Source organism: Acinetobacter sp. YH12155, assembly GCF_013418255.1.
GTDB lineage: Bacteria > Pseudomonadota > Gammaproteobacteria > Pseudomonadales > Moraxellaceae > Acinetobacter > Acinetobacter indicus.
Window position 1 is genome coordinate 1 of sequence record NZ_VPCK01000001.1, and the last position, 230,686, is coordinate 230,686.

General features: G+C 46.2%; 207 protein-coding genes, 7 tRNA genes, 1 other RNA gene and 6 pseudogenes (1 of these 221 cut by a window edge). 105 read left to right on the top strand and 116 right to left on the bottom strand.

Translation table 11 applies throughout. The annotated features are described in order from the left end of the window. The 5 genes and pseudogenes from FTU86_RS00005 to FTU86_RS00025 form a co-directional block, all read right to left on the bottom strand. Window positions 1-324, bottom strand: a pseudogene (locus tag FTU86_RS00005) (hypothetical protein); the annotation flags it as partial. Between the two features lie 243 nt (window positions 325-567). After that, entirely contained in the window at window positions 568-984 is a 417-nt protein-coding gene (locus FTU86_RS00010; RefSeq protein WP_180036664.1) for a heme-binding protein, read from the bottom strand. Window positions 985-1,047: 63 nt separating this feature from the next. Beyond that, window positions 1,048-2,349, bottom strand: coding sequence for a glutamate-1-semialdehyde 2,1-aminomutase (hemL, locus tag FTU86_RS00015; protein WP_180048435.1), 1,302 nt, complete (start codon window positions 2,347-2,349; stop codon window positions 1,048-1,050). A gap of 42 nt (window positions 2,350-2,391) precedes the next feature. Continuing rightward, the gene (thiE, locus tag FTU86_RS00020) at window positions 2,392-3,012 is read right to left on the bottom strand and encodes a thiamine phosphate synthase (RefSeq protein ID WP_016659151.1); all 621 of its coding nucleotides are present in this window, start codon (window positions 3,010-3,012) and stop codon (window positions 2,392-2,394) included. 537 nt (window positions 3,013-3,549) lie between these two features. Beyond that, the gene (locus tag FTU86_RS00025) at window positions 3,550-3,933 is read right to left on the bottom strand and encodes a DUF962 domain-containing protein (protein WP_016659152.1); all 384 of its coding nucleotides are present in this window, start codon (window positions 3,931-3,933) and stop codon (window positions 3,550-3,552) included. 236 nt (window positions 3,934-4,169) lie between these two features. On the opposite strand from FTU86_RS00025, the gene FTU86_RS00030 reads away from it, so the two are divergent. Then, window positions 4,170-5,627 carry an inorganic triphosphatase gene (locus FTU86_RS00030; RefSeq protein ID WP_180048434.1) on the top strand — a complete coding sequence of 486 codons (1,458 nt, stop codon included), beginning with the start codon at window positions 4,170-4,172 and terminating at the stop codon, window positions 5,625-5,627. 113 nt (window positions 5,628-5,740) lie between these two features. Next, complete coding sequence (locus tag FTU86_RS00035) at window positions 5,741-7,216, top strand: CYTH and CHAD domain-containing protein (protein WP_180048433.1); 1,476 nt, start codon at window positions 5,741-5,743, stop codon at window positions 7,214-7,216. Between the two features lie 22 nt (window positions 7,217-7,238). On the opposite strand, the gene FTU86_RS00040 is transcribed toward FTU86_RS00035, so the two are convergent. After that, window positions 7,239-7,871, bottom strand: coding sequence for a hypothetical protein (locus FTU86_RS00040; RefSeq protein ID WP_180048432.1), 633 nt, complete (start codon window positions 7,869-7,871; stop codon window positions 7,239-7,241). Window positions 7,872-7,979: 108 nt separating this feature from the next. On the opposite strand from FTU86_RS00040, the gene FTU86_RS00045 reads away from it, so the two are divergent. Both FTU86_RS00045 and FTU86_RS00050 read left to right on the top strand, forming a co-directional pair. Then, on the top strand, window positions 7,980-8,375 hold the full coding sequence (locus FTU86_RS00045) for a DUF3144 domain-containing protein (RefSeq protein ID WP_005178954.1): 396 nt from the start codon (window positions 7,980-7,982) through the stop codon (window positions 8,373-8,375). Window positions 8,376-8,499: 124 nt separating this feature from the next. Continuing rightward, window positions 8,500-9,567, top strand: a complete 1,068-nt coding sequence (locus FTU86_RS00050; protein WP_180048431.1) for an amidohydrolase — start codon at window positions 8,500-8,502, stop codon at window positions 9,565-9,567. A 142-nt stretch (window positions 9,568-9,709) separates the two neighbouring features. Here FTU86_RS00050 and FTU86_RS00055 read toward each other — a convergent pair whose 3' ends face one another. Together FTU86_RS00055 and FTU86_RS00060 are read right to left on the bottom strand one after the other, a co-directional pair. Beyond that, the gene (locus tag FTU86_RS00055) at window positions 9,710-12,472 is read right to left on the bottom strand and encodes a pitrilysin family protein (protein WP_180048430.1); all 2,763 of its coding nucleotides are present in this window, start codon (window positions 12,470-12,472) and stop codon (window positions 9,710-9,712) included. Between the two features lie 121 nt (window positions 12,473-12,593). Continuing rightward, window positions 12,594-13,421 (bottom strand): PhzF family phenazine biosynthesis protein, encoded by an 828-nt coding sequence (locus FTU86_RS00060; RefSeq protein ID WP_180048429.1) that lies wholly within the window; start codon window positions 13,419-13,421, stop codon window positions 12,594-12,596. Window positions 13,422-13,557: 136 nt separating this feature from the next. Here FTU86_RS00060 and FTU86_RS00065 point away from each other — a divergent pair. Next, window positions 13,558-14,136 (top strand): annotated as a pseudogene (locus tag FTU86_RS00065) (flavin reductase family protein). 106 nt (window positions 14,137-14,242) lie between these two features. Then, a complete protein-coding gene (locus tag FTU86_RS00070) occupies window positions 14,243-15,421 on the top strand; it encodes a YbfB/YjiJ family MFS transporter (protein WP_177155780.1) in 1,179 nt (392 codons plus the stop codon). Window positions 15,422-15,427: 6 nt separating this feature from the next. On the opposite strand, the gene FTU86_RS00075 is transcribed toward FTU86_RS00070, so the two are convergent. After that, a complete protein-coding gene (locus FTU86_RS00075; RefSeq protein ID WP_168405072.1) occupies window positions 15,428-15,997 on the bottom strand; it encodes a M23 family metallopeptidase in 570 nt (189 codons plus the stop codon). Between the two features lie 217 nt (window positions 15,998-16,214). On the opposite strand from FTU86_RS00075, the gene FTU86_RS00080 reads away from it, so the two are divergent. Further along, window positions 16,215-16,385, top strand: coding sequence for a hypothetical protein (locus tag FTU86_RS00080; RefSeq protein WP_168379929.1), 171 nt, complete (start codon window positions 16,215-16,217; stop codon window positions 16,383-16,385). Window positions 16,386-16,673: 288 nt separating this feature from the next. Here the strand turns inward: FTU86_RS00080 and icd are convergent, their stop codons facing one another. Beyond that, window positions 16,674-17,930, bottom strand: coding sequence for an NADP-dependent isocitrate dehydrogenase (icd, locus tag FTU86_RS00085; RefSeq protein ID WP_016659160.1), 1,257 nt, complete (start codon window positions 17,928-17,930; stop codon window positions 16,674-16,676). Window positions 17,931-18,336: 406 nt separating this feature from the next. On the opposite strand from icd, the gene FTU86_RS00090 reads away from it, so the two are divergent. After that, a complete protein-coding gene (locus tag FTU86_RS00090) occupies window positions 18,337-19,122 on the top strand; it encodes an rRNA large subunit pseudouridine synthase E (protein WP_045794865.1) in 786 nt (261 codons plus the stop codon). 176 nt (window positions 19,123-19,298) lie between these two features. After that, the gene (gene paaI, locus FTU86_RS00095; RefSeq protein WP_005178971.1) at window positions 19,299-19,691 is read left to right on the top strand and encodes a hydroxyphenylacetyl-CoA thioesterase PaaI; all 393 of its coding nucleotides are present in this window, start codon (window positions 19,299-19,301) and stop codon (window positions 19,689-19,691) included. Window positions 19,692-19,786: 95 nt separating this feature from the next. On the opposite strand, the gene FTU86_RS00100 is transcribed toward paaI, so the two are convergent. Then, on the bottom strand, window positions 19,787-21,490 hold the full coding sequence (locus FTU86_RS00100; RefSeq protein WP_104490604.1) for a M61 family metallopeptidase: 1,704 nt from the start codon (window positions 21,488-21,490) through the stop codon (window positions 19,787-19,789). Between the two features lie 179 nt (window positions 21,491-21,669). Here FTU86_RS00100 and FTU86_RS00105 point away from each other — a divergent pair, with 179 nt between their 5' ends. From FTU86_RS00105 to slyD, 3 genes are all read left to right on the top strand, one after another. Then, window positions 21,670-22,980 carry a D-alanyl-D-alanine carboxypeptidase family protein gene (locus FTU86_RS00105; RefSeq protein WP_253586870.1) on the top strand — a complete coding sequence of 437 codons (1,311 nt, stop codon included), beginning with the start codon at window positions 21,670-21,672 and terminating at the stop codon, window positions 22,978-22,980. A 128-nt stretch (window positions 22,981-23,108) separates the two neighbouring features. Then, window positions 23,109-24,395, top strand: a complete 1,287-nt coding sequence (locus FTU86_RS00110) for an NAD(P)/FAD-dependent oxidoreductase (protein ID WP_180048428.1) — start codon at window positions 23,109-23,111, stop codon at window positions 24,393-24,395. Window positions 24,396-24,529: 134 nt separating this feature from the next. After that, entirely contained in the window at window positions 24,530-25,012 is a 483-nt protein-coding gene (gene slyD / locus FTU86_RS00115; protein WP_005178991.1) for a peptidylprolyl isomerase, read from the top strand. Between the two features lie 76 nt (window positions 25,013-25,088). Here the strand turns inward: slyD and FTU86_RS00120 are convergent, their stop codons facing one another. Next, complete coding sequence (locus tag FTU86_RS00120; RefSeq protein ID WP_180036670.1) at window positions 25,089-25,733, bottom strand: metal-dependent hydrolase; 645 nt, start codon at window positions 25,731-25,733, stop codon at window positions 25,089-25,091. A 17-nt stretch (window positions 25,734-25,750) separates the two neighbouring features. Then, window positions 25,751-26,530 (bottom strand): peroxide stress protein YaaA, encoded by a 780-nt coding sequence (yaaA, locus tag FTU86_RS00125; protein WP_180036671.1) that lies wholly within the window; start codon window positions 26,528-26,530, stop codon window positions 25,751-25,753. A gap of 135 nt (window positions 26,531-26,665) precedes the next feature. Between yaaA and FTU86_RS00130 the strand changes: the two genes are divergently transcribed. Next, window positions 26,666-27,298 (top strand): alpha/beta hydrolase, encoded by a 633-nt coding sequence (locus FTU86_RS00130; RefSeq protein WP_005178998.1) that lies wholly within the window; start codon window positions 26,666-26,668, stop codon window positions 27,296-27,298. 114 nt (window positions 27,299-27,412) lie between these two features. Here the strand turns inward: FTU86_RS00130 and FTU86_RS00135 are convergent, their stop codons facing one another. From FTU86_RS00135 to pheA, 4 genes are all read right to left on the bottom strand, one after another. Next, window positions 27,413-27,778: a hypothetical protein gene (locus FTU86_RS00135; RefSeq protein WP_005179001.1), complete on the bottom strand. Its 366-nt coding sequence runs from the start codon at window positions 27,776-27,778 to the stop codon at window positions 27,413-27,415. A gap of 96 nt (window positions 27,779-27,874) precedes the next feature. Beyond that, window positions 27,875-30,121, bottom strand: a complete 2,247-nt coding sequence (locus tag FTU86_RS00140) for a bifunctional prephenate dehydrogenase/3-phosphoshikimate 1-carboxyvinyltransferase (protein ID WP_168382034.1) — start codon at window positions 30,119-30,121, stop codon at window positions 27,875-27,877. Window positions 30,122-30,124: 3 nt separating this feature from the next. Then, window positions 30,125-31,216, bottom strand: a complete 1,092-nt coding sequence (gene hisC, locus FTU86_RS00145) for a histidinol-phosphate transaminase (protein WP_075166937.1) — start codon at window positions 31,214-31,216, stop codon at window positions 30,125-30,127. A 64-nt stretch (window positions 31,217-31,280) separates the two neighbouring features. Continuing rightward, window positions 31,281-32,390, bottom strand: a complete 1,110-nt coding sequence (gene pheA, locus FTU86_RS00150) for a prephenate dehydratase (protein ID WP_005179005.1) — start codon at window positions 32,388-32,390, stop codon at window positions 31,281-31,283. A gap of 486 nt (window positions 32,391-32,876) precedes the next feature. On the opposite strand from pheA, the gene FTU86_RS00155 reads away from it, so the two are divergent. Continuing rightward, the gene (locus FTU86_RS00155) at window positions 32,877-33,398 is read left to right on the top strand and encodes a type 1 glutamine amidotransferase domain-containing protein (RefSeq protein WP_005179007.1); all 522 of its coding nucleotides are present in this window, start codon (window positions 32,877-32,879) and stop codon (window positions 33,396-33,398) included. 84 nt (window positions 33,399-33,482) lie between these two features. Here FTU86_RS00155 and FTU86_RS00160 read toward each other — a convergent pair whose 3' ends face one another. Both FTU86_RS00160 and FTU86_RS00165 read right to left on the bottom strand, forming a co-directional pair. Beyond that, on the bottom strand, window positions 33,483-34,625 hold the full coding sequence (locus FTU86_RS00160; RefSeq protein WP_075166939.1) for an acyl-CoA dehydrogenase family protein: 1,143 nt from the start codon (window positions 34,623-34,625) through the stop codon (window positions 33,483-33,485). Window positions 34,626-34,775: 150 nt separating this feature from the next. Beyond that, entirely contained in the window at window positions 34,776-36,125 is a 1,350-nt protein-coding gene (locus tag FTU86_RS00165; RefSeq protein ID WP_075166940.1) for a dicarboxylate/amino acid:cation symporter, read from the bottom strand. Window positions 36,126-36,553: 428 nt separating this feature from the next. Here FTU86_RS00165 and FTU86_RS00170 point away from each other — a divergent pair, with 428 nt between their 5' ends. Next, window positions 36,554-37,555: a glycosyl transferase family protein gene (locus FTU86_RS00170; RefSeq protein WP_180048427.1), complete on the top strand. Its 1,002-nt coding sequence runs from the start codon at window positions 36,554-36,556 to the stop codon at window positions 37,553-37,555. Between the two features lie 72 nt (window positions 37,556-37,627). Here the strand turns inward: FTU86_RS00170 and FTU86_RS00175 are convergent, their stop codons facing one another. Both FTU86_RS00175 and FTU86_RS00180 read right to left on the bottom strand, forming a co-directional pair. Then, the gene (locus tag FTU86_RS00175) at window positions 37,628-37,897 is read right to left on the bottom strand and encodes a YeaC family protein (RefSeq protein ID WP_005179016.1); all 270 of its coding nucleotides are present in this window, start codon (window positions 37,895-37,897) and stop codon (window positions 37,628-37,630) included. Then, on the bottom strand, window positions 37,897-38,805 hold the full coding sequence (locus FTU86_RS00180) for an NAD(+) kinase (protein ID WP_005179018.1): 909 nt from the start codon (window positions 38,803-38,805) through the stop codon (window positions 37,897-37,899). Before FTU86_RS00180 ends, FTU86_RS00175 begins: the two co-directional genes overlap by 1 nt. A 189-nt stretch (window positions 38,806-38,994) precedes the next feature. On the opposite strand from FTU86_RS00180, the gene mrcB reads away from it, so the two are divergent. After that, the gene (mrcB, locus tag FTU86_RS00185) at window positions 38,995-41,397 is read left to right on the top strand and encodes a penicillin-binding protein 1B (protein WP_180048426.1); all 2,403 of its coding nucleotides are present in this window, start codon (window positions 38,995-38,997) and stop codon (window positions 41,395-41,397) included. Between the two features lie 16 nt (window positions 41,398-41,413). Then, window positions 41,414-41,968 carry a tetratricopeptide repeat protein gene (locus tag FTU86_RS00190; RefSeq protein ID WP_180048425.1) on the top strand — a complete coding sequence of 185 codons (555 nt, stop codon included), beginning with the start codon at window positions 41,414-41,416 and terminating at the stop codon, window positions 41,966-41,968. Here FTU86_RS00190 and FTU86_RS00195 read toward each other — a convergent pair. Continuing rightward, window positions 41,965-42,888: a thiamine phosphate synthase gene (locus FTU86_RS00195; RefSeq protein ID WP_168405739.1), complete on the bottom strand. Its 924-nt coding sequence runs from the start codon at window positions 42,886-42,888 to the stop codon at window positions 41,965-41,967. The genes FTU86_RS00190 and FTU86_RS00195 overlap by 4 nt on opposite strands. 138 nt (window positions 42,889-43,026) lie before the next feature. On the opposite strand from FTU86_RS00195, the gene hemP reads away from it, so the two are divergent. Continuing rightward, entirely contained in the window at window positions 43,027-43,197 is a 171-nt protein-coding gene (hemP, locus tag FTU86_RS00200) for a hemin uptake protein HemP (RefSeq protein WP_016659175.1), read from the top strand. 117 nt (window positions 43,198-43,314) lie between these two features. Here the strand turns inward: hemP and FTU86_RS00205 are convergent, their stop codons facing one another. From FTU86_RS00205 to FTU86_RS00220, 4 genes are all read right to left on the bottom strand, one after another. Next, complete coding sequence (locus tag FTU86_RS00205; RefSeq protein ID WP_180048424.1) at window positions 43,315-44,655, bottom strand: HAMP domain-containing sensor histidine kinase; 1,341 nt, start codon at window positions 44,653-44,655, stop codon at window positions 43,315-43,317. After that, window positions 44,656-45,321: a response regulator transcription factor gene (locus FTU86_RS00210; protein WP_016659177.1), complete on the bottom strand. Its 666-nt coding sequence runs from the start codon at window positions 45,319-45,321 to the stop codon at window positions 44,656-44,658. A gap of 118 nt (window positions 45,322-45,439) precedes the next feature. After that, entirely contained in the window at window positions 45,440-45,796 is a 357-nt protein-coding gene (locus FTU86_RS00215) for a NirD/YgiW/YdeI family stress tolerance protein (RefSeq protein WP_005179042.1), read from the bottom strand. A 111-nt stretch (window positions 45,797-45,907) separates the two neighbouring features. Then, window positions 45,908-47,665 (bottom strand): GspE/PulE family protein, encoded by a 1,758-nt coding sequence (locus FTU86_RS00220; RefSeq protein ID WP_180048423.1) that lies wholly within the window; start codon window positions 47,663-47,665, stop codon window positions 45,908-45,910. 191 nt (window positions 47,666-47,856) lie between these two features. Here FTU86_RS00220 and FTU86_RS00225 point away from each other — a divergent pair, with 191 nt between their 5' ends. Together FTU86_RS00225 and FTU86_RS00230 are read left to right on the top strand one after the other, a co-directional pair. Further along, entirely contained in the window at window positions 47,857-49,122 is a 1,266-nt protein-coding gene (locus tag FTU86_RS00225; protein WP_168414883.1) for an MgtC/SapB family protein, read from the top strand. Window positions 49,123-49,251: 129 nt separating this feature from the next. Beyond that, window positions 49,252-50,280, top strand: a complete 1,029-nt coding sequence (locus tag FTU86_RS00230) for a hypothetical protein (RefSeq protein WP_180048422.1) — start codon at window positions 49,252-49,254, stop codon at window positions 50,278-50,280. 102 nt (window positions 50,281-50,382) lie between these two features. On the opposite strand, the gene tsaA is transcribed toward FTU86_RS00230, so the two are convergent. Next, entirely contained in the window at window positions 50,383-51,093 is a 711-nt protein-coding gene (gene tsaA, locus FTU86_RS00235) for a tRNA (N6-threonylcarbamoyladenosine(37)-N6)-methyltransferase TrmO (RefSeq protein ID WP_180048421.1), read from the bottom strand. A gap of 105 nt (window positions 51,094-51,198) precedes the next feature. On the opposite strand from tsaA, the gene FTU86_RS00240 reads away from it, so the two are divergent. Further along, window positions 51,199-51,978, top strand: coding sequence for a ferredoxin--NADP reductase (locus FTU86_RS00240; RefSeq protein ID WP_005179053.1), 780 nt, complete (start codon window positions 51,199-51,201; stop codon window positions 51,976-51,978). A gap of 55 nt (window positions 51,979-52,033) precedes the next feature. Here FTU86_RS00240 and FTU86_RS00245 read toward each other — a convergent pair whose 3' ends face one another. From FTU86_RS00245 to FTU86_RS00255, 3 genes are all read right to left on the bottom strand, one after another. Further along, window positions 52,034-52,219: a hypothetical protein gene (locus FTU86_RS00245; protein WP_016659181.1), complete on the bottom strand. Its 186-nt coding sequence runs from the start codon at window positions 52,217-52,219 to the stop codon at window positions 52,034-52,036. Window positions 52,220-52,240: 21 nt separating this feature from the next. Next, the gene (locus FTU86_RS00250; protein WP_016659182.1) at window positions 52,241-52,495 is read right to left on the bottom strand and encodes a hypothetical protein; all 255 of its coding nucleotides are present in this window, start codon (window positions 52,493-52,495) and stop codon (window positions 52,241-52,243) included. 219 nt (window positions 52,496-52,714) lie between these two features. Next, window positions 52,715-53,335 (bottom strand): cation transporter, encoded by a 621-nt coding sequence (locus FTU86_RS00255; RefSeq protein ID WP_016659183.1) that lies wholly within the window; start codon window positions 53,333-53,335, stop codon window positions 52,715-52,717. A gap of 74 nt (window positions 53,336-53,409) precedes the next feature. Between FTU86_RS00255 and FTU86_RS00260 the strand changes: the two genes are divergently transcribed. Beyond that, window positions 53,410-53,835 (top strand): MerR family DNA-binding protein, encoded by a 426-nt coding sequence (locus tag FTU86_RS00260; protein ID WP_045794845.1) that lies wholly within the window; start codon window positions 53,410-53,412, stop codon window positions 53,833-53,835. Here FTU86_RS00260 and arsH read toward each other — a convergent pair. The 4 genes from arsH to FTU86_RS00280 are packed head-to-tail and all read right to left on the bottom strand — an operon-like array spanning window position 53,816 to window position 56,368. Further along, a complete protein-coding gene (gene arsH, locus FTU86_RS00265; RefSeq protein ID WP_180048436.1) occupies window positions 53,816-54,520 on the bottom strand; it encodes an arsenical resistance protein ArsH in 705 nt (234 codons plus the stop codon). The genes FTU86_RS00260 and arsH overlap by 20 nt on opposite strands. Continuing rightward, on the bottom strand, window positions 54,520-55,569 hold the full coding sequence (arsB, locus tag FTU86_RS00270) for an ACR3 family arsenite efflux transporter (protein WP_160241168.1): 1,050 nt from the start codon (window positions 55,567-55,569) through the stop codon (window positions 54,520-54,522). The genes arsH and arsB overlap by 1 nt, the downstream gene beginning before the upstream one ends. A gap of 3 nt (window positions 55,570-55,572) precedes the next feature. Next, window positions 55,573-56,046, bottom strand: coding sequence for an arsenate reductase ArsC (locus tag FTU86_RS00275; protein ID WP_016659186.1), 474 nt, complete (start codon window positions 56,044-56,046; stop codon window positions 55,573-55,575). A 4-nt stretch (window positions 56,047-56,050) separates the two neighbouring features. Then, a complete protein-coding gene (locus FTU86_RS00280) occupies window positions 56,051-56,368 on the bottom strand; it encodes a metalloregulator ArsR/SmtB family transcription factor (protein WP_005179068.1) in 318 nt (105 codons plus the stop codon). An 84-nt stretch (window positions 56,369-56,452) separates the two neighbouring features. Here FTU86_RS00280 and arsC point away from each other — a divergent pair, with 84 nt between their 5' ends. From arsC to FTU86_RS00295, 3 genes are all read left to right on the top strand, one after another. After that, complete coding sequence (arsC, locus tag FTU86_RS00285; RefSeq protein ID WP_016659187.1) at window positions 56,453-56,881, top strand: arsenate reductase (glutaredoxin); 429 nt, start codon at window positions 56,453-56,455, stop codon at window positions 56,879-56,881. A gap of 144 nt (window positions 56,882-57,025) precedes the next feature. Next, a complete protein-coding gene (gene yegQ, locus FTU86_RS00290) occupies window positions 57,026-58,417 on the top strand; it encodes a tRNA 5-hydroxyuridine modification protein YegQ (protein WP_180048420.1) in 1,392 nt (463 codons plus the stop codon). Window positions 58,418-58,420: 3 nt separating this feature from the next. After that, complete coding sequence (locus FTU86_RS00295; RefSeq protein ID WP_168407484.1) at window positions 58,421-58,675, top strand: YfhL family 4Fe-4S dicluster ferredoxin; 255 nt, start codon at window positions 58,421-58,423, stop codon at window positions 58,673-58,675. Between the two features lie 136 nt (window positions 58,676-58,811). Here the strand turns inward: FTU86_RS00295 and ahpF are convergent, their stop codons facing one another. The 7 genes from ahpF to FTU86_RS00330 all read right to left on the bottom strand — a co-directional run bounded on the left by ahpF (window position 58,812) and on the right by FTU86_RS00330 (window position 66,966). Beyond that, a complete protein-coding gene (gene ahpF, locus FTU86_RS00300; protein WP_075166909.1) occupies window positions 58,812-60,377 on the bottom strand; it encodes an alkyl hydroperoxide reductase subunit F in 1,566 nt (521 codons plus the stop codon). Window positions 60,378-60,577: 200 nt separating this feature from the next. Continuing rightward, window positions 60,578-61,492: a hypothetical protein gene (locus FTU86_RS00305; RefSeq protein ID WP_180048419.1), complete on the bottom strand. Its 915-nt coding sequence runs from the start codon at window positions 61,490-61,492 to the stop codon at window positions 60,578-60,580. Window positions 61,493-61,535: 43 nt separating this feature from the next. Next, the gene (locus tag FTU86_RS00310) at window positions 61,536-62,669 is read right to left on the bottom strand and encodes a toxic anion resistance protein (protein ID WP_180048418.1); all 1,134 of its coding nucleotides are present in this window, start codon (window positions 62,667-62,669) and stop codon (window positions 61,536-61,538) included. A gap of 20 nt (window positions 62,670-62,689) precedes the next feature. Continuing rightward, window positions 62,690-63,478 (bottom strand): tellurium resistance protein, encoded by a 789-nt coding sequence (locus FTU86_RS00315; RefSeq protein ID WP_104510240.1) that lies wholly within the window; start codon window positions 63,476-63,478, stop codon window positions 62,690-62,692. Between the two features lie 231 nt (window positions 63,479-63,709). Continuing rightward, window positions 63,710-64,114 carry a nucleoside diphosphate kinase regulator gene (gene rnk / locus FTU86_RS00320; protein WP_005179090.1) on the bottom strand — a complete coding sequence of 135 codons (405 nt, stop codon included), beginning with the start codon at window positions 64,112-64,114 and terminating at the stop codon, window positions 63,710-63,712. Window positions 64,115-64,277: 163 nt separating this feature from the next. Continuing rightward, window positions 64,278-65,531: a serine hydroxymethyltransferase gene (gene glyA / locus FTU86_RS00325; protein ID WP_005179092.1), complete on the bottom strand. Its 1,254-nt coding sequence runs from the start codon at window positions 65,529-65,531 to the stop codon at window positions 64,278-64,280. A 175-nt stretch (window positions 65,532-65,706) separates the two neighbouring features. Next, a complete protein-coding gene (locus FTU86_RS00330) occupies window positions 65,707-66,966 on the bottom strand; it encodes an alpha/beta fold hydrolase (RefSeq protein ID WP_180048417.1) in 1,260 nt (419 codons plus the stop codon). Window positions 66,967-67,217: 251 nt separating this feature from the next. Between FTU86_RS00330 and FTU86_RS00335 the strand changes: the two genes are divergently transcribed. The 4 genes from FTU86_RS00335 to FTU86_RS00350 all read left to right on the top strand — a co-directional run bounded on the left by FTU86_RS00335 (window position 67,218) and on the right by FTU86_RS00350 (window position 69,688). Then, window positions 67,218-67,916 carry a putative quorum-sensing-regulated virulence factor gene (locus tag FTU86_RS00335; RefSeq protein ID WP_168394210.1) on the top strand — a complete coding sequence of 233 codons (699 nt, stop codon included), beginning with the start codon at window positions 67,218-67,220 and terminating at the stop codon, window positions 67,914-67,916. Window positions 67,917-68,002: 86 nt separating this feature from the next. Next, window positions 68,003-68,698, top strand: a complete 696-nt coding sequence (locus tag FTU86_RS00340; RefSeq protein ID WP_180048416.1) for a hypothetical protein — start codon at window positions 68,003-68,005, stop codon at window positions 68,696-68,698. A 216-nt stretch (window positions 68,699-68,914) separates the two neighbouring features. Then, window positions 68,915-69,265 (top strand): hypothetical protein, encoded by a 351-nt coding sequence (locus tag FTU86_RS00345; protein ID WP_005179098.1) that lies wholly within the window; start codon window positions 68,915-68,917, stop codon window positions 69,263-69,265. Between the two features lie 132 nt (window positions 69,266-69,397). Further along, window positions 69,398-69,688 (top strand): hypothetical protein, encoded by a 291-nt coding sequence (locus FTU86_RS00350; protein WP_005179099.1) that lies wholly within the window; start codon window positions 69,398-69,400, stop codon window positions 69,686-69,688. A gap of 42 nt (window positions 69,689-69,730) precedes the next feature. Here the strand turns inward: FTU86_RS00350 and FTU86_RS00355 are convergent, their stop codons facing one another. Then, entirely contained in the window at window positions 69,731-69,949 is a 219-nt protein-coding gene (locus FTU86_RS00355; protein WP_005179101.1) for a hypothetical protein, read from the bottom strand. Between the two features lie 660 nt (window positions 69,950-70,609). On the opposite strand from FTU86_RS00355, the gene FTU86_RS00360 reads away from it, so the two are divergent. Further along, window positions 70,610-70,792, top strand: a complete 183-nt coding sequence (locus FTU86_RS00360) for a hypothetical protein (protein ID WP_005179103.1) — start codon at window positions 70,610-70,612, stop codon at window positions 70,790-70,792. Between the two features lie 100 nt (window positions 70,793-70,892). Here the strand turns inward: FTU86_RS00360 and FTU86_RS00365 are convergent, their stop codons facing one another. Together FTU86_RS00365 and FTU86_RS00370 are read right to left on the bottom strand one after the other, a co-directional pair. After that, window positions 70,893-71,111, bottom strand: a complete 219-nt coding sequence (locus FTU86_RS00365) for a hypothetical protein (protein WP_075166960.1) — start codon at window positions 71,109-71,111, stop codon at window positions 70,893-70,895. 548 nt (window positions 71,112-71,659) lie between these two features. Then, window positions 71,660-71,736, bottom strand: a tRNA-Arg gene (locus FTU86_RS00370). Between the two features lie 180 nt (window positions 71,737-71,916). Here FTU86_RS00370 and FTU86_RS00375 point away from each other — a divergent pair. The 7 genes from FTU86_RS00375 to FTU86_RS00405 all read left to right on the top strand — a co-directional run bounded on the left by FTU86_RS00375 (window position 71,917) and on the right by FTU86_RS00405 (window position 78,193). Beyond that, a complete protein-coding gene (locus FTU86_RS00375) occupies window positions 71,917-72,852 on the top strand; it encodes an ABC transporter ATP-binding protein (protein WP_005179107.1) in 936 nt (311 codons plus the stop codon). Further along, the gene (locus FTU86_RS00380; RefSeq protein ID WP_005179108.1) at window positions 72,849-73,622 is read left to right on the top strand and encodes an ABC transporter permease; all 774 of its coding nucleotides are present in this window, start codon (window positions 72,849-72,851) and stop codon (window positions 73,620-73,622) included. Before FTU86_RS00375 ends, FTU86_RS00380 begins: the two co-directional genes overlap by 4 nt. Beyond that, complete coding sequence (queF, locus tag FTU86_RS00385; protein WP_005179110.1) at window positions 73,622-74,437, top strand: NADPH-dependent 7-cyano-7-deazaguanine reductase QueF; 816 nt, start codon at window positions 73,622-73,624, stop codon at window positions 74,435-74,437. The genes FTU86_RS00380 and queF overlap by 1 nt, the downstream gene beginning before the upstream one ends. Window positions 74,438-74,457: 20 nt before the next feature. Then, window positions 74,458-75,108, top strand: coding sequence for a hypothetical protein (locus FTU86_RS00390; RefSeq protein WP_180048415.1), 651 nt, complete (start codon window positions 74,458-74,460; stop codon window positions 75,106-75,108). A 307-nt stretch (window positions 75,109-75,415) separates the two neighbouring features. After that, a complete protein-coding gene (gene mltB / locus FTU86_RS00395) occupies window positions 75,416-76,417 on the top strand; it encodes a lytic murein transglycosylase B (RefSeq protein WP_005179112.1) in 1,002 nt (333 codons plus the stop codon). A gap of 292 nt (window positions 76,418-76,709) precedes the next feature. Beyond that, complete coding sequence (locus tag FTU86_RS00400) at window positions 76,710-77,321, top strand: septal ring lytic transglycosylase RlpA family protein (protein WP_005179113.1); 612 nt, start codon at window positions 76,710-76,712, stop codon at window positions 77,319-77,321. Window positions 77,322-77,731: 410 nt separating this feature from the next. Next, window positions 77,732-78,193 (top strand): DUF962 domain-containing protein, encoded by a 462-nt coding sequence (locus tag FTU86_RS00405; protein WP_016659199.1) that lies wholly within the window; start codon window positions 77,732-77,734, stop codon window positions 78,191-78,193. Window positions 78,194-78,238: 45 nt separating this feature from the next. Here FTU86_RS00405 and FTU86_RS00410 read toward each other — a convergent pair whose 3' ends face one another. The 3 genes from FTU86_RS00410 to rpsB all read right to left on the bottom strand — a co-directional run bounded on the left by FTU86_RS00410 (window position 78,239) and on the right by rpsB (window position 80,551). Next, window positions 78,239-78,721 (bottom strand): DUF3465 domain-containing protein, encoded by a 483-nt coding sequence (locus FTU86_RS00410; RefSeq protein ID WP_075175261.1) that lies wholly within the window; start codon window positions 78,719-78,721, stop codon window positions 78,239-78,241. Window positions 78,722-78,786: 65 nt separating this feature from the next. Next, the gene (tsf, locus tag FTU86_RS00415; RefSeq protein ID WP_180048414.1) at window positions 78,787-79,662 is read right to left on the bottom strand and encodes a translation elongation factor Ts; all 876 of its coding nucleotides are present in this window, start codon (window positions 79,660-79,662) and stop codon (window positions 78,787-78,789) included. Between the two features lie 142 nt (window positions 79,663-79,804). Further along, complete coding sequence (rpsB, locus tag FTU86_RS00420; RefSeq protein WP_005179120.1) at window positions 79,805-80,551, bottom strand: 30S ribosomal protein S2; 747 nt, start codon at window positions 80,549-80,551, stop codon at window positions 79,805-79,807. A gap of 207 nt (window positions 80,552-80,758) precedes the next feature. Here rpsB and map point away from each other — a divergent pair, with 207 nt between their 5' ends. From map to FTU86_RS00440, 4 genes are all read left to right on the top strand, one after another. Then, window positions 80,759-81,586, top strand: a complete 828-nt coding sequence (gene map, locus FTU86_RS00425; protein ID WP_005179123.1) for a type I methionyl aminopeptidase — start codon at window positions 80,759-80,761, stop codon at window positions 81,584-81,586. Between the two features lie 313 nt (window positions 81,587-81,899). Beyond that, window positions 81,900-82,958 (top strand): OmpW family protein, encoded by a 1,059-nt coding sequence (locus tag FTU86_RS00430; RefSeq protein ID WP_104473685.1) that lies wholly within the window; start codon window positions 81,900-81,902, stop codon window positions 82,956-82,958. A gap of 154 nt (window positions 82,959-83,112) precedes the next feature. Then, window positions 83,113-84,324: an MFS transporter gene (locus tag FTU86_RS00435; RefSeq protein ID WP_180048413.1), complete on the top strand. Its 1,212-nt coding sequence runs from the start codon at window positions 83,113-83,115 to the stop codon at window positions 84,322-84,324. 332 nt (window positions 84,325-84,656) lie between these two features. Further along, entirely contained in the window at window positions 84,657-85,622 is a 966-nt protein-coding gene (locus FTU86_RS00440; RefSeq protein WP_180048412.1) for a TauD/TfdA family dioxygenase, read from the top strand. 132 nt (window positions 85,623-85,754) lie between these two features. On the opposite strand, the gene sthA is transcribed toward FTU86_RS00440, so the two are convergent. After that, window positions 85,755-87,170 (bottom strand): Si-specific NAD(P)(+) transhydrogenase, encoded by a 1,416-nt coding sequence (gene sthA / locus FTU86_RS00445; RefSeq protein ID WP_005179136.1) that lies wholly within the window; start codon window positions 87,168-87,170, stop codon window positions 85,755-85,757. A 213-nt stretch (window positions 87,171-87,383) separates the two neighbouring features. Between sthA and lipA the strand changes: the two genes are divergently transcribed. The 3 genes from lipA to FTU86_RS00460 all read left to right on the top strand — a co-directional run bounded on the left by lipA (window position 87,384) and on the right by FTU86_RS00460 (window position 91,962). Next, complete coding sequence (gene lipA / locus FTU86_RS00450) at window positions 87,384-88,397, top strand: lipoyl synthase (protein WP_005179140.1); 1,014 nt, start codon at window positions 87,384-87,386, stop codon at window positions 88,395-88,397. 453 nt (window positions 88,398-88,850) lie between these two features. After that, window positions 88,851-91,424, top strand: a complete 2,574-nt coding sequence (locus FTU86_RS00455) for an acyl-CoA dehydrogenase (protein WP_180048411.1) — start codon at window positions 88,851-88,853, stop codon at window positions 91,422-91,424. A 151-nt stretch (window positions 91,425-91,575) separates the two neighbouring features. Continuing rightward, window positions 91,576-91,962: a carboxymuconolactone decarboxylase family protein gene (locus FTU86_RS00460; protein WP_005179142.1), complete on the top strand. Its 387-nt coding sequence runs from the start codon at window positions 91,576-91,578 to the stop codon at window positions 91,960-91,962. A gap of 14 nt (window positions 91,963-91,976) precedes the next feature. Here the strand turns inward: FTU86_RS00460 and FTU86_RS00465 are convergent, their stop codons facing one another. Both FTU86_RS00465 and FTU86_RS00470 read right to left on the bottom strand, forming a co-directional pair. Then, window positions 91,977-92,237, bottom strand: a complete 261-nt coding sequence (locus FTU86_RS00465) for a hypothetical protein (protein ID WP_005179143.1) — start codon at window positions 92,235-92,237, stop codon at window positions 91,977-91,979. Between the two features lie 434 nt (window positions 92,238-92,671). After that, window positions 92,672-93,943 carry an amidohydrolase gene (locus FTU86_RS00470; RefSeq protein WP_180048410.1) on the bottom strand — a complete coding sequence of 424 codons (1,272 nt, stop codon included), beginning with the start codon at window positions 93,941-93,943 and terminating at the stop codon, window positions 92,672-92,674. A gap of 306 nt (window positions 93,944-94,249) precedes the next feature. Here FTU86_RS00470 and FTU86_RS00475 point away from each other — a divergent pair, with 306 nt between their 5' ends. The 7 genes from FTU86_RS00475 (at window position 94,250) to FTU86_RS00505 (ending at window position 105,020) form a co-directional block, all read left to right on the top strand. After that, window positions 94,250-94,762 carry a tetratricopeptide repeat protein gene (locus tag FTU86_RS00475; RefSeq protein WP_168400264.1) on the top strand — a complete coding sequence of 171 codons (513 nt, stop codon included), beginning with the start codon at window positions 94,250-94,252 and terminating at the stop codon, window positions 94,760-94,762. A gap of 333 nt (window positions 94,763-95,095) precedes the next feature. Then, window positions 95,096-96,478, top strand: a complete 1,383-nt coding sequence (ahcY, locus tag FTU86_RS00480) for an adenosylhomocysteinase (protein WP_005179150.1) — start codon at window positions 95,096-95,098, stop codon at window positions 96,476-96,478. A 190-nt stretch (window positions 96,479-96,668) separates the two neighbouring features. Next, window positions 96,669-97,505 carry a methylenetetrahydrofolate reductase [NAD(P)H] gene (gene metF / locus FTU86_RS00485; protein ID WP_016659212.1) on the top strand — a complete coding sequence of 279 codons (837 nt, stop codon included), beginning with the start codon at window positions 96,669-96,671 and terminating at the stop codon, window positions 97,503-97,505. 24 nt (window positions 97,506-97,529) lie between these two features. Beyond that, window positions 97,530-98,246 (top strand): 16S rRNA (uracil(1498)-N(3))-methyltransferase, encoded by a 717-nt coding sequence (locus tag FTU86_RS00490; RefSeq protein ID WP_005179155.1) that lies wholly within the window; start codon window positions 97,530-97,532, stop codon window positions 98,244-98,246. Window positions 98,247-98,406: 160 nt separating this feature from the next. Next, window positions 98,407-101,283 carry an EAL domain-containing protein gene (locus tag FTU86_RS00495; protein WP_168400266.1) on the top strand — a complete coding sequence of 959 codons (2,877 nt, stop codon included), beginning with the start codon at window positions 98,407-98,409 and terminating at the stop codon, window positions 101,281-101,283. A 135-nt stretch (window positions 101,284-101,418) separates the two neighbouring features. Beyond that, the gene (locus FTU86_RS00500; RefSeq protein WP_104488292.1) at window positions 101,419-103,698 is read left to right on the top strand and encodes an NADP-dependent malic enzyme; all 2,280 of its coding nucleotides are present in this window, start codon (window positions 101,419-101,421) and stop codon (window positions 103,696-103,698) included. Window positions 103,699-103,787: 89 nt separating this feature from the next. Continuing rightward, window positions 103,788-105,020, top strand: a complete 1,233-nt coding sequence (locus FTU86_RS00505; RefSeq protein WP_104488290.1) for a multifunctional CCA addition/repair protein — start codon at window positions 103,788-103,790, stop codon at window positions 105,018-105,020. Window positions 105,021-105,117: 97 nt separating this feature from the next. Here FTU86_RS00505 and epmA read toward each other — a convergent pair whose 3' ends face one another. Together epmA and FTU86_RS00515 are read right to left on the bottom strand one after the other, a co-directional pair. Beyond that, on the bottom strand, window positions 105,118-106,092 hold the full coding sequence (gene epmA, locus FTU86_RS00510) for an EF-P lysine aminoacylase EpmA (protein ID WP_180036456.1): 975 nt from the start codon (window positions 106,090-106,092) through the stop codon (window positions 105,118-105,120). Further along, the gene (locus FTU86_RS00515) at window positions 106,089-107,156 is read right to left on the bottom strand and encodes a 4-phosphoerythronate dehydrogenase (protein ID WP_180048409.1); all 1,068 of its coding nucleotides are present in this window, start codon (window positions 107,154-107,156) and stop codon (window positions 106,089-106,091) included. Before FTU86_RS00515 ends, epmA begins: the two co-directional genes overlap by 4 nt. Window positions 107,157-107,389: 233 nt before the next feature. Between FTU86_RS00515 and FTU86_RS00520 the strand changes: the two genes are divergently transcribed. Continuing rightward, window positions 107,390-108,022: a class I SAM-dependent methyltransferase gene (locus FTU86_RS00520; protein WP_005179171.1), complete on the top strand. Its 633-nt coding sequence runs from the start codon at window positions 107,390-107,392 to the stop codon at window positions 108,020-108,022. Window positions 108,023-108,091: 69 nt separating this feature from the next. Here FTU86_RS00520 and cueR read toward each other — a convergent pair whose 3' ends face one another. Together cueR and FTU86_RS00530 are read right to left on the bottom strand one after the other, a co-directional pair. Next, on the bottom strand, window positions 108,092-108,484 hold the full coding sequence (gene cueR, locus FTU86_RS00525; protein WP_005179173.1) for a Cu(I)-responsive transcriptional regulator: 393 nt from the start codon (window positions 108,482-108,484) through the stop codon (window positions 108,092-108,094). A gap of 72 nt (window positions 108,485-108,556) precedes the next feature. Then, the gene (locus FTU86_RS00530; protein ID WP_180048408.1) at window positions 108,557-111,025 is read right to left on the bottom strand and encodes a heavy metal translocating P-type ATPase; all 2,469 of its coding nucleotides are present in this window, start codon (window positions 111,023-111,025) and stop codon (window positions 108,557-108,559) included. A 152-nt stretch (window positions 111,026-111,177) separates the two neighbouring features. On the opposite strand from FTU86_RS00530, the gene FTU86_RS00535 reads away from it, so the two are divergent. Next, complete coding sequence (locus FTU86_RS00535) at window positions 111,178-111,372, top strand: heavy-metal-associated domain-containing protein (RefSeq protein ID WP_005179178.1); 195 nt, start codon at window positions 111,178-111,180, stop codon at window positions 111,370-111,372. Window positions 111,373-111,528: 156 nt separating this feature from the next. On the opposite strand, the pseudogene FTU86_RS00540 reads toward FTU86_RS00535, so the two are convergent. The 3 genes and pseudogenes from FTU86_RS00540 to FTU86_RS00550 form a co-directional block, all read right to left on the bottom strand. Next, window positions 111,529-111,696: pseudogene (locus tag FTU86_RS00540) on the bottom strand (IS5/IS1182 family transposase); the annotation flags it as partial. Between the two features lie 147 nt (window positions 111,697-111,843). Then, window positions 111,844-112,919, bottom strand: a protein-coding gene (locus tag FTU86_RS00545) for an IS3 family transposase (protein WP_180098851.1) whose coding sequence is annotated in 2 segments (ribosomal slippage) — window positions 111,844-112,667 and window positions 112,667-112,919 — 1,077 coding nt in all. Because the reading frame shifts where the segments join, the coding sequence is not laid out codon by codon here. Window positions 112,920-113,147: 228 nt separating this feature from the next. After that, complete coding sequence (locus tag FTU86_RS00550; protein WP_227591480.1) at window positions 113,148-114,206, bottom strand: restriction endonuclease; 1,059 nt, start codon at window positions 114,204-114,206, stop codon at window positions 113,148-113,150. 65 nt (window positions 114,207-114,271) lie between these two features. Between FTU86_RS00550 and FTU86_RS00555 the strand changes: the two genes are divergently transcribed. Then, a complete protein-coding gene (locus FTU86_RS00555; RefSeq protein ID WP_005242960.1) occupies window positions 114,272-114,694 on the top strand; it encodes a hypothetical protein in 423 nt (140 codons plus the stop codon). 98 nt (window positions 114,695-114,792) lie between these two features. Here FTU86_RS00555 and FTU86_RS00560 read toward each other — a convergent pair. The 3 genes from FTU86_RS00560 to FTU86_RS00570 form a co-directional block, all read right to left on the bottom strand. Next, window positions 114,793-114,882 (bottom strand) — tRNA-Ser (locus FTU86_RS00560). Window positions 114,883-114,969: 87 nt separating this feature from the next. Further along, a complete protein-coding gene (locus tag FTU86_RS00565; RefSeq protein WP_180048286.1) occupies window positions 114,970-117,006 on the bottom strand; it encodes an NADPH-dependent 2,4-dienoyl-CoA reductase in 2,037 nt (678 codons plus the stop codon). Window positions 117,007-117,110: 104 nt separating this feature from the next. After that, window positions 117,111-117,464 carry a hypothetical protein gene (locus FTU86_RS00570; protein WP_005179182.1) on the bottom strand — a complete coding sequence of 118 codons (354 nt, stop codon included), beginning with the start codon at window positions 117,462-117,464 and terminating at the stop codon, window positions 117,111-117,113. A 221-nt stretch (window positions 117,465-117,685) separates the two neighbouring features. Between FTU86_RS00570 and argG the strand changes: the two genes are divergently transcribed. Beyond that, the gene (argG, locus tag FTU86_RS00575; RefSeq protein WP_005179184.1) at window positions 117,686-119,026 is read left to right on the top strand and encodes an argininosuccinate synthase; all 1,341 of its coding nucleotides are present in this window, start codon (window positions 117,686-117,688) and stop codon (window positions 119,024-119,026) included. Between the two features lie 58 nt (window positions 119,027-119,084). Here argG and FTU86_RS00580 read toward each other — a convergent pair whose 3' ends face one another. Further along, window positions 119,085-120,356 (bottom strand): GGDEF domain-containing protein, encoded by a 1,272-nt coding sequence (locus FTU86_RS00580; protein ID WP_168398808.1) that lies wholly within the window; start codon window positions 120,354-120,356, stop codon window positions 119,085-119,087. Window positions 120,357-120,504: 148 nt separating this feature from the next. On the opposite strand from FTU86_RS00580, the gene pyrC reads away from it, so the two are divergent. The 11 genes and pseudogenes from pyrC (at window position 120,505) to FTU86_RS00635 (ending at window position 128,433) form a co-directional block, all read left to right on the top strand. Beyond that, window positions 120,505-121,539 carry a dihydroorotase gene (gene pyrC / locus FTU86_RS00585; RefSeq protein WP_034597856.1) on the top strand — a complete coding sequence of 345 codons (1,035 nt, stop codon included), beginning with the start codon at window positions 120,505-120,507 and terminating at the stop codon, window positions 121,537-121,539. Continuing rightward, on the top strand, window positions 121,524-122,183 hold the full coding sequence (rnt, locus tag FTU86_RS00590) for a ribonuclease T (protein WP_075167718.1): 660 nt from the start codon (window positions 121,524-121,526) through the stop codon (window positions 122,181-122,183). The genes pyrC and rnt overlap by 16 nt, the downstream gene beginning before the upstream one ends. Window positions 122,184-122,203: 20 nt before the next feature. After that, a tRNA-Glu gene (locus FTU86_RS00595) sits at window positions 122,204-122,279 on the top strand. Between the two features lie 155 nt (window positions 122,280-122,434). After that, a complete protein-coding gene (locus FTU86_RS00600) occupies window positions 122,435-124,930 on the top strand; it encodes a TonB-dependent siderophore receptor (protein ID WP_180048287.1) in 2,496 nt (831 codons plus the stop codon). A gap of 83 nt (window positions 124,931-125,013) precedes the next feature. Then, window positions 125,014-125,172 (top strand): hypothetical protein, encoded by a 159-nt coding sequence (locus FTU86_RS00605; protein WP_016659224.1) that lies wholly within the window; start codon window positions 125,014-125,016, stop codon window positions 125,170-125,172. A gap of 229 nt (window positions 125,173-125,401) precedes the next feature. Next, window positions 125,402-125,477 (top strand) — tRNA-Glu (locus FTU86_RS00610). A gap of 113 nt (window positions 125,478-125,590) precedes the next feature. After that, the gene (locus FTU86_RS00615; RefSeq protein ID WP_005179201.1) at window positions 125,591-127,009 is read left to right on the top strand and encodes an amino acid permease; all 1,419 of its coding nucleotides are present in this window, start codon (window positions 125,591-125,593) and stop codon (window positions 127,007-127,009) included. A gap of 90 nt (window positions 127,010-127,099) precedes the next feature. Next, a pseudogene (locus tag FTU86_RS00620) lies at window positions 127,100-128,004 on the top strand (alpha/beta hydrolase). A 133-nt stretch (window positions 128,005-128,137) separates the two neighbouring features. Continuing rightward, a tRNA-Glu gene (locus FTU86_RS00625) sits at window positions 128,138-128,213 on the top strand. A gap of 24 nt (window positions 128,214-128,237) precedes the next feature. Continuing rightward, window positions 128,238-128,313 (top strand) — tRNA-Glu (locus FTU86_RS00630). 44 nt (window positions 128,314-128,357) lie between these two features. Next, window positions 128,358-128,433, top strand: a tRNA-Glu gene (locus tag FTU86_RS00635). 256 nt (window positions 128,434-128,689) lie between these two features. Here the strand turns inward: FTU86_RS00635 and FTU86_RS00640 are convergent. The 6 genes from FTU86_RS00640 to FTU86_RS00665 form a co-directional block, all read right to left on the bottom strand. Continuing rightward, window positions 128,690-129,934 carry an NADH:flavin oxidoreductase/NADH oxidase family protein gene (locus tag FTU86_RS00640; protein WP_168383206.1) on the bottom strand — a complete coding sequence of 415 codons (1,245 nt, stop codon included), beginning with the start codon at window positions 129,932-129,934 and terminating at the stop codon, window positions 128,690-128,692. 100 nt (window positions 129,935-130,034) lie between these two features. Beyond that, window positions 130,035-131,621 (bottom strand): ABC transporter ATP-binding protein, encoded by a 1,587-nt coding sequence (locus tag FTU86_RS00645; RefSeq protein ID WP_180048288.1) that lies wholly within the window; start codon window positions 131,619-131,621, stop codon window positions 130,035-130,037. Next, on the bottom strand, window positions 131,596-132,609 hold the full coding sequence (locus tag FTU86_RS00650) for an ABC transporter permease (RefSeq protein ID WP_163170277.1): 1,014 nt from the start codon (window positions 132,607-132,609) through the stop codon (window positions 131,596-131,598). Before FTU86_RS00650 ends, FTU86_RS00645 begins: the two co-directional genes overlap by 26 nt. Next, window positions 132,609-133,679, bottom strand: a complete 1,071-nt coding sequence (locus FTU86_RS00655) for a microcin C ABC transporter permease YejB (RefSeq protein WP_005179212.1) — start codon at window positions 133,677-133,679, stop codon at window positions 132,609-132,611. Before FTU86_RS00655 ends, FTU86_RS00650 begins: the two co-directional genes overlap by 1 nt. A gap of 29 nt (window positions 133,680-133,708) precedes the next feature. Next, the gene (locus FTU86_RS00660; protein WP_180048289.1) at window positions 133,709-135,547 is read right to left on the bottom strand and encodes an extracellular solute-binding protein; all 1,839 of its coding nucleotides are present in this window, start codon (window positions 135,545-135,547) and stop codon (window positions 133,709-133,711) included. Between the two features lie 27 nt (window positions 135,548-135,574). Next, the gene (locus tag FTU86_RS00665; protein ID WP_180048290.1) at window positions 135,575-138,784 is read right to left on the bottom strand and encodes a LysM peptidoglycan-binding domain-containing protein; all 3,210 of its coding nucleotides are present in this window, start codon (window positions 138,782-138,784) and stop codon (window positions 135,575-135,577) included. Between the two features lie 206 nt (window positions 138,785-138,990). Between FTU86_RS00665 and dnaQ the strand changes: the two genes are divergently transcribed. The 3 genes from dnaQ (at window position 138,991) to nudC (ending at window position 143,014) form a co-directional block, all read left to right on the top strand. Continuing rightward, window positions 138,991-140,478: a DNA polymerase III subunit epsilon gene (gene dnaQ / locus FTU86_RS00670; protein ID WP_180048291.1), complete on the top strand. Its 1,488-nt coding sequence runs from the start codon at window positions 138,991-138,993 to the stop codon at window positions 140,476-140,478. 125 nt (window positions 140,479-140,603) lie between these two features. Beyond that, window positions 140,604-142,247, top strand: coding sequence for a chemotaxis protein (locus FTU86_RS00675; RefSeq protein ID WP_168382199.1), 1,644 nt, complete (start codon window positions 140,604-140,606; stop codon window positions 142,245-142,247). Beyond that, complete coding sequence (nudC, locus tag FTU86_RS00680; RefSeq protein WP_005179218.1) at window positions 142,247-143,014, top strand: NAD(+) diphosphatase; 768 nt, start codon at window positions 142,247-142,249, stop codon at window positions 143,012-143,014. The genes FTU86_RS00675 and nudC overlap by 1 nt, the downstream gene beginning before the upstream one ends. Window positions 143,015-143,025: 11 nt before the next feature. On the opposite strand, the gene FTU86_RS00685 is transcribed toward nudC, so the two are convergent. From FTU86_RS00685 to FTU86_RS00700, 4 genes are all read right to left on the bottom strand, one after another. Next, entirely contained in the window at window positions 143,026-143,910 is an 885-nt protein-coding gene (locus FTU86_RS00685) for an alpha/beta hydrolase (protein ID WP_127798894.1), read from the bottom strand. After that, window positions 143,900-144,583, bottom strand: coding sequence for a BON domain-containing protein (locus tag FTU86_RS00690; protein WP_016659235.1), 684 nt, complete (start codon window positions 144,581-144,583; stop codon window positions 143,900-143,902). The genes FTU86_RS00685 and FTU86_RS00690 overlap by 11 nt, the downstream gene beginning before the upstream one ends. Window positions 144,584-144,644: 61 nt before the next feature. Beyond that, window positions 144,645-145,067, bottom strand: coding sequence for a YraN family protein (locus tag FTU86_RS00695; RefSeq protein ID WP_075167708.1), 423 nt, complete (start codon window positions 145,065-145,067; stop codon window positions 144,645-144,647). Next, window positions 145,068-146,036: a penicillin-binding protein activator gene (locus FTU86_RS00700; protein WP_180048292.1), complete on the bottom strand. Its 969-nt coding sequence runs from the start codon at window positions 146,034-146,036 to the stop codon at window positions 145,068-145,070. It lies immediately after the preceding gene. Between the two features lie 11 nt (window positions 146,037-146,047). On the opposite strand from FTU86_RS00700, the gene rsmI reads away from it, so the two are divergent. Continuing rightward, the gene (gene rsmI, locus FTU86_RS00705) at window positions 146,048-146,893 is read left to right on the top strand and encodes a 16S rRNA (cytidine(1402)-2'-O)-methyltransferase (protein ID WP_104470024.1); all 846 of its coding nucleotides are present in this window, start codon (window positions 146,048-146,050) and stop codon (window positions 146,891-146,893) included. 53 nt (window positions 146,894-146,946) lie between these two features. On the opposite strand, the gene FTU86_RS00710 is transcribed toward rsmI, so the two are convergent. From FTU86_RS00710 to FTU86_RS00730, 5 genes are all read right to left on the bottom strand, one after another. Then, a complete protein-coding gene (locus FTU86_RS00710) occupies window positions 146,947-147,195 on the bottom strand; it encodes a hypothetical protein (RefSeq protein ID WP_005179228.1) in 249 nt (82 codons plus the stop codon). Between the two features lie 176 nt (window positions 147,196-147,371). Then, the gene (locus FTU86_RS00715) at window positions 147,372-148,613 is read right to left on the bottom strand and encodes an FAD-dependent monooxygenase (RefSeq protein ID WP_180048293.1); all 1,242 of its coding nucleotides are present in this window, start codon (window positions 148,611-148,613) and stop codon (window positions 147,372-147,374) included. Beyond that, complete coding sequence (ubiH, locus tag FTU86_RS00720) at window positions 148,610-149,818, bottom strand: 2-octaprenyl-6-methoxyphenyl hydroxylase (protein WP_180048294.1); 1,209 nt, start codon at window positions 149,816-149,818, stop codon at window positions 148,610-148,612. The genes FTU86_RS00715 and ubiH overlap by 4 nt, the downstream gene beginning before the upstream one ends. 798 nt (window positions 149,819-150,616) lie before the next feature. Further along, window positions 150,617-151,945, bottom strand: coding sequence for a Xaa-Pro aminopeptidase (gene pepP, locus FTU86_RS00725; RefSeq protein WP_168399678.1), 1,329 nt, complete (start codon window positions 151,943-151,945; stop codon window positions 150,617-150,619). A 47-nt stretch (window positions 151,946-151,992) separates the two neighbouring features. Next, window positions 151,993-152,622 carry a UPF0149 family protein gene (locus tag FTU86_RS00730; protein ID WP_180048295.1) on the bottom strand — a complete coding sequence of 210 codons (630 nt, stop codon included), beginning with the start codon at window positions 152,620-152,622 and terminating at the stop codon, window positions 151,993-151,995. Between the two features lie 64 nt (window positions 152,623-152,686). Here FTU86_RS00730 and FTU86_RS00735 point away from each other — a divergent pair, with 64 nt between their 5' ends. The 3 genes from FTU86_RS00735 (at window position 152,687) to ssrS (ending at window position 153,809) form a co-directional block, all read left to right on the top strand. Beyond that, the gene (locus FTU86_RS00735) at window positions 152,687-153,238 is read left to right on the top strand and encodes a hypothetical protein (RefSeq protein ID WP_005179239.1); all 552 of its coding nucleotides are present in this window, start codon (window positions 152,687-152,689) and stop codon (window positions 153,236-153,238) included. A gap of 2 nt (window positions 153,239-153,240) precedes the next feature. Beyond that, the gene (locus FTU86_RS00740; RefSeq protein ID WP_005179243.1) at window positions 153,241-153,528 is read left to right on the top strand and encodes a cell division protein ZapA; all 288 of its coding nucleotides are present in this window, start codon (window positions 153,241-153,243) and stop codon (window positions 153,526-153,528) included. 97 nt (window positions 153,529-153,625) lie between these two features. Beyond that, window positions 153,626-153,809: non-coding RNA, 6S RNA (gene ssrS / locus FTU86_RS00745), on the top strand. 209 nt (window positions 153,810-154,018) lie between these two features. Here the strand turns inward: ssrS and FTU86_RS00750 are convergent. From FTU86_RS00750 to FTU86_RS00760, 3 genes are all read right to left on the bottom strand, one after another. Beyond that, entirely contained in the window at window positions 154,019-155,602 is a 1,584-nt protein-coding gene (locus tag FTU86_RS00750; RefSeq protein ID WP_257222133.1) for a sensor domain-containing diguanylate cyclase, read from the bottom strand. 214 nt (window positions 155,603-155,816) lie between these two features. Continuing rightward, a complete protein-coding gene (locus FTU86_RS00755) occupies window positions 155,817-156,281 on the bottom strand; it encodes a hypothetical protein (RefSeq protein ID WP_180036469.1) in 465 nt (154 codons plus the stop codon). Window positions 156,282-156,352: 71 nt separating this feature from the next. Then, window positions 156,353-157,603: a YncE family protein gene (locus FTU86_RS00760; RefSeq protein ID WP_180036470.1), complete on the bottom strand. Its 1,251-nt coding sequence runs from the start codon at window positions 157,601-157,603 to the stop codon at window positions 156,353-156,355. A 262-nt stretch (window positions 157,604-157,865) separates the two neighbouring features. On the opposite strand from FTU86_RS00760, the gene FTU86_RS00765 reads away from it, so the two are divergent. After that, window positions 157,866-158,486 (top strand): 5-formyltetrahydrofolate cyclo-ligase, encoded by a 621-nt coding sequence (locus FTU86_RS00765; protein WP_016659255.1) that lies wholly within the window; start codon window positions 157,866-157,868, stop codon window positions 158,484-158,486. 126 nt (window positions 158,487-158,612) lie between these two features. After that, a complete protein-coding gene (gene lon, locus FTU86_RS00770; RefSeq protein ID WP_180036471.1) occupies window positions 158,613-161,039 on the top strand; it encodes an endopeptidase La in 2,427 nt (808 codons plus the stop codon). A gap of 236 nt (window positions 161,040-161,275) precedes the next feature. Here the strand turns inward: lon and FTU86_RS00775 are convergent, their stop codons facing one another. After that, window positions 161,276-162,238, bottom strand: a complete 963-nt coding sequence (locus tag FTU86_RS00775) for a M28 family peptidase (RefSeq protein WP_005179272.1) — start codon at window positions 162,236-162,238, stop codon at window positions 161,276-161,278. 152 nt (window positions 162,239-162,390) lie between these two features. Between FTU86_RS00775 and rlmH the strand changes: the two genes are divergently transcribed. The 3 genes from rlmH (at window position 162,391) to FTU86_RS00790 (ending at window position 164,679) form a co-directional block, all read left to right on the top strand. Next, window positions 162,391-162,873 (top strand): 23S rRNA (pseudouridine(1915)-N(3))-methyltransferase RlmH, encoded by a 483-nt coding sequence (rlmH, locus tag FTU86_RS00780; protein ID WP_005179274.1) that lies wholly within the window; start codon window positions 162,391-162,393, stop codon window positions 162,871-162,873. A gap of 112 nt (window positions 162,874-162,985) precedes the next feature. After that, window positions 162,986-163,762 (top strand): dioxygenase, encoded by a 777-nt coding sequence (locus FTU86_RS00785; RefSeq protein WP_180036472.1) that lies wholly within the window; start codon window positions 162,986-162,988, stop codon window positions 163,760-163,762. A gap of 155 nt (window positions 163,763-163,917) precedes the next feature. Further along, window positions 163,918-164,679: an META and DUF4377 domain-containing protein gene (locus FTU86_RS00790; protein WP_016659258.1), complete on the top strand. Its 762-nt coding sequence runs from the start codon at window positions 163,918-163,920 to the stop codon at window positions 164,677-164,679. Window positions 164,680-164,756: 77 nt separating this feature from the next. Here the strand turns inward: FTU86_RS00790 and gdhA are convergent, their stop codons facing one another. Continuing rightward, the gene (gene gdhA / locus FTU86_RS00795; RefSeq protein WP_160232379.1) at window positions 164,757-166,100 is read right to left on the bottom strand and encodes an NADP-specific glutamate dehydrogenase; all 1,344 of its coding nucleotides are present in this window, start codon (window positions 166,098-166,100) and stop codon (window positions 164,757-164,759) included. A gap of 341 nt (window positions 166,101-166,441) precedes the next feature. Between gdhA and FTU86_RS00800 the strand changes: the two genes are divergently transcribed. Continuing rightward, complete coding sequence (locus FTU86_RS00800; RefSeq protein ID WP_180036473.1) at window positions 166,442-167,239, top strand: RnfABCDGE type electron transport complex subunit B; 798 nt, start codon at window positions 166,442-166,444, stop codon at window positions 167,237-167,239. A 3-nt stretch (window positions 167,240-167,242) separates the two neighbouring features. Beyond that, window positions 167,243-167,953 (top strand): endonuclease III, encoded by a 711-nt coding sequence (nth, locus tag FTU86_RS00805; protein ID WP_045796358.1) that lies wholly within the window; start codon window positions 167,243-167,245, stop codon window positions 167,951-167,953. A 93-nt stretch (window positions 167,954-168,046) separates the two neighbouring features. On the opposite strand, the gene FTU86_RS00810 is transcribed toward nth, so the two are convergent. The 4 genes from FTU86_RS00810 to FTU86_RS00825 all read right to left on the bottom strand — a co-directional run bounded on the left by FTU86_RS00810 (window position 168,047) and on the right by FTU86_RS00825 (window position 170,981). Beyond that, the gene (locus FTU86_RS00810) at window positions 168,047-168,253 is read right to left on the bottom strand and encodes a hypothetical protein (protein ID WP_005179286.1); all 207 of its coding nucleotides are present in this window, start codon (window positions 168,251-168,253) and stop codon (window positions 168,047-168,049) included. Between the two features lie 88 nt (window positions 168,254-168,341). Next, window positions 168,342-169,001: an adenylate kinase gene (gene adk, locus FTU86_RS00815; protein WP_005179287.1), complete on the bottom strand. Its 660-nt coding sequence runs from the start codon at window positions 168,999-169,001 to the stop codon at window positions 168,342-168,344. Between the two features lie 82 nt (window positions 169,002-169,083). Further along, window positions 169,084-170,400, bottom strand: coding sequence for a hypothetical protein (locus FTU86_RS00820; RefSeq protein WP_005179289.1), 1,317 nt, complete (start codon window positions 170,398-170,400; stop codon window positions 169,084-169,086). 62 nt (window positions 170,401-170,462) lie between these two features. Then, on the bottom strand, window positions 170,463-170,981 hold the full coding sequence (locus FTU86_RS00825) for a hypothetical protein (protein WP_005179290.1): 519 nt from the start codon (window positions 170,979-170,981) through the stop codon (window positions 170,463-170,465). 239 nt (window positions 170,982-171,220) lie between these two features. Here FTU86_RS00825 and mrdA point away from each other — a divergent pair, with 239 nt between their 5' ends. Both mrdA and rsmD read left to right on the top strand, forming a co-directional pair. Next, window positions 171,221-173,233: a penicillin-binding protein 2 gene (gene mrdA, locus FTU86_RS00830; protein ID WP_104470010.1), complete on the top strand. Its 2,013-nt coding sequence runs from the start codon at window positions 171,221-171,223 to the stop codon at window positions 173,231-173,233. 3 nt (window positions 173,234-173,236) lie between these two features. Beyond that, window positions 173,237-173,791, top strand: coding sequence for a 16S rRNA (guanine(966)-N(2))-methyltransferase RsmD (gene rsmD, locus FTU86_RS00835; protein WP_016659264.1), 555 nt, complete (start codon window positions 173,237-173,239; stop codon window positions 173,789-173,791). Between the two features lie 52 nt (window positions 173,792-173,843). Here rsmD and FTU86_RS00840 read toward each other — a convergent pair whose 3' ends face one another. The 9 genes from FTU86_RS00840 to FTU86_RS00880 form a co-directional block, all read right to left on the bottom strand. Then, a complete protein-coding gene (locus tag FTU86_RS00840) occupies window positions 173,844-174,275 on the bottom strand; it encodes a hypothetical protein (protein WP_180036474.1) in 432 nt (143 codons plus the stop codon). 338 nt (window positions 174,276-174,613) lie between these two features. After that, window positions 174,614-175,228 carry an urease accessory protein UreG gene (gene ureG / locus FTU86_RS00845; protein ID WP_005179298.1) on the bottom strand — a complete coding sequence of 205 codons (615 nt, stop codon included), beginning with the start codon at window positions 175,226-175,228 and terminating at the stop codon, window positions 174,614-174,616. 145 nt (window positions 175,229-175,373) lie between these two features. Beyond that, window positions 175,374-176,039 (bottom strand): urease accessory protein UreF, encoded by a 666-nt coding sequence (locus FTU86_RS00850; protein WP_180036475.1) that lies wholly within the window; start codon window positions 176,037-176,039, stop codon window positions 175,374-175,376. After that, window positions 176,026-176,511: an urease accessory protein UreE gene (gene ureE / locus FTU86_RS00855; protein ID WP_180036476.1), complete on the bottom strand. Its 486-nt coding sequence runs from the start codon at window positions 176,509-176,511 to the stop codon at window positions 176,026-176,028. The genes FTU86_RS00850 and ureE overlap by 14 nt, the downstream gene beginning before the upstream one ends. Window positions 176,512-176,638: 127 nt before the next feature. Continuing rightward, on the bottom strand, window positions 176,639-177,466 hold the full coding sequence (locus FTU86_RS00860) for a DUF2971 domain-containing protein (RefSeq protein WP_180036477.1): 828 nt from the start codon (window positions 177,464-177,466) through the stop codon (window positions 176,639-176,641). 191 nt (window positions 177,467-177,657) lie between these two features. Then, complete coding sequence (gene ureC / locus FTU86_RS00865) at window positions 177,658-179,358, bottom strand: urease subunit alpha (protein ID WP_152342448.1); 1,701 nt, start codon at window positions 179,356-179,358, stop codon at window positions 177,658-177,660. A gap of 12 nt (window positions 179,359-179,370) precedes the next feature. Continuing rightward, window positions 179,371-179,679: an urease subunit beta gene (locus FTU86_RS00870; RefSeq protein WP_005179311.1), complete on the bottom strand. Its 309-nt coding sequence runs from the start codon at window positions 179,677-179,679 to the stop codon at window positions 179,371-179,373. 9 nt (window positions 179,680-179,688) lie between these two features. Further along, the gene (gene ureA / locus FTU86_RS00875) at window positions 179,689-179,991 is read right to left on the bottom strand and encodes an urease subunit gamma (protein ID WP_005179314.1); all 303 of its coding nucleotides are present in this window, start codon (window positions 179,989-179,991) and stop codon (window positions 179,689-179,691) included. A gap of 155 nt (window positions 179,992-180,146) precedes the next feature. Continuing rightward, the gene (locus FTU86_RS00880) at window positions 180,147-181,022 is read right to left on the bottom strand and encodes an urease accessory protein UreD (protein WP_016659274.1); all 876 of its coding nucleotides are present in this window, start codon (window positions 181,020-181,022) and stop codon (window positions 180,147-180,149) included. 143 nt (window positions 181,023-181,165) lie between these two features. Here FTU86_RS00880 and FTU86_RS00885 point away from each other — a divergent pair, with 143 nt between their 5' ends. Together FTU86_RS00885 and FTU86_RS00890 are read left to right on the top strand one after the other, a co-directional pair. Continuing rightward, window positions 181,166-181,927, top strand: coding sequence for a 3-oxoacyl-ACP reductase (locus FTU86_RS00885; RefSeq protein WP_168370105.1), 762 nt, complete (start codon window positions 181,166-181,168; stop codon window positions 181,925-181,927). 124 nt (window positions 181,928-182,051) lie between these two features. Then, window positions 182,052-182,384 (top strand): hypothetical protein, encoded by a 333-nt coding sequence (locus FTU86_RS00890; protein WP_075167070.1) that lies wholly within the window; start codon window positions 182,052-182,054, stop codon window positions 182,382-182,384. Window positions 182,385-182,535: 151 nt separating this feature from the next. Here the strand turns inward: FTU86_RS00890 and FTU86_RS00895 are convergent, their stop codons facing one another. After that, entirely contained in the window at window positions 182,536-183,126 is a 591-nt protein-coding gene (locus tag FTU86_RS00895; protein ID WP_180036478.1) for a 1-acyl-sn-glycerol-3-phosphate acyltransferase, read from the bottom strand. 264 nt (window positions 183,127-183,390) lie between these two features. Between FTU86_RS00895 and FTU86_RS00900 the strand changes: the two genes are divergently transcribed. Then, entirely contained in the window at window positions 183,391-183,855 is a 465-nt protein-coding gene (locus FTU86_RS00900; RefSeq protein WP_005179322.1) for a copper resistance protein NlpE, read from the top strand. Between the two features lie 178 nt (window positions 183,856-184,033). Continuing rightward, window positions 184,034-184,798 carry a copper resistance protein NlpE N-terminal domain-containing protein gene (locus tag FTU86_RS00905; RefSeq protein ID WP_104494549.1) on the top strand — a complete coding sequence of 255 codons (765 nt, stop codon included), beginning with the start codon at window positions 184,034-184,036 and terminating at the stop codon, window positions 184,796-184,798. 143 nt (window positions 184,799-184,941) lie between these two features. Here the strand turns inward: FTU86_RS00905 and FTU86_RS00910 are convergent, their stop codons facing one another. Beyond that, the gene (locus FTU86_RS00910; RefSeq protein WP_180036479.1) at window positions 184,942-186,543 is read right to left on the bottom strand and encodes an isocitrate lyase; all 1,602 of its coding nucleotides are present in this window, start codon (window positions 186,541-186,543) and stop codon (window positions 184,942-184,944) included. Between the two features lie 637 nt (window positions 186,544-187,180). On the opposite strand from FTU86_RS00910, the gene FTU86_RS00915 reads away from it, so the two are divergent. Then, entirely contained in the window at window positions 187,181-188,170 is a 990-nt protein-coding gene (locus FTU86_RS00915) for a LysR family transcriptional regulator (protein WP_075167072.1), read from the top strand. 124 nt (window positions 188,171-188,294) lie between these two features. Next, entirely contained in the window at window positions 188,295-189,611 is a 1,317-nt protein-coding gene (locus FTU86_RS00920; protein WP_005179329.1) for a hemolysin family protein, read from the top strand. A 74-nt stretch (window positions 189,612-189,685) separates the two neighbouring features. Here the strand turns inward: FTU86_RS00920 and FTU86_RS00925 are convergent, their stop codons facing one another. The 4 genes from FTU86_RS00925 to FTU86_RS00940 form a co-directional block, all read right to left on the bottom strand. Then, window positions 189,686-190,192, bottom strand: coding sequence for a hypothetical protein (locus tag FTU86_RS00925; RefSeq protein WP_016659280.1), 507 nt, complete (start codon window positions 190,190-190,192; stop codon window positions 189,686-189,688). A gap of 140 nt (window positions 190,193-190,332) precedes the next feature. Continuing rightward, window positions 190,333-191,229: a YafY family protein gene (locus FTU86_RS00930; protein WP_163145582.1), complete on the bottom strand. Its 897-nt coding sequence runs from the start codon at window positions 191,227-191,229 to the stop codon at window positions 190,333-190,335. Between the two features lie 168 nt (window positions 191,230-191,397). Then, window positions 191,398-191,568, bottom strand: a complete 171-nt coding sequence (locus tag FTU86_RS00935) for a hypothetical protein (RefSeq protein WP_005179332.1) — start codon at window positions 191,566-191,568, stop codon at window positions 191,398-191,400. A 224-nt stretch (window positions 191,569-191,792) separates the two neighbouring features. After that, window positions 191,793-192,785, bottom strand: a complete 993-nt coding sequence (locus FTU86_RS00940) for an NAD(P)H-quinone oxidoreductase (RefSeq protein ID WP_163145581.1) — start codon at window positions 192,783-192,785, stop codon at window positions 191,793-191,795. 129 nt (window positions 192,786-192,914) lie between these two features. On the opposite strand from FTU86_RS00940, the gene FTU86_RS00945 reads away from it, so the two are divergent. Beyond that, window positions 192,915-193,259, top strand: coding sequence for a co-chaperone YbbN (locus FTU86_RS00945; protein WP_168414411.1), 345 nt, complete (start codon window positions 192,915-192,917; stop codon window positions 193,257-193,259). 70 nt (window positions 193,260-193,329) lie between these two features. On the opposite strand, the gene FTU86_RS00950 is transcribed toward FTU86_RS00945, so the two are convergent. The 3 genes from FTU86_RS00950 to cysD all read right to left on the bottom strand — a co-directional run bounded on the left by FTU86_RS00950 (window position 193,330) and on the right by cysD (window position 196,378). Continuing rightward, window positions 193,330-193,602: a hypothetical protein gene (locus FTU86_RS00950; protein WP_005179342.1), complete on the bottom strand. Its 273-nt coding sequence runs from the start codon at window positions 193,600-193,602 to the stop codon at window positions 193,330-193,332. A gap of 144 nt (window positions 193,603-193,746) precedes the next feature. Then, a complete protein-coding gene (cysN, locus tag FTU86_RS00955; RefSeq protein ID WP_180048297.1) occupies window positions 193,747-195,360 on the bottom strand; it encodes a sulfate adenylyltransferase subunit CysN in 1,614 nt (537 codons plus the stop codon). Between the two features lie 103 nt (window positions 195,361-195,463). Continuing rightward, window positions 195,464-196,378, bottom strand: a complete 915-nt coding sequence (gene cysD, locus FTU86_RS00960; RefSeq protein WP_005179347.1) for a sulfate adenylyltransferase subunit CysD — start codon at window positions 196,376-196,378, stop codon at window positions 195,464-195,466. Window positions 196,379-196,702: 324 nt separating this feature from the next. Between cysD and FTU86_RS00965 the strand changes: the two genes are divergently transcribed. Continuing rightward, window positions 196,703-197,245 (top strand): hypothetical protein, encoded by a 543-nt coding sequence (locus FTU86_RS00965; protein ID WP_005179350.1) that lies wholly within the window; start codon window positions 196,703-196,705, stop codon window positions 197,243-197,245. A gap of 94 nt (window positions 197,246-197,339) precedes the next feature. On the opposite strand, the gene lysS is transcribed toward FTU86_RS00965, so the two are convergent. Continuing rightward, on the bottom strand, window positions 197,340-198,866 hold the full coding sequence (gene lysS, locus FTU86_RS00970) for a lysine--tRNA ligase (RefSeq protein WP_005179355.1): 1,527 nt from the start codon (window positions 198,864-198,866) through the stop codon (window positions 197,340-197,342). A 256-nt stretch (window positions 198,867-199,122) separates the two neighbouring features. Here lysS and FTU86_RS00975 point away from each other — a divergent pair, with 256 nt between their 5' ends. Then, the gene (locus FTU86_RS00975; RefSeq protein ID WP_168384305.1) at window positions 199,123-199,629 is read left to right on the top strand and encodes a YqiA/YcfP family alpha/beta fold hydrolase; all 507 of its coding nucleotides are present in this window, start codon (window positions 199,123-199,125) and stop codon (window positions 199,627-199,629) included. Window positions 199,630-199,682: 53 nt separating this feature from the next. On the opposite strand, the gene FTU86_RS00980 is transcribed toward FTU86_RS00975, so the two are convergent. Next, complete coding sequence (locus FTU86_RS00980; protein WP_005179368.1) at window positions 199,683-200,225, bottom strand: adenine phosphoribosyltransferase; 543 nt, start codon at window positions 200,223-200,225, stop codon at window positions 199,683-199,685. 504 nt (window positions 200,226-200,729) lie between these two features. Between FTU86_RS00980 and rubA the strand changes: the two genes are divergently transcribed. The 4 genes from rubA (at window position 200,730) to oxyR (ending at window position 204,050) form a co-directional block, all read left to right on the top strand. Next, the gene (rubA, locus tag FTU86_RS00985) at window positions 200,730-200,894 is read left to right on the top strand and encodes a rubredoxin RubA (RefSeq protein ID WP_005179369.1); all 165 of its coding nucleotides are present in this window, start codon (window positions 200,730-200,732) and stop codon (window positions 200,892-200,894) included. 77 nt (window positions 200,895-200,971) lie between these two features. Beyond that, entirely contained in the window at window positions 200,972-202,150 is a 1,179-nt protein-coding gene (locus tag FTU86_RS00990) for an NAD(P)/FAD-dependent oxidoreductase (protein WP_180036481.1), read from the top strand. Window positions 202,151-202,201: 51 nt separating this feature from the next. Then, entirely contained in the window at window positions 202,202-203,137 is a 936-nt protein-coding gene (locus FTU86_RS00995; protein ID WP_045796061.1) for an alpha/beta fold hydrolase, read from the top strand. A 13-nt stretch (window positions 203,138-203,150) separates the two neighbouring features. After that, on the top strand, window positions 203,151-204,050 hold the full coding sequence (oxyR, locus tag FTU86_RS01000; protein WP_005179377.1) for a LysR family transcriptional regulator OxyR: 900 nt from the start codon (window positions 203,151-203,153) through the stop codon (window positions 204,048-204,050). Window positions 204,051-204,143: 93 nt separating this feature from the next. Here oxyR and ppk1 read toward each other — a convergent pair whose 3' ends face one another. Further along, a complete protein-coding gene (gene ppk1 / locus FTU86_RS01005; protein ID WP_005179379.1) occupies window positions 204,144-206,225 on the bottom strand; it encodes a polyphosphate kinase 1 in 2,082 nt (693 codons plus the stop codon). A gap of 111 nt (window positions 206,226-206,336) precedes the next feature. Then, window positions 206,337-207,011: a monofunctional biosynthetic peptidoglycan transglycosylase gene (gene mtgA / locus FTU86_RS01010; RefSeq protein WP_045796058.1), complete on the bottom strand. Its 675-nt coding sequence runs from the start codon at window positions 207,009-207,011 to the stop codon at window positions 206,337-206,339. Between the two features lie 78 nt (window positions 207,012-207,089). Here mtgA and FTU86_RS01015 point away from each other — a divergent pair, with 78 nt between their 5' ends. Further along, the gene (locus tag FTU86_RS01015; RefSeq protein WP_104513533.1) at window positions 207,090-207,908 is read left to right on the top strand and encodes a rhomboid family intramembrane serine protease; all 819 of its coding nucleotides are present in this window, start codon (window positions 207,090-207,092) and stop codon (window positions 207,906-207,908) included. 34 nt (window positions 207,909-207,942) lie between these two features. Here FTU86_RS01015 and FTU86_RS01020 read toward each other — a convergent pair whose 3' ends face one another. Both FTU86_RS01020 and FTU86_RS01025 read right to left on the bottom strand, forming a co-directional pair. Beyond that, the gene (locus tag FTU86_RS01020; RefSeq protein ID WP_005179389.1) at window positions 207,943-210,426 is read right to left on the bottom strand and encodes an ABC transporter permease; all 2,484 of its coding nucleotides are present in this window, start codon (window positions 210,424-210,426) and stop codon (window positions 207,943-207,945) included. A gap of 1 nt (window position 210,427) precedes the next feature. Next, entirely contained in the window at window positions 210,428-211,153 is a 726-nt protein-coding gene (locus tag FTU86_RS01025; protein ID WP_005179393.1) for an ABC transporter ATP-binding protein, read from the bottom strand. A 32-nt stretch (window positions 211,154-211,185) separates the two neighbouring features. Here FTU86_RS01025 and FTU86_RS01030 point away from each other — a divergent pair, with 32 nt between their 5' ends. Then, window positions 211,186-211,797, top strand: coding sequence for an arylesterase (locus FTU86_RS01030; protein WP_005179403.1), 612 nt, complete (start codon window positions 211,186-211,188; stop codon window positions 211,795-211,797). A 96-nt stretch (window positions 211,798-211,893) separates the two neighbouring features. Here the strand turns inward: FTU86_RS01030 and FTU86_RS01035 are convergent, their stop codons facing one another. Then, the gene (locus tag FTU86_RS01035) at window positions 211,894-212,508 is read right to left on the bottom strand and encodes a carbonic anhydrase (RefSeq protein WP_034598190.1); all 615 of its coding nucleotides are present in this window, start codon (window positions 212,506-212,508) and stop codon (window positions 211,894-211,896) included. 309 nt (window positions 212,509-212,817) lie between these two features. On the opposite strand from FTU86_RS01035, the gene FTU86_RS01040 reads away from it, so the two are divergent. Both FTU86_RS01040 and FTU86_RS01045 read left to right on the top strand, forming a co-directional pair. Beyond that, entirely contained in the window at window positions 212,818-213,840 is a 1,023-nt protein-coding gene (locus tag FTU86_RS01040) for an alpha/beta fold hydrolase (RefSeq protein ID WP_005179410.1), read from the top strand. A 14-nt stretch (window positions 213,841-213,854) separates the two neighbouring features. Beyond that, the gene (locus FTU86_RS01045) at window positions 213,855-214,859 is read left to right on the top strand and encodes a hypothetical protein (RefSeq protein WP_180036482.1); all 1,005 of its coding nucleotides are present in this window, start codon (window positions 213,855-213,857) and stop codon (window positions 214,857-214,859) included. A 30-nt stretch (window positions 214,860-214,889) separates the two neighbouring features. Here FTU86_RS01045 and FTU86_RS01050 read toward each other — a convergent pair whose 3' ends face one another. From FTU86_RS01050 to nfuA, 3 genes are all read right to left on the bottom strand, one after another. Further along, window positions 214,890-216,182, bottom strand: coding sequence for a class I SAM-dependent methyltransferase (locus FTU86_RS01050; RefSeq protein ID WP_180036483.1), 1,293 nt, complete (start codon window positions 216,180-216,182; stop codon window positions 214,890-214,892). 75 nt (window positions 216,183-216,257) lie between these two features. Continuing rightward, entirely contained in the window at window positions 216,258-218,327 is a 2,070-nt protein-coding gene (locus FTU86_RS01055) for a TonB-dependent receptor domain-containing protein (RefSeq protein ID WP_180036484.1), read from the bottom strand. A 179-nt stretch (window positions 218,328-218,506) separates the two neighbouring features. After that, window positions 218,507-219,145: a Fe-S biogenesis protein NfuA gene (gene nfuA, locus FTU86_RS01060; protein ID WP_005179419.1), complete on the bottom strand. Its 639-nt coding sequence runs from the start codon at window positions 219,143-219,145 to the stop codon at window positions 218,507-218,509. 159 nt (window positions 219,146-219,304) lie between these two features. On the opposite strand from nfuA, the gene FTU86_RS01065 reads away from it, so the two are divergent. The 3 genes from FTU86_RS01065 (at window position 219,305) to FTU86_RS01075 (ending at window position 221,916) form a co-directional block, all read left to right on the top strand. Further along, entirely contained in the window at window positions 219,305-219,922 is a 618-nt protein-coding gene (locus FTU86_RS01065; RefSeq protein WP_005179422.1) for a rhomboid family intramembrane serine protease, read from the top strand. A gap of 122 nt (window positions 219,923-220,044) precedes the next feature. Further along, window positions 220,045-220,203, top strand: coding sequence for a hypothetical protein (locus FTU86_RS01070; protein WP_005179424.1), 159 nt, complete (start codon window positions 220,045-220,047; stop codon window positions 220,201-220,203). Between the two features lie 174 nt (window positions 220,204-220,377). Then, on the top strand, window positions 220,378-221,916 hold the full coding sequence (locus FTU86_RS01075; RefSeq protein WP_180036485.1) for a hypothetical protein: 1,539 nt from the start codon (window positions 220,378-220,380) through the stop codon (window positions 221,914-221,916). A 324-nt stretch (window positions 221,917-222,240) separates the two neighbouring features. Here FTU86_RS01075 and FTU86_RS01080 read toward each other — a convergent pair whose 3' ends face one another. Further along, window positions 222,241-223,860: an inorganic phosphate transporter gene (locus FTU86_RS01080; RefSeq protein WP_005179429.1), complete on the bottom strand. Its 1,620-nt coding sequence runs from the start codon at window positions 223,858-223,860 to the stop codon at window positions 222,241-222,243. A 481-nt stretch (window positions 223,861-224,341) separates the two neighbouring features. Between FTU86_RS01080 and metH the strand changes: the two genes are divergently transcribed. Beyond that, window positions 224,342-228,031, top strand: a complete 3,690-nt coding sequence (gene metH, locus FTU86_RS01085; RefSeq protein WP_168390106.1) for a methionine synthase — start codon at window positions 224,342-224,344, stop codon at window positions 228,029-228,031. 211 nt (window positions 228,032-228,242) lie between these two features. Here metH and FTU86_RS01090 read toward each other — a convergent pair whose 3' ends face one another. Then, window positions 228,243-229,517 carry a glutaminase gene (locus tag FTU86_RS01090; RefSeq protein ID WP_168416712.1) on the bottom strand — a complete coding sequence of 425 codons (1,275 nt, stop codon included), beginning with the start codon at window positions 229,515-229,517 and terminating at the stop codon, window positions 228,243-228,245. A 223-nt stretch (window positions 229,518-229,740) separates the two neighbouring features. Here FTU86_RS01090 and FTU86_RS01095 point away from each other — a divergent pair, with 223 nt between their 5' ends. Both FTU86_RS01095 and FTU86_RS01100 read left to right on the top strand, forming a co-directional pair. Next, entirely contained in the window at window positions 229,741-230,307 is a 567-nt protein-coding gene (locus FTU86_RS01095) for a hypothetical protein (RefSeq protein WP_228153072.1), read from the top strand. 74 nt (window positions 230,308-230,381) lie between these two features. Further along, window positions 230,382-230,516 (top strand): annotated as a pseudogene (locus tag FTU86_RS01100) (IS982 family transposase); the annotation flags it as partial. A gap of 35 nt (window positions 230,517-230,551) precedes the next feature. On the opposite strand, the pseudogene FTU86_RS01105 reads toward FTU86_RS01100, so the two are convergent. Next, window positions 230,552-230,686: pseudogene (locus FTU86_RS01105) on the bottom strand (IS3 family transposase) (its annotated part continues 453 nt past the right edge of the window); the annotation flags it as partial.

The window sequence follows — 230,686 nt, forward strand, 5'->3', positions numbered from 1 at the left end:
ATAAAATTCTAATTGTCGATTAGAGTCAGGCATTGGTAAAGTATTTGCTTCCTCTTGAGTTATAGCGGGAAATTTTTCAGGAATATAGTCAATTGGAAACTGCCCTAAATAATGTTCACGTTCAGGGTGATAAAATTCATTATCAAATTGGTCAGGAATATGTTTTCTACGTGGACCAAGCTTTGCTTTTACTATCAAATTTGGATTCTGCTTCCATGTCACTATTTCCCCTTCTTTAGGAATATCTTTTGAAATATCTTTTGATGTACATCCAATAAGTAACAGGACATACGAGGAAATAATCCAATATCTTTTTATTAGCATTATTTATCTCTTATAAATTTATGATTTCAGCAAAATCAGAATAGTTAAATTTCCCTAAAATTAACATAATACACGTTATACGAAATTCTTTTGATTTCCTTTTTAAATCATAATTTTATTGTATATAGGCAAGCCCAATCATTAGCGATTGGGCTTTTTAATTCATATTTAACGTTCCACGCTTCATTTTGGTACAACTTTGGATGAATTTATTGAGTTGAGCTAATCAATTTTTTTCTTGAATTAACTTTGCTGTGCTACAAACTTCTCAATCGCTACCCGTGCAATCTCCGCATCTTCAAACGACTTCACACCCGACACACCCATCGCACCGACGAGCTGCCCTTGATACATAATCGGTTCACCACCTTCTAGCATCCCTGAAAATGATTCCATGGTCAGGAAGCCCATCTGACCGCCTTTGATAATATCTTCAAACAGTTTGGATGCATGGCGACTCATGGCAGAACATTTGGCTTTTTCGATGGCTAGATTTGCAGTCATTGGTGCTGCCCCATCCATACGTTTCATGGCCAGTAAACTGCCCGTTTCATCCACCACGGCAATACTGACATTAAAGTTATGCTGTATCGCATATTGATGCGCTTCATTTAATAGAAATTCAGCATCACTTAAAGTCAAATAATGTTTGGTTTTCATTTTGATCTCGAATTAACTGAAGCTTCCCTCTCCTTTTAGGAGAGGGTTAGGGAGAGGTCAAATTTACGCTTTCATCTCAGCAAAAGTGGCTTTTGCCGCCTGAATGGTAAACTCGATATCTTCATCGCTGTGCGCGCTTGAAATAAAGCCGGCTTCAAATGCAGATGGTGCCAGGTTCACGCCACGCTCCAGCATGCCGTGGAAGAATTTACGGAAAGCATCGACATCACATTTTAGCATCGAGTCAAAGCTGGTGATATCGTCCTGATCGGTAAAGTACAGACCAAACATCGCGCCCACTTGCTGGGTTTTAAACGCAATACCGGCTTCATCTGCCGCTGCCTGTAAACCGGCCAGCAGTTTTTCCAGTTGTGTACTTAATTTTTCATAGAAGCCTGGCTCACGCAGATGTTTAAACATCTCGATACCGGCACGCATCGCCAGCGGGTTCCCCGACAATGTTCCGGCCTGATACACCTTACCCAGTGGTGCAATACATTCCATCACTTCGCGTTTACCACCGAAAGCACCGACCGGTAAGCCGGCACCAATGATTTTACCCAAAGTAGTTAAATCTGGAGTAACGCCATAATGCGCCTGCGCACCGCCTAAGCCGACACGGAAACCGGTCATCACTTCATCAATAATAAACACCGAGCCATGTTCGTCACAGACATCACGAATGGTCTGCAAGAAACCATCAATTGGCGCAACCAGGTTCATGTTACCGGCAACCGGTTCCACAATCACCCCGGCAATTTCTGAACCAAACTTGGCAAAGCATTCTTTTAAGGTGGCAATATCGTTATATGGCAGGGTTAAGGTGTGTTTGGCAAAATCCGCAGGAACACCGGCAGAGGTCGCTTCACCCTCACCTTTGGTTAACAGGCCAGAACCGGCTTTCACCAGTAATGAATCTGAGTGACCGTGGTAACAGCCCTCAAATTTCACGATCTTGTCACGGCCGGTATAACCACGTGCCAGACGAATCGCGGTCATGGTGGCTTCTGTACCGGAGTTGGTCATACGCACCAGTTCAATTGATGGCATGATTTCGCAGATAATATCGGCCAGCGTCGTTTCATGAACAGTTGGCGCACCAAAACTCAAACCGTCTACTGCAGCATCCTGCACCGCTTTAATAATCGCTGGATGGGCATGACCCAAAATCATTGGCCCCCATGAACCGACATAATCGACATAGCGTTTGCCATCTACATCATATAAATATGCGCCTTGGGCTTTTTCAATAAAGACCGGCGTGCCGCCTACACCATTGAACGCACGCACCGGTGAGTTCACGCCACCTGGAATATGTTTGCTGGCTTGTTTAAATAATTGTTCTTGCTTTGGAGATAGGCTCATGAATCGACTCAACTCAAAATAAAATCAGACAAAAATTTCGGCTTAAACCGCCTTTTTAAATAGTTCAGACCAGTCATATACGCGTTGAGCAACGGTATGCATCGGACGACCTAATATATCACTAATCACCGCACAAAGGTCGGCACCGGCATCAATCACCTGCTGACCATTTTCAACGGTTAACCCCCCAATCGCGCAGATCGGTACATTCAGTTTTGCTTTGGCCTGCTTTAAGGTTTCCAGACCGATATTGCCGGCTTCCGGCTTGGTATCGGTGGCGAAAATTGCCCCAAATGCCACATAGTTAGCGCCATCGGCAATGGCCTGCTCTGCCAGTTCAAGTGAATTGTTACAGCTGCGGCCAATCAGGACATTCTTCGGTAAACGTGCTGCGGCTTCGACAATTGAGCCATCATCCTGACCCAAATGCACGCCGACACCATATTTTACCGCAGCTTCCAAATCATCATTAATCACAAATGGCACTTTGTACTGTGCACACAATGACTTCATATATTCAATTTCATAGGCCTGATCTTCTTTTGCCACCTTTTTACGGCGATATTGCAAGACTGCAACTTCATAGGTCGCCATTGCACCTTCAAGTTTGGCTAAAAGCAGTTCAATCGGATCATCATTGGTAATTAAATATAAGCCACGCATTTTGCCTGCCTGAAACACCTCAAAAAATTGGCTCTCATTATTACATAGTTACAGCTCAAGAGCAGGCCTTGCCTGTATTTTCGCTGATGCTTTGTTTCAGTTCAGATTTTTATGCAAAATCCCTAGTATTGGGGATAGAGTCAGCGCCAGTTTCGGTATTTACTAAGACTCACAATAATAACGATATAAGTTGTTGTTTTTTATTTTTTTATATCAATAACAACCAACGTGCATTCATGGTCTCATGGACGTACTAGAATTTGATGCCAGGACGCATTTGGGGAAATGTGATCAAACGCTAGTACGTCCACACTCTTTTGACTCTCTTCATTCTTTTTATTTCAATGATTCCAGCTATAAAAAAAGCCCGGAGAAAGGTCACTCCAGGCTTGGAAAGTTAAAAACTGATGTCATCAAAGTGTCATACACTCTGCATTGCTTCAATTAATAGAACATTCACTCTACAATTTCAATGAATTTTTTGACCATTCATCTTATTTTTGACCGAAAGTTTTAGTTTTGCTCGAAAAATGAAGATTAGCTGTCAATTTTATCCAGTGCGCGGTCTTTAAGACTCAGGTTGCCGCGCAGAATGTCGGCAAACATTCGCCAGTCAGAAATAAAGCTATACAGCGGCTGTTTAAAGCTGGCCGGCTTGTTTTTTTCAAAGAAAAAATGACCGACCCAGGCGCAGGCATAACCGGCCACCAGTCCATAGACAAAGTAGCGTGGCTTACGCTGCCTGACCATTTGTGTCAGGCAAATCAGGCCGATACCACTGCCCAGCATATGCAGACGCCGGCTCATGATATTGCGGTGTTCGGTTAAATAAAAACGATAAAACTCGTGATAATTTTGAATTGGACCTTGAGGCGTGTCATCCGGTTTTTTCGCCCATTCGGTGTTGAGGGGTGCGTTCATATTCATCATCCTGATGCTCTGTTCTTGCTCAAATTACCGCATTTTCTGTACAAATAAAAGCCACTTTGTTCGCGCTATTTTTCTGGCTACTTTTTTCAGGACAGATTTTGGTTACAATCAGAAGCCTTAAACAATGAACGCCTTTTCTGGACGCTTGATAATAATTTGGTATAGCGGCGTCATCTGCCAGAAAGCTACTTTTTTGCTGTATTGCTCAATTTTTTAGGACCAATTGAATGACCGAGATTGAATTAAAATTTCAAATTCCTGATGCGCGCCGTAATGCCTTACTTAAAGCGCTGGATCCTAAGAAATCTGAAAGCATTTCGCTGCAAGCCCGATATTATGACACTGCCGACCGCCTACTGGCACAGCATGGTATTGCGCTGAGACAACGCTTGGAAGGCACGCGCTGGGTGCAGACACTAAAAGCCGGCAAAACCCATATTGAACGTTTTGAACATAATCATGACCTGGGCGAACTGCACCAGCCACCTGCGCTTGATTTAAGCATTTACGATGCCGCTCCCGAAGCCAGACAGCTATTAGATGCAGTTCTCAGTCAGACTGAAAGCCCGCTGCAACTGCAATTTGAAACCGATATTACGCGTACTTCGCGTGTTATCCAGCTAGATGAAGTGGAGATTGAAGCCAGTTTAGATGTGGGCTGTATTCGCAGTGGTGAACGTGAATATCCCGTCCATGAAATTGAGTTTGAATTAAAATCTGGTTCGGTGCAGGCACTGCTGGCCTTCTGTTTTGAATGGGTCAAGAAATACCAGCTCTGGTTAGATGTGCGCAGCAAGGCCGAAATGGGCAATTTGCTGGCTTTAGACTTACAAGTCAGCCCGCCGCGTCTGGCTGAAGAGTTCCGTTTAAATAAAAAAGCCTCAGCCGATCAGAATTTAAGACTGTTAATTGCCCAGCAATTGCAGCATTTACTACCGAACATTGCGGCTATTTCAGCCGGTGTTAATGAAGCCGAGCATATTGTGCAGGCACAGAATGCACTAAATCAGCTGTATTTAACCGTGCATTTGCTCAAAGACTGGAGTGCGTCTATTTCGGAAAAATGGGCCAATCAGTTACTGGCGTTTAGACAGCAGTTTGACCAGCTGCAACATTTGCAGCACATGCAAAATACCCTCGGCACCTTTTTGCAGAATCCGAATACCGCCTCGAATCTGGCCAAAGATATTTTATATGCCAAAGAGAAACTGGCCAATCTGGTGAAATCGACCCAGAATGTACATCATTATCTGGAACTGTTGATGTTTAGCCTGGATGAAGATGCCTCCCACCCTGCGCAGGATTTAAAACAGGCCGCCCAGCAGACTTTGCAACATCAATATAAATTACTGCAAGAACAGCTAAACCAGACCAGCCAGACCGATTTTGACAGTCTGGATCAGCTGGCGCAGAAAATTAATGCCCTGAAATTTATTTTCCCGGTACTCACCACGATCTATGATGTTAAAAACCTGCAAAAGTACAGCAAAGCCCTGAACGATGCCCAACTGGCCGCGCAGGAATATCAGGTTCTCTCCTCCGCTGCGCTGTATATCCAGCAAACTGAGCTGGAAGCCAGCGATTGGTTTGTACTCGGCTGGCTGACCGCAAAACAGGAAGTCCATGCGCAAGCCTTGCTGGATGCCACCGAACAATTCCTGGTCAGCCGCAAATTTATTAAGTAAGTTCAGCCACTCTCCGCTCCGGCCAGACAAAAGAATACGCTTTATGGCTACTTTTTATGCATGGCTTGGCCTATAGTAAGGTCAATCAAGAATAAAAATTGCAGGAGTTGGTTATGGCGGAAATCGAACTGAAATTTCAGGTGCCGGTGCATCAGCGCCGCGCCTTTGAAAAAGCCATTGCCAAGAAAAAAGCCGTGCCAATGCAGCTGTGGGCCAAATATTATGACAGTCCTGAGCAGCAGCTGGCACAGCATGCCATCGCCCTGCGTCAGCGTCTGGAAGGTCAACGCTGGTGTCAGACCTTAAAAGCACCGGGGCAGCATCATTTTGAGCGTTTTGAACTGGAACTGGCCCTCGGCCCAGATGAACCGGAGCAGCTGGATCTAAGCCTGTATCAGGAACATAAACAGGCGCAAACCTTGCTAAAACAGGCGCTGGAGCTGAAAAAGGCCGATTTAAAAAATACCGGTCTGGAGCTGCAATTTGAAACCGATGTGCAACGCCTGATTGTGCTTGAACAAGTCAAAGACAGTGCAATTGAACTGGCGTTTGATCAGGGCGAAGTCCGCACACCAACAGCACAAAGCGATATTTACGAAGTCGAGTTTGAACTGAAACATGGCGATGTTAGCGACCTGATTGATTTTGTGCAGCCATGGGTAAAACGCTATCAGCTCTGGCTTGATGTTCGCAGCAAATCACAGCGCGGTCAGATGCTCAAGAATCAGCAGGACATCTTGCCCGTTCAACATCAAACACCTTTTAGCCTCGATAAACATGATTCGAGTAGCCGCGCGCTGGCCAAAATTGTCAGCAACTGTCTGACTCATTTATTACCAAATGCCACGGCGATTGCCGACAATCATTATCAGAGTGGTCATGTACATCAGGCCCGTGTGGCCATTCGCCGTTTACGCAGCGCGCTGAAAATCTTTGGTCACTGGTCCGAACAGGTACAACCCGAATGGCAAGCGCAATTGGCAGAACTGTTCCGGCAACTTGGTTCCACCCGCGACCGCGATGCGCTGAGTGAAAGCCTGATGCCACGTCTGGCCAAGGCCGGCTCTCCCCTCGCGGAACTGCCAGCAAGTAGCGAAAGCAGCGATGAAATTGATGCACTATTTCGCGCGCCAGAAACAGTGCGCCTCTTGCTGGAGCTGCTACAGTTTAGCCAGTGCACAGCACATGAAGATGATCAATCGCTGAAAAAACAGGTACGGAAACAGCTTGCAAAAATGCACCGGCAAATTTGTCAGGATGCCGTGCAGTTTGCACATCTGGACAGTGAACAGAAGCACCGCACCCGCAAACGAGTCAAACGCCTGCGTTATTCAGTCGAGTTTATTGCCTCTTTATTTGAAGCGGATGCCGTCAAACAGTATCTGAAAGCACTGAAACCGGCACAGGAATCTTTGGGGCAGTTTAATGATCTGGTGGTGGCCGAAGCCCTGTTTCAACATGAGGTTCAGCAAAACCCACAGGCCTGGTTTGTTCTGGGCTGGATTGCTGCCGAGCAAAAGCATGTTCTGGCCGAAGCCCAGCAGCATTTGCTGGAATTTACCCGCAGCAAAACCTTCTGGTCGGACTAAAGCCCAGCACGGAGATAATCATTTAGCGGTACTTGCCAAATACCTTCCAGGTACCGTTATCGGCCAGCGGATCATGATAACTATCGCTCCGCTGCTTGCGCGGTTTTTCCCGGGCATCCACCAGCTGAAAATGCGGTTCGACACTCAGCACAATACCGTTGACATAAAAACGGGTGCGGGTGTATTCACTTTGCCCATGCTGAAACACATAGGTACGCAAATCAATAAACTCACGGTGTGCCACCAGTGCGGCGCTGTCGTCACTCACCAGCCACTGTTTCATCGCCAGCATCTGCGTAGCATCAAACTGGCCGCACTTTTCCATTAGGCTGGCCAGACCGCGAAAAGTTTTTGATTCTTTGGCCCGGGTTTTATTAATCCGGATTCGGTCAACATGAAAGAAAAATAAAGGCAGGTTTAAGTGACTTGGCAGATGAATGGCATCCAGCACTTCATCTTCCATAAAGGGCTGAAACAGCTCTTGTGCCCGCTCAATCAATCCGGACCATTGCTGGAAATAGGCTTCAACTTCAGCCGGATTGCCATAATAAATTGGCAGCCCTTCTACATTGGCCAGATGTGCCGGCGGCCAGATGTTTTGTCGCAGCAGCGCAATATCACTTTTTAGACTTTGAACCGCAATTGCATCTTGCATCGTGATTCCTTTTTCTTGCTTAGGCTATTTTTAGAGTAAGACAAAGGTTTAGTTTCTGCAAGGCTTTGCCTATAATTATTGTTTATGATTTTAGCTTAGGAAAAATTCATGGTTCAAAAGATTGAAGCAACCGATGTTACCGAAGAAGAAGCGTTAAATGCTGCTTTCTTTGAACGTGCTGATGAATTTATCAAACAGGCCAACGAATTTTGTCGCGTCGAAAAAGGCTCACAGGAACAACCAGCGGAAAAACGCGGTCAGGTCAGCGCTGCCATGTTGTTTGGCACGGCGCGTTTTAATACCTGGGTCGCAGCCAATAACTTCAAAGATGGTGAGGAAATGCGTGCTGCCAAAGATCAGGTCATGTCCTACATTTTGCAGCAGTTCCAGATGATGCTGGAAGACAATTATGATGAATACTGTGAACAGTTCGAGAACTATTTACGTTTCCGTCGTAATGAAGAATTTCACAGCAATAAACACAAACATGATCACGATCATTAAATTGCTAAAAAAAGTCCACCCTGTTGGGCTTTTTTAATGTCATCTTTTCGATAAATACCCTTTTCTTTTTTGCAGACTTGGCTTTGAATAAAATAGACATCTTCAAGGATCAAACCAACCTGCTATGCAAAATCTTGAATTTGCACTGATTGATGCGCATATTCATCAATGGGACCCGTATAACACACCACACAGCGCACGCTTGGCGGTCAAGCTGCTGGGGAAATATCCACGCTTACTGGATAAAACCATCCGTACGCTAAAATCCAAAGCGCTGATTGACACCCTGGGACATACCCAGCATGTCACTGCCCCCTATTTGCCCGAGCATTATTGCCGCGATGTCGGCTTTTATCCGGTTGAAAAAGTGGTGCATGTGGAGGCCAGCTGGCATGACCACAAAGGCAAAGGTGTGGTTGGAGAAACCCGTTTTATTGAGTCGCTGGATTTTACCAAAAATGGTATCCAGCTGGGTGCAGTGGTGGCCACGGCCGACCCGCGTGACAGCCAGTTCAAGCAGATTCTGAAAATGCATCAGAAAGCGGCGCCGCAACATTTTCGCGGGATTCGTAAAATGGCTGCGGTTCATGAAGATAAAGACATTTATGCCTGGGCCGATGATCCGCATTTATACCGTGACAAAAAATTTCTGAAAGGCTTTGAACTACTGGCACAGCATAATTTAAGTTTTGATGCCTGGGTCTATTCCAGCCAGCTGGAAGATGTGATTGCCCTGGCAAAACAGTTTCCGGAAACCTCAATTGTGCTGGATCACCTCGGTACACCGGCCGGTCTGTTTGGTCCGGTCGGCTCGCATACCGGTATTACCCAAACTGCGCGCGACAATATCCTGTTTCGCTGGCAGGAAGACCTGGCAGAACTGGCGCGCTGCCCGAATGTCTATACCAAATTGTCCGGGCTGTTCATGCCGGTACTGGGTCATCAGTTTCATCAGCAGCAACGGCTGGCCTCAAAACAGGAAATCATTGATTTAACTGCCCCGCTGATTCAGCATGCGCTAAAAAGTTTTGGTATGTATCGGGTGATGTTTGGTTCCAATTTCCCGATGGATCGGGTCAGTAGCGACTTAGTCACGATTATTGATGCCTTTAGCGATGTGGTGGCGACGTATCATCCGCAGGCATTAGCGCAGGTGTTCCATGATAATGCCAAACAATTCTATCGGCTCTAATTCTCTATGATAAATTCACCTCATACTTACTCATAGCACCTCTAAGGATTGCTGGCAGATGGGATCAGTGCCAACATAACCGGCTTCATAAAAATCTCCCGTTTAGGGAGATTTTTTTATATGAATGATCTGTAATCAGCACTTATTTTACCGGCTGACCATATTGATCAGCCATGACTTCGACCCAATGTTGCGGCAGCAGATATTTCTGGATCACCGCATCAATATCGGCTTTGCTGAGTCGGGCAATGGCCTGATCACGTTTTTCCCGATACGGTAAATCACGGTCAAGTTCCAGCTGTGCCACCAGCATCCGGTGAATACGGCGCTCATCTTCCAGCGCTGTGACACGCTGTTTCAGAATGTCAGCCTTGGCCGCCGCTACTTCCTGTGCAGTCACGCCATTTTTGCGCAACTCCTGAAAGACTTTATGTACCGCCTGCGACAACTGCGCCGCTTTACCGGCAGTATAGTTGGCACTCACACTGAGGGCACCGGAATTTTCAAAGCTGCTTAAACTGAGCGAACTGCCAAAACTGTAGACCAGCGCATTTTTTTCACGCAGCTCTTGCGCCAGACGTGAGGTCAGTTGTGAGTCCCCTAAAATATGACTCATGACCATTAATGCGGCTGCATCGGGATGATTATTTCCCACGGGCAGGGTCATCACGCCCTGATAACTGCCAAACTCACGCTGTTCGGACAGTACATGCTGTTTTTGCGCCGCATAGCTGTTATACGGCACGCTTAAACGCTGATACGGCTGTGCTCCGTTCCAAGTGGCAAACTGCTGTTGCAACAGCTTGAGAACCGGCTTGGCCTCATAATCGCCGGTAATGGCAATCCGGGCATGATCCATGGCAAAAAACTGCCGATACAGCTGTTTGACTTTCTCATTGCTGGCCTGGGTCAACTGCTGCTTGGCAAATTCCGGCTCGAAGTGATAACGCAAATCTCCCGGCTGATAACGCTCGATCAAACGTGCCATATTTAAGGCAGCCACGGTTTCCGGCTCGGTATACGGCCGGTCCAGACTGGCCAGACTTTGTGCCTTGATCAGATCAAACTGGGCCTGTTCAAACAGCGGCTTTTTCATGATTTCCAAGACAAATCTGAAAAACTCATCAAATTTATCTTTTTTGGCCACAATCGAAATGGCCACGCCATTGCTATTGGCCTGTGCCGAAGCTGAACCACCGGCGTCAATGGATTTGTCGGCAATATCCTGCAGGCTGTACTGATCTGAGGCACGCAGCATTAAATAGGCCATCAGGTCAATAATCTCGCCCTGATTAAACAGCGATTTTTCATTGCCAAAATCGACTATAATGGTGGCGTAGGTTTTATCGTCCCGGGTCGAGGTGGGAAACAGTGCATATTTCATGCCATTGGCCAGTGTGCCACGCTGGATTTTGGCTTCAGTCTGGCTTAAGGCCTGTTTGGATGTGTGCAGATACTGCTGAATTTCCTGCTCATAGCTGCTGATGTCTTTGAGTGGCTCGGCCTGTACATCCATTTGATCGAGGGTTTTCAGCGGTTCAGCAGCCTGCTGTTGCTGGGCCTTTTTCTGCTCTTCTGGTGTCGGCTGAATATGCCCGCGCATACGATGTTCAGGAATCAGGAATTGCTGTAAACGTGTATTGACCTGATCCACCGTTAAGGCCTGTAATTCCTGTTGATGGACAAAATACTGTGCCCAGTTGCCCTGCTCCGATACCACATAATCACTTAGCATACCGGCAAGAGCACTGGCATTGCTAAACAGACTGTCCTGGCTATTACGAATCAGGGTTTTGACCCGGTTCAGCTCGGTCTGATTAAAATTTTTGCCCTGCTCGACACCCTGCTGCAAGGCAGTTTCAACCTGCTTGGCATTATGAGTCGGTGCATACAAGGCACCCATAAAGACCAGATTAAAATCCTGATCCAGCCAGGTGGTCGATTGCACCATGGTGCTGATACCGGTTTCAACCATGCCCTGATACAAATGCCCGCTCGGCTGCATGGTGTATAAATACGGCGCCAACGCCAGAGCGGTTTTATGCTGGCCGTTCTGACCATTTAAATAGATATTGAACTTGGCCAGCTGGCTGCCTTTTTGCACTAAAAAATCCCGGTTTTTGATGGTACGGGCATCCAGCACTGGCACCTTGACCTGTGCCGGAATCTGGCGTTTGGCCAGCGGACTAAAATGCTGATCAATCTGCTTGAGTACCTGCGCTTTATCAAACTTGCCGGTCAGCACCATCACGGCATTATTCGGTGCATACCAGTTACGATAAAAACGCTGCAATTCCGGCATCTGAATCGACTGCAACTCATTCAGATCACCAATCGGTAAACGGCCCAGATACTGGTTGCCATAGGCCGCTTTCCAGACCTGATCCATTAACACCGCATAGGGCTGATCCATACGCACTTCGCGTTCACGCTTCACAATCGCAATTTCTGCCGGCACAAATTTTTCTTGCAGCACCAGCTTGTCCATACGCTCGGCTTCAAGATAAATCATCTCATTAATGGCTGTCTGATCTGGGCGGATGGTGTTCAGATATTTGGTCGAGTAGTAATCGGTGCTGGCATTATTGCTTAAGGTGTACTGGTTTAAACGGCGCTGGAATTCATCTCCCGGGACATTCTGGGTGCCTTTAAACGCCAGATGTTCCAGTAAATGCGCCATACCGCCTTTGCCTTGAGGATCATTCAGGGAACCGGTAAAGTAGATGGTACTCATCACCACTTTATTTTCTTTGGCATTCGGCGCCAGAATCACCCGAAAACCATTATCCAGCCGGTATTCTTCAATCTGCTGTTCAGATTTTACCAACACCGGCTGGGCAAATGTCGTAGCCCCCACACCCATGATCAGCAAAGACAGGCTGAGCTGTTTAAACCGCATTAACATAATTTTTTCAATACCTTTTACCTGCTGCAGCCGCTTGCATGACTGCAGCATTAAATTGTTTGTTGTTGTGACTTATGTTTGAAAATCACCGGCATACCCAGCGTGATTTCCCTGTTCTGTTTTAATCTAAAAATAACTCGGCCACCAGATATAATTTGGCATAACCGGAAATTTCAATACGCTGCTCTGCTTGTAAGGCACAGTACAGCCTTCCACCTCGCGCCGAAGCCTGATAAGCCACCAGTTCAGTTTTGCCGGTTTTTTCTGCCCATAACGGCGCCAGACCGGTATGCATGGAACCAGTCACCGGATCTTCATCAATCCCTTTATGCGGGGCAAAGTAGCGAGCAATATAGTCATAGTCCTGAGAGGGCGCGGTCAAGGCCACATCTAGGTCTGTCGCGGTAATTGCGGTGCTGACCTGATGCAGCTCTGCAATCTGCCGGATTTTGGACAGATCGGGCTGGGCGGCTAACACTGCCTGCTCAGATTCCAGTACCAGAATATAGGCCTGTGCATTTAAATAGACTTCCTTAACCGGCTGATCAATCACATCCAGCAATTGCGCCGGAAATTCATCTTGCAGTACCGGCACACGGGTTGGAAAATTCATGCGGATTTTGCCATCATCATCTTGCGTGACAATAAAAAGACCTAAATTTTTGACATGAAAATGAATGGTTTTGGCGCGGGTATAATCCTTAAACAGTACAAAGCTGCTGGCCAAAGTGGCATGGCCGCAAAAATCGACTTCAACTGTGGGGCTAAACCAGCGGATCTCGAAATTTTCAGCATCCATCGGCTTGACAAAGGCAGTTTCGGAAAGGTTATTTTCCAGTGCAATATTCTGCATTAAAGCGTCATCAAGCCAGTCTTCGACCACTATTACTGCGGCCGGATTTCCCTTAAATAATGCTGTTGTGAATGCATCAACCTGATACATTTTCATGAATCTGTCTCCCGCTGTATTTTGTGCTTTTTCCCAAGCATGCATCAATGATATAAGTTTTAACACCCGGTACAATGCAGAATTGTTGTTTTCCTGCATATCTCTGGAATGATCTCTGATTGAGGAATAAAAAAATATGACGCTCCCTGCTGATCTGCAAACTGTACCTTTGGAAAAGGCCTATCGTTTGATTAATCATGGTCCGACCGTGCTGGTGTCTGCGCAAGATCAGCAGGAAACCGATGTCATGGCTGCAGCCTGAGCCTGTGCGCTGGAGTTTAATCCTGCCAAAGTTACGGTAGTGCTGGATAAAAGCACCAAAACCCGCGCCATCATTGAACAGTCAGGTTATTTTGCCTTGCAGGTGCCGACCTTAAAACAGCTCAAGATGGTGCATCAACTGGGAAGCATCAGCCTGTTTCAGGAGCCGAACAAGCTGGACCGCTGTGGGGTCGAGCTGTTCCAGTTTGAGCATTCTCCTGTGCCGACAGTGGCCGGATGCGCCGCCTGGCTGATCTGTGAACTCATTCCGGAGCCGCACAACCAGCAAGCCCATGACCTGTTTATAGGTAAAGTCATTGCAGCCTATGCCGATCAGCGGGTATTTCGTGACGGGCACTGGTATTATCATGAAGTGGCCGATGAATGGAAAAGCATCCACCATATTGCCGGCGGGTATTTTTATAGCATTGGCCAGCCGGTTTCAGTGGAATAACAGTTGTTAGATTAGCAAACAAATTGGCCAGATCAGCGGGCAACTGCAATAGCCCGCGCGCCATACAACAATATTTTAAGCATAATAAAAAGCGCAAGGAATCTGTATGGATGCACAGCAACGCCGCCTCAGCCTGTTTTTACTGCTGTCCACCTGTTTAGGTATCGGTATTTTTCGTTTTTCTTATACCGCCTTGTTACCCAGTACCCGCCTGGCTTTTGAATGGAGTAGCGAGTTTGCCAGCCTGTTGGGCAGCGCCAATTTACTCGGTTATTTAATTGGTGCGGTCTGGGCCATGCGCTTAAACCAGCAGCTATTAGGCTGGATTCAGGCCGCGGCCTTTCTCGGCAGTTTAAGTTTATTCTGCTGTGCGTTCACCGGTTTTGAGGGTAGCTGGTATCTGTTCTGGCGAATATTGTCCGGCATCTGCGGTGGCTGGCTGATGATTCTGGCACCGAGCATAGTCGCCCAGCACTGTAAATTGCAGCATCGGTTTAAAATTAATGTGATTGGTTTTAGTGGCATCGGACTTGGCGTGCTGCTCGCCACATTATTTTTGCCCTATTTAGATCATATCTCCACCTCAAGCGCCTGGCTGATTTTATGTGCCTTTGCCGTGCTGTGCAGTCTGGGTTTAATCCTGCTCAAACCCAAAGCCCTACCGGTTAACATCCAAAGCCAGCCTCAAAGCGCTGCTGCTGTACCCATCAATAAAAAAGTCTTTGCCAGCCTGCTCTTGGTGTATAGCTGTAGCGCGTTTTCCTATGTACCACACTCGCTCTTCTGGATTGACTATTTAAGTCAGGTGCAACAACTCAGCCTGTTCTGGATCAATAGCCACTGGATTTTATATGGCCTGGGCAGTGCCTGCGGAGCGGCCTGTGCCTATTTTCTGGCAAAACAGCTCGGCAATTTCAAAGCACTGAAAATCCTGTATTGCCTGTATGTGGCGGCCATTTTAGCGGCAATCGCCCCTTGGTCAGTGATGACCTTTCTGTCTTCCTTTTTTACTGGCCTGCTGAATCCGGCGGTAGTGTTTCTGACCTCTTATACCCTGCTCCAGCTGTATGGTCTGGCCTATAAAAAATTATGGGGCATGGCTACTTTATGCTTTGCCAGCGTGCAGCTGATAGGAGGCTTAAGCTTTAGCGGCTTACAAGTCGCCGGCTGGTCCTATCCGCAGCAGTTTTTACTGGCCGGTGCGGTTCTGGCACTGGGAAATCTGTATTTTATTTGCAGACTGCCGGCCACCAAAACCCCGGTTTCTACAATCGAGGTAAACTGATCCCATTTATTCATCGGTCAGTTCTTGTACCAAATAGGGATAAGGATTCACGGCGCCTTGTCCGCCTAAATAAATCCCATAATGCAAATGTGGCGGTGTATTTTGAGCATTGCCGCTATTACCGACATAACCAATAATTTCACCGGCTTCAATCCAGTCACCTTCCTGAATCTCCGCTGCATAATCCTCTAAATGTGCATAATAATGATGGCTTAAGCCCGGACCAATCACCCAGACCACTTTACCCCCAAGGTTGTTGGTGCCCACCCGCGATACAATTCCAGCCGTGGTTGAGCGTACCGGCGTGCCGCGTTTGGCAAAAATATCAGTGCCTTCATGCCGACGCCCTTCACTGCGCGCCGCACCCCAGGTATCACTGATCTGCCTGGCCTGCACACCTTCTACCGGGACCGGTAAAGGCGCCATGAATTCCTGCTGTTGCAATTTCAGATACAGCATCGGATAGCGCATACCGGCGGCATCACCCGAAGGCGGTGGCTGACAGCCGACCAGCAGCACACTCAAACTTAAGCCAAGCGCCAGACCGGCGAGCCGTTTAGAAATCAAGATATTCATGGCACCTGCATCATCAAGGGATGACTTGATCTTAAGGTCTGCTCAGGGGTAGATAAAACACGGTTTTTGTACAGGTTTTTCTGATCTGGGTTTGGAGATGATTCCTCTGCTGCTTTCCGATCTAGATCGTCATGGGCTATATAGATATGATAAAGGCTCTCATCATGAGAGCCTTTGTCAGTAAATCAATTTAAAAACCTATCTGCGCCTTTAGGCGATGAAAAAGTTTTTAAATTGGGGGTGCGACATCATTGCTGACGTTGGTTTTTCTGTTTTTGATTTTGTTGCTGAGGCTGTTGCTGCTGTTGACGTTGATTGTCATTCTGCTGCTGATTTTGTTGACGTTGGTTTTGCTGATTCTGTTGATTCTGCTGGTTTTGTTGATTAGCCATTTCATATCACTCCTGTATCAGTTCGATATGTCGCACAATATGTACAGGTATTACTCTACCGGGTTTTGTTTTTTGCCCAAGTCATAAGCTGTATCAAATTGCCTCAATGTAATTGGGCACAGGATTATCCATTACAAATTAAGTGAAAATAGTTTTACTATTTTACCTTAGTCACCCAAAGCATCACTGTGGTTACTTGTCATTACATTGACACAAATGGATGAGAAGATAAGGCATAAAAAACCCGCGTTAAACGCGGGCGGTTGCATCAAATAGATAGCGTTTTATTGGTCCATCTTGTCAATAATCGCCTGACCAAACTCAGAGCAGCGCAGCAAGGTGGCATCTGGCATCAGGCGTTCAAAATCATATGTCACCGTTTTGGCTGCAATCGCACCGGATACACCCCGAATAATCAGATCGGCCGCTTCAGTCCAGCCCATATCGCGCAGCATCATTTCCGCAGACAGAATAATCGACCCCGGATTGACCTTGTCCTGCCCAGCATACTTTGGCGCAGTGCCATGGGTGGCTTCATACATATGAATTGCCCCGCCAATATTGGCTCCCGGTGCAATGCCAATCCCGCCGACTTCTGCCGCCAGTGCATCTGAAATATAATCCCCGTTCAGGTTTAAGGTGGCAATGACCGAATAATCTGCCGGGCGCATTAAAATCTGCTGTAAAAAGGCATCGGCAATTACATCTTTAATCATAATCTCTTTGCCGGTTTTCGGATTTTTCAGCTTCACCCACGGCCCGCCATCGAGCAATTCGCCGCCAAAACGCTCCAGCGCCACTTCATACCCCCATTCCTTAAAGGCGCCTTCGGTATATTTCATGATGTTGCCTTTATGTACCAAGGTCACACTTGGCTTGTCATTATCAATCGCAAACTGGATGGCTTTACGCACCAGACGCTGAGTGCCTTCTTTGGAGACCGGTTTAATCCCAATACCACAGTTTTCTTCAAAGCGGATTTTGGTGACACCCATTTCCTCTTTCAGGAATTTAATAACTTTTTTCGCTTCCGGTGAATCGGCTTTCCATTCAATCCCGGCATAAATATCTTCCGAGTTTTCCCGGAAAATCACCATATCGGTCAGTTCCGGATGTTGCACCGGTGAAGGCACGCCTTCAAACCAGCGTACCGGACGCACACAGACATACAGGTCCAGTTCCTGACGCAAGGCCACATTCAATGAGCGGATCCCACCACCAACTGGTGTGGTTAGCGGCCCTTTAATCGACACCACAAATTCACGCAAGACCTCAAAGGTTTCTTCCGGCATATAGGTGCCATAAATCTTGTTGGCCTTTTCGCCGCAATACACTTCCATCCATTCAATCGCACGTTTGCCACCATAGGCTTTTTGTACTGCCGCATCCACCACGGCTTTCATAGTCGGGGTAATATCCACCCCAATCCCGTCACCTTCAATAAAAGGGATAATCGGATTGTTCGGCACATTCAGGGATAAATCTGCATTTACCGTAATTTTGCTGCCATCTGCAGGCACGACGATTTTCTGATAACCCATAATCCTTGCTACTCCCTGTGATTGGTGGGCGGGCAAATCCATACTATTCTTGCCCGGCACCGGTCTTTTTTGGCTGTCTGCTTAATTGTATTTTTAACTCGATGATCTTTTCAGTTTAATCAAAATTTAACCAGCCCGGGATTTATAAGGGAAATGGCCTTATTTCTGTGCTTAATAAATCGGCATATATCCTGTAGCATCTCTCAGCAAGTTTTACATTTCCAATCAAAATCATCTGCTCAGCTTTGCCATAAAGTTCAGGCAGATCAGACAGAATCTGCTATAGTAGCCGGATATTGTGGACCTTCTTTTTGCTCATTGTCACCCTTTCTCTCCCATACCGGGTTTTATTACAGTTAGCATAAGAATCACACCCAGATTTTGTTATATTTTTTAGCAGGTTACAGTGAAAATAGTTATTCTTAACAAGCCTTATGATGTGCTGTCGCAGTTTCGTCCCGATGAAAAGCACCCAACCATGGCCGACTTCATTGATGATCCGGATTTACGGATTGCCGGTCGTCTGGACATGGATTCAGAAGGTTTAATGTTCCTGACCGATCATGGCGGTTTAAACCAGTTTATTACCAACCCGGCCAATAAAAAGTTTAAAACCTATCTGGTCCAGGTCGATGGTGACATTACCGAAGAAGCGCTGGAACAGCTGCGTAAAGGTGTAGAACTGAATGATGGCATGACCTTGCCGGCCAAAGCGATTAAAGTGGCTGAACCGGAGTGGTTATGGGAACGTCATCCGCCGGTACGTTACCGTGCTTCGGTGCCGACCTCCTGGGCTGAAATTTCAATTTGTGAAGGCCGTAACCGCCAGGTGCGCCGCATGACCGCTGCGGTCGGCTTCCCAACTTTGCGTTTAATTCGCACCAAAATCGGTTCGATTGATCTGGTTCAGCTGGGCCTGCAACCGGGTGAAACCCGTGAAATTGAACCACTGCTCTATAGCGACTTTAAAGATGTACCAGCCGAACAGCCGTATCGCTCACGTTCTTATGTGAAGAAACCGGGCGGCACTGGTGGCAAACCGATGCAGAAAAAAGTCAACAAAGATGGTACCGCCAAGAAAAAATCCGGCACACCACGCATCTGGCAAATGGAAGAAGGTGAAAAGCCACGTCGCAAGACCAATGGCACCACCCGTCCCAACACCAAATCACGTGGTCGTCGTGCCCGTTAATGGGGCTGGCATCTGTATAGCTAAAAAAGCTGTTGCAAAGATGCGTTGAATAGACGATGAAAATAAGGCTCCAACGGGGCCTTATTTTTTGCTTGTCTTTTTATCATCACAATGCTATTTATGATTCATATAATTTTAAATTTAAAATAAAACGTATCTTAAAAAAGGAGTCTGCTATGGATCAGCAAGTTAATCCCATGTTTCATCAGGACCGATTAATGCAGCATCTGGGCGCCCATTTGGTGTCGTTTGGTGAACACAGCGCACAGATTGAATTAAAAATTACCGAGCAGCATTTACAAGGCCATCAAACCTGTAACGGTGCGGTGATTTTTGCGCTGGCGGATGCGGCTTTTGCCATTGCCTGCAACACCGGCGAACATCCGGCGGTGGGTCAGCACTGCGGTATTCATTATTTAAAACCGGGCCTGCTCGGCGATACCCTGACTGCGGTGGCAGAACATAAGGCCAGCAGTGGCCGCAGCGGCATTTATGATATTCGGGTCACGAACCAGAAGCAGCAGATTGTGGCGGAGTTTCGCGGTACTTCCCGCCTGATCATCAAATAAGGTGTGATTACGATAGGGTTTATGACGATAGATCTGCATAAAAAAACCGATGCCTGAGCATCGGTTTTTTATAGTATAGATTTCAGACTGTGATTTTACACTTTTAACCAGCGATCCAGTTTGGCCTGATCTTCAACTTTTAATTCAACTTCAGTCAGTTCAGAACCTGCTGCATTCACTTCAAACTGCATCAGTTCATCACGGCGGAAAGCGTGTACTGTAAAGCTGCCGCTCTGTTTGGCATACTGCTCGATCAGTTTGCTGCTGGCTTTGAGGCCATCAATGGCAATAATCACATCATGCGCCGACAGACCGGCTTGCGCTGCCTGACCATCACGGCGTGCGGCCTGTACCAGTACGCCTTCCGGTTTATCGGCCAGTTTTAGCCCCAATGGCAAACGCTTGTCATTTTTTAAGCTGTAGCTCAGACCAAATTCCGGGAACAGCTGATCCAGCGGTAATTCTTCAGTGGTGTTAATCAGGTGGTTAATCTGCTCAGCCCAGCTATCACCGGTTAATTCCTGACACAATTCATAAATCGTGCGCTCATGCACCTGAATCCCCTGCTGCGCATTGTCATACAGCTTGCGCATTAAGGCATCCAGACTGGAGCCACGCAGACGTAAACCAAGATCTAGACACAAGGCCACCAGACAGCCCTTGTTGTAATAGCTGGTGCCGGCATGGTTGGAGTTTTCATCCTGACGGTAGAATTTCACCCAGGCATCAAAGCTTGATTCAGCCACGGTTTGGATTGCCCGACCCGGATTTTGCAAATAACGGTCAATCTGCGCTTTTAATAAAGCAATATAAGACTCCTGATTAACCACACCGCTGCGTAATAAAATCAGGTCATCATAATATGAGGTGAAACCTTCAAAAATCCACAACAAAGAGGTGTAACCTTCCCGGTTCAGGTCATAATTGACAAAGCTGTCCGGACGGATAAATTTCACCAGCCAGGAGTGGAAATATTCATGGCTGCACAGCCCCAGAAAACGCTGATATTCTTTCGACGGCTCTTCCGGCTCATTGGCTTTTGGCAAGTCATCGCGCGGGGTAATCAGGCTGGTACTGTTTGGATGCTCCAGACCACCATAACTGTTCCCGGTCGCCATGGTCATAAAGGTATAATCCTGAAACGGTGCAGAACCGAACATGGCAATTTCAGTGGCGCAGATTTTTTCCAGGTCCTGCTGCATTCTCGCAGCATTCATGGCATGTTTGCCCGACACCACAAATTCATGTGGAATGCCTGCTGCATCAAAACTAAAACGGGTCTGCTCGGCCAGCTCAAACGGCGCATCAATCAGTTCGGCATAGTTTTTGGCTTTTAAGGTATAACGCCCTTTCACCAGACTTTTGGCCACCAGTCCGGTCGCCAGCTGGAAATGTTTCAGTTCGTTTGGCAGGAACACTTCGACTTCAATCGCTTTATCTTCCTGACCTTCCAGTCCTAAACAGGCACAGGCCGGATTGACATATAACCGGGTCTGATCAACATAGGCACCACGCACCGACAGGTCGTAGGCATAAACATCATATTCCACCGTAATCAGTTCATGATCGGTATTAAACAAACGCCATTTGTTCTTTTCAAATTTCTGGATTTTTAAAATACGCCCGGCTTCATCATAAGCCTTGACCGCTTCAATATGTTTGGAAAATTCACGAATCAGATAGCTGCCCGGAATCCAGGTCGGTAAAGCTAGAACCTGTGTCGGATTGGCCAGAAAGCGCAAAGTGACATGAATAAGATGCTGACGATAATCGTCAAATTCGATTTGATAATGCAACATAATGGGCGATATAAAAGATCAAAGAGATAACTTATCAATTAGCTTAACATTTTTTTGTCATGCAATGCGCAGTCGTCTTCATTGTCGAAAATTATCGCTAGTCAGGCGGCAAAAAAAAGCATAGCATGCCTAAAATTTTTATGTTTATGACCAACGGACTGGTTAAAAAAGGAATCCCCTTGAAACGTGTCATCTACCTGATTGCGCTGCTGTGCTGGCTATGCAGCTCGCTTGCGCATGCCACCTTATTATCTTTTAATCCTGAAACGGTTGAAGCAGAAGCCTGGACCGTGCTTGATCCACAATCGGGTCAGGTCATTGCAGAACACAATAGCCAGATTCAGCGCGCTCCGGCCTCGCTGACCAAGATGATGGTGGCCTATATTGTGCTCAAGGACATTCAGGCCGGCAAACTGAACGCGGCAGATGTGCTGACTGCAACGCCGGTGGTGAAACAGGTAATGTGGGATGAATCCCAGATGTACCTGAAAGAAGGTGAGCAGATTTCTGTCGATCAGCTACTAGCCGGTTTAATTGTGATGTCTGCCAATGATGCCGCCTTAACCCTGGCCGAACGGATTTCTGGCAGCGTACCGCAGTTCGTGGCACGTATGAATCAGGAAGCACAGGCCTTGGGAATGCAAAATACCCATTTCCAGAATCCGGCCGGGATTACCATGCCGGAACATTATTCTACCGCGGCCGATCTGGCCCGTCTGGCACAGGCGGTCGTCAATGACACTCCGGATTATCTCGCTTATTCCAAACAGACCAGTTTTACCTATAACCAGCGTTATCACCGTGCCACTAACATTCTGCTCAAACAGGACCCGACGGTGGATGGCTTGAAAACCGGTTATACCCGTGCCGCCGGTTATAACCTGGCGCTGACGGCCAACCGTCTCACCCAGAATTTTGATGATCCGAACCGGCGTTTAATTGTGGTGGTTTTGGGTGCCAAAAGTGCATTTAAACGCGCTGAAATTGCCCAGCAACTGATGAACATCAGTTATGCCTACACCCGCAACGAAGTGGCTTTAAAAAACAAGCAGCTGATTGCTGAGTTGCCAGTGGTAAAGTCGACCCTGAAAATGTTCAAGGTTGAAGTGCAGCAACCGAAAATTGTCACCACGTCTTTATATGGCGAAAATAGCGCGATTGATTTAAAACAGTTTGATGTGACCCAGCAGCGCCTGTTTGTTAACGATACCTTCGGTCAGACCCGGCTGATTGAACCCTTAACCCAGACCGAAACCCATTTGAATGTCGAGCTGAAAGAAAAGTTACTGACGGCCCCGCTGGCACAGGTGATGCAGCTGGCCACCGTGCATGTTTATCAGAATAACCACCTGATCAATACCATTCATCTGGAAGAAGAAGTACATATTGCCGAAGCCAGCCTGTTTGAAAAACTGCTGATCTGGCTAAAAAGCCTGTTTAGCTTTTCCTCCAAGGATGAAACCGCAGCCAAAACTTATCCGCTGGTTTAATCCTGTGAACAAGCACAGTGGAAATGCTACATGATGTAAGTTGTCGAACAATCTGAGCCATTTTCCTGACCGGGAGATGGCATAAATTGAGCCTGTTCTTGCATTAAAAATAACAATATAGGTTCATCATGTCAGCATTACATCGTATTGTGATTGTCGGTGGCGGCGCCGGCGGTCTGGAGCTTGCTACCCAACTCGGTCATCGTTTGGGTAAATCGGGCAAAGCGCAGATTATTCTGGTCGATCAGAAACTGACCCACATCTGGAAACCGCTGCTACATGAAATTGCAGCCGGCACGCTCAATCCGCATCAGGAAGAAACCAACTATTTTGTCCATGCTGCCCAGCATCATTATCAGTTTACATTAGGCACACTGGTTGGCCTTGACCGGACCCAGAAAAAGATTCAGTTGCAGGCACCGCAATTTTCCAAAAAAGAACAGCCACCGAAGCAGATCGACGTGGATTATGACACACTGGTGCTGGCGCTGGGTTCCACTTCCAATGACTTTAATACCGAAGGGGTGAAACAGCATTGTCATTTTCTGGACAGCCTGCCTCAGGCCACGGTGTTTCATCAGGACTTGCTACACCTGTATTTAGAAGCCCAAAATCAACCGCAAAGCCGTGCCCTGAATATTGCCATTATTGGTGCGGGGGCCACCGGTGTTGAACTGGCAGCAGAGCTGTATCAGGCCAAACAGACTTTTGCTCAATATGGTTTAAACCGGATTGATCCGCAACTGGTTCGCATTACGCTCATTGAAGCCGCCGACCGGATTTTACCGGCCCTGTCACAGCAAATTTCCCGGCATACCCAAGCCCAGCTGGAGCGCTTTGGTATTGAAGTGCTGACCCAGCATCGGGTGGCCAAAGTCGATGAAGAACAGGTTTATTTTGCTGCAGGTAATCCGCTGGAAGCAGAAATTAAAGTCTGGGCTGCCGGAATTCAGGCCCCGGAAATTTTTAAACAGTGGGATGATTTTGAAAAAGATCATCTGCACCGTTTAAAAGTCTATGCCACCTTACAGACTTATACCGACCCCAACATTTTTGCCTTTGGCGATTGTGCCCATTGCCAGCCCAAAGCCGATGAACCGGTGCTGGGTCCGCGTGCGCAGGTGGCCAGTCAGCAGGCCAGCTTTCTGGTTCGTGCCCTGAGCCAGCACGTGAATGGGAAACCACTGCCGATGTTTAAATTCTCCGACAAAGGCTCGCTGATTTCTTTAAGCCAGCATACGGCCGTGGGTGAATTACTTGGTCGGGTCAATGTACAGGGTATGGTCGCCAAATCGATGTATGTGTCTTTATACCGGCTACATCAGGCCACCATTCATGGCTATACCCATGCCGGGGTGCTGACCGCCAAAGACATGCTCGGCAGAAAAATTGGCCCTAAAATAAAATTGCATTGAAATTTTATCGACTGCCCCAATATCTGGGAAAATGTCATAAAAAAGCCAAATGTGAGTTTTTTGAGTAAAAGTATTCAACAAATTTGCCTTTTCACTTTATGATGTACCCTTAGAAAACTAAATGGATCTATAACATGACTGCTATTGCAAATGACCTCGTGGTTTCTTTCCACTACACATTGACTAACGCAGAGGGTGAAACTCTCGACCAATCTCAAGGTGAACCACTTGCCTATTTGCATGGTGCGGGTAACATCATCCCTGGTCTTGAAAAAGCCCTAGAAGGTAAAACTGTGGGTGAAAAATTCACTGTAAACGTACCTGCTGCTGAAGGTTATGGCGAATACAACCCTGACCTGGTTCAAGAAGTTCCAGCGCAAATGTTCCAAGGCGTAGACAGCATTCAGCCTGGCATGCAGTTCCAAGCACAAACTGATGACGGCGTACAGATCGTAACGGTTAAAGCAGTTGAAGGCGAAAACGTAATCGTTGATGCAAACTTCCCGCTTGCTGGTCAAGACCTGACTTTTGAAGTTGAAATCGTAGAAATCCGTGAAGCGACTCAAGAAGAGTTAGACCACGGTCACGTACACGGTGTTGGCGGTCATCATCACTAATCTTGTGACAAGATGGAAAAGGCAAAGTCTGACTTTGCCTTTTTTTATGCTTGAAGTTTAGCGGACGAATGAACCATCACGATGCTGATTCGCCCGTTGTAGACAAAGCCTGGGCCAGATTGTGTTTGGCCTGTGCTTCATAATGCTGCTGAAAATACCGGGTCTGATACAGCGGCTGCATCTGATAAAACTGCATCAATACCGCACGGCGCTTGGGCTGATAAAGCTGCTGCTCAACCCAGGCATATTCCTGACGAATCTGTTGCTGATATTCAGCAAAACGTACTGGCGGCGCAGCCAGAATTGCCAGATCAATATCCAGCAAGGCATTTAAATCTGGCTCATCACTAGGCTGATGCTGCCGGGTCGCGAGAATCCAGCGGCTCACGGTTTCGAGTTGTGCTGCTGTTAAAAAATCTGCACATAACTGCTGGCACAATGTCGCACTTTGTGCTTCATTGTCCTGCGCTTTAGGATGATAGACCGCATCATGAAACCATAACGCCAGCTCGACCAGCGATGGTTGCTGCAACTGTGTGCGAATCTGATCGAAATGCTGCAGACATTCCAGAATATGCTGCACGCCATGATAGTGCCGCTGCGGCTCACTATAGGCCGCCAGCAGCCGCGCATACAGCTGCTGCGTCTGGCAGCGATTCAGCGCAAACTGCTGAGCGCAGCGTTGCCAATACAACTGAAAATCAGCAAGTTCTGATTGCATGGCACGCACTCCCCTGTTTATGCGGCTTGCTCATCTCGCTTAAACACCAGCTCACCTTTTAGGGAGCTGTCAGCATCGAAATAATAGCCATCGCTATTAAAGCCTTTTAAATCTTCAGCGCGTTCAATTTTATTTTCGATGATATAGCGCGCCATCAAACCACGGGCTTTTTTGGCATAGAAGCTGATGACTTTATATTTGCCATTTTTCTGGTCTAAAAATACCGGCTTGATGATTTCTGCCTGAATCTTGCTTTCTTTCACCGATTTATAATATTCATCCGAAGCGATATTCACCAGCAATTCAGACTTGGCCGCAGCCAGATCTTCATTGATCAGATCAGTAATGATGGTGCCCCAGAATTCATACAAATTGCTGCCACGCGGATTTTTCAGCTTGGTGCCCATTTCCAGACGATACGGCATCATTAAATCCAGCGGGCGCAATAAGCCATACAGACCTGATAACATGCGCAAATGCTGCTGTGCATAATCAATGTCCCGATCCTTCAGGCTATAGGCATCCAGACCGGTATAGACATCACCTTTAAAGGCAAACAGCGCCTGACGCGCATTGGAAAAATCAAAATCGGCCTGCCAGTCGCGGAAGCGTTCTACGTTTAAATTGGCGATTTTTTCGCTCACACTCATTAAATTGGCGATTTCTGAAGCAGATAGCGTACGACTAACGTCGATAAGTTCTTGTGAATGCGCTAATAGTCTTGGTAAGGTGTGGCTGTCGGTGGGTAATGCAGATTCATAATCTAAAGTCTTAGCAGGAGAAATTAAGGCGAGCATACACATCCTGATCAAAAAGTGGTTAAAAAATAATTAATCAAACTATAACAGTCAGCTTATTTTAATGCCAATCTGTGTTTTTCCTAAACATAATCGGTAAAATAATCGATTCTCCTGCCATTATTCGATTATCTTATGTCCGAGCAAATTTTCATTCCAGGTCCTGTGGGTCGAATTGAAGTTTTCGTAGATTATCCACAGGGTGAAGTGAAAGGATTCGCGGTTGTCAGCCACCCCCATCCATTGCAAGGCGGCACCCCGCAACACAAAGTTCCTGCATTATTAGCACAAATGTACCTAGAGCGCGGCTGCGTGGTATATCGCCCAAGCTTCCGTGGTTCAGGCCAGAGTGAAGGTGTGCATGATGAAGGCTTTGGCGAAACGGACGATATTCTAGAAGTCATCAAATATGCGCGTAGCCAGCACATTGGCCTGCCGTTCTATGCCGGCGGTTTCAGCTTTGGTGCGCATGTGATGGCAAAGAGTTATGCAGCGCTACCGGTTGAATTACAGCCGAAACAGACTATTTTATGCGGCCTCCCAACTGCGACAGTAGCTGGTGTACGTCACTATGTAACCCCTGAAATTAAAGGTGACATCCTGTTTATTCATGGCGAAGCCGATGATGTGACCCTGCTCTCGGACATGATTACTTGGGCCAAGCCACAGCGTCATCTGGTTACCATTTTACCGGGCGCCAACCATTTCTTTACCGGCTATTTAAAACAGCTGCGGATTGCAATTACCCGCTTCCTGGCCTTAGGCTAAAGACAAAAACCCATCTGCTGATGGGTTTTTTATTGGAAAGAAACCTGTAACAGTACTATTAATTTTAAAATGGATACAGACGAAATGGCTTCGCGATTTCGATCTGGGATTGTTTTAATTTTTCCATTCAAAGGCAGTAAAGTTTTCATCCTGTTTTAAGGTCTGCTCGACCGCCTGGGCCAGCTGATTTAGCAAGCTTTGCGATTCAATCCGGTCAAACCAGTCCTGCTCTTCTTCCGGATAAGACAGGATTTCACACACCAGTCGTCCTTCGGCATCGCGGCTTTCACAGCTCACGCTTAAGGGCAAAGGATGATCTTCCACACTAACCGCAATTTGTGCGCCACTTTGCGGCAAGGTTTCAAAGCCGTGCTGGTTTAACTGTCGGGCCAGCAAATCTGCCACATAGTCCTGGGCAATCTTACAGTCCTGTAATTCGGCCTTGTTATCACATTGTGCGGTAAACTGGAGTGTTTTCATAAACGACCCTACTGCTGTTCTTGTTGTATATTTAGCATAAGCAATATAAAACAAACAGCCAAGCAAAAGCTTGGCTGTTTTGGGTTATTTTTCTCTTTATTCGGTCACTTCAATCTGCAGGCCGGCCTGAGCGGTCAATTGGGTAAAGGTCGGGAAGCTGGTCGCGACCGTTTCTGTACCTACAATTTTAATCACTTCCGAGTTACGTAAACCGGCAATCGAGAAGCTCATGGCAATACGGTGGTCATGATGCGACTCAATTTCACCGCCGGTGAACACAGGCGACCAGTCACCTGCTTTGCCCTTGCCTTCAATGATGATGCCATCTTCAGTTGGGGTACAGTCGATACCCATGGTTTTCAAGCCATCTGCCATCACCTGAATCCGGTCAGATTCTTTGACGCGAAGTTCAGCTGCACCAGTCAATACAGTCTGACCTTCCGCACAGGCTGCTGCAATAAACAGCGCCGGGAATTCATCAATCGCCAGTGGCACCTGATCTTCCGGAATATGAATGCCTTTTAAGGTACGGCTGCCCTGAATACGAATGTCGGCAATCGGTTCACCACCGGCAATACGCTCGTTGGATACAGTAATATCTGCACCCATTTGTTTGAGGATTTCAATCACGCCAGTACGGGTCGGGTTAATGCCCACAGCTTCTAAAGTGACATCGGCATTTTCAGTAATGGCCGCGCCCACCATAAAGAACGCTGCAGATGAAATATCTGAAGGCACCTGAATATTGGTTCCCACCAGTTTACCGCCGCCTTGCAGGGAAATACGGTTACCTTCGGTTTTCACTTCATAACCAAAAGCACGCAGCATACGCTCGGTATGGTCGCGGGTTGGTTCCGGTTCAGTTACTGCAGTTTCACCTTCGGCCCACAAACCGGCCAGTAAAATTCCTGATTTCACCTGTGCCGAGGCCATTGGTAAATCGTACTGAATGCCTTTTAACTGCTGGCTGCCCGTAATTGACACCGGTGGCGTACCACGCTCACCTGTGGTCTGGATTTGCGCCCCCATTTCACGTAATGGCTTGGCAATACGCTCCATTGGACGCTTGGACAAGGATGCATCACCGGTCATCACCGAATCAAAGGCCTGCGCCGACAACATGCCTGACAGCAAACGCATGGAGGTGCCAGAGTTCCCCATATACAGCGCGCCGACTGGAGCTTTGAGGCCCTGCATACCAACACCGTGAATGGTCACTTCACCATTTTTTGGGCCTTCAATACTGACACCCATATCGCGAAAAGCCTGCAAGGTCGCCAGCGCATCTTCACCTTCCAAAAAGCCGGTGACATGGGTGGTGCCTTCTGCAATCGCACCAAACATGATTGAACGATGTGACACAGATTTATCACCTGGCACAGTAAATTTACCCTGGAAATTTTTAGAGCCCGGTAAAATCGTAAATTGTTGTGTCACTTTATTGTTCTCCATCAACGGTTTTTTGGCCAGCATATGATTAAAATGCTGACGCGCTGCTTGAGCATGTCCCAGCAGGCCCATTAAAGCCTGCGAGTTTTCCTGTTCGATCAGCTGGCGCAAGATTGCCAGCTGTTGTTCAAAGCCATCGACTGCATTCAAAATTGCCTTTTTATTGGCAAAGAAGATGTCGTGCCACATTTGTGGATCACTGGCTGCAATTCGCGAGAAATCACGAAAGCCGCCTGCAGCATAGCGAAAAATATCTAAATTGTCTTCCCTGTTGGCCAGTTGCTCCACCAGGTTAAATGCCATTAAATGCGGAAGATGACTGGTATGTGCCAGCACTTCATCGTGCTTGTCCACATCCATACAGATCACTTCCGCTTTGGCTGCTTCCCACAGTTGAATCAGTTTATTGACCGCCCAATCCGCACTGGTCGGTAATGGAGTCAAAATCACTTTATGATTGGCGAATAAATCGACCTTACCGGCATGGACCCCGGTATGCTCGGCTCCAGCAATCGGATGCCCCGGCACAAAACCGGCAGGCAGTTGTTCACCAAAAACCGCTTTGGCTGCATCGACCACATTGCCTTTGGTACTGCCGACATCGGTCAGGATTGCATCAGGTTTTAAATACGGTTTAATCTGCTGCAACACATATTCGGTGGCACGTACCGGTAAGGCCAGTACCACCAGATCAGCATCTTTCACCGCTTCGACCGGATCGCTATAACCGGCAGCAATTAAACCCAAGGCTTTGGCATCTTCTAGCGTTTTTTGCGAACGGGTCGATGCCACTACCTCATGAGCCAGCTGTTCAGCCTGAATCACACGCGCCAGACTTGAGCCAATCAGCCCAAGTCCAATAAAAGCGACTTTTTCAAACAGGGGTTGCGTCATGGCTTATGCCTTTGCGTCCAGACCTAACACCTTCGCCAGTGCAGTCAGGAATTTGGCATTTTCTGCTTCTGTTCCAATCGATACACGAAGATGGTTTGGAATACCAACTGGACGTACAATCACGCCTTCTTTGAGCAAGGCATTGAAGGTTTGTGCCGGATCAGCCTGTACATCAACCAGAATAAAGTTGGCACGTGAAGGCACATAGTTCAGGCCCAGTGCCTTAAAGCCCGCTTCCAGCTGCGCCATACCAGCCTTGTTCACTTCACGTGATTTTTCGATAAAGGCTTCATCTTTCAGCGCTGCTACAGCTGCCACCATAGCTAAATGGTTCACGTTAAATGGCTGACGGATACGGTTTAAATAGTCAGTCACCTGTACAGAGGCCAGAGCAAAACCAACTCGTAGCGCTGCCAGACCATAGCACTTCGATAAAGTACGGCTAACAATCAGATTTGGATACTGATCCAGATACTTCAGGCTGTTGAAGTTTTCCGGGAAGTATTCCACATAGGCTTCATCCAGTACCACAATTACATTGGCCGGTACTTTCTGCATGAAGGCTTCAAATTCAGCTTCTTCAAACCAGGTGCCAGTCGGGTTATTCGGATTGGCAATGAACACCAGCTTGGTGTTGGCTTGAATGGCTGCAGCCATCGCATCTAAATCGTGTGAAAAACCTTTGGCTGGTACTTCAATGGCCTGTGCATTAATGGCCTGAGTCACCAGTGCATAAACCGCAAAGGCGTGCTGGCTATATACGATTGAGTCCTGCTCGGACACAAAAGCGCGGGCAAACATTTCCAGCAGGTCATTTGAACCATTACCCAAAGTAATCCGTTCATGACCAAAACCAAACTGCGCTTCAATCTGGTCTTTTAAAATAAAACCACCACCATCTGGATAACGACCAATTTCTGCCAGCTCGGCAGCCACGGCCTCTTTGACTTTGTCTGAACAGCCCAACGGGTTTTCATTGGATGCCAATTTCACAATATCGGTAATACCCAATTCGCGCTCAAGTTCACTGATCGGCTTACCTGGTTGATATGGCTTTAACTTAGAGATGCCTTCATTGGCTGGGACAAACGACATTTTTTACTTCCAGATTTACAGGTGAAAAGCAGCCGCATGCAGCGCACACGGCCACCAGAGAATTTTATAAAACTGCCGCCGGATAAGAGCCGAGTACACGGACTTCTTTCACCAATGGACGGATTTCTTCAATCGCAGCTTTAACATTGTCTTGCTCAATATGACCTTCCAGATCAATAAAGAACACATAGGCCCATTTTTCAGGTAAAGCCGGACGGGTTTCAATACTGGTTAGACTAATGTTGTGTTTGGCAAATGGCGCCAGAATTTCCAGCAAGGCACCGGCACGGTCATGTGCAGACACCAGCAATGAAGTTTTGTCATTGCCGCTTTGTGGCACTTTCTCACGGCCAATCACCAAGAAGCGCGTGGTGTTTTCCGGGTTGTCTTCGATATTGCTGTGCATGATTTCAAGATCATAAATGGTTGCCGCAATTTCAGAAGCAATGGCCGCAGAATGCCATTCATTGCGAATACGGCGCGCCGCTTCACCATTGGAACTTAAAGCCACACGCTCCACCCCAGGATAATGTGCATCTAGCCATTTACGGCACTGTGCCAGTGTTTGCTGGTGAGCATAAATCTGTTTAATGCTGTCTTTACGGGTATTTGCAGAAATCAGGAACTGATGATGAATTGGCAATTCAACTTCGCCAATCACATTCAAATTCGAAGTTTTAAAGCAGTCTAAGGTATGGTTCACCACCCCTTCAGAGGAGTTCTCTACCGGTACCAGACCATAATGCGCACTGCCCGCTTCTACTTCACGGAATACTTCATCAATGGTTTGTAAAGGGCGCACCAGGGCATCATGACCGAAATGCTTGAGTACCGCAGAATGGGTATAAGTCCCAACCGGCCCCAGGAAGGCAATACTTTGTGGTGCTTCCAGTGCCAGACAGGCCGACATGATTTCACGGAATAAACGCGCCATGGTCTGATCCGACAATGGGCCTTCATTGCGATCCATAACATTACGTAAAACTTGTGCTTCACGTTCCGGACGGTAAAACAGCGGATTCTCTTCAGCGGCAAATTTGGCTTTGGCCACCGCTTCTGCCAATCGTGCGCGACGGTTAATCAGTTGTTGAATCTGCATATCAACAGAGTCAATTTCCTCACGAATATTGTTCAGGTCAAGAGAAGTCGTTGTGTTTTGATCGTCGTTGATCATTGTTATGTCGCCCTTCATAAACGGTATGCAAACAGTATAACAATAGTTAGCTTTCAAATGTTGCGCAATACAACTTTGATTGATTCAGTCTTAAAAACAAACAGTTGGTTAAACTCTCTGCAACTTGTGAGACTGTTTATCAATTGAGCAGCTAAAGCTCATGAATAATTCTGAACAAGTCACGACGCTTTGCCTGTTTTTCCATCCAGAGTGTAGCGAATTTAAGCAGATGAAACAGGGTCTTTTTCCAATCAGCCGATAGCTTTTGCATCTGAATTCGATGAATAGTGATAGGATTTTGCAAGTTTATTGCGTAAACTGAACAGGCGTCATAATTACTTACATAGAAAATTACGCCCATAAATATTGAATAAAATTCCAGAAATTTTAACTTGAAAAAGAAATAAGAAAACTGGTTACAAAGCAGCAATGAAATTTTGCTTTTTCCCCTTTACTCTTTTATTTAAAGCAATTCGGAGAATAATAATGTCAAAAAGAATCGCGGTGCTGATTACCCATGATTATGAAGATGCAGACTATCCAGAATTGATCCACGCCTTCCGTGCAGCGCGGCATAGCGTGGTAAATGTTGAAAACAAGGCCGGCAATATTGTCTATGGTTATCAACGGCGCAGCTCGGTAACCATCGACCAAAGTATAGATGATGTGACCATTCATGATTTTGATGCGCTGCTGATTCCCGGTGGCCAATCTCCGGCGCAACTGCGTGATGATTTGCGTTTTGTCGATTTTGTCCGAAACTTTGCCAATGCCCAGAAACCGATTATGAGCACCTGTCATGGTCCGCAACTGCTGATTCATGCCAGTGTGGTCAAAGGCCGGCGCATGACCAGCATTGCCCCGGTGATGCTGGAGCTGATGGATGCCGGCGCCGTGTATTTTGATGAGGCGGTGGTAAATGACAATAACCTGTATATTTCCTCACGCTCACCAGCAGACTTGCCGATTTTTATTCGGGAAAGTCTGCATGTGCTCAGCCTGCATTAAAATAGTCTCAGAAACACACCCACCAAAAAACACCCGCCCAGTCGATGCTGGGCGGGTGTTTTCATTTGCTCTGATGTATAGGACTTAACGGCCCAATAAACCGCGCGCCACAATCTCTTTCATAATTTCATTGGTGCCGCCATAAATTCGCTGGATACGGGCATCGACAAAGAAACGAGAAATTGGATATTCAGTCATATAACCATAACCACCAAACAGCTGCAGCAGCTGATCGGCCACTTTCATCTGCATATCGGTCGAGAAGCTTTTCAGTGCTGCCGCGGTTTCAACATCCAGTTTGCCCTGCATATACAGCTCGACATTCTGGTTATAAAACGCAGCCGTGGCCAGCTCATCAATTTTAGCCTGTGCCAAAACAAAACGGCTGTTCTGGAACTGGCCAATTTTCTGACCAAAAGCCTGACGTTCCTGGACGTATTGCGTGGTGATGTCAATTGAACCGCGGATAGCGCCCAAGGCGGTGGCGGCAATCGCGGTCCGTTCACGTGGCAATTCCTGCATTAAATAGGCAAAGCCCTGTCCCGGCTGGCCCAGTAACTGTTCTTTAGGTACCTTTACATTATCAAAGAACAATTCCGAGGTGTCCTGAGCGTGCAGGCCAATCTTGTCGAGGTTGGTGCCTTTCTTAAAACCATCCAGATGGGTATCGACTAATAATAAAGACACGCCTTTGGCGCGTGCCTGCGGATCGGTTTTTACCGCCAGCACCACCAGATCGGCATGTTGGCCATTAGAAATAAAGGTTTTAGAACCATTTAAAATATAATGATCATCCTGCAAAATGGCATGACTGCGCATGGCTTGCAAGTCAGAACCAGCACCCGGCTCGGTCATACCAATCGCACCGACCACTTCACCGCTAACCATTTTTGGCAGCCAGTACTGTTTCTGTTCTTCTGAACCAATATTTAAAATATACGGCGCAGCAATTTCTGAATGACAGGAAATACCGGTAGACAGTGCGCTATAACCAGCACGTGCCGATTCTTCCACCAGCATCAGCGAATAATGGGTCGGTACGCCATAGCCGCCATACTGTTCCGGTACATCTACACATAAAAAGCCGTTTTCACCCAGCTGGTTCCAGACCGAGCGCGGCATAATCCCTTCCCGTTCCCACTGTTCATAATGCGGGGCAATCTGTTCACTCATAAAGCGGCGGAAGTTGTCACGGAATAATTCTAAATCTGCATCATAAGCCAGCATAGTCGATCCTTGTAGGGTACATTCTTGTTTTACATTCAGCCCCATGCTATGCATTTTTAAGCGTACTGTCATGGTCTCGCCCGGCTTTTTTATTGACTGCCAAGTAATAAAAAAAGGAAGCCGAAGCTTCCTTTAGTCACCGCCCTGCTGTTAAGCCGAAGCAGATTGCTGGCTTTGTTCTGCCATCTTGCGGTCAATTTCTTCCGGATTATTTAATGCATATTGCAGCTTTTCCTGATCTAACTGACCGACCCACTTCGCTACAACAATGGTTGCCAATGAGTTACCCACCAGATTGGTCAAGGCACGTGCTTCAGACATAAAGCGGTCAATACCCAGAATTAGCGCCAGACCGGCCACCGGAATCTGACCCACAGCCGCCAGTGTTGCCGCCATCACAATAAAGCCTGAACCGGTCACCCCTGCTGCGCCTTTAGAGGAAATCAACAGCACCAGCAATAAAGTAATCTGATGATGCAGTTCTAAAGGTGTATTGGTGGCCTGGGCAATAAAGATTGCGGCCATGGTTAAATAAATCGAGGTACCATCCAGGTTAAATGAATAACCCGTTGGAATGACCAGACCCACCACCGATTTTTCACAGCCGGCAATTTCCAGTTTCTTCAACATGCGCGGTAATACCGATTCTGAAGATGAGGTCCCCAATACAATCAGTAATTCTTCGCGAATCATGCGGATCATTTTCACGATACTGAAACCGGTCATACGCGCAATACTGCCGAGTATGATAAAAATAAACAGCACACAGGTCAGGTAGAAGCAGATAATTAACTGCGCCAGTTGCGCCAGACTGCCAATCCCGTATTTACCAATGGTAAAGGCCATCGCACCGAAAGCACCAATTGGCGCAACTTTCATGATCATGTTCACAATGTTAAAGAACACATGCGAAATCTGGTCAATCAGTTTCAAGACCGGCTTACCTGCTGGCCCTAAACGGTGTAAAGCAAAACCAAACAGGATGGCAAACATCAGCACCTGCAGGATTTCACCCTGGGCAAAGGCACCGACCACGGTATTTGGAATGATATTTAACAGGAACTCGACTGTAGATTGCGCTTCACCAGTTTCTACATATTTGGAAATACCGGTGGTATCCAATGAAGCTGGATCAACGTTCATGCCAACGCCTGGTTTCCAGACGTTAATCACCACCAGACCAATAATCAGGGCGATGGTAGAGACAATTTCAAAATACAGTAATGCCACGCCACCGGTTTTACCGACCGATTTCATGCTTTCCATACCGGCAATACCACTCACCACGGTACAGAAAATCACCGGCGCAATAATCATTTTGATTAAACGGATGAAGCCATCACCTAAGGGTTTCAGCTGTTCACCCAGACCCGGAACATACTGTTCCACGCCATTAATAATTTGTGTGCCACTAGGAGAATAATGACCGACGAGAATACCTGCAATAATTGCAATAATCACCTGAAAGTACAGGGATTTATAAATAGGTTGTTTGGCCATAACAGATCTACTTTTGTTCTTGTCCAGAGGACAAATACCCTTGATTTTTTACCCACGACCTGTTCTGCCTGTTTTTAAAACAACAGGCATACGCTGCCTTGAGCCATGGCTCAAAACATTCAACGCTTTATTTTCATCGGCAAAAGTCGGGCTTACTTTGAGCCGCCAGAATAAACAGGCTCAAACGCAAAAGCGGCTTTTTAGAACAGGAGATGAGTAAAAATAAAAAACAATATAAAACGCTGCGAATTTTACCTAAAATTCAAATATAGTGCTGCTAAAAACAGCGAGAACTGGCGAACTTTAAAACAGAAGCAGCTTAGACATTAGTCTAAATCCGAGCAAAGCATACGGTTTTTAAAAAGCCGCAAACATGTGTATATTGTGGGAAGCGACCGGCGCCATTTATTTGAGATTCAGGCAGTTACATGAGCACGAAAAGAAACATTTATAAAGACGTTGAACATCCTTTTGCCCAGTACGTACGTATTGTGGGAAAAGGCAAAAATGGTGCACGTTCCCTCACCTATGAAGAAGCCTATCAGGCCTTTTCCATGATCCTGAAACAGGAGGTACTGGATGTTCAGCTCGGCGCTTTTCTGATGCTGCTGCGGGTCAAGGAAGAATCGGTCGATGAACTGGCCGGCTTTGTTCAGGCCACCCGTGACCAGTTGCAGTTTAAAGCTTTAGATGTTGATCTGGACTGGTCCTCCTATGCCGGGAAGCGCAAACATTATCCGTGGTTTTTACTGGCCGCGCTGACTCTGGCCAAACAGGGTTTTAATATTGTCATGCACGGCGCTGCTGGGCATACCATTAACCGGGTCTATACCGAACAGGTGCTGGAATACTTAGGCTATCCAATCTGCCAGTCAGATACGGAAGTCGAACAGCAATTACAGCAGCGTCATTTTGCCTATCTGCCTTTAGACGTGATTTCTCCGGTGCTGGCCGATTTGATTGCGCTACGGAATGTAATGGGCCTGCGTTCACCTATTCATACTCTTGCCCGGCTGATTAACCCCTTTAATGCCAAAGCCACGGTACAGGCCATTTTCCATCCGGCCTATCGCAGTTCCCATCAACAGTCGGCGTTTAAACTGGGCTATCTGAACAGTGCGGTGATTAAAGGTGAAGGCGGCGAGTTTGAACGGAATCCGGATGCCAAAACCTTAATTTGTGGCATTCGTAACGGCGAGCTGTATGAACATGAATTGCCAAAGCTGACCGACAACCGCAGCCCGATTGAAGAAGAACTGGACCTGGCGGTATTTAAAGCCGTCTGGGAAGGCCAGCAATCGCATGACTATGGTGAAGTGGCGGTGGTGGAAACCGTGGGCATCGCGCTGTATACCATGGGCGTCTGCGACAGTTTTGCAGCAGCCATGGACAAAGCACAGCAATTCTGGGCTGCGCGTTTAAATGCTTAAGCCACAAAAGACTGCCAATAAAAAAGGTAAGCCGCGGCTTACCTTTTTTGCATGAATCCGTTTCCTTAAAGTTTAAATAAACTTGATCGGCTGGAAATCTTCATTTTTGTGATGATCATCATCACATTGTTCACCTTCTTCCTTGGTGCCACGGTCGATATAACCGCTACGTTCAGTTTCCGGTAAATGCTGGATTTCCCAGGCATACACGGCCTGCATACAAATTTCGCGCTGCTCTTTGGTCAACGCCACACCATTCGGCCATTTACCAATCTCTACCGCGGTTTTTAGACGACCAACAATTTCAGGATTGAGTACGGCCAGCATCTGTTCAATATTCATCATAAATCCTGCTGTTGCAAAGAATCAAAATCTTGGTTCCAGCCGAGCTTGGTACGACATGCCATATAGAAGTCATAACCCGGTGGATGAAGTAGGTTTAACTTATAGGGATGCTTGCGGATATGCAAACTGTCCCCGACACTGAGTGAAACACTGTGCTGACCATCGGCACTGACCATTGGCAAGACACGGTTTTCACGAATCTGTATTTTAATTTCACTTTGTCCACCCACCACAATCGGGCGTGAAGACAAGGTATGCGGATGCATCGGCACCAGCACAATCGCATCCATACTCGGATGCACAATCGGGCCACCTCCAGACAAGGCATAGGCGGTAGAACCAGTAGGCGTAGATACAATTAAACCATCACTGTGCTGACGATAAACATACTGACCATCAATATTCAGGTCAAAATCAATCATGTGTACCGATTTACCGGAATGCAGCACCACATCATTTAAAGCCACTGCTTCATAAATGACTTCACCTTTGGAGCGCACTTCCATTTCCAGCAGGAAACGGCGGTCCAGCTGAAACTCGCCTTTTAATACCTGATCCAGCTTGAAGATGACTTCCGTGGGTTTAATATCGGTCAGGAAGCCTAAACGACCACGGTTTACCCCGATGACCGGCGTATTGTATTTGACCAGCGCGCGCGCTGCATGCAGCAACGAGCCATCACCGCCGACCACAATCACCAGATCAACCACTTCGCCCAGCAAGGCGCGGCTGACGGTTTGGGTGTTCGGATAAGGGACCAGTTCTGCTGTTTCTGCATCAAATACCGGATGCAGGCCTAAATTCAGCAGATGATCATGAATTAAACTGAGCGTTTCTACGACCGAAGTTTTGCCAGGACGTCCAATCAATCCGATATTACGAAAGTTCTTGTGTGAAATTTGCACCTACGACATCGCTCCGCTACGATCCGTTGACTATAATAGCACTAACCCGAATGTTTTAAAAAAACTTTAGAAATCTGAATCCAACCGTTTTTTCTCCTCGATTGGCCGCTTCATTCACAGATTAAATATTGCAAATTATGTAAAAGCTTCGCATGATTAGCCTAATTTCTTAGGGTTTTATTGCGATTTATGAAGTCTGAACGTGGCATAGGTATTATTGCACTTCTATTTTGTATACTGGTGATTGGGGCATTTCTGGCATTAAGTATCTACCTGATTCGATTAGATAATATTGTTAGAGATAAATTTGAAGGACAGCGCTGGGACATTCCAGCCAAGGTCTTTGCTCGTCCGCTGGAAATCTATACCAATGCACCGCTCAATAAAGCCGATTTCGTGCAGGAATTGAAACTTTTAGGCTATAAAAGCGCAGAAAGCTATAACAAAACCGGCAGCTATGTCGATGCGGGTGATACCTTGTTTGTACATACCCGCGGCTTCGATTTTGGTGAAAGTGTTGAACCGGAACAGGTGCTCAAAGTCAGCTTTGCCAATAACCAGATTGCTGAAGTCAGTGCAACCAAACCATCGACTACCGGTATTGCCCGTTTAGAGCCCATGCTGATTGGCGGGATTTATCCGCAGCACAATGAAGACCGGGTGCTGATTAAACTGAACCGGGTGCCAAAACCGTTAATTGAAGCCTTAATTGCCACCGAAGACCGTAATTTCTATCTGCATCATGGCGTGTCGATTCGTGGGACTGCGCGTGCTATTGTCAGTAATATCACCGGCGGTAAGCGTCAGGGCGGTTCGACCCTGACCCAGCAACTGGTGAAAAACTTTTATCTGACCCCGGAACGTACATTAAAGCGTAAAGCCAATGAAGCGCTGATGGCGATGCTAATTGAGCTGCATTATGACAAAGATGAAATTCTGGAAGCCTATTTAAATGAAGTGAACCTGGGTCAAAACGGTAACTATTCTATTAATGGTTATGGTCTGGCCTCACAGTTCTATTTTGGTCTGCCGCTGCGTGAACTGAATATTGCCCAGCAGGCTTTTCTGGTTGGTCTGGTGCAGGGACCGTCTTTATATAATCCATGGCGTAATCCGGAAGCGGCAGAAAAACGCCGTAATATTGTACTGAACAATATGCTGGTGATGGGCTATCTGACGCAGGAACAGTATGAAACCGAAACCGCGCGTCCGTTAAATGTGATTGCCAAACCGACCATGGGCCCTGCCCGCTTCCCGGATTTTCTGGACATTGTGCGTCGTCAGTTACGTGCTGAATATCAGGAAGGTGATCTGACCAATCAGGGACTACGGATTTTTACCACTTTAGACCCAATTGCACAGACCAAGGTACAAAGTGCATTTAAAGAATCAGTAAACCGTCTGGCCAATGCCAATCCGCGCCGTTTAAAAGATTTGCAAGGTGCGGTGCTGGTGTCCCATCCTGAAAATGGTGAACTGGTGGCTGCAGTCGGCTCTACCCAAGACTTTACCGGCTTTAACCGTGCGCTGGATGCCAAACGTCAGGTCGGCTCGCTATTGAAGCCAGTCATCTATTTAAGCGCGCTGGAATCGGGTCGCTATAACTGGGCCAGTCCGGTACAGGATACCGAAATCAGTATTCCATCTGCCGGCAACTCATGGACACCGCGTAATTACAGCGGCAGCGAACATGGCGTAGTCCCGATGGCGCAAGCGCTGGCCAATTCCTATAACCTGTCGGCGGTACGTTTGGGTCAGGAATTTGGTCTATCGACCTTCCGTAACCATCTGATTAAATTTGGCGTCAGCAGCGAAAATATTCCACAGTATCCGTCCATTTATCTAGGCGCGGTCGATTTATCACCTATGCAGGTGATGAATATTTATGGCAACTTTGCCACCGGTGGGTTCCAGTATCCAACCAAAGCCATTCGCGCGGTGGTCGATTCTAATGGTCGTCTGCTCGAGCGTTATGGCCTGTCAGTACAGCAGACCATTGAACCGTCTGCGGCCTATATGCTGAATTATGGCCTGCAACAGGTAATGAGTGCAGGAACCGGACGTGCAGCCTATAACAGCCTGTCCAGCGATTTAAAACTGGCCGGTAAATCGGGCACCACCAATGATACCCGCGACTCCTGGTTTGCCGGTTATTCGGGTAACTATTTAAGCGTGGTCTGGTTAGGGCTGGATGATAACAAAGTCACCGGTTTGACAGGTTCATCGGGTGCCCTGCCGGTGTGGAGCAATGTGATGCGTCAGCTGCGCCAGAAGCCGGTGAATCTACGCCAGCCGGACAGCGTACAGTGGCACTGGATTGACCGTGACTCTGGTCACTTGTCGGCTCAAGGCTGTGCTGGTGCGATGTATATTCCGATTTATCGCAATCATGTGCCGCGTCAGGCCACCGCCTGTGGTTTACCGCATTATCAGGTTGAGCCGGTTTACAATCCGGATACCGAATATTACCAAGCTGTACCTGAAAGCAGTGACAGTATCGAGAATTATATCCAGGAAAGTGAAGCCGAGATGGAAAGACAACTTTCCGAAAATGATGCACGCATCATTTCAAGCGGCAGTTATACGCAATAAGTGGACCCTTAATTAAATGACCTTGAAATATCTGATCTTGGGGATGGGACTGGCTGGACTGGTGGGCTGTCAAAGCCTGCCGGAATCCAAGCCGGCACCGCAACCGGACCAAGAAAAAACGACTGAACGAAAAACCATTCGCACACCCACCGGCGTGGTGATTCATCCTTATGAACAGGAAGAAATTCAGCGCAAGAAATTACAGGTCGTGGTTCCTGAACAAAAAGTACAGCAGCGTTTTGAAGATGGCCGCTCTTTACCAGCGTTTAAGAAACTGATGCAGCAGACCCAGACGGCTTATCGTCAGGGACAATGGGCGCGTGCCGAAGCTGCCGCCTTACAGGCACAGCGTCTGGCACCGCAATCGGCTGAAACCTATATGTATTTAGGGCTGGTGGCGAACCAGAAAAAACAGCCGAAAAATGCAGAATCCCTGGCCCGCCGTGGTCTGAGCTATGCACAAACACCGGCGATGAAACGCCAATTATGGCTGATTATTCAAAAAGCCGGCCAGCTACAAAACAATAGCCGTACCGTGCAACAGGCACAGCAAGCGCTGAAACAACTTTAGGCTGAAGCGCTATCCAACGCATCCATAAAGCGGATCCCGGCAATACCATAGGCATGGTGTTGCTGGGCCTGCGCCAAGTCCTGCCGATGCATCCCGCCTAAGGCAAACACCGGAATATCGACCTGTTTGGCCCAGTTCTGAAATTGTGCCCAGCCTAATGCCGGAGTATCCGGATGGCTGGCTGTTGGCAGCACCGGACTTAAAATTGCAGCATCACAGCCAATATTCTGCGCATGTTGTAACGATTCCAGATCATGACAGGCAGCAATATAACGCTGACCGGCCTGCAGGCTGCCCTTGTGCAATTGCAGACATTGTTGCTGCTTTAAATGGATGGCAGCGACCGAGACCTGCTGCACGCTATTCAGCTGCTTCCACAGTTCCAGATTAACAATTAATGATTTTAAACAGCCAATATTCTGCTCGGCCAGCTCAATACTGCGTTCCGGTGCCGGCGCAACTCGCCAATACAGTAGTTGCTGGGTATCCGGGGTATCCAGACAGTTTAAGTCTTCACTAATTTTGATACATTCAGGCCAGTAGAGTCGTTGCAGCATACGCTGGTTGGCTTGCGGAAAATTCAAACGGGCCAAATCCTGCCGTTTATACCAGGTCCACGGCTGCTGGATGTCTGAGAGCAGCGCCGCCGGCACAAAAGCATGGAACACATGCAAATTGACAATCACATCTTCATATTCATGCCGGATAAAATCAAACTCATACCACTGGGTCAGGTCAATGCCTACTTCTTCGCGCACTTCACGGCGACAGGCCTGCACCGGCGTTTCATGCTGTTCTACCTTACCACCGGGAAATTCGTGCTTGTTACCCTGATGCTGTTTGGCCTCGCGCCAGCCGACCAGGACCTGGGTCTGATGCAATAAAATCCCAATCGCGATATGTAGATGTGGCTTTGACATGAAACGTCCTGTTTTTGAAATATGAGCAAGTGTAAGCAAATTTATACTTTTTATAAATTCCCCAAATCAAGCGTTGACAGATATATTTGATAATGATTATCATTTATATCGTTCAACATACACCACGGAGTCGAAGGAATGAACGCACCATTTAGCCTGTTTAGCCGTAATGCAGATCAACAGCATGCCTTACCAATGTTACATTCTAATAACCTGTTTGCTCTCGGTCGTGAAATTCGCATCATGCATGCCGGAGAAGAATACCGCCTACGCCTTACCCGTAATAATCGCCTTATTCTCACCAAATAAGAATAACATCTGAATAATAATAATCGTGGGAAGCAGCAGTATGAATCAGCGCATACTGCTTTTTAACTGCCCATGCGTATCTCAAGATTGAACTCAATGTTGTTATTTTCGATTTTGTTATTTTTGCTTCACACCGGGCAAACTCAGTTTCACCAGTAAACCACCCAAAGCCGAGCGGCTAAACTGCAATTGGCCCTGATGCAAGCTGATAATCTTTTTACAGATCGAAATGCCAAGACCACTGCCTTGGGTTTGTGTGCCCAACGCCCGATAAAAACGCTCACCCAAACGCTGTAACACCTCATCACTAACCTCTTGGCCATTATTTTCAATACACAGCTGCACCTGTTCAGCTTTACAAGTGATACTGACCACCACCTCACCCTGTTGCGTGGCATAGCGGATGGCATTATCGATCAGGTTACGGATACAGGTATATAGCAATTCCGGACTGGCCTGAATGATCGCCGGCTGTAACTGCAAACGTGGTTTAATCTGTTTTTCCAGACTAAACGGTGCCAAGGCCTCGAGCACATCCAGCACCAGCTTTTGTAAATCAACCCCGGTTATAGGCAAGTCTTGCAGATGTGCCGGGTCTAAACGCGCCAGTAACAGCAGATTCTCCAGTACCTGAGTGCCGCGGTTGACATCGCGCTGAATCTGGGCCAGATCTTCCGCTAATTGCGGCTGATCCTGATATTTGCGTTTTAACACCTGCAAGCGCATTTGAATGGCAGAAAGCGGCGAACGCAATTCATGTGAGGCGTCAGAAGTAAAACGCTGCTCGGCTTCTAAAGAATGTTCCAGCCGGCTAAGCAAACGGTTTAACTGCTGCACCATCGGCTGTAATTCCAGCAATTCTGGCTGGGTGCTTTGTACCGGACTCAGATCCTGCACATGCTTTTGCGCAATTTGCGCAGATAAGGCCTGTAAAGAGCGGAACTGTTTATGAATGGCAAAATGCACAATGCCCCATTGAATCAGCCACAGTAAAATTAAAATCGCGGCATAGCCCAGACCGGTGGCCCAGATTTCCTGAAAACGGACATTCATTTTCTGGGTCATCAATACGCTTAAATCATCATCACTGGCCACATAAACGCGCCATAAACGCTGATTCGCCCAGACAAAGGAAAATCCCTCTTCCTGCTGTGTGATCGTAGCTGGTGCTAAGGGAAAATCTTCTGTTTCGGTCAAGGTCTGCTGGCCCAGTCGCAGCTGATAATGCATCTTGAACTGTTCAGTGAGTTCATCGACCTGCTCGCCGGCGCCACTGCTAATATCCTGCAATAACAGCATATCGGCCGCTTCATCCATGATTTCATCTTGCAGCTGCATGGTCTGATAAATTGACACGGCAAACAACAGCACCAGTGCCAGCAGGCCGGCAATCATGGAACTCAGTACCGAGGTTTTAACTAGGGTTTTCTGTAAAGAAACCGCACCCGTTTGCTTCATTTACGCCTGTTCCTGCTGCATGCGATAGCCCAAACCGCGAATGGTTTTAATTAAATGGCTGCCAATTTTTTTACGCAGTTGATAAATAAACACTTCAATGGCATTGCTTTCAATTTCATCACCCCAGGCATACAGCGATTCTTCCAGCTGTTCCCGGGTTACGATATGCTCGGGCTTTTGCATTAATTTATACAGAATCTGGAATTCCTTGGCGGTTAAATTCACCGCATGGCCATCTTGGGTTAAGGTTTTGGCTTGAGTATCTAACAGCAAATTGGCAAAACGGATCTGATGATCGGGCTGGGTCTGCCGGGTACGTAACTGGCTGCGCACCCGTGCTGACAGTTCTTCCAGACTAAAAGGCTTGACCAGATAGTCATTGGCGCCTAAATCCAGTCCATCGACCCGGTCCTGAATGCTGTCTTTGGCGGTAATAAAAATCACCGGGGTATCCAACTGTTTACGGCGCAAAGCGGTCAGAATTTCATCGCCGGTATTGCCCGGCAGGCCACGATCCAGCAGCACACAATCATAGTGATGCTGCTCAATGGCCAAAATGGCATGATTGCCACGCTCGACCCAGTCGACGTTATAACCGTCCATTTCCAGCCAGGTTTTAATACTTTCTGCCTGAGAGGCGTCATCTTCTGCCAGTAAAATACGCATTGGTTCTACTCTAGCTTTTTTTACATCATGCCTGATTTTTCACAAGATTCAAAAAAACCACATGCATGGAGCATGTGGTTTTGTGTGGAGCTGCAATCAATCTGATTAAAAGGTCGGCTTAGAAACGAACCTGCTCGACATCAATTTCAACACGTTTAGATGGTTTATAATCGATGTCCACTTCACCGGTAATCACCACTGGAGTTTTGGCAGAAATCGCTTTACCATTCCACAGGTCATCATCAATATCTACTGTGATGGTGCCAGTGCTGTCGCGGAACTGGTATTTTTCATCACCAATGGCTTTTACGATATAACCTTTCAGCTGAACATTGCTGTCATCTTTCATGGTTAACGCCTGTTTCACCGTGGTTGCTTGCGCCAGTGCAGACTGGTTCACTGCGGTATCTGCAACAGCAAATGTAGTTGCGCCCACTAGACCTGCAGTTAAAAGTGCTTTTGAAAATAGGTTCATCTGTCTTTCCTCATTCAGTGTTGTTCGTTTCGATGTAGTCATTAAAACAAAGCAAGATGAGCTGAATCTTAAGATTTCCTCATATTCAAAAATTTTTCACTTTTTGGGGTTTTAGTTTAACGGCACCACCCGCAGTACTTCTTCTAAGGTGGTAATACCGGCCATGACTTTACGCGCCCCGGCAATCCGCAGCGGCTCGATGCCTTCTTTTTTGGCCTGCTGGCGTAACTGGGTCAGATCAGCATTGGCACCAATCAGCTGTTTGGTGTCCAGACTCAGCGGCATAAACTCATAAATCCCGATCCGGCCTTTATAACCGGTCTGACGGCAGGCTTCACAGCCCACCGGCTTATAGACTTTTTCCGGCATCTCCATGACATAGTCAAACGTCAGATGTTCCCATTCATTGGCATTAATCATGCCTTCCTGTTTGCAATGCGGACACAGCTTGCGCACCAGACGCTGCGCCAATACCCCCAGAATGGTGGCCGCAGTTAAAAAAGGCTGCACACCTAAATCATGCAAACGGGTCAGACTGGACGGCGCATCATTGGTATGCAAGGTCGATAACACCAGGTGACCGGTTAATGCCGCCTGAATGGCCATATTGGCCGTATCCTGATCACGAATCTCCCCAACCATAATAATATCCGGGTCCTGACGCATCAGCGCGCGTACACCATCGGCAAAGCCCAGCTCAATGCCCTGATTGACCTGCATCTGGTTAAAGCTCGGCTCAATCATTTCAATCGGATCTTCAATGGTACAGACATTGACTTCATCGGTGGCCAGCTGCTTCAGTGATGAATACAGCGTGGTGGTTTTACCCGAACCGGTCGGCCCGGTGACCAGAATAATGCCATGACTATGACCGGTCAGACTTTGCCAGCCCTGTAACAGACGTTCTTCAAAACCAAGCTGCTGGAAACTGCGTACCAGCACTTCCGGGTCAAAAATACGCATCACCAGTTTTTCACCAAAGGCTGTCGGTAAAGTGGAGAGACGCAATTCGGTTTCCTGCCCTTTGGGAGTACGGGTTTTTAAACGGCCATCTTGGGGTTTGCGTTTTTCTGCCACATTCATGCGGCCGAGAATTTTAATCCGTGAAATGACCGCAGTTAAGGTATTGGCCGGCATGTTATAAATGGTATGCAGTACGCCATCAATCCGGAAACGGATTTTCCCCTTGTCTTTACGTGGTTCCAGATGAATATCACTGGCACCCTGTTCAAAGGCAAACTGCAGCACCCAGTCCACCAGTTTAACAATATGCTGGTCATTGGCATCGGGGTTTTGGGTATCGCCCAGCTGTAATAAGGCTTCGACGCCTTTATTTTCACGGTCATGTGCCGCAGCTTTTTGTGAACCGCTGACCGCACGACTGACCTGATAATATTCCACCAGATAGCGCTGTAACTGCTCTGGACTCAGCAGCACGCGCTGGATTTTACGCGGCAATAAACTGTGTTCTAAATTGGCGACCCAGTCGGTCATAAACGGCTGATCGGTGGCAATGAACACCGCATCGGGCTGAATCTCTACTGCCAGAATTTTATTGCGCAGGGCAAATTCCTGAGACATCACCGCGGTTAAAGCAGCCACATCGGCCTTTAACGGATCAATAATATAAAATGGTAAGCCTGCTTTATCAGCCAGCCACTGGCATAAACGGTTGAGCGTTAAAGTGGTTTGAGGATGGCTTTGATCGACCAAATTAAAGTTTGCAATCCATTGCAACGGATGCCATTTCAGCTGCTCACGCTGGCGATGCGTGGTCTGTACCAGCATTTTATCGCGTTCGCTGATCCGGCCATCTTTTAATAATTGCTCTAAACACCAGGTGGTATCAATTTCAAAATTAAAATTCATTGTTTTTGTTCCCCCAACATCAGCACACTATAGCAGAGTTTATTTTTCCCGCCTGCCTTTGCCACTGGAAAATCTGATGCAGATACGCATCAAGCTCAGCTCCTGCAAATTAAACATACAGTTCCGCATAGCAATCTTCACAGAATCAATTATATGATGGAGACGTCGCCCCACTGCCGCGGGATATAAAGATGGAATTTTTAACTGCCCCTTCAATCTTGAGTACCTCTTTTCAGGAGCTGATGACTATGCTTGCAGCCGCACTTGGCTGTGGCCTGTTAATTGGTCTGGAACGTGAACGCAGCAAGCACAATGAAGCCAACCATCATTTTGCCGGGGTGCGCACCTTTGCCGTGTGTGCCTTGCTCGGTGCGATCTGCTTTTTGCTAGGGCCAGTTTTTGGTATTGTCGGGGCCGTGATTATTGGCGGAGTTGGGCTGTTTTCGCTTAAAAATCAGGTTGAAGACCCGGGTGCGACCACCGAATTGGCCTTTATCATGACCTATTTTATTGGGGCGATTTGTCTGTGGAATATTCCTCTGGCTGCAGGACTAGCAGTTCTGATCACGATAATTTTAATGGCCAAACACTCTATGCATAATATTGCCGGACAGTGGATTACTGAGGCTGAATTTAGGGATGGATTACTATTATTAGCCTTGATTCTGATTGGTTTACCGCTAACCCCTGACCGGCCTTTATGGGGTGAAGTGCTGAACCCTTATCTGATTTTAAAATTAGTAACTCTGATTCTGGTAGTTCAAGCTTTGGCACATATCGCTAAACGTTTCTTCTCGACTAAAAATGCCTTGATATTGTCTTCAATTGCCTCGGGTTTTGTTTCCAGTACAGCCACTATTGCTCAATTAGGGATACAGGTGCGCAAAGGTGAAATGGATGCAAAATCCAATGCTGGTGCTGCCCTGATGTCCTGCATTTCGACATTAGTTCTATTGTTTATTGTAGTGGGAGGCGTTTCCTGGGATTGGCTAAAAATTCTGCTCCTACCTTCATTGGTGGCTATGCTTATTCTGGCTGCATGTGCATTTGTATTATTACATAAAGCTGAACCTGCTAAAAATCAGGAGTCTCCAGAATCTTCTGATAGTAAAATGTTTAGTCTCAAAGAAGCTGTGATTATCGCTGCTGCATTAACCCTGATTCAGGCTGGAGTTTACGGTCTGGAAATATTACTGGGCAATGCTGGTCTTCTTGCTGGTACTTTATTTGCATCCTTATTTGAAATTCATGCCGCAATGGCAAGCGTGGTCATTCAAGGAGATCCATCCAATACCCGGCTGATCTATGCCCTGCTTTTGGGGCTGGGCGCACATGCTGTAGCCAAGTCAGTCAATGCTGCTGTAACAGGTGGTTTCAAATTTTCCCTGTACTTTGCGCCAGTACAGATTTTGCATATGGCGGTGTTGATTGGTATTTTGTGGTGGATGGTATTTTGATTGTTAAGTATATTTAAATAGTTAATTTTTATATATTTTGCAAATTTAATTTTTATATTTATTCGCTATAATTAGTCTGCTTTATTTTAAAAAACAATTTTATTACTACGATTTTTTATAGGGATTTTTATGAAATTTAAGAATTTATCACTCGCAATTTTTAGTGCATTCATGCTAAGTGCTTGTGGTGGGGGCTCCTCTTCTTCTGATTCAAACCCTGGAACTGGAACTGGAACTGGAACTGGAACTGGAACTGGAACTGGAACTGGAAATACTACCCTTACAAAACCTGACTTCCAACAATGGTCATCATTCTATATTGATGAATATTCCGACTCGGATCTAAATTATGAAATTGAACAGCTAACCTTTGATCAAGGGAATGTCTATATTAAAGTTGATGAGACAACAGGCTGGGATGAAAGTGAAACTTTCTATCTAACTGAAAATGGATTATATGATCACGGTTCTACACATGCGACCTATGGCAAATTGCAAGGGACTATTACGGCTAATGCAACCACTTGGAAGCAAGTTCCATATTCTCCAATTAATTCCACAGGATTAAGCAGTACACTTACATTCAAGGTCTTTGATATTAGTGGTAAAAATATTGCTCAAATCCTCAGTCCAGAGCATTATATCAATTTAAAATATAATTTACTCGATACCTACCCTATGGGAGAAAAAGGGGAAGATTTTTATCGAGCACTTTCTAATTCAACCTTCCCTACCGGATCTACTTGTATTCAATTCCAAACTATTGATAACTCACAAAAATATATTGAGTTATATAAATATTCACTTGAAGATTATGTACAAGATTATTTGAAACTTGAATGGGCTGATATTTCAAAAGACAATAAATATGCCAAACATACTTTTAAGGATGCTATAGCATATCTAGATCTTAGAGAAGATCAGCAATGGGGATTAGCTGAATATAAGAGCAAATATTATGAAGTTGATTATCATCCAGCTGGAGAAGAATACAATATCAAAAATATTTTAACTGCATCTAAAGCACTGGTTAATTCAGCATCTGCTCAGGACAAACCAGCTCTACAGGAATATGCAACTTTACAAGAAAATGCATGCACTTTATTTAATAATACTGCATCTGAAGAATTAAGAAAGCAAATTAAAAAATACTCGTAACAACTTGATATAAAGTACTTCGAGTGCTGTATCTTAATATTAAATAGGAACTCCAATTTAGTTGAGGTTCCTATTTTTAAATCAGTATTTCATTTTAAAAATTCAAAAAATTAACTGATCGACTACGATATCAGCTAAAGTAACTTTAAATTTCACATCCAAGTCCGCAAACTTCATTCCATAAACCCGGTTCTCATCATCCTGATATGCCGGCCTAGGATCGAGAGATAAAACGGCTTCAAGTTCTTCTAGCAATTGAGCAGATATTTTTCCTTTTTCTAATAATAATTTTTTTTGCTGTTCAGCGTCCTTACTCCAAATCACGGGCTTACGTGATGGTTCGTCCTGAGCATAACCGCTTTGCGCATCAATCACTGAATCCGAATATTGAATATAAGGTTTAATATCTACAATCGGAGTACCATCTAATAAATCACTGCCATTCACATATACACGTATCGATTTCCCTACTTTTCTAACTTCTTTAAGCTTTACCACAGATAAACCAATGGGTGCAGGACGGTACATACTACGTGTCGCAAACACCCCGATTTTCTGGTTTCCGCCTAAACGGGGTGGACGAACCTGCGGACGAAATTGCTGGCTCCGCTGATTTTTATTGTCATGAAACTGCCAGACTAACCAGAGATGACTAAACTCTTCGATGCCTTCAAATGCGAGTAAATCATTATATGGACCGGTCATTTCAATATAGCTTTCAACCTGTACCAAATTAGGCTGACGCGGGATGCCAAACTTTTCTTTATAAGGAGATTTCATAATCCCGATAATGGGCAAGGTCAGATCAGTCATAATCACTTTTTTTGATAAGCTCAATTAAATATATTCAGTTTATCGAGTATGAATTTAGATTAGAATAGCAACCTGTTCTAATTTGATAATTTATTGAGACCTTTAATGGCTGCTTTTAACGTCGAAAAGATTACTCACGTCCACCACTGGAATGACACTTTATTCTCTTTTAAAACGACTCGTGACACTGCACTGCGTTTTAAAAACGGTCAATTTGTAATGATCGGTCTTGAAGTGAATGGTAAGCCTTTGATGCGTGCATATTCGATTGCAAGTGCCAACTATGAAGAAGAGCTGGAATTCTTCTCGATTAAAGTGCCAGATGGTCCATTAACCTCGATTTTGCAAAAAGTTAAAGTGGGCGATGAACTGCTGGTTTCTCGCAAACCAACCGGAACTCTGGTACTCGATGACTTAAATCCGGGTAAAAACTTATACCTGCTGTCTTCAGGTACCGGTCTTGCACCGTTCCTGTCGGTGATTCGTGATCCGGAAACCTATGAACGTTTTGAAAAAATCATTGTTGTTCATGGTACACGTTATATTTCTGAACTGGCGTATCAGGACCTGATTCTGAACGAAATTCCAAACCACGAATTCTTCTCGGAACTGGGCGCGAAAGAAAAACTGGTTTATTATCCAACGGTAACACGTGAAGATTTCCATACTCAAGGTCGTGTCACCACTGCAATTGAATCTGGTCAATTGTTCGAGAAAATCGGTTTACCACGTTTTAACCCGGAAACTGACCGCGCGATGCTGTGTGGTAGCCCAGCCTTCCTGGATGATGTTGCTGCGCTGCTTGATCAACACGGCTTAAAAGAATCACCACGTATGGGCGTTTTAGGCGATTACGTGATTGAACGTGCATTCGTGGAAAAATAAGCTTTTCCAGAACTAAAAAAACCGGTCAGATTGACCGGTTTTTTATTTCTCTAATTTAGCGAGTGCTACGCCCTTCCTGATTAGCATGCCCTTCACAGTGAGCACCACCGCCAATAACAAAACCTGTTTGTGCTTCACATGAACCGATCATACGGCCATTTGAATCATAGGTCGTCACTTTTGAGGCACAACCTGTCATTAAAATAGCAGCAGTTAGCGTGATTAAATTAAAAAATTTCATGATATTACCCCTCTAAAAAAATTAATCGTGTTGCAATGTAATCTGGTTGGACTTCGGCACAGACGGTAATAGACCGGTGTGTTCATCAATTTTGGAATAATCTACGCCCTGTAAATTTGCCCCACCATAACAAACGGCTTTTGCACCTAAAATAAAACCTTGTGTCGCCACACAGGAACCGATCAAATTTCCTGCGGTATCATAGGTCATAACTTTAGAACTACATCCCGCCAATGCCACGAGGCTGACGATAGAAAACAATTTAATTAGTTTCATTAAACCCTCAATTCACAAATACTAAAAACTCAGTAAATAATTTGAATTATCTTTTAAATACATAAATTTATGCTTCATTCTAATAATATGTTAACTTTTGTAAATAGCTTTTTGCATCAAGATGAAATTTTCTTTTTTGAATACAAATCTGTCATGGATCAACAAAAAAGCGATCAACGCCTAAAATTACTCGCGTTGATCGCTTCAGTTATACTCCTATTAAGCGGAGGTGGTCGCACTCATCTGTCTCTCCGCCCAGGCTTTTTTAATCACCTGATAACCCGCAGTTAAACCCAGCCCCGCCATAATCACCGCGACAATAATATCCGGCAATAAACTGCCCGTTCCAAATACACCGACCGCAGCCAGAATCACCGCAACATTGCCAATCGCATCGTTACGGCTACACAGCCAGACCGATTTCATATTGGAATCGCCATCACGAAAGCGATACAGAATCACGGCTGCCACTACGTTGGCCACTAAGGCCAGTCCACCAATTACCCCCATGGTAATCGCTTCCGGGGGAATGCCCTGCATATAGTTATAGACCGTTTTGGCCAACACCAGACAGCCAAACGTGGCCATGGTAATGCCTTTTAATAAAGCCACAGTGGCACGCCAGTACAGACTCATCCCTAGCACGGCCAGTGAAATGGCATAGTTGGCGGCATCGCCAAAGAAATCCAGCGCATCGGCCCAGAGTGCTGCCGAATGGGCATACATCCCGCCAAACAGTTCCACCACAAACATCAGCAAATTAATAATCAGGGCAATCCAGAGTGCAGTACGAAAACGGCCATCGGGTTTGACCGGTGCAGGCTGACATTGACAGGCCATAAAGCCTCCTGTTGCATTTTTCTATGACTGTATTATGCTCATTAGAAACTATGGTCTAACTCCAAGGTCAAGTCATGGCACATTATCTGATTCGGGATTTGGTCAAAAAAACCGGTCTGAGTGCAGACACGGTGCGTTTTTATGAAAAGAAAGCGCTCATCCAACCCACCTTAAGGGCCGAAAATAATTATCGTTATTATGATGATGACACCTTAAAACGGCTAATTTTTATTAAACGTTGCCGCGCACTGGATTTATCCTTAAAGGAAATTGAAAACCTGATTGCACTGGAACAGCAGCCCGATCAGGACTGTCAGGCGGTAAATGAACTGCTCGATCATCATTTAGTACAGATCGAAAGCAAAATTGCCGAGTTACAGCATTTTCAGCTGCAACTGCAGCAATTACGGCAGTCTTGCAATGCCCGAACCACTATCGACCATTGCCAGATTTTAAAACAGCTAGAGGCCGATGAAACGCCTAAATCGACTTCTGATTAACCCGTTTCGACAGTTCCGCAGCCGATTCCTTGCGCTCGGAATAACGGTTGGTCAGATAGCTGGCCTGCCCACGAGTCAATAAAGTGAACTTGTACAGCTCTTCCATGACATCGACAATCCGGTCATATAAGGAAGAGGGTTGCATACGTCCAACTTCATCAAACTCCAAAAAGGCTTTCGGAATTGACGATTGGTTCGGGATGGTGATCATCCGCATCCAGCGCCCTAAAATACGCATCTGATTCACCGCATTAAAGGACTGCGAACCACCACTGACCTGCATCAGCGCCAGAGTTTTACCTTGGGTCGCACGAATGGCACCGGCAGCTAAAGGAATCCAGTCAATCTGTGCTTTCAGAATGGAACTCATGGCACCATGACGTTCCGGGCTGCACCAGACCATACCTTCTGCCCAGGCCAGCAATTCATGCAATTCCTGAACTTTAGGATGTGAAGCATCGCCATCTTCCGGTAACGGTAAACCTTTGGGATGGAAAATTTTAACTTCGGCACCGAAGTGCTCCAGAATCCGGCCAGCTTCCATCACCGCCAAACGGCTATAGGAACGTTCGCGGTTTGAACCATAGAGCAATAAAATTCGCGGCGGATGCGGCAATGCTTTGGCCTGAACCTGCTCAAAACTCGGCTGTTCAATTAAGTCTACATCAAGATTGGGAAGTGACATCATCCACCTGTTCCATCATAAAATTTACGTTTCAGCCACAGCGAGACACTCACCAGGGCAATTAACACAGGCACTTCCACCAGCGGGCCAATAATGGTGGTAAATGCCACCGGTGAGGCCAGACCAAAGGTTGCAATCGCCACCGCCAAAGCCAGTTCAAAATTATTGCCGGCCGCGGTAAAAGAAATGGCCGTGGTACGTGGATAGTCATTGCCCATCCACTTGCTCATCAAGAAGCTGACAAAGAACATCAATACAAAATAGATGGTCAATGGAATGGCAATGCGCAGTACATCCATAGGTAACCCAACCACATCGGCCCCTTTCAGGCTAAACATGGCGACAATGGTAAACAGCAGCGCCAGCAGGCTAAGTGGACTGATTTTGGGAATAAAACGCTGCTGATACCAGTCCAGTCCTTTGTTTTTCACCAGAATCAGCCGGGTCAGAAAGCCCAGCAAAAATGGAATGCCCAGATAGACCAATACCGCATGAGTAATGGTCCAGAAACTGACATCAATCACCTGACCGGCCACACCAAAATAAGGCGGTAACACGCTTAAGAACAACCAGGCATAGGTACTGAAAAACAGAATCTGGAAAATACTGTTAAAGGCCACCAGGGCAGCGACATACTGGTTATCGCCACAGGCCAGATCATTCCAGACCAGTACCATGGCAATACAGCGCGCCAGTCCAATCAGAATCAGGCCAGTCATATATTCCGGATAATGCTGCAGGAAAATCAGTGCCAGTGCGAACATCAAACACGGTGCAATCAGCCAGTTTTGTACCAGCGACAACAGCAGCGTGCGTTTATCCTGAAAAATCTGCGGTAAAGCGGCATAGTCCACTTTGGCCAGCGGTGGATACATCATCAGAATCAGGCCAATGGCAATTGGTAAATTGACATTGCCCATACTCATCTGGTCCAGACTGCTCGACACCTGCGGGAAATACACCCCAATGCCAATTCCGAGTGCCATGGCAATAAAAATCCACAGCGTCAGATTGCGGTCTAAAAAGGAAAGTTTGCGGGTGCTGGCCATGACTTACTCGATATGGGAAATATTGTTGATGGCAGCAATCAGTTCGGGACGGGTCATCTGCTCAGGCTGTAACGCAAACAGTGCATCCAGACGCTTGTTGATATGCGCGACTGTTTCTAAAAAGGCCTGCAACTTGGCTGCTTCCGGCAAATCCAGATGCGATGGATCGGCAAGTCCCCAATGCGCTTTAATCGCGCCGCCCAAATACAAAGGACAGGCTTCTTGGGCAGCCGCATCACATACGGTAATCACCACATCGGGCTGATACTGCTCACAGTCATCAATACTTTTACTGGAGAGCCCTTCAGTCGACAGGCCCAGATTTTCCAGCGTCTTTAACGTCAGAGGATGGACACGACCGGTCGGTTTGCTGCCGGCGCTATAGGCTGTCCAGCCTTCTGGAGCACGACTGTTAAATAACACTTCAGATAAAATGCTGCGGCAGCTATTTCCGGTACATAAGAAGAGGAATTTCATGGTTTTACTCACAATAACTTGAAAGCGTTGCTGTCAGCGAATTCATCGGACTGACATCTTGCTCCGCGATAATATTCAGCACACTCACTGCCCACTCGGGTAAATCTGGATTCAGGCGGTAATACACCCACTGCCCCTGACGCTGGTCCAGTAAAACCGATAAATTTCTCAGCAAAGCCAAATGACGGGAAATTTTAGGTTGGCTTAAATTTAATGCCTCGGTCAGCTCGCAGACACAAATATTCTGTTTGGCCAGCACCAGTTTCAAAATATCCAGACGGGTCGGATCGGACAGGCATTTAAAAAAATCAGTTTGATTCATACAGCTTCCCCATATTTATACTTGCGAATATACGTATATCCATATATAAAAGCAATATCCCTCTTTTACCTGAGTTTTAGCACTATGGCGGCTCCAATTAAAATCTTTCACAATCCTGACTGCGGCACTTCGCGCAACACTTTGGCCTTAATCCGTAATACCGGACAAGAACCTGAAATTATTGAATACTTAAAAAATCCACCAACAGCCGAAGTGCTGGCTGACATGATTCAGCAGGCCGGTTTAAGTGTACACGAGGCGATCCGTCAAAATGTAACGCCGTATGAAACCCTGCAACTGGCTGAGCGTGATCTGAGCGATGCAGAACTGATTGCTTTGATGGTACAACATCCACTGCTGATTAACCGTCCTTTTGTGGTGACTGAACGCGGCGTTAAACTGTGCCGACCTTCTGAACTGGTACTGGATTTACTGACCCAGCCGCAGCTCAAGGCCTTCCGTAAAGAAGATGGAGAACTGGTAATTAATGAACACGGTCAGCGTGTCAATTAACTCATTTTCCTCTCACCTGCTGCCGCTCATCTCTCAGCGCTAGCAGGCTGAGTGCCTGATAATCCCGAGTTTTTTACTAGGTTGAATCGAAAAATTTTATCCCTACAATAAAGCCACAATTTTTTTACGCCTTTTTGATTGATCATGCATCTTCATTCCGTTACCGAACTTCTCTCTCCTGCCGGTTCTTTAAAAAATATGCGCTATGCCTTTGCCTATGGAGCAGATGCCGTGTATGCCGGGCAGCCGCGTTATAGTTTGCGTGTCCGGAATAACGAGTTTGATCATGACAATCTGGCCATCGGCATTCAAGAAGCACATGAATTAGGCAAAAAATTCTATGTGGTGGTCAACATCCAGCCGCATAACTCCAAACTGAAAAACTTTATCCGTGATCTTGAGCCAGTCGTGGCCATGCAGCCTGATGCGCTAATCATGTCCGATCCGGGCCTGATCATGATGGTGCGTGAACACTTCCCGCACATGGACATCCACCTGTCGGTACAGGCCAATGCGGTCAACTGGGCTACGGTCAAGTTCTGGAAAAATATGGGCCTGACCCGGGTGATTCTGTCGCGCGAACTGTCCATTGAGGAAATTGAAGAAATCAAAACCCAAGTTCCCGATATGGAAATTGAGGTGTTTGTACATGGTGCCCTGTGCATGGCCTATTCGGGACGCTGCATGCTATCAGGCTATATGAACAAACGCGATGCCAACCAGGGTGCCTGCACCAATGCCTGCCGCTGGGAATACAAAGTGCTGGATGCCGCCGAGGATGAAACCGGTGATGTAATTCCGGTAAAAAATCTGGACGCAGGCTGTTGCTCGCAAGATGCCGATGCGCTCCACATGCAAGCCCAGCACCAGTTTAATGAACCAGTGCTGCTGCAACGCAATGAAGAAGATATGTTTGCCGCCGAAGAAGATGAGCACGGCACCTACTTCATGAACTCCAAAGATTTGCGTGCGGTACAACACGTAGAACGTCTGACCAAAATTGGCGTACATTCACTGAAAATTGAAGGCCGCACCAAATCCTATTTTTACTGCGCCCGTACCGCGCAAATTTACCGTAAAGCGATTGATGATGCTTTAGCCGGCAAACCGTTCGATCCATCCTTGATGACCCAGCTCGAAGGTCTGGCCAATCGCGGTTATACCGAAGGTTTCCTGCGCCGCCATGTGCATAGCGAATATCAAAACTATGAAAATGGTTCATCCAGTTTTGATCATCAGCAATTCTGCGGCGAAGTGCTGGAGCGCAATGGCGACTACATTAAAATTGATGTCAAAAACCGTTTTGTCGTGGGTGATTCTTTAGAACTGATGACCACAAAAGGGAATATCAGCTTTATCCTCACCGAAATCAAAGACAAAAAAGGCAATTCAATTGAGGAAGCCAAAGGCTCTGGTCATATTGTGGAAATTCCGGTCCCGGCTGATGTCGATATGCGCTATGCCCTGCTGATCCGTAATTTACCGAACTCCACTGCTGATATTTCAGCATCATCCTTGGCCTATCAGGCAGGTTAACTCATGGCGCTGCTGATTACCGATAAATGCATCAATTGTGATATGTGCCTGCCAGAATGTCCGAATGATGCCATTTATGAAGGCGACAAAATCTACGAGATTGATGTCAGCCGCTGCACCGAGTGCGTTGGTTTTTATGATCATCAAACCTGTGTTGCGGTATGCCCGATTGAATGTATTGTGCCGCATCCTGAACACCGGGAAAGCCCGGAAGAACTGACTGAGAAGTTCAAGCACTTAAACTTGCTTCACCCTTAAAACTGGGGTACAACAAAAAAAGGAACTGAGCTGTTAGCGATCTCAGTTCCTGTAAAAAAAACAATAACTATTTTTTGATATTTTACCGCATATAGGGCCTGGGTATTGGGGAACTCAGGCCCTATTCTAATTCTGCTTACTGTCCTGAACGGATGATGTAATCAAAGGCAGACAACGATGCTTTCGCGCCTTCACCTGTGGCAATAATGATCTGCTTGTACGGCACTGTAGTACAGTCACCGGCAGCAAATACACCTTTGACATTGGTTTCGTTGCGATCGTTAATCACAATCTCGCCACGGTTGCTCAGCTCAACTTGGGTGTCTTTCAAGAAGTCGGTATTTGGCAATAAACCGATCTGTACAAAGATCCCTGCCAGTTCAACCGTATGCTCTTCGTCTGTTGCACGGTCTTTATATTTCAGCGCTGTCACTTGTGAACCATCACCGACCACTTCTGTTGAAAGTGCATTTTTGATGACAGTGGTGTTGGGCAAGCTGTTCAGTTTATCTTGCAATACCTGGTCCGCACGTAATTTGGTATCAAATTCCACCAGTGTCACATGCTCAACAATACCGGCCAAGTCAATCGCCGCTTCTACACCCGAGTTACCCCCACCAATGACTGCAACACGTTTGCCTTTGAATAAAGGACCATCACAGTGCGGGCAATACGCCACACCACGGGTACGGTATTCTGCTTCACCCGGAACGTTCATCTCTCTCCAGCGTGCACCGGTTGAAAGCACCACAGTTTTCGATTCCAGCTTGGCACCGTTTTCCAAGGTCACTTCAACTAAACCGTTGGCTGTTTCATCTGCACCTTTAATGTCAGATACACGTTGCAGGTTCATGATGTCGACGCCGTATTCACGTACGTGTGCTTCCATTTCAGCGGCAAATTTTGGACCTTGGGTTTTCTTGATTGAAGTGAAGTTTTCAATGTCCATGGTGTCCATCACCTGACCGCCAAAACGTTCCGCCACGATACCGGTGTTAATGCCTTTACGTGCTGCATAAATCGCTGCAGTGTTTCCAGCAGGACCACCACCAATCACCAGTACATCAAAGGCCGCTTTGGCATTTAACTTTTCAGCTTCTTTGGCTGCAGAGTTGGTGTCTAATTTGGCAATGATTTCTTCCAGTGTCATACGACCCTGACCGATGTGGTTACCGTCCTGGAATACCATCGGTACCGCCATGATTTTGCGTTCTTCCACTTCATCCTGGAAGAATGCACCATCAATCATGGTGGCAGTAGTGCCGGGGTTGTAAATCGCAATCAGGTTCAATGCCTGCACCACATCTGGACAGTTGTGACAGCTTAACGATACAAACACATCAAAGTCCGATTGGATGCCCAAGTCTTTAATAGAAGCTAATACTTCATCAGACACTTTTGGTGCATAACCTGAAGTTTGTAACAATGCCAGAATCAAAGAAGTGAATTCATGACCCATTGGCAAGCCTGCGAAGAATACACGTGGCTGTTCACCGGCTTTGGCGACACCAAAGCTTGGTGCACGTTTGTTGTTACCATCGAAGCGTGCAGTCACCTGATCAGACAGGGCGGCAATTTCAGTTACCAGTTCTTTGATTTTGTCTGATTTGTCAGAGCTATCTAAAGTAGCCACTAATTCGATTGGACCTTCAAGGCGTTCTAATAAGGCTTTTAATTGGGCTGTAGTATTTTGATCTAACATTGCTAACGTCTCCTAAGGAGTCAAATTTTTCAATACCGCTATCATAGGCCAAATTTAAAAATAGATAAAACAGTTTGTTTTTATATTAATGATCGCTTTTACAAATCATTATCTTTTATGGATAGATCAATCTAAATTGTAACAACGCGATAAAAATCATCTACCAGAAAAAGACTCCCACAGGAGCCTCATCATCAGCATTAAAAAATCCGCTGCTCAATTCTTAATGCTCGCTTTTTAAAACTCTGTGCCAACACAAAGAAAATCAGGCTGAAAATGGCCGACACAATCGCCGCTGCAATCACCAGAATCTGTACAAACTGGCTTAAACGCTCGGCTTGAATCACCTGTTTATTCACGCTTTCTGCCATTGGGGTCAGGGTTTTGCCATAGACCTGTTGCTGCATTGACCAGAGCTGTTCCGGTTTAAAGCCATATTGAATAAAGTCCGGATTCTGCTGCTCTGCTTTGACCAGATTTAACACATGCGGAATGGCTGCGGCTTTATCCGGTGGTTGATGCAACAAAGCGGTTTGCGCCAGCAAATAGGATTTGACGGGTGTATCCAGCGGTGCATCTGCCAGATAACGCGCCAGCTCACTTTCTGCCAGCTGTTTGTCATAATAGACAATTTTTTGCTGCGCATCATAATCATCATTTTTCAGGTCATATTGCAGATAGGTCAGACCTGACCACAGCACGATAAAGGCAATTAGCCAGCCGACAAACTTCAGGATAAAGGACTGAAAGCGCACATAGAAAAAGCGGATTTTCTTGAGAAAATGCACCACAAAAAAGGCGCCAATAAACGACAGCAATAATTTCAGAAACAGCCAGCCAAACCAGGACAACAGCCCCAGAAAATAATCCGGTTGCTGCTCTAAAATCGCCAGGTTTGCATCAACACTTAAGGGAATGTGCAGCTGTTCAACCTGCGTGGTCAGGCCAAAAAAGCCATAGACAAAATCTTGCTGTACAAAAAAAGCAATAATGGAGGCAATAAACACCGTGCTGGAAGTAATACCCAGCACCATCAGATTGCGCTGACGCTTTTTCAGCGCCAGCACACCGCTATTGATGTGCTCGGTCGGTACCGCATAATCATCTAAGGGCAATGTATTCTCCTTACGCTTGCAATACTCCCGAGCCAGCGTTTACTCAGGAAGGATTGGAACCGCTTGAACTTGATTCAAGCACCAGATGATTCAGGTTATCTTGCAGCACACGTAAACGCGTGGTTGCTTCAGCACGCTTTTGCATTCCCTCTTTTTGCACCTGAATCACATCATTGACTGTTTTAATGAGGGTGTTTTGCACATGTTCAAGCGTTTCAATATCAATCACTGAACGCTGGTTGGCTTTGGCGGTATCGACCGAGTTCTGATGCAGCAGGTCGGCATTACGGCGTAGCAGCTCATTGGTGGCATCATCAATACTGTTGGCCAGCTGCACACTGTTCTTTTGCTCACTTAAGGAAATTGCCAGACTAATCTGGTTTTTCCAGGCCGGTAAGGTAATGTTTTTAATCGCATAAAACTTGTCGACCAGCATCAGGTTATTGGACTGGATAATCCGGATCATCGGCAAGGTCTGCATGGCCGATTGCTGCAACACCTGTAAATCACTGACGCGTTTTTCCAGATTATTGGCCAGATGATTTAGATCATAAACTTTCTGGGTGGTACTCTGGTCCTGCTCCTGCGTGGTTAACTGGCCAATCTGCTGCTGAATTTCCTGCTGTTTGAGCTGACCAGCGGCAATATAAATCCCTAGCTGTTTATATTCTTCCTGCACGCCTTCAAACATTTTATCCAGGGTATCGACACGGGTTTTTAAGCCGTTTTGCGAGGTTTCAATTTCCTTGACCAGTACATCAATCTGTTCTTTGGTGCTGTTAAAGTGCTGGTCAAAATTCTGCTTGGCACCTTTAAACTTGCTGATCAGGCTGCCAAAAAAACCGGAGCTTTTCGATTTGTTGAGAATACTGCTGGTATTTAACTGCTGCGCCACCTGTACCACCTGATTCAGCTTTTGCCCGGTCGCATCCAGATCTTTATTCTGCACCAGATGAAGCAGTTCATCAGTATAAGTCGAAGTTTTGGTGGCAATATTTTTCCCATATTCCGCCACCGAATTATGGCTTAAGTCGGCCAGTTCTTTACGCGCGGCCATGACCTCATTGAAATCGGATGGCTGCAAGCCAATTTCCTGTAAATTGAGTGCCTGGAATTTCTGCTGATTTTCTTCGGTTGTGGCTTCTACCACGGCATTTACCTGTTCAGGATGGGTCATACGTCACCTTATATTTGATTCTATTTAGAGCTGTTTTCGAGTGATTTTTTTAGCGTTTTAATCAGATTTTCCCGACTATTATCAAGCTTTTCCAGCTCACTTGTCGAGCTGCTTTGCTGACTTTGTTTGACATGATATTGCCAGGCCGGAATCAGCACCTGCTGCGCCTCCTTAAACCGGTCCAACAAGGTAAATGACAGCTGCTGGCTCAGCTGCATCTGGGTAATGGCAATATCATTACTTGCCTGCAGTGTGCGCAGTGTATTTATTTTTTTAGATAATCGTTCCGAGAAGTTATCTAAAGGATGTTGATGTTTCACAAAACTTGGATATTCAGTCAAAAATTCTTCAGCGGCGACAATATGCTGCGCCATCTGCTCTCTTAAGCCACGTAACTGCTGAAAACGCGCTTGAGATTTCTGAATTTCGATCTGTAATTTCTGGCTTAAATGATTGGCCTGATCGAGTAAGCGGTCCAGCTTTTTATAATATTCCACCTGACTGGAACCATATTCCAGATCAATCCCCAGCCATTTTTGCAGCGCATTAAATTTGCGTTTTTTCAGATATTTTTTGGAATCTGCCAGCATGCGGATCAATTCTTCAATGGTTTGACTGAGCTGCTGGGTCATGTGCGGATCAATCCCGTTTAACAGCACTGCCTGCGACTGAATGAGGGCATCGGCATAATGATTTAATTTGTACTGGTCACTTAATACCGGCACCAGCTCATGACGCTTGATCGAGAGAATGGTATCCCGGTTCAGCTCCAGCTCTGTTAATGGTTCTAACACATCTATTTGCGGCATAACATCATCAGCTTGATCAAATCATTTTTTATACTAAGACTTTTATATAAAGCAAGCTGTAGCTTTTTGCAAATGCAGTAAAAGCGGAATATTTAAAATTAACAATATTTTACTGATCAATGACAGAGAGTGAATCCTCTCCTTTTCGCGCATACTTATCAAATTTTTAAGCCAAACTGCAAAGACACAAAAGCCCTCAACTGAGGGCTTTAATTTTTCACGCAGCGGAGATTATAAATAATCACCTTCACGTTCCGGCTGATACAACACTTTATCAATACGGACTTTCATAATATGGCCATCTGGTTGTGGCCATTCAATTTCCTGCCCTTCAGCCAGACCCAAAATGGCAGCTCCCACCGGCGCCAAAACATTGACCTGGCCTTTATCACCACGGAAGTCATGCGGATACACCAAAGTAATTTCGGTCGGTTCCGGGAAAGGTGCGATGGTCACCAGCACACGCGCATTCATGGTCACCACATTGCTTGGCACATCTTGCGGTGCAACCACTTCGGCACGCGCCAGCTCATCTTCCAGATGTTCCATGGTCGGGGTAAGTTTAGACTGATGTTCAAGCATGGTTTCTAAACGGTGCAAGTCTTGTTCAGACAAAATAATTGTCGGTTTATCCATTCTTTGTTCCTTTATCATTATCAGCCAAAAATAAAAATAATTGATCTATTTCACAAGTGCTATGCAACTGTTATAGCAGAATTTAATCCGGCTGAATAATTGCAATTTTTTTTAGCACCTATAAAAAAAGCTCCCTTGAGGGAGCTTTTTCTCAAGTGCGGGCTTATTTCGCGTAAACCGGGAATTTCGCGCAAACAGCTTCAACTTTTGCTTTGACATCAGCAATTACAGCTTCATCCCCTTTGCTGTCCAGGATGTCAGCGATCCAGCCAGCCAGTTCACGTACTTCAGCTTCGCCGAAACCACGTGTGGTTACTGCTGGTGTACCAATACGGATACCAGAAGTGACGAATGGAGAACGTGGATCGTTTGGTACAGAGTTTTTGTTCACAGTGATGTGAGCAGCACCTAACCAAGCATCCGCATCTTTACCGGTGATGTCCTGTTTAATTAAAGATAACAGGAACAAGTGGTTTTTCGTACCGCCAGATACCACATCGTAACCGCGTTCGATTAACACTTCAGCCATCGCTTGTGCGTTTTTCACCACTTGTTGTTGATAGGCTTTGTATTCAGGCGCCATTGCTTCTTTAAAGCAGATTGCTTTTGCAGCAATCGCGTGAACCAGTGGACCACCCTGGTTGCCTGGGAATACTGCTGATTGCAGTTTTTTCTCGATTTCTTCGTTAGCTTTAGCCAGGATTAAACCAGAACGTGGACCACGTAGTGTTTTATGGGTAGTGGTCGTAGTAACGTCAGCAATTTGTACCGGGTTCGGGTAAACCCCTGCAGCAACCAGACCAGCCACGTGTGCCATATCCACAAACAGGTAAGCACCTACTTTGTCTGCGATGTCACGGAAACGCTGCCAATCTACGATTTGGCTGTATGCAGAGAAACCAGCAACGATCATGCGTGGTTTATGTTCTAAAGCCAGACGTTCAACTTCTTCATAGTCGATTTCGCCAGTTTCAGGGTTTAAACCGTACTGAACCGCGTTATATGTTTTACCAGAGAAGCTAACTTTTGCACCGTGAGTCAAGTGACCACCGTGAGCCAGGCTCATACCCAAAACTGTGTCGCCCGGGTTCAGTAATGCTAAGTAAACTGCAGAGTTTGCTTGAGAACCTGCGTGCGGCTGAACGTTAGCATAGTCAGCACCAAAGAGTTCTTTAGCACGGTCAATAGCCAATTGTTCAATAACGTCTACATATTCACAACCGCCGTAATAGCGTTTGCCTGGGTAGCCTTCTGCATATTTATTGGTCAGTTTTGAACCTTGAGCTTCCATTACTGCAGGTGAGCAATAGTTTTCTGAAGCGATTAGCTCAATATGCGCTTCTTGACGCGCATCTTCATTAGAGATTGCTTGAGCTAAATCTGGATCAAAGTCAGCAATAGAGATATTGGCAAACATTAGCGAGGTCCTATTCATGTAGGGCTTTTAAGCCGTGCTAAGATTGGCGCATATTGTAACATGAACTTTATATTTTTTACCCATCAACTTTAATCAGTTTTGCATAAAAATAGCCCATGTTTTTATAAAAACATGAGCTATATCATTAATTCTATCTTTACCGGAATTGAAAAAATTATTGGGTAGGCATGATCGATTTCACATCTGCCACAATCTCATCCCAATTATCGACATATACAGAGCCATGATCCCATTTCTGATCTATAGGTAAATCCTGATCGGTGACATAATGAATTCTGGTTCCCTGCTGGCGTGCAGACTGCACCAGAAAATCAGTGACCTGTTTTGGAATGGTCGGGTCGGCAGAGCCTTGATAAATAAACACAGGCGTTGAAATCTTAACAGTTAATGGCTGTGATGCCTGGGTCAGGAAATCTTTAATTTCAGGAACCGTAGTCATAAAGTCGGTCTGAGTACGTGGATAAGCGGCCAAGTTGCCATAGGTTTGTGCATACTTCACCATTTCTCCACCAAATGCTGCGCCAAGATCGGCATTACACAGCGACTCGGCTTCTGCCGCGAGCAGGTCTGTCGGGTTCTTGAACACTTCAGAGTATTGCAGGGTTGGATGACTATTTCTAAGACCTGCCGTAATTAATGCAGTGAAAGTATCTAATGGAGCCAGAATCTGTATTTTTTTGCTCAGATCCGGTTCTACTGCTGCCTGCTGTTCTCCACCGCTAAGAATCATGCTCAGGGAAGATGCCGGCGCTATGGCTACCGCACCTTTATAATTTAATTGCGCCCGGGATGCATATTGCGCCGCACCTAAAGCCGCCTGTCCACCTTGGGAATGACCGACCACGGTCCAGCGTGTTTCAGTGCTATTGTTGAAATGTTGATGTGCCGCCACAACCGCATCGGTAATGGAATAAGCCTGACTTTTTAAATTCAAGAACGGATGCAGCTCTTGTCCACTCGGTTCGCCCAGCCCTTCATAATCTGGAGCGACCACAGCATAACCTTCAGCCAGCAGGCGGGCAATAAAATATTCATTGCCTTTCAGGCCCTGACGGCTTGGTGCACAAATATCGGCGACACCCGTAGTGCCATGTGCCCAGACCACAATGGGCCATCCACCAGCCGGTTTAGGCTGATTAGGCTCAAACAGCAAGGCCGTAGCTTGTGTTTCCTGCCCATTCACCCCCAACATTTTATACGTCATCAAGGTTTGTGAAGCACTAACCGACTGTAAGACCATATTCGCATTTGAATCCTGGTCTAAATATAGTTCAGCTTTTACTACCGGCTGGCTAATATTATGCTTCGGAATACCATCATCAATGATGACTGCGCTGTTGTCATTATCATCATTACATGCCGTTAAAAATAAACTGCTGCTGGCCAACGCCACGCTAAGCCATATTTTTCTCATCTGATTATCCTTATACAGGTATTATTCTAAAGTTGCGTCCTTCGCAATTTTCACTTTTACGCTGTTTGCTGCGCTCAGGCAATATCAGTGCAATTAATATATAAGTGTATTGTATTAAAATAGAGTCACTTATCTTTAAAATAGATAAGCTGAACGGCCCACAAATGCCGATTATTCGCCCGACAGCCCTGTAACTTTCAACATGATAGTGTTAGATTGCTTTTTAAATCCCTTAACAAGCGAATGAGCACATGCACGCGATTATTCTCGACACTGAAACTCATACCCTGAATGGTTATCCGATCGAAGTTGCCTATGCGCCCATTCAATTACAACAGGGCAAAATCAGCCTGGATAAATCGCAAATTTTTGACCAGTTTTATCAGGTCGATGAACCGATTTCCTATGCTGCGATGGCCGTGCATCATATTCTGGAATCCGACCTGATTGATCAGCCGCATTACACCAGCTTCTGCCTACCTAAAGAAACGGTATATATCATTGGTCACAATATTGATTATGACATTCGCGCCATTCAAAAATGCGGTGTTGATACTTCTCATATTAAGGCGATTTGTACCCTTGCTCTGGCGCGTCTGGTCTGGCCAGATGTTGAAGCACACAACATTTCTGCCTTAATTTACATGATCAGCAAAGGCAGCGAAAAAGCCCGCGATATGATTAAAAAAGCGCACCGGGCCGATATGGATATTATTTTGACCGCCAATATCCTGATGCATATTGTGCATCATCTGCAAATTGACAGTATTGAAGCCTTATATGCTGCATCTGAAGACGCCCGTATTCCACGTGTCATGAGTTTTGGTAAGCATCGCGGTACGGCCATTGCCGATTTACCAAATGATTATATCCAATGGTTACTGCGTCAGGATGAACTTGACCCTTATTTAAGAAAAGCCCTTGAGAACACCAACATCGTCACACTCTAAGCCCAACAATGTCATAAACACTTCATATTAGTGTAATTTTCATTCTTTATAGTCAGCCTTAATTTATTTGGGGAATAAATTAAGGCATGATTCATTATCATAAAACACAGTTGGGCATTGACGCCCTGCAACAACGCCAGCTGCAATTGAATGCACGTCAACGCCGTCTTCTGGTGCTAATTGGAACCGAAGATTTCGAGCAATTGGGCGACCAGTTTAAACAGCGTATTGCTACGCCAGAATTAATTGAACAATTGCTGGAGATGGGTTTAATCAGCTCTGCTGCGACCGAGCCAGCCGAAGCAGAAGTTTTGGTGCCAGCTCAAGCCGAACCGCAAAGTGAAGCAGCCTCTACCCTACGTTCAGAAATTAAAACCACCTTAAATACGCCGGTACCAAAACTGGTGGAAAAATGGGTCGAACATATTATTGCCCCGTCTTCAGCGGCCAAAGTGGCTGAAGCTGAACCCGCTCAGATTGCTCCAGAAATTCCGGCCCTGGAAATTGAAGTACCGCCAGAAGTGGAGCCAGAGCCAGAACCGCTGGTTACCTTGAGCTTTGAAGACACCAAGCAATTAATGGCCAGCTTGTTGCAGCGTTATTGTGGTCTAATGGCCAAACAGCTTATTCTCCGCATTCAGGCTGCACCGGATATTCGTAGCCTGAAACTGTGTCAAATGCAGTGGATTACCGAATTACAGGAATCGCGTTTGCCACCAAAAGAACTGAACCATGCTTTACAGCAAATTAACTTTTCGCTGCAGAGCCTGCAAAGTGCCTGAAGATTCATATAATTTTGCTTTGCTTTAAGTCTTTTTTCATCTAAGAATTTTCTTTATATGCGCTAAAAACCTTTATAAATAGCGGTTATTGTTCAGCTTTTAGAAAAATAATTAAAAATAAGCAATCCTTTCTTAAAACACTAAGACTTAAGACCAATAGTGAGATTGGCCACAGCACGGCATAACAACAGCTCTGTATTCTGTTGGGAATGAAGCATGTCTGCCCTGCACTACCTGCAATTTGAACCCTTTGATAATCCGATGCAACTCAGCAAAGTTGGTAACTGGGTCATCACCTTTTTAAGTCCTAAAGACGAACTCAAGCAGATTCAGCTGGCCATTACCCATGTCATTCCACGTCAGGTTTCCGCACAGTTACAGCCCCGCCGTATCATCATTCACAACACCGAACATGAACAGCGCTGGCTGATTCAGGCGATTGAATGCTTCGACAGCACTCGCAATCAGGAAATCATCCTGAACGCCACAGATGAAACCGCCCAACAGATGCTGCGCAATATTTTGCAGGAGTTCCATAAATACGATGTTGATGTCGGCCTGATTTAAAGCGGTTAGAGTGAAATCATCACCTGTTTTGAAGTCCTTGAAGATCAAGCATCGCTTTTTACAACTTTATGCATGCAAAATGGGCACAAGTCTTTTAGAATCAGGTCACTTATAAATAAAGAGTAAAGACGTATGAGTCGGCATATCCCTAAGTCTGCGAACCTCACCGCCTTAACCATTTCTCATTTTTATCCGAGCTTGGATCAATGTTTGCATGCCTTGTTTCATTATCATCAAGGCCCACAATTAACGCTTAAAAATGATCCGGTATCTTCGCAGCATGTCTGTGTACAACAACGTACACAAGGTCGTTTGAAAAAAGAAATCCGCTTAAATAAAACAGAAGTTGAGCAGGCCAATAAAAATCGTCTGGCGCTTTATCAACTGTTGGCGCATGTGCTGAATCAGTTTGAAACCGCTTAGGCCAGCTTAAAACAAGAAACTTAGCAAATGCTAAGTTTCTTTCTATTCAATAATTTTATAAATATTATTGCTCTTCTGGCTTTCAAAAAATAATTCAATACTTGGCAGGATAATTTCATCCTCGACAATAATATGGTCAATTTTCTTAAATAACGGCAATTCAGCTGTTTTGGCATTTTCAGCAATCTGACGCAGCTGTGCTTTGGCATCATAACGATGCTGATACTGATCTTCTACTTTAATATCAATTAATTGGCTCATGGTTATTTCCTCTTATCATTGGTTTTCTTGAAGACAATTTGTTATAGCATAGCTGATTCAAGTTTGACTAAACAGAGTTGTTAATTTGTTTGACAATGTTAATTCTATGCTTTATTAGGTCAGTATAATTAAAAATAAGTGATTGATTTTTATGGTTTAACATTTTATCCGATTTTTCTTATTCTTAACAATTTGCTCAATGTGACGCTCAATTCATCGTTATTTTAAGCAAGAAAAAGCTCGCATTGCTGCGAGCTTTTTTATGTTGGAAGGCTAGTGCTAGATCTATTGTTTGAACCGGAGTTACAAACTCAACAAGCTGTCATTGATCCGTCCAACTACATCGTAGCGTCTTTGTTTTGCGACCTACTGTAGGTTCAATATAGTCCCCTTCGGCTTGGATTGGCAAGCCTTCTAACATTTCTCAGCATTTGTATAGCAAAAAGACTATTGAACAAAACTTAATCAGGCTTATTATATTTCTGTCGTGAAATTCAGCCTTATTTTTCTCAGCGCATCTGCTCTCATTTTCACCCTGCTCTATCGCTAGATTGATAGCAAATAATCGCCGGCAACAGAATGAAACATAAGTCTTTTTCTAAATTCTGCGTTATCCGTTATAGTGGACTTGAGACATTAAATTAAAAAGAGGAATTGAAGATGCAAAAATTTATTATTCTGTTTGCATTCTGCCTGTTTGCAGTTTTAGGTCTAGGTTTTATCGTGTATCAATTCTTGAGCAACATGCCAAGCGTCGAGTACTGGATTATGCTGTTAATTCCAGCCTTCGCAGTTCCTATTTTAACGGCCCTGATTGTGTATCAGGAACCGAATCATCCATAATGAATAAGCTAGATACGACTCATTGATCCCCTATTTATCAAAAGGACGCTCAATTCAGCGTCCTTTTTCTGTGATTATTTTTCTTGGATTATGTCTAGCTTTACTTGAGTTGCACCGGATCTTCGCTGGTCGATTCAATGATGTAATCAATATTTTCAACCAGGTCTTTATTAAACAGCCTGACTTTTGCCCGCGCATTCGCATATTCAAAAAACAGCCCCTCTGCAATCGCTTTTTCACGCGATTCTGTCATACCAATTTCATGGTCATTCGGCACAAAATAGACTTCTTCAGGAATTAATTTAACGATATAACCCATTGTTCTGACTCTTATGGTGTTTTAATAATTTACCCTGCGACATTTATAGGCTGAAAAATCGCTTCCGGCTATGGCGAATTCATCCGACAGTTATGCTTATTTTTGATATGCCATCTCAATGCCAGTCATATAAAGAAAAAATATTTTAAAATCATATAGATTATTTAAATTTAGGTGCTTCTATATTTCACTAAACTGATCTGATGTAGTGACGAGATTTTTCTGATTAAACAGATTTTTTATTCAGCCTTTCTGTCCTCATGTAAAGCTTAAAGCGGATGTTTCTGTTTTGCCGGTGATGAGGCTGTAAAAACCTAAAAGTGATATTTTTTAATCAGAACAAAGATAAAAATACAAAGAAAATGCAGTCCTATGACTACTTTTTAACCACAGATAGAAAGGCAAACCAATAAGCATTGCCCTTCGATGATGGTTCAGCATTCGTTATTCAAGCCAGATTATGGAAAGGATTTTGGTTCAAAACTGAAGTAAAGAATTTTAAATGATTGAATCTTGGTAATTTTTATAGTTTTTTATGGATCAGAATTTGGTGCGCCCGGCGGGAATCGAACCCACGACCCCAAGCTTCGGAAACTTGTACTCTATCCAACTGAGCTACGAGCGCGCGTCGCACATCATAACAAAAAAATGCACAAGGTAAAGCAACTATATATAAGTTCTTTATTTTTATGCTTATGCTTTAAGCAATCGTTCCAAATATACGATGCAGAATTCCCGGTAGATTACTTGGTTTATTGGGCAATATCGCTCACAATAGCCTCTCCCTACACCATGCGAGATTTTCATGACTGATGCATTGACGTTAAGAGACTTGTCTAAAACCTATCGCAATGGGTTTCAGGCCTTAAAAGGTATCAATTTGACTGTACCTGAAGGTGAATTTTATGCGCTGCTGGGTCCCAACGGTGCAGGCAAATCTACAACGATCAGTATCATTAGCTCCTTAACCAAGAAAACCTCGGGTACCGTGGAAATTTTTGGCCACAATCTGGATACCCATCCCTCTCAAGCCAAACAGTGTCTGGGCGTGGTACCACAAGAGTTTAACTTTGGTCATTTTGAAAAAACCTTTGATATTCTGGTGACCCAGGCCGGTTATTACGGTATTCCCAAAAAAGTGGCGCAGCAACGCGCCGAACTGTATTTAGAAAAACTGGGGCTGTGGGATAAACGTGCCACGCAAGCGCGAATGCTATCTGGCGGGATGAAACGCCGCTTGATGATTGCCCGCGCCATGATGCACGAACCGAAATTGCTGATTCTGGATGAACCGACCGCCGGGGTCGATATCGAACTGCGCCGCTCGATGTGGGATTTCCTGATTGAAATGAACAATAGTGGCACTTCCATTATTCTGACCACCCACTACCTGGAAGAAGCGGAAATGCTGTGCCGCCGGATTGCCATTATTGACCGCGGTGTGATTAAAGAAGACACCACCATGAAAGGCTTCCTGAACCAGCTGAATGAAGAAACCTTTATTTTCGATCTAGTTCAGCCGATTCAGCCCATTCATCTGGATATTATCGGGGTACGTTTTAATCTGGTCGATCCGCTGACCCTGGAAGTGACTATGGACAAGGCCCATACCGTGAATGAGCTGTTCCAGTTACTGGAATCACAAGGGGTACAGGTGCGCAGTATGCGCAACAAGGCCAATCGTCTTGAAGAATTATTTGTGAAGATGGTAGAGAAAAATCTTGCAGGAGTCGCGCAATGAACTTTAATCAATTAAGAGTTGCGCTGTATACGCTGGTTCATAAGGAAATCCGCCGTTTTATGCGGATCTGGCCACAAACCCTGTTACCACCGGCCATCACCATGAGTCTATATTTCGTGATTTTCGGTAATCTGGTCGGTTCACGTATTGGGGAAATGGGCGGCTTTAGCTATATGCAGTTTATTGTGCCCGGCCTGATCATGATGGCGGTCATTACCAACAGTTATGCCAACGTCTCCTCTAGTTTCTTTAGTGCCAAATTCCAGAAAAGCATTGAAGAACTGATCATGAGTCCGGTGCCATTACATGCCATTTTGTGGGGCTATGTGCTGGGTGGAGTATGTCGCGGCGTACTGGTCGGCATTATTGTGACCTTAATGAGCCTGTTTTTCACCGACCTATACATTACCAACTGGTTTGTGACTATTTATACCGTACTGATCACTTCATTATTACTGTCTTTAGGCGGTTTTATTAATGCCGTTTATGCCAAATCATTTGATGATATTTCCATTATTCCAACCTTTGTGCTAACACCGCTCACCTATTTAGGTGGTGTGTTCTATGCAATTAGTGCATTATCGCCGTTTTGGCAAAACCTTTCTTTAATTAACCCTGTAGTGTATATGGTCAACGCCTTCCGTTATGGCATTTTAGGACATAGCGATGTCAACGTGACCGTTTCCCTAGGCGTGATTACATTATGCTGTGCTGTGTTATATGGCATTGCCTATCATTTACTCTCCCGTGGTTCAGGAATGCGTGAATAATGAGCGTAGAAAATTCTTTATTGGGTAAAGACACTCAGTACCCTACAACTTATCAACCTGATGTGCTGTTTCCGATTGCGCGTGCTGAAGCGCGGGAAAAATATGCGCATGTGGCTGGTATTCAGCAAGGTAAAGACTGGTGGCATGTCTTTGAGATGTCCTGGTTAAATGCAGCCGGCGTTCCGCAAGTTGCTATTGGCCGGATTCACTTGCCTGCCACCTCACCAAATTTAATCGAGTCGAAATCTTTAAAGCTGTATTTCAACAGTTTGAACTTTAGCACCTTTGCTTCAACAGACGCGCTGATCAATACCGTCGAGCAGGATTTATCAGCCGCGGCACAGGCACAGGTCAATCTGGAACTGTTATCTGTCGATGATCTGGCAATTAGCCATCCTGAAGGCATATGTATTGATGACTTAAGCCCGACCCGACTGGAAAATCATCCGGATGCGTCCTTATTACAGCACGATGCCGAGCAAGACGAACAGGTCGAAGTGCAACTGTATTCACATTTACTGAGAAGTAACTGTCCGGTCACCGGTCAACCTGACTGGGGCACAGTTTTTATCCGCTATCAGGGTAAAAAACCTTGTTATCGCAGTATTTTGGCTTATATTATTTCTTACCGTCAGCATAACGGTTTTCATGAGCAATGTGTTGAACAGATGTTTGCCGACATCTGGCAAAACCTGAATCCTGAAAAACTGATGGTGTATGCCACCTATACACGTCGTGGCGGATTAGACATTAATCCATGTCGTGTATCGGATTTAACATGGATGCCTCGCCCTATTCGTTTAGCGCGACAATAAAAAAACATTGAGGTTAACAGATGCCATTTTTTGGTTTTATTCCTTCCGAGGAACTTTTAAATACCATTCAAACTGCGCAGCAGAAAAAAAATTCAAGCGAACCGCTGTATCCATTACGTGATAAAACAGCATTAATGATTAATGATGAAATCATTGATGCCATTTTAACCGAGCTTGTCCGCCGTTTCCCGCCAAGTGACAAACGCGATACTGCGGAAAAACTGGCCGGTTATGTCAAATCCACCGTAGCGGTGTTACTCAAGCAATTGTTGAATAAAGCCCCGAACGATGTGGTCAAGCAATCAATTGAATTTTCTGAACGCAGCCTGTTTAAAGATGCAGACGGCAACACGCGTGTCGGTGAAAGTTTAGATGCCAGCCTGGTGACCAATCTAAAAAACACCTATGCCGAAATTAAAGCCGGCAATGACATTAACAAGTCTGCTTTGGCCGAGTTGTATAAACAGTTTGCTGAAGCTACTGTGCGTCATTTTATGAATGACTTTAATAAAACCCTCGATTTGGGCATGATCAAACGTAAAGCGGCTGATATTGGCTCAGCTGCGGTTATTAAAGCTGTACATATTGCGGTAGATAAAATTATTCCAAACCTGACCAAAGATGAACTGGTCGCGCTGGCGGAATATCATGACACCCTGTTTCATGCCTAAGCAGAAACACCTTTAATAAACCTGACTCCAGTCAGGTTTTTTTATGCCACTTTTCCCGCAACATTTCTCTATAAAGGAGGGAGGATGAAGCCCTGGTTGAACTTTGTTACAAACAGCGCACATTTTTTAGACAGGCTTTGTCACTTTTTGTATATGCGCTTGCCTGTAGCGCCAGAATGAATGTTATCTTAATTGCCTGTGTGAACTGTCTTTTTTAAATCGACATTTTTGCTCAACCTGTTTTAATTTTTAAACACCATCTGCTTTTTGTCACTAAATTGATAATACATTGGGAAATTGAACCAATATGTTGAATCGTTATTTCTATAAAAAATTACAGCGTCTTTCTTTACTTGTTGGTGCTCTTTCCTTATCCAGTGTTGTTCAGGCCAATGACTTCCTCAGCCATCCGGACTATCCAAACTTTAAGCAAAAAACCATGCAGCAGTATGGGCTCAGTTCCGAGCAGATTGATCGTGCCATGAGCGGTGCCAAAAATCTGCCGAATATTATCAATATCATGAATCGTCCCGGTGAAAGCAAACCGTGGTATGCCTATAAAACCAATTTTCTGGCTGAAAGCACCATTCAACGCGGTGTGCGTTTCAAACAGCAATATGCCGATACCCTGAATCGTGCTGAACAGCAGTTTGGCGTGCCACAAGCGATTATTCTGGGGATTTTAGGTGTGGAAACCGGTTTTGGTTCCAATAAAGGCTCTTTTATTACCCGGGATGCGCTGGCCACTTTAGGTTTTGGCTATCCACGCCGGGCCGAATATTTCCAGAGCGAACTGTCTGCACTAATTGCCTGGAGCTATAAAGATGGCGTTGCCACCCATTCTGTGGTCGGTTCCTATGCCGGTGCAATTGGCTATCCGCAGTTTATGCCAAGCAATATTCCTAAATTTGGCGTCGATTATGATGGCAACGGACATATTGATTTAAGAAATTCAGCAGTAGATGCGATTGGTTCGATTGCCAACTATTTGGCCCAACATGGCTGGCAGCGTAATCAGCCGATTGCTTTTCCAGCTCGTTATAGCGGCTCAACTCCGGATGCCGTGATTGCCAAAGATCTAACCTTACCTACCCCGTATGGTGTGCTGAAAAATCAGGGCATCAGTCCGCTGAACCCGATTGTGAAAATTGATGACCTCGATCTGGTCAATGTCATTCAATTACAAGAAAATTATGGTCCAATTTATTACATCACCTATCCAAACTTTCAGGTGATTACCACCTATAACCGCAGCCGTATGTATGCCACTGCACTCTGGTTATTGGGTACTGAAATTGTCAGTCGATAAGAACTTATTTTTACTCAAAAGTTACAAAGTCAATATTTTTTTACGAGATTTTGCGCACAAAACCGACTTTTCACATACATTGTTACAATATTGGTTATTATTTAACCAAAAGAGGTAAAGGTTTGGTAGTTTTTGTCATTATTTCCGTGTAAAGACTAGACACCTTTAGTAAACGATGAATATTATCCATTTCGTCAAATATGGTTGCAAAAGTGAAATAACAGGCATGATGTCTGCTATATCAACCACTTAAGGTTGATTCACGGCATCAAGCTGCGGGAGTTTTAAACATATGCATTCTTCAATTAAATATTTACTGGCGCTGTCGACGGTATTTACCTTAAGTCAGTCGCAAGCCGAAATGGTGCAGTCATCATCGTTCAATAACGACAATGAAAGCTCTAGCCTGGCTGCCCGTGTGCTAAACAAAGAAGCACAAAGCTTTAATACCCACTTCTCTAATTTAAATAGCCTTTCAATTACAGAACGTTCTGGCGATAAAATCCGCCGCGAAACCATCGCTGCAAAAATTGAAATCCCAGAAGAAGAGCCTTCTGTCATTGAAAAGTTAAACACCGTAGCATCGAATACTGTTCGTAAGTTCAGCCAGACCGGTATGGCTTCCTGGTATGGCCGTCAGTTCCACGGTCGTAAAACTGCCAGCGGCGAAACATTCGACATGAATGCCATGACTGCAGCACACCGCAGCCTGCCACTGAACTGCTATATCCGTGTAACCAACAAGAACAATGGCAAAAGCGTAATCGTTAAGGTTAATGACCGTGGCCCATTCCATGGTAACCGTGTAGTCGACTTATCTTACGGTGCTGCAAAACGTTTAGGCATTACCAATGCTGGCGTAGCCAAAGTCAGCATTGAACGTGTAGATGGTCCAAACTCCTAATACCCGTTTAAGCTCTTGCACCATATGACCCAAAAGCCACCTCAGGTGGCTTTTTTAATCCCCAAATTCAGGGAAAGACGCTTACTTCCCTATCCGTTTTTTGGATTTTAAATACGCTGATCTGGTCATAAAATCGAATAATCCATTTTGAAACTACAAATTTGCATTCATTTTCACCCTTAGCGTGCTTTTCTTCCTTTTTGAATCCATAGGTAGCTTTTTATTTTTTTCTGCGCTTAAAACGCATCCTATGCGCATTTAGCCCTATTCCTTTATACAGGAATTTCCCTATTTCCCTCATTTTACGATTTTCAGGTATTTTTGCCGCCCCATTTTGACCGTTTTCCGCTTCTCGTTTATAGTGAGAACATTCTTGGAAACTCAGAAAAATAATGCAAAAGGAGTACTGCATGAAAACAATTTCAGAATGGCTGGATGAATATAGCGAAAGTCATCAAAACAAGACCAATAAACTGATTCACTGGGTCTGTGTACCGACCATCTATTTTTCCATTATTGGCATCATTGCGCATTTCAGCGCCCTGCTTACTGCCCTGTTACTGGTGCTGGCCTTTATTTTTTATGCACGCCTGGATCTGGTACTGGCCGTGGCCATGGCAGCACTGACTCTGGTGATGGCCTGGTTAATCTGGATTTTACCGGTTGGCGTTGGTTTTTATATTGCGCTGTTTGTTTTTGCCTGGATTGGACAGTTCTATGGCCACAAGGTCGAAGGCAAAAAACCATCGTTCTTTAAAGATCTGCAATTCCTGCTGATTGGACCGCTCTGGTGTATGGATGCCTATTTAGGCAAGATTTTACCATCCTGGAAATCTCGCCAGCACACCACGCATCTGGATGTCCAAACCTAAAGACGCTTACACATCAGGAAGCATTTTGCTCCAGTGCTGGAGGGCTTATTGATAGATGCTTCCCTGATGCTTTAACCAGCCATCAACATGGCGTTTTTGCGGATCATGATGGGTCCAGTGAATCACGCCACCTTTGTCGGTATATTCATATTCACCAAAGAACTCGACAGTATCGCCTTTTTGCAGACGGTCGATGCGTGGAGCCAAATCAATATTGTGGGCAACCAGCAAGGTTTGCCCATTGCCAAGTTCCAGAATAAAACGCTGATGGCGCGAACCTTCATTGTCATCACTTAACAGTGCCACTACTGTACCAGTAGCTTGTACCTGTACATCATTTTTTCGTTGCTGAAAGGCTTGGGCAATTTTGGCGGTATCATCCTGAACGGGAGCTTGCAGTGTGGTTTCAGACTGCTGTTGAGTGAAGGTATTTGAACCGGAGTTTTGCGGTTGTAGGTCGATACCTAAATAAGCCGCAACCAGCAGCGCAATTACTGCGCCAATGCCCATATTGGTTTTCTTCGACATTGTTCTTCCTGTTGTTGTCGTGGTCATAAAAAAAGCCCCGAAACGGGGCTTTTTCGCAAAATAAATTATTTTGCAGCAGCTTGAGCAGCAGCAACTTCTTCTGCGAAGCTCATTTCTGCTTTCTTCTCAATACCTTCACCTACTTCGAAGCGAACGAATTGAGCAACAGTTGTGTTAGCAGCTTTCAATGCATCAGCAACTTTCTTCTCGTTGTCGATTACGTACATTTGACGCTCAAGAACAACTTCGTTCAGGTATTTTTCAACTGAACCAGTTACCATTTTTTCAACGATGTTCGCTGGCTTACCAGATTCAACTGCTTTCGCTTCTGCAATTTCTTTCTCTTTCGCGATCAGCTCAGCAGGAACCTGTTCAGCAGTTACTGCAACCGGGTTGAACGCAGCAACGTGCATTGCAATACCTTTACCAGTTTCAGCTTCACCTGTGTAAGCAACAACAACACCGATTTTCAGACCGTGTTTGTAAACTGCAAGGTTTTCACCTTCAATGATTTGCGCACGACGAACCTGGATGTTTTCACCAATTTTTTGAACAAGAGCAATACGCGCTTCTTCAACAGTTTGGCCATCTTCAAGTTTCAGTTCAGCAATTTTTGCAGCGTCAGTTTCGCCAGCAGCAAGTGCAGCAGCAGCAACTTTCGCAGAGAAGCCAGCAAAGTTTTCGTCTTTAGCAACGAAGTCAGTTTGGCAGTTTACTTCTAGAAGGATTGCTTTGTTACCTTCTTGAGCGATTGTGATCGCACCGTCAGCAGCAATGTTACCTGCTTTTTTAGCAGCTTTTGCTTGACCAGATTTACGAAGGTTGTCAATCGCTAATTCGATGTCACCACCCGCTTCTGTCAAAGCTTTTTTACATTCCATCATTGCTAAACCAGTACGGTCACGCAATTCTTTAACCATGCTTGCAGTAATAGCAGTCATGTGAATCTCCTAATTCGGTAGAAAATGAATTCTTTTTAGAACAGAAACGGCCCAGAGGATACTCATGGGCCGCCTGCATACATGACGCTTACTTTGCCACCATCACATGTCGCAAAAATGACAAGCTTGCGTCAAAAACGCATTAAGCCTCAGAAGCTGGAGCTTCTTCGCCTTTCGCTTGAGCATTTGCTTGGGTTTGAGCGTACTCTTTACCAGCAATGATCGCATCAGCCATAGCAGAAGCGTAAAGTGTTACTGCACGGATCGCATCGTCGTTACCCGGAATAACGTAGTCTACGTTGTCTGGGTTAGAGTTTGTATCAACGATACCGATTACAGGAATACCTAGGTTTTTCGCTTCTTTGATCGCGATTGCTTCGTGGTCAACGTCAATTACGAATAATGCGTCAGGTAAACCACCCATGTTTTTAACGCCGCCTAAAGCACGTTCAAGTTTTTCCATCTCACGGCTACGCTCTAAAGCTTCACGTTTAGTCAGCTTAGCGAAAGTACCGTCAGTAGATTGAGTTTGAAGATCTTTTAAACGGTTGATAGATTGGCGAAGTGTTTTCCAGTTCGTCAACATACCACCTAACCAACGGTGATCTACGTATGGTTGACCAGCGCGTTGAGCTTGTTCACGGATGATGTTAGAAGCAGCACGTTTAGTACCAACGAACAAAACTTTGTTCTTTTTGCTTGCTAATTGGTTAGCGAAGTTCAAAGCATCATTTAACGCAGGAACAGTGTGCTCAAGGTTGATGATGTGAATTTTGTTGCGCGCGCCAAAGATGTATTGACGCATTTTTGGGTTCCAGAAACGAGTTTGGTGACCAAAGTGCGCGCCAGCTTGTAGAAGGTCGCGCATGCTTACGTTGTAATCTGCCATTTTCTTTACCTTAAAGTTTGGGTTAGGCCTCCATATATCCGCATTCTCCACCCCAAAGGGCACCCAGAGTAATGTGACGATATATGTGCGGATTTTGTTGCCCCATCGCACAATGCCCGCGAAATTTATTCACGAAAAAGCATTTGATAAAATGGGCGGCTATTTATACCATAGTCACATATAAATTTCCAAAAGTTTTTAGAGATCATGAACAGTACTTATCAAGCGCCTCGTCGATTAATTAAAACCGCAGATGAAATTGAGAAAATGCGGGTAGCGGGACGACTGGCAGCGGAAGTTTTGGATATGATCAAGCCACATATCAAACCGGGTGTAACCACACTTGAGCTTGATACGATTTGTCACGATTATATTGTCAATGTACAAAATGCCATTCCAGCCTGCCTGGGCTATGGTGCAGCCCCAGGTCGTCCAGCCTTCCAGCATACCATCTGTACTTCGGTAAACCACGTGGTGTGTCACGGTATTCCATCTGAAAACAAGACATTAAAAAAAGGCGATATCCTGAATATTGATGTCACGGTCATTAAAGATGGTTACCACGGCGATACCAACATGATGTACGTGGTGGGCGGCGAAACTTCTATTCTTGCCAACCGTCTATGCAAAGTAGCACAGGAAGCCATGTACCGCGGTATGGAAGTTGTAAAACCGGGCGCGACCATTGGTGATATTGGCCATGCCATTCAGAAATATGTCGAATCTGAGCGTTTTAGTGTGGTGCGCGAATATTGCGGTCATGGCATTGGAACAACCTTCCATGACGAACCGCAAGTGCTGCATTATGGCCAGCCAGATACCGGCATGATTTTAGAAGAAGGCATGACCTTTACCATTGAACCAATGGTAAACGCGGGTGTTTGGCAAACCAAATTACTGGGCGACAAATGGACTGTGGTGACTAAAGATCACAAACTTTCAGCGCAATATGAACACACTATTTTAGTGACTAAAGACGGTCTGGAAGTCCTGACTGCACGTCCTGAAGAAGACCTGTCACGTTTCCAGTCTTAAGCTGTCATTGGCGTAAAAACTAAAAAAATTGTCAGAAAGGTCACATTGATGTGGCCTTTTTTATCACCCAAAATTCCTACTTAAAATTTATTAATCAACAACTTATCTAAAGATTTAGGTTTCATCTCTAAAAACTGTATCACTATTTCTAGCTACACAAGTCATAAATAAGTCACAGAGCAGCAAACTTATTTCAAGAATGTTACAAATGTAATAAAACAATCTTCTTCAAAAACAACAGTCTTGCTTTATCTAACTATTAAATAATGGCCCTTATAAAAACGAGCAACAAATTGGACATGGAGTCCCTTATATGAAGAAGACCTTATTATTTGCCAGCACGCTGTTGGCCTTACCTGCTGTTTCTTATGCCTCACCGTATTTTAGCCTGCAAGATGGTGATGGTTTTAAACGTTTTTCTGTATCAGTTGGCGCTCTACATGTGATGCCACAAGGTAAAGCGCAGCCATTCAAAGTTAATACTGCTGCCTATGAAGGAATACAGTCTGACGTTGGAGAAATTTCATCGCAGGCAGTCATTGATAACCGCGTAGAAAATTCATCTGGTTTAGCGAATTGGTTAATTGATTTAATTAATGGCATCAATCCAGATAGTACCTTACCTGCGTTCATGAGCGGTACAGCACAAGTTTATGGCCTAGAGAACTGGACGAATCCAGGCACTGGATTAGAGGCTGATGATGTTACCACTTTAGGCATTATGACCAACTATTTTTTTACCGATAATATTTCGTTTGAAATGAAAGCTGGCATTCCACCTAAAGTAGACTTACAAGGTAAGGGAAAAATATATGCTCCATTCAGTGCTATAGCTTCCCCACTTGTGGGCTCCATTGAGTTAGACAATGATATTTTTATTACGGATTTAGAAGCACATGGCCCTGCCGCTTCAGCTCGGGCATGGACGCCTGCTTTTGAATTTCAGTATCACTTTGGCAAGACTGGCGTAAATAAATTCCGTCCTTATGTTGGCGTAGGCTTAATGTATGCTTATTTTAATGAACTGGAAATTAATCCACAGACTGAAAAAGACCTGATTGCTGCAGGACATATGATCGCTAATATTCTGGATAATAAAGCCGGAGCATCACTAGATGGGTCACCGAATGACAAAGCCAATCCTAAAGTCAAAGTTGAAGCAACAGATGCCTTTGCTCCAGTAATCACAGCAGGCTTTACTTATGACTTTAATGAAAAATGGTTTGCAGTTGGTTCGCTGTCCTATGCACATCTGCAAAATGACACTACCATTACCGTGACCGATGCAACGCATGGCGAACTTATTCGTTCTAAGGCCGATATTGAAGTGAATCCGATTTTGGCCTATGCCGGTATTGGTATCCGTTTCTAGACTTTAATTTTTCAGTCCATCATCAGGCAGCCTTTCAGGCTGTCTTTTTTGATGCAGCCATAAAAAAATTTTATCATTTGATGAATTTTATTTTATCGCGATCTGCGGCTGAATCGACTACCATAACAAGCTGTTAGCCATACGTGGATGCCTTATGTCGAATGCTCAATTTTCCAAACCTCTAATTTATATGTTAATTGGAAGTGCCATTATTTTGGCATTATCGCTTGGGGTTCGGCATGCATTTGGTTTGTATTTGGTGCCTATGAGCCATGAATTTGGTTGGGGACATAATGTCTTTAGTTTAGCCATTGCCATGCAAAACCTGATTTGGGGTGCAGTCCAACCCATCACAGGTGCTTTTGCAGACAAATACGGCAGTAAAATTGTAGTTGCAGTCGGTGGCGCACTATATACACTCGGCTTATTACTTATGGCCGTCAGCTCAACAGGCTTATTGCTAAATTTAAGTGTGGGTTTAATTTTAGGATTAGCGCTTTCTGCGACCTCATTCCCTGTACTACTTTCTGCAGTGGGTCGTGCTGCTCCTCCAGAAAAGCGTAGCCTTGCAATGGGTATTGCCAGTGCTGCAGGCTCGTTTGGGCAATTTATTATGTTGCCATCGACCTTATTGTTATTACAAAGTGTGGGTTGGTCGGGCGCTTTAATTGTCAGTGCGATTTTAATTGCATTGATTGTTCCTTTGGCATGGATGCTCAAAGCACCCATGTATCAAAACCTCAATGCAAGTTCAGTCAGCCAACCCGCTTTAGGCTTTAAGCAAGTTTTGGTGATCGCTAAAAACCATAAACCCTTTTGGTTTTTAGCTTTGGGTTTTTTTGTCTGTGGTTTTCAAGTGGTCTTTATCGGTATTCACTTACCTAGCTACTTAATTGATCATGGCTTTAATGCAACCACAGGCACAGTTTTTCTGGCACTGGTGGGTTTATTTAATATTGTAGGCACCTATACCGCAGGTTGGTTAGGTGGTCGCTATTCGAAACCACACTTGCTGATGTGGCTTTACGGACTACGCGGTATTGCCATTATCACCTTTTTAATTCTACCTTTAAGCATCTGGACAATTTATGCATTCGGGATCATTATGGGCTTATTGTGGTTATCTACAGTGCCTTTAACCAATGGTATTGTGGCAAATATGTTTGGAATTAAATACCTGACCATGCTCAGTGGCGTTGTATTTTTCACACACCAAGTTGGCTCTTTTTTTGGTGGATGGCTTGGCGGTCTAAACCACGATCTGACAGGTAACTATAATGCAATCTGGATTGTTTCTATTGCTTTAAGTGCGTTTGCGGTCTTGGTACATTTTTGGGTAGATGAGGAGCATGTCATTCATGATTAATTCTTTATTTAATTTTAAAGTATTGCTCACACTCGCAATCACTGCCCTTTTTGGCTTATCGATTTTTTTATGGATGCAAACGCCACAACTATTCGAATATTTTAATCAGGCGTTTTGTGCACATTGATGTTTAAAAACCCGCAGCATCAACAGCAAATCCCGAAACAGCAAATTCAGTTATTTGGTTTGCTGTTTTAATTAAAAGAATATAAATCATATATTTAATTATTTTTACAGCCTTTTCATAAGTTTAGCATTTCTTCTGATTTTATTTGGCCTGCGGTTTTTTCTAAATTTTCTTGAGGCAATAACACTGAGAGAAAAATTTAAACATGACCAGTCTGACCCCACTTTCCCAAGCCATTCATGATGCACCGCGCTGGCATCAGGCCGATCAATTTCAGGACGGCAGCGAAATCCGGATTCTTCCACACACTGACCAGACTCTTGGTGCGGTGGTGTATGGATTAGATGCGCGCAAGGCTCAATCGGGTGAAACCATTTTCCGGCTGAAACAGGCCTTGGCAGAACATTTAGTTTTAATTTTCAAACAGCAACAGCTGGATGATTTACAGTATCTGGCCTTTACCACCTATTTCGGTTCAATTTTCCGTCCCGCTGCCGACACGCCTGTACTGGCCGCGCAGGATGATAGCGGTGTACCACCCGATATCGTGCCTGTTTCCAATGCAGTAGGACAAGGCGATTATACTGGTCATGGTGAATTAAGCCCGCATGCCGATCATCAATGGACACCGCTGCCCTCCTTTGGCTCTTTGCTCTATGCTATTGAACTGCCACAAAATGGTGGCCAGACCAGCTGGATTAATACCATCAAAGCTTATAATGCCCTAGATGCCGACATTCAGGCACATATCGACCAGCTACAATTAATTACTTACAACCCTTTTGTTCGCCGGCAGAAAACCCAAGCCTCGTCGCAAGACGGCGTTTATGGCAACAGTCCGCTGTATCGCTTTAAAGATCAACCGGTTTTAAGCCATGCCTATCCACATCCTTTGGTGCGCACCCATCCAGAATCGGGGCGTAAAGCTTTGTGGCTCAATACCCATACCGAAGTGGAACTGGAAAACTATGAAGATCAGGCTGGTAGCGAACTGATTGCCCAGTTACGTGCCCATCTGCTTCAACCAGAATTTGCCTATGAGCATCAGTGGGAAGTCGGTGATATTGTGTTCTGGGATAATCAGGCTACCCTGCATTCCCGCCGTCCATTTCCAGCCGAGCAGCGCCGTTTGTTAAAACGTATCAGCCTTGCCGGAAGCCGACCTTTTTAAGCAGGAACTGAACTAGAGATACTGAATATGCACCCGTGTTCAGGACTTTGACTGCAGGATATTTATCCTTTTCATCCAACCATAAAAAAACCCGCAAACTGTGTTTATGGGTTTTTCAGTATGAGCAACCGCTTAGAACAGACGGTTCATACCATTTAAGGTCGCCACACGATAGGCTTCTGCCATCGTTGGATAGTTAAATGTGGTTTCTACAAAATACTTGATGGTATTGTTCGGGCTATTCATCACCGCCTGACCAATGTGAATAATTTCTGCCGCGTTATTCCCGAAGCAATGTACACCTAATACTTCTAAAGTTTCACGGTGGAACAGAATTTTCAGTTCACCAACCGTATCACCGGTAATTTGCGCACGTGCCAGATGACGGAAAGAAGCCTGACCCACTTCGTACGGAATTTTTTCTTCAGTCAGTTCCTGCTCGGTCTTACCAATTGAAGAAATTTCCGGAATGGTATAAATACCGGTTGGAATATCAGTCACCGGTGCCACATTTTCTTCACCACTCATGTTGGCCCCTGCACAGCGACCCTGGTCATAGGCAGCAGACGCCAGAGATGGCCAGCCAATCACGTCACCAGCAGCGAAAATATTTTCTACTTCAGTCTGATATTGCTCATTTACCGTCAGCTGACCGCGGCTGTTTGGTTTTAAGCCAACATTTTCCAGGCCTAAACCATCGGTATTGCCTGAACGGCCGTTACACCACAAGATGGCATCGGCTTTGATTTTCTTGCCGCTTTGCAAATGCAGCACCACGTGATCATCAAAGGTTTCTAAATGATCAATCTGTTCATTGTGACGAATTAACACACCCTGTTCACGCAAGTGATAGGACAAGGCATCGGAGATTTCATCATCCAGATAGCTGAGCAATTTATGCTGGGTGTTAATCAGGTCGACTTTATGGTCCAGACCAATGAAGATCGAGGCATATTCACAGCCAATGACACCGGCACCATAAATGATGATTTTCTGAATCGAGAAATCCAGATCCAGAATCTTGTCTGAATCGAATACACGTGGATGGTTAAAATCTAAAATTTCCGGACGATACGGACGCGAACCGGTTGCAATCACCAGCTGTTTAAAAATTAGGGTTTCCTTAATGCCTTCCGGACTGAATACCAGCACGGTATTTTTGTCCTGCACATAGGCACGACCGTGATAGATATCAATTTTATTGCGGTCATAGAAGCGTGAGTGAGTATCGACCTGCTGCTGAATCACTTTATGTGCATTACGCAGCACCTGTTTCATGGTGAACTGTTTCCAGTCGCCCACTTTCTGGAACATCGGATCACGCTGGTAACGGATAATACTGGATACCGTCTGACGCAGCGCCTTACTTGGGATTGTGCCCACGTGAGTACAGTTACCGCCGAGTTGCTCACGCATATCCACCACAGCAACACGCATGCCTGATTTGGCAAGTTTCATTGCTGCGCCTTCACCTGCAGGACCAGAACCTAGGACCACCGCATCATATTTAACGAAAGTTCCGGCAACCACCTCTTTTTTACGTGGCATTCAACGCTCCTTAAACTAATCTATTCTGTTTATATCTCATATGCATATTATGACTGAAAACATCATGATTTTCTGTATTTACCTAGCATATATTGCGTGATAGCCACATTTTTTAAATGAATATCGTTTTTTTCCTATTTGCACCCAAGTCCGTTATAATGGAGGCGCTATTTTTCGAATATCTCCCCCGTCAAAACAGTGGAAAAGTTGAATATGTCTGAAAACCGTAAACCAGAACAGGGTGTTAAACTTCGTGGCGCAGAAAAGGTCGCTCGTATTCCTGTAAAAGTTGTGCCTACGGTTGAAACGCCGCGCAAACCGGACTGGATTCGGGTCAAGATGGCGGCGCCAGAAGAAGTTCAACGGATCAAATCGACACTGCGTCAGCAAAAACTGCATACCGTTTGCGAAGAAGCAGCCTGTCCGAACCTGCCAGAATGTTTTGGTGGTGGTACTGCAACCTTTATGATTATGGGTGATATTTGTACCCGTCGCTGTCCGTTCTGTGACGTTGCCCATGGTCGTCCGAATGCACTTGATCCGGATGAACCGCGTCATATGGCTGAAACCATTGCCAACTTGGGTCTGAAATATGCGGTCATTACCTCGGTAGACCGTGATGACCTGCTTGATGGCGGTGCACAGCATTTTGTTGACTGTATTAAAGAAGCGCGTGCCTTAAGTCCGAATACCCTGCTGGAAATTCTGGTTCCGGATTTCCGTGGCCGTATGGATATTGCGCTGCGCATTATGACTGAATGTCCGCCAGATGTGTTTAACCACAATATTGAAACCGTGCCACGTTTATATAAAGCCATGCGTCCGGGTTCAGACTATCAGCACTCTTTAAACCTGCTGAAAATGTTTAAAGAATATTGCCCGGAAATTCCAACCAAGTGTGGCCTGATGGTGGGTATTGGTGAAACTGAAGAAGAAGTGATTTCATTATTGGATGATCTGAGAGCACATGATGTAGATTATGTGACTATTGGCCAATATTTACAGCCATCAAAACAGCACGCACCAATTGACCGCTTTGTAACACCAGAAGAATTTGAGCGTTATGCAGAACATGGCCGCAAACTGGGCTTTAAAAATATCTGGTCTGCACCAATGGTGCGTTCAAGTTATTTTGCAGACCGTCAATACTACGGCGAGCCAGTTCCAGCAGTACGTCGCAAGACTGATCCTGCCAAGAAAATTAGTGTACAAACCATCGAAGCATAAGCTGAGAAAACTAAGCTTAGAAAACAGGGCCCCGGATTCGGGGCTTTTTTACAAGGTCATCTTTTACTTAAATTTTTACATCGTCCTCGGATCAGAATTTTTAGCCCAGAGAGATCATCTGTTTCCTCTTAGATCCAAAGACGGCTCATCTTTAAAAAACACCCCATTTAAACCAGAAGTAAATTTCTATCATTCTTTTACCTAGCTGCTAAACCCTTACTTATCTTCACATTTCGTTGCGCGTTTTTACTTGAATAGCGATCATTTTTCAACCAATCTTCATCCATAGAGTTTGTTTTTAGCAATCGTTTTGATGGTCTTGATATTTAAAAAAACGATACCGAAGTTCCAAGAACAGCCTTCACCGGATGACTTCAGACAAAATGAAGCAGCATTTCTTTCATTTTTCCTTGCAGGCACGGTGATGCTGTAGCAGCCGGGAGAAATACAATAATGCTTTTTATACTCAGTATCGTCATTCTTGTTTTTACACTGTGGGCGATTTTCTATTTTCAGCTGTCGCGCAACAGCGGTGCCATGACCCTGATTGCGGTCAGTATTGTCTCTGCCTTTATTAATCCCTGGTCCTTAATTTTAGGCATTCCGTTAATTGTGCTGAGCATAATTGTGATGGTGGATGCCTTGCGCATGAAAATCATCACCCAACCCGCGTATAAGGCTTTGTCACAAGCCATGCCAAGCATGAGCAGCACCGAACGTGAAGCACTGGATGCCGGCACCAGCTGGTGGGAAAAAGAGCTGTTTATGGGTGCGCCCAACTGGGATACCTTTGAGCAATATCCCTATCCTACGCTCAGTGCGGAGGAACAATCCTTTTTAGACAATGAAGTGGAACAGCTGTGCAACATGCTGGATGAATGGGAAATCCATCATAAGCACAAAGATTTATCTCCTGAAACCTGGCAGTTTATTAAAACCCATGGGTTTTTGGGCCTGATTATTCCCAAGGAATACGGCGGCAAGGCTTTCAGTTCTTTTGCGCAAAGCCGGATTATGAGCAAAATTGCCTCACGCTCCCTAACCGCCGCGGTCAGCTGTATGGTGCCCAATTCCTTAGGCCCGGGTGAGTTGCTGCTGCACTACGGTACCGATGAGCAGAAAAAACGTTACTTGCCCGGTCTGGCCAAAGGCGAAGAAATTCCCTGCTTTGGGCTGACCAGCCCGGAAGCCGGCTCCGATGCCGGTGCCATTCCAGATACCGGCGTGGTCTGCTATGGCCAGTTTGAAGGCCAGCACGTACTGGGCCTAAAGATGAATTTCTCCAAACGCTGGATTACGTTAGCACCCATTGCCACCGTAATTGGTCTGGCTTTTAAACTGTACGATCCGGACGGTTTACTCGGCGATAAGACTAAAACCGACTACGGCATTACCTGTGCGCTGCTGCCGGCCAATCACGCCGGAGTGAAAGTCGGGCCGCGCCATCATCCCGGTTCACCATTTATGAATGGCACGGTCGAAGGTCAGGATGTGTTTATTCCACTCGACTGGATTATTGGTGGTGTTGAAAATGCCGGTAAAGGCTGGCGCATGTTAATGGAATGTCTGGCCGTCGGTCGCGGGATTTCCTTACCGGCACTGTCAACCGCTGCCGGGGAAATGACCTATTTAAATGTCGGTGCTTTTGCGCGAATCCGCCAGCAATTCAAGTTGTCGGTGGGGAAATTTGAAGGCGTACAGGAAGTCACCAGTGATATTGCCAGTGAAACCTATATGCTGGAAGCCTTTCGCTATCTGGTGACCTGTGGACTGAATCAGGGCGGCAAACCTGCCGTGATGACCGCGATGGCCAAGTACTATGCCACAGAGTCTATGCGCCGTGTGGTTAATCATGGTATGGATGTGGTCGGTGGCCGCACCATCCAGTTGGGTCCACGGAACTTTCTGGCGCTGACCTATCAGGCCATTCCAGTTTCCATTACCGTTGAAGGGGCCAATATTTTAAGCCGCTCGCTGATGATTTTTGGCCAGGGTTCGATGCGTTGCCATCCGTATTTGTATGAAGAATTACAACTGCTACAAGCCCCTGATAAAGATGCCGCGCTGACACAATTTAATGAACTGTTCTACCATCATCTCGGTTATACCTTTAACCGGACTGCGCGCGCATTTGCCTTTGGCTGGTTTGGCGGTTCATCCGATGCTCCGCAACAAGCCGATGAATTTAGCCGGCCTTATTACAAAACCATCAACCGTTTTAGTGCGGCCTTTGCCCTGACTGCCGATATGTGTCTGGGTTTATTGGCCGGTGATATTAAACGCAAGGAAATGCTGTCCGGACGCCTGGCCGATATTCATGCGCAGCTGTTTATTGCCACCGCCATCTTAAAATACTATGCACATGGGCAAAAAACCGCAGATGAGCAACTGCATGCGCAACTGGCTTTAGACAAAGCACTGTTTAATGCACAAGAAGCCTTCTTTGGACTGTTCAATAATTTCCCTATGCAGCTGGCGACTGGCGTCGTGAAATTGATCTGCTTCCCGTGGGGCCGTGCCTTGCAGCCACCAAGCGATCAGCTGAAACGTGATGTGGCCATGAGCATGATGCAGGACAATGCTTTTCGCCAGCAGCTGAAACAGCATGTTTTCTATAACACGGACCCGGACGATGTCTTTGGCCGGATGGAAAGTACCTTCCAGAGCTTAACCGAGATTGAACCGCTGTGGGATCGCTTTAAAAAAGCTGAAGCCAAAGGCAGTTTTGATGGCCTCAGTTTTGAAGAACACATTGCCGATGCCCTAAATACCGGCGCGATTCAACCCGAAGAAGCTAGCCAGCTACTCAGTTATAACGCGCAGCGCTTTGACAGTATTTTGACCGATATTTTCGATATGCAGCTGGAACAGACCCTGCCACTAGACAATCCGCATTTAATTGAACCTTTAGGTGTCGATACGGAAGCTCATCCTCCGGCAACTTCAGCAGAACCGAAAACCGGTGGCACCGCACAACTGGCCACAGATCATCATAAAGAGGATCCGGAACCGTTTATCCGTTTTTAGTTATATGCTGAATATTGAATAAAGTGGCTTTCCGGCCACTTTTTTATGGACTGGAGACGAGGCTTCTAACAGGCATTCTACGACCATCTTCCAATGGTATAGACTGCATAAGCCGTTAAGCTACATCGAAAACAATATTGAGGGAAACAAGATGTCACAACAAGATTATGACAATGGTTTAAAAGTACGTACAGAAGTCATGGGTGAAAGTTTTGTGAAACGTGCGCAGGACAATACTGTGCCGTTTACCCAGCCTTTGCAGGACTGGATTAATGAACATGCCTGGGGTTCTACCTGGCAACGTGAAGATGTATTGCCGCGCAAATATCGTTCACTGGTGACAATTGCCTTTTTAACTGCGCTCAAAAGCCCGACTGAATTAAAAGGTCATGTACGCGGGGCTTTAAATAATGGCGCGACAGTGGAAGAAATTCAGGAAGTGCTGCTACATAGCCTGCCCTATTGCGGCGCACCGGCCACGCAAGAAGCCTTCCGTGCAGCGTTAGAAGTCATTCAGGACTATCAGGCCAACGCGTAAATTGTCGGGCGAGTTTAAATCCAGTACACATTAAAGCTGTAAAAGAATTCACTGACTTCAAAACGTACCTGATAACCAAGCTGGGTCAGTTCGGCAGAGAGATTGCGAATTTCTTCCAAAGGCAAATGTTTGGGCAATACCGTAAATACTGCAGTGTTGCCCTGCTTGGCATTCTCTTCAATTAAACTGGCTAAACGCGCTTTATACAGGTTGATGTCCAGATTGGCATGCGCCGAAAGCACTTTTGCATCTTCTGCGGTTAGAAAGTTCACCATTTTTTTCTTCTCTTTTTTTGTTCCGTTGTATGGGTCTAACTTAAAAAATGCTACGGCTCCGCTCAACTCTATTTTTGTAAGTAATTTAAATTAAAGATGAATTGGTTTACATCGACTGCTGTTATCCATCCTCTGATAAATCAAAAACTCCCTTATCCTGGTTTTCTCTCTAAGTCATAACAGACGCAAACAAGGAATATTTAATCTTCATTTTATAATTAACGCATGATCAGGTTCTGAGAGGTAAAAGAGATTAAATAACTTAGGCTATTTTGATATATGGGTTCCGTTAAACTTCCATCGTTATTACCTAACTCTCTCCTGCTCAATTTTATATTTCAAAGCGGATATTTGATTGTTCTATCTATGAGTCATAAAAAACGGAGCCGATCTGCTCCGTTTTTTCGCTCTTGGGATTTATATATTCAAGAGTATTATTTTTTCGCCTTCCATGCACTTTGTACCTGGCTGGCAACTTTTGGATAATCCAGAATAAAACGCATATGCGACTCTACCCCGGTTTTTAAGGTTTTATCATCGACAATAAAGTACGGGTTATGGTTCGGTGCGGCTTTACTCATATCCTGATCAGCCGGTGTCGCACCCAGGAATACAAATAAAGATGGCATCAGCTGGCCATAATAAGAAAAGTCTTCACTGGCGCTCTGGTTATGTTCTAAAACATGCGCCTTACCTTCACCCGCGGCCTGAATTAAAGATGGCGCCATCAATTCAGTTAAGGTTTTATCATTGGTGGTGACCGGCGCATACGGTGAAATTTCCACTTTGGCTTTTACATCATTGGCTTGCGCGGTGTGATCAATCATGGTTGGCAGGTTTTTGTAGATGCTTTGACGGATATCTTCATGATTGGAACGAATGGTTCCGATCATCGAAACCTGTTCAGGCAAGATATTACCACTGGTACCACCCTGAATCTGCCCGATACTAACCACGCCCATGCCTTTACTCAAGTCGGCACGGCGCGACACCATGGTCTGTAAATTCTGGATAATATCAGCCGCGGCGACAATAGAATCACGTCCTTTCCACGGCATTGAACCATGTACCTGCTGACCGGTTAAAGTCACTCGAATATTGTCGGCACTGTTTAAAGCCACACCATCTTTATAGAAAATATTGCCACTTGGCATACCTGCCATCACGTGCATCCCAAAAATCACTTCAGGTTTTGGATTATTCAGCGCGCCATCGGCAATCATTTTACGTGCACCGACCTGATCACCATTCAGGAAGTTATCAATATCGGCACCACCTTCTTCCGCAGGCTGAAATACAAAGACCACGGTACCGGCAATTTTATCTTTATTCTCTGCCAGTGCCTTGGCCGCACCTAACAGCATGGCAGTGTGGGTATCATGTCCGCAGGCATGTGCGACCGGTGTTTCTGCACCCTGATAAATACCTTTGGCTTTACTGGCAAAAGGCACTTGGGCTTTTTCTTCCATCGGTAAGGCATCCATATCGGCACGCAAGGCCATAATCGGGCCCGGTTTTGCACCTTTTAATACGCCAATCACACCGGTTTTGGCAAAGCCTTTTTTCACTTCAATGCCGTAAGAACGTAATTCTTTTTGCACCAGTTCCGACGTTTTAAATTCCATATTGCCAAGTTCAGGATTGGCGTGAAGATGATGACGCAATTGAATAGTATGCTGCTCGACTTTTGTAGCGGCATCATCCACCCAATCTGCAAAAGCAAACTGAGATACTCATGGCTAACCCCAAGCTAAGACAGGTTTTAGTGAGCTGCATGGAAACTCCATTTTTATAACCGTTTAAAATCTTATCTTCGGAGAATTTAGGGTTAAAATACAAGGCTATTGTTGTAATTTTATATAGTCATTTGCACTATACTTGATATTTTAAAAGTTGAAAATTACCACAATTTAGCGAGCAATTTTGCGCTATGACTCAAAACATTTCATTTCAGATTGGCTTTTTTCCGGCAGACCTTTTAGGCTTATAGCAAATATTTTCTGGATATGACCATGTCGGACGCCATCACTGTTCCTCCCGCCCTGATTAACCGTGCGCTTGCAGGCCAAGCCGATGCCCAGTTTGAGCTGGCTGAATTGTATATGCAAAGCGAGTATGAAGATGACAATCTGCTGGCTGAAGAATGGGCCTTAAAAGCCGCTGAAAATGGTCATTTGGAAGCCATGTACTGGTTGGGCGAAGGCTACACCGTCTATGCCAAAGACGTGCAGGAAGATGATCCTGAAGATTCCAAAACTCACTTTGAGTTAGCCTATTACTGGTTGAAACAGGCAAGCGAACAGAAACATGCAGGCGCAATTCTAGAGCTGGCTGGCTATTATCGTCGTGGGAATGTGGTAGAAAAAGATATTCCGACCTCGGTAAATTTGGTTCAGCAAGCGGCTGAACTAGGCGATGCACAGGCCATGCGTGATTTGGCCTGTATTTATGAACATGGCCTGGGAGTCGAAATTAATGAAGCACAGGCAGATTACTGGGCCGAAAAAGCCAAAGCTGCCGAGTAACCCACTCAACCCGATCAAAAGCTCATCAGATGATGGGCTTTTTTATATTGATGCATGGAGATAGGCGCTGGATTAGCCGGAATTTTTAATTGTTTTGGAGATCAAAGAACACTACAGCGAGAAACCGGAACAGTTTAGCCAGATATTCAACAATTTCAGATTGGAACTCTGGGCAATTTCCAAGTACAATACTGCGCTAGTCGAGGGATGCTGCGACGTTTTACAGGTACGAAATGTAAAAGCGCTAGGCTCGACCATCGGTCAAACATCCGCTTTGATCAACAACGGCATCCGCGAACTGAATGATCAATTGTTTTTATTAAGGAGATCGTGATGAACGCGGTTAATGCTTCATTTACTGATTACAAAGTAGCAGACATCACTTTAGCAGACTTCGGTCGTAAAGAAATCAAACTTGCAGAAGCTGAAATGCCAGCCCTGATGGGTCTGCGTAAACGCTACTCTGCGGCTAAACCACTTGCGGGCGCTAAAATCCTGGGTTGTATCCACATGACAATCCAAACAGCAGTTCTGATCGAAACTTTGGTTGAACTTGGCGCTGAAGTACGCTGGACCTCTTGTAACATCTTCTCGACTCAAGACCACGCTGCTGCTGCCATTGCTGCGTCTGGTGTTCCTGTGTTCGCTTGGAAAGGTGAAACTGAAGAAGAATACGTGTGGTGCTTAGAGCAACAAATTAACGTAAATGGCACGCCTTGGGATGCCAACATGATTCTGGACGATGGCGGTGACTTAACTGCACTTGTTCACGAAAAATACCCAGAAGTTTTGGCGAAAATCCACGGTATTACTGAAGAAACCACCACAGGTGTACAACGTCTGCTTGAAATGTGGAAAGACGGTTCTCTGAAAGTACCTGCAATCAATGTAAACGATTCAGTAACCAAGTCTAAAAACGACAACAAATACGGTTGCCGTCACTCACTCAACGATGCCATCAAACGTGCAACCGATATGCTTTTATCTGGTCGTCGTGCGCTGGTCATTGGTTACGGTGACGTAGGTAAAGGTTCTGCGCAATCACTTCGTCAAGAAGGCATGATCGTACGTGTTTCTGAAATCGATCCTATCTGTGCAATGCAAGCCTGCATGGACGGTTATGAAGTGGTTTCTCCATACAAAAATGGTGTTCAAACCGGCAAGAAAGAAGACGTTAACGCTGACCTTCTTTTAAACACTGACCTGATCGTAACAACAACGGGTAACTACCACGTTTGTGACGCTGCCATGCTGGATACATTAAAAGCAGGTGCTGTTGTATGTAACATCGGTCACTTTGACACTGAAATCGACACCAACTACCTACGTGGTTACAAGTGGGTTGAAGTGAAACCTCAAGTTCACCAGGTGTATCGTTCAGAAAATGAAAACGATTACCTGATCCTGCTGTCTGAAGGTCGTTTAGTGAACCTGGGTAACGCAACAGGTCACCCATCACGCGTGATGGACGGTTCATTTGCCAACCAGGTTTTAGGTCAAATGCACTTGTTCGCTGAGAAATTTGCTGATCTTCCTGAAGATCAAAAACAAGCCGCGATTCGCGTTGAACTGCTTCCGAAGAAATTGGACGAAGAAGTTGCAGCTGCAATGGTTGCAGGTTTTGGCGGCGTTCTGACGCAATTGACGCAAGAACAAGCGGACTACTTAGGTGTAGCGGTTGAAGGTCCGTTTAAATCGGATGCTTATAAATATTAATTAGCCCTCACCCCATCCCTCTCCCATAGGGAGAGGGTGAACTCTCAAATCATTTACATTACGAGTTTTACTTGTGAAATTTAAGTAATTTGAGCCAAGACTCTGCGTTATTCAGTAATGAATACTCCTCTCCCTTTGGGAGAGGTCAGGGAGAGGGTGAATAAAAAGTATTTATAAAAAGGATTTCAACATGTCAAAACAGATTCCGATTTCATTCGAGTTCTTCCCAACCAAAACTGATGCCGGTGCAGAAAAACTCAAGACCGTACACCAAGAGCTTCAGCTTTTAAATCCAGAATTTTTCTCGGTGACCTATGGCGCTGGTGGTTCAACTCGTGAACGTACCTTATCGACCATTAACGACTTCAATGGCAAAGGCACACCGGTTGCGCCTCACCTGTCTTGTATTGGTGATGATAAAGCCCGTATTGCCGAATTGCTGGACCTGTACAAATCACAAGGTATTGACCGTATTGTGGCGCTGCGTGGCGACTTGCCATCCGGTCAGGTTGGCTTGGGTGAATTGCCATATGCACAGGATCTAGTCCGCTTTATCCGTGAACATTCCGGTGATCATTTCCATATTGAAGTGGCTGCCTATCCGGAAATGCACCCACAAGCGGAAAGCTTTGATAAAGATATTCAGCATTTTGTTGAAAAAGTAAATGCCGGCGCCAATGCAGCCTTAACGCAATTCTTTTTCAATCCGGATGCCTACTTCTACTTTGTTGAGCGTATTCAGCAAGCCGGTGTCAATATTCCGGTGGCGCCGGGTATTATGCCAATTACCAATGCCAGCAACCTGATTCGCTTTGCCGATAGTACTGGTGCTGAAATTCCACGCTGGATTCGCAAGCAACTGGCGACATATGGTGATGACACGGCATCGATTAAAGCCTTCGGTCATGAAGTGGTGCTGAAATTCTGTGAACGCCTGATTGCAGGTGGTGCGCCAAGTCTGCACTTCTACACCATGAACAATACCGAGCCTACCCGTCAGCTTGTGACTGATCTTGGTTTAGCCTAATTTTCTTTTTGCGAGTTGTACTTTATGCCACGTTTTTATATTGAAGCTGAATTAACGGTTGAGACGCAGCTCGCGCTGACCGAAACCGTGTTTCACCATTGGTGTAAAGTACTGCGCGCACAAGTGGGCGACACAGCCACCCTGTTCAATGGACAAGGTGGCGAATATGAAGTGACCCTTACCGACGTCCAGAAAAAAACAGCAACGGTGATGGTCAACAGCTTTAATCCGGGCAACCGTACACCTAAATTCAAGGCCCTGCTCGGTCAGGTCATGAGTAAGGGCGACCGGATGGATTATGCCATTCAAAAAGCGGTGGAACTCGGCGTTTCCGAGATTCAGCTCCTCACCTCTGAACGCTGCGAAATGCGTCTGAAATACGACCGTGACCAGAAAAAACTGGATCACTGGCAAGGTATCGCCATTGCTGCTTGTGAGCAATGTGGTCTGAATATTGTGCCTAAAATTCTCCCGCCGATGTCGCTGGAAAAATGGCTCGATACCGATCTGCCAGCCACCAAACTGGTATTAGCACCCAACAAAGATGAAGTGAATGTCTTACACAATGCCACGCCAGAACTTGCCCTGTTAATTGGGCCTGAAGGCGGCCTGAGCGAGGCTGAAATCAGTAGCGCAAATACGAAAGGTTTTGTGAACTGGTGTATAGGCGAGCGCGTGTTAAGAACTGAAACTGCGCCTGTGGTCGCACTTTCTATTTTAAATTTTAACTTCAGCGTGTAATTCGTCTTATTTTTAGCTGAATGCTGAGTCAGATGATTGCTTTTTTAAAGTTTACTGACTAATCTCAAAATATTATTTTACAATTTCACCTAATATCAGGTTATTCATAAAATAAAATGGATTTTTACATACTCTGTAATTTATAGGGTTTTGGGGATATATGTCAGACCATCAGCATGAGCTCATGGAGCAGTATTTGTATGCTGCCCAAATCACCAATACAATCCGGCTGATGCGCTTCTTTTTGCTGAGCATCCTCATTCTCTGTTTTTATATTTATTTTATTTTTCACTACTCTTTTAATTTTTCAACTTTCGCGTTTAATGCCTGGTTCCTGCTGAGTGAACTGGGGCTGGCCGGCTGCCTGTTCTTTAATGAAATGTGCTTTAAGCCCGGTCAATACAGTATTCAAATGGCACATCGCTGGATCAAGCTGGTATGCCTGCTGGTTGGTATTAGCCTTAGTATTGGCATTGCCCTGCTGTACTATTTCCTGCCGAAGTACAGTCTGGAGATGAGCACCTATCAGGCCATTATTCTGGCGGCTTTGCTGGTGATTATTAGCCAGACCTTTGCCCTCACCTTTTTAACCCAGCGCCTGAGCTATTTTTCGCTGGTATTTATTCCGGCCATTGTGCCGTATTTAATTTCCCCACTGTTCTTTAACAGCAACACCGAACCGCTGTTTTATCTGGCCACCAACTTTGCCTTAATCTGTCTGCTGATTTGTGCCAATACCTCCATGCACATGCATCGCCGGCTATCTAGCGTCTATTTCAAGAATAATCAGCTGAAAAAACAGGCCGAACAGCAAGTGGCCTGGACCGACCAGCTATGCCAGCAACTGCAAACGGAAATGAACCGCTCCAAAGACATTGAGCAGCAGTTGCAGTTTAATAACCAGATGCTGGAACAGAAAGTGAAAGAGCGGACCTTTGATCTGGAGCAAATCCATAAAGCCCTACAAGATCAACAGGCCAATCTGGTGCTGGCGCATGAAGTGGCCGGGTTAAAACCATGGGATTGGGACATCAAGCATCGCCTGATTACCCTGACCAATGAACACCAGCAGCTGAAAATGTCCGGCTCCAAAGCCCATCATCACAAACTGCAGCAACTGATTCACCCGGATGATCTGGCGCATTTTCGTAACACCATGAAGCAGCATCTGCGTGGCCAGACCGACCGCTATGAAGTGACCTACCGGGTACAGCAAAGCAATGGCAAATGGGTCTGGGTACATGATGTTGGCCGTGTGATTGAGCGTGACCCCGAAACCCGGCGTCCATTACGCATGGTCGGTATCCGCCGTGACATCCATCAGGAAAAAACTGATCAGGAACGCCTGAAACTGACCGCCAGCGTACTACAGCAGGCAGCAGAAGGGATTTTTATTCTGAATGAGGACCTGCGTTATATTGAGGTCAATCCGTGCTTTGAACAGCTGACCGGCTTTAGTCGCGAGCAGATTATTGGCAAACATCTGTTTGATATTGCCAGCAATTACAAATCACGGCAGCGCAGTATGCACAATGCCATTGTCAAGCAACTGCTCAAAGAAGGCGAATATGATGGCGAAATGGATGAAAAATACCTGTCGGGCAAAGAGCTGACCATCCGCCTGCACATGAATACCGTCAGCAATGAGCAGAACCGCTCTACCCATTATGTCGGGATTGTCTCGGATTTAACCGAGCGCCGCCGGCAGGAACAGCGCCTGTCCTATCTGGAAAATTATGACACGCTGACCGATCTGCCTAACCGGTTTTATTATAACTATCAGCTGCATCAGTATCTGGTGTCCCATCAGGATTCGATTAAACAACTGGCGGTGATTCGTCTGAACATCGACCGGTTCCGGGTGTTGAATGAATATTTAAGCCATAATGGCGGCGATGAACTGCTAAGACAGGTGGCACAGCGTTTACGCCTCATTAATGCCGAAGCGCTGTTGGTGGCGCATTTAAATGGCGATGACTTTGCCATTATTTATGAGCTGTCACATATTCGCCCATCGGTGCAGCAGCATTGCGAACGTATTACCAAAGCCTTCTCGGCGCCGTTTAATATCCAGGGTCAGGACCATATTATTACCCTGTCGATGGGCGTGTCTTTATATCCTGAACATGGCCGGCAGCTGGATTATTTAAACAACTGTGCCGAACAGGCGCTGTCGGAAGCCAAGCGTCTGGGTGGCAATACCACCAAATACTATTCGCTGGAAACCACCAAGCTGTTAGAGCAGGACGTGCACATTGAGCGCGATTTACGTCAGGCCATTAAAAATGATGAGCTGATCGTCTATTACCAGCCAAAAATCAATTTCCATGATCAGCAGGTCTCCGGTTTTGAAGCCTTGGTACGCTGGAACCATCCGGAAAAAGGCCTGATTCCACCCGGCTTATTTATTCCAATTGCCGAGCAAACCAGCCTGATTTCAGAGATTGGCCATATCGTAATTCAGCAAACCGCCAAGCAGATTCGGGACTGGCAGGCACTGGGCTTTGATAACATCCGGGTTTCGGTCAATATTGTGGCGCAGCAGCTACAACGCGGACATTTGCTGGAAGATATTGATGAGGCGCTCAATACCTATCATATTTCCGGTGAAAGCCTGGAACTGGAAATTACTGAATCGTCGTTGCTGGAAAATACCGACGAGGTCAAATATATTCTGGAAGAAATCAAGAAGCGCCATATTCATATTTCGCTGGATGATTTTGGTACCGGTTATTCTTCCCTCTCTTACTTAACCGATTTTCCTATAGATGTTTTAAAGATCGACCGCAGCTTTGTGTCCAAGATTGGCCACAGCAAGCAGGAAGCCATTGTCAGTGCCATGATTGCCATGGGCAAAGCCATGGGCATGACCATTGTCGCTGAAGGCATTGAAACTGAACATCAACTTCAGTACCTCAGAAAGCTCGATTGCGACATCGCCCAGGGCTTTTTATTCTCCAAACCGCTGCCACAACAGGATGCGACCCGCTTCCTGAGTGAAAAAATGCAGACACCACTTATTGTTAGTGAATCTTAATCTATAGCTTAAACTTCTAAGTTTGTTCTAAAAATGCGCAGCTTTGACTGTGCTTAGTGCGTAAGTAATGGTATATTCGAGCAGATTTAGCACAAACCGCCAGCATCGCTGGACACAGTAACATACGAGATTCAGATGGACGATCAATCATTAAAACAGCAGGCTTTGTATTATCACGAATTTCCTACTCCAGGTAAAATCAGCGTTACCCCAAGTAAGCAGCTGGTCAACCAACGTGACTTAGCGCTTGCATACTCACCTGGTGTCGCGGCACCATGTTTAGAGATTGAACGAGATCCTTCTACTGCAGCACTGTATACAGCACGTGGCAACCTGGTTGCCGTGGTGAGTAACGGTACCGCTGTACTAGGTTTAGGGAACATCGGTCCTTTAGCGTCTAAACCGGTTATGGAAGGTAAAGGCGTTCTGTTCAAAAAATTCGCCGGCGTCGATGTATTTGACATCGAAATCGCTGAAAATGATCCAGACAAAATCGTTGATATCGTTGCTGCACTCGAACCAACCTTTGGCGGGATTAACCTTGAAGACATCAAGGCACCAGAATGCTTCTACATTGAGCAAAAACTGCGTGAACGCATGAACATTCCGGTGTTCCATGATGACCAGCATGGTACGTCAATTATCGTCGGTTCTGCGCTGCTGAATGCGCTACAACTGAACGGCAAAAACATTGCCGAAATCAAGATTGTCGCTTCAGGTGCCGGTGCTGCTGCCCTGTCGTGCCTGGACCTGCTTTGTGCCCTGGGTGCGAAAAAAGAAAATATTATTGTGGCGGACTCACGCGGTCTATTGACCACCAAACGTGAAGGTCTGGACGAGTCGAAAAAACGCTACGTACAGGATATTGAAGCAACCCAACTGGCCGATGTAATTGCCGGTGCCGATATGTTCCTCGGTCTCTCTGCTGCCGGTATTCTGACCAAAGAAATGGTCAAGCAGATGGCGGCTAATCCAATCATCTTCGCTCTGGCTAACCCGGATCCGGAAATTCTGCCTGAACATGCCCACGAAGTACGTGATGATGTGATTATGGCAACTGGACGTTCTGACTATCCGAACCAGGTGAATAACGCGCTGTGCTTCCCGTACATCTTCCGTGGTGCGCTAGATGTCGGTGCAACCACCATTAACGAAGAAATGAAAATTGCCTGCGTACACGCGATTGCACGTATGGCGCACATAGAAGCAGATGCGGCATCCTATGGTGAGAAATCTGCTTCATTTGGTCGTGACTATTTAATTCCACGTCCGCTTGATCAGCGTCTGATTCTTGAAATTGCTCCAGCGGTTGCCAAAGCAGCGATGGATTCAGGCGTGGCAACACGTCCAATTCAGGACTTCTCGGCTTATCATCAACGTCTGTCAGAGTTTGTATATAACTCTGCGTTTATGATGAAACCAATTTTTGCGCAGGCGAAAACCGATCCGAAACGCATTGCCTATGCAGAAGGCGAAGACTTACGCGTTTTACGTGCAGTACAAATTGCAGTGGACGAAGGTCTGGCACAACCGATTCTGGTGGGTCGTACCGCGGTTATTGAAGCGAATATCAAGAAACTGGGCTTACGTCTGGAACATGGTGTGAATATCACTATTGTTGATCAGGAGAAAAACCCGGATTACGAAAAATTCGCTGATGATTACTACAGCATCATGCAGCGTAAAGGTGTAACGCCTGAATATGCGCAGCGTGAAGCACGTCGCCGTTCGACTCTAATTGCCGCAATGCTGGTGAAACACGGTCTGGCTGACGGTATGTTATGTGGTACTTATTCAAGCTACGACATTCACTTAGACTTCGTCAGCAATATTATTGGTCTGAAAGAAGGTCACAATACTTTCTTCACTCTGAATGCGCTGATGCTGGAAGATCGTAACCTGTTTATTGCCGACACTTACATCAACCGTAATCCGACAGCTGAACAGCTGGCTGAAATGACCATTCTGGCCGCTGAAGAAGTACGCCGTTTTGGTGTAACACCACGTATTGCCCTGCTGTCGCATTCAAGCTTTGGTTCAGACCAGAACGATGCCAGCGCGCAAAAAATGCGTAAAGTGTTTGATATTCTGTCTGAGATTGCACCAGAACTTGAAGTGGAAGGTGAAATGCATGGTGATGCGGCACTGGACGAAAATATTCGCCATTTCGCATTCCCGAACTCACGCTTCAAAGGTTCAGCTAACCTGCTGATTATGCCAAACCTGGATGCAGCCAATATTTCGTTTAACCTGTTGAAATCGACTTCAGGCAGCAACGTGACCATTGGTCCAATTTTGCTGGGCGCAGCGAAACCGGTACATATTTTAACGCCAACAGCGACCACCCGTCGTGTGGTGAATATGACTGCGTTAACCGTAGCAGAAATTCAGCAAGCGGAACAAGACGCGCTATAAAAACTGAATGCCGAGTGAAAAGCTCGGCATTCTGACTTGAGAAAACCTCTATTCTGTTGCATGATGACCTCAAGAATAGAGGTTTTTTCATGCAAGTTTATTTAGTAGGCGGTGCGGTGCGAGATCATTTGCTGGGGCACCCCTATCACGAAAAAGATTATGTGGTTGTCGGGGCAACACCCGAACAGCTTCTGGCCCAAGGCTATCAGCCCGTGGGCAAAGACTTCCCTGTGTTTTTACATCCTGAATCAAAAGAAGAATATGCACTGGCCCGTACCGAACGTAAAGCCGGTCAGGGCTATCATGGTTTCGAGTTTTATACTGCACCCAATGTCACGCTGGAAGAAGATTTAATCCGTCGTGACCTGACCATTAATGCCATGGCCATGGATGAAAACGGCCAGGTCTATGATCCTTATGGTGGACAGCAGGATCTGGCGCAAAAAGTGCTGCGTCATGTTTCCGACGCCTTTGTTGAAGACCCATTACGTGTACTCAGAATTGCCCGTTTTGCTGCGCGTTATAAAGCGCTGGGCTTTCGTGTGGCCGATGACACCCTGACCCTGATGCGCACGCTGGCAGCATCTGGCGAGCTGGATACCTTAACCCCCGAACGGGTCTGGAAAGAAACTGCACGCGCCTTGCAGGAAGATCATGCCGATGAATACTTTGAAGTGCTGCGTCGCTGCGGTGCCTTAAAAGCCTTGTTCCCGGAAATTGATGCCCTGTTTGGGATTCCACAGCGCCCGGAATATCATCCGGAAATTGACTGCGGCGTGCATACCTTAATGTCCCTGCAACAGGCCTGCCGCCAGAATTACAGTCTGGATGTGCGTTTTGCCGTGCTGGTGCACGACTTGGGCAAGGCCCTGACCCCAGCCGATGAATTACCGCGTCATATCATGCATGAAGAACGTGGTATTCAGCCGGTTACTGACCTGTGTGACCGCCTGAAAGTGCCAACCTATACCAAACAGCTGGCACTGGCGGTGTGCAAGGAACATTTAAAATGCCATCAGGCCCTGACCTTGAAACCGGGCACCTTATGGCGTCTGCTACAGCGTCTGGATGTGTTGCGTCGCCCGGAACGGGTAGAAGCCTTTGTTCAGGCCTGTGAATGTGATTCGCGTGGCCGTTTAGGTATGGAAGATCGGGACTATCCGCAGGCCGATTATGTGCTCAAAGCCATGCAGGTGGTGCGCGGCATTAAAGCGCAGGATTTACCGCCTGAGATTAAAGGCCCCGATATTGGTGAAATGCTGATTCAGCGCCGCATTAAAGCGATTGAAGTGCTGAAAGCAGAATATACCGCCGCAAGCTAAAATTGAGTCATAAAATTTAAAATACCCGTGTCGTGCACGGGTATTTTTGTTGATCAGGGATGAATCATCCCCCTGTGCTGATCTGGATGAAGCCGCCTTAAGACCGTTCGGCCGGAAAAGTAATTACCTGTTCCAAACGCATCTGCTGGGTGGCAATCATCAATAAACGGTCAATACCCAGCGCAATACCTGAACATGGCGGCATCTGAGGCAAGGCACTGAGCAGATATTCATCAAGTGGCATCACATGCAAGCCCAGTTTTTCCCGCTCCTGATTGTCGGCTTCAAAACGGCCACGGAGCACCTCGGCATCAGCCAGTTCATCATAGGCATTGGCCAGTTCCAGCCCTTCAATGTACAGCTCAAAACGGGCGGCAACCAGTTCGCCATCTTCATCGACACGAGTTTTGGCCAGTGAGGCCAGTTCCGGCGGGAAATCAGTCAGGAATACCGGCGTATCAAAGCCCAGACTAGGCTCAACCATATGCGAGAACAACAGGTCGATATAGCCCAGACGATCATCACCTAAATCGAGGCTTAGCCCGACACGCTGACAGCAGGCTTTCAGTTCCTGCAATGTCGCTTGCAGCGGATTCAGATCCAGCCGATCCATAAAAGCATGTTTATAACTCAGTACCGTTGGACGTACTTCACCAAAACGCTGTGCCAAGGTCAGATTGAGTAAATCGGTGACTTCAAACATCAGCTCTTTCAGGCTAAAACCCGGGCGATACCATTCCAGCATGGTAAATTCGCTATTGTGTTTGCGGCCATGCTCATCATCACGAAACACCTTGCAGATCTGGTAAATCGGGCCACTGCCACTGGCCAGCAGGCGTTTCATGGCAAATTCAGGCGAAGTTTGCAGATAATGCGTCTGCTGCTGGCCCAATACATGACGCTTGGCCTGTACCGAGCTTAAATGTACATCGGTGACACCAGCCTGCGACAAAATAGGCGTTTCCACTTCCAGCACTTCGCGCTCAGCAAAAAACTGGCGAATCTGGGCGTACATCTTGGCGCGGGCACGCATGGCCTCAAGGCTACAGGTCGGCTGATAGTTCAGGCTCATGCGGCCGGCCCTCCATGCGCAGCCCATTCACGGCGCAGCGGATAAGTCTTGCGTAAATGATCAAAGGCCTGCTGATCGACCTTGCCGTCTTTTAAGCAGGCACGTAATTTGGCGTCATCGGCGGCAATATTATACATCTGTGGCAGATGCTGTTGCAGTGCGGCTTTTAACGGCTGACCACTAAAATAATCGCTGCACGGCGGCAACTGGTTTTCAAAGCGTTTATGTGCCACTTGCCCAAAGACTTCACAAAAAGCGGCATAAATCATTTGTGTGCCGCGGGCTTTGCCTTCCAGACTGTAACCGGCAATATGCGGCGTTACCAACGTGACCAGATGTAATAATTCGGCAGAAATTTCCGGTTCATGCTCAAATACATCCAGCACCACCGCACGCCCGGTCTGCTGGATATCGGTCATTAATGCCTGCTCTGCCACCACCGGACCACGCGCTGAGTTAATTAAAATTGCATCCGGCTTCATCTGGGCCAGGGTTTCGGCATTGAACAGATGATAGGTCGGATACGGACCGGTTTTGGTCAGCGGCACATGAATCGAAATGGCATCGGCCTGAGCCAATACGTCTGCCAATGCCAGTTGCTGCACACTTTCACGTTGCACCAAAGGATCATAAGCCACCACTTTCCAGCCCAGCAGTTCCGCCATTACCGCCAGACGCGAACCGACATTGCCCAGTCCGATAATGCCCAGACAGAACTGCTGGCCTGCTTCCAGTAAGGCTGGACGCACATGTAGTAAGGCGGTAATCACATATTCGGCAACCGCCTGTGCATTACAGCCGGCGGCATTGGACCAGCGAATCTGCTGCTGTTCCAGCGCGGTAATATCCAGATGATCGGTACCAATGGTGGCACTGCCCACAAAACGCAGCTTGCTGTGCTGGATCAGTTCGGCATTGACCTTGGTTACCGAGCGCACCAGTAAGGCTTCGGTATCGTGCAGGTCCTGCGCAGTTAAGGTCCGGCCCGGACGATGGGAGATTTCACCAAACTCGGCAAAAAAATAATCGGTAAAGGCCAGATTTTCATCGGCAATAATTTTCATAAGGCAATCCAATGCTTTGATCTGTCCATGATAACGCCTGAAGGCCCTGCGGATGAAGCGCTATTGCAGTAAATACACTGAATATTAACCGCAGCAAAGCCGGCCCATCAGGCTTCACCCAAATACAACTTGCCGAAGCCGAATAAAACAATATATGTTTTTATAATATGTTATAGTCAAGGCCAGTCTTAATCTTCTCCCCCGTTTATTTTTAACCAATGAAGGGCCTGCATATGACACCTCGCTTTAGCAATCCATGGGATGAACGCTACCACAGCACCGATCATTTATATGGCGAAGCGGCCAACGTTTTTATTCAGCAGATGGCCCAGCAGTTAGCGATTTCTGGCGCTACGCTGGGCATTGCTGAAGGTGAAGGCCGTAACCTGATTTATCTGGCCGAGCGCGCCCGTGAACAGCAACTGCCGTTTGCCGGACTACTCTGGGATTATTCGACTGTTGCGCTTGAAAAAGCCCAAAAACATGCCCAGGCCAAACAGCTGACCTTGGACACCGCCGCGGTGGATTTAAGTCAGGTAGAATGGCCGGAAAACCAGTTTCAGCATGCGATTTGCGTGTTTGGTCATGTCAATCAGCCGACCCAGCAGAAATTACTGCACGGCGTGCGTCATAGCCTGAAATCCGGTGGCTGGTTCATTGGCGAGGTCTATTCCAAAGCACAACTGGCCTATGCCACCGGTGGCCCGGGCAATCCTGACATGCTGTATGATCCACGTGATTTTCTAGAGATCTTCCAGCAAGATCATCTGCTGCATTTCTTTGTCGGTGAAGTGGAACGTCATGAAGGACAGCTGCATCAGGGGAAGTCGCATGTGATTCAGTTTGCCATTCAAATCCGTAAATAAAGCATAAAAAAGGAGGATGAATCTGCATTGATTCATCCTCCTGCAATTCGATTCCTGCTGCTTACTGGCTTATCCGCCTTTTTCAATCTGGTCCAGAATGGCACATTCCGCGCTGTGATTGCCCTGACAATGCTGCGCAGATTGCTGCAACAAATTGACCATGTCCTGTAAACGCTGGATTTTCTGGTTCAGCTCATCAATATGTTTTAAGGTCAGCGCTTTCACTTCTGCACTCTGGCGGCCGCTATTTTTCCACAGCGAAATCAGTTCTTTCATTTGCTCGGTAGAAAAGCCCAGCTCGCGGGCATGACGAATAAAATTCAGGGTTTTTAAATCCTGCTCGGAATAGACCCGATAACCGGCAGCACTGCGCTGGGCAGCCGTGAGCAGGCCGATACTTTCATAATAACGGATCATTTTGGCAGAGATGCCCGACTGCTTTGCGGCTTGACCAATATTCACATGCTTCTCGCTCAATACGGCGGTTTAAGACCTGCCTCCGATCTTAAACCGAAAATGTCCTGACGCCAACGGCTATTGCAGCGGCGCGGCAAAGCGCTTCAGGCGTAAAGCATTGCCCAGCACAAACACGGATGACAGTGCCATTGCGCCTGCAGCAAACATCGGCGACAGTAAAATGCCCCACAGCGGATACAGCACGCCGGCGGCAATCGGAATTAAGGCCACGTTATAAACAAAGGCCCAAAACAGGTTCTGGCGGATATTGCGGATAGTGGCCTGACTTAAAGCAATCGCATTGGGAATGCCTTTTAAACTGCCGGACATCAGCACCACATCGGCGGCTTCAATGGCTACATCGGTACCGGTGCCAATGGCCAGCCCGACATCGGCCTGTGCCAGCGCCGGGGCATCATTAATCCCATCGCCGACAAAGGCCAGACGGCCATATTGCTGCTGCAATTCACGTACGCTATCGACTTTGCCTTCCGGCAGAACTTCGGCAACCACAGTATCAATTTTTAGCTGCCGGGCAATCGCTTCGGCGGTATGCCGGTTATCGCCGGTGATCATTGCCACTTTTACGCCCAACTGATGCAAGGCTTCAATCGCGGCAAAGGTGCTGTCTTTGATTGGATCGGCCACGGCAATGATGGCCGCCAGTTGATCCTCTACCGCCACATACAGTGGTGTTTTTCCCTCCTGCCCCAAACGTACCGCAACCTGATCAAAGGCTGTGGTACTTAAACCCAGCTGATGCATATAACGGTCGGCCCCGATATGCAGCCATTGACCATTGACCTGCCCTTTCACGCCGGACCCGACAATCGAATCAAAATCGCTCACAGCTGGTAAAGATAAGCCTTGTTGCTGGGCAGCTTCGACAATAGCAAAGGCAATCGGATGCTCCGACTTGGCTTCTACCGCCGCCACCCAGCTTAATAATTGCGTCTGCTCAAAACCGGCCTGTACATGAAAATCGGTCAGTTGCGGCTTGCCTTCGGTTAAGGTGCCGGTTTTATCTACCGCCACCACCTGCGCTTCCTGTAACAGCTGCAAGGCTTCGCCTTTACGGAACAGAATGCCCATTTCTGCCCCACGTCCAGTGCCGACCATAATCGAGGTTGGAGTGGCCAGCCCCATAGCACATGGACAGGCAATAATCAGCACCGCTACAGCATTGACCAGACCAAAGGTCAGCGCCGGTTCAGGACCAAAAATCAGCCAGACCAGAAAGGTCAGCACAGCCATTAGCATTACGGCTGGCACAAACCACATGGTGACTTTATCGACCAGCGCCTGAATGGGCAGTTTGGAGCCTTGCGCCTGCTCGACCATGCGGATAATTTGCGCCAGCACCGAATCTGCCCCCACCGCAGTTGCGCGGATGCTCAGGCTGCCATTCTGGTTGATGGTGCCGCCCACCACGGCACTGCCTGCCATTTTTTCTACTGGCAGCGGCTCTCCGCTAATCATCGATTCATCGACATAACTGCGGCCGTCCAGCACTTCCCCATCCACCGGAATCCGCTCTCCTGGGCGGATATCGACCTGCATACCCGAGCTGACTTCAGCCAGCGGCACTTCCACACTTTGGCCATTACGTACAATGCGGGCGGTTTTTGGCTGCATGCCGATCAGGTGCTGAATTGCCTGCGAGGTGCGGCCTTTGGCTTTGGCTTCAAAATAGCGTCCCAGCAAAATCAGGCTTACAATCACCGCGGCAGCTTCAAAATAGACATTGACCGTGCCTTCCGGTAACAGCTGTGGCATAAAAGTCGCCACCACCGAAAAGCTGTATGCGGCCAGGGTTCCGACTGCCACCAGCGAGTTCATATCCGGCGCGAAACGCAGCAAGGCCGGAATGCCTTTTTGATAAAAACGCCGGCCCGGAAATAGCAATACCAGCGTGGTCAACACGAACTGCAACAGCCAGCTCGGCATCTGCCCGATCTGATGCATGACCCACATATGAAAAGCCGGAATTAAATGCGAGCCCATTTCCAGCACAAATACCGGAATGGCCAGCACCAGGGAAATTAACAGATCACGTTTTAGTTGCTGCTGCTCGCTGGCTTTCTGATCCGCCTGTTCAGTGGTGGTCGTGGTCTGTAGCTGGGCATCATAACCAGCCTTACGGATGGCCTGAATCAGTTTATCGGCACTGACCGTAGTATCGGCTTCGACCCAGGCCTGCTCAGTGGCCAGATTGACATTGGCTTGCTGCACACCCGGCACTTTTTTCAGGGCTTTTTCTACCCGCGCCACGCAGGAGGCACAGGTCATGCCATCAATTGACAATTCGATGGGTGCCGCGACGACCACATCATAACCGGCACGCTCAATGGCTTTGACCAAAGCGGCCCGGTCAAGTGGTGCGGAAGATTCCACCACGGCCTGTTCGGTGGCCAGATTGACATTGGCCTGCTCGACCCCATCCACTTTTTTTAAGGCTTTTTCCACCCGGCCTACGCATGAAGCACAGGTCATGCCCTGAATAGACAATGTTTCACAAAAAACAGCAGATGAATTTGAGATGCTCATGCCCTACCTCGGCCAATACCCGGATTTCCCTACAGCATACAGATTGACATCATGGGAAGGTCAAGTCTCTGCGCATAAAAATTTGGCTTGACCTTCCCATCATGACAAGCTTTAAACTGAAAGCATCTTCACATGACTCATGGAGCATCTTAATGAAACTGCATATTGCCAATATGACTTGCGGCGGCTGCGCCCGCGGTGTGACAGCCACCATTCAGGATGTGGACCCGAATGCCAAAGTTGACATTGATCTGGACAGTAAAATCGTGACCGTTGACAGCAGTGCCAGCGTAGATCAGCTGGTGGCGGCGCTGAATGAAGATGGTTTCCCGCCAGAAGTGCAATAATTTCCAGGCACTCTCAAAACCGCTAGCGTTTATAAAATCGCCTCCGTGATGCGGGCATCAGGGAGGCGGCAAAAGACGAATGACCTATAACGGACAACGGGACAGGCTTTGTTGCACAAAGATTTGAAATGCAAAGCGCCCCTAATTGAGCCAAATTTAAGGCGTAACTTGGGTAAGTGGGCGACCTAATTCCGTAAATCTGTTAAGGACTGCTACACGTGCATGGATCTCATTCACTTGGCTATCAAAACTCCTTGCACTGAGTTTATCTCCTAATAATTTGATGCAATGCATCTTAGTTTCAACCAAACTTCGCCGATGATGGTAATCCCCCCTACCGTACCAATAACGGTTAAAACCATGCTACAGGAGCAACCGTGGGCACAATACCCTAATTGTGGTCATACCGATAATGGCTAAGGTATTAAAAGAGGTAATCCTCCCATAAATAACCGAAGTTAAAAGTAGAGGTTAAGCAGCCATTAGAGGTGGCTTTCCTTTGTTTGCTTGGTGTGGTCTTTCATAGTTGTAATGCCACAGCCAACTCGTTGCATAATCTTGTACTTCTTCCAGTGTGTCAAATAGATGCTTGCTTAGCCAGCTATAACGTATAGTCCGATTATAACGTTCAATATACGCATTCTGCTGTGGCTTACCTGGTTGAATATATTCAATACGAATACCTTGTTCAGTTGCCCAGCGTACAAATTCATGACTGATAAACTCCGGGCCATTGTCACACCGAATAACTAACGGCTTTTCTCGCCACTCCAGCAACTGATTCAACGTACGAATAACTCGGATTGTAGGTAATGAGAATCCTGCTTCAATCGCTAAGCCTTCTCGACGGTAGTCATCAATCACATTTAATAATCGGAACTTTCGACCATCGATCAGCTGATCATGCATAAAATCTAATGACCAGACCTGATTTTCTCGGATTGGTTCTTTCAATGGTTCAGGCGCGTGCCGTTTTAGTCTTCTTCTCGGTTTAATACGCAGATTTAGTGCCAACTCACAGTAAATGCGGTAAACCCGCTTGTGATTCCAGCAGTGATTCTCAACATGTCGTAAATATGAGAAGCACAGACCAAATCCCCAATCGGAATTTTTCTCAGTGAGTTCAATGAGCTGTTTAGCAATTAATGCATTGTCATCGCAAAGTTTAGCCTGATAACGGTAGCAGGTTTCACTAATGCCAAATGCAGAGCAAGCTAAACGGATACTAACCGCATGCAGGGCAACGGCTTGTTGAGCCATCTGACGTCGGCAAGATGGCTTTACCACTTTTTTGACATTGCTTCCTGAACAATCTCTGCCTTTAATCGCTCTTCAGCATACATTTTTTTTAGTCTGGTATTTTCTGCTTCCAGCTCTTTCAGTCGAGCCATCAATGAGGTATCCATACCGCCATATTTGGCACGCCATTTATAAAACGTGGCATTACTCATGCCATGTTCACGACAAAGGGTGGCTACAGGTGTGCCAGACTCCGCCTGTTTTAAAATGGACATGATCTGGCTGTCAGTAAATTTAGATGTTTTCATGCAGAATCTCCTGCTCGTATCTTAAGAGAAAATTCTACTTTTAGATCCTTTTATTTTTAGGGGGGATTACCAAGACTTTCAAAAGCGTTTAGCTAAAGTCGAAACCCATAGAAAGAACAAAGCGACTACTATTCGGTTAGTAGCCGCTTTTCCACCTATTTTGTCTTATGATGAATGGGAAGCTATTGCTGTACCACATCAACAACAACTAGTTGACGATACTAGGAGTTAGTCACCAATATCAGGAATAAAAACCTGCTTTAAAGGGATTAAGGCTCTATATTGTGGTTTAAAATCTTCATAATAACGATAAATTAACTCTACAATCTCTTTACCATCAATAAGTCTTAATCGTGATTTATTCGTAGCTTTACTCTTTGCTTGATTACTATAACTTCCAAGATTAACAAATAAAGCATATTCTCCATCTTCAAGAGTACCTAAAAGTTGATTTATTTCAGGTAAGCCATTAGATGTTAAAGTTTTTTTACATTGAACCTTAATAATAGGGGGTTCGAAGCCAAGTGTATCCTTGTGAGCAATAACATCAACACCACCATCACCTGACCGCTGAGTAACCCTAGCCACATAACCCATACATTCAAGCAAATGAGCGACAAATTCTTCAAACTGATAACCGTTTAAATGTTGATGTAATCTACGAATAATAAAATCTTCAGTTGAATATTTTGCTGATTCATTAATTACTTTAGTTACTGTTTCATCATCAGGTATTTCTTCTTGTTCTAATTCTTGCTCTTGTAACTCAACTATTGGGTCTTTATTTATTGTAGCTTGGTATTCAATACCTACAGCATTTAAAAAATCTCCTGCTGTTTTTTTAATTTCAAACAACGTAATGTAAGCACCAATTTCATATAACGCTACTTGAGAAAAATTGTTACGTGGAACTCCATTAGGTGTTAGCCATGTTACAGGACGACGATTTAAATAAGCATCTTCGTCTTCAGAATTAGCCCTCTCATAATCACCACTAATAATACCAATATAGACCAATCTATCCGATTTGCATGGGTATACTACATAATCTCCAGTTTTTACCACATGCATAAATCTGTAAATTGTGGCTACCTGAGTTCGGATAGAAGGCATTGAAGAATCAGGTTGCTTTGCTTGCAAAGCAAATTTAAAAGCTTCCCTATCAGCATCAATCTGACTTAAATCACCTAGCTCTGACCAACCAATTCCAATGTAATTTTTTTCAACTGGCTCAGTTCCAACATGTACACCCATGTGTACACCCCAAACAGTCGGAGTATCAGACATTTATTAACCTTAAATACTTGTAATTTATGCCGATCAGCATATCTTAAATAAGGGTAAATTTGAATATGAGTATTATTGTGGGTATCGTTTCTGAGTTTAAAAAATTTGATGCTGATCTAAAAAATCCAAACTGGTCAGTATCCTCAATTAGCTCTAATAATGAACTAATTGTTAGTTTATGGGGTCATAAACCTTTAATGTCCAAACATCCAACTGAAAGAAAACAAGTTTATCGTGACCGTATTGATAGATGGTCTGGTAATGGACGTAATGAATTTAAGAAAAACCTTGATCTTGCATTAGAAGAAAAATTAAAAATTAGACCAATTATAGCTATGCTCGATAAAAGCTCGGATTTTCAGAATATTTTAGATGGTAAAGATGGCAGTCAATACCCAAAAAGATTTAATGCAAAAACCGATTGGATCGGTGAATTAACTATTTGGGACGGTATCCAATTTGAGATTGTATTTAGTCTTGAACAATAATTTAAACTCAAACCAAGTTTTTATAATGCTTACTACAGGCTTACGTTGCATAAGCCTAGAAACAACAAAGCCCTGACACTGTCAGGGCTTTTTGAATTTGGCGGAAGCGGTGAGATTCGAACTCACGGAGGACTCACACCCTCGTCGGTTTTCAAGACCGGTGCATTAAACCGCTCTGCCACGCTTCCATGTGCGCCATAATACGAAGCTTTTTTCCATCTGACAAGTAAAAATTACATTCAAGTGACTCAAACGAATATTGTTTCATCAAATGTTTAAAGTTTGGCGGCCAATTCAGCACCTTCGCGAATGGCGCGCTTGGCATCCAGTTCCGCCGCCAGTTTTGCCCCGCCAATAATGTGATATTGCGCCAAGGTCTGCTGGCCATTTTCCGGCATAATCTCTTTAACAGATTCCTGCCCGGCACAGACCACCACGGTATCGACTCGCAATAACTGGTCATGGCCATCCATTTCTACCCATAAGCCTTCATCACCAATGGCTTTATATTGCACCCCGCGTAACATGCGTACGCCGTACTTTTTCAGTTGTGCACGATGCACCCAGCCGGTGGTTTTACCTAAGCCGGCACCCAATGGCGTGGTTTTACGCTGCAACAAATAAATTTCACGCACAGGGGGATGAATTTCCGGTGCCTGCATACCGCCTTCAGATACATAGTGTGGATTTAAATCGACGCCCCACTCGCGTTTCCAGTCCTCCACAGGTTGCGGCTGTGGCTGCTGCTCCGGTTTTAATAAAAACTCGGACACATCAAAGCCAATGCCGCCAGCGCCAATTACCGCCACTTTATGACCGACAGGCGCGCCATTCAGCACTTCGGCATAAGACAGAACTTGGGGTAAATCGCTGCCCGGAATGTTGAGTGTACGTGGCACCACACCAGTGGCAACAATCACCTCCTCAAAACCTTCACGTTCCAGCTGCTCGCGGTTAACTTTGGTATTCAGACGTACATCTACGCCAGTTTTTTCCAGCTGCACCTTAAAATAGCGGATGGTTTCGTGGAATTCTTCTTTGCCCGGAATCACTTTGGCCAGATTAAACTGCCCGCCGACATCGGCATTGGCTTCAAATAATGTCACCTGATGACCACGGCCTGCAGCCACCGTTGCAGCAGACATACCAGCGACTCCACCGCCCACCACGGCAATTCGTTTTGGCTGTTTGGTTTTAACATAGACCAGTTCGGTTTCATAACCTGCACGCGGATTGACCAGACAGGTCGCGCGCTGGTTTTTAAAGGTATGATCCAGACAGGCCTGATTACAGGCAATACAGGTATTGATTTCATCGACCCGGTTGGTGGCTGTTTTATTGACCCAGAAAGCATCGGCCAGTAAAGGACGCGCCATCTGAATCATGTCGGCTTTGCCCGCTGCCAGAATTTCTTCGGCCGTATCTGGCATATTAATCCGGTTAGAAGCAATCACCGGAATCGACACTTGCTGTTTCACGGCTGCGGTGTAATCCACAAATGCCGCGCGCGGCACCGAAGTCACAATGGTCGGAATACGCGCTTCATGCCAGCCAATACCGGTATTCAGTAAAGTCACACCAGCCTGTTCCAAAGCTTTGGCTACCGTGATGACTTCATCCATAGTGTTGCCATCATGTACCAGATCCAGCATCGACAGACGAAAACAGATAATAAACTTATCGCCAATTTCTGCACGAATGGCTTTGACAATTTCCACAGCAAAGCGCATTCGGTTTTCAATCGGGCCACCCCAACGGTCATTGCGCTGATTGACATGACGGCTTAAAAACTGGTTTAGCAAATAGCCTTCAGAACCCATGATTTCCACGCCATCATAACCGGCTTTTTTGGCCAGACTGGCGGTTTTCACATAGTCCTGAATGGTGTTTAAAATCTGTTTATCGCTGAGTTGGCGCGGTTTAAATGGTGAAATTGGCGATTTAATCGGGCTAGCCGACACCACAAAAGGCTGATAGCCATAACGGCCGGCATGCAGAATCTGCAACAGGATTTTGGCGCCATGCTTATGTACCGCATGTGTCACCAGTCGATGCGGTGCAATATCCCCCAAGGTATTCATGGTGCCGCCGGCCGGTAATAACCAGCCCTGACGGTTCGGGGAAATCCCGCCCGTAATAATCAGGCCAACGCCGCCTTTGGCACGCTCACCAAAATAGGCCGCCAGTTTCGGATAATTATAAAAACGGTCTTCCAGACCGGTATGCATGGACCCCATCACCACCCGGTTTTTCAGGGTAGTAAAACCTAAATGTAATGGACTGAGCAGATGTGCATAGCTTGTTGTCATCATGTATTCCTGTACGCTGGCTTTGCAACTTGTTGCATAATACTGTAGCGATTTTTTATTATTTGTTTATGGCATTTTCAAAAAATTATCATGACAAACTGCCAATGTCAGTTCTGCCACTGCTTGCTGCTGCTTTTCCATAGTGCAATTGCACCGAGCACCGTGCCAATTGGAAAGCTTAATAACATTAGCACGGCCAAAATACGCGACAGTGTGCGTCCTTCACCATCGCCCCGTTTCACTTTTAAACAGGCGCTGATATTCAGATAAATCAACAGCAGCATCAAGGCCATCACAATCACTAAATTGACTGTGGCAATACTGCGCTGCTGATATTCCAGATACAGGAACACCACCGCACTAAAACTGAGTAAACCGGCATAAATACCATGAACCAGCGCCAGGGTTTCATTGCGGTTATTGTTGGAGATCAATGGGGGCGGTGTGACATTGGGCTGCATCGGCATTTCCTCTCTATGGTTATGAATTGTTCTATCATACTCAAGCCAGGAATGGGCTGCTGTGGCCGAAAATAAACTGAAACCGATGAAAAAAGTCTAACTTTTTTCAGAAAGCAAATTTTTCAGAAAACATCGTTTCGGAAAAGTGCTACAATAGCGCCATTTTCGAATTCTCCTTGGCCACCATTTTGGTTGCCTATATTCATAAGTTAGGACTCGCAATGACTGATAATGCAACGATCTTGCAAAGCGTACCAGTAGGCAAAAAAGTGGGTATCGCCTTCTCTGGTGGTCTAGATACTTCTGCTGCTTTATTGTGGATGAAACAAAAAGGCGCTGAACCTTATGCCTACACAGCAAACTTGGGTCAGCCAGATGAAGATGATTACGATGCTATTCCGAAGAAAGCAGAAGCCTATGGCGCAGTAAAAGCACGCTTAATCGACTGCCGTTTACAGCTTGCACTTGAAGGTATTGCCGCAATTCAGTGTGGCGCGTTCCACATTTCAACAGGTGGTGTGCCTTACTTCAACACCACACCACTGGGCCGTGCCGTTACCGGTACCATGCTGGTTACAGCGATGAAAGAAGATGACGTGAACATCTGGGGTGATGGCTCAACCTATAAAGGTAACGACATCGAGCGTTTCTACCGTTACGGCTTACTGACCAACCCGGCGCTCAAAATTTACAAGCCGTGGTTAGACCAGACCTTTATTGATGAGCTAGGCGGCCGTGCAGAAATGTCACAGTTCCTGATCGACAACGGCTTCGACTATAAAATGTCAAAAGAAAAAGCCTACTCGACTGACTCGAACATGCTGGGTGCAACGCACGAAGCCAAAGATCTGGAATACCTGAATGCCGGTATCAAGATTGTTGAGCCAATCATGGGCGTTGCGTTCTGGAAAGATGACGTTGAAATTGCACCTGAAGAAGTTTCAATTACCTTTGAAGAAGGTTTCCCGGTTGCACTGAATGGCCGTCGTATCGAAGATCCGGTAGAGTTCATTCTGGAAGCCAACCGCATTGGTGGCCGTCACGGTCTGGGGATGTCGGATCAGATCGAAAACCGTATCATTGAAGCGAAATCTCGTGGTATTTACGAGGCTCCGGGTATGGCGCTGCTGCACATCGCTTACGAGCGTTTAGTGACAGGTATTCATAACGAAGACACCATCGAACAATACCGTATTAACGGTTTACGTTTAGGCCGTTTACTGTATCAAGGCCGCTGGTTCGATTCTCAAGCACTGATGCTGCGAGAAACTGCACAGCGTTGGGTTGCGAAAGCCATTACTGGTACGGTGACTTTAGAACTGCGTCGTGGTAATGACTACACGATTATGAACACTGAATCTGAAAACCTCACCTATGAAGCTGAGCGTTTGACCATGGAAAAAGGTGATTCAATGTTCACGCCAATGGATCGTATTGGTCAGTTAACCATGCGTAACCTGGACATTACCGATACCCGTCAAAAACTTGGCATTTATACCGGTGCCGGTTTACTGGCCGTGGGTACAGGTTCTGCTGTTCCACAATTAAAAGACAAGAAATAAGTTGTCTCTATGAAAAAACCGCCTTCGGGGCGGTTTTTTTGTACTTGCTGTTTGGGATTTATTCTAAACCTTGCAGAATATCGCTGACCTGCGCGGTCTGATAATAAATCTGGTTCCGGCCGAGTTTTTTCGCCCGGTACAGCGCCTGGTCGGCACGGCTAATCAGATCATCCTTGGAAATCTCGAGCTCGCCTTTATACACGGTAAAACCCAGGCTAATAGTAATGATATCGGACACACTGGATTTTTCATGTGGAATGGCCAGCCGTTCAATCGCCCTAAAAATATTTGACGCCACCGCATAAGCACCATGCGCATCAGTTTCAGGCAGCAACACCACAAATTCTTCGCCGCCATAACGCGCCACAAAATCCATATGCCGGATCGCGTCTTTAATGGACTTGGCCACTGATGAAATGACTTCATCACCTTTTTGATGGCCATAAAAATCATTAAACAGCTTAAAGAAATCGACATCAATAAATAGCAAGGACAAGGGCCGTTCATCATGCCGCGCCTGCTCATAATAGCTGTTCAGCATTTCATCAAAGTTGCGCCGGTTCGACACTTTGGTCAGTGCATCATGCTGGCTTAAATGCAGCAATTCTTCACTGTTAATCCGGTTAATTTTCTCGCCGAGTTTCGCCTGCTGCATCACCAGAAAGATCATCCGCTCTCGGGTACACAGCATTTTACTCATTAAAAAACCCATCACTACGCTGCCGATGAGCACCCGCGCCATCACCATCACATCAATTGGAATGTAAAAGGTAAACAGCATGACCATGGTCATGACTGCTGCCATTAATCCGGTCAGCAGCATATGAAATGGTTTTACCCCGGTCAGCACATAGCCCATGATGTAAATGATACAGATGATCATCATGGCCTGATATTTCAGTGCTTCGGTATACACGGTCATGGTGAGCCAGGTCATCGACAGGATGGCCCAGAACACCAGCGCCATGGCGGCATAGGCAAAATAGCGCCGCAGGATTTTATAATGGGCAAAGAAAAACAGCGTCAGCAGACACAGGCCACCATTGAGTAGCCCGAGCAGACAGCGGATAAAATCATGCCAGAAATGTTGCGGCTGGATAATCCAGTAATCCCCGGGAATGACCAGCATGGTCAGAATAAAATAGACCAGCACCCCCGACCAGAAATACTGGTTAATATTATGCCGGGCACGCTCCAAATACTGCTGCCAGAATTCCTGTTCCAGCTGTTTCGGAAACACCTGACCCGCGCTGCGTCGTTGCCGGGTAATCAGTGCCTCTATTTTTTCCTTGTCGTATTGCAATTGGACAAGCTTATATTTGTATTCCATTGACATAAAATATAATTTTTATAGTCGCTTAAAAATAACACAAAATGATAAAAATTAATTCAATATAAGGCATCTTTTGTCTAGATTTGACGTTATCATTGTCAGGTTTATAGATTATCATTCCATTTATTTTTCGATCGGCATCACCTTGAATACGATTACTCTTTTACAGCCAGATGACTGGCATGCTCACTTACGTGACGGTTTAGCATTAAAACGTACAGTTCCAGATCTTGCCAAACAGTTTGCACGTGCGATCTGTATGCCGAATCTTGTCCCGCCTGTAAAAACCGTGGAAGAAGCGATCAGCTATCGTGAACGCATTATGGCGCATGTGCCAGAAGGCGTGGCGTTTGATCCGCGCATGGTACTGTATTTCACCGATCAGACTTCGCCAGCCGAAGTGAAAAAAATTAAAGACTCCGAGCATGTCAATGCCATCAAGCTGTATCCGGCTGGTGCGACCACCAACTCGGACAATGGTGTCAGCGACATCCGTAAAGTCTATGCGGTGATTGAACAGTTAGAAGAACATCAGGTGCCGCTGCTGTTACACGGCGAAGTGACCCATCAGCATGTCGATATTTTTGACCGTGAAAAACGCTTCCTCGATGAAGTATTGGCACCTTTATTAAAACAGTTCCCGAAACTGAAACTGGTGCTAGAACACATCACCACCAGCGAAGCAGCACACTTTGTCCTGGAGCAGGACCGTAACGTAGCGGCTACCATTACTCCGCAGCATTTGCTGTTTAACCGCAATGACATGCTGGTTGGTGGAGTTAAACCGCACTTCTACTGCCTGCCTATTTTAAAACGTCAAACCCATCAGCAGACTTTGCTGGAAGTGGCGACCAGTGGCAACCCGAAATTCTTCCTCGGAACCGACAGTGCGCCGCATTCTAAAAATGCCAAAGAAAATGCCTGTGGCTGTGCCGGCTGCTATAGCGCACCAACCGCCATTGAGCTGTATGCGCAAGCCTTTGACCAGGTCGGTAAACTGGACCGCCTAGAAGGTTTTGCCAGCCACTTTGGCGCAGACTTCTATGGTTTGCCGCGTAATACTGGTACGATTACCCTGGTTAAAGAAGACCAAGTGATTCCTGCAAGTTTAGACTATTTGGATGGTGAACAGATTGTTCCGCTATATGCCGGTCAAACCATCCAATGGAGAAAAGTGTGACAGACGAAACTCTACCTTTAATTGGTCAGCGTTTCCGTGGATTCTTACCTGTTGTGGTCGATGTCGAAACAGCAGGTTTTAATTCGCAAACCGATGCCTTACTTGAAATAGCCGCCATTCCGATTGTGTTTAATGCGGAAGGCCATTTTGTTCCGGGTCAGGCCTATCATGCGCATATTAATCCGTTTGAAGGGGCCAATCTGGACCGTCGTTCACTCGACTTTATCGGGATTGATCCGTTCAACCCGATGCGTATGGCCATGGCTGAAGATGAAAAAACGGCGCTGAAACGTATTTTTAAATCCGTGAATGAAGTGCGTCGCCAGCAGAACTGTACTCATGCAGTGCTGGTCGGCCACAATGCGCATTTTGATCTGGGCTTTTTACAGGCGGCCATTGCCCGTACCAGTACCAAAAACCAGAATCCGTTTCACAGCTTTTCCGTACTCGATACCGTAACCTTAAGCGCGGTGATGTTCGGTCAAACAGTACTGGCCAAATCCTGTATTCAGGCCGGCATTGAATTTGATGGCAAAGAAGCGCACTCTGCCCTGTACGACACACAAAAGACCGCGGAACTGTTCTGTTATATTTTAAACAAACTCACCCCGCATCTACTTGACACCTTGGTGGCGGATCAATAAGATACCGCCATCTTCTAAACGTCCCTATCGTCTAGAGGCCTAGGACATCGCCCTTTCACGGCGGTAACCGGGGTTCGAATCCCCGTAGGGACGCCATCTCATTTCTCTCCCCTCCTGTTTGTTATTCATTCTTCTTTGCACAGCACTGTTGTTTATTTAAGCTATTATTGCAAATAATTCTCATTTCTATTGATTAAGCCCATCAAGTTAATGATAATCGCTTGCATTATCTTTTACAAAAAACACATCTCATGCGTTTTGCCTATTCCAGCTTGTCTGTGGCCATTTTAAGCAGCTTCAGCTCCCTTAGTTTTGCTGAACAGATTCAAGAATCAGAACCTATCACCCTCTCTCCCTCGCTCAAACTGTCGACCATTGTGGTCGAGGCCAAAGAGGAAAATGCGCTGGGAAAAACAGTCTATAAACAGGAAGATTTAAAGAAAAGCCCGAATAGCAGCAAGAACATCACCGAATTTTTAAAGGTGAATCCGAACGTGCAGCTCGGTCACCGCTTTCGCAGCAGCTTGCAGCAAGGTGAACTGAACGCGGCCGATATCAGTATTAATGGCGGATTGGCTTACGATAACAAGATTCTGATCAATGGCCTCTCCATCAACAATACGATTAATCCGGTGGGCGCACAGCAATCCAATCATCCCAACCAGCTAATGGGCAATTCACAGACTGCTGCCATTAATACCGACCTACTGTGTAAACTGACCGTGTTAGACAGTAATGTCGGGGCGGAATATGGAGAATTTACCGGCGGCGTGGTTTCTGCCGAAACCTGCGCTCCGCAAACTGAAATTGGCAAAATTCACGGTTCGCTCAGTTATGACTACACCTCAGATGCCTGGTCAAAAGTCAATTTCCCCTCTCAGGACAGCCGGGATGCTTTTGAAGATTCGACCGATGAGTCGGCACAGCCCTACTTCACCAAACAGGGCATCAGCCTGAACAGTTATGGTCGGCTCAGTGAGCAATGGGGTTTTAATGCCTTTGCTTCATACCGGCATTCAGCCATTCCCTTAAAAACAGATTTTGCCGAATCAGGGCAATTTGAACAGCAGCGTCAGGCCCGCAATGCCGGTGTGGAATTATTTTATGATCCCTCTGAACGTACTTCGTTTAAGCTGGGTGCGAGCTTTTTGGAAAATGATGGACTGTATTTTAAATCCAATATCCGTGATTCTGAATCGACCCAGCACTCGAACAGCCAGAACCTGTATTTTAATCTGAACAACCAGCTCGACAGTGTCTTGCTGACCCAGCAGCTGAACTATCAACGCCAGCAAGCGGGACGTCAGGCTGCCCAGAATCACTATAGCTGGCTCAACTCGAGCAGCAAAAACTGGGGCAAGGACAAATATAGCTTTGAAGGTCATATGGGCGCCTTAAACCAGCAAGAAAGCCGGCTGGAATACACCATTAAAGCCCTGTTTGAGCCGATTGAAACCGCATCTTTGCGGCATCAGTTTAAAATCGGGGCCGGCTATGGCCATTATGCTGCTTACTGGCAACGTCCTGAAACTGCCCACGTATATGCTACGCCTTTAAATTTAAACGGTGCCGACTGCCAGTCTGATAATGGTACAAGTTATGATGCCTGTGATACTGCACCGAGTCTGGATGGTAAATATCAGGGCCAGTATTTAAGTAGCAAAACCAGCTATTATACCGGTCAGCTGGATATCCGTCAGGATCGCTGGCATGCCTTTATTGAAGACCAGATTCACTGGAATCAGTATCTGAGCGCGACCCTTGGCTTCCGGAATGACTATGACTCCATTCACAAACAGAACAATGTTGCCCCCAGAACCGCACTAGAAATCCGTCCTTTTGGTAATGAGCGCTTAATCCTGTTGGGTGGCTGGAACCGCTATTACGGGCTAAATGCATTTGTGAATGAACTGAATGACCGGATTGACCAGTTTGAGCAAAAATATACACGCGCGCAGCTGGAACAAGGCTGGACACCCAAAACTGCAGGAAAGACCAGTTTCACCTATCGCTCCAAGCTACAAACCCCGTATAGCGATGAAACCGTACTCGGCCTGAGTTCCAAACTGAACAATACCGCACTCAGCCTGAAATGGGTCAACCGTGACAATCAGGACCAGTTACGTAAAACTAAAATGAATCTGGAAGATCTGAGTTATAGCTATGACAATCGCGGTCGCTCTGCATCCGATATTTATTCACTTTCCATCCGCAACCTGGCGCCACTGGCATTTTTAGGTGCACAGCATCGTCTGGCCCTGAATGCAGACTATACCGAAACCACGCGCAATTTTGATCATTACGACAGTACCGATATTCTGACCGCCACCCCGCAAGTCTATTATAAGGGGCAACTGATTGATGCCGAGGATCGCCCTGCCCATGAGTTTCATGTGCCGTGGACCGTGCGTCTGAACTGGGAGATGCAGTTTGACCGCCTGCCGCTAACGCTCAGCCATTTCCTGAGTTATCAGGGTAAAGTTGATGCCCTAAAACGTGAGGCCAAAGGCTATACCGACGCACAGGGCGTGCAGCATGATGCCTATACGCCGTACACCACCCAGAACAAGTTTTATTGGGACTTAAAAGCCAGCTACCGGATTCCATCTTTTAAAAATACTCAAACCATTTTGGGTCTGACTATTAACAATGTCACCAACCGCGCCAACAGCTTTATTGACAGCAGCGGCAGCGCCCAGCCCGACATTGGCCGGCAGTTTATTGCCGATGTGACCTTTAAATTCTAGCGTGGAAATATGCACAGGCTTGCACTTTTAGACTGTGCATCCGCTATAATTGCAGTAATTTCCCATGCTTTTTTTATAAGACAATGTTAAAAAAGATTTTCCTGGTTCTGATTATTTTGCTGCCTTCGGCGCTTTATCTGTACATTGTGTCGCGTGATAGCAAAGCACCACAAGCGCCCGCACCGGCTGAACAGGCCGCGCCGCAACCACAAGCGCCTGAGTACCAAACCCCGGACCACTAAATGTGGTCTTTTTTATCTCCGGTGCGATGAGTCGTGCAGATGCTCATGGGTTAAAATACGGTGCAGATTGAAGTGCTTATTAAAAACCGGGTGGCCATCATCAAACGATAAATTTTCCAACAGCCTAAACAGATACTTTTTAGACAAATAAATCCAAATCGTGGAATTATTCCCGTCATCAAATTGACATCTTTGAGGCAAATCCCTAATATAGCCCTCACCTCGCAACGTCCCTATCGTCTAGAGGCCTAGGACATCGCCCTTTCACGGCGGTAACCGGGGTTCGAATCCCCGTAGGGACGCCATCTAAATCGCGCCAGACGATTACTTCTAACCCAATTGTTTTGATTATTGATTGCAGATTTGTAGTTTTTCTCTACAATAGCCTGCTTCTCTATTCTTTTATTCTCCTACTCTTATGCAGACATCTCATTCTCCGAATGATGCTACGCATCAGGGCAATTCTGCGCCTTTAAAACGCGCTATGAGTACTCGACATCTGGTTATGATTTCACTTGGTGGTGCAATCGGAACTGGTTTATTTTTAGGTTCGGGTGAAGTCATTGCACAAACGGGGCCTGTAGGTGCCATTCTTGCTTATTTTCTGGGCGGCGTGATCGCTTACATGGTTATGCTGTGTTTGGGCGAACTGGCTGTCCATATGCCTGAATCCGGTTCTTTTGGTGCTTATGCCAAACGTTATATTGGACCCGGAACAGGCTATACCGTCACCTGGCTGTACTGGCTAACCTGGTCAGTCACCCTGGGGACTGAATTTACCGCAGCCGCCCTGCTGATGCAGGAGTGGTTCCCGCACATCTCGATGTGGTTATGGACCATTATTTTTGGGGTATTTGTCTTTACCTTAAATATGGTGTCTAGCCGCTGGTTTGCTGAATCCGAATTCTGGCTGGCACTGGTCAAAGTCGTGACCGTGGTGGCCTTTATTCTGCTCGGTCTGCTGGCCATTTTCGGCGTGATCGGCTATCAGGGCTATGAATCTGCGCCGCTGTTTAGCAATTTAACCGCACAGGGCTGGTTCCCGGAAGGTTTATTCCCGATTTTCACCACCATGCTGATTGTGAACTTTGCCTTCTCTGGCACCGAACTGATTGGTGTGGCCGCTGGTGAAACCAAAGACCCGGCCAAAAACGTTCCAAAAGCCATCAACACCGCAATTTTCCGCCTGCTGATTTTCTTTGTCGGAACCATTCTGGTTGTGACTGCGTTATTGCCGCATCAGGAAGCCGGTCTGGCCGCTGAGGGCGTGAGTAGCAGTCCATTTGTGACCGTGTTCCAGCACATCGGGATTCCATACGCAGAAGATATTATCCGCTTCGTGATTATTACCGCCTTACTGTCTGCCGCCAACTCAGGTTTGTTTGCAGCATCGCGGATGATGTGGTCATTGTCGTATCAGAAGCAGTTGCCGCAGGTTTTCTCCAAGGTCAACTCGCGTGGTATTCCTTATGTGGCAGTGATGGTCACCATGCTGGGCGCAATGCCAGGCTTGCTGTCTGAGCAGTTTGCACCTGAGCTGATTTTTACCAACCTGCTCGGTATTGCGGCCTTTACCATGGTGGTGGTCTGGATGAGTATCTGCTTAAGTCATTTCAACTTCCGCCGTGAATGGTATAAACAGGGTCGTAGCGTGAAAGAGCTGGGCTTTGCCGCACCATTGTTCCCGATTGTGCCAATTCTGGGCTTTGTATTCTGTCTGATTACCTGTTTGAGTATGGTGTTTGATCCATCCATGCGCATCAGTTTCTTTGGCTGTTTAATCTTTATTGCAGCCTGCTATATCAGCTATTACCGTTTTTATCATAAAAAAATCTAATCAGGATTTGCAGTAAAGAGCGGCCCCGGCCGCTCTTTTTTTATCTATACTGTTAAATAAAGCCATTCTTATTCACATGCTGGCCCTACAATGAATATTATTTGCATTCATGGGATGAATCAGCAACACCAGACTGCCGATTCACTGCGTCGACTGTGGTTATCAATACTGGAGCAGGGTTTAAAACGCAGCCAGCAGTCCCATTTTTTGCCGATTTAAAACAGGCCATCTGCATGCCGTTTTATGGCGATCTGCTCTCCAAACATCATCTGCAAAATACTTTAAATGCCAGCACCCTGATGCCGCAGCACTGGCCGCATTTTCCACTGCTACATCCAGTCAAAATCCAAAAACCGACCACAATGGTGGAAGAACATCGCCCCGGCGATTGCAATATTCCGCATCTGCAAGTCTATGATGCGCTCAACTTTAACCAGAAACTGAAATGGCTCAGTGCCTTAAGCCGGGATATTGCACTGCGTGATTTTGCCCGGCTGATCAATTATTTTCCCAAACTGTATGCCAGCTTGTTGCATAAATTTCTGGTCGAAGCCTATTTATACCTGGCCGATCCGCATTTTATTCAAGAGGTACACAGCCGGATTTATGCCCAGCTCTGTCAGGATGACACCCATATTATTCTGGCGCATTCCTTAGGCACGGTAATTGCCTATAATCTGTTAATTCAGTATCCGGAACTGAATATTGCACGCTTTATTACCCTCGGTTCGCCGCTGGCCTTTCGGGTGATTCAGGAGCATTTACAACAGCCGATTCAGCGCCCCACTGCCCTGCATGGCGACTGGATTAATTTTTATTCTCCGGATGATTTTCTGACCGCCTTTCCACTGTCGGAACCACCGTTTCATTTTAAACCGGCCATTCTGAACCAGCAGGTACAAACTCCGGTAGATCGTCCTCATGAAGTCTATGGCTATTTACAGCATCCCCAAGTCTTAGAGGCCTTGGTCGAGTTACTGCTAGAAAGTGCTTAAATTGAGGGAATTTTCACCTGATTTATGCAAATTGTTCTAAATTTATTCGCTTAAAAGCCTTGCAGCCAGAAAATTGTAGAAAAGCGTTTGACACCCTCCTTTTTTCACCCTAATATACGCCCACCTCTGAAACGTCCCTATCGTCTAGAGGCCTAGGACATCGCCCTTTCACGGCGGTAACCGGGGTTCGAATCCCCGTAGGGACGCCAATTTCAGAAGTAATATTTTATTAAGTCCCTATCGTCTAGAGGCCTAGGACATCGCCCTTTCACGGCGGTAACCGGGGTTCGAATCCCCGTAGGGACGCCACTCCTTCCAATCAAAAGAAGCGGTTTAAAATATTCTTCTGCACTGTCCCTATCGTCTAGAGGCCTAGGACATCGCCCTTTCACGGCGGTAACCGGGGTTCGAATCCCCGTAGGGACGCCATATTCGGGTCACACACGTGATTCATAAAAAAGCCCAAGCATTGCGACTTGGGCTTTTTTATTGCTGCAACTTTTTATTTGTACAGAACGGGAGCTAGGAAAAATACTATCACCCGTTTAAAACAGTCATACCACCTGCACCCAGATCCTCATCCACTTCATACAATCTCCTGTGAATATGGATGGAAATGCTCAAAAAGGCTGAATAAAGCGTAGATAGGGAATCGGGATGGATCACCCTCATTCCCCATTTCTGTTTAGGCCGATTTACGCGAGTTAATCTGCCCTTTAATTACCGCGGTCAAATTGCCTTTTAAATATTTAAAAAATACTTTTAAAGGCGAGAGTTTTGGATTCGGCTGTTTGCCTTGGGCAATGTCCTTAAACTGCGCGGCATACCAGATAATTTCCATAATCGCCATTTTATCGACCAGTGGAATGCCGGTCTTAATTTTATCGACACCATAACGCACATCTTGCCCTGCCAGCAAACGATGCGCCAGATCTGGCTCCACCGCAAATGGGCGAGCAATCCCGATAAAATCACAGGCGCCGCTGGCCAGTGCCGTATTCATGCCCTGTACGGTCCGGAAACCGCCGGTCACCATTAAATGACAACGAACTTCCTGACGGATCCGTTCTGCAAACTCCAAGAAGTAGGCTTCACGCGCCAGAGTTGAGGCTTTGCGTTTTTCCGCTTTCACTCCAGCCATAGCCGGTGCTTCATAAGTCCCCCCCGATACTTCAATCAGGTCAATTCCGGCAGCATCAATCGCTTTAAAGACCTGAATCACATCTTCCTCACTAATACCACCGCGCTGGAAATCCGCCGAGTTCAGCTTGACCGAAATAATAAAATCGTCAGAGGTCGCGGCGCGCACCGCCTGATAAATTTCCAGCAAAAAGCGCATCCGGTTGTCAATCGAACCACCCCAACGATCCTGACGTTTATTGGTTAGGGGTGATAAAAACTGGCTGATTAAGTAGCCATGTGCGCCATGCAGCTGCACCCCTTCAAAACCGGCCTGCTCACAGATCTGCGCTGCGCGGGCAAAGCGCTGGATAATATCAAGAATCTCATCTTCACGCAGTTCACGCGGTGTGCCAAAGGTGGTGGCCAAGGCCGGGCTAAACGGTACGGCGGAAGGCGCGACGGTTTCTTTGTTCAGGCCTTTCGGACATTGCCGTCCCGGATGCGACAGCTGCACCAGTTGCACCATGCCATACTGCTTGCCAATCTGTGCCCACTGTTGCAACTTGGCCAGATCACGTTCTGACTCAATGGCCACCACGCCCGGTTCATTTTTGGCGCGAATATCCACCATGACATTGCCTGTAATGGCACAGCCCAGCCCACCCTTGGCCCAGGCCTCATATAAGCCCAAATGTAACTGGTTCGGCTGACCAGCCGTATTGGCCAGCGCCTCACTCATAGCGCCTTTAATGATGCGGTTTTTAAATGTGGTCTTTCTAATTTGAAGCTGATCTGCAATCTGGCTCATTGGTCAATCCTGACATTGTGGTCTAGAGCAAATACTCCATTGAATTACCCCAATGGTCAAGCAGATTTTGACAACTCGTATTGTCAAAAATCGTTACCGCTTAGTATTGACTGGCCTGAATCAGCTGCCGGGTATAGTCAGTTTGTGGCTGTGCAAACAGATCTTCAGTACGCTGGAATTCCATCACCTTGGCATGTTTCAGCACCAATACCTTCTGACACAAGGCCTTGACCACCTGCAAATCATGGCTGATAAACAGATAGCTCATCTGCTCCTGCTGCTGCAAACGCCGCAACAGTTTAACGATGGCGCGTTGTGTGGTGCGGTCCAGCGCCGAGGTCGGCTCATCCAGAATCAGCAGTTTCGGTTTCAGCACCAGCGCACGTGCCAGTGCAATCCGTTGCCGCTGTCCACCGGATAGTTCATGCGGATAACGGGTTTTAAAACTGACCGGCAATTCAACTTTTTCCAGTGCCAGATCAATACGCTGCTGAATTTCGGATGCTGACAGCTTTTGTAAGGCCAACCCTTCGCCAATGGTCTGCTCGACATTTAAACGCGGATTCAGGCTGCTAAACGGGTCCTGAAATACAATCTGAAATTCACTGCGTAATGGCCGCAGCTGCTTTTCCGAAAGCTGGTTCAAGTCTTGGCCCAGCAAATCAATTTTTCCCTCACTGGCAGTTAAACGCGAAATCGCCAGCGCCAGCGAGCTTTTACCGGAACCACTTTCCCCGACAATACCGATGGATTCGCCTTGGGCCAGATTTAAATCCAGCGGCTCCACCGCGACAAAATAATCTTTGACCCGATTGAGTAAACCCTGCTTGATGGGAAACTTCACACCCAGTTGTTGCAGTTGCAATAAAGGCTGAGTCGCCTCTACCTGTAAAGCCTGACCAAAATCATGATGCAGCAGTTCCCGGGTATAGGCCTGCTGCGGCGCATGAAAGACCTGTTCAACCGGCCCCTGCTCCTCGACCTGGCCTTTGTTCATGACAATGACCTGATCGGCATAATGCCGCACCAGATTCAAATCATGGCTGATTAAAATCATGGCCATCTGCCGGCTGCGCTGTAAGCTTTGCAGCAGATCCAGAATTTGCGCCTGTAAAGTTACATCCAGCGCAGTGGTCGGTTCATCGGCAATCAGGATGTCCGGATCAAGCGCCAAGGCCATGGCAATCATCACCCGCTGGCGCTGCCCGCCAGACAGTTCATGCGGATAACGCTTCAGTTTATCTTCCGGCTGGGGAATGCCAACATCTTGCAGCAATTGCAGCATGCGTTGCCGGGTTTCCGCCTTGGAATGCCCCTGTAACAGCAGGCTTTCGCCAATAATTTTTTCCACCCGATGCAGCGGATTTAATGCCGTCATCGGCTCCTGAAAAATCATGGCAATGCGCTGGCCGCGAATCTGGCGTAGTTGTACCGGATTCAGCTGTAGCAGATCCTGCCCCTGAAACAGTGCCTGCCCCTGAATCTGTAGCTGACTCGGCAACAAGCCCAGCAAGGCCAGACTACTCACCGATTTACCCGAACCACTTTCACCGACCAGCGCCAGCGTTTCGCCAGCGTGCAATTCAAAACTTAAATTGTGCACCAATAGCTGCTGTTGATGCTGAATCTGGAGCTGCTGTACCGTCAGCACCGGCGTGCGCTTACTGGCGTCTTGGATCGAATGCATCACGGGTCGCCTCTCCAATATAAATCAGTAAAGATAAAACAATCGCCAGGGTAAAAAAGCCCGACAATGCCAGCCACGGCGCATTTAAATTATTTTTGCCCTGTAACAGCAGTTCGCCTAACGATGCGGCATCGGGCGGCAAACCATAGCCGAGGAAATCCAGTGCAGTCAGCGCGGTAATATTCGCGGTCAGCATAAAAGGTAGTTGCGACAGACTCGAACTCATGGCATTCGGCAAGATGTGCCGGAACATGATGGTACGGTCACTCACACCCAGACCGCGGGCAGCACGGACATAATCAAAATTACGTGCCCTTAAAAATTCGGCCCGGACCAGTCCAACCAGGGTCGGCCAGCCAAACAGCAGCATAATCAGAAACAGCCAGTACACGCTTGGGCTAAACATACTGACCAGAATCATTACCATGAACAGCATTGGTAAACCACCCCAGACTTCCAGAATCCGCTGTCCCAGCAAATCGACCCAGCCGCCATAATAGCCCTGTATCGCCCCGACGATAATGCCAAGTGCAGCAGAGGCCAGCGTTAAGGCAAATCCGAATAGCAGTGATACCCGCAGGCCATAGAGAATCCGCGCCAGTACATCTCGGCCCTGATCATCGGTCCCGAGCCAGTTATCGCTGGTCGGTGGTGACGGCACCGGCACAGCCAGCTCTAAATTCGGCGATTGATAAGAATATTCAATCAGTGGCCAGATGGCCCAGCCCTGGTCCTGAATCAGCTGCTGCACGGCCGGGTCCTTATATTCTGCTTCGGTTTCAAAGACCCCGCCAAAAGTGGTTTCAGGATAAGCCTTGAACACCGGCATATATAAGCTGTTTTCATATTTGACCAGCAGCGGCTTGTCATTGGCGATCAGCTCGGCCGCTAAGGACAAAATAAAAATCAGAGCAAAGGCGATAAAACAGCCAAATCCCAGCCGGTTCTGTTTAAAACGCTGGAGCCGCGCCTGCATCAAGGGAGACATTATTTGGCCCCCCGTGATTCAAAATTAATCCGTGGATCAATGACCTGATACAGCACATCGCTGATCAGTCTGAGGACTAATCCTAACAAGGTAAAAATAAACAGGGTGCCAAAAATTACTGGATAATCACGCTGTACAATCGCTTCAAAGCCCAGCAATCCCAGACCATCGAGGTTAAAAATAATTTCAATAAACAGGTTACCGACAAAGAAAATCCCAATTAATGCTTCCGGCAGGCCAGCAATCACAATTAGCATGGCGTTACGAAAAACATGGCCATACAGCACCCGCGATTCGGTCAGGCCTTTGGAGCGTGCCGCCAGCACATACTGTTTATTCAGTTCTTCCATAAACGAGTATTTGGTTAAGTAGGTCAACCCGGCAAATCCACCAATCACCATCGCCAGCAGCGGCAAGGTCATATGCCAGAAATAGTCTTTGATTTTACCCAGCAGACTCAGCTGATCGAAGTTTTCCGAGACCAATCCCTGTAGCGGGAACCACTGAAAATAGGAACCACCGGCAAAAAATACAATCAATAAAATCGCAAAAGCAAAGGCCGGAATGGCATAGCCAATGGCCAGCAAAATAGACGTGGCTTTATCAAAGATCAGACCATGCTGACGGGCTTTTTTTATCCCGAGTGGAATAGACACCAGATAAATCAGCAAGGTGCTCCACAATCCTAAAGACAGCGATACCGGCAGTTTTTCCCACAGCAGCTGGGTCACCGGCTTGTCTTTAAAAAAGCTGGTGCCAAAATCAAATTGCAGATAGCTGCTCAGCATTAGCCAGAAACGCTCATGAATTGGTTTATCAAACCCATATTGCGCTTCAATTTTAGCCACCATTTCATCACTTAGACCTTTGGCGCCCTGATAGGGCGTTGAACCGGCCGCAGCAGTTTCGGCACTGCCACTCCCGCCCATGCCCTGAAAGGCTTCTGCCTGCTGAATTGCCTGCTCGACCGGACCGCCCGGGGCAATCTGGATCACAATAAAGTTAATCAGCAAAATCAGAAACAGTGTGGGAATAATCAGCAACACACGTTTCAGGATATAGGTTCCCATGCGCTCAGCATCCTTGTGGCAAAGCCAGCTTATTGTTTACGCAGATACTGGGCTACTTTTTGCGCCCCGGCTGCATCACTCCACCAGTAATCAAGTCCAATGGAAAGTTTTGGTTTTATTTTCGGTTGTTGGTACATATTCCAGTAGGCCAGCCAGTGCTCGCCTTTGCCATAGGTCGGAATCTGGTAATAACCAGCGCGTAATAAACGGTCCAGCACTTTGGTCCGGACAATCAGCTGCTGGCGGTCAGGCGCGTAGATAATTTTCTGAATGATGTCATCAATGACCGGATTCTTGATGCCGGCATAATTATAATTACCCGGCTGATCTGCCGCGGTGCTGCTCCAGAATTGCGCCTGTTCATTGCCCGGACTTAAGGACTGTGGCAAGACCATGGTGCTTAAGTCAAATTCTGCCCGGCGCATCCGTTCAATATATTGCGGCACATCGACCTGACGGATATTCACCACAATCCCCAGACGTTTTAAATTGCGCACAAAAGGCATTAAAGTACGCTGCAAGCCATCCTGATGAATTAAAAATTCCAGCTGGATGGTGTTGCCTTTCGGATCAAGCAAACGGCCATCCTTGAAGCGATAGCCGGCATTCAGCAGGATCTGCCGGGCTTTGAGCAGACCGCTGCGGTTAAAACCGCTGGCATCACTGACCGGGAATTTCCAGTTGGCCAGCACCCCCTGACGCTGCACCGGATGCAACTGTTTTAAATACGGCTTTAACAGTGCCAGCTCCGCCGCGCTTGGACGACCTTTGGCTTCCAGTTCGCTATTGCTAAAATAACTTTGCAAACGCTGATACTGTCCGTAAAACAGGGCTTTATTCTGCCATTCAAAATCATAGGCATGGCTGAGCGCCTGACGGAAATGAATATCCTGCATCGGTGAACGCCGGGTATTAAACACAAAACTTTGTGTTGGTACCGGGTTTTCATGCCGGAACTTATATTTCACCACCATCCCCGCTTTCACTGCCGGGAACTGATATTCCGTCACCCATTTGCGCGCGGTATATTCTTCATGCAGCGTGTATTGGCCCGACTTAAAGCCTTCAAAGGCCACATCCATATTGCGGTAATAGACAAATTTAAGCCGGTCAAAGTTATAACGGCCCTTATTTACCGGCAGATCTTTGCCCCAATAGTTCGGATTGCGCTTATAAGTAATACTGCGTCCGGCATCAATCCGTTCAATCAGATACGGGCCTGACCCCAGCATCGGCTGCAAGGTAATCCGGCTAAAGTCCTTGCCCTGCCAGTCTTTCTGGGAATAAATCGGTAAGGCCGATAAAATCAGCGGCATTTCACTGTTGTTATCGGATTTAAAGGTCATTTTGACCTGATGTCTGGATAAGACCTCGGTTTTATCCAAATCGGCAATATACATCTGCAAACCCGGATTAGATTTGCTCTGGAAGGTATCAAAACTGAATTTGACATCAGCCGCGGTAACCGGGGTGCCATCACTAAAACGTGCTTTTGGATTCAGATGAAAAATGACAAACTTGGTCTGCTTCGGATCATAAGTCACTTTTTCTGCCAGCAGTGGGTACATCACCCCCGGCTCATCTAGCGAGCTGGTCATGAGCGAATCAAACAGATAATTCACCCCATCGGTCGCACTGCCCTTACCGTTCATGCTGTTCAGGTTGTCAAAAGTGCCATTGCTGGACTGACTCAGTATGCCACCTTTCGGTGCTTGCGGATTGGCATAGGGCATGGCCGCAAGCTGGCTGTATTTCGGGCTGCTGTGCAGCGCGATATACGGCGTGGTCTGCAGCGCAGCCCAACTCCAGCTTGAGGTCAAGGCCAGTGCTGTTGCCACAGCACTCAAGCCATATAAAGATCTGTTCATGCGGTCACGACTCCTTGTGCCCGGCAATTACAGGTTCGGAACCTTGATGATCTCTCCAATACGCAGCTGCGTATTCGGTTTAATCTCGTTCATATCAGCCAGTTCACTGGTTTCCAGACCATAACGGCTGGCCAGCCCAATCAGGGTATCACCGCGCTTGACCTTATATTCTGTCATGGTTTTTGGCAATTGCAGGGTTTGTCCCACTCTTAAACCGGCACGCGGACTCAGGCCATTCAAGGCCGCCAGTTCAGCGACCGAAATACCGGTACGGCTGGCAATGGCATTTAAGGACTCACCGGCTTTAACGGTATAGGCTTCGGTTGCTTTACCCGTGCTGGCGGTGCTCACCGCTGCACTTTCCGCGGCACGGTTGCTACTGCTGTCCAGATCACCTTCAATTTTTAAACGCTGGCCAATCCGCAGTGCAGCAGTACGTGGCAGATCATTTAGTGCGGCCAGATAGTTCAGCTGCAAATGATATTTACGCGCAATACTATTTAAGGTCTCACCCGATTTTACAATATGAATATCAGAGTTTGCCGCAGTTGTGCTGACCTTACTTTCTTCCACTAGCGCTGGCTCACCGCTGAGTTTCAGGCGCTGGCCGGTACGTAAACCGGCAGTCCGGCTGATGCCATTTAAACTGGCAATCTGCTCCAGACTCAGGTTATAGCGGTTGGCAATGGCAGTTAAGGTATCTCCCGACTGTACTGTATAACTATCCGGGATGGTCGAACCGGCGGGAATTTTTAAAGTTTGCCCAATTCGCAGGCCGGTATTGGTCGAAATCTGGTTTAAGGCGGCCAGATCAGCCAGACTCATTTTGCTTTGTGCGGCCACACTCGATAAGGTGTCGCCGCGCTGGACAGTATAGTTTTCCGTTTTAATCTCAGCTGTTGACGTACTTGGCGCTGCACGACGACTCTCTGCGGCCGTTTCAGTTTTTGCTTCGGCTTTTGAGTCACTTACAGGCACATTAATCCGCTGTCCAACCAGCAAACTGCTGCCCGCAGTCAGACCCGGAGTTAAGGCTGCCAGTTCTGCATTGGACAAGCCATGACGGTCCGCAATCAGTTTCAGATATTCACCGCGCTTCACCGTATAGCTTTGCGTGGCCACTTTGGTTTCAGCCGCTTTCTGCTCAGCTGCCTTGGCACGCATCTCTGCTGTTTCTTGCAGATTCAGCTTCTGGCCGACAAACAGGCCACTGCTTGTGTTCAGATTATTATAATCCGCCAATTGCTTGACCGATAAACCAAACTGATTGGCCACGCCGGTTAAGGTATCGTTAGCTTTAACTACATAAGATTCCGGCTGCTCTTTGGCTTTGGCTGGCGCGGCAGCTTGTGGTTTGGCATCATATAAATAGATGGTGGTACCGGCATATAAAGTCGAGTTTGGATCAATCTGGTTCCATTTTGCCACATCACGCCAGTTCACCCCATTTTTCATGGCAATCAGCACCAGGGTATCGCCGGCCTGTACCGTATAGGTACTGCGCTTGCCTTTTGGCGGCACCACCACCACTTCAGTGTCGGTCTTGATTACGTTCTTGCCCTGGTTCCGCTGGGCTTCATCTGAATCTGGACGGGTGCTATCCGCGACACTTTTCGGGTAAGCAAAACCTTTGGTCAGCTCTTTGCCTTGCTGCTCGGCCACCGACAGACTGGTCTGAATCGCGGTCAGCTTAATTTTGCCATCATAAGGATCGACAATTTCAGTGCCTTGTGGTGCAATTTCTTTTAACTCGGCCACCACCTGCGCCTGTTCAGCCTGAGAGGCCACCGGCTGCAACACCTCTTCTACCGTTTTGTTCTGGTCTTCAGTTTTCACTGCCGCCAGAATCTGTTCACGTTCTGCTGCTGAAATTGGCGGTTCGACCTTCACCGGCTGAATATTCTGTGCCGGGGTAATGGCCACCGGAATACGTGGAGCACTTGGAATATCTGAATTGGCCGCAAAAGAGGCCAAAGCCGATGAACCGCGTGGCGTACTGATCCGTTTGGTGCTGGTTGTAGTCGTGCTGCTAGCAGTTTTGGCTGTGCTCGCTGGTGTAGTCGTAGCAGTACGCTGAGTCACACTGGCCGTCAAAGCGGGTGTGGTGGTTTTTGTAGCTGGGGCACTGGTCGTGGTCTGCGTCGTCACACTAGGACGAGTGTTGCTGGCCAGCAATCCACCACCTTGCAGGTTTTTCAGACGTTCATCGACTGTTGGGCTTAAATCGGCTGGAATCAGAATCCGCATCGGGCTGGCACTGTCAATTCGGTCAGTACGATGGCCCGGGTTCAGTGCATATAACTCGGCACGGCTAAGACCAGTAATATTGGCCACATCATTTAAATTCACCGCTCCGACCGTCACTTCACGGAAATGGGGACGGTTGGCAATTGGCGGCAAACGCACCCCGTAGGCACCTGGATTTTTAATAATTTGCGCCACTGCCAGGAAACGCGGCACATAGTTCATGGTTTCCTGTGGCAATTTCAGTGACCAGTAATCGGTCGGTAAACCGGCAGCCTTGTTACGGTTAATCGCCTGCTGAATACGGCCCGGTCCGGCATTATAAGCGGCCAGAGCCAACTCCCAGGAACCAAACTGGTTATACAGGCTACCGAGGAATTCATAGGCAGCACGGGTCGATTCGACCACATCACGGCGGCCATCATACAGCGGGGTCTGTTTCAGACCATAAATACGTCCGGTACTTGGAATAAACTGCCATAAACCGGCTGCAGCAGCGCTACTGGTTGCTGCCGGGTCGTACGAACTTTCAATGACTGGTAATAATGCCAGTTCGGTCGGCATGCCACGGCGCTCGGCTTCTTTAACTGTGTGATACAGATAACGTGAAGCACGCGCACTTAAACGGTCAATATACGGCTGACGTGAAATAAACCAGCCGCGCTGCGCTTCAATACGCGGATTCCAGTGTTCCAGATCCATTTTGAAACCTACGGTCATACGCTTCCAGACATCACCGTGTTTTAAAATCAGTAAACGGTCGCCTTCTACCGCGCGCATGTCGGTGGCCGACAATAAATCTTCCAGTGAATCTAAACTGCTGGCGTCCAGATAACCTGAACCAACCTGACTCGACGTTGACGCTTTGCTGGCACTTTGTGTAGAGGTACAGCCGGTGCTGATGCCGAGCGCGGCCAGCGCTGAACCCAAAACTGTAATTTTAAATAGTGCCGGGACCATAGGCTGCCACATGCGTGTGGTTGGTTTATACATAGGAAATCCAAACAACTCGTCTATAAATTATTTTTTAGATTTGACATTGTAGTGAAGCATCACTACGACACAAGGTTTTACTCTAGCGCGATTCTAATATAAATGTTACAAGAAATTAAAAAATTGACGTCTTCGGCGTTTCTGATCTGCAATTGCGTTATACAATAGCGGCTCGGTTTTTATTTGGCTCTTTTTGGATCTGGCTTATGTCTCAAACAATCACACTATATGTGGATGGTGCTTGTCGTGGAAACCCTGGCTTGGGCGGTTGGGGTGCATATGTCATTACAGAAACCCAGCAGCACAAACTCTATGGCGGGGAACTGGAAACCACCAACAACCGTATGGAGCTGACGGCAGCCATTGAAGGCATTCAGTTCTGCCCGGCAGAGGCCAAACTGATTCTCTGGACCGATTCCAACTATGTCAAACGCGGCATAACCGAATGGATTGCCGGCTGGAAAAAGAAAAACTGGAAAGATGTGAAAAATCCGGACCTATGGCAAAAACTGGATGCCATCTGTCAGGGTCGTGAAATTGAATGGCACTGGATTAAAGGTCACGCTGGCCATGCTGGCAATGAAATGGCCGATCAGCTGGCCAACAAAGGGGCCGATCTGGTATTTGCACAGCAGGTCAAAGTAACGCCGGTACAAATCATTACTGAAGATAAAAGCGCTGAGTCTGAAGTCATCCCGCCGGGCACGGCTAAAAAAAAAGCAGAATCTGACTGGTTGCTCGACGACCCTTTTGGCTTCGATCTAGACGACAGCCAACTAGACGTTGACGTCGAAGAAGAACTGCTAATGGTGCAGGAGGATCATCTCAGTCTGACCCAGCACAGCATTACCGTGACGCAAACCCTCAGTCAAAATGACAGCCCGAATCAGAACGAAGTCCTGATCCAAGATGAAACCCAGAACCAGAGTGCAACAGCGCCAGCAAACACGTCATCGCATCCCCATATTGTGATTACCCCGGCCACGGTTCAGGCTTATGGTCCACGCCAGCTGATTCTGGATACGGAAACCACCGGTTTTTATTATCAGGATGGTGACCGGATTATTGAAGTCGGCGCGATTGAAATGGTCAACCGCAAACTGACCGGCAGCTCGATTCATATTTATATCAACCCGGAAAAACCGGTCGGTGAATCGGAAGTGGTGCACGGTATTTCGGATGAGTTTTTAAAAGACAAGCCGAAGTATGCCGAAATTGCTGCAGTGCTGTATGACTATTTAAAAGGCGCGGAAATTATTGCGCATAACGCCACCTTCGATATGAACTTCCTGGATATGGAGTTTAACCGCTGTGGTCTAGGCGATTTATCGGCGGTGTGTGAAGTCACCGATACCCTGGTAATGGCCAAAAACAAGCATCCGGGACAAAAGAACTCGCTCGATGCCTTAGTGAAGCGTTATGAAATTCCGGCGCGTGACCGTACCTTCCACGGCGCCTTGCTCGATGCTGAAATTTTGGCCGATGTCTATCTGGCCATGACCGGTGGCCAGGTATCCTTTGATATGGATGCCCTGTCAGCTCATCATGAAGAACAAAGCGGTGAATCGGGTCGTCGCAGCATTGAAGTGGAATTGCCGGTGATTCTGCCTTCCGCCGCAGAGCTGGAAGCACATGAGAATTGGGTCAAACAATTTGAAGAAAAGCATGGACAGCCCTGCTTTTTTGCCAAATAAAAAACCGACGATTGTAATTTTTTGTATTTAATCTGTTCCTAGTTCAGTTATAGTTAAGATAAACAGGTCTGCTGTTTTTGCAGCAGGCCCATAAACAGATAAAACACTAGGAAAGGTGCAGATACATGTCTTACCAAACCTCTATTCATTTTGATCCGACTGCGTTACTGATAATAAAAAATGAGGTTGATAATTCAATCAAATTGGTGGAATCCGCAGTCAGCACCTTGGCAGAAGATCAGACTTTACCTTTCGGGATTGATGATGCCCTTAACCAGTTTGAGCAATGTGCCCAGGTACTGGCCCTGATTGATATGTCGAGCCTGGCAAAAATTGCCCAATATTCAGCAGAATTAATGCGCAAGATTATGGGGAATCCGGCGCAAATTAAAACTGAAGACGTGATTGCCTTAAGTGAAGGCACCACCATGCTCAAGCGCTACATCGAATTTATTTGTCTGCGCGAAGTTAAAATTCCACAGTTCCTGCTCGATACCTTAAACCGTCTGGAACGTGCCTTGGGTAAACCACTCACCCAGGAAGGCCAGCATATTGAATCTCTGCTGGACTGTATTCACCCGGAATTCAAATTGCCACAAGCACCCGGTCTGGAAAAATCAGGCTATGTGCATCAGCTGTATAAACTGTCACTGTACAAACTGCTGAAGCAGGAAGAATCCGAGCTGGATCTGCAAGCCATGAAACTGGTCGGCACCTATTTAGCCGGTCTATCCGCCCAGCATCCAAGCCAACAATACTGGAATCTGGTCTATGTGGCGTTAAACCAGATTGATAACCTGCTGCTGAATGAACCACGTTTACGCACCTTAATCAGTATTGAACTGAATATGCGTCAATACTTTGCCGCACCAGACAGCTTCCAGGCCCAGTTAAGTGATCTGGCCAACATCCTGAGCCTGTGCATTAGCCAGGAAGATCAGGTGGCCCAGCACATCCGCGAACAGCTGAATATTGGTGAAGACCTGCTGACTGACACCCAGTTACAGGTCTTCAGCCGTCATCTGTATGGTCCGGATTTTGAAACCATGCAGACCATCAGTGCTCTGGCGACCAGCGAAATGGCGCAGATTCGCAATGACATCGAATACAACTACCAGAACATGACCCCTGAAAAAACCCAGGAGTTGCAAGCCAAGCTCAAAGATCTGGCCAACATCTTTAAAGTGCTGAACCTGAATGAAGCCCACCGTGATCTGCTGGTTCAGGCCGACGCCTTGAGTCAGGCCGAAGTGCTCAAAGAAGAAAGCTTTGCCCAGCAGCTGATGAACACCATTTTGTCGGCGATGAACTCGATTGGGGTGCTGGAGCGTCATCATACTTCTAGCCGTTTACAGCTGCGCGTTAACAACATGCACATTTCGCTGGACCGTTTAGATGAAGCGCATGAAGTGTTGCTGAGCGAAACCAAAACCTTAATTGATCTGGCCCAGCAGATTCTGGTGCAGCACGTTCAGGATCAGGATGTGCGTTTATTGGAAAACACCTGTACCCAGCTGCGTGAAGTGGCCGGTGCTCTGCTGTTCCTGAATGAAGAAAAAGGCCAGCAGGCCCTGCTGACTGCCGCTGACTTTATCTATCGTAAATGCGAAGCCAGTGAAACGCTCAGTAGTGACGAGCTGAATGCCGTGTTAGACACCTTGGCCGGTGCCGACATGCTGATTGACAATTTAAAAAACAAACAGCCTGTTTTACAGTCGATGTTTGATGTAGCATTGGCAAGTAGCGAAAAACTGAAAGCTGTAGCCTAATGTCTGAACTCTCACTTGCCTATATTTTTCACCAACAGCAACTGCTGGTCGATAAACAGTTTCAACTGCCCCGAGTTGAAAAATTAGCAAGTGACCTGTCTACGGGCAATCAGGTGATTGCCCGCGACTTACTCCCCGATGAGCCCATTCCTGAAGGCTATCAATTATTGCCAATTCGCCAGCTGTTACAGTTCTGGAACAGTGCCGAATTTGAACAGGCCAGCCGTGCAATCCAGTTGCTAGAATGGCGTCGTAATCACCGTTTTTGCAGCCACTGCGGCCATCCAACCGAAGCGCATGCCACCGAATATGCCATGGTTTGCCCGGTCTGCCAGTATCGCCAATATCCACGTGTACAACCCTGTGTCATTACCGTCATTACCCGCGGTGAAGATGAAATTCTGCTGGCCAAAAATGCGCGAAACACCACCAATATGTATGGCCTGATTGCCGGTTTTGTTGAGGTGGGAGAAACCTTGGAAGAAGCGGTACGCCGTGAAACCGCGGAAGAAGTCGGTATCCAGCTAAAGAATATTCAGTATCTGGCCAGTCAGCCCTGGCCTTTTCCAAGCAACCTGATGATTGCCTTTAAAGCCGAATATGCCGGTGGTGAACTGCAGTTACAGGAAGAAGAAATCAGCGATGCGCAATTCTTTAAATTTGATCAACTGCCGAATATTCCGTTCAAAGGCAGTATTGCCCATGCCATGATCAAACACGTAACCGAAGGCTCTGCCGTCGCAGACGACAGCAAAGCCTGGCTCTAAAGAGACGCTACTCAGGAATTTAGCGTTTCTTCCAGCGCCTGCATAATCGTGTGCTTGGTCTTAAAATAACGGCTAAACAGACTCGATACCGAGCCCATAATACTGACATGCCCGGTGCGTGGAATGGTGATCAGCTGACTATGATTGCCATGCTTGTTTAGCACATGATCAAAATCAACCGCATTACTCAAATGCACAATCTGGTCATTCTCAGCCACCAGCAAATAGTGACGAATGTGATTACTTTCCACAAAGTAATACGGCATCACATCATGATAAGGAATGGTCTGATCAAATGCATCGGCACAAAGCGGATCATCTTTATAGTCAAAATGATAGGGACCAGCCAAGCCAATCGCAGCCCGAATATTGTCTCGGCAGTTCAGCGCATAAGGCTGCGGATGATACAGCACCGACATGATATTAAACGCACCGGCCGAGTGCCCCATTAGGATAATCTGATCAGTGTTAATCCTTAACTCTGCCTGCTGATCATGCAGATAGTTCAGTGCCAAAGTCAGGTCATCAATATAGACCGGAAAAATATTCTGCGGCGCCAGTTGATAATTAATGACGGCAACATCAAAACCTTGTTGGGCAAAAGCTTCTCCAACAAAGCGATAATCTTTTTTATCACCCCGTGACCAGGCACCACCATGGACAAAAACAATTAACGGCTGCTGGGGACGTGGCTGGGCAGTCCGGTACAAATCCAGCTGATGGCGTTCATTCGCTCCATAAGCCAGATCGTTCTCTACCGTATAGCCCTGTCGTGGAGTCAAACGGTTCAGGGCATAACTGCCAAAATCATACAGACGGAATTCCTGATATACACTTTTGGCCTGAACCAGACGATATTGCAGCTGCGTTTTAAACTGGAACAACTTAGAGCGCATTCGTTGGCTCGATCTGGTCCGGATCAATGGCGACCGGGGTTTGTACATCTGGCTGCACATTCATCATCGGACTGGCAAAACCAGAAGATGTGGCCTGTGAGGCTTCAATATTATCAATTAAGGTCACAATTTTGGTGACATTACCGACCTGCTGTAACACCTGATTTAAATCGGCGATTTCCGCATTATTCAAACGGCCCATCACATACAGCACGCCATCTTCGGTGTGAATTCGCACTTTACTGTCAGAAACCACCGGCGCTTTCATAATCAGGCCACGGGTATTGGCGGTCACGGTGGTGTCCTGCATGATGGTGCTATAACCAATCTGGTTGCCCACGGTAATATAGTTGTGTACGGTTTTGACATCGCTCATGGCGCGGACATTGTCTTCCGCCAACTGCTTCAGATGTGCATCTGGCACCTGACCGGTCAGCAATACATTGCCGTGGAAACTTTCAATATTAACGCGTGACTGTTTAAAACGGGCATCCAGCTTATATAAATTAATTTTTGCTGTACGTTCAATGGAGTTATCAATAAAGACCTGGCCAAGTGAGCGTGCGCCACTTTCCGTTCCTACAGGTGCAGAACCCGTACCACTGGAAATAAAACTTGCACAGCCGGATAAACTTGCCACACACAGCACTGTGATTGCGATACGATTTAACACTCAGCAAGACTCCTCATTACTTATTCATTTCTGTTTTCAAGCATCTTTGCTTCAATTCTCTTCAAAGATTAATGAACTCTGAATCAAAAGTAAAAGCATTTTCAATCCATTGCAGATCATACGTGAAATTGGAAAAATCTTGCTGTACTGTTTTTGCAATTTGTTCAGTAAAATCAAAACAAATCACATCAAATCGACAATAAAAATCCTGTAATTGTGCAGAATTACTCAAATAGGTCAGCGCAGTTTTTATCAGCTTTTGCTGCTTGGAGATGGAAACCACCTCCACCGCCCGGCCATAATCGCTAAAAGATCGCGCCTTTACCTCCACAAACACCAGCTGCTGATCCTGCCGGGCAATCAGGTCGATTTCACCATAACGGCAATGGTAATTGGCCGCCAGAATCTGATAACCCTGCTGCTCTAATAACATTGCAGCCTGCTGTTCGGCCCACTGGCCTAGACGCGCGCGCTGACTGGCCATTTACAGGATCTGTACCAGCTGTTTCTGCTGCACATAGCATTTCGGAATACGCTGAATCTGGTTGTCCTGAATCCGGATTAAACCGGTTCGCCCTTCAAATTCAATGCGGTTTAATTGTGGCTGTTTCAGATAATAATTGGCGATCTGCCAGGCATCTCCACCAAAGGCCACCAGCCGCTGAAAAGAAAAGTGTTCCGCCTTGGCTGCCTGAATTCCGGCCTGTACATCTGCCCAGTGAGACTGATACAAGGCCGGCGCATCACAAAACTGCAGGCCTTGCGGTAACTGCTGCTGTGACTCGACGGCATTGGCCAGGCTGTATAAGCGCTTTTTGGGCAACCTGTTCTGGCGATTGATCCAGCCATTTGAACCCAGCAATAACACCCCCTGCTGACGTTTCAGCCACCTAGGCGGACTGTCCACCACCTCCACCGGATAGTCCAGCTGCGACACCAAAGACATCAATAACAGTTCGTGTTCAGCTTCGGTGCCGGGTTCACGCAGAATATATAAATGATTGATCTGATCTTTCTGGAACAACTGCTTTAAGGTCTGTGCATCATCTTTTTTTGACAGGCTAAACTGTAACACCCGCGGATGCTGCTGGATCACCTCGTTTAAGGCCAGTGTGCGCACTTTGGGCCGCAGCGCAATTAACTGTTCCACATCGGCACGTGCCAAAGGTCCAATCACCACCCGGGTCTTGGCATTGACATGCTGACGTAGCAAGGGACCAATTTTGCGCTGCTCGGAATTAATCAATTTAACCGGCATCTTCTCACCCGATGCATGATAAGCGTGCATAAAACCCTGCTGAATACTGAAACCGGCTCGCGCCATAGGACCCGATTCAGGTAGAATGACCAGAACCTCGGCCTGGGCGACTGAAAGTCCCGCGCCCAACAGCGCCGTGGTGATAATTACTTTTTGAAGCTGTCTTTTATTGTTATTAATAATTTGCCTAAACATGGAGAAACCTAATGAGTGCTCAGTTATTTGTTGTAGCCACCCCAATTGGGCACTTAGACGACATGACCTATCGGGCGATTGATGTTCTAAAGTCTGTAAATATTATTGCGGCAGAGGATACTCGGACCTCCGCTCAATTATTAAAGCACTATAATATATCAACTCCGTTAACGGCGTGCCATGAACATAATGAAAGTAACAAAATTGATATATTGGTTCAGCGCCTGCTGAACGGCGAAAATATGGCCCTGATTAGTGATGCCGGTACTCCGCTAATTAGCGACCCCGGTTTTAAACTGGTCCGCGCCGCCCAAGAACACAATATCCGGGTGATTCCGGTTCCGGGAGCCTGTGCCGCAATTGCAGCGCTGAGTGCGGTTGGTTTACCGAGTGACCGCTTTAGCTTTGAAGGCTTTTTACCGTCAAAACAGTCACAGCGTATCTTGAGTCTGGAAAAACTTAAAGACCAGACTGCGACCCTGATTTTTTATGAAGCGCCACACCGGATTCTGGACAGCGTTAAAGATATGGCCAATATTTTCGGGGCCGAGCGCCCGGTCGGTTTTGCCCGTGAAATTACCAAAACCTTTGAAACCATCAAGAAGATGACGCTGGGTGAGCTGGTCAGTTTTATTGAAGCTGATCATCATCAGCAAAAAGGTGAAATTGTACTGGTGGTGGGTGGTGCAACCGCGGAAAAAGATCTGGAGCAGGAAAAGCTGGATCAGCTGCTGACCCGACTATTGCAGGATTTATCGGTGAAAGCAGCGTCACAACTGGCCGCCGATTTAACCGGAATCAAGAAAAAAGTGGCCTATCAGCGTGCGCTGGAACTGAACCAGAACAATGATGACTGATTCTGGCTGTTGATTCGCAATAAAAAAAGCATCACCGGAGTGATGCTTTTTTCTTATTGGCGTGCAGCCTCATCTGGTGGGACTTCAGTAATTTTTCCCCCACGTGCCAAGAAGGCCGCAATTTCATCTTCTAACGCTTGGCGTTGCTTCTGTTTAGCGGTTACGGTTAAGGTTTCTGCTTCCGCCACATCACCATCGTTTACGGCATCTTCGCTGTCCAGTGCACCTTTTTCAGCCGCTTTTGCCTCATCGTCATCGACGGTGGTATCTTCTACATCATCATAATCGTTCATATCCGTCATTTTAATCTCCCCGCAAATGACCTCAATTGAGTCCTGGTGAACGTTGTCATGCAATTAGGAAGAAATTTATCAATCTCTGCGCCTTTCGCCTAGAGGTAAAGACAAAAAAATCGTATCTTTTTTAACCAAATTCGTAATCATGTATTAATGAATGTTTAAAAAATAACTATTTCTAGCTAGACCGCATACCGCGTGTCTTTCAGCAGATGCAAACCATTGGCCTGCGCCATAAAAGCATCCTTTAACACCGGCAGCTGTTCAACCTGCTTCAAGCCAAAATTACGTCCCCAGACCAGCGGGAATAACTGGGTGGTTTCCAGCCAGCCTATTGCAGACATGCTGTGCATCATTGCATCATTTTGACCTTTACGACGATGCTCATAACGCTTCAAGGTCTGCTCATGCGCCCAGACCCCACGTGCCCGGTCATGCAGCAGAACATCACACAAGACTGCGGCATCCAGACAGCCAATATTGACGCCCTGCCCGGCCAGTGGATGAATCACATGCGCCGCATCGCCAATGAGTGCCAGTCCCGGCTCGACATAGTGCTGCGCAGCACGGGCTTTTAAAGGGAAACGGGCACGTGGTGTAGCTTCCAGTACTTGACCCAACATATGATGGCTTTCACGGGTCAACAGCTGGGTAAATTCCTGATCGGATAACGCGGCATATTCTTCTGCATAATCCTCTGGTAGCGTCCAGACAATAGATTGCCAATGGCCATCCTGTTCAGGCTTGAGGCTGCTCATCGGCAGGTATGCCAGCGGACCGGTTTCCAGAAAAATCTGGCGCGCCACATGCTGATGCGGCTGGGCAGTTCGGATAGCACAACTGATGCCTGCCTGCTGATAATCCAGCACATCCAGATCAATAAAGGCCTGTTCGCGGACAAAGGAATTGGCCCCATCTGCGCCAATTAACAGTGTGGTCGTCAGTTTTGTGCCATCGGCCAGGAAAATATGCCAGACGCCAATGCCCTGCTCAATCCGGGTGACTTTGACCTGGGTACGATAATCCTGAATCTGCGTCAGCATGGTTTGCTGAATGGCCAGATTTAAAATACTCGGCTCCACCATCGAACCCAGCGCCTGGTCCACTCCGGGTGTTTTTTCTGCCGGCTGACCAAAATTGATTTCGCCATAGCCATTTTTATTCCAGACCTGCATGCCAGTATAAGGCTGCTGACGCGCCAGTTTGTCCCAAACACCGACGGTTTTTAGCAGATGGATGGTGGCCTGACTTAAAGCCAGTACGCGCGGATTGGCCATACTTAAGGTTTTTTCTGCATCCAGAATTGGGGCGGCATCCAGCACCGTGGCTTGCACCCCACCTTGGGCCAGTAATAATGCAGTTAAGCCACCGACCAAACCACCACCCACAATAACGGCATCTAATACGTGTGCTGTCTGGTTCATGCTTTTAGTCCCATGGCATAGTTGGCAACAAGTGGTTTAATTCCCGGAATGGTATCAAAGGCAATCAGACCGGTATTTCTGAGCAGTTTCAGCACCGGATTCTGGTTACTAAAGCCACGCACCACGCTGTCACAGAATTTGATCACGCGCTGCTGATCGGTCAGACGGGATTTTTCATAATCTTGCAGCATGGCGGCATCGCCCAAATCGGCCTGTTGAGCCAGCTGTTCTTTTAAATAACGTACCAAGACATAAGCATCGCGCATACACAGGTTAAAGCCCTGTCCAGCCACCGGGTGAATAGTATGTGCCGCATTGCCCATCAGTACTACTCGGCCCACAGCCTGTTTTTCTGCCAGCACCTGCGAGAGCGGGAAGCTAAAACGGCGCCCGGTTTTCTGGAATTTTCCAGCCCGATCACCATAAGTCTGCTGCAAGGCATCGAGGAAATGCTGGTCATTGTCTTCACCCAGCCATTCATGTTCCGTGCCTTTTTTCACCGGCCAGACCACCGAACGACGATATTCACCCGGCAAAGGCAATAACGCCAGCGGACCTAAAGGACTGAAACGCTCAAAGCCGACATGATTGTGTGGTTTAGAAGTTTGTACGGTGGTTACAATAGCGACCTGATCATAATCATGTTCATCGACCCCAATGCCTAGGGCTTTACGGCAGAATGAGTCGCGACCATCGGCAGCAATCACCAGTTTGGATTGCAGTTTTAAGACTTCACTTCCACGCTGCGCTTCCAGATAAGCCAGATCTGTATCTTGGGTCAGGGAAGTGACTTTTACCCCATCAATCAGTTCAATTAAAGGTTCAGCGCGCACCTGAGTCAATAACACCCGGCCTAACCAGGCATTTTCAATCACCTGTCCAAAACTTTCGACTTTTTCCTGTTCAGCTTGCAGACGCGCCTTCCCAAAACTGCCCTGCTCGGTAATGTGCACTTCCAGAATCGGGACAGCATGTTCCTGTAAGGCTTCCCATAGGCCCAGTTCCTGATAAATCTGTACGCTACGACGCGACAGCGCACTGTTTCGTGCATCAAAACTGGAGTGATACGGGGCAAGATTGGCATCATCATAATTCGGGTATTGAATTGCTTCGAGCAGTTTGACCGCAATATTGGATTTGGCCAACATGAGCGCCAAACTCAGCCCCACCATACCGCCGCCCACGATGATGACTTCTTGTTGCATGCTTGAATCCTTATTTGTAGTATCTCAAAAGTTTAGATACATCTTAATCATGATTGATTTTATATTACATCAAGGGATTGGATTTTTATAATGATTCGTGTGGATGGCTGGAATTTCTGAGCTTCAGCGCTTGCGTGTTCTGACCATAAATCCCGTTTAAAAGATGTTATTCCATAAGATGACACTGGAATGGTATGCAATATAACATCTATACAAAGCCTGGAGCGCTAGACTTAAGCTGAGCAAGCGACAGCCCTAACGTAGATAAAATAAATTAAAGAATTCGTATCAGCTGTATGCTATTCATTGTAGAAAATTTAAAACATGAAGAAATTAGAACTTATCTTTTTAGTCGTTTTAATCTTGGTTCTGTTGTGGGGCATACAATGGATGTTTCATGGCTTTCCGTTCGCAAGTTAAGTCTTCTATTATTCAATCTAAAAGCTATACTATAATTTCTTAAAATAATTAGAATGTTAGGATAATAAATGGATCATACTGAACGTTTTATTACAGCATTTTACTACGCTGTCGCCGGGATTTTTTTGGGGCTAGGGTTAGCAATTTTTTCATCCCTCTATCTCAGCCTTACAATAAGCTCAGCCCATATTGTAATTTTTACAGTCATTTGCTGTTTTGTTTTAGGCTATGTATTTCCTCATAGCGTTGGCAATATTTTTAAATGGGTTTGGCATATTTTCGTTCATTAGTCTGGATGTCTATCTCTATTTAACCCATTAACGCTGATTCAAAATCAAAAAAGCCGATCTTCTGACCGGCTTTTGAGCTGTACGGCTTTTATTTGGTCGCAGCCATCAACGCTTCAATCTCGTCTACAGTTTTCACTACTTTCGCAGTTAAGTTCAGTGGTCCATTTTTGGTCGCGACAATATCATCTTCAATCCGGATGCCAATGCCACGCCATTTTGGATCTACCGTTTCATCATCCGGAGCAATGTATAGACCCGGCTCAACCGTAACCACCATACCGGCTTCATAAGCACGCCATTCGCCATCAACCTTATAAGTTCCGACATCATGCACATCCATGCCCAGCCAGTGGCCTGTACCATGCATATAGAACTGACGATAGCTTTCTGACGCAATAATCTCGTCCAGATCACCCTGCATAATGCCTAAATCAAGCAGGCCCTGCACCAGAATACGTACCGCCACATGGTGTGGTTCTTTATAGGAGTTGCCAATCTGTACGGCATTAATTGCTGCAAGCTGAGCATCTAGTACAAGGTTATACAGCGCTTTTTGCTCGGGGCTGAATTTGCCATTCACCGGAAAGGTTCGGGTAATATCCGAAGCATAGAACTGATATTCACAGGCGGCATCAATTAACACCAAATCGCCATCTTTCAGTTCTTTGTCGTTCTCTACATAGTGCAGAATGCAGGCATTTTCACCACCACCAACAATACTGTTATAGGATGGAACACAGCCATTTCGGCCAAATACATAGTTCAGTTCGGCTTCCAGCGCATATTCCATCATGCCGGGGCGTACCGTTTGCATGGCCCGGGTATGCGCTTCGGCAGAAATATCTGCCGCAATTTGCATCAGTTCCAGCTCTTTGGTGTCTTTGTGCAAACGCATTTCATCGACCAGACGGTCGAGCTGCACCACCTGCGCTGGTGCCGAGGTGCCACGGCGGCTTTCGCCATTGGCAGCTGCAATCCATTTGGCCACCCGCGCATCAAATTCGGCATTCTGTCCAATACGGTAAAAGAGCTGGTCTTTATCCAGCAGTTTTTCCAGAATTTCTTCATCGAGCAGGTCAATGGCATAGGCTTCATCGGCCTCATACTGTTCAATGGCACCATCAATACCGGCGCGATAGCCATTCCAGATTTCCATCTCCCGGTTACGTTCGCGGCAAAACAGGCTATAGGTATAGCCTTCATCTATAGATTCATAGGTTTCAATGACCGCGACCGCTTCAGGTTCTGCAAAGCCGGTCAAGTAGAAGAAACTGCTGTCCGTTCGATATTTATAGTCAGCATCCCGGTTACGCATGGCCACCGGACTGGTGGCAATAATGGCAATACTGTGGGGGCCCATCAGTTCAGCCAGACGGTCACGACGTTCTTTAAATTCTACCTGGGTCAGTTTCTTCATTAATTTTTCTTCGCAGCCTAAATAAAGGGAGGATGGTATCGCCCGAATCAGCTCGGACGATGTGGGGTAAACATTTCAACAATACTGCCGCTTTCTGGCGCAGCCACCTGACGTGACTTGGCATGTACGTTTTGTAACAAAGAACTTTCATCAACCGCTATTTTCTTGCGGCCAACCGACAGGCTGACCGGAATCAGGCGGACAAATTCATATAATTCCTGATAGCTTTCTTCGCCTTCTTCGTCATTGTCCGAGTCTTCAAACTCGACTGCTGCCACATCTTGCAGATGTTCAATCAGCTCCAGCTCATCACTGCGGATATGTCCGGACGCCAGGCCAAAGCCCAGTACCACGCCGGCACACCAGTCAGCCAGCGCCTGTACCCGCTCTTGTAATATGTGTTCATCATCCGGTAACAGGGGCAGATAATCCAGTTCATCTTCAGATAAAGCATGCGCTACATCTTCCGCTTCGCCGGTTAAAATATCCAGCGCTTCCGGGCTAAGTTCGGGCACATTCAGGGTCGCCAGAATCTGTTGCCACTCGGCTTCAGTTGGTGCATTTGTCACACAAACTATACCGGTCAGTAAACCATGTAACTCACTTGGACTTGAAATTTCTTCAATCGTGAAAAAATTGCGGTACCATTCGGACCAACCTGAAATATCGTCTTGCATTCGCTTATCCAATCTCTATACTTCGTATATATTACCTTTGTTTGCAAGACTGTGCGACCACGATATGTTAGAAGAATTACAGCGTCTACAGGCGCATATTGGTGTTTTAAAAACACGACTTGCGCATTATGAGAGTGAAACTCAATCTTTAGCTGAAGCCAAGCAACAGGCTGAAGAGCAGCATCATGCACAAATTGTGCAAAGAAATGGGGTGATTACCCAAAAACAAGAAGAAATTGAGTCTTTAAGTGAACAGCTCAGTACCAGTCAGGCCCAATTTCAGCAGTTGAATCAGGATGCGACCGCACTGGCGGACCGTTATAGCCGTCTGGAAAAAAGCTGCACCGATCTTAAAAACCGCTTTCAGGAATTGCTGGCCGAACGTAACGAGCTACGCGTCATTAAAGAAAAGTTGCAGAATGAACAGCGTCAGACTTTGCAGAATGTCCAATCTTTGCAGCAAGAACGTGAACGTTTATTGCAGAAGAATGAACATGCCAAAGCCAAAGTCGAGGCAATTATTCAGCGTCTGGCCATTTTAGGAACTGCACAAGACCAGAATGCCCAGGAAATTCAGCAATTGGCCCATCCAACTGATGTCAGCGAGGAAGCTTAAGCATGAGTGAACAAATTCCTGTAGATTTACGCGTTTTAGGACACAGTTTCAAGCTGGCCACGACTCTTGAAAAACGGGCGGATCTGGAACGTGCAGCAGAATTGCTGAATGAAAAATATGATGAATTCCGTCGTAAAGCACCACGTATGGAACCAAGCAAGCTGATTATTATGGTGGCCTTAGAGCTGATGCAGGAAGTACTGTCGATGAACAAGTCCCTGCAGGAATATGCCCATTGTGAACGCTTGCTGGCCACAATTCTGGAAGAAGTCGAAACACTGACCGAATAAGGCTTTGACTTGCATAAAGCCTGTGCAAATGACACTTAAATTTACAGTTCTGTAGGCCGATAGGTTTGCGTCTAAAGCTGAATCCTTTATACTGAGTCTAACTCTGAGGTGTTCGCCAGCAGGTCTATTCCCCTGCCGATACTTAAACTTATGGATTGCGTTCTGTATATTTAGAGTGCATGCCCACCCTGAGTGGGAAGCCCAGCAAGTATACGTCGCGTCCACCTTGAACTCATCGGGTTCAGGGTAACGACACATGCAGCGGCACCGTCGGAGGGTTTAGCTGATTTATCCTCTATTCAGTCCTCAGAATTTCTATATTTCCTCTTTTTTATAAGTAATGATTCTCTCACTCTAATCTTTTAAAGCTTCCAACTAACCGTTAAGCCCTCTTGTAGATACAACCCATCTTAAAAGAACGCCATCCCGAATTAAATCAGTAAGATCGATTTGATTAACATCTTCACAAGATTGCAGTTCAGCAAAATTTTTAAGCAGACGACTTGACTGTAGAACGGATGCAATTCCGCCCACTATGTTTTGCTTCATAAAGTTTATTATCTGCAATTTTTAGTACTGCAGCCACATCGACGGCATCTTTTGGCCAGAACGCGATGCCAATAGAAATCGTGATTTGTCCCATCTGGTTAATCTGGTTGTCTTGCATGGTTAGTCTGAGTCGTTCAGCGGCTTTATGTGCTACAAGCGGATCTGCCGTGGTCATCAGTACCAAAAATTCTTCGCCACCACTACGACAGCAAATATCATGTTCCCTAAAATTAGTTTGCATTATTTGCGCGAGCGTTTTTAGTACCACGTCACCTTGATCATGCCCATACTGATCATTAATTTTCTTAAAAAAATCAATATCAATGGCTAATACTGCAAATTCCGTACAAGTATCTAGCAATTCATTTAAAAATAATTGCATACCACGACGGTTATATAAACCTGTCAATGGGTCAGTATTGACATGCTGTTTTAACTCCGCAATCCGATGACTAAAGCTTTCCGAACTCATTAATAATGAGGTTCTAAACTTTAAAACCTCGAAATACCAGGGATCGACTTTTTTAATTTTATCCTGAATATCATGCTGATTCAGCATACTGGCCATTTTGGCCAAGCGGTTTAAAGGCGATGAAATAAAGTTGGAAATCCACCAGACCAGCAAAAAGATAAACAGATAGAAAATAAAAATGCCCACCGATACTTTGAACAGTAAAGTATGCGCTTGTGCCAGCAAGGCATCTGTTGGTTGCTGTGAAATCACGATCCAGTTGACACTGGGAATATGGGCAAAACCGGCAAGATTATCGACACCCAAACTGTTGGTCAGCTGAATGGAACCTTTCTGATGCTGTCGAATATAAGCCAGTCCGCTATTATTGATAATTTTTTCGCCAATACGATTTTCATCGGGATGGAAAATAATCCGGTCATCCTGATCCAGTACATACAGATGACTGTTTTTATAATCATATTGGGTCGAGAGCATGTCATTAATGACATTTTTCTGTTGTAGATAAATGGTCCCGCTAATCATGCCCAGATACTGCTGCTGATGATAAATTGGCTGTGACATCAGAATGACCAGATTGCCCTTTACCGACCAGTAAGGCGATGAAATATAGGTTTTTTTCTGCTGTAAGGACTCAATAATTCCGGGCGTGCTATAGGTTTGCTGAAAACTTAAAGCTAAACTTTTGGGTGCATAGGCCAGCATCTGCTGTTGAGGATCGACCAGTAAAATGCTGTTAAAATTATCTGACTGATATTTGAGCCGCTTCACTTCGGCATAGGTTAATTCCGGATTATTAATATCCTGTTCTAATTGTTTGGCGCTATATTCCAGCTCTTTAAGCATATCACTAAAGTGCTGGTTGGCGCTGACCGCTATTTTTTCTGCATATTTTTCATTTACTGATAGCGAGTTTTGAATTAACTGATCTTTAATCACATAATTCAAAATAAACAAGCTCACCACGAATAAGCCCGACACACTTAAAATGGTCGAGTACAGAATCAGTTTACGCAGATTTAGCCTTAGTGATAAAAGTAAACGCTTTAGCAACACTAACCCCAAACCAGACAAAAAAGCGTGATATGTATCACTTTATCATAATTTTATATTTTGATATCTAAAATTAAGGTTTTAATTTGACCATTTTTAGTTGTACTAACAAATAGCCACGCTGCTCTTGCGGAAGATGAGAGATGCTGTGGTGCGGTTGAAAAGTCTTAATCTTATCTCTATTACCATCTTAATAAATATTTAACTTTTCTTGCTATTTAATCCCTTCAATTTCCCTTTTATTCTGCTCAATTTCATGACTCATTTCAGGTAATATCTGCTGTAAAAAATCCAGCAGGCTGATAGCTTCTGGTTTTTGCACAACGTTTGCTGCCACCAGCGCTTTCTGCTCTGCCAGCAATTGACTAACGGCGCGCAACTCCGGCTTTTGCCCCTGCCCAAAGCCAGTACTGATTTCAGCAAATTGCCGATATAACTGCTCACGGCGTGCCAACAATTCAGGTGAATGCTCTGTACTGGTCTCCACTACCGATTCAGAAACATTCGGCTCTGCCTGACTTACATCTACCGCTGGATTCACAGCAGTAACAGAGGATGAAACTGGCTTGGGTTTAGCAACAGCCTGTTGCGATACTGGCCGGAAAAACCACAAGATCAATCCGGTTAACAGCACCAACAGGCCAATTCCAAGCCACAATCCAAGATTGATTTTTTTCATAGGCATAATCAACGAGCAGAATCAGCCAGCGCATTCCTGCTGCTGTCTGACTCCTCCTCACAGCTCAACCATTAAGGCGTCGACCAGTCGGCTGGCACATAACCAACACGAACCCGTTGCGGATGGTTCCCCACTGGCACACTCAGCACTTTATTGCCCGTTGCAAAATCAATCACGGTCACTACATCAGTTTCACTTTCTGAAATTACACAGCTTTTGCCATCTGGACTGCGCGTAGCCCAATACGGTTTACCGGCCGGAATGAGCTGAGTGGCCTGCAAAGTACGTCTGTCCACAATAGTGGCATAGTCATCCATGGTGCCTGCTACACAGAGCTTTTCCCCATCGGCACTAATGGATAAACCATGATGGCGCGAGTCATTGACCCATTTGGTCCGGTCTTTAGGAATAGTGCTACTGCCCGGCAGCTGGGCGATGCGAGTAATCTTGTCCTGATTTAAATCATATTCGACCAGACCATTAAAGAAAGATACCTGCGCATAGAGCTTGCTTTCATCTTTACTGAACACCATCGGACGTACCGAGTTCGACAGGTCTTTACGTCCAAAAGCATCTAAAGCCGGACGCAAATCAATTTTTTTCAGCACCTTATAGGTATTGGCATCGGCGATGGTAATATAGCGTTTGCCCTTGGTGAAATCCTGCCACTGTGCATCGAGTGAGGTTTCCACATTCCCAATCGCCGAGTTCAGAATTTTGCTGCCATTGGCAAAATAGATGTTTTCATGGGGCTTATCGCCCGTTGCAAAACGGCCCAGCTCTTTACCGGTATGAATGTCCAAGACATGCACCACATTACCAGAAGAAGCTGACACCGCCACACGCTGACCATCTGGTGATACCGCCATATGATCCGCACGGAAGCCTTCTACCGGTGTGCGCCAGTTAATTTTTCCGGTTTTGATATTAATTGACACCACATCGGCAAAGCTTGGCCGCGAGGCCACAATTGACTGGCCATCTGGAGTGGAGTACATATCATCGACCAGCTGGTCATTGCCCTCGCCCGCGGTTTGCTGAATGTAGGTATAGGCAATTAGCTTGATTGGATTTAAATGAATTTCCAGCAGCCGCTGTTTGCGGTCCGGAATCATATTCACCACCCCAATCTTGCCAAAATCACCGGAAGGACGAATCACTGTGACCGTTCCATCCCAGTTATTGCCCACAAAGAAAACCTGTTTGGAATTGGCCGGTGCAGGCATTTCTGTAGAGGCTGCCTGAGCAACGTTGGCGCTGAGTGCCGTGACAGCACAAACGGCCGGCAGCAGATATTTACGCAGGGTATTTTTATAGTCCATGTTATTGTTTTCCTAACCATGTGTTCATTTTTAATTTGTTCTTGTCATACTCACGTATCAACACTGCATCAGCATAAAGACAACAGGCCCTAGAAATCTATCCGCTTGCTGTAAAATCCGACGGAAGCCCATTTGATCTTGCAGATCGAGCATCAATAAGCTCCGGTTTTTGCAATACATCTTATTAGTGAAAATCTGTAACGGTCCTGCTCCCTTTGCAAGTTGTGCAGAAAGGATTAAACTGCGGGCACCACTTGTTTTTATGCCCTGCTCTGTGACCCACGACCTGATCCAGCTCCGTAAACAGCTGCGCAAACAACGCCGCCAGTTAAACCGCTTTCAGCAACGTCAGGCTGAGCAGCAGGTATTGCAGCGGTTACGTGCATGGCCGGCGTATCGGCAGGCTCAGAAAATTGGCGTGTATTTACATGCCTTTGGTGAAATTCATACCACTAAAATCATTGAACTCTGTTTTGCCCAAGGTAAACAGGTGTATTTACCAATGATCTGTAATATGAATGACCGGCTGGTCTGGGTGCGTATCCAGCAAGGTCAATATCGTAATAAACGCTTTGCCTACCATCGTTTGGGTATGCAGGAACCGATGGCCAGTCGTGGCCAGCATGTCTCCGAACTTGATCTGCTCTTGATGCCTTTACTGGCCTGTGACCGGCACGGAACCCGGATTGGGATGGGCGGCGGCTATTATGATAAAACGCTGGCCAGCGCCCCGACCACACCGCTGCGGGTCGGGCTGTGTCATGATTTCCAGATTGTGGATGTCCCTTTGGCGCGTGAGGCCTGGGATCAGCCGTTAGATGCCCTGATCAGTCCACATTTCCAATATTCTTTTCAGCGCAAGTTTGCGATTTATAATCATTAACAATGAATTAAAATCATCAACTTAGCTAAATTTCCAACAATTTATAGACTTCGGCCCTTGTAATTTTTAAATTACCCATCACTATAAAAAACATGGCAACACCGTTGTCACTCATTAGGAGTGCCCATGTCTGAAATTATTATGAATGAACAAACCTTAGAGCCTCAGGTTCCAAGTGTATTACCGCTTTTAGCGCTACGTGACGTGGTGGTTTATCCGCACATGCAAATTGCGCTATTTGTAGGTCGTGAAAAATCGATCAATGCAGTTGATGTGGCTCGTAACAGTGACAATCTAGTATTTGTAGTTGCGCAAAAAGATTCGCTTACAGAAGAAATTGATCACGACAATTTATATCAATACGGTACTGTCGCGAAGATTGTGCAAGTTGTGAATCACGAAAATGATGAGAACTGCATCAAAGTCCTGATTGAAGGTCTGCACCGTGCCAAGTTGAAAACAATCATTGACGAAAATGAGTATCTGACAGCAGAGCATGAACTGAGCCCAATGACAATTAACGTCGATGCAGACACCCAAGCTTTACGTCTGCAGGAATTACGTGCGCTTTTCGCTCAATATGCAGAAGCCAAACTGCGTAATGCACGTGAATTGATCACTGCGGCCAACAAGATTGAAGATCTACTACAGTTATTGTTCTTCGTTGCGACCCGTGTTCCATTGAATATTGAAGTAAAACAAAAATTCCTGGAACATGACCAATTCGAAGCACATTTACAGGAACTCATGACCTATTTGCTGCAACAGTCTGAAGAACAGCAGATTGAGCAAACCCTGCATGATTCTGTCAAACGCCAGATGGAAAAAAACCAGCGCGAATACTTCCTGAATGAAAAAATGAAAGTCATTCAGCGCGAACTTTCCGATATGAATGGCGGTGCGGAAGATGACGTTGCGGAAATTGAAAAACGTTTGGCCGAAGCCGATTTACCGGAACACGTGCGTAAAAAAGCCGAGTCTGAACTGCGCAAGTTAAAAGCCATGCAACCGGCATCAAGTGAAGCGGCGGTGGTCCGCAACTATCTTGAAGTGATTCTGGATACGCCGTGGAACAAGGCCAGCAAAGTCAGCATCAACCTGAATAAAGCGCAGGAAATTCTGGATGCCGATCATTATGGTCTGGACGAAGTCAAAGAACGCATTGTGGAATATCTGGCTGTTCAATCACGCGTGAAAAAACTGCGTGGTCCTATTCTGTGTCTGGTAGGTCCTCCAGGTGTTGGTAAAACCTCTTTAGGTGAATCAATTGCCAAAGCCACTGGCCGTGAATTTGTACGTATGGCGCTGGGCGGCGTACGTGATGAAGCGGAAATCCGTGGTCACCGTCGTACCTATATTGGCGCGATGCCAGGTAAAATTGTGCAGTCTTTAACCAAGGTTGGCGTCAAGAACCCGCTGTTCCTGCTCGACGAAATTGACAAGATGGCACAAGATTACCGTGGCGATCCTGCCTCGGCGATGCTGGAAGTACTCGATCCATCACAGAACAACAAGTTCAATGATCACTATTTAGATCTGGACCTGGACCTGTCTGAAGTGATGTTTATCTGTACCGCCAACAGCATGAATATTCCTGAAGCACTTCTGGATCGTATGGAAGTGATTCGTCTTCCGGGTTATACCGAAGAAGAAAAAGTGAATATTGCCGATCGTTATCTGGTGCCAAAAGCCATCAAGAATAACGGTTTACGTGGCAAAGAACTGACCGTACATGAAGAAGCAATTCGTGACATCGTACGTCGTTATACCCGTGAAGCCGGTGTGCGTAGCCTGGAACGTGAAGTGTCCAAAATTGCACGTAAAGTGGTCAAAGAAGCGGTCAGCAAAAAAGCCAAAAACCTGCAGGTTGAGGTCAACGCGGGCAACTTGCCAGACTACTTGGGTCCACACAAATTCGACTTCGGCATGGCGGAAGAAGAAGCAGAAGTGGGTCGCGTGAATGGCTTGGCCTGGACCTCTGTGGGCGGTGAATTACTGACCATTGAAGTGGCGACCATGAAAGGCAAAGGTACTTTCATTACCACCGGTTCACTCGGTGATGTCATGCAGGAGTCGATTAAAGCAGCCATGACTGTGGTGCGTACCCGTGCCGACTCTTTAGGCATTGAGTCTTCAGTCTTTGCTGAAACCGATGTACACGTGCATTTACCTGAAGGTGCTACACCAAAAGATGGTCCATCGGCAGGTCTGGCGCTAACTACCGCGCTGGTATCAGCCTTTACCGGTATTCCAATCCGTCCGGATATTGCCATGACCGGTGAAACCAGCTTGCGTGGTCGTGCTATGCGCATTGGTGGCTTGAAAGAGAAACTGTTAGCCGCACACCGTGGTGGTATTAAACTGGTGTTTATTCCACAGGAAAACGTCCGTGACCTGGCGGAAATTCCGGATAACGTCAAAGACGGTCTGGAAATTAAAGCAGTGAAATCCATTGATGAGATTTTACCGCTGGCATTAACCTCAATGCCAAAACCACTGGTGAAAGCACCGATTGTAAAACCGGTAGAAGAGGGTAAGGCTGCACGTCACTAAGTGGTGCCTTCATATCTTCTCCACAAAAGAGAGCTTCGGCTCTCTTTTGTTGTTTTCGGGTGATGAAATGTTCCACTTGAAAAATTTCCGTTCATCTCCATCTATAATAATACAGAGCATATTGCTGTAAGTTTCTTTTTTTATTCCTGCTCATCGTATGGCCATTCAAACTCCAGATGAATGGCCTGTTTGACCGCAGTCCTACTCTATTTCAGGGCTGCGTTTTTTATGGCCGCTTATGGCGTCGCCCCGAGCAGTTGATGAATCAGCCCATCAATCACCTGGCCCATTTTGGTGACATTTAAAGTATCCAGCGTATCCTTTTCGGTATGATAATTCGGATTACGATAATGCGAAGTATCGGTAATCAGTAGCGCCGGAATATCATGCTGCCAATAACTGCGATGATCCGAGAAACCGGCTGCACTGACAAACGCCGGCATCACCAGCCGTTCACACTGCAATTTATCTAACAGGCGCATCTGTTGACAGTATTGCTCACCCAGCGCATTGGACTGAAAATTACTGATCGCGGCAATATAATTGCCATGACTTGGATAAATCCATTTTAACCCCATCGGATACTGCTGGATTAAACGCGAATCATAGTAGCCAATCATTTCCAGCACATAGACTGCCTGAATATGCTCTTTTTCGGCCAGAATAGATTTGGCATGTACCTGACTGCCCATAAACTCGGTCTGATAATACGGTGCTTCTTGCAGGGTATAAAAAACAAACTCGACATTATGCGGCAGCTTGGTTTTTTCCTGGCTTAAAATACGCGCTATTTCAATTAATCCGGCCACACCGGAAGCATTGTCATCAGCGCCCTTCTGGTTGCCATGCACATCATAATGCGCACCTAAAATCACCCGATCTGAACGGCCAACCTTTAAATGACAGACCACATTGCGATAACTTTTTCCATTCACCGGATAAGTCTGGTACTGGCATGGAATGCCGAATAAACGCATCTGCTCTTTAATCCAGGCCGAAACCCGGTTCAATTCTTCAATATTTTTATGATTACGGTACACGCCCGGCGGCCCGATAATCTGCTGCAAATAGACTTTCAAATTTTGCGGATCAGCCGGTTCATATAATGAAATGGCGGCGGATAGCGGCTGCATCCAGCCCAGCAGTAAAGTACAACCCAATATCCCTAAACCGTTTTTAATCTGTTGAAATAACCACATTTATTATTGTTCCATACAAAAGCAGGTTTTATTGTCCTGTGTCTCATTAAAGCAACAGCAGCATACAGATTACAATTTCAAATTGTGTCTTTTCTCCTGCACAAGCGGCTTTCAAGGTTATAATTACTTTTCATTTTCTTGCCTGTTTTATTATGAAAATCCGTATTCTGACCATTGGTCAAAAAATGCCGGCTTGGGTACTGACTGGTTTTGAAGATTATTTCAAACGTATACAGCCTTTTGTACAAACCCAGATTATTGAATTGCCGATGGCCAAACGTGGCAAAAATGATTCAGAAGCCGATATTTTAAAATACCGGCAGATTGAAGGTGATAGCATCTTAAATGCTCTGAAAGCCAATGAAACCCTGATTGCACTGGAAGTGGGTGGGCGTGAATTCAGCACCGAAAAACTGGCTGAAACCATGAAAGGCTGGATGCTGGAAGGCAATGATATTGCCTTGGCCATTGGCGGCCCGGATGGTCATTCGGAAGCAGTGCGTAAAGCTGCAGCATGGCACTGGTCTTTATCTAAACTGACCCTGCCACATCCACTGGTGCGAGTGATGCTGATTGAACAGCTGTACCGGGCCATGAGCATTAACCATAATCATCCTTATCATCGGGCGGGTTAAGAAAACCCTACCCATTGTTTCGTATTTAGAACATTCTGTTGAACCCGACCCGGTTTAATAAAGCATGTCGCTTTGACATGATAGGACCAGAATCGTGACATAGGCTTTCATTATGAATTTACAGACCCTTCCCGGCTTATTTATATCGCATGGTTCGCCTATGCTCGCGCTCAATCCTGAACAGGTCGGGCCGGCACTTGCCCGTTTAAGCACCAATCTGCCGAAACCGCAGGCGATTGTGGTGATGTCGGCGCATTGGGAAAGTCGCAGTCTTGAGGTCAACACCGGTATTCGTCCAGAAACTTGGCATGATTTCCGCGGCTTCCCGGAAGAGCTGTACCAGATTCGCTATCCGGCGCCAGGACAACCGGAACTGGCCGAAGAAATATTACAGCTACTGGCCAATGCCGGTTTTAATGCGCATGCCAACAGCACCCGCCCGCGCGATCATGGGGTATGGATGCCATTGCTGCATATGTATCCTGAAGCCGACATTCCGGTAATTGAAGTGTCGTTGCCGATGCATCTGCAAGCTGCAGATCTGTACAAGATTGGCCAGACCTTGGCGGTGTTACGTGAACGCCAAATTCTGCTGATTGGTTCAGGTAGTATTACCCACAATTTAAGAGAGCTATCTTGGGACAACCAGCACAGCGTGGTGCCGGAATGGGCTTCGACCTTCCGTAATTATGTGGTCAGCAAACTGGCACATCAGGACTATGATGCGGTACTGGACTGGCCGACCATTCCGTATGTCAATCGCAACCATCCCTCTATCGAACATCTGGCACCCCTGTTTTTTAGCATGGGCACCGGTCATCGTTTTAGTATTGTGCATAGCAGTTTTACCATGGGTGCACTGGGTATGGATATTTACCGTTTTGACTAAAATCTAGCGCGACCAAACATAACTTTTTATTATTTATTAACAAAAAATTATTTATGGATACATTTTGCAACCGGAAAGGGGCAAATGTATCCATTTTTTTAAATAGCAAATCGGTTATATTCTGATAAATTTCCGATAAGTGCTTTATTTATAAAATGAAACTCAAATATTTAGCTATTTTACTTTTCCCTTTAAGCTTGGCCGCTTGCCAGAGTAGTGATCTGCAACGTGCGGGAGATCTTGCAGTGTCTGTATTACAACAACAAAATACCGATAAGATTGTCAGCGCTTACCAATGGTCTTTAGATACCGGTGCAGCCAAACCCCTGACCCTGAATTTTAATGACAATGGCCGTTTAAGTATTGGCACCAGCTGTAACCAGATGGGTGGTAACTGGCAGATTAACAACAACCAGTTACAGGTGGGTATGTTAATCAGTACCGAAATGGCCTGTGAAGCCAGCGCCATGCAGCAGGAACGTTTTGCTGCTGCCCTGTTCCAAAAACCTGTCAGCGTGCAGCTGGACATGAAAAATACGCAACAACCGAGCTTAATCTTGACCGCTGCAGATGGCCAGCAACATACTTTTCAGGGCAAAATGACGCCGGAAACCAAATACCAGTCGGCCGGTGAAACCATCTTCCTGGAAATTTCCCCGGAAACCAAAGCCTGTACCGGCGTTGCTCCACAAACCTGCTTGCAGGTACGCGAAGTCAAATACAATGAACAGGGTCTGAAAACCCAAGTTGATCAGGACTGGACTTTATTCTATGATCAAATTGAAGGCTTTCAGCACAATCCGAATGAACGCCAGATTATTCGGGTCAAGCGTTATGAACTGAAAAACCCGGCGGCTGATCAATCCAAATATGCCTATGTACACGATATGACGGTTGAAACTGGCCGGATCAATTAACAGCAGATCTTAAAAAATAACCCATAAAAAAACCGAGGTCAGTGCCTCGGTTTTTTCAGCTTATACGCAGTTAAAACTTAGTATACGCCTTGAGCCAGCATTGCATCAGCAACTTTTACGAAGCCTGCAATGTTTGCGCCGTCTACATAGTTAACAGTACCATCTTCCTGAGTACCGTATTTCACGCAGTTACGGTGAATTTCTTTCATGATTGCGTGTAAACGCTCATCTACTTCTTCAAACGTCCAGCCCAAACGTAATGCGTTTTGAGACATTTCCAGACCAGAAGTCGCTACACCACCAGCATTTGATGCTTTACCTGGTGCATACAGAATTTTCGCCTCAACGAATTTCTCAACTGCGTCTAAAGTAGACGGCATGTTGGCACCTTCAGCCACACAGATTGCACCGTTAGCCAGTAATACCTCAGCATCTTCACTGTTTAACTCGTTTTGAGTTGCACATGGCAGCGCGATGTCACACTTGATACCCCAAGGACGTTTGCCTTCCAAGTATTCAAAACCGTGTTTAGACGCAAATTCAGAGATACGGCCACGTTTGATGTTTTTCAGATCCATCACTTCTTTCAGCAATTCGTCTGTGAAACCATCTTTCACATACACAGTACCGTTAGAGTCAGACAGTGAAACCACTTTCGCGCCCAGGAACATGGCTTTTTCAGCAGCGTATTGCGCGACGTTACCTGAACCAGAGATTGCTACGACTTTGTCTTTGAAGCTGTCGCCACGAGTTTTCAGCATTTCCTCAGCGAAATAAACTGTACCGTAACCTGTTGCTTCTGGACGTGCCAAAGAACCACCAAATGTTAAGCCTTTGCCCGTGAACACACATGAAGTGTCATTGCTCAGCTTTTTCATCATACCGGCCATATAGCCAACTTCACGGCCACCTACACCAATATCACCCGCCGGGATATCTGTGTCTGAACCTAAATGACGATAAAGCTCGATCATTAACGCCTGGCAGAAACGCATGATTTCGCCTTCAGATTTACCTTTAGGGTCAAAGTCTGAACCGCCTTTACCGCCGCCCATTGGCAAAGTAGTTAAGGCATTTTTGAAAGTCTGTTCAAAACCTAAGAATTTCAGGATAGACAAGTTCACTGACGGGTGAAAACGCATACCACCTTTGAATGGACCAATTGCCGAGTTGTATTGAACACGGAACGCACGGTTCACATGAGTTTGACCCTGATCATCTACCCAGGAAACGCGGAACTGGATCGCACGTTCTGGCTCGACTAAACGCTCTAACAGACCATGTGCAGCGTATTGAGGATTCTTTTCAATGAATGGCCACAGGCTGGTCATCACCTCTTCTACTGCTTGTAGAAACTCTGGTTGATAGGCATCACGTGTTTTAACGTAATCTAGGAAATCGTTAAGGCTGTTATATTTCAACGCTTAATCCTCAGCAGAATGTTGGATCAAAATTGGGCAAAATTTCAATCAATGATTTATTTTGGCGCAAAATATTAAATATCTTTTGTTAACAATCTACAATAGTTTTTTTCAAAAAACTTTATTTAATCCATATTTTCAATAAATTAGATTGATCAAAATTGAAAAATTATTCCATTTTTTGTAAGCAAATATGTATTTAAAATTGACCATTTTGCCCAAAAATAAAGCAGATTATGGTCCAACTTTGTACACAAGCTTAATGCTTGAAAACATGCTAGAATCTGCGGCTCAGGTTTATTGTTCGCTTTCTCTGCGCCCTTCGCAGCCGTGGTTTTTACATGAATTCGCAAATTGCTCTCATCCAGAATATTGATGCCCTGCTTCCTCAAACCCAATGCGGTTTATGTGGACATCGGGATGGATGTTTACCCTATGCAAAGTCGATTGCCGAAGGTGAAGCCGCCAATAAATGTGTACCGGGCGGTCAACCGGTTGCCGATGCGCTGGCCAAACTGCTGGGCAGAGAATGCTTAACCGCCGAAGCCAGTGTCTGGCCCATTCAGTCCGATGGCCGTCCGCAGCGTATGAAAGCGGTGATTCGTGAAGATGAATGTATTGGCTGTACCAAATGTATTAATGCCTGCCCGGTCGATGCCATTTTAGGTTCCGGCAAACTGATGCACAGCATTCTGACCGACCTGTGTACCGGCTGTGAACTGTGTATTCCACCCTGCCCAGTGGACTGTATTGATCTGGTTGAAGATGTCAAACCCGTACCCACAGACGTGGAACGGATGAGCGAGCAGAAGGATTTACGCCAGCGCTATTATGCGCACATTCAGCGTGAAGAGCTGCGCCGCCTGCACCGTAAAGGGCCCGTGGTGCGTGCTGAGATTGATACCGCGCTGTTCGCCCAGTTCTCGCAGCAGACCGATGCCGTACCGGAAATCCAGATGGTTGAAAAAGCCGATCATCCGGCTGTCACCCACGATGCCAAAACCACCATTGAGCTGGCCAAGCTCAGAACCCAGATCAAAAAATTAGAAAAACAGCTGAGTGTGCGTGAAGATGCCAACAAGCGCGCGCAACTGGTGCAGCTTCAGCAACAATTACAGCACTTACAGGGAGAGGCCTAATTCATGAGCAGCGCAGTCAAACCGGTAAAAAACTTGACCCGAAAGCAAGTCTATACCTTTTTTGAGCGCTTGCGTGAACAGCGGCCGCATCCAACCACCGAACTGAATTTCTCCTCACCGTTTGAATTGCTGGTGGCAGTAACCTTATCAGCGCAGGCCACCGATGTTAGCGTGAACAAAGCCACAGACAAATTATTTCCAGTAGCGAATACCCCGGAAGCAATTTATGCGCTGGGAGTCGATGGGCTAAAGGACTATATCAAGACCATTGGCCTGTATAACTCCAAAGCGGAAAATGTGATTAAGGCCTGTAAAATCCTGATTGAAAAGCACAACAGCCAGGTACCGGAAAATCGGGCCGATCTGGAAGCCTTACCGGGTGTGGGGCGTAAAACAGCCAATGTGGTGCTGAATACAGCGTTTGGTCAACCGACCATGGCAGTTGACACGCATATTTTCCGTGTCGGCAACCGAACCGGTTTAGCGGTGGGTAAAAATGTGCTGGAAGTGGAACACCGTCTGGTGAAAGTGATTCCCAAAGAATTTATCGTTGATGCACATCACTGGCTAATTCTGCATGGCCGCTATTGCTGTATTGCCCGCAAGCCCAAATGTCATGAATGTGTGGTGGCCGATGTCTGTAACTGGCCAGACCGGTTTGAGTTTGGAGCTGCGCGCCAGATTGCGGTCAAAAATATTGAAGCTGAATCCTGAATTCAGCTTTTTTATACTTGAAGATGACCTGCGCTGCATATTCGAGGTAGATCATTCAATAATGCTGATGTAAGTCGGGCGATAAAAACCCGCTTAGTCTTGTGCGTCTTTATCCTGTGCTTTTTTCTGCTGCTCTAATTGCGCCTGCAATTTAGGATGCAATTGACGCTGCTGTGGCTGGTTGGCATTTGCAGCACGTTCTTCCTGACGCACTTTTAGCAGCATTTTATAGCTGATATAAAACAGACCCACCAACATGGCCAGGAACAGCACCATTAAAATTAACATACCAATTTTCACCGAGGCAGTTTCCTTATACGCACGCAAATAAAAAAGGAGCCCTACTATGACCGAGGACTCCCTTAAAGTCAAAACAATCAGCGGGTGATTATTTTGCCTGATCTAAAATTGCGAACAGATCCGCTTGTACATCTTCAATTGGACGTAGACCGTTAAGTTTGTCATACGTCGGTGCATTTTCACCTGTCGCTGCGCGGCCTTGGTAGAAACCAACCAGTTGCTCAGTTTCAGTGTGGTAAGACGCTAAACGCTTACGAATGGTTTCTTCCTGGTCATCTGGACGTTGTACCAGATCTTCACCCGTTTCATCATCTTTACCTTCCACTTTTGGCGGATTGTAAACGATGTGATAAACACGACCAGAAGCCGGGTGCTGACGGCGACCAGACAGACGCTGTACGATTTCTTCGTCCGGTACATCAATTTCAATCACGTGATCAATGTTGATGCCTTCTTTTTCCAGCGCTTCCGCTTGTGGAATAGTACGCGGGAAACCATCAAAAATGCAGCCATTGGCACAATCAGGTTGAGCAATACGCTCTTTCACTAAACCGATGATCAATTCATCTGAAACCAGACCACCGCTTTCCATTACGTTTTTAGCCTGTAGACCTAATTCAGTACCTTCACGAATCGCAGCACGGAGCATATCACCGGTTGAAATTTGTGGGATATTGTAGCGCTTACAGATCAACTGAGCTTGTGTACCTTTACCTGCTCCAGGTGGTCCGAGTAAGATAATGCGCATAAAAAAACATCCTCATTTTTAACAATGTACATGACACTTTGTTCATGACGAACTCAGGTTCGACATGCTGTCCAGCATCCAATTATAAGAAAGCGACAAACAAATGTATTAAACCAGCAATAAAACCGGTTACCCCTCCCAATACAATCAAGATCCATTCATCTTCCTGAAAGGCAGGACGCAATAAATTTTGAAACTCTCTTGGTGTAAGTTCAAGAATACGTTCTCTAAACATTTGATAGATTTTCTGTGCACGGCTCGCATTAAAGGCTGGGTCGCATACAGGCACCATCGTAATTTCAATTGAGCGATCGATCAAGTCTGTCTTGAGTTTTGCGTATTCTTTTGGCCCTAAAGACAATTGTAAAGAGGTTCTGACCAGTGGGGTTTCCATAATTTCATTAATATGGCGTTTAACAATCCGACGGGTCTTGTCTTTTTTACTGCCATACATCATTTCGGTCATAATGGATTTTAAAGTAATTAAATCTTCGGTGACCACACTGGCAAATACATCAGACACCTCTTCCTGGCGCTTCATAAAGGCACCCTGAACATTATAGGTGCCAATGCGCGGAATAACAGGTTTAATCCACGGAAATTTGCGACTCTGTGTTCGCGTAAAAAATTGTGGATACTTCACATAATGCGGTTCAATCGGGTTGAACACCATCCAGATCGCAATCCAGTTGGTTAAAAAGCCCCAGATGGCGGCCCAGAATGGTACGGTCCAGTGCCACGGCACAATAAACCAGACAATCATCTGGAATATACCAAAGAACATCCCGATTAACGCACTGATATGCCAGATAAAGTTAATTTCTTTCTGGCCCACTTTCAGGAACATGCGCACCATTAAACGGCGGTCGCCTTCCATCTGGCGTACCACCATTTCGCGCATATCCACCAGTGACTCGACATTCAAAGTCAGTTCAGTGACCAGTTCACGTAGCACCGCAGGCAGCTGTTTATGTGCCTGGGCATAAATGCGGCGTTTAATTGAATACGGCAGGTTCTCCCACAGCACAGCATTGCGATCGATCATCACCTCATCAATTAAATGCTCCAGCTCGAAACCGACCTGCTCGCCAATAATCCGTGCCATATCTTCCGGGTCCATGGCATCCAGAAATTCGCGCAATGAGCCCAGTTTAGACAAGGTATTGTCGGTAATAATGCCTGAAATACGCCCGGCTTTTCTCGGCACAATCCCCTGCCAGCCCACCGGCAACGGCCCCAGATGAAAGCCCCAGAAATTAATGGGATAGAACACCATTTTCAGTGCCATCCACACGTGGGCCCAGGTCACAAAAGCGGTGACAGGGATAATGCTGAGCACAGCCCAAAAATCCGGGCGATTCAAAAAGGTTTGCCACAACTGATTGATGTACTCAAGCATGCATATTTTCCATATTTATTTCTAATTACCGGATTCTAAAAGCATTTAACTCGCTATTCTGGCTATAAACCCACACTTAAAGTATAGGAAAATTGTAGTTTTGGCTCGGTTTCTGCAATCACCCGACCGGCCCGATCTTCCAGTTTTTCACCTGCACCAATCCCCACACTAAAGGTACTGATCCGTTCACGGCTCAGCAAGACATAAGCAAGATCTACACCAGCGCCCAGACGTGCTTTCTCTTTCTGGTCGACCACTTTGGATTCAAGATGACCCGCATAAGCTCCGATATAATAACCATTTTTATCTTTACCGGTGAAATGATATGGCAAGCGAAAGCCAATTTGTCCACCCGGTTCATGATCCCCATTTAAAAATGCCCCAGCTTTGGCATAGGCAATGCCGTAGGGATTGACCCATTCTGCATTTAAATGAAGTAATTTTTGTGTAATTCCTGCCCCGACATTCCAGGTTTTTGTATCTTCCCCGGTCAATTTTGCCTGCGGGAAAAAAGAAGATTCTTCGGCATAGGCCACATTGCACAGCGCAATACATGCCACTAAGGAATATACTTTTTTCATTATTTTCACCAAGTTCCTTAATTCTAATTGTAAAACAATCCTGTTTTATTTTTTTGACTGTAGCAGATTTACCCAGATTCTTATATACAGCAGCCGATCTTTTTATTGTCGCAAAAGTCAAAAACCTAAATCACATTATTTGTGTCGAATCGGTCATGCAGGCATACGCAAAGCGCTGTGTTATCGGCTAGAATAACAGCCCTATTCTCATCTCCTTGATCTGTTTAAGCCGATTGCATATGAAACAGCACTTTCCTTTAAAAAACGTTCAGCAAGAAAAGCGCATTTTTCGCAATCGGGTATTCATCTCTATCGGGCTGGTCAGTTTCTTTTTACTGCTGCTGGTGGTACGTTATGCCTATCTGCAAATCAGTAGCTTTGATGAGTTTGCCACCGCATCTGACAAAAACCGGATTCGCCTGCAACCCTTAGCGCCCGCACGCGGTTATATCTATGACCGTAATGGGGTGTTGCTGGCCGATAACTATCCGGTCTTTACCGCGACCTTAAGCCGGGCCGATGTCGAAGATATTGATGCCACCATCGAACGGCTGACCCCGATTCTGGAACTGACTGAAGAAGATATTGAACGCTTCCAGAGCCGGATTAAAACCGCGCGTAAAACTGAACGGGTCTCCATTAAACTGAATCTGAACGAAACCGATATTGCCCGTTTCAGTGAAGTAAAATTCCAGTTTCCCGGGGTGAATATTGAAACCCAGATGACCCGTTACTATCCACATGGTGAGCTGTTTGCGCATGTGATTGGTTATGTGGGCCGGATCAATGACAAAGAGCTGAAAGAGATTGATAAAGATGCCTACGCCGGCACCAACCTGATTGGTAAAATTGGCGTAGAAAAATCATATGAGCATTTACTGCACGGCGTACCGGGTAATGAATCGGTCGAGGCCGATGCACACGGTAATGTACTGCGTCATTTGGGCCGTAAAGATCCGGTTCGCGGTAATGATCTATACCTGTCCTTAGATTATGGCCTGCAAGTGGTGGCCTCTGAACAGCTGGCCGGCCGTCGTGGTGCGATTGTCGCGCTTGATCCACGTACCGGGGAAATTCTGGCGCTGGTGTCAAGCCCCAGCTTTAACCCGAACCTCTTTGTCACCGGCATCAGCCATACCAACTATGCCGCCCTGCGCGACAATATTGACCAGCCGCTATATAACCGTGCCGTACAAGGAGTCTATCCGCCCGGCTCGACCATTAAGCCAATGTTTGGTTTAGGCGGGATTCATTATGGTCTGGTCGACTGGAGCACTGCGATTCAGGATTATGGCTATTTCACCTTACCAGGCGACAGCCACCGTTTCCGTGACCATAAAAAATCGGGGCATGGCATTGTCAATATGCACACTGCTCAGGTGGTGTCCTGTGATACCTATTTCTATGTACTGTCCTACCGGATGGGCATTGAAAAGATGAATGACTGGATGCGCCAGTTTGGTTTTAGTGAGCGCACTGGCGTCGATTTACCAAGTGAAAGCACCGGCCTATATCCAAGTCCGGAATGGAAGATGCGTACCCGTAATGCCAAATGGATGCGCGGTGAGACCATTTCGGTCAGTATTGGTCAGGGTGCTTTTACCGCGACACCATTACAACTGGCCATGGCCACTGCCATTACCGCCAACCAGGGCTTTAAAGTCACGCCACACGTGCTGCGTGAAAGCCGCGGTGCGCGTCCATTTAAGGTGCATAATGGTACCAATGGCCGCATTGAATTTAACGGGACCGACGAAGACTGGATTAAAATGCGCGATGCCATGGTGGATGTCATTCAATCAGGCACCGGTAAAGGTATTAAAGGCGGCCTGCAATATTCAATTGCCGGAAAAACCGGGACCGCGCAGGTCAAAAGTATTGCCCAGGGCAAACGCTATAATGAAGCACTGCTCACCGATCGCCAGCTTGACCACGGTTTATTTGTCGGCTTTGCTCCGGCAGAAAAACCTGAAATTGCCATTGCGGTGATTCTGGAAAATGGCCGTGGTGGGAGTGCTGCCACTGCCCTGGCCCGTCCAATTCTGGATTACTGGCTACTCAACAAAGACAAGAATCCGATTCGCCCATCTGCGGCCCAAATTAGTGGTGGCCTGATGACCGCCGGTTTAAAGCCAAGTGAACTGCCAAGTGCCGAAGGTGCTCGTAGCACCACCACTCCGGCTCAGGATACTGCTGCATCTGCGCCAGCAACACCGGCCGCTGCCCCATCTGCCACAATAGAGAGTGACTAAACCATGAAAAACCAGCTACGAATTATTGGTGGAGACTGGAAACGTCGCCAGTTGGCCTTTGCCAGTATTGACGGTTTACGCCCGACGCCGGACCGGGTGCGTGAAACCCTGTTTAACTGGCTGATGTGGGATGTGCAAAATGCCAAAGTGCTGGACCTGTGTGCCGGCTCGGGGGCGCTTTCCTTTGAGGCGCTATCACGTGGTGCTGCACAGGTCACCATGATTGAACCGGACCGCACTCAAGCCCAGTTCCTGACCCAGAACCTAGAACTGTTAAAAGTCACCAAAGCCCGGGCCCAGTTAAAAATCAGTACTGCACAGCAGGCGCTGGCCAGTCTGAAAGACAGCTATGATCTGGTGTTTCTTGATCCGCCTTATAGCCTGGATTTATGGGAACAGCTGGCACAACTGGCTGATCCATTAATTCAGGATAAAGGCCTGATTTATGTCGAGGCCGACCGTGATCTAAAACAGCTAAAACTGCCGGCCTCCTGGCAGCAAATCAAGGAAACCAAAGCCGGTACGGTCCGCGCCGGACTGTATCAGAAATCACTTTAACGTTTGATTGAACGGTTATAAAAAAAGGATTCCAGATGGAATCCTTTTTGATTTATACGCCCGGTCGTAATGGACGCTGCACCCCAGAAGTCGGCGGCAAAGCCGTGACGGGTTTGGCCTTAGCTGGATTACTCGCCTGTGGCTTCTTCACGGGCGGCTTGTTGGCCACCGGACGATTTGGCTTTACTGGTTTGCTTTGTGCAGGTTTACTCTGTGTCGGTTTATGTGCAGGATGGTTGGCCTGACCCGGTTTTTGCCCATGCGGACGTTGAGCATGTGGACGATTCACTGGCTTAACCGATGGACGCTGCTGAATATACACCGGACGGCGTTCATTTTCCCAACGCGACACGGTATATGGATAGTTTGAATAGCCTCGATCATAACCGGTATAAACGCTATGTCGTGGACCATTCTCATACGGCGTGACCACACACCCGGTAAGTGCCACCGCCACCAGCGACACAAAAGCCAGCTTTTTCATGCAATTTATCCCCTGTTCAGATGGCTGTATTTTCAGCAATCAGCATGAATTTACTGGCAATTTTTTGTTGCGTTCCTGTATGTGCAAGTTCATATTTCATCCATATCTAGGCTATTTTTCTGGTGGATAAAAGAAAAGACTGGCCAAGTTTCTGCCGAGTTAAGGCTTTATCTGCCCTGCCTGATCTACTATTTGCAAGTGGAGATCAAAATTGGTTCAGAAAGATGAGCTTTTGACTCGATATTCAAGCAGTGCAAATGTTAAATGCTCACAAGAAAAAAGACAGCCATAGCCATCTTTTTAGAATCAGGGAAAAATAGAGATATTGCTTAGGCTATTTAGTTTTTAAACAGACCCTGTTTTTCAATAAACTCAATAATCTGCTCCAAACCATCTTTGGTTTTCATATTGGAAAATAAAAATGGTTTATCACCACGCATGCGCTTGGCATCCTGATCCATTACTTCCAGACTGGCGCCGACCATCGGGGCTAAATCGGTTTTGTTAATAATCAGCAAATCAGATTTGGTAATGCCCGGCCCACCTTTACGTGGAATTTTTTCACCACCGGCCACATCAATCACATATAAAGTCAGATCGGATAATTCCGGACTAAAGGTTGCCGCCAAGTTATCGCCACCACTTTCAATAATGATCAATTCCAAGCCATCGAACTTTTCACACAAGTCGTCAATCGCTGCCAGGTTAATCGAAGCATCTTCACGGATGGCAGTGTGCGGACAGCCACCTGTTTCGACACCGACAATCCGGTCTGGGCTCATGGCTTCGTTGCGGGTAAGAAAGTTGGAGTCTTCCTTGGTATAAATGTCATTGGTGACCACCGCCATGTTATAGCGCTGGCGCAAGGCCTGACATAAATTGAGAGTAAGTGCAGTTTTACCTGAACCGACTGGACCACCGATGCCGACACGTAATGGAGAACGTTCTGTCATGTTGATTTTCCTTTTCTTGTCCCTCTCCTCTTAGGAGATAAGCAGTCATACTGCGCTAAGGTGAGGTGATTTCCCTCTCCCAAAGGGAGAGAGAATATTGATTAAATTTTTGAGCCCTCTCAATCTCCCTTTAAAAAGGAAGACTTTAAGAACGAAATAAGCGTGAATACTGAGTTTCATGCGCCATACTGAGCATGGCGTAATTCGGTAATGCACTGCTCAGTTGACTATCTTCGAGTAACAATGCTTTTTCAATCGCTTGCGGAACTAAGCCATGCAAATGCCACAAAATCCGTTGCCCACTCATTTGCCCCAGTGGCACAGTTTTCACAGCACCCAAAACCTGATTTTCTAAAACGGTAAAGGTATATGCTGTCAGCACATCGGCTTCATTGAGTTGTAAACGACCACAAAGCTGTGCATAGACAGGCACAAAGCCCATTTGCTTTTTCACGGTTACTGGCATTTTCAATACATCTTTAATCCAAGCATTTAATGAAAATGCGAGTTGCTGTGATTCAGCTAAAAGCTCCCGACTTTCACGACTGGCACGATAAATATGTGCCCAATGCTCAAACTGTGTGTCATCATCATAAAATTGCATCAGCCGTTTTAAGACCGGTAGTTCAAAACGTACCAGTAGCATCTCCAAGACTTCTTCAAAGTAGGCGATGCTACTGCTTTCATCTTGAATTAAGCCTTGCTCAATGGCGGTTTCCACCCCTTGCGAATAGCAATATGCCCCCACAGGTAATGCTGTAGATGACAGCGTCAGTAGTTTGAGCAAATGTGCTGCATTAGTGATGGGCATGTGCGTGAATCGCTTTGATTGGGCTTAAGCGATGGTCATGTGCATGTTGTGCGTATGCCCCACTTTCAGGTTCAAATGGATGTTCAACTTCATTGACGGTTAAACCGAGTCCAACCACCATTTCTGCAAGCACATGGTCAGGTTCAAAATACAGTGCGCTAGGTGTCAGCATCAGTGGTACATGGCGGTTACCAAGGTGATAGGCAGCTTTCAATAAATCAAAATCGGTTTGGGCGACCACTTGCATCAGGCGTTCAGGTTTAGCATCGACTCTTAAAATGTCACCTTGTTCGGTGGCAATAAATGAGCCGCTACGCAAAATGCCTGTACGTGGTAGGTCTGCACCAATATCTGTACCGCTGTTTAATGTTGCACGAAATCGGCTCTTTTGACGGGTGTCGAAGCTGAGTTCAACGGTTTCAAAAGCGCTTCCCTCTGAAATGTGTTCTATTCGTTGAGTGTAGATGTTCATGCTGTTCCTTTTGTCACGAAGATGTTTTGCTTTGATTTATGTTTTTCAATTTCAAAGCAAAATATCTGTAAATTTACGCATCAAAAGTAAGCATTTTTTATGCCAATTATGAGTTTTATTGGTGCGTTTAATTTTTCTTTTCAACATCAAGCTGATGATGATTGGGAACTGTCAATTTATAAGTATTTGAGATTCTTTGAATTCTATAATAAGGAATATTTTCTGCTTCACATATCATTTCCAATTTTTTTTCATCGGCTACCGAGATTTTTAAACCTCCGATAACACTACAAATTAAGTCATCGTATGGGAGCTTCTGAATAGATTCACTCGTATTTGGTCTGATGACTCTAAATTCTTTTTCATAACTCCACTCAGCTGCTTTAGATGTATAAATTTCAATTATTTTACCATTTGGATCTAACCTAGTTTCTCGATCAATTACTAGCATTTCATCCATATAGCTAACAGGAATCGGGAAAAAATTTAAATAGTTCAAACTCGGGTTAAGTAAATCGGTTTTTCTAAACTTAAATTCTGTTAAAAAACCTTTATGAAAGTCTGCATAATGAGACCACATTAGAATATTTAACGGATTATGATTCAAACAACATATCCCCATTAAACTATTAATATCCGCAAAATATGTTAGATCATTAATTGCTTGATTTTCTTTCTCTATACTTTCTTTTTCATAATGCATCGCTTCTTCATTCGAAATTTTTTGTTTGAAAAGCTCTAAAAATTTCTTTTGAATTTCCTCTACAGAATAATGGTAACTTTCATCAACTGCGTAAACACAATCAAAAGGGTCATTAAATTTATCGGGCTTAGTAAAGCTGATTGTTCCTTTCGTTAAAAGCTCTAATCGACTATCTGTTATAGGCTGGTGTTTATATAAATAAATATAGTCTTCATCTTGATATACAAAAGGATATTCAGAAATATTCAGCAAATTAACTCTCTCTTCTTTTTAAGTCCTAGATAAATTCGCTTGTATACCTTTTATACAGTTAATTCAAGAGTTAGCACCCTCATCCTCTTGCGGAATTATATTCCTCATCCCAAAGGGAGAAAGAACATAGCAGCAATTAAATTAATAACTTCTTTCCCTCTCCTTTTAGGAGAGGGTCAGGGAGAGGTCAATCAAAACAAAAAATACCGCTGTGCCATCGGCAACACTTCCGCAGGTTCACACGTCAGTAATTTCCCATCCGCCCGAACCTCATAAATTTCAGGATCAACTTCCATCACAGGGCAGTAAGTATTCAGCTTCATATCTTTCTTCTGAATATCCCGTGTGCCTTTACATGGGCTAATCAACTTTTTCAGCCCTAGCTTTTCATGCACACTCGCATCAATCGCCACTTGCGACAAGAAGGTAATACAGGTGTTATGCACACCACGGGCATTGGCACCGAACATTGGACGATAATGTACAGGCTGAGGTGTTGGGATAGACGCATTAATATCGCCCATTGGCGCAGCGGCAATCATGCCACCTTTAATAATCATCGATGGTTTTACACCAAAAAAGGCAGGCTTCCACAACACTAAATCGGCCAGTTTACCGACTTCCACCGAGCCAATTTCATGACTTAAACCATGGGTAATCGCAGGGTTAATCGTATATTTGGCGATATAACGCTTCACACGATGATTGTCATGCGTGGCATTGTCACCCTCTAAAGGTCCACGCTGCACTTTCATTTTATGTGCGGTTTGCCATGTGCGTATCACCACTTCTCCAACACGCCCCATCGCTTGCGAATCCGATGACATCATGGCAATTGCGCCTAAGTCTTGCAAAATATCCTCCGCAGCAATGGTTTCACGGCGAATACGACTTTCCGCAAATGCCACATCTTCAGAAATTGCAGGGTCTAAATGGTGACAGACCATCAACATATCCAAATGCTCATCAATGGTGTTGATGGTATAAGGACGGGTCGGATTGGTCGAAGATGGCAACACATTCGGCTGACCAATGGCTTTTAAAATATCAGGGGCGTGTCCACCGCCTGCACCTTCGGTATGGTAGGTATGAATGGTACGATTTTTAAATGCCGCCAACGTTTCTTCCAAGAAACCACTTTCATTTAAAGTGTCGGTATGAATTGCCACTTGCACGTCAAATTCATCTGCCACAGTCAAACAGTTATCAATCGCTGCAGGTGTCGAGCCCCAATCTTCATGCAGTTTTAAACCCACTACACCTGCACGAATTTGCTCGGCAATCGGTTCAGGCTGACTGAGGTTACCTTTACCCAATAAACCAATATTCATGGGTAAATCGTCAATGGCTTGCAGCATGGTGGAAATATGCCAAGGACCCGGAGTCACCGTCGTTGCCGATGTGCCTGCTGCAGGACCTGTACCGCCACCAATCATGGTGGTGACGCCTGACATGAGTGCAGTTTCCACTTGTTGTGGGCAAATCCAATGAATATGGGTATCCACACCACCTGCTGTTAAAATTTGTCCTTCACCTGCAATCACTTCAGTAGCAGCACCAAGTGGAATGGTAATATCCGGCTGAATATCAGGGTTGCCGGCTTTACCAATTTTCCAGATACGTCCGTTCTTTAAACCGACATCAGCTTTAACAATGCCCCACCAATCTACAATTAAAGCATTGGTAATGACGGTATCGGCAACGTCATCAGCCAAAAGTTGTGACTGCCCCATTCCATCACGAATGACTTTACCACCACCAAATTTAACTTCTTCACCATAAGTGGTGAGGTCTTGTTCCACTTCAATAAACAGTTCGGTATCGGCCAAACGAACCCGATCGCCTACCGTTGGACCAAACATTTCCGCATAAGCACGGCGTGACATTTTCATGATGATTTTTCCTTAATCCAATGGACCCATGACACGACCTGCAAAACCGTACACTTCCCGTTTACCTGCCAAAGCGACCAGTTCAATATCACGGCTTTGACCTGGCTCAAAACGTACCGCTGTGCCTGCGGCAATATTTAGACGATAGCCTCGCGCTGCTTCACGGTTAAATTGCAAAGCATCATTGGCCTCATAAAAATGAAAATGTGAACCGACTTGAATCGGACGATCTCCGATATTACTGACGGTCATTTTTAAGGTCTGACGTCCGACATTCATTTCAATGTCTGAGTCTGGGGTAATCACTTCTCCGGGTATCATGTTTGACTCCTAGACAATCGGTTGATGCACAGTGACGAGTTTTGAGCCATCTGGAAAAGTCGCTTCAACCTGTACTTCGGCAATCATTTCCGGTATACCTTCCATCACATCTTCACGTTTTAATAACGTGGTGCCGTAATGCATCAGCTCACTGACGCTCATGCCATCACGTGCGCCTTCTAACAACGCGGCAGAAATATAGGCAATCGCCTCGGGATAGTTCAGTTTTAGCCCACGTGCTTTACGGCGTTCGGCCACCAAGCCCGCAGTAAAAATCAGCATTTTGTCTTTTTCAGTGGGATTGAGTTCCATATCTCGTTCCTAAATTTGTTCTAAAGGGTGTAATGCAAAATGTGTGCTAAAAAATGATATTCCCTCTCCTTTCAGGAGAGGGTTAGGGAGAGGTAATAAACCCAATGTATTTACCCTCCCTCTAGCTCCCTCCCATTGGGAGGGAGAACTTCATTTTATGTCCGCCAAATCCTCGGAAATTCTTCATCTAAATCAAACCAGTCACGGCGCAGCTTGGCACGTATTGCGGCAAAGGCATCATGACACTGGCGTACGTCATCCCCCAGATAACGTGCTGTCACCACATCATCCAGCAGGGTTAACGTCACCTTAATATCCATGCGCATAATCAGCTCACGGATTTGATCAATCTGCTGATCTAAATAGAATTTTGAGCGGAATTTTTCTGGCGGCACTGCCCAGAAGCTAGCCATGACTGCATGACCGTTCATTCCCAAACAGGAGCTGAGCCAGCGGTCATTGCCACTAAAACTCAAACGGTCAGTGACCAGTAATTTATTGTTCCGGTACAGCTGAAATCGATTTTGATAACTGCCCTCGATAAATGTTTCATGGCGCGCCTGACGGCCCAGTACCAACATATCCCAACCAATAAAACTGGCGGCATCCTCCAAAATAACTCTGGTTTCAGAATTGGCATGTGCACCATTAAAGAGCATGGTTTCTTGTGGTAGCCATTCAAAAATAGAGGCATCTTTAACTGTAATATCAATATGTTGAAAAGCCTGTTTTTGATTGGTCTTGTACCATTTTCCTGCACCCGGCGTGGTCACCAAGGCATGTGCGGCCTGCTCTGCCGACATCTGAAAGGTTAAATGATCACCCCCGGCAATGCCTGCCGGTGGATGCACAATAATGGCGTGGCACACCCCGGTTTTTTCCGGCCACAGCATTTTTTGCACCCGAACAGGACCATGATGTTTACGATGTTCCAATACGGTGCGATTTTCTGCGCCTTTAAAGCCAAGTTCGAGCTGTGCAAACCAATATTGCACCGCAGGCTTCACTTCTGTTGCCACCAGCTGATTCATTTTGCTCAATTTGTATCTTTTTGAAGTCTATGCCCTGGCATTAAGCAATAACTGCACCAATTTCTATCGGCGCAGATTTCGCTTTGGCTGGCTGCCATTTCTTGCTATGGTGCATCTGCATAGGGAATAAGGATGTGAGCAATATGCAAATTCGTGATCAAATTGTTTTAGTGACTGGCGGCGCACGCGGTTTAGGCCTGGCCATTACCCGGACCTTATTGGCGGAAGGGGCGCGTGTAGTGGTAAATTATTTAAACAGTGCCGCTGCTGCCGAGCAGCTGGTGCAACAGTATCCAGAGCAGGTCTTTGCCTATCAGGCCGATGTCACTGACAAAGCCCAAGTGCAGGCTCTCTTTGCCGCAGCCAAGGCGCATTTTGGTCAGGCCATTCATAGTGTCATCAACAATGCCTTAATTAACTTTGAGTTTAATGGTGATGCCCGTCCCAAAGTCGAAGATCTGACGCCGGCCATCATGCAGCAACAGTTTGATGGTGCAGTTGTGGCTGCCCTCAATACCACCCAAGCAGCGCTTGAGGATATGAAAACTGCGGGATTTGGCCGTATTGTGAATATTGGTACCAACCTCGTGCAGAATCCGGTGGTGCCTTATCATGACTACACCACCGCCAAAGCCGCACTGTTGGCCTTTACCCGTACTGCAGCGCATGATCTGGGCCAATATGGTATTAACGTGAATATGTTGTCTGGCGGTCTGCTCCAAACCACCGATGCCAGCAAAGCCACGCCAGATGCGGTATTTGATTTAATTGCTGCCTCGACGCCACTACGCCGCGTTACCACCCCAGAAGAATTTGCCGCAGCTATTATGATGTTCCTGTCACCGTATTCGCGTGCAGTCACCGGGCAAAACCTGATTGTTGATGGCGGTCTGGTCAAAGGTTAACTGCAGTTTTGTGTGACTTTTATCACAATAAACTAATTTTTAAGCAGTTAAACCGGTTTGTCATGCTAGAGGTGGGCTGAATTCGCTAGACTATGGTCCATCCTCTCTTCACTATTTTGCTAACATGAAACCCCTGTTTGCTTTGGCCTGCTGTACCCTGCTGAGCGCCTGTATGTTCGGTAACTCCCAAGAATTAAAACGCGCTGAACAATTGCTGGCGCAATTTGAATGCCACAATATTGGAACAACGCTGATGACCCATAGTGCTATTAACAGCTATCACGAACATGCGCTGGTTGCCGCCCGGCAAAAAGCCAGCCGTTATGTGGAACAGTATCGGGAAGGTGAACAGCAATCCAGCCTGGCGGTGGATGAAATTGTGCAGCAGCAATATCAGCTTTATACCGCAGCCTGCCAATCGTTGGGCGGGATTTTTCCCAAAGCAGAACAGCCTTAAATCAGAATCAAATATTTAGAAAGCTAATCAAGCGAAACAACGGATCAGAGATTGCATCTCGCATCTTGATGTACTGCCAATGTTGATATTGAAAGCGTATAAATAAAAAGACAGGGTCGATGCCCTGTCTTCTTTTTTTAACAATGAGTGACTATTCAGTCTCTGCATAGTAACGGGTATCGACACTAAACTGTTCCGGGAATTTGGCGGCAATGCTGGCATAAAACGCCATGATTTCGGCCATGTCTTTTTCCATATCTCCCGATGGATAGACAATTTTACCTACGCCACATTTTTTCTGGGCGTAGTCCATATAGGCCAGTGCAATCGGCACGCCAGCCGTTACCGCCACATGATAAAAACCGGTTTTCCACTGTTCCTGTTTGGCGCGTGTACCTTCTGGCGTAACCAGCATCACCAGCTTGGGATGCTGCTTGAACAAATCGCTCATCAGCTGCACCATGCTTGGACGCTGCTCACCGGCTGCCTTCGGACGACGGTCAATGCCAATTCCTCCCATCACACGGACAAAGGGCCCGAACGGGAATTTCATATAACTGTCTTTAATGGTCAGGCGAACATTCACGCCCAAGGCTTTAAGCGCCAAACGTGCATATAGTGCATCCCAGTTACTGGTATGCGGCGCGGCAATCATCACACACTGGTCCAAATCCAGCGGCCAGTGATTGTCAATTTCCCAGCCCATCAACCCCAAGCTCTGTTCTGCCAACTTCTCAAACACAAGCACAATCCACACAATAAAAATTGCGCGAAGTTTAACAACTCAACAGATTTAAAAAAGAGCAGATTGCCGAATATTTAATCAATTAATATATAAATGTATACAATTAGCCAAACCGTCAATCGCCATTCCTGCCAATCTTTCGGGTTTTTCTTAAATAAACCGGATGCCGTAAACTGAAAATAAATACTCACAGAAACCCAACAGGGCAATTTTTACAATCAGGCTATGCTGACCCTATCTGTCCTGTCAGGAGATTGATCGGTGAAAATAAAAATTTTGAGCCTTGCCCTCACGGCGCTGTTACTGGCCGCCTGTGATAACAATAAAACCCCTGAAACCGCCCGCGATGCAGAAACCACCTCGCCTGCCGCAGCCACTGACATGAGCGCCAATGATACAGCCGCCACCGCACTGGACTGGCCGGGAGAATATAAAGGGGTCTTGCCGTGTAGCGACTGCCAGGGCATTGAAACCGAGCTTGAGCTAAAAATGGATAAAACCTATGAGCTGAGTGAAGAATTCCTGGGTCGTGCCAATGGTCAGGAGTCCAAAATTACCGGTACGTTTGAATTTGACCCGAATGATCCTGCCGTTATTATTCTGGATCAGGCTGCCAATAACCGTAAATTCTTTGTCGGTGAAAACTTTATTGAAGCGCGCGATGTCAACAATGGCGACAATATTGATGCCAGCCAGAATTATCGTCTGCAAAAAGACCTGCAATAAAGCACAAGATCTAGCATCGCAAAAAGTCACCACTTTGGTGGCTTTTCTTGTTTCAAAACGGTTTTTTGCCCGCGATAAAATTTGCTACAAAACAGCGGCTCAATTTAGCCCTCTGCTCTAGGCGAATATGCCCGAAAAGTTTATGTTTAATACCTTATCCAAAGATTGATCTGTTGCCATGTTATCTCGTCCTCTTCTTGCAATTAGCACCTTGTCCTTGTGTTTAAGTGGTTGCGGTGGGCAAGCTGAAAAAAGCAGTACCATGAGCAATGCCCAGGCCCAAACTGAAACCCAACCGCAAGACAGCTTGATGCCTGCTGCTGAAACAGCAGCACCACAGCCGGAGCCGCTGGCCGGTCACTACAAAACCATCCTTGACTGTGATGATTGCCAGCAGCGTATTCTTGAGTTAAAGATTCATCCGGATCAGAGCTACAGCCTGCAAGATACCCGTATCTATGCTCGCCGTCAGCGTAGCCAGAATACACAAGGTCAGGTCAGCTATACCAATGAACAGACTGCCCAATTAATCAGTACTGATCAACAGATTCAACAATTGCAGCCCACAGCAAACGGGCTGGAACTTGTAGATGCCTCATCCAAACAGCCAGCACTAAAACTGGAACGTGTTGCGACCATTGAAGTCAGCAATGCGCTGAAACATGCCGACATTCAGGCCGAACATATTGATAGCTTAAGCTTTCGCGATATTACCGATACCGTCAAAGCGCATGACTACTATATGCGTATTCATAACCAGTCAGATCAGCCGCTAAAACTGAAAGTCAGCGATATTATTCTGGTCGATCAAAACTATCAGGAATATAACGCGCTGGTTGATGAAAGCTTTTTAGAACCTATTCCGGCCCAGCACACCCGCTACAATAAAATCAGCTTTAATTATCCGGACAATGCGGTGGCGGACTATATTAAGGTGAAATAGCTTTTCTTTTTTCTTTCATTTTCTATTCTGCCGTTTCTTTTTATCTTGCTGTACTGATCTTCTTTTTTCTTTCTTATTTATTCTTTTTATTCAAGCATAAAAAAACCCTGCAGATGCAGGGTTTTTTCTAAACCGTCTAACGATTAGCCGTTGAACTGGTTCATAGTGTTTTTAGCTTCGTCCGCAGCTTTAAGTGCGTTGTCACCAGAGAAGATTTCTTTGTGATCGTCACCGATGTCAGAACCAGCCATTGCTTGGTGTTTAACGCAAGCGATACCACCACGGATTTCTTTACGTTGTACGCCAGCAACATAAGCCAACATACCTTCAGAACCGAAGTAACCTTCTGCAAGCTCATGAGTAGAAAGCGCAGCAGTGTGGTAAGTCGGAAGTGTGATCAAGTGGTGGAACACACCTGCTTCACGAGAAGCATCTGCTTGGAATGTACGAACTTTTTCATCAGCATCAGCTGCTAATTCAGTGTTGTCGTACTCAGCGCTCATTAATTTAGCACGGTCGTAAGCAGAAACGTCTTTACCTTCAGCAACCCAACGGTCGTAAGCTTGTTGACGGAAGTTTAAAGTCCAGTTGAACGATGGAGAGTTGTTATAAACAAGCTTCGCATTTGGCACAACTTCACGTACACGGTTCACCATGTGAGCGATTTCTTCAACGTTAGGCGTTGCAGTTTCGATCCAAAGCAGGTCAGCACCGTTTTGTAAGCTGGTTACACAGTCAAGTACAACGCGGTCAATTTGAGTGCCTTCACGGAATTGGTACAAGCCAGAAGCTAAACGCTTAGGACGGTGTAATTTACCATCACGCTTGATCAGGATTTCGTCTTCTTTCGCTTCAGAGATGTCAATTTCTTGAGTGTCTAAGTAGCTGATGTATTGAGAAGCGATGTCGCCTGGCTCTTTAACCACTGGGATTTTTTGAGTCAAGTCAGCGCCTTCAGAGTCAGTACGTGCAACGATGATACCGTCGTCAAGACCCATTTCCAGGAACGCATAGCGAAGCGCGTGGATTTTCGCGATGAAGTCTTCGTGTGGAACAGTTACTTTACCTGCTTGGTGACCACATTGTTTCGCATCAGAAACCTGGTTTTCGATTTGCAGTGCACAAGCACCCGCTTCGATCATTTTCTTCGCAAGTAAGTAAGTTGCTTCTTCGTTACCGAAACCAGCGTCGATGTCGGCAATAATTGGCACAACGTGAGTTTCAAAGTTGTCGATTTGAGCAGTGATTTCAGCTGCTTTAGCAGTATCACCTGCGTCTTGTGCTTTTTTCAGTGCACGGAACAAATCGTTTAATTCTTTTGCGTCAGCTTGACGTAAGAAAGTGTAGATTTCTTCGATCAATGCAGGAACAGAAGTTTTTTCGTGCATAGATTGGTCAGGAAGTGGACCGAATTCTGAACGAAGTGCAGCAACCATCCAGCCAGACAGGTAGATATAACGCTTAGAGGTTGTACCGAAGTATTTTTTGTTCGCAATCATTTTTTGTTGCGCAACGAAACCGTGCCAGCAACCTAATGATTGAGTATACTTGCTGCTGTCTGCATCGTATTCAGCCATATCACGACGCATAATCGCAGCTGTATATTTAGCAATGTCTAAACCAGTTTTGAAACGGTTTTGCATCTGCATACGCGCAGCATCTTCAGGACTGATGTCTGCCCAAGTGTTACCGAATTTCGCTTTCAATTCGCGGATTGCATCAATCGCTGTTTGGTATGTAGTCATGATATTTTCCTGTATTAATTTTAGGATTTTCTCCAACGAAATGACTAAAATCATACCTCTGGATGTGTTCAGATTTAGAGCACTTCGTCGTGTTGAGTACAGATTAGAGTGAGTTAGAAAATTAATCCAATATCCTCAAAGAATCTTCACTATTTATTTAAAAAATATGTAGATCAAAGTCGTATCCGAAAATTTATATTACAAAACAAATATTTGATTTTTATTAAATAAATTTTATTTTACAATTCAAATAACCGATTAAAAAACACACCATTTGCTTTTTTTATATTCATTATACTTAAGTCGGGTACGGCTTTTTCCGTACAAAATCAAGGCAATATCCGGCTTATTTTTAGCCTGGTAGAGCCAACCTGACAGTGAATAGAAGAAGACCATGCTTGTGTTGAGTCGCTCAACTCAAGCATTTCTGCAGGTGGATACGATGAGGTTTGAATCAACCCGACACGCGCTGATTTAAGCCGCTTAAACCCCGCGCGAATTGGGCCGAAAAACCCGGTAAATATGCAGGAATTGATCCGATCAGGGAACAGGCTTTTTCGGTAATTGTTCTACCCAAGCCTTCAGGCTTATGGCATAATCCAAATAATTTCTTGGGTTTATTTTCGGTATTTTTTTTATGAATCTGGAGCGGGTCGATCTCAACCTACTAATTTACCTGGACGTATTACTTCGCGAAAAGAATGTCACTCGAGCAGCTGAACAATTGGGCGTTACCCAACCCGCCATGAGTAACATTTTACGTCGTCTACGTAACTTATTTAATGATCCCCTGCTCATCCGTTCATCTGAAGGGATGACCCCGACCGAACGCGCACTTGAATTACAACCGCGTATTCGTGATGCCCTGTCCGATTTATCCATGATTCTGGAACCCCGTACCGAGTTCCGCCCGTATACCTCCAATCGCGTATTCCGGATTATGACTTCAGACTATGCCGAAGCCACTCTGGTGCCGCGTCTGGTCAAAGCCTTGCGTTCTGAAGCGCCAAATGTGGTGCTCGACTTTCTGACCCCAAGTGATGTCTCCTATCGTGACATGGAACAAGGCAAGGTAGACCTAGCCATCAACCGCTTTAATGAAATTCCGCAAAGTTTCCACCAGGTACTGGTCTGGCGTGACAGTTTTTCCTGTCTACTCAATCAGAAACACCCGGCGGCCAGTAACCTGAACCTTAAAAGCTATTTAGATGCACAGCATATCTGGGTCTCTAAAACCGGTATGGGCGTTGGCTTTGGCGTTAATCCGGAAAAACAGGCCGGATTAGGCTGGATTGATCAGGCACTGGAGCGGATTGGTCAAAAACGCAAGATTTCGGTATTTACCCGTCATTATCAGATGCCGGCACTCTTGGCATCCAATGTGGATCTGGTAGCTACCTTACCGACCCGAATTGCCCGTTTACAGGCCAAAAGCCAGAATCTGCTGATTAAAGACCCGCCGTTTTATATTCCGGAATTTGAATTGAAGATGGCCTGGTGTCCGTTACTGCATCATCATCCGGCGCATCGCTGGTTACGTCAGCTGATTCTGTATGTAGCCCGTCAAATGATTGAAGAAGAAAACCGTGAGTTTTTAATGAATAACTCACAATTTTCTCAATTTTGACAAAAAACGCTCATAAATCTCTCTTTTTAAAGCTTATACTAAGATGAACATGAGTAGTGCCCGGTGCACTACTCGATGTTTTTGACGTTAAAAATATTCAGAATAAAAATCCGCAGGTGGATTCGTGAGCCTCTTCCAGAACATTGTTATTATTTTCATACTGATTGCAGGAGCAGGTTTTTTATCACTGACCGAGATCGCCCTGGCCGGTGCGCGTAAGGTCAAATTAAAAATTCTGGCTGAAGCCGGAGATGAACGTGCGCAAAAAGTGCTGGATTTACAGGAAAACTCGGCAGACTTTTTTGCCGCCTCGCAAATTGGCCTGAATGCAATTGCCATTTTAGGCGGTATTTTAGGTGAAGGTGCTTTTCGCCCGTATTTCTACGATTTTGTCACCCGTTTCTATACCGGACCGTGGGCCGAAACCCTCAGCTTCGCGCTGTCTTTTACCTTGGTCACCTCTTTATTTATTCTATTCGCCGACCTGATGCCGAAACGTCTGGCCATGATTGCACCAGAGAAAATTTCTATTTCTGTGATCAATCCGGTGCAGGTATTTATTACCGTCTGCAAACCGCTGGCCTGGTTTATTAATGCCATCGCCAATATGCTGTTCCGGCTATTTAAGGTCAATACCATCCGCGATGACAATATTACCTTCGATGATATTTCCGCGGTGATGGATGCCGGCGCCCAAGCGGGTGTGTTGCAAAAACAGGAACATCACTTTATTGAAAACGTGTTTGAACTGGAAGAACGTAATGTCCCGTCCAGCATGACCACGCGTGAAAATGTGGTGTACTTTACCCTAAATGAAGCCGAAGACAGCATTCGCCAGAAACTGGCTGAATTCCCCTATTCCAAATTTCTGGTCTGTAATGAAAATATTGATCAGGTGATTGGCTATGTTGATGCCAAAGATATTCTGGTGCGGATTCTGAATAACCAGAAAATCAACCAGCTGAACGAATCAACCATTCGTAACGTACTCACCATTCCCGATACCCTGACCCTGTCTGAAGTGCTGGACCGCTTCCGTTCGACCAAAGAAAAATTTGCGGTGGTGATTAATGAATATGCACTGGTGGTCGGCGTCATTACCCTGTCCGATATTATGATTACCGTAATGGGCGACTGGGTAACCCCTATTGAAGAAGAACAGCAGATTATTAAACGTGATAATAATTCATGGCTGATTGACGGCAGTACCCCAATTGAAGACATGAAACATGCACTTGAAATTGAAGAAATGCCCGATGAAGAAAACTATGAAACCTTAGCCGGTTTTATGATGTATCAGCTGCGTAAAATTCCGCGTCCAGCCGATACCGTGTTATATGGCGGTTATAAATTTGAAGTGGTCGATGTCGATCATTTTAAAATTGACCAGCTGTTGGTGACACGTTTACTGGAAAATAACCAGCCGCCGGAACAGGAATAATCCATCTTCCTCCAATCAAGAGCGATAAAAAAACCTTCTAGACTCTAGAAGGTTTTTTTCATGCAGCAATTCACTTAAAACTGACGCAGCAATTCATCCAGCACCGCCTGATAGTGAATGGCAATATCATCTTCCAGAATTTTATAGGCGCTGTCGAACTGCACCATTGGCCAACCTTCTTTCCAGAACGGGAAAATATTGTGCAGGTCATGGGTCACAATCGCATCTTCACGGACAATGGCTTGTGCAATTTGTGCCAGCACCTGGGCGGTTTCTGCGCCATCAATGGCCAGATAATCAATCTGACGGGCTTTTAAAATACGAATCCGGTCTTTTTTATAGCGGATTTTTTTGGCTTGGGCTTCATTCAAGCTCAATGCCAGCGTCACCGCTTCAACAAATTTTTCCTCAAAAGATTGATGCAATGCCACCAAGGCCTGTTTATGCGCTTCCTGACGTCCCACTTTTCCGCCTTTGCGGATAATCTCTTTGGCTTCGCTATTGAGCACATCATTCTTCATACTCTGAAGGATGTCTATAATTTCAATATCGCTTAAAGATTCAGGAGACTGGTCAATCATGAAATAGCCTTGGGCAAAAAGTAAAACGCTATTTTCGCATAATTTCACTTAAAGCTCGACAGATTCCGTAGCAATTATGGCAGGAATAAGAGGCCAGTCTTAATGGTCATCAAAACTCAAATGTACACCCACAACACGAATTAATGCAGATAATGGCTAAGGCTCTGCTCCAGCTCGGTTTGTAAATGCAGCGGCGCTACAATTTTGACATAGGGAATCCAGTAGCGCACCAGCGGATAAAGCTGAATATGATGGCGAATCTGGCAGGAAATCAGCAGGCTGCCACACGGCTTTTCTTCCAGGATCTGCTGCTTTGGAAACAGCCGGCGCTGTTTAAAATACAGCGCGGCATCTGCCGCAACCGATAAATGTACTTCCTGCTGTTCATGACCAAACCAGATACCTTCTTCATCTTCCAGCTGTTGCAGAATAGCCGGATCATGCTCAAACGGGTCCAGTTCATAGCTGAGTTCAATCTGCTCAATCAGGCTCAGGCGATACACTTTTAAGGTATCCGAATGCACCGCAGCCAGATACCAGTTACCATGATGATGAATCAGGCGATAAGGCTGCACCCGACGGGACTTGTTTTTATAGACAAAGCCAATGTACTGACGCTGCTGAATGGCTTGGGTCAGGGTTTTAAAATGTTCGGCATATTGGCTACTGTCTTCATAATCATAACCTTTGGCGGAAAACACCAGATTGGCACGATGATCCATCAGCTCACGTAGGAACGAAATATCCAGCGAGGGATAAAGATCGCTAATGCCCGACAACTGGGCAAAGTTCTGGATATCCTGAAGTTTAAACCGTCCCAAATAGGAAGCATCAAGATAGTATTTTTTGCTGCTTTTGTCCTGCAATAAAGGTAGATAGGCATTCAGCCGATCAAAGTCACGTTCAATGGTGCGGGTGCTGACTTTAAATTCCTGGGCCAGTTCCGGAATACTCAGCTGATGCCCTACATTGAGTTTGGTTAAAATACTGACCAGCCGTTCAGCCAGTCGTTCATGTGTTGAAGTAACACACTTCATGATACCCTCATGGTGCTGTTTTAAGGCACTGTTTTTTCTATCAATTAAACAACCATAAATTAAAATTTATTAAATAAAAATCATATAAATAATTAGACCAAAACTTTAAATACATTTACGTTAAAAGTAAATCAAAATACGTATCACAAGGCTGCATTCAGCTTAGACTTAAGGCTTATTCTGATCTAGGCGATCAACATAACGCTCTAAATGCAGCATGGCACTATACACCCGGTGGATATCTGCCAGACCTATTTTTTGACGGATAATGGCCCGATGAATGCGCCTTAAAGCACGTATATTCTGGGTGGTGGTATATGCTGTAGATGAAATTCTCATGATTCTGCCCTCTGTCTCTTCATTGAAATATCCAGTTTATTTTTATGATGTCTGTTTCGTATGTGGGCTAATGTACAACACAGTTTCGACAGGTTGTGTCAAATACATCACATATATTTTAATTTTTAGTAAAGCTTGTACAGTTTAAGTAATAAACATCAATGTACTAACTTGAAATAAGCATAAAAAAGACCGGCAATAGCCGGTCTTTTTTAGGTGCAGAATTAAATAATTTCTACCACAACCTTGCCAATATGATCACCGGTATCCATGGCCGCATGCGCTTCTTGGATCTGATCAAATTTAAAGGTTTTAAAAATCATCGGCAGACATTCACCTTTGCTCAATAATGGCCACACTGTGTCTTGCAAGCCTTGGGCAATTTCAGCTTTTTCTGCAGTATTACGCGCACGCATGGTCGAACCGGTAATGGTCAGGCGCTTCATCATAATCGGGCCAAGTTTCACATCTTTGGCTTTGGCACCGCCCAAGAACGCGATATAAACCAGACGACCATCACGGCGTAACAGGTTCAGGTTACGTTCCAGATAAGGTGCACCAACGATATCTAAAATAACATCGACGCCGCCATTGTCAGTCTGTTCATTAATCACCTGCTCAAAATCTTGTGTCTTGTAGTTAATGGCGGTGGTCAGGTGTGAAATAGCCGCAACTTTTTCATCTGAACCGACAGTCGCAAAGGTTTTCATGCCCAGCGCATTACATAACATCAGCGCTGTGGTGCCAATACCGCTGCTACCCCCATGGACCAGTACTGTTTCGCCAGCCTTGGCTTGCCCCATCTGGAACACGTTGGCCCATACGGTAAAGAAGGTTTCCGGAATAGCCGCAGCTTGTACAAAACTCAAGCCTTCAGGAATGGTCAGGGTCTGGCTTTCCGGAACCACGCAGTATTCTGCATAGCCACCGCCATTGGTCAGGCCACAAACTTTATCGCCGACTTTAAATTTGCTGACCTCTTCGCCTACCGCTACCACTTCACCTGCCACTTCCAGCCCCGGCACAGGCGTCACCCCTTTCGGCATTGGATAAAGGCCTTGGCGCTGCAAGATATCCGGGCGGTTTAAACCAAAGGCATGAACCTTAACCAGCACATCATTGGCTGCCGGTGTCGGAATAGCCACACTTTCATAGGCCAGTTTTTCCGGGCCGCCTGGTTCTGTAATAATGACCTGCTGCATCGTCGCTTGTGACATGGATTTTCCTTAATTGTTCAGTGCAAGTTTCTGTACTCTATTTGAACATAGAAAAATGACGGAATGAAGCCAAGCCGGACTTATGTATAATGAGATGTATATTTCGCAGATTGATAACTCAGGTGAGCCATGGCCAAGGTCATCGACTATAACGAAAATAATTACAGTGAATTTGAATGGTTTGATGGCTTTGCCGTGATCCGCTTTTATGCAGACTGGTGTGCACCCTGCGTACAGAATTTTCCGGTGTTTGCCGAACTGGCCGGCTATTATGCCCACCATCAGCCAGAGATTAAATTTGGCAAGATCAATGTGGATCAATCTCCCATTCTCACCCTGCGTTATCATGTCTATGGATTACCTTCGACCCTGATTTTCAAGCAGGGACAGATCATCCACAGAATTGCAGGGGTCAAAAGTCTGACAGAGATGAAATCTATTCTGGCCTTAATCCTCAATGATTCTTATGAATGATTATCCATATAAAACTAAATCCAACAAAAATATTTCCTTTAGCTCGCTATCTAAAATACGGAGCCTTTAATTAACTACACCCTTTATATTCCTTTACCATTCGATCACTCACATCTTCCGGATAACATAGCGGTGCATATCCGCCTACACGATTATAAGCACTACGCTTACCACAACGACTACCATTACTTGCAGTATTGTAAGGACACGGACAATTTCCCGGATAATTCTCAATCGACTGCTGGATTATTTTCTGCTTGATTGCTTCAATGCTTTGGCTGCTCTGTTTGGCTTCAGCTCCAAAAGCCACACACAAGCCAGCCAGCAATATTAATTTTTTCATATATCCCCTAAATCTAGGGAGCATTGTATTAATTGACCGGTAAATTGAAAGATCACATTTTGACCAATCGAATAATTCTCATGCAATCAAAATTTAGGCAATAAAAAACCCGCCAATCAGACGGGTTTTTAAACCAGTCCAGTCTTATAGACGAACCAGCTCCACAATTTTCTCAGCCAGTTCTTCAACGGCTTCGGTGCCATAGCTTACGTCAGTGCCTTCAGCAACATCGGTGACCACCACAACACCAGTTTCACGAAGTAATGCCACTTGATCAGCATTCAGACCCGCTTTTGCAATTGCAACTACACCTCGCTGAATCAACAGACTTTCCAGCGCTTGTGCATTTTCCAGTGCTTGTGCTGTTACAGTCACCGCAGCAGGTTTTTGACCTAAACGGGCAGCACGGTCTTCCGCAGTCACAGGTTCATCATGCGCAGTCCATTCTACCGCTGCTTCCACCATGCCCGCACCAACGGTCACGTTGCTTAAACGGTCAATGAAAATAAACGAGCCGGTATAACGGCTGTCCTGATAACGGTCAAATACCACTGGCGCATCAAACTCAATCTGAACATCAGCAATCGCGTTCAGTTCCAGCTGCTCTACCTGAGTTTTTTCCAGCGTATTCACGTTTACACGATAGTTAATTTCAGCAATTTTGGCTGGAACAGTTTGCGTACCGAGCTTAATGTTGTACAGCTTGCCTTTGACCAGTGGCTGATCATTCATCCACACCACAGTTGCGCGTGCAGAACGTAAAATTTCCGGTTGATCGCCCGCTTTGACCAGCAGGTTACCGCGTGAAATATCAATTTCGTCATTCAGGGTAAGGGTAACCGCCTGACCGACAAAAGCACGTTCCAAATTGCCATCAAAAGTTACAATATCTTTAACAGTAGAACGTTTGCCTGATGGCAACGCAACAATTTCATCACCCACACGGATGTCGCCCGAAGCAATGGTGCCCGCAAAACCACGGAAGTCGAGGTTTGGACGGTTGACATATTGCACCGGTAAGCGGAATTCGTTTTTACCCGAAGTCCGGCTAATTTCCACGTTTTCCAGCGTTTCCATCAAAGTTTCGCCGCTGTACCACGGAGTATTGGCCGACTTGTTCACCACGTTATCGCCATTCAGGGCAGAAATTGGGGTGAAAATGATATTGGCCGGTTTACGATCACCAAGCTGATTCACAAACTCGTTATATTGCGCCTGAATTTCATTGAAGCGTGCTTCAGAGAATTCCACCAGGTCCATTTTGTTGATGGCAACAATAATGTTCTTAATACCCAGCAGGCTGGCAATAAAGGTATGACGACGGGTTTGGGTCTGCACGCCATAACGCGCATCAATTAAAATAATTGCCAGATCCGCAGTTGATGCACCAGTGGCCATGTTACGGGTATATTGTTCATGTCCCGGGGTATCGGCAATGATGAACTTACGCTTTTCAGTTGAGAAATAGCGATACGCCACATCAATGGTAATACCCTGCTCACGTTCTGCCTGCAAACCATCGACCAGTAAAGCTAGGTCAGGTGCATCCCCTGTCGTCCCGACTTTTTTCGAGTCACGGGTTACCGCTTGCAACTGATCTTCATAAATCAGTTTTGAATCATAAAGCAGACGACCAATTAAGGTCGATTTACCATCATCGACGTTACCGCAGGTCAGGAAACGCAATAAGTCTTTATTTTCGTGCTGTTTTAAATAGGCCAAAATATCTTGGCTAATGAGTTCTGATTGATGAGACATTGCTCAAACTCCACAAATTCTTTAGAAACCGGTTTAATCTCCCTGTATCCCCCTTTTACCCAGAGGGAATTTCCTCTCTTGTCTAAAGAGAGGTCGGGAGAAATTAGAAGTAGCCCTCTTGCTTCTTCTTCTCCATCGAGCCGGCTTCATCATGGTCAATCATACGACCCTGACGTTCCGAGCTGGTGGCCAGCAACATTTCCTGAATAATTTCAGGCAAGGTATCTGCGCCTGACTCAACTGCACCGGTCAGTGGGTAACAGCCAAGTGTACGGAAACGTACCGATTTCATTTGTGGTACTTCGCCTTCATGTAAACGCATACGCTCATCATCAACCATAATCAGCGTGCCACTACGTTCTACCACTGGACGTTCAGCAGCAAAGTACAACGGAACAATTGGAATCTGCTCGAGATAAATGTATTGCCAGATGTCCAGCTCGGTCCAGTTCGACAATGGGAACACACGAATGCTTTCGCCCTTGTTGACCTTACCGTTATAAAGGTTCCACAGTTCTGGACGCTGGTTTTTCGGGTCCCAACGGTGTTTGGAATCACGGAAAGAATAGACACGTTCTTTGGCACGTGATTTTTCTTCGTCACGGCGCGCACCACCAAATGCAGCATCAAAACCGTATTTGTCCAGCGCCTGTTTCAGCCCCTGGGTTTTCATGATGTCGGTGTATTTTGAGCTACCATGATCAAATGGATTGATTCCGGCGTCACGGCCTTCCTGGTTCTGATGCACAATCAGATCAAAACCATGTTTCTTGGCCATGTTGTCGCGGAATTCAATCATATCTTTGAATTTCCAGCCTGTATCGACATGTAACAGAGGGAATGGAAGTTTTGCAGGATAGAAGGCTTTCAAGGCAAGATGCAGCATTACCGCAGAATCTTTACCAATCGAGTACAGCATAACCGGATTTTCAAACTCGGCAGCAACTTCACGGATGATATGAATACTCTCAGCTTCAAGCTGTTTCAGATGAGTAAGTCTTTCCTCATTTAATGACATGGACAACACCAGCTTAAATCAACGTGTACTTATTACACTTTATAAAATTTATATTCATTATAGAGATTTAGTTATCTGTACTATTGCTTGTTTTATTATATTAATATGCAAAAACGTCATATACAGGATTACTGATATTGCTATCAAAGTTTACTCATACCCTGCACAGCATCGCTTATTTTTAGCCTAATCACTATTTTCCAGTCGCCGTTTTTATGCTCACTTCTATCTATTGAGTTATTGTTAAAAGCTCTAATAGATCGCTTCATTTTCCAAGTGAAACACCTAAAATAAAACAAATTTTAATTTTTTCTGATTGCTCCCATGCCTTATAGTCATTACGATTTAGCCACCTTAAAAGCCCAGCTGGAACAGGCGCAGCTTGCCGACTTTCTGTATCAGCATCAGCAGCACATGCTGGTGTTGCAGGAAGCGTTTGATGAAGATGGTTCTGCACTAAATACCTTTGTCCAGCACGAGTTCAGTGCCGATCAGATCGGGCTGCAATTTGGTCTACGACTTTCGGACCATAATATCGAGTTTTTGATTGGTCTGACCCACAGTAATCAGGATCGCGGTTATGAAATTGGTGCCGGCAATTTAAAAGGTGACCAGAAAGCCTTTAACCTGATGTATGCCTTTTATAACTATCCAAAGGCCTTTTATCTGGTCAGCATGCCACTGGCCTCCACCTCAAGCCAGCTGGAACAGGCCATTGAACAGCAACTGTTCCAGCGCCCGGAACTGGCCTTCCTCGACACCGCAGTCAAAACCAATCCAATGGGTGAACAGGTGCAGTGGATGAAATCCTTTATTGTGCAGCAAAGCCTGAACATGAAAGTGCGTATTCAGACCAGTTTAATCTAAGCGATTCTTCTGATCTGTGCTTTACGTATAGCTTGATGATACTCAAACAAAAAAATAACCCGCGAGATTCGCGGGTTATTTGATGTAGCAGATTTTAGTTCTTGTGACGCATATGCGGGAACAAAATCACATCACGGATACTTGGTGCATTGGCGAATAACATCACCAGACGGTCAATCCCGATCCCTTCACCTGCTGTAGGTGGCAAGCCATATTCCAGTGCTTCAACGAAGTCTGCATCGTAGTGCATCGCTTCATCATCACCAGCATCTTTCTCAGCCACCTGTGCCTGGAAACGCTCCGCCTGATCAATTGGATCATTTAACTCTGAGAAGCCGTTTGCCAGCTCACGACCACCAATGAAGAATTCAAAACGGTCAGTGATGTGCGGGTTCTCATCATTACGGCGAGCCAGCGGTGAGGTTTCTGCTGGGTATTCAGTAATGAAGGTTGGCTGACGCAGTTGAGTTTCAACCGTTTCTTCAAACACGATGGTTTGCAGCTTGCCTAAACCAAAGCCCGGTTTTACCTGCTCTTTCAATTCGTTTTGTACGAAGTTGGCCAGAAATTCACGGTCATTGACGTTTTCAGGGGTGAATTGCGGGTTGTGCTCAAGAATCGCATCAAACATCGAGATTTTCTTGAACGGACCTTTGAAGCTATACACTTCATCGCCATACGGCACATCGGTCGAACCCAAGATGTCGATGGCCAGTTTCTCCAGCATCTGCTCGGTCAGTTCCATCAAATCTTTGTAGTCTGCATAAGCCTGATAGAATTCAATCATGGTGAATTCCGGGTTATGACGGGTCGATACACCTTCGTTACGGAAGTTACGGTTAATTTCGAACACGCGTTCAAAACCGCCCACCACCAGACGTTTTAAATAAAGTTCTGGCGCAATACGCAGGAACAATGGCATATCCAGTGCATTGTGATGGGTTTCAAATGGACGCGCCGATGCACCCCCAGGAATCACGTGCATCATTGGGGTTTCAACTTCCATGAAACGCTTTTCAGTTAAAAACGCACGGATGCCCGATACCACTTTGGCACGAATTTCAAAAGTCTTACGGGTTTCTTCGTTTACAATCAGATCCAGATAACGCTTACGATACTTCACTTCAGTATCGGTCAGGCCATGGAACTTGTCTGGTAATGGACGCAGCGATTTGGTCAGCAATTCAAAGTGCTCGATATGCACATATAAATCGCCTTTACCTGAACGGCCGATATAACCTTTAACAGCAATAATATCGCCGAGGTCCAAACCTTTAATGGTTTCCAAGGTTTCAGGGCTAAGTTCTTTACGGGCCACATACAGCTGGATACGACCGGTCATGTCCTGAATTACGATAAACGAACCACGGTTGAGCATGACACGGCCAGCCACCGACACATACACCTTGTCGCCGCCTTCAATTTCTTCTTTAGATTTGTCGGCAAACTGTTCTTGTAAATCTTGCGCGTAATGTTCACGCTTGAAGGTGTTTGGCCATGGGCTACTGTTGCTTTCCTGAGCCTTTTCTTGGATTTGCTTTAACTTGGCATGACGCTGTGCAATTAAATCGTTTTCGGAAATAGTGGGTTCAGAAGTCGACTGAGCGTTTGGTTGCGTCATCTCTGCCTCGAAAATTACTAAAAAATGAAGTGCAATAGCATAGCAGATTTATTTGGCTTTTCGTATGCTCTGCTGAATCCTAAGCCATTTTTTTCATTTTCTAAACCTCTGCTAAACAGCACCTCGCCTTTTGCTGAACTGTTAGACCAATAGCTAACTTCTTTCTTGCGTCACCACTCTTACAATAAGCAAGAGAAATTAATTGAAAAGGGAACTTTTCAACTATTCAATAGACGCTTGAGTGTGAATGAAAACAATGAATAGATGCACCTCGAAAATCCTATTTCTGCATGGGCTGGATTCCTCACGTGAATCGAGTAAGTTCCATGCCATCTGCGCAGATAAAAAATACTGTATTACTGTGGATTATCGCAATCTGAACTACCAGACGGTGGCCAGTTTCTATAACGATATTATTGTTAAAATCCAGCCTGAAATTATTGTCGGACATAGCCTCGGCGGCTATTGGGCCTTAAAGATGTCGGCGCTGCATGGTATTCCCTGCGTCATTGCCAATCCGAGTTTACAGCCCGACTTCCGACCGGACTATCCGCAGATTTCCGAACAGGAACTGAACCATGATATTCCACAGCTGGCCTATCTGGAACTCGGCGATGAACAGCTGGACATGCACTGGGTACAAACCCAGCTGGAAAATTACATGCCAATTCATGCTTTTAAAGGCGGTCATCATCGACTGGTGTGTCCTGAAAATATCAATCCTTTAATCTGGCAACTGGAACAGCAATCACTGCACAAATAAAAAAGCCTTGCACTCGGCAAGGCTTTCTATGTTTTACAGGGTAGTGCTCAGACTTAAGCCACTGCTTCCACCGGCTTAGAGCGTTCATCCAGTACCGACCAGATGTTCAGACCTAAATCTGCGTGTAAATCTGGTAAATCCAGGAAAATGCTCGCACCCAGAATTTCATGCTGACATTTTTCCGCCAGTTGTTTCACTGCTTTTAAGGTACCGCCAGTCGCTAAAACATCATCCACAATAATAACTTTCTGACCGGTGACATCCGCCGCCATTTCCAGACGGTCCAGACCGTATTCCAGGCTATACCCCACACCTACTACCGGTGGTGGTAATTTACCGGCTTTACGCACCAGCAATAAGCCCTTGCCAGTACGCTGTGCCAACAGGCTAGCCAGCACAAAACCACGTGCTTCTACCGCAATAAAGCTGTCTACTTCAGCCAGTTTTTCTGCAGGAATACTTTCAATTAAAGCATCTGTCAACGGACCAATATTTTTCATGAATAAAGGGGTCAAGTCATAAAAACAAATACCGGCTTTAGGAAAGTTTTGGACAGTACGAATGTGAGACCACAACGTTGTAGACAGCTTGCTCATAAGGAGATCGGAGAGAGATTAAAAAGAATAGGTGAATTTTACAGCGTCTTGACCACGAAGACCAGCCAAATTCCGCCCTTCAGGTTTAAATAAAACCCGATTAAAATTAGTAAATCATTGTTTTTATTATTGGTATTTTTATACTAAATAACCAATATAGATTATCCTAATTATAGAATAGCCTATTTAAGCAAAAATAGCTGTCCGACTTTAGTCGAAATTTAGGTGATCTCTCATATATTTTGAAAAGATTTGCGCTGGTTTTTAGTGTGCATATTGTCCGACACTATGCAATGTTTGAGATTTTAAAGATAAATTTTGTCCTTCTTAGCCATTCAGCTTTAGAAATGAAGCATTAGACTCCGATATTTACTTTACTTTAACCTCATAACTGCGTAAAAATTTAAGCGAATATGAAGTGTTAAAATCATATCAACTGAGTCATGCTGGTTAGGGAATTTTTTGCCGGTCAGGTTTATTGAAGATCGGCTTTTGGAGAGTCAAATGAAAAAGTATCAATGCATCGTTTGTGGATGGATTTATGACGAGGCAGAAGGCTGGCCGCAAGATGGCATCGTCGCGGGCACCAAATGGGAAGATATTCCAGATGACTGGACCTGCCCGGACTGTGGCGTATCTAAAGTCGATTTTGAAATGGTCGAAATCTAAGTACGCCTCGAAGACCATAACTGCATGGTCTTTTTTTATGTCTTGAAACTTATGCTCAACCTTTTATGGAGAAAATAATGCATCCGATTGTCATCATTGGTTCTGGTATGGCTGGCTATACAGTCGCCCGTGAATTTCGCAAACTGAACCCTGAACAGGAACTGGTCATGATTTGCGCAGATGATGCAATCAACTATGCAAAACCTACCCTCTCCAATGCCCTGGCCGGCAAAAAAGCACCCGAACAGATTGCGCTGGGGGATGCAGCGAAAATGGCCGCGCAGCTGAATATGCGTATTGAAGTGCATACCTGGGTCAAAGCCATTGATGCCGAGCAGCATCTGCTGACTTTAGAGAAAGATGGCGTCGAAAGCCAGCAAGCCTATGCCAAACTGGTACTGGCAGTCGGTGCCAACCCGATTCGTCTGGCCATTTCTGGCGATGGCAGTGATGATATTCACGTGGTCAATAATTTAAATGACTATAAAGCCTTCCGCGAACAGCTGGCAGCGCGTCAGGATAAACGTGTGGTGATTTTAGGCGCGGGCCTGATTGGCTGTGAATTTGCCAATGACCTGCAAAACACCGAGCATCAAGTCACGGTGATTGATCTGGCACCCCAACCGCTCGGCCGTTTATTGCCTGAATTTATTGCCACTGCATTTAAACAGAACCTGGAAGAAACCGGGATTCATTTTGTCTTGGGCACCACGGTCGATAAAGTATCGAAACTGGATCATGGCGATTATCTGGTGACACTGGCCGATGGCCGCAGCCTGAGTGCCGATGTGGTGCTATCCGCCGTCGGTTTACAGCCGAATATCACTTTAGCCAAAGAAGCCGGCATTCATACCAGTCGCGGCGTGTTGACCAATGGCTTACTGGAAACCAACCTGGCTGATATTTATGCAGTGGGCGACTGCGCTGAAGTCAACGGGATTTTATTACCGTATGTCATGCCAATCATGCAGCAGGCACGTGCCCTGGCCAAAACCTTAAATGGTGAAACCACACAAGTGCACTACCCGGCTATGCCGGTTGCAGTGAAAACCCCGGCGGCACCATTAACGGTGTTACCTGCCCCGGTAGATGTGGAAGTGACCTGGCAAAATGAAGAACTGGACGATGGCATGATTGCCAAAGCCTTTGACAGCACTGCCACCTTACGCGGCTTTGTGCTGCTCGGGCCAACAGCCAGCAAACAGCGCCTGGCTTTAAGTAAACTTGTTCCTGACTTGATTCCAGCGGCAGTTTAGCGCTTTAATCCATCAGGGGTGCGCGCTCACCTTGAAGAAAGGAATATAAGAATGAATAGTTTGCGGTTAAATGTTTCACCTTACAGCAGTTTTATGCACGAAACCAAAGTCGACTTGGGCAATGGCATTGAATTGCATGTCGAAATGGGCGGCGAAATTGGCAATCCGACCATTTTACTGGTCATGGGACTGGGTGCACAGCTGCTGTATTGGCCAGACTTTTTCTGCAAGTCACTCATTGACCAAGGCTTTCGGGTCATCCGTTTTGATAACCGCGATATTGGCCTGTCCTCTAAAGTACGCCATCAGGGCGAGCGCCTGAATACCCTAAAACTGATGGGCCGTTTTGCCTTGGGTTTAGAAAATCAGGGGGCGCCTTATAACCTGTATGATATGGCCGATGATGTGGCCCTGCTGATTGATAAACTGGAGCTGGAACAGGTTGATGTGATTGGCGCTTCAATGGGCGGCATGATTGCACAGATTCTGGCGGCCCGCTATCCGGACAAGGTCAGAAAACTGGCACTATTGTTTACCAGCAACAACCAGCCTTTCCTACCGCCTCCTTTCCCGAAACAGCTGTTCAGCCTAGTGGGCAAGCCGGCATCCAATGATGAAGAAGGCATTATTAACCACAGCCTGAAACTGTTTAAAGTGATTGGTTCGCCAGGTTATCTGAATGAAATGGAAGCGGTACAGACCGCCCGTAAATTATATCAGCGAAGTTACCATCCAGCGGGTGTACTTCAGCAGTTTTTAGCAATATTATGTACAGGCTCATTGCGCAGTCTGGACAAGCAGATCCAACAGCCCACGCTGGTTGTTCATGGTTCTCGTGACCGCTTACTTCCACCTGCACATGGTAAGGCTGTTGCGAAAGCAATACCTGACGCTAAATTTGAATTAATTGAAGGAATGGGGCATGATATCCCTCCGCATTTCATTCCATATCTTAGCGAATTATTTGCTCATCACTTTAAATTATAAGCATTAGGACACTATGGCTGCATTACCATCCTTAAGACAGCTGTCATACCTCGTTACACTGTCTGAAACGTTGCATTTTACAGAAGCGGCGCGCCGTTCATTCGTGACTCAATCGACATTGTCGGGCGGGATCATGGAGTTAGAGCGCTTATTGGGTGGCGTATTGGTTGAACGCGATCGCCAGAATGTACGTTTGACTCCTCTCGGTGAACAAGTTGTAGCCCGAGCGCGTGTTCTATTGGCTGATGCGCAGGACTTGATGCGCCTAAGCCGTGAAATGAGCGAGCCCTTAACCGGCGACCTGCATTTAGGTGTGATTCCAACCATTGCACCGTTCATTTTGTCGCAGCTGTTAGATGAAGTGCATAAGCAACTGCCAAAAATCCAGTTACACCTGCATGAAGCACAAAGTGAAAAAATTGTAGAAAAACTGGAACATGGTAACCTGGATATGGTGTTACTGGCGCTGCCGTTTGATACCCGCAGTCTGAAAGTTGCCGAAATTGCCAAAGAAAATCTGGTACTGGTCCACCATAAATCCGATGCACACTCGGCTCAGGCCAAATCTTTAGAAGATCTGGACCTGTCCCGCCTGATGCTGCTGGAAGAAGGCCACTGCTTGCGTGATCATGCCTTAAGTGCCTGTCCAATTGGCGAGCGTAAAAATGATCATCGTTTAAAAGCCAGCTCGCTACCAACCCTGGTGGAAATGGTATCAGCCAACCTCGGCTTTACCTTACTGCCTGAAATTGCCATTCATACCAATATGATTCAGGCCAATTCAGAGCTGGTGGTAAAACAGATTGACGCAGCACCTACCCGCACCCTGGCCTTAGTAACGCGTAAGAGTACTCCGCTGCAAAGCGAATTTGATGTGTTATTGCAGATTCTGCAAAAAATATCGCACAGCTAAGTTCTTCAATACCCATAAAAATAAGGAGCATCAGCTCCTTATTTTTTTAGCGGATAAAAGCCTGACATTCTTTAAATATCAGGCTTGCTTCGCTTACTGAATCATCTCGATCAGGGTGCGCTGTGCATTGGAAGCCGGCTCACCTTCTGCGGCCTGCGCACGAATCCAGGTACCATCTCCCTGCAGTAGCCACGCCTGCTGGTTATCTTGCAGATAAATTTGCAGACCTTGCTGATAAATACGTTTTTTCAGTGCCGGATCTTCAATCGGGAAGCAGGCTTCCACCCGGTTAAACAGGTTACGGTCCATCCAGTCAGCACTTGAACAGTAAATACGCGCATCACCATTGTTGCTGAAGTAATACACGCGGGTATGTTCCAGGAATCGGCCGACAATCGAACGTACCCGAATATTTTCCGATAGCCCCGGCAAGCCTGGACGCAGGCAGCAAATCGAACGGATAATCAGGTCAATCTGCACGCCAGCCTGGGAAGCTTCATACAGTTTATTGATCAGCTGCATTTCAGTTAAGGCATTCACCTTCACAATAATTTGTGCTGGTTTACCGGCTTTAGCATTGGCAATTTCATCATCAATAAAGTTGATCAGCTGGGTATGCAGGGTAAACGGCGCATGTAACAGCTTTTTCAGCTTGGCCATTTTGCCCATGCCGGTCAGTTCCTGGAAAATACGGTGTACATCTTCACAGAGTTCCTTGTCGGTGGTGAGCAAGCCGTAGTCGGTATAAATCCGCGCGTTACCGGCATGATAGTTACCGGTGCCCAAATGCACATAACGCACCAGCTTGTTGTTTTCACGGCGCACCACCAGAATCATTTTGGCATGGGTTTTATAACCGACAATGCCATAGACCACCACCGCGCCGGCTTCTTGCAGCACGTTGGCCACGGCAATATTGGATTCTTCATCAAAACGCGCACGCAGCTCAATGACCGCGGTCACTTCTTTACCATTACGCGCCGCTTCCGCTAAGACTTGTACGATTTCAGAATCGGCACCACTACGGTACAAAGTCTGTTTAATTGCCAGTACCTGCGGGTCACGCGCCGCTTCACGCAGCAGGTTAATCACCGGGGCAAAGGATTCAAACGGATGATGCAGCAAGATATCCTGCTTTTGCATGGCCGAAAAAATATTCTCGGACTTTTTCAACACTTTCGGAATCACTGGCGTATGTGAGTCATAACGTAAATGTGGACGTTTAAAGTTAGACAATAAACGCGCCAGATTCACCGGACCATCCACTTTATAGAGCTGATCTTCATGCAGATCGAACTCATTCAGCAGATATTCATAAATCGGTTGCGGACAGTTCTGGGTGACTTCCAGACGCACCGCGCGGCCAAAACGACGGGAGTTCAGCTCACCTTTCAGCGCTTTGGCCAGATCTTCGACATCTTCGTTTAAGGCCAAATCGGCATTACGGGTGACACGGAACTGATAACAGCCAGTCGCAGTCATGCCCGGGAACAGGTCCGATACATGCTCATGAATAATTGCAGACAGCATCACGTGATGTTCTTTACCACCGGTCAATTCATCTGGCAAACGCACCACACGTGGCAAGGAACGCGGCGCTGGCACCACGGCCAGGTCAATCTGACGGCCGAAGGCATCTTTCCCTTCCAGCGTCACAATAAAGTTCAGGCTTTTATTGACCAGACGCGGGAATGGATGAGCCGGGTCCAGGCTGATTGGCGTTAAGACCGGTGCCACCTGTTCCTGAAAATATTTTTTCACCCAGGCCGATTGAGCCGGTGTCAGCTCACCACGGCGCAAGAAACAGATGTCTTCTTCACGCAGTTTAGGCAGAATTTCCTGGTTTAAAATACGGTATTGGCGCTCAATGGCAGCGTGGGCAGTTTGGGAAATCTGCTCCAGTACCTGTTTCGGAGTCAGACCATCCGGGCTACGGCTTTCATTGCCCAAATCCAGCTGCTCCATGACACCTGCAACACGAATTTCAAAAAACTCATCTAAGTTACGTGAAAAGATGAGTAAAAAGTTCATACGTTCCAGCAAGGGATGCAAAGGATCGACTGCCTGCTCCAGCACGCGCAAATGGAAATCGAGGATAGAAAGCTCACGATTGATGTATCGATCATTATAGGTATAGTCTATTTGCGCAGGGGTCGCGCTCGCTGCCGTATTCATATGCACCCTATGACTTTTTCTCAAGTATTCACTATTCATAAGTATGCTTCAATTTTGTGACAATTTCATAAAAAAAGCCCACTGCTGTGGGCTTTTTTTCAATTTTACAACTCAAGGAATCTCGCTGTAACGCATGTATTTACGGATCATGCGTTTACGTGGTTCCAGACCACGGCCGGAACGGTTGTCCTGATAATATTTTGGATTCGGCAAAATCGCAGCCAGAAAAATCGCTTCTTCACGACTAAGGCTGCGTGAGGACTTGCCAAAATAATGCTGGGTCGCGGCTTCAATGCCGTAAATGTTGTCGCCAAACTCTACCGAGTTTAAATACACCTCCAGAATCCGCTGCTTGCTCCACATGCGTTCCATCATCCAGGTCGCAATGGCTTCCTGCCCTTTGCGTAAAAATGAACGCTGGTTAAATAAAAACAGGTTTTTCGCCAGCTGCTGTGAAATGGTTGAGCCACCAGCCACCACCTGTCCCTGATCTTTATTACGTTCCAGCGCATGTTGAATGCCTTCCCAGTCAAAACCATGATGCTGCATAAACTTGCCATCTTCGGCAGCGACCACGGCTTTTTTCAGATATTCACTGATCTGGTCATAGTCACGCCATTCATGCCGGATGGGCTGGGAAGTATCTGACCAATAGTCCAGGCGCATCATCATGGTACTTTGCACTGGCTGGGTCCGCCACCAGGCCAGACTCGAGAAAATCCACAACTGGATCAATAAAAACAGACTGACAAGAATTAATAAGGTACGGACAATAAAAGCTTTCATGTCAGCTTGGGGCTCCTGAGGCGTGAATTTTTCGTGTTAAGCTTATAACGAAATAAATCATCATTGTATAAAAATAGCATGTCTGAATATTCACCGCCGCTGATTCACCGTAAACCCGAAACGCATTTATGGTGGCTGACGGCCCTGTTGATTGCCCTCAATATTGGTGTATTTGCCTGGCAAATCCTGACCGGTGTCGATGCCAGCCAGCCCAGCACCCGAGATGCGATTCTCTGGGGCGCCGACTATGCTCCCCTGACCTTTCTCGAACAGCCGCAGCGTCTGTTCAGCAGCATGTTTTTCCATTTTGGCATGATTCACCTGATGCTGAATATGTGGGCCCTGTATATTTTTGGCAGCGTGGCCGAACAGCTTTTTGGCCGGCCGTATTTTTTAGGCCTGTATGTACTGGCCGGACTGATGGGCAGCCTGCTCAGTGGCTATTTACAGATTCAGGATTCCTTACAGATTCTCGCGCATGGCCTGACCAGCCCGGATTTACTGCCAAGTGTGAGCGCTGGTGCATCCGGTGCGGTGATGGGTTTGGGTGCTTCCCTGACGGTTTTATCATTATTGCCACGCCTGCCGAAACAGCGTTTTCTGCTGGATAAGAAAACCCTGTTACTGGTGATGGGCCTGAACCTGTTTATGGGCTTTATGATTAGCGGAATTAACAATGCCGCACATATTGGCGGCATGGTGATGGGTGCAGCCTTGGCAGCACTTTGGTACATCGGCCAGAAGCTGCACAAGTCAGCGCTGTTTTCACTGCTGGCGCTGACCGGCGCCGCCATCATCAGCTGGCTGTTTTATCAGTACTGTCTGCAACAGGTACAGATGCTTGCCCCGCTGTGGCAGGAAATTCTACAGATGATGCGCCAGCAATTGCAGCTGTAACGCATACCCCACCATTTTAATGCAGAGATGAAACTTATTGATTCATCTCTCGCAGGCTTTGCAAAGGCGGAATATCAGATAAATAACTAAGCCTATAACGGCCAATTAAAGCACACAATAAAGTCATTACAACCGGCAAGATTAGCCAGATTTCCCAGTGTGGCTGAATTGCCAGTTCCATCCGGTAACTGGCAATCGCACTAATCACCTCGGCAAACAGACAGGCCACCACTCCGGCAATTCCGCCAATCAGACCAATTTCCAGACTCATCATCCGTTTTAGTTTCTGCTTGGAACTACCAAAAGAACGCAGCAAGGCCACTTCACGTTTCCGCTCATCCATCAGCAGGTTTAAACAGGCAATCAGCACCAGAATCCCGGAGACCGCCACCAACACTGCCAGAATGGTAATAATCTGTACCAACACATTCACAATCCGTTTAATCTCTTCCAGAATCAGACTGACATCAATAAATACGGTATTGGAAAACTGCTGGATCAGCTGCACCAGTGCCGGCCGGTCCTGCTCCGGCACATAGAAACTGCCCAGATAGCTGCCGGCATTTTCATCCATGGTTTGCGGTGAAAAAATAAAGAAGAAATTCGGACTAAAGCTTTCCCATTCCACGCTGCGCAGATTAATGACTTTGGCCTGCAACAAGCCTTCTGGCAAACTAAAGGTCAGCGTATCGCCAATCTCAATGCCCAGTTCTTGCGCAGTATTGGCTTCAACCGAAACCTGCCCGACCTGACTAAACTGTTCCTGTCCGGCCACAATTAGGTTATCGGCCGGAAAGCGTTCGGCCTGGGTCAGGTTCAGTTCACGTCGGAGCGAATTATTGTGCTGGATTAGCGCTTCTGCAAAGGGCTGATCGTTTTTGGCCACCAGCCGCCCGCGCACATTTGGGTACAGCGGCGTACTGTGCCAGCCCTGCTGTTCAAGTTGCGCCTGAAACTCTGGCATATCAAACGGTGGTAAACCATAGACAAACTGGTTTGGTGTACCTTCCGGCAATTGCTGCTGCCAGCGATCCAGCAGATCGGTACGTAATACTGCCAGCACGGTAATCAGGCTAAGGCCCAGCGCCAGTGCGGTAATCTGAAATGCAGTCTGATACGGCGTGCGCACATAGGCCGAGATGCCGCTTTTTAAATTGCGGATCAGTTTCAGGAAGCTCCAGACTACGGCATAGAGTACGCTGCACAGCAGGATGATGGCGCCCATGACCCATAGCGTTAGTACGATATTTTCAGTCAGCACCACACTAAACAGCATCAGGCTGAGTGTGCCGGTCAGCAGCATCCACAACATCGACTGAACCGATTTTTCCTGCTGGCGAATCACCCGGATTGGTGGGGTATTGAGCAGCTGCCACAGACTTGGCAAAATAAAGCCCAGCAGTACCACGGCACTGGTCAGCATGGCAATCGGGAGTGGCCCCAGCAGCATCTCGACAGCGGAAAACTGCAATTGCAAATGCGGAATCAGCTGTAACATCAATTGCAACAGCCCATAGCCTAGCGTAATGCCGACCGCACTACCGAGCAGCATCGCCAGTAACAGCACCACCGCCAACAAGGTCAGATAAGCGCCCAGAATCTGCTTCTTGGTCGCGCCAATGCAACGCATTAAAGCAATATGATCCTGATTCTGCTGTACATAGCGCTGGCTGGTTAGGGCAATGGCAATGCCGCACAGTAAAATGGTGAGAATATTGGCCAGCTGTAAAAAGGTATCCAGATTGGCAATTGGACGCATCAAGCGGGTATTGCCTTCACTGGCATTGCGTAGGCGCAGCCCATCTGGTTCGCTAATATTCTGCCCATCGACTTCCTGAGTCTTAGGCAAGCTCTCCTGATACTGTTTAAAATCCTGCTCGAACTGGCGGGTATGCTGGGGTGTACCGGCCATCAGCAAGCGGTAATTAATCCGGCTGCCGACCTGAATGGCATTGGTACGCGCCACATCTTGCTGGGCAATGATCACCGTCGGTGAAAAACCGCTAAAGCCCAGTTCCTGATTGGAATCATGCTCGATGCTGGCCGTGACCTGAAAGGCGCCATCGGCAATATTTAAGGTATCGCCCACCTGAATTTTCAGCAGCTCCATCGCGCGCTGGCTAACCCAGACCTCGCCCGGTTGAATGGCAGCAGCAGGTTGGGGCGCAACCCGCAGCTCACCGCGTAACGGGAAGGCCTGATCAATGGCTTTGACATTCACCATCACAAATTCATCGCCGGTATGTGCCATCGAGCTAAACACCGTAACATGTGACTGCTTTAGCGCCAATTCATCGGCCGCCGCTTCCCAGCGCGGTGCAATCGGTTTATTGTCGGACAGCACCAGATCACCGGCCAGCATTTCTGCCGCCTGCAAAGCCACCGCATTTTGAATCTGCTCATTGCTGAATTTCAGCGCGGTTGTGGCACTAATTGCCAGAATTAGCGCAATCAGTAACAGATAAACACCGGTACTTTTAAAACTCTGGGTCAGTAAAGGACGAAATAACGGGTTCATCTCATCCTCCTGCCGGGTGTTCCAGCAATTGTCCCTGACTGAGTTCAAAATGGCGCTGACATTGCTGCGCCAGTTTCGGATCATGCGTCACCAGCACCAAGGTGGTCCCCAGTTCACGGTTCAGTTGAAATAACAGCTGTTCAATTTCTTTGGCGGTTTCGCCATCTAAATTCCCGGTCGGTTCATCGGCAAAAATGATTTTAGGCTCACTGATTAAAGCCCGGGCAATCGCCACCCGTTGCTGCTCACCACCCGACAGGACTTTCGGGGTCTGCTCTGCCTGCCGTTCCAGTCCGACTTTTTTCAGTAGATTACGCGCCTTGTGTTCGGCCTCGGCAAATTTAAAATTCGGTTGCAAGCGTAGCGGCAGCATGACATTTTCCAGTGCGGTTAAATGCGGCAATAACTGGAACGACTGGAATACGAAACCAATATATTTCAGCCGCACCAGCGCACGCTGTTCTTCATTCAGCTCCTGAATTGATTCACCACAGACCGTTAACTGCCCGGCACTGGCCTGATCCAAGGTCGCCAGAATCCCCAATAAGGTTGATTTGCCTGAACCGGAACGGCCGGTAATCGCCACCTGTTCCCCCGCCCGGATCTCCAGATTTAAATTTTCAAAAATCGTCAGTGTTTTTTGTGCAAGTTGTATCTTTTGTGTCAATTGTTGGGCAGAAATAATGCTTTGTGGCATGATGGCGGTATCTGTAGTGAATTGAGTCATAGTATCCTTAAATGCACATTCGCAATTTCAAAATGAGTTGTTTTGCTTATTTCGCTGTGGCGGGGCTTGCCTTCATGCCCATGCTGGTGTCTGCCAAAACCATCATGATTCTGGGTGACAGCTTAAGTGCCGGTTACGGTTTGCAACCACAACAAGGCTGGGTCCATCTGTTACAAAAACGTTTAGAACAACAGTATCCGAAACAGCATAAAGTGGTCAATGCAAGTGTGAGTGGCGAAACCACCAGCGGCGCGCTGGCACGTTTGCCCAAATTACTGCAAACGCATAAGCCGCATGTGGTGGTAATTGAACTGGGCGGTAATGATGGCTTGCGTGGTCAGCCACCGCAGCTGATTCAAAATAATCTGGCGCGGCTGATTCAGCACAGTCAACAGGCCAAAGCCAAGGTGATTGTATTTGGCATGAAAATGCCACCCAATTATGGCAGCGCCTACAGCAAGGCGTTTGAAAATAACTACAAAGTGGTGAGCCAGCGTTATCAGGTCAAATTACTGCCCTTCTTCCTAGACGGTGTCGCCGGTAAAAATACCCTGATGCAAAAAGATCTGATCCATCCGACGGCTGCAGCCCAGCCTATTTTGCTGAAAAATGCCTATCCCTTCATTCAGGCAGCATTAAAATAAAGCCGATTCAACGCTGAGATGGTTTTCAAGATCCGGATTTCAGCCATAAAAAAAGCGGGACATCAATGCCCGCTTTTTGATTATTTTTAGAATCAATTAAAAATCAAAGAAAGTTACTTCACCGGTTTCTAATGAATATTCTGCACCTACGACTTTCAGCTGCCCCTGTTCAATCAGGTTTTCTAACACTGCTGAACCATGACGTAGCTGATTGACTGAGGCAAACACATTGGAACGAACCGCATGTTTCGACAGCTTGGCCAAATCATTTTTCAGTTCAGTCTGCATCAGCGTTTCTACGGACGGGCGAACACGGTTCACAATTGACATCAGATTGGCAGATGGTGGACAGTCCGGGCACATCAAGGTATCAATGGTGGCCTGAATCGCGCCACAGTGACTATGGCCCAAAACCACAACCACGGCGCAGTCATAACGCTCTGCCGCAAATTCAACACTGCCGACCTGAGATGGCGCAACAATATTCCCTGCCACACGAATCACAAACAGATCGCCGAGTCCCTGATCAAAAACCATTTCTGCAGGTACACGTGAATCAGAACAACCGAGCACAATCGCAAAAGGATTCTGGTCTTCGGCCATCTCTGCACGTTGATGGTGGGTTAGTTGTTTCGGATGATTGGTATTGCCCGAAACAAAACGTTGGTTTCCTTGTTTAAGACGTTCTAAAGCCTCTTGAGCTGTGAGCATTCTTGTTACCACCAGTTTTTGAATTTTCAGCATTTTAATCCTCTGCCGGGGCAAAGTCACTTGCAAAAAAAATAGCTGATCAATTTTTATAAGATAAATTTTTTCAAATTTTCCTAAAGTAATTGCGATTTACATCACACTTCAAAAGCAGCACACCAACCCGGTCAAAAAACAGCTAGGTGACATTTTCTGCAAAGCCCTTACAATAACCAGAAACAGCATTTTCAATTCGACTTAAGGCGAAAATTTACACAATTCAAACAAGCCAAGCCGACGCCTATTTAAAAAATATTCTTGGGGATATCGTCAATGAAGCAGGATTCTTCGCGATTTTTGTCTTGGCCACGACTGGCAGTCCTGGCACTGGCACTGTCTGCACCTCTGCTCAGCTCTGCCGCCAAACTCTCGCCTGAACAGCAGGTGGTGCAGCATTATTATCAGACTGAACGCCAGGCGGCGGGTCTGGTCTCGAAAAGCTTGAAAATTGGCAATATTACCTGGCGCTATAATGAAGGCGGCGATGTTAATCGGCCAACCATTTTGCTGTTACATGGCTTTGCCGGACACCGCGACAACTGGAACCGGGTGGCCAAATTTCTCACCCCGTCCTATCATGTGATTATCCCCGATTTACCCAATACCGGTGAAACCCAGAGTTCGGGCAATTTTGACCTGTCTGTACCGAGCATGAGCGCGCAATTGCGTCAGCTGGTAGAAACCTTGAATATTGCCGACAAGCTGAATATTGCCGGGCATTCTCTGGGTGGCTCTGTGGCAACGGTCTATGCGGCCCAATATCCGTTTGATACCCAAAGCCTGTTCCTGCTGAACAGTGCCGGTATTTATAAACACTCCAATACGCCTTATACCAAAGACCCGCTGTTACTGAAAAATCTGGTGGTCACCGCGCCGGGCGATTTAGACCATATTGCGCATCAGCTGATGCAAAACCCGCCGAAAGTGCCAGAGCAGTTTAAATCTGCCCAGGAAAAACTGTTAATTTCACGGGCCAGTCAATCCTTAAAATTTATTGATCAGATGGTAACCCTAAACCGGATTTATACCCCGGACAGCTTTGCCCGTCTCACCCGCAATATTGAAGCACCCACCCTGATTCTCTGGGGCAAGCACGATAAAATTATTAATGTTGAAGTGGCCAAAGAATTACAGGGCCTGTTTAAACGCGCGGAAACCCCGGTCATTTTAAATAATGTCGGTCATGTGCCAATGCTGGAAGCCGAACAGCAGGTGGTACAACATTATTTACCCTTCCTGGCCAAAACACAGAACCTAAAAAACCCGCTAGCTGATAAACTGATTCCTTTAAATTAAGTTCCAGAGATTGTATGCAGCAAAACCCGATGCTTGAGCAGTTGATTGAAGCTCATCTTGACTTTTTAGCACATGAGTTTTCTCAGCCTGAAACCGTACAGCAGGAATTTCTGCATTTTTATCACTGGTTCCGCAAGCAGCATCTGAAAGATCTCTGGAGCTGCGAACAGCTGAATGACCTGCTGCAAAAACAGATTCTGGACACGCCGGCCAGCGCCTTTCTGATTGAACAGATTGCAGAACACATCCGCTTTGCCCTGGTGCATCCGGTAAATGACAGCGCCAAAATTGCCGATGTCATTCCGGTACTGACCATTGATAAAATTGCCCAGTATGTGGCCAGCAAAAGTGGCCATCGTCAGCGTCTGATTAAAACCGTGGTCAGTAATCCGGCCTTTTCTGCAATGATCAGCCAGTTAATCCAGCACTCGATTCAGGATTATCTGGACAATTCACTGATTGCCAAAAGCGTGCCTGGCGTGTCGCGTTTTATGAAAATGGGCAAATCGGTACTGGAAACAGTGACCGATTCCAGTTTAGACAGTGCAGTCAGCGCCTATTTGCAAAAGAATATCTTAAAGCTTAGCCAGATGAGTGAATCGGTCCTGAACCAGCATTTTGATGATGACAAGCTCTATCATCTGCAGGCCAATATCTGGCACAAGATTAAAGACCTGCCTTTGTCGGTCTTAAAAAACTATATTGAAGTACAGGATCTGCCACAGACTGTGGCGCTGGGTCATGAAATCTGGGACTTTATGCGCCAGAGTGATTATTTAAAACAGCAGCTACATGATGGGGTACACGCCTGGTATGTCCGTAATCAGGAACGCACTTTTGACCTGTTATTGCGTGATCTGAATATCAATGAGTCGCTGATTCAGCATGAACTGAATGCCTTGCTGACACCGATTATTCAGCAGATGATTTCACAAGGTCATTTACGTGAACGTGCGCGTGTTTATTTAGAGAAATTTTATTACTCTGATACAGCACAGAGAATTTTAAATCCTGAATGATCTGTACTGTTGCGGCTTGCTCAAAATCTTTCAACTTGACAGTGAAATTGCCGTGGCACATTCAGGAATCACACGCCACGGCAAAGCTTGTTCGTGCATCCACATATTCATTTTTACTGCCATTTGTGGATGTTGCTGCGCCGCACATGGATGTACATAACCAGCCCAAACCATCACCATCAAAATCTCACTAAATTGTTGTGCAGAAATTTTTAACTTGCTGCGCTTCAAAAGCTGCTGTGTGCTCATGGCATGTTGCGATAAACTGGACAGCACTTGTTCAAATAACGGCACCAGGTCATGAAGCTGCCCCAACTTTTCATCCTGAGCTAATGACTGCCCTACAGGTGCTTGCGGTGTCAGGCAAAACAATTGCTGATCATAATAGGCACTACGCTGTGCTTGATTGAGTTTTTGCGCCTTTTTCACATACACATCTTGACGCTGCAAAGTATTACGTAAAATATCCTTACTGGTTTCTCGTAATGTGAGCACTGGCAACTGGTCTAACATACGTCTAACTTCAGGTGAAAATTCTAAAACGTCAATATTTTCAATGACACCTGCCCCAGCAATAAAGGCCAAACCTTGTTGTGCCATCAGGCGAATCATGTCCGCAGAATGTTGTGGCTGCCAATGCTGTGACAAAAAGTCATGGGCAATATAGCTGGGTTTATCTTGTGCCAATGCAGTTAAATCATCTGCCAGGCTTGGTACTTTTTCAAATAATCCACGTTGAGTTTGTGCCAAACGACGAGCAAAATGTACAGTCTGCGTTGCTTTGCTGGCAGAGTCTCCTGTCAAATGCTGTGACATCTCTAGCATCAACTTCTGTACTGAAGTGAAATGAGTCGCCCCCGGATGGCTCATATAACTACAATAAAAAATGCCATTGGGTTTGAGCAATTGGCTGACCAATTGAACAATTGCCTGCTGATGCTCCTGGGCGATCCATGACCATACACCATGCGTAACAATAAAATCAAAAGGTTCAAGTTGCTGAGTCAGTAGCTCAGAAAAGCTGGCATGAATCAACTCAATATTCGAGATATGTGTACGTTCAATACCTTCTTGGGCAACCAAGAGCTGTTGGGCATTAAAATCAACACCCACAAAATGACCTTGCGGATGTGCGGCGGCTGTTAAGTGCAAATGAATACCCATAGCACAGCCCAACTCTAAATAGCGAAAAGGTCGTTTTAGATCTGGCGCTTGTATACCCTGCTGCTGTACTACCATATTTAACCATGTCGGCATGGCTTGACGGTGTACAAAAGTTGGATATGGCACATCCACCACATATCCATCATGTAAGTTCATCATAGTCACTTATCTATTTAAATTGTATTCAAAACAACAAAAGCCCTATTTTATGGGCTTTTGCAGTCTAGCTAGCAATTAGAATTTTGTGGTGAAGCCTGCATAGTATACCGCAGGGTTACTGGTTCCATAATCAGCACCTGTATCCACTTTGACACCCGCAACGTTTTGTACGCCAGCACGGAATGTCAAATGATCATTAAACGTATAATTGGCACCTATATCTGCAGTGGTATATGCTTTGGCAAAAGTAGGCGTAGTGTCGCCAATTTGTAAGGATTGTTTCCCCAAATATTGTACTTTAGCGTGCAAGCTAAGCGAATCTGTTACGTCCCATAACAATGAACCATTTAACGTTAACTCAGGAGTTTCAAGTAGTGACTCACCTGTAGTTTTGTTCTCAGACTCAAGCATATAGGTCGCATTACCGTTAAAGCGTAAATAATCTGTTAATGGTAATTTAAAGGTTAACTCTAGACCACTTGTGCGTGCTTCACCTACGTTACGTTGCGTCGTATACCATACGCCACTTGGTGTTGAGCCTAAATAGCTATTTTGAATTAGATCTTCGATGTCACTTAAGAAGTAAGTTAATTCAACACCATAACCATCTTCTTCATAGCCCACTGCAAGTTCATAGTTCACACTGGTTTCTGGATCTAGATCTGGGTTGCCCAACATTTGGCAACCACCACCTGGATAGCCCAAAGGAATTAAAGAAGTACAACCCATTCCCATAGAACCCGTACTTGAGGTACCAGAACGTTCACGTAAATTTGGTGCACGGAAGCTACTTGATACACCACCTTTTACTGTCCATGCTTCTGACGGGTGATAAACAACATAGCCACGAGGAGAGAAATTACTACCATATTCTTCATCGTTATCTAAACGACCACCAAGGGTTAAAATAAAGTTGTCTTGCAAATGAATTTGATCTTCAGCAAATACCGACCATGAATAGTTATCTGGCTCTAAATCATTATTTGTTAATAGATTACCATTAACGTCTTCGCCTAAGTTACCCATATTGCTTGCGTTAGATACTTGCTCGTATTTGTACTGTGCGCCAACGGTTAAATCATTACGTTTACCAAAGATTTGACGTTCTTGGGTAGCTTTTAAATCCAGAACTGTTTCAAGTGCTTTAGTTTCAACTTTGTCATCATTTACAAATGATTGGTCATTGTTTTGGATTTCGTTATGGTACAAATCAATATTTGTAGTTAAGCCATTGGAAAATTGACCTTCATGACCAATTCCTAAGCCAAAACGCTCCATTTCATAACCGAATTGTTCGCCGGCAGTCTCTTCAGTTTCTGACTTATCATTACCCCAAGAGGCATCGAAATTTAGGGTTTGGTTATCTGATAATGCCCAAGTTAAACGGCCATTGACTGTATCAGCAGTAGAACCAGAGCCACCATCAGCCTCTTTGTCCGCAGCACGGTCAGTACGGTTCGCACCCAAACGGAAACCTAAGCTTTCTGTTAATGGACCCGCTAAAGTTGCGCCATAAGTTTTAGTATCACCACGTTGGCTTGTATCTGGCTTGCTGTAATTTACTGATACGCTGCCTGAGAGTTCATTCGGTACTTTTTTAGTAATGATGTTAATGACACCACCAACAGCTTCAGAACCGTAAAGCGTAGACATCGAACCACGCACAACTTCAATGCGTTCGATCATTTCTGGTGTAATCCAGTTTAAATCTTGATCGACTTTGTCTGGACGATGGCCCAACAAGGACTGGTTACCAATACGCTTACCATCTACCAAAATTAATGTATATTTGTCTGGCATACCACGGAAAGTGATTTTAGAGCCAGCACCTACGTTTGAATAACCACCTGTCACACCCGGTAAGTCACTTAAAACTTCGGCAATGCTATTAAATGGCTGGCGTTGAATATCTTCACTGGTTACCACACTAATAGATGCCGGTGCATCTTTCACGTTAACCTCTGTTCCACTGGCAGTGACCACAATCGTATTGAGTTTGACAGCATCAGATGTAGGAGCTTCAAGCGATGAAGTAGATTCTTGTTGTTCTTTAGCACTTGCAACTGATTGTACTTCAGCATGTGTTGAAACCATTGCTGAAAGTACTGCAAAAGCTAACGTCGATTTCAAAAACGGTGTGTTCATACTCTATTTACGCCCCAAAAGTAGATTTATGAAGAAATATTGATGGAATTGTGACGCATTGTATCAAATGTTACTCTAAATACAATTACTATTGATAATTATTATCATTATTAAATACAAATAAAAAAAAAGACCTCAATATTTGAGGCCTTTTTTATAAGCTAAATTTTATTCGCTACTTACTTGAAGTATGCACCTTCAGCCTGACTATGGTCAGTCTGGTCTACCACACGCATTAATTCAGGCACATGCTGTTTTAATGTGGTTTCCACACCCTGTTTCAGCGTGACATCAATCGCTGAACAGCCCTGACAACCGCCACCGAATTTCAGGATCGCGGTTAAACCGTGTTCCGGATCTTCAACCACTTCCACCAAGGCACAGTTACCGCCGTGACCGGCAAGGCCCGGGTTAATTTCAGACTGTAATACGTAAGTAATACGCTCTTCGATTGAGGCATCCGGACCCACGCGTGGCACTTTCGAGTTAGGCGCACGGAAGGTCAGCTGGCCCCCAAAACGGTCTTTATTGTAATCAATAACCGCATCCAGTAAATATGGAATAGACGGGGTGTCGATATAGGCCGGAAAATCCGGATAATCCTGCTTATAATCTGTTGGTACGACTTCTTCTGGCGCACTATAAGCCATACAACACTCAGCACGCGGCGTTCCAGGATTCTCAACAAAAACGCGCACACCAATCCCCGGTGTATTTTGCTTTGCCAATAAATCTTTTAAATACTCTTGAGCATTTGGGGTGATCAATAAGTTTGGAATCTCTTCTGCAACTGCAGTGCTGTGGTTCTCAGTCGACATAACAATATTTCCTCATGCTGAAGTTGCCATTTTAACTGAAGATGCGGGGGAATTAAAAAAATTCAACTAAAATTGTCGGAATTATCCTATGAAAGTTCTGTTTCATTTGTTTTTTAATGGCATTATGATCAGGAAACCCGAAAAGAAGAACATCTGTTTATGTTAGATTTACCGTTTAATCATACTGTTACGCTGATTGTGATTACAGCGATTATCTCCTTTATTGCTTTTTCCAAAGAAAAAGTCATGAACCGGCTGATTTTCTGGCCACCGGCGTTGGAACGGGGTCAATATGACCGCTTCATTACCCACGGTTTTGTCCATGCCGATGGTACCCACTTGCTGTTTAACATGATTACCCTGTTTTTCTTCGGCAGTATTATTGAAAGCTTTTACCGTCAATATCTGTATGATCTGGGCTTTGTACTGTTTTATTTAGGCGGTCTGATTGCCGCAATTTTACCGAGTTATCTGAAACACAAAAATGATCATCGCTGGGCCAGCCTGGGTGCTTCCGGTGCGGTGTCTGCAGTACTGTTTGCCTATATCCTGTTTGAACCATGGAAACTGATTTTTGTGTTCTTTATTCCGGTTCCGGCAATTATTTTTGCGGTGCTGTATGTGGCCTATAGCATCTGGTCGGGTAAACGTGGCAATTCCAATATTAACCACAGCGCGCATTTGTGGGGAGCAGCCTATGGGGTGATTATCACCATTATGATTGAGCCACGTTTAATTCCACATTTCCTGAATAAACTTAGCCAGCTTCCGTTCTAAATTTGAGCAATTTGAAGCGCCTGCGGTATATTTTGACAACGCATAACTACAAATTAACACAGTATGCCGCAGCGGTTGGCGTCTAAAATAACTCGAATAATAACGAAGATGGAAGATGAGAGATGAAAAAGTTATTTCTGATTGCCGGCTGTTTACTGAGCTTGAGTGCCTGTGCCGTCCATACCCCAGAAGGCCGTTTGGTGATTGACCCTGACTCACGTATTTATGGCCATCCAGGAGATTTCTGCCCACCAGGTCAGGCCAAAAAAGGCCGCTGCTAAGCCCATTTTTCCATTTAGCCTCCAGAATGGAGGCTTTTTACTGCGTCCTCATAAACTGCAATTTCATTGGATAATTCATACAATTTTGGTAGTTAATGCCACCCCATCTCACAATTTGGCATAGATAATGTATACATCTGTATATTAATTTGCTTTCAAGCTGCGAGTTTTTGCATGTCCACATTAGACGGCCTACAATTTCCACATTTCGAAAACCAGAAACCCAGTACTTCACGCACAGGACGTGCGATTATTGCCGAGGCACTGGCCGGTGTTGCACCGCAACTGTCCCAGCAAACCCTGTCTGAAAAAAACTGGCGCAAACAGTATCCCAAATATTTTAAGGCGCTGGTCGAATACGGCATTCAGACCTGCCAGAACCCGATTCAAATTGCTGAACAGGGCCTGAATAAAGCACATGGCAGTTTCGAGTTTTATCGACATGGTCAAAAACATCTGCTGAAAGATGTGATGAGCCTCGATGCCCAGCCTTTGCACACAGTTAAAATCCAGGGCCAAAGCACGGGGGCGCCGGAATGGTATGTGCCGTATCAGGGACAGAAACTGCAAGGTCAGACACTGCTTGAGCAAATCCAGCGCTGGGAAGATGGCGGGATTATTGAACACAGTCATGCTCAAGCTTTACGTGCAGCAGTCGCTCATCCGGAATGGTTTGATTTATCGGACCGAACCATGGTGCTGTTTGGTGCTGCTTCTGAAGCTGGCCCCCTGACCTGGCTATCGAAATGGAAAGCCAATATTGTCGCGGTCGATTTACCCAATGCCCGGGTCTGGAACAAAATTCTAGAAACCGTGCAACAGGGTAATGCCACCCTGTATGCACCAGCGACTGAAGCGGTAGATGAAAACAGCACGACTGAGCTATTAAAAGAGCAGCTTGGTGCCAATTTACTGACTCAAACTCCTGAAATTGCCCAGTGGCTAACCCAGTTTGAACAGCAGCTGGATTTGGCTGCAATTGCCTATTTAGATGGTGAAAAACACGTGCGTGTGGCCATGGCGATGGATGCGATTATGCAGGCCGTCAGCGCGCAAAAAGCCGAGACCAGCCTGATGTTTATGTGCACCCCAACTGATGTCTATGCAGTGCCTGCCGATGTGATTCAGGCCTCAAAAGACAAGTATCAGCAACGCTCGAAAGCCCAGCAACTGCTGACCCGTGGGGTTTCAACGGTCACGGCGCAACATTTCTTCCAGAAAAACCTGCATGATCTGGTGCATTCAGACAATGGACAGGATTACGGGATTGCCGACTGTCTGGTGGTGGAACAAGGACCGAACTATGCGCTGGCCAAACGTATTCAGCAATGGCGCGCCACCCTCGCCCGTCATCAGGGACAACGCGTCAGCATTAATATTGCACCATCAACCACGACCTATTCGGTGACTAAAAATCCGTTATTAAAAGCGGCATTTAATGGTGCCAGCCTGTTTGATGTAGAAGCTTTTGCGCCAGAAACCACCAATGCGATTATGGCCGCGCTCTGGATTCATGACCTGCGTAATCCACAGTCGGGGGCCAATCCGGAAGTGACTCTGAACCATCCTTTAGAGTTGATGATGGAAGGGGCCAACCATGGCGGTTTATGGCGTGTCGCATATTTGGCCCGTACTGCCCTGCCTTTTGCAGCCTTATATGGTTTTGCTACCGAGAAGCTGCCTAAAGGCTTACTGGCCAAGTTAAAGAAATAAGAGATTTTAATCTCTCTTCGATCGTTCCCTCTCTCTTGTGTAGCGGTGCTACGTATCCAAAACGGAGAGGGAGATTTTTTTAGAGACCTGCTGTCTACCTGAAAGATAAAAAGAGTGGATAGGTTCATTAAAGAAAGAGAAGCTTTGATATTGCTTAGGCTATTTCCTTACCCCCAGCCCTCACCCCTTGAGAGAATGCATTGTAGATTTGCTGTCTATCTAAAAAATAAAGGACGTCACGACTTAGCATTTGGATCATCTGTTTCATCTACAGATATAAAAAAACGCTGCCCAGGCAGCGTTTTTTATTGCGGATGAACCGGCTTAGAATACTTTCAGGAATAACCAGAACAGGCCACCCGATAAACAGATGGTTGCAGGCAAGGTGAAAATCCACGCCGATAGAATGGTTTTAACCATCTGGAAATTCAGGCCAGATTTATTCGCCACCATGGTCCCGGCCACCGCACTGTTCAAGACATGCGTGGTCGATACCGGCATACCAAAGCCATCTGCTGCAGCAATGGTCGACATCGCCACCAGCTCGGCTGACATACCCTGACCATAAGTCATGTGCTGTTTACCAATCCGTTCACCCACGGTGACCACAATACGCTTCCAGCCGACCATGGTTCCTAAGCCCAGTGCCAGTGCCACCGCAACTTTAACCCAGGTTGGAATATATTGCAGGAAGGAATCGAGATGGTCACGGTAATCATCGACCACTTTTTCCTGTTCCTTGCTCATGGCAGGTAAAGCTTCCGCTTTATCCAGACGCTTGAATGACGTGGTGCTGAGGTACATATCATTACGCAATGCTGCCACTTCTGCTTCCGGAATATTTTTCAAATCGCCGTATTGACCCACACGCTCACCTAAATGATCAGTCAAACTGGCCAAAGCCGGTACCACTTCCGGGGTGATTTCCTTGGTCTGGATGTACTTGGTGATTACTTCACGGGCCTGCGCATCCGGAATATCGGTATGGTTGGCATAAATTGCAGACGCGGTTTGCGTCGACAATTGCTGGAAAGACTGAATATGCTGGTTGTCCAGTTCCTTATTCAAGGAATAAGCCAATGGCACAATCCCAATCAGGATCAGCATGATTAAGCCCATGCCTTTCTGACCGTCATTAGAACCGTGGGCAAAGCTCACCCCAGTACAGGTAAAGATCAGGATGGCACGGATTAATGGTGGTGGCGGTTTGTTGCCCTCAGGCGGCTGGAACAGTTCCAGCTGACGTTTGAAAATCTTTTTCACCAGCAGGAACAGTACGGCAGCAAAGGCAAAACCAATTAATGGCGAGAACAGTAAAGCCTTACCGACTTTCATCACCTGTTCCATATCCACGCCGGATGCACCAGCGCCCGCATTGAGGATGTAGTTCATAATTCCCACACCCAGAATGGAACCAATTAAGGTATGCGAACTTGAAGCCGGAATACCGAGGAACCAGGTGCCTAAGTTCCAGAGAATGGCCGCAATCAGCATGGCAAAAACCATGGCAAAACCTGCGCCTGAGCCGACATTCATGATCAGCTCGACCGGTAGCAAGGCAATAATACCGTAGGCCACGGCACCACTGGCGACCATCACCCCAAGGAAGTTACAGAAACCGGCCCACATCACCGCAACCGGTGCAGACAAGGCATTGGTATAAATGACCGTAGCCACCGCGTTGGCGGTGTCATGGAAACCGTTAACAAATTCAAAGCCCAGCGCAATAAATAAAGCGGTGGCCAGCAGAATCACCGAATACAGGCTAAGCGCCGGAACATGCGATAAATCTGCCGATAATTGAAAGCCAATATAAATAAGCGTTGAAATAATAAGCGTTAGAAACACCGGCATAAAGAATTTCGGTGTTGGCACATGAACATTGGTCGACTTTTTCGGAGCCGACTGGTGTGCTGAATCTACGGGAGTTTGATTAGAATTCATGCAAGCAGGAAAAGAGGATACAAAATCCCCTTATTGTTCAGTTAAATTGTGACAATTATATGACAAAAGCAGGTCAAATAAAGTAATTTTTCTACTTTATTTGCCACAATTTCCTGATAATTTTATAGACAAAAAATCAAACTATTTAAAATAAATCAAAAACTTATAAACCACCATCTCATCTTCATCCGGTTTTCTGTCACTGCTGTCATCTTTGATGACCCTGAAATATTACAAGCACAGCAAAACCCGGCCCATTTTTAGGCCATCTCATGCTGCCATAGCTATATGACAATTTTATGAATCCTTACAATGATTTATTTATAACGATGTGTATATTTTCAAAATAAGCCCATGAAAACGTATACTTTTTCAGCAAAGATGCCACAAAGTTCCGTTCCATCCCATCAATTACGGAAAAAAGCAGTCGAACTCTGCTAAAATATTGCGCATTTCTGATTCATCAAAACAAGGGTTTTTTATGTCCACGCTTGCTACCCTGAAAGAACTTCTTGCCAAAAGAATTTTAATTATTGATGGTGCCATGGGTACCATGATCCAACGCCATAAATTGGAAGAAGCCGATTATCGTGGTGAGCGTTTTGCTGACTGGGCCTATGACCTGAAAGGCAACAATGACCTGCTGGTACTGACCCAGCCGCAGATTATTCAAGGCATTCATGAAGCCTACCTAGATGCCGGCGCCGATATTATTGAAACCAACAGCTTTAACGGCACACGTGTTTCCATGGCGGATTACCACATGGAAACGCTGGTTCCGGAAATTAACCGTGAAGCTGCGCGTCTGGCCAAAGCTGCCTGTGAAAAATATTCAACACCGGAAAAACCACGTTTTGTGGCGGGTGTCTTGGGGCCAACCTCACGCACCTGTTCAATTTCACCAAACGTGAATGATCCGGCATTTCGTAATATCACTTTTGATGAACTCAAAGAAAACTATATTGAAGCTGCGCACGCCCTGATTGAAGGCGGTGCCGATATTCTGCTGATTGAAACCGTTTTCGATACCCTGAACTGTAAAGCGGCAATTTTTGCGGTAAAAGAAGTCTTTAAACAGCTGGGCCGCGAATTACCGTTGATGATTTCCGGTACCATCACCGATGCCTCAGGTCGTACCTTAACCGGCCAGACTGCCGAAGCGTTCTGGAACTCGGTGCGTCATGGCGATTTACTCTCTATTGGTTTTAACTGTGCCTTAGGTGCAGATGCCATGCGTCCACACGTAAAAACCGTGTCCGATGTGGCTGATGTCTTTGTTTCTGCACACCCGAATGCCGGCTTGCCAAATGCCTTTGGCGGTTATGATGAAACCCCGGAACAAACTGCTGCCTTCTTAAAAGAATTTGCCGAAAGCGGTCTAATTAATATTACCGGTGGTTGCTGTGGCACCACGCCGGATCATATCCGTGCCATTGCACAAGCCGTTGAAGGTATTGCACCGCGTCAACTGCCAGAAATTGAACCTGCCTGCCGTTTAAGTGGTTTAGAACCATTTAACATCACCAAAGATTCCTTGTTCGTGAACGTCGGTGAGCGGACCAACGTGACCGGTTCGAAAAAATTCCTGCGTCTGATTCGTGAAGAAAACTTTGCCGAAGCGCTGGATGTGGCCCGTCAACAGGTTGAAAGCGGTGCACAGGTCATCGACATCAACATGGATGAAGGCATGCTCGATTCACAGGGCGCGATGGTGCACTTCCTGAATCTGGTGGCCTCTGAGCCGGACATTTCCCGTGTGCCAATCATGATTGACTCATCTAAATGGGAAATTATTGAAGCCGGTCTGAAATGTGTACAAGGTAAAGCTGTCGTCAACTCGATTTCCCTGAAAGAAGGTTATGACGAGTTTGTCGAAAAAGCGCGTCTATGCCGTCAGTATGGTGCTGCCGTGATCGTAATGGCCTTTGATGAAAATGGTCAGGCCGATACTGCCGCACGTAAAAAAGAAATCTGTAAACGTTCTTATGATGTGCTGGTCAATGACGTGGGCTTCCCGGCTGAAGATATTATCTTTGACCCGAACGTGTTTGCGGTTGCAACCGGTATTGAAGAACACAACAACTATGCGGTAGATTTCATTGAAGCGACGGGCTGGATTAAACAGAATCTGCCACATGCCATGATTTCTGGCGGTATTTCTAACGTGTCGTTCTCTTTCCGTGGTAATGAGCCAGTGCGTGAAGCAATTCATGCCGTGTTCCTGTACTATGCGATTAAACAGGGCCTGACCATGGGTATTGTAAACGCTGGTCAGCTAGCCATTTATGATGATATTGACCCGGAACTGAAAGATGCGGTTGAGAACGTGATTCTGAACCAGAATCAGGGTACCAGCGGTCAGGATGCTACGGAAAAACTGCTGGAAGTGGCAGAAAAATATCGTGGTCAGTCGGGCGTTAAAAAAGAAGAAGAAAACCTGGAATGGCGTAACCAGCCTGTGGAAAAACGTCTGGAATATGCGCTGGTCAAAGGGATTACCACTTTTATTAATGAAGACACCGAAGAAGCCCGCTTAAAAGCCAAACGTCCGCTAGATGTGATTGAAGGTCCACTCATGGACGGTATGAACGTGGTCGGCGATCTGTTTGGTGCCGGTAAAATGTTCCTGCCGCAAGTGGTGAAATCGGCCCGTGTGATGAAACAGGCGGTGGCCTGGTTAAACCCGTACATCGAAGCAGAAAAAACTGTGGGCGAGTCCAAAGGTAAAGTGCTGATGGCCACAGTAAAAGGCGATGTCCACGATATTGGTAAAAACATTGTTGGTGTGGTCTTGGGCTGTAACGGCTATGACATTATTGACCTGGGCGTGATGGTACCGGCAGAGAAAATCCTGCAAACTGCGATTGATGAAAAAGTCGATATTATTGGCCTGTCGGGTCTGATCACCCCATCTTTGGATGAAATGGTCTTTGTGGCCAAAGAAATGCAGCGTAAAGGCTTCAATATTCCATTGATGATTGGCGGTGCGACCACCTCGAAAGCGCATACGGCTGTGAAAATTGATCCACAATATTCCAATGATGCGGTGATTTATGTGGCTGATGCTTCACGTGCTGTTGGTGTGGCAACCACCCTGCTGTCACAAGAGATGAAACCAGCCTTTGTAGCAGACACTCGTGCTGAATATGCCAAAGTACGTGAGCGGATTGCCAACAAGCAGCCGAAAGCGGCGAAACTGTCTTATGCAGAATCAATTGAAAACGGCCTGAAAATTGACTTTAAAGCCAATACACCGGTAAAACCAAACTTTATTGGTACCCAGACCCTGACCAACTATCCGCTGGAAACACTGGTTGAATATTTTGACTGGACGCCATTCTTTATTTCATGGAGTCTGGCCGGTAAATTCCCCGCCATCCTGACCGATGAAGTGGTGGGTGAAGCAGCGACCGACTTATACAATCAGGCGCAGGCGATGCTGAAAGATATTATCGACAATAAACGCTTTGATGCGCGCGCGGTATTTGGCCTGTATCCGGCCAACCGTTCCGGTGCAGATTCAGTCGAGGTGTATGATGCAACGGGCACGCATGTCACGCATACTTTCCAGCACGTTCGTCAGCAGTCAGACAAAGTCACTGGCAAACCGAACCTGTCACTGGCGGATTTTGTCGCGCCAAAAGGTGAAGCAGAAGACTATTTAGGTGGCTTTACCGTGTCGATCTTTGGTGCAGAAGAAATGGCCAATGAGTACAAAGCCAAAGGCGATGACTACAATGCCATTCTGGTGCAGTCTTTAGGTGACCGTTTTGCTGAAGCCTTTGCCGAGCATTTACATGAACGTATCCGTAAAGAGTTCTGGGGCTATCAGGCCAATGAACAACTGTCGAATGAAGAGCTGATTAAAGAGAAATATGTCGGGATTCGTCCGGCGCCGGGCTACCCTGCTTGTCCTGAACATTCTGAAAAAGCACCACTATTTGACTGGTTAGGTTCAACTGACAAGATTGGTACGCAACTGACCAGCAGCTTTGCGATGTGGCCACCTTCATCAGTCAGTGGTTTCTACTATGCCAACCCTGAAAGCCAGTACTTTAACGTGGGTAAAATCGCAGGCGACCAGCTTGAAGATTATGCGCAGCGTAAAGGTTGGACACTGGATGAAGCGAAACGTTGGTTAGCGCCAAATTTGGATGATTCGATTTCTTAAGAATCTCTCTAGTCCTCTTTATTAAAGGGGGAACTAAAAATCCCCCTAAATCCCCCTTTTTCAAAGGGGGACTTTGTCATGTGATTAAATGAATTACGAATCCAAAACCACCATCAAATTCGCGTAAAGTTCCCCCTCTGCCTCTCAGGAGAGGGTCAGGGAGAGGTATTTAAAACAAAGCGCCAGAAAAGTTGAAGGAGAGGCCCTTTCCTCATTCATACTGTTGCAAATAACGCTCTAGCTCTTCCTGAACCAGCACCGCTGCATGCTTCTGAATTTGCGTTTGACTTAACAGTCCTTCCGAATCAACCACCACCACACGATGTCCATCTTGCTGCAAACGCTCTACCCCTTCAAACAGCATCCGTGCACCCACATCATGAATTAAGGTGAGGTTGGTCAGATCGAGTACAATCGTCGTATCACCCGGTGGCTCTTCCTGTAAATTGCGCAGCAACATTTCTGACTCGGTAAACTGCAACACTCCGCGCAGTTCATAGACGCGAACATCATCATTTTTGCCAGCCCAATAACAGCTTTGAATAATGGTTTGTGCGGAAGGCGTCCCTTCCATCAGATGCAGGCCCATATCGGCAGATAAGCGCTCGAAAATATCAATCCCGCGGACACTGTTGCCATGTTCATCTACACGCGGTGAAAATACCGCAATACCGACCTGCCCCGGCAGTACGCCAATAATCCCGCCAGACACGCCACTTTTGGCCGGAATCCCCACCGTGGTGAGCCAGTCTCCGGCAGCATCATACATACCACAACTGAGCATCACGCTTAACACCTGCCGCACCACTGCCCGATCCAGCAAACACTCACCCGTTTTCGGATGCAGGCCACCATTGGCCAAGACACGGGCGATGTGCGCCAAATCCTTAACCGTGACCTTAATTGCGCACTGCTGGATATATCCATTTACAATTTCGACCGGGTCAGTGTCCAGTGCACCGACAGTACGCAGCATATAGCCAATCGACAGATTCCGGAATGCAGTCTTCATTTCGGAGGTATAGACCTGCTCATCAAAACTTAATTCCCGTCCGGCCAGTTCACTTAAAAAACGGCGCAGCTGCTCGGCCCGTGAAATGCCAGCCGTAGTTTGAATTAATGAATGGGTGGTAATCGCCCCCGAGTTGATCATCGGGTTTTTCGGAATATTCAGTTCTTTATCTAGGGAAATCTGGTTAAAGGCTTCTCCGGAGGGTTCAACGCCTACTTTTTGCAAAACTTCTTCAATGCCCAACTGCTCCAGCACCAGTGCATAGGCAAAGGGTTTGGACATGGACTGGATGGTAAATTCATGACCATCATCACCGCTGGAATAGATCATGCCATCTGCGGTGGACAGGGCCAGCGCCAGCTTGTTAGGATCAGCCTGTGCCAGTTCCGGAATATAATCGGCCAGCTGCCCGCCCACATTGCGCTGACATTGTGACAAAACATGCTTTAAATAATCTGGAACAGGCGTTTGCATAGGGTGGGTCCTTCTTTGGGCATTATCATTGTTGTAGATGGCAACTTTATTTTATACCGCAAGCCGGCACGTTTTGGCCCGGCAGTTACAGCATCGCTACACGCATCGCTTTTCTAAATCTTCTTGATTCAATTATGCGTTCAAGATTGTGCACTTTTTTAGATCACTGTCTGGGAGAAGCTGCTATGATGGCGCGATTTTTTGACTTACCTGCAATTTGTTCATGTTAGCCGAAAATTTCTCCCTCTACAGTGTGCTAATCCCGCTGTTTATGATGGCCTTTGGCAGCGTCATTCTGCTGCTGCGGCTGTTCCAACCGATTCCCACCTATTTTCTGTGGTATGCCGCATCGACCTTGTGTACGGGTCTGGCCGTACTGATCATTACCGTGGTCTCCGCCCAAGTGTTGCCGACCTTTAGCTTTATTCCGTCCACGCTGCTGTTTATCAGCTGTGCGATGTTCACCCATGCCATTCATTTACGGCTGAATGTCACTACGCGCTGGGCATTTCTTCTGGTGCTAATTACCATTGCCGAGTCAATTTATGTGTATTTTTCGGTGTTTGATGAGCAATATGCACAGCGGATGCTGGTGCTGACCATCACCATTACCCTGATTTTTTCGCATAATTTAAAGGCTTTATATCAGGTCAAGCTCAAGCAGAAACTGGATCGCCTGTTACGCCTGTCACTGTTGCTGTTAAGTGCGGTGATTGCGCTGCGCACCCTGTATCTGTTTGTGGTATTACAGCCGACCAACCAGATTTTAAGTAACCTGAATCGCGGATAAGAAATTGACTTGAAAAATAAGAGGACTAGAGCCATCAGTTGAGTTACCACACCAAACTCACAACTCTAGTCCTGATGTTCAATAGTACCGAATTATTCTGCGTAATTGATGATTTTTTTCTTAAATTTGAATCAACTTATTGGGAGTTTCTCAAACAAAACTGTGGTTCCTTAAGAATCAGAACTGCTCAACTCACAATTTCAGAGGTAATCCTCCCATAAATAACCGAAGTTAAAAGTAGAGGTTAAGCAGCCATTAGAGGTGGCTTTCCTTTGTTAGCTTGATGTGGTCTTTCATGGTTGTAATGCCACAACCAGTTTGTTGCATAATCTTGTACTTCATCCAAAGTATCAAATAAATGCTTGCTCAGCCAACTATA

Excerpts from the sequence above, each read along its gene's own strand:
- FTU86_RS00010 (WP_180036664.1), bottom strand. The coding sequence starts at position 984 with ATGAAAACCAAACATTATTTGACTTTAAGTGATGCTGAATTTCTATTA.
- hemL (WP_180048435.1), bottom strand. The coding sequence starts at position 2,349 with ATGAGCCTATCTCCAAAGCAAGAACAATTATTTAAACAAGCCAGCAAA.
- thiE (WP_016659151.1), bottom strand. The coding sequence starts at position 3,012 with ATGCGTGGCTTATATTTAATTACCAATGATGATCCGATTGAACTGCTT.
- FTU86_RS00025 (WP_016659152.1), bottom strand. The coding sequence starts at position 3,933 with ATGAACGCACCCCTCAACACCGAATGGGCGAAAAAACCGGATGACACG.
- FTU86_RS00030 (WP_180048434.1), top strand. The coding sequence starts at position 4,170 with ATGACCGAGATTGAATTAAAATTTCAAATTCCTGATGCGCGCCGTAAT.
- FTU86_RS00035 (WP_180048433.1), top strand. The coding sequence starts at position 5,741 with ATGGCGGAAATCGAACTGAAATTTCAGGTGCCGGTGCATCAGCGCCGC.
- FTU86_RS00040 (WP_180048432.1), bottom strand. The coding sequence starts at position 7,871 with ATGCAAGATGCAATTGCGGTTCAAAGTCTAAAAAGTGATATTGCGCTG.
- FTU86_RS00045 (WP_005178954.1), top strand. The coding sequence starts at position 7,980 with ATGGTTCAAAAGATTGAAGCAACCGATGTTACCGAAGAAGAAGCGTTA.
- FTU86_RS00050 (WP_180048431.1), top strand. The coding sequence starts at position 8,500 with ATGCAAAATCTTGAATTTGCACTGATTGATGCGCATATTCATCAATGG.
- FTU86_RS00055 (WP_180048430.1), bottom strand. The coding sequence starts at position 12,472 with ATGTTAATGCGGTTTAAACAGCTCAGCCTGTCTTTGCTGATCATGGGT.
- FTU86_RS00060 (WP_180048429.1), bottom strand. The coding sequence starts at position 13,421 with ATGAAAATGTATCAGGTTGATGCATTCACAACAGCATTATTTAAGGGA.
- FTU86_RS00070 (WP_177155780.1), top strand. The coding sequence starts at position 14,243 with ATGGATGCACAGCAACGCCGCCTCAGCCTGTTTTTACTGCTGTCCACC.
- FTU86_RS00075 (WP_168405072.1), bottom strand. The coding sequence starts at position 15,997 with ATGAATATCTTGATTTCTAAACGGCTCGCCGGTCTGGCGCTTGGCTTA.
- FTU86_RS00080 (WP_168379929.1), top strand. The coding sequence starts at position 16,215 with ATGAAAAAGTTTTTAAATTGGGGGTGCGACATCATTGCTGACGTTGGT.
- icd (WP_016659160.1), bottom strand. The coding sequence starts at position 17,930 with ATGGGTTATCAGAAAATCGTCGTGCCTGCAGATGGCAGCAAAATTACG.
- paaI (WP_005178971.1), top strand. The coding sequence starts at position 19,299 with ATGGATCAGCAAGTTAATCCCATGTTTCATCAGGACCGATTAATGCAG.
- FTU86_RS00100 (WP_104490604.1), bottom strand. The coding sequence starts at position 21,490 with ATGTTGCATTATCAAATCGAATTTGACGATTATCGTCAGCATCTTATT.
- FTU86_RS00110 (WP_180048428.1), top strand. The coding sequence starts at position 23,109 with ATGTCAGCATTACATCGTATTGTGATTGTCGGTGGCGGCGCCGGCGGT.
- slyD (WP_005178991.1), top strand. The coding sequence starts at position 24,530 with ATGACTGCTATTGCAAATGACCTCGTGGTTTCTTTCCACTACACATTG.
- FTU86_RS00120 (WP_180036670.1), bottom strand. The coding sequence starts at position 25,733 with ATGCAATCAGAACTTGCTGATTTTCAGTTGTATTGGCAACGCTGCGCT.
- yaaA (WP_180036671.1), bottom strand. The coding sequence starts at position 26,530 with ATGCTCGCCTTAATTTCTCCTGCTAAGACTTTAGATTATGAATCTGCA.
- FTU86_RS00130 (WP_005178998.1), top strand. The coding sequence starts at position 26,666 with ATGTCCGAGCAAATTTTCATTCCAGGTCCTGTGGGTCGAATTGAAGTT.
- FTU86_RS00135 (WP_005179001.1), bottom strand. The coding sequence starts at position 27,778 with ATGAAAACACTCCAGTTTACCGCACAATGTGATAACAAGGCCGAATTA.
- FTU86_RS00140 (WP_168382034.1), bottom strand. The coding sequence starts at position 30,121 with ATGACGCAACCCCTGTTTGAAAAAGTCGCTTTTATTGGACTTGGGCTG.
- hisC (WP_075166937.1), bottom strand. The coding sequence starts at position 31,216 with ATGTCGTTTGTCCCAGCCAATGAAGGCATCTCTAAGTTAAAGCCATAT.
- pheA (WP_005179005.1), bottom strand. The coding sequence starts at position 32,390 with ATGATCAACGACGATCAAAACACAACGACTTCTCTTGACCTGAACAAT.
- FTU86_RS00155 (WP_005179007.1), top strand. The coding sequence starts at position 32,877 with ATGTCAAAAAGAATCGCGGTGCTGATTACCCATGATTATGAAGATGCA.
- FTU86_RS00160 (WP_075166939.1), bottom strand. The coding sequence starts at position 34,625 with ATGCTGGCTTATGATGCAGATTTAGAATTATTCCGTGACAACTTCCGC.
- FTU86_RS00165 (WP_075166940.1), bottom strand. The coding sequence starts at position 36,125 with ATGGCCAAACAACCTATTTATAAATCCCTGTACTTTCAGGTGATTATT.
- FTU86_RS00170 (WP_180048427.1), top strand. The coding sequence starts at position 36,554 with ATGAGCACGAAAAGAAACATTTATAAAGACGTTGAACATCCTTTTGCC.
- FTU86_RS00175 (WP_005179016.1), bottom strand. The coding sequence starts at position 37,897 with ATGAATATTGAACAGATGCTGGCCGTACTCAATCCTGAAATTGTTGGT.
- mrcB (WP_180048426.1), top strand. The coding sequence starts at position 38,995 with ATGAAGTCTGAACGTGGCATAGGTATTATTGCACTTCTATTTTGTATA.
- FTU86_RS00190 (WP_180048425.1), top strand. The coding sequence starts at position 41,414 with ATGACCTTGAAATATCTGATCTTGGGGATGGGACTGGCTGGACTGGTG.
- FTU86_RS00195 (WP_168405739.1), bottom strand. The coding sequence starts at position 42,888 with ATGTCAAAGCCACATCTACATATCGCGATTGGGATTTTATTGCATCAG.
- hemP (WP_016659175.1), top strand. The coding sequence starts at position 43,027 with ATGAACGCACCATTTAGCCTGTTTAGCCGTAATGCAGATCAACAGCAT.
- FTU86_RS00205 (WP_180048424.1), bottom strand. The coding sequence starts at position 44,655 with ATGAAGCAAACGGGTGCGGTTTCTTTACAGAAAACCCTAGTTAAAACC.
- FTU86_RS00210 (WP_016659177.1), bottom strand. The coding sequence starts at position 45,321 with ATGCGTATTTTACTGGCAGAAGATGACGCCTCTCAGGCAGAAAGTATT.
- FTU86_RS00215 (WP_005179042.1), bottom strand. The coding sequence starts at position 45,796 with ATGAACCTATTTTCAAAAGCACTTTTAACTGCAGGTCTAGTGGGCGCA.
- FTU86_RS00220 (WP_180048423.1), bottom strand. The coding sequence starts at position 47,665 with ATGAATTTTAATTTTGAAATTGATACCACCTGGTGTTTAGAGCAATTA.
- FTU86_RS00225 (WP_168414883.1), top strand. The coding sequence starts at position 47,857 with ATGGAATTTTTAACTGCCCCTTCAATCTTGAGTACCTCTTTTCAGGAG.
- FTU86_RS00230 (WP_180048422.1), top strand. The coding sequence starts at position 49,252 with ATGAAATTTAAGAATTTATCACTCGCAATTTTTAGTGCATTCATGCTA.
- tsaA (WP_180048421.1), bottom strand. The coding sequence starts at position 51,093 with ATGACTGATCTGACCTTGCCCATTATCGGGATTATGAAATCTCCTTAT.
- FTU86_RS00240 (WP_005179053.1), top strand. The coding sequence starts at position 51,199 with ATGGCTGCTTTTAACGTCGAAAAGATTACTCACGTCCACCACTGGAAT.
- FTU86_RS00245 (WP_016659181.1), bottom strand. The coding sequence starts at position 52,219 with ATGAAATTTTTTAATTTAATCACGCTAACTGCTGCTATTTTAATGACA.
- FTU86_RS00250 (WP_016659182.1), bottom strand. The coding sequence starts at position 52,495 with ATGAAACTAATTAAATTGTTTTCTATCGTCAGCCTCGTGGCATTGGCG.
- FTU86_RS00255 (WP_016659183.1), bottom strand. The coding sequence starts at position 53,335 with ATGGCCTGTCAATGTCAGCCTGCACCGGTCAAACCCGATGGCCGTTTT.
- FTU86_RS00260 (WP_045794845.1), top strand. The coding sequence starts at position 53,410 with ATGGCACATTATCTGATTCGGGATTTGGTCAAAAAAACCGGTCTGAGT.
- arsH (WP_180048436.1), bottom strand. The coding sequence starts at position 54,520 with ATGTCACTTCCCAATCTTGATGTAGACTTAATTGAACAGCCGAGTTTT.
- arsB (WP_160241168.1), bottom strand. The coding sequence starts at position 55,569 with ATGGCCAGCACCCGCAAACTTTCCTTTTTAGACCGCAATCTGACGCTG.
- FTU86_RS00275 (WP_016659186.1), bottom strand. The coding sequence starts at position 56,046 with ATGAAATTCCTCTTCTTATGTACCGGAAATAGCTGCCGCAGCATTTTA.
- FTU86_RS00280 (WP_005179068.1), bottom strand. The coding sequence starts at position 56,368 with ATGAATCAAACTGATTTTTTTAAATGCCTGTCCGATCCGACCCGTCTG.
- arsC (WP_016659187.1), top strand. The coding sequence starts at position 56,453 with ATGGCGGCTCCAATTAAAATCTTTCACAATCCTGACTGCGGCACTTCG.
- yegQ (WP_180048420.1), top strand. The coding sequence starts at position 57,026 with ATGCATCTTCATTCCGTTACCGAACTTCTCTCTCCTGCCGGTTCTTTA.
- FTU86_RS00295 (WP_168407484.1), top strand. The coding sequence starts at position 58,421 with ATGGCGCTGCTGATTACCGATAAATGCATCAATTGTGATATGTGCCTG.
- ahpF (WP_075166909.1), bottom strand. The coding sequence starts at position 60,377 with ATGTTAGATCAAAATACTACAGCCCAATTAAAAGCCTTATTAGAACGC.
- FTU86_RS00310 (WP_180048418.1), bottom strand. The coding sequence starts at position 62,669 with ATGACCCATCCTGAACAGGTAAATGCCGTGGTAGAAGCCACAACCGAA.
- FTU86_RS00315 (WP_104510240.1), bottom strand. The coding sequence starts at position 63,478 with ATGCCGCAAATAGATGTGTTAGAACCATTAACAGAGCTGGAGCTGAAC.
- rnk (WP_005179090.1), bottom strand. The coding sequence starts at position 64,114 with ATGGATAAACCGACAATTATTTTGTCTGAACAAGACTTGCACCGTTTA.
- glyA (WP_005179092.1), bottom strand. The coding sequence starts at position 65,531 with ATGTTTGCCAATATCTCTATTGCTGACTTTGATCCAGATTTAGCTCAA.
- FTU86_RS00330 (WP_180048417.1), bottom strand. The coding sequence starts at position 66,966 with ATGAGAAAAATATGGCTTAGCGTGGCGTTGGCCAGCAGCAGTTTATTT.
- FTU86_RS00335 (WP_168394210.1), top strand. The coding sequence starts at position 67,218 with ATGCACGCGATTATTCTCGACACTGAAACTCATACCCTGAATGGTTAT.
- FTU86_RS00340 (WP_180048416.1), top strand. The coding sequence starts at position 68,003 with ATGATTCATTATCATAAAACACAGTTGGGCATTGACGCCCTGCAACAA.
- FTU86_RS00345 (WP_005179098.1), top strand. The coding sequence starts at position 68,915 with ATGTCTGCCCTGCACTACCTGCAATTTGAACCCTTTGATAATCCGATG.
- FTU86_RS00350 (WP_005179099.1), top strand. The coding sequence starts at position 69,398 with ATGAGTCGGCATATCCCTAAGTCTGCGAACCTCACCGCCTTAACCATT.
- FTU86_RS00355 (WP_005179101.1), bottom strand. The coding sequence starts at position 69,949 with ATGAGCCAATTAATTGATATTAAAGTAGAAGATCAGTATCAGCATCGT.
- FTU86_RS00360 (WP_005179103.1), top strand. The coding sequence starts at position 70,610 with ATGCAAAAATTTATTATTCTGTTTGCATTCTGCCTGTTTGCAGTTTTA.
- FTU86_RS00365 (WP_075166960.1), bottom strand. The coding sequence starts at position 71,111 with ATGGGTTATATCGTTAAATTAATTCCTGAAGAAGTCTATTTTGTGCCG.
- FTU86_RS00375 (WP_005179107.1), top strand. The coding sequence starts at position 71,917 with ATGACTGATGCATTGACGTTAAGAGACTTGTCTAAAACCTATCGCAAT.
- FTU86_RS00380 (WP_005179108.1), top strand. The coding sequence starts at position 72,849 with ATGAACTTTAATCAATTAAGAGTTGCGCTGTATACGCTGGTTCATAAG.
- queF (WP_005179110.1), top strand. The coding sequence starts at position 73,622 with ATGAGCGTAGAAAATTCTTTATTGGGTAAAGACACTCAGTACCCTACA.
- FTU86_RS00390 (WP_180048415.1), top strand. The coding sequence starts at position 74,458 with ATGCCATTTTTTGGTTTTATTCCTTCCGAGGAACTTTTAAATACCATT.
- mltB (WP_005179112.1), top strand. The coding sequence starts at position 75,416 with ATGTTGAATCGTTATTTCTATAAAAAATTACAGCGTCTTTCTTTACTT.
- FTU86_RS00400 (WP_005179113.1), top strand. The coding sequence starts at position 76,710 with ATGCATTCTTCAATTAAATATTTACTGGCGCTGTCGACGGTATTTACC.
- FTU86_RS00405 (WP_016659199.1), top strand. The coding sequence starts at position 77,732 with ATGAAAACAATTTCAGAATGGCTGGATGAATATAGCGAAAGTCATCAA.
- FTU86_RS00410 (WP_075175261.1), bottom strand. The coding sequence starts at position 78,721 with ATGTCGAAGAAAACCAATATGGGCATTGGCGCAGTAATTGCGCTGCTG.
- tsf (WP_180048414.1), bottom strand. The coding sequence starts at position 79,662 with ATGACTGCTATTACTGCAAGCATGGTTAAAGAATTGCGTGACCGTACT.
- rpsB (WP_005179120.1), bottom strand. The coding sequence starts at position 80,551 with ATGGCAGATTACAACGTAAGCATGCGCGACCTTCTACAAGCTGGCGCG.
- map (WP_005179123.1), top strand. The coding sequence starts at position 80,759 with ATGAACAGTACTTATCAAGCGCCTCGTCGATTAATTAAAACCGCAGAT.
- FTU86_RS00430 (WP_104473685.1), top strand. The coding sequence starts at position 81,900 with ATGAAGAAGACCTTATTATTTGCCAGCACGCTGTTGGCCTTACCTGCT.
- FTU86_RS00435 (WP_180048413.1), top strand. The coding sequence starts at position 83,113 with ATGTCGAATGCTCAATTTTCCAAACCTCTAATTTATATGTTAATTGGA.
- FTU86_RS00440 (WP_180048412.1), top strand. The coding sequence starts at position 84,657 with ATGACCAGTCTGACCCCACTTTCCCAAGCCATTCATGATGCACCGCGC.
- sthA (WP_005179136.1), bottom strand. The coding sequence starts at position 87,170 with ATGCCACGTAAAAAAGAGGTGGTTGCCGGAACTTTCGTTAAATATGAT.
- lipA (WP_005179140.1), top strand. The coding sequence starts at position 87,384 with ATGTCTGAAAACCGTAAACCAGAACAGGGTGTTAAACTTCGTGGCGCA.
- FTU86_RS00455 (WP_180048411.1), top strand. The coding sequence starts at position 88,851 with ATGCTTTTTATACTCAGTATCGTCATTCTTGTTTTTACACTGTGGGCG.
- FTU86_RS00460 (WP_005179142.1), top strand. The coding sequence starts at position 91,576 with ATGTCACAACAAGATTATGACAATGGTTTAAAAGTACGTACAGAAGTC.
- FTU86_RS00465 (WP_005179143.1), bottom strand. The coding sequence starts at position 92,237 with ATGGTGAACTTTCTAACCGCAGAAGATGCAAAAGTGCTTTCGGCGCAT.
- FTU86_RS00475 (WP_168400264.1), top strand. The coding sequence starts at position 94,250 with ATGTCGGACGCCATCACTGTTCCTCCCGCCCTGATTAACCGTGCGCTT.
- ahcY (WP_005179150.1), top strand. The coding sequence starts at position 95,096 with ATGAACGCGGTTAATGCTTCATTTACTGATTACAAAGTAGCAGACATC.
- metF (WP_016659212.1), top strand. The coding sequence starts at position 96,669 with ATGTCAAAACAGATTCCGATTTCATTCGAGTTCTTCCCAACCAAAACT.
- FTU86_RS00490 (WP_005179155.1), top strand. The coding sequence starts at position 97,530 with ATGCCACGTTTTTATATTGAAGCTGAATTAACGGTTGAGACGCAGCTC.
- FTU86_RS00495 (WP_168400266.1), top strand. The coding sequence starts at position 98,407 with ATGTCAGACCATCAGCATGAGCTCATGGAGCAGTATTTGTATGCTGCC.
- FTU86_RS00500 (WP_104488292.1), top strand. The coding sequence starts at position 101,419 with ATGGACGATCAATCATTAAAACAGCAGGCTTTGTATTATCACGAATTT.
- FTU86_RS00505 (WP_104488290.1), top strand. The coding sequence starts at position 103,788 with ATGCAAGTTTATTTAGTAGGCGGTGCGGTGCGAGATCATTTGCTGGGG.
- epmA (WP_180036456.1), bottom strand. The coding sequence starts at position 106,092 with ATGAGCCTGAACTATCAGCCGACCTGTAGCCTTGAGGCCATGCGTGCC.
- FTU86_RS00515 (WP_180048409.1), bottom strand. The coding sequence starts at position 107,156 with ATGAAAATTATTGCCGATGAAAATCTGGCCTTTACCGATTATTTTTTT.
- FTU86_RS00520 (WP_005179171.1), top strand. The coding sequence starts at position 107,390 with ATGACACCTCGCTTTAGCAATCCATGGGATGAACGCTACCACAGCACC.
- FTU86_RS00530 (WP_180048408.1), bottom strand. The coding sequence starts at position 111,025 with ATGAGCATCTCAAATTCATCTGCTGTTTTTTGTGAAACATTGTCTATT.
- FTU86_RS00535 (WP_005179178.1), top strand. The coding sequence starts at position 111,178 with ATGAAACTGCATATTGCCAATATGACTTGCGGCGGCTGCGCCCGCGGT.
- FTU86_RS00550 (WP_227591480.1), bottom strand. The coding sequence starts at position 114,206 with ATGTCTGATACTCCGACTGTTTGGGGTGTACACATGGGTGTACATGTT.
- FTU86_RS00555 (WP_005242960.1), top strand. The coding sequence starts at position 114,272 with ATGAGTATTATTGTGGGTATCGTTTCTGAGTTTAAAAAATTTGATGCT.
- FTU86_RS00565 (WP_180048286.1), bottom strand. The coding sequence starts at position 117,006 with ATGATGACAACAAGCTATGCACATCTGCTCAGTCCATTACATTTAGGT.
- FTU86_RS00570 (WP_005179182.1), bottom strand. The coding sequence starts at position 117,464 with ATGCAGCCCAATGTCACACCGCCCCCATTGATCTCCAACAATAACCGC.
- argG (WP_005179184.1), top strand. The coding sequence starts at position 117,686 with ATGACTGATAATGCAACGATCTTGCAAAGCGTACCAGTAGGCAAAAAA.
- FTU86_RS00580 (WP_168398808.1), bottom strand. The coding sequence starts at position 120,356 with ATGGAATACAAATATAAGCTTGTCCAATTGCAATACGACAAGGAAAAA.
- rnt (WP_075167718.1), top strand. The coding sequence starts at position 121,524 with ATGGAGAAAAGTGTGACAGACGAAACTCTACCTTTAATTGGTCAGCGT.
- FTU86_RS00600 (WP_180048287.1), top strand. The coding sequence starts at position 122,435 with ATGCGTTTTGCCTATTCCAGCTTGTCTGTGGCCATTTTAAGCAGCTTC.
- FTU86_RS00605 (WP_016659224.1), top strand. The coding sequence starts at position 125,014 with ATGTTAAAAAAGATTTTCCTGGTTCTGATTATTTTGCTGCCTTCGGCG.
- FTU86_RS00615 (WP_005179201.1), top strand. The coding sequence starts at position 125,591 with ATGCAGACATCTCATTCTCCGAATGATGCTACGCATCAGGGCAATTCT.
- FTU86_RS00640 (WP_168383206.1), bottom strand. The coding sequence starts at position 129,934 with ATGAGCCAGATTGCAGATCAGCTTCAAATTAGAAAGACCACATTTAAA.
- FTU86_RS00645 (WP_180048288.1), bottom strand. The coding sequence starts at position 131,621 with ATGCATTCGATCCAAGACGCCAGTAAGCGCACGCCGGTGCTGACGGTA.
- FTU86_RS00650 (WP_163170277.1), bottom strand. The coding sequence starts at position 132,609 with ATGTCTCCCTTGATGCAGGCGCGGCTCCAGCGTTTTAAACAGAACCGG.
- FTU86_RS00655 (WP_005179212.1), bottom strand. The coding sequence starts at position 133,679 with ATGGGAACCTATATCCTGAAACGTGTGTTGCTGATTATTCCCACACTG.
- FTU86_RS00660 (WP_180048289.1), bottom strand. The coding sequence starts at position 135,547 with ATGAACAGATCTTTATATGGCTTGAGTGCTGTGGCAACAGCACTGGCC.
- FTU86_RS00665 (WP_180048290.1), bottom strand. The coding sequence starts at position 138,784 with ATGTATAAACCAACCACACGCATGTGGCAGCCTATGGTCCCGGCACTA.
- dnaQ (WP_180048291.1), top strand. The coding sequence starts at position 138,991 with ATGTCTCAAACAATCACACTATATGTGGATGGTGCTTGTCGTGGAAAC.
- FTU86_RS00675 (WP_168382199.1), top strand. The coding sequence starts at position 140,604 with ATGTCTTACCAAACCTCTATTCATTTTGATCCGACTGCGTTACTGATA.
- nudC (WP_005179218.1), top strand. The coding sequence starts at position 142,247 with ATGTCTGAACTCTCACTTGCCTATATTTTTCACCAACAGCAACTGCTG.
- FTU86_RS00685 (WP_127798894.1), bottom strand. The coding sequence starts at position 143,910 with ATGCGCTCTAAGTTGTTCCAGTTTAAAACGCAGCTGCAATATCGTCTG.
- FTU86_RS00695 (WP_075167708.1), bottom strand. The coding sequence starts at position 145,067 with ATGGCCAGTCAGCGCGCGCGTCTAGGCCAGTGGGCCGAACAGCAGGCT.
- FTU86_RS00700 (WP_180048292.1), bottom strand. The coding sequence starts at position 146,036 with ATGTTTAGGCAAATTATTAATAACAATAAAAGACAGCTTCAAAAAGTA.
- rsmI (WP_104470024.1), top strand. The coding sequence starts at position 146,048 with ATGAGTGCTCAGTTATTTGTTGTAGCCACCCCAATTGGGCACTTAGAC.
- FTU86_RS00710 (WP_005179228.1), bottom strand. The coding sequence starts at position 147,195 with ATGACGGATATGAACGATTATGATGATGTAGAAGATACCACCGTCGAT.
- FTU86_RS00715 (WP_180048293.1), bottom strand. The coding sequence starts at position 148,613 with ATGAACCAGACAGCACACGTATTAGATGCCGTTATTGTGGGTGGTGGT.
- ubiH (WP_180048294.1), bottom strand. The coding sequence starts at position 149,818 with ATGCAACAAGAAGTCATCATCGTGGGCGGCGGTATGGTGGGGCTGAGT.
- pepP (WP_168399678.1), bottom strand. The coding sequence starts at position 151,945 with ATGAAGAAACTGACCCAGGTAGAATTTAAAGAACGTCGTGACCGTCTG.
- FTU86_RS00730 (WP_180048295.1), bottom strand. The coding sequence starts at position 152,622 with ATGCAAGACGATATTTCAGGTTGGTCCGAATGGTACCGCAATTTTTTC.
- FTU86_RS00735 (WP_005179239.1), top strand. The coding sequence starts at position 152,687 with ATGTTAGAAGAATTACAGCGTCTACAGGCGCATATTGGTGTTTTAAAA.
- FTU86_RS00740 (WP_005179243.1), top strand. The coding sequence starts at position 153,241 with ATGAGTGAACAAATTCCTGTAGATTTACGCGTTTTAGGACACAGTTTC.
- FTU86_RS00755 (WP_180036469.1), bottom strand. The coding sequence starts at position 156,281 with ATGAAAAAAATCAATCTTGGATTGTGGCTTGGAATTGGCCTGTTGGTG.
- FTU86_RS00760 (WP_180036470.1), bottom strand. The coding sequence starts at position 157,603 with ATGGACTATAAAAATACCCTGCGTAAATATCTGCTGCCGGCCGTTTGT.
- FTU86_RS00765 (WP_016659255.1), top strand. The coding sequence starts at position 157,866 with ATGCCCTGCTCTGTGACCCACGACCTGATCCAGCTCCGTAAACAGCTG.
- lon (WP_180036471.1), top strand. The coding sequence starts at position 158,613 with ATGTCTGAAATTATTATGAATGAACAAACCTTAGAGCCTCAGGTTCCA.
- FTU86_RS00775 (WP_005179272.1), bottom strand. The coding sequence starts at position 162,238 with ATGTGGTTATTTCAACAGATTAAAAACGGTTTAGGGATATTGGGTTGT.
- rlmH (WP_005179274.1), top strand. The coding sequence starts at position 162,391 with ATGAAAATCCGTATTCTGACCATTGGTCAAAAAATGCCGGCTTGGGTA.
- FTU86_RS00785 (WP_180036472.1), top strand. The coding sequence starts at position 162,986 with ATGAATTTACAGACCCTTCCCGGCTTATTTATATCGCATGGTTCGCCT.
- FTU86_RS00790 (WP_016659258.1), top strand. The coding sequence starts at position 163,918 with ATGAAACTCAAATATTTAGCTATTTTACTTTTCCCTTTAAGCTTGGCC.
- FTU86_RS00800 (WP_180036473.1), top strand. The coding sequence starts at position 166,442 with ATGAATTCGCAAATTGCTCTCATCCAGAATATTGATGCCCTGCTTCCT.
- nth (WP_045796358.1), top strand. The coding sequence starts at position 167,243 with ATGAGCAGCGCAGTCAAACCGGTAAAAAACTTGACCCGAAAGCAAGTC.
- adk (WP_005179287.1), bottom strand. The coding sequence starts at position 169,001 with ATGCGCATTATCTTACTCGGACCACCTGGAGCAGGTAAAGGTACACAA.
- FTU86_RS00820 (WP_005179289.1), bottom strand. The coding sequence starts at position 170,400 with ATGCTTGAGTACATCAATCAGTTGTGGCAAACCTTTTTGAATCGCCCG.
- FTU86_RS00825 (WP_005179290.1), bottom strand. The coding sequence starts at position 170,981 with ATGAAAAAAGTATATTCCTTAGTGGCATGTATTGCGCTGTGCAATGTG.
- mrdA (WP_104470010.1), top strand. The coding sequence starts at position 171,221 with ATGAAACAGCACTTTCCTTTAAAAAACGTTCAGCAAGAAAAGCGCATT.
- rsmD (WP_016659264.1), top strand. The coding sequence starts at position 173,237 with ATGAAAAACCAGCTACGAATTATTGGTGGAGACTGGAAACGTCGCCAG.
- FTU86_RS00840 (WP_180036474.1), bottom strand. The coding sequence starts at position 174,275 with ATGAAAAAGCTGGCTTTTGTGTCGCTGGTGGCGGTGGCACTTACCGGG.
- ureG (WP_005179298.1), bottom strand. The coding sequence starts at position 175,228 with ATGACAGAACGTTCTCCATTACGTGTCGGCATCGGTGGTCCAGTCGGT.
- FTU86_RS00850 (WP_180036475.1), bottom strand. The coding sequence starts at position 176,039 with ATGCCCATCACTAATGCAGCACATTTGCTCAAACTACTGACGCTGTCA.
- ureE (WP_180036476.1), bottom strand. The coding sequence starts at position 176,511 with ATGAACATCTACACTCAACGAATAGAACACATTTCAGAGGGAAGCGCT.
- ureC (WP_152342448.1), bottom strand. The coding sequence starts at position 179,358 with ATGAAAATGTCACGCCGTGCTTATGCGGAAATGTTTGGTCCAACGGTA.
- FTU86_RS00870 (WP_005179311.1), bottom strand. The coding sequence starts at position 179,679 with ATGATACCCGGAGAAGTGATTACCCCAGACTCAGACATTGAAATGAAT.
- ureA (WP_005179314.1), bottom strand. The coding sequence starts at position 179,991 with ATGGAACTCAATCCCACTGAAAAAGACAAAATGCTGATTTTTACTGCG.
- FTU86_RS00880 (WP_016659274.1), bottom strand. The coding sequence starts at position 181,022 with ATGAATCAGCTGGTGGCAACAGAAGTGAAGCCTGCGGTGCAATATTGG.
- FTU86_RS00885 (WP_168370105.1), top strand. The coding sequence starts at position 181,166 with ATGCAAATTCGTGATCAAATTGTTTTAGTGACTGGCGGCGCACGCGGT.
- FTU86_RS00890 (WP_075167070.1), top strand. The coding sequence starts at position 182,052 with ATGAAACCCCTGTTTGCTTTGGCCTGCTGTACCCTGCTGAGCGCCTGT.
- FTU86_RS00905 (WP_104494549.1), top strand. The coding sequence starts at position 184,034 with ATGTTATCTCGTCCTCTTCTTGCAATTAGCACCTTGTCCTTGTGTTTA.
- FTU86_RS00910 (WP_180036479.1), bottom strand. The coding sequence starts at position 186,543 with ATGACTACATACCAAACAGCGATTGATGCAATCCGCGAATTGAAAGCG.
- FTU86_RS00915 (WP_075167072.1), top strand. The coding sequence starts at position 187,181 with ATGAATCTGGAGCGGGTCGATCTCAACCTACTAATTTACCTGGACGTA.
- FTU86_RS00925 (WP_016659280.1), bottom strand. The coding sequence starts at position 190,192 with ATGATTGACCAGTCTCCTGAATCTTTAAGCGATATTGAAATTATAGAC.
- FTU86_RS00930 (WP_163145582.1), bottom strand. The coding sequence starts at position 191,229 with ATGAAGTGTGTTACTTCAACACATGAACGACTGGCTGAACGGCTGGTC.
- FTU86_RS00935 (WP_005179332.1), bottom strand. The coding sequence starts at position 191,568 with ATGAGAATTTCATCTACAGCATATACCACCACCCAGAATATACGTGCT.
- FTU86_RS00940 (WP_163145581.1), bottom strand. The coding sequence starts at position 192,785 with ATGTCACAAGCGACGATGCAGCAGGTCATTATTACAGAACCAGGCGGC.
- FTU86_RS00945 (WP_168414411.1), top strand. The coding sequence starts at position 192,915 with ATGGCCAAGGTCATCGACTATAACGAAAATAATTACAGTGAATTTGAA.
- FTU86_RS00950 (WP_005179342.1), bottom strand. The coding sequence starts at position 193,602 with ATGAAAAAATTAATATTGCTGGCTGGCTTGTGTGTGGCTTTTGGAGCT.
- cysN (WP_180048297.1), bottom strand. The coding sequence starts at position 195,360 with ATGTCTCATCAATCAGAACTCATTAGCCAAGATATTTTGGCCTATTTA.
- cysD (WP_005179347.1), bottom strand. The coding sequence starts at position 196,378 with ATGTCATTAAATGAGGAAAGACTTACTCATCTGAAACAGCTTGAAGCT.
- FTU86_RS00965 (WP_005179350.1), top strand. The coding sequence starts at position 196,703 with ATGCCTTATAGTCATTACGATTTAGCCACCTTAAAAGCCCAGCTGGAA.
- lysS (WP_005179355.1), bottom strand. The coding sequence starts at position 198,866 with ATGACGCAACCAAACGCTCAGTCGACTTCTGAACCCACTATTTCCGAA.
- FTU86_RS00975 (WP_168384305.1), top strand. The coding sequence starts at position 199,123 with ATGAATAGATGCACCTCGAAAATCCTATTTCTGCATGGGCTGGATTCC.
- FTU86_RS00980 (WP_005179368.1), bottom strand. The coding sequence starts at position 200,225 with ATGAGCAAGCTGTCTACAACGTTGTGGTCTCACATTCGTACTGTCCAA.
- rubA (WP_005179369.1), top strand. The coding sequence starts at position 200,730 with ATGAAAAAGTATCAATGCATCGTTTGTGGATGGATTTATGACGAGGCA.
- FTU86_RS00990 (WP_180036481.1), top strand. The coding sequence starts at position 200,972 with ATGCATCCGATTGTCATCATTGGTTCTGGTATGGCTGGCTATACAGTC.
- FTU86_RS00995 (WP_045796061.1), top strand. The coding sequence starts at position 202,202 with ATGAATAGTTTGCGGTTAAATGTTTCACCTTACAGCAGTTTTATGCAC.
- oxyR (WP_005179377.1), top strand. The coding sequence starts at position 203,151 with ATGGCTGCATTACCATCCTTAAGACAGCTGTCATACCTCGTTACACTG.
- ppk1 (WP_005179379.1), bottom strand. The coding sequence starts at position 206,225 with ATGAATACGGCAGCGAGCGCGACCCCTGCGCAAATAGACTATACCTAT.
- mtgA (WP_045796058.1), bottom strand. The coding sequence starts at position 207,011 with ATGAAAGCTTTTATTGTCCGTACCTTATTAATTCTTGTCAGTCTGTTT.
- FTU86_RS01015 (WP_104513533.1), top strand. The coding sequence starts at position 207,090 with ATGTCTGAATATTCACCGCCGCTGATTCACCGTAAACCCGAAACGCAT.
- FTU86_RS01020 (WP_005179389.1), bottom strand. The coding sequence starts at position 210,426 with ATGAACCCGTTATTTCGTCCTTTACTGACCCAGAGTTTTAAAAGTACC.
- FTU86_RS01025 (WP_005179393.1), bottom strand. The coding sequence starts at position 211,153 with ATGACTCAATTCACTACAGATACCGCCATCATGCCACAAAGCATTATT.
- FTU86_RS01030 (WP_005179403.1), top strand. The coding sequence starts at position 211,186 with ATGAGTTGTTTTGCTTATTTCGCTGTGGCGGGGCTTGCCTTCATGCCC.
- FTU86_RS01035 (WP_034598190.1), bottom strand. The coding sequence starts at position 212,508 with ATGCTCACAGCTCAAGAGGCTTTAGAACGTCTTAAACAAGGAAACCAA.
- FTU86_RS01040 (WP_005179410.1), top strand. The coding sequence starts at position 212,818 with ATGAAGCAGGATTCTTCGCGATTTTTGTCTTGGCCACGACTGGCAGTC.
- FTU86_RS01045 (WP_180036482.1), top strand. The coding sequence starts at position 213,855 with ATGCAGCAAAACCCGATGCTTGAGCAGTTGATTGAAGCTCATCTTGAC.
- FTU86_RS01050 (WP_180036483.1), bottom strand. The coding sequence starts at position 216,182 with ATGATGAACTTACATGATGGATATGTGGTGGATGTGCCATATCCAACT.
- FTU86_RS01055 (WP_180036484.1), bottom strand. The coding sequence starts at position 218,327 with ATGAACACACCGTTTTTGAAATCGACGTTAGCTTTTGCAGTACTTTCA.
- nfuA (WP_005179419.1), bottom strand. The coding sequence starts at position 219,145 with ATGTCGACTGAGAACCACAGCACTGCAGTTGCAGAAGAGATTCCAAAC.
- FTU86_RS01065 (WP_005179422.1), top strand. The coding sequence starts at position 219,305 with ATGTTAGATTTACCGTTTAATCATACTGTTACGCTGATTGTGATTACA.
- FTU86_RS01070 (WP_005179424.1), top strand. The coding sequence starts at position 220,045 with ATGAAAAAGTTATTTCTGATTGCCGGCTGTTTACTGAGCTTGAGTGCC.
- FTU86_RS01075 (WP_180036485.1), top strand. The coding sequence starts at position 220,378 with ATGTCCACATTAGACGGCCTACAATTTCCACATTTCGAAAACCAGAAA.
- FTU86_RS01080 (WP_005179429.1), bottom strand. The coding sequence starts at position 223,860 with ATGAATTCTAATCAAACTCCCGTAGATTCAGCACACCAGTCGGCTCCG.
- metH (WP_168390106.1), top strand. The coding sequence starts at position 224,342 with ATGTCCACGCTTGCTACCCTGAAAGAACTTCTTGCCAAAAGAATTTTA.
- FTU86_RS01090 (WP_168416712.1), bottom strand. The coding sequence starts at position 229,517 with ATGCAAACGCCTGTTCCAGATTATTTAAAGCATGTTTTGTCACAATGT.
- FTU86_RS01095 (WP_228153072.1), top strand. The coding sequence starts at position 229,741 with ATGTTAGCCGAAAATTTCTCCCTCTACAGTGTGCTAATCCCGCTGTTT.